Origin of the sequence: Burkholderia sp. BDU5, assembly GCF_001522845.1 — a bacterium.
Classification (GTDB): Bacteria; Pseudomonadota; Gammaproteobacteria; order Burkholderiales; family Burkholderiaceae; genus Burkholderia; species Burkholderia mayonis.
Map to the genome: position 1 here is coordinate 57387 of NZ_LOWC01000053.1, position 230686 is coordinate 288072.

Genomic DNA, 230686 nt, shown 5'->3' on the forward strand with positions numbered 1-230686 from the left:
GCGACGAGTCGATGCACTGCAATTTCGGGATCGACCTGATCAACCAGATCAAGCTCGAGAACCCGCACCTGTGGACGGCCGAGTTCCGCGCCGAGATCCGCGAGCTGTTCAAGCACGCCGTCGATCTCGAGTACCGCTACGCGGAAGACACGATGCCGCGCGGCGTGCTGGGCCTGAACGCGTCGATGTTCAAGAGCTACCTGCGCTTCATCAGCAACCGCCGCTGCCAGCAGATCGGCCTCGATCCGCTGTTCCCGAACGAGGAAAACCCGTTCCCGTGGATGAGCGAGATGATCGACTTGAAGAAGGAGCGCAACTTCTTCGAGACGCGGGTGATCGAGTATCAGACGGGCGGCGCGCTGTCGTGGGAATGATCCGACGCGCAGTCGACGAGTAACGATGTTCATGCCGGGCACTGGGCCCGGCGCAAGGTTTAGGAGCAAGAACGCCTGATGCAAAGCATGTCCGGTGCCTCAAGGGCCCAAGTACACGACAGGCACTTTGCGAACCCTTCAGTGGGATGGGCAAACTTCCCTCCGGAAAAGGCGGGCGGCCGAACGGCTGCCGGCTCGATCAAGCGATTAGGGGCGGCGGCGCAGGGCGCGCCGGCCGCCGACTTGATTTGGCGCGCGGTGCCAAGGGGCACGGCGCGCCATACCGTATTCATTAGCGTAAGCATGCGTCATCCGCGTACGCCGATGAATAGCCCGCTTCGCAGCGCACGTCCTGATAAACGTCCGTGGGAAGCGGGTTTTGACGAAGGGTGTAGTTTGAACTGACTCTCATCTGAACCTGAAGGAGAAAATGATGGCACTTGCCAAAAAGAAACCGGCCGCCAAGAAGGTCGCCGCGAAGAAGGTCGCTGCCAAGAAGGCCGCACCGGCGAAGAAGGCAGCGGTGAAGAAGGTTGCTGCGAAGAAGGTCGCCGTGAAGAAGGTCGCTGCCAAGAAGGCGGCGCCGGCGAAGAAGGTCGCAGCGAAGAAGGTCGCCGCCAAGAAGGTTGCGGTGAAGAAGGTCGCAGCAAAGAAGGTTGCTGCGAAGAAAGTCGCCGTGAAGAAGGTCGCAGCGAAGAAGGTCGCAGCGAAGAAGGTCGCAGCGAAGAAGGTCGCAGCGAAGAAGGTCGCAGCGAAGAAGGCGCCGGCGAAGAAAGTTGCCGTGAAGAAGGTCGCGGCGAAGAAGGCCGCCGCAAAGAAGGCGCCGGCGAAGAAGGCTGCCGCGAAGAAGGCTGCACCTGCGAAGAAGGCGGCTGCGAAGAAGGCTGCGCCCGCGAAGAAGGCCGCACCTGCGAAGAAGGCGGCTGCGCCGAAGAAGGCGGTCGTGAAGAAGGCCGCGCCGGCGTCGACGGCGTCGACGGCATCGGTTGCTCCGGCATCGGGTGCGAAGACCGCGCTCAACCCGGCATCGGCATGGCCGTTCCCGACCGGCAGCCGTCCGTAAAGACTCGCTGCGCCAAGACGGACACATTCGCCGTGTCCTGAATCGAGTAGCCCTACTCGATCGAGATCCCGTCATCGGCTTGCCGATGGCGGGATTTTTTTATTGCCGGTCGCGGCACGGGGTGTGCTCTTGGGCGGGCGCAAAAAAACGCATGCGCGAGATGCGCATGCGTTTTCGATATCGTGCGGCTCGCGCCGCGTCGTGCTTCAATGCGCCGGATGTGCTTGCCGGCGTGCCGATGTCGATCAGTGCGTGACGCGGGTCACGCCGCCGCTCGACAGCAGTCGCACGCGCTCGCCCGCACGGAACACTTCGGGCGTCGCCGCCTGCGTAATCGAGCGCAGGTCACCGTTGTCGAGGCGCACGGTGATTTCGACGCCGTTCGCCGAGCTGACGCCTTGGCCGACTGCATTGCCGGCGACCGCACCGGCAATGCCGCCCGCGATCGCGGTCAGCACCGAGCCGCGGCCGCCGCCGATCGCACTGCCGGCGACTGCGCCGAGCGCGCCGCCGCCGAGCGTGCCGAGCGCGCTGCCACCGCCGTCGCCCTGAATCCGCACTGCGCGGACGCTCTCGACCGTGCCCATCCGCACGGTCTGTTCGCGCTGCGCCTGGCCGACGCTATAGACGTCGGCGGAACCCGGCGGCGTGAAGCAGCCGGCGAGCGTCACCGTCGCGGTCAGCATCGCGGCCAGCGTGAGGGTTTTCCTGGTCAACATGTTTCATCTTCTCCAAACAAGATTCACTTCGGACTGTAGCCGAACGCGGTCTCGAAGCGAGCATCGATTTCCGCGCGGGTCGGTGCGTAAGTCTGCGGACCCTGGTGCGCGATCTTCAGCGAACCCATCAGGCTCGCGAGGCGCCCTGTCGTCGCCCAGTCGAAGCCGTGCTCGATCCCGTACAGCAAGCCGCCGCGGAACGCGTCGCCGCAGCCGGTCGGATCGACGATCCGCTCCGCACGAACGGCGGGAATCTGTTCCTCGCCGTCACGATGGCGGATCGTTGCACCGTGCTCGCCGCGCGTGATGATAAGCGCCTGAACCCGGCTGGCGATTTCGTCTTCGGACCAACCCGTCTTGTCGCACACCAGCTTGGCTTCGTAGTCGTTGACAGCAATGTAAGTCGCAAGTTCAATGCTGCGGCGCAAGGTAGCGCCGTCGAACAGGGGCAAACCCTGGCCCGGATCGAAGATGAACGGCACGCCCGCCTGCGCGAGTTCCTCGGTATGCTGGACCATCCCCTGGAAGCCGTCCGGCGCGACGATCGCGAGCTTGACGCCCTGCGCTTCGCCCGCGTGGTTCACGTGCGACTGCATCATCGCGCCCGGGTGGAATGCGGCGATCTGGTTGTTGTCCAGATCGGTCGTGATCATCGCCTGTGCCGAGTACGTGTCGGGCAGCACGCGAACGTATTCGCGCGACAGGTCCAGTGCGTCGAGGCGGTCGAGGTACGGCTGCGCGTCGATCGCGCCGAGCGTGCCCATCATCCGCGCGTCGCCGCCCAGCAGCTTCAGTGCATACGCGATGTTGCCCGCGCAGCCGCCGAATTCGCGGCGCATCGTCGGCACGAGGAAGCTCAGATTGATGAGGTGCACCTGGTCGGGCAGGATGTGCTCGCGAAAGCGCCCTTCGAAGGTCATGATGTTGTCGTAGGCGATCGAACCGCAAATCAGCGTAGCCAAGGTGTGCGTTCCTGTAGAGAAGTTGAGAGGGCGGCAGCGCCGCGCGGCGCTGCCGCTTGGTGCGGCTTACTTCAGTGCGGCGAGGGCGTCGTCGTAGTTCGGCTCGTCCTTGATTTCGCCGACGAGCTCGGTGTGCGTGACTTTGTCGTTCTCGTCGATCACGACGACCGCGCGCGCAGTCAGTCCGTCGAGCGGGCCGCTCGTCACGTTCACGCCGTATGCGTCGGCGAATGCGCGGCCGCCGCGGAACGTCGACGCGGTGACGACGTTCGCGAGGCCTTCCGTCGTGCAGAAGCGGGTTGCCGCGAACGGCAGGTCGGCCGACACGACGATGACGACCGTGTTGTCGAGCTTGCTCGCCGCTTCGTTGAACTTACGGGTCGACGTCGCGCAGGTCGGCGTGTCGAGGCTCGGGACGATGTTCAGCACCTTGCGCTTGCCGGCGAAGCTCGCCAGCGAGAGGTCGGCGAGGTCCTTGCCGACCAGCTTGAAATCGGGAGCTTGCGAGCCGATGATCGGGAACGTGCCGGCGATTTCGATCGGGTTGCCACCCAGCGTGACTTTGCTCATGTTCGTGCTCCAAATGTGTGCGCCTATGCGGCGCACGGGTTGAGGCCACGCGCCGCATTGCGGCGCGTTACGGATAAAAGATCTGGACGCGGAAATTCGACGCGGCGATGCCGTCGGTCTCGATTCTGACGATCATCGTCTGCGTCGCGCCGGCGGGCATGCCCGCTTCGACGCGCGTGCCGGGGCGCACGTAGTCGCGCGGCGCGAGCACACGGCGCGCGGTGATGTTGTTGGCTTCGTCGAGCAGCGTGAGCTCGATCGACGGATACGCGAGCGCGACGCGGTAGCGGTTCGTGAGCGGCACCTTCAGCTCGAGGAGGCGCGGGCCGTCGAGCTGGCGCAGATCCGAGGCGTCGAGCCGCAGGCCGTCGATCGCGCGTGGCGGCGTGACCGCGCAGCCGAGCTTCGCGCACGCCTGCTTGAAAAGCGGCTCCGTCGACGGCCAGTGGATCGTGATCGTCTCTCGCTGCCACCATGCGAGCTGTGCGGCGAGGAGCGCGGCGAGCGCCAGCGCGACGAGCACGCCGAGCGCACGCGTGAAGCCGCCGCCCGCCGCGCTCGTCCGCGTTTCGCGGGTCATCGCGAAATGTTCGCGATTGTCGGGTTCGGGCGACGTCGCGAACGGCTCGGCGTCGGATCGGGGCGACGCCGCAGCGCCGAAGCGCGGCTCGTGATCGTGGGCGGCATCGGCGAGCGCGGCGGCCGCGGGCGACGCGAGCGCGGGTTCGGCCGCATCGTGCGTCAGGGGGCCGGGCGCAGGGGAGCGCGCGGCTTCGGGCTCGCGCTCGGCATCCGTGCGAACGACATCGAGCGTCGGGCTTGGCGGCGGGGGGAATTTGCGGACGCCGACGGCGGGCACGTCGGCGTCGGACGTTTGGGCGGCATGCGTGTCGGTGTCGGCTGCGTGCTGCGTGCGAGCAGCTTGTTCTGCGAGCACGGACGTTTTTGCCGGATGCGTTCGGGGCGTTTCGAGGGCTTCGGGCACTTCGTGCGTCGACGCGTCGGATGCGGATTCGTGCGATTCGTCTGCAGGAACGCGCGTCGCGGCCGTACCGTTCGTCGCGGCGCCGACGCTCGCGCTCGTCACTTGCAGCTTCGGATCGACCGTGCCGTCGAGCCATGGCGCCCACATGTCCCATGCGCCCGGCGCGAAATCGCGGTGGCCGGCTTCGAGCGGACGAAGATCGGGCGACGTCGCGTCGAACAGACGCTGCGGCGCCGGCTGCTGCAGTGGCGCGTGCGGCGCCGCTTGCGCAGAGGCCGCGTCCGGCTTGGCGGGCACGAGCGCGTGCGCCGCGTCGAACACCTGCTGGCAGTGGCCGCAGCGCACGAGACCGTCGTGCAGCGCGAGTTGTTCCTGTTGCAGCCGGAAGACGGTTTCACAATGAGGGCAGCGCGTCGCAAGGAGCATGGTCAGCTGGGCAGCCAGCGGGGCCTGAGGTGAAGGACAGCGCTTATTCTAATGGCTTTCCCGCCGCGTTCCGGCAAGGCATACCCAACCTTCGTGTTCACGCCAGACGGCGATATCGATATAGCGGGCGTAGACGCTCGCGACTTCGTCCGCCTGCCGCGCGAGCACGCCCGACAGCGCGATGCGCCCGCCCGGCTTCACTTTCGATGCGAGCATCGATGCCATCAGCTTCAGCGGATTCGACAGGATGTTCGCGACGACGATGTCGAATTCGCCGTCGGGGCAGTCGCCGGGCCGGCCGTACGCGACATCCGCGCGATTGCGCTCGCTGTTATGGCGCGCCGCTTCGACCGCTTGCGGATCGATGTCGATGCCGGTCACGCTGCCCGCGCCGCACTTCTTCGCGAGGATCGCGAGGATGCCGGAGCCGCAGCCGTAGTCGAGCACCGTCTGGCCGGGCTGCACGGTCTGCTCGAGCCATTCCATGCAAAGGCGCGTCGTCGGGTGGCTGCCCGTGCCGAACGCGAGGCCCGGATCGAGTTCGAGCACGAGCGCGTTGGGCTCCGGCGCATCGTGCCACGACGGCACGACCCAGATCTTCTCGCCGATGTGGATCGGGTCGAATTGCGATTGCGTGAGCCGCACCCAGTCCTGCTCCTCGACTTCGCGCAGCGCGAAGCGCGGCGTTTCGGCGAGGCCGGCTTCGTTCGCGGCGGCGGCGAGCAGCACCGCGGGATCCTGCGTCGCGTCGACGAGCGCGATCACGCGCGAATGCTGCCACGCGGTGCGCTCGGGCGTTAGACCCGGTTCGCCGAAGAGCGGCTGCTCGTCCGGCGTGTCGGCGTCGGCGTCCTCGACGGACACCGACAATGCGCCCAGCTCGACGAGCGCGTCGGACAGTGCCTCCGCGTGCTCGCGCGGCAGTTCGGCGACGAGTTCCCGATAGCTCATGATTACGCTTCTTCCGGCGCGGCCTGCTGTTTCTGCGCGAGCCGGTTTTCGAGGTAGTGAATGCTCGTGCCGCCTTCGACGAACTTCGAATCGAGCATCAGCTCGCGATGCAGCGGGATGTTGGTCAGAATGCCTTCGACCACCATTTCCGACAGCGCGATGCGCATCCGGCTGATTGCCTGTTCGCGCGTCGCGCCATAGGCGATCAGCTTGCCGATCATCGAATCGTAGTTGGGCGGGACGAAATAACCATTGTACGCGTGCGAATCGACGCGGATGCCCGGGCCGCCCGGCGTGTGCCACGACGTGATCCGGCCCGGCGACGGCGTGAACTTGAACGGATCTTCGGCGTTGATCCGGCATTCGATCGCGTGGCCGCGGAACTGGATGTCGCGCTGGCGGAACGACAGCTTTTCGCCCGCGGCGATCCGGATCTGCTCCTGGACGATGTCGACGCCCGTGATCAGCTCCGTCACCGGATGCTCGACCTGGACGCGCGTGTTCATCTCGATGAAGTAGAACTCGTTGTTCTCGTACAGGAACTCGAACGTGCCCGCGCCGAGGTAGCCCATCTTCTTGCACGCGTCCGCGCAGCGATCGCCGATCCGGTCGATCAGGCGGCGCGCGATGCCGGGTGCGGGCGCTTCCTCGATCACCTTCTGGTGACGGCGCTGCATCGAACAGTCGCGCTCACCGAGCCAGACCGCGTTCTTGTGCGAGTCGGCAAGCACCTGGATCTCGATGTGGCGCGGATTCTCGAGAAACTTCTCCATATAGACCTGCGGATTGCCGAACGCGCGGCCCGCTTCCTCGCGCGTCATATTGACCGCGTTCACGAGCGCCGCCTCGGTGTGGACGACGCGCATTCCGCGTCCGCCGCCGCCGCCGGCAGCCTTGATGATCACCGGATAGCCGACCGAGCGCGCAATTTTCACGATCTCCTTCGGATCGTCCGGCAACGCGCCGTCCGAACCCGGCACGCAGGGCACGCCGGTGCGGATCATCGTCTGCTTCGCGGTGACTTTGTCGCCCATCATGCGGATCGTGTCCGGACGCGGGCCGATGAAGGTGAAGCCCGATTGCTCGACGCGCTCGGCGAAATCGGCGTTTTCCGACAGGAAGCCGTAGCCCGGGTGGATCGCTTCCGCGTCGGTGACTTCGGCCGCGCTGATGAGGGCCGGCATGTTCAGGTAGCTCAGATTCGACGGAGCCGGGCCAATACAGACCGCTTCGTCGGCTAACTTTACATACTTGGCTTCCTTGTCGGCCTCGGAATAGACGACCACCGTCTTGACGCCGAGCTCGCGGCACGCGCGCTGAATGCGCAGCGCGATTTCCCCGCGATTGGCAATGAGGATTTTTTCAAACATAGCGAGTATTCGTCTCTTCGATGGGCGCGCGAGCGCGCGCCTTGAGAGGAGCGGCGTCGCTGACGGGCGCGCCGCGCGGCGGGTCTTAGCCGATCACGAAGAGCGGCTGGCCGTATTCGACGGCCTGGCCGTTTTCGGCGAGGATTTCCTTGATGACGCCTGCCTTGTCGGACTCGATTTCGTTCAGGAGCTTCATCGCTTCGATGATGCAAAGCGTCTGGCCTTCCTTCACGGTGTCGCCGACCTGGACGAACGGATCGGCGCCCGGCGACGGCGCGCGGTAGAAGGTGCCCACCATCGGCGACGTCACGACGTGGCCCTGCGGCGCGCTCACGGCGGGCGCGGCGGCGGATGCCGGGGCGCTCGCGCCTTCAGCCTGCAGCGTCATGGCGGGAGGGGGGGCGCTCACCTGCGGTGCATAGCCGCCCGGCTGCTGCACATAGACCGGCGGCGCGTTCTTGACGATGCGCACCTTGCCTTCGCCTTCGGTGACTTCCAGCTCGGAGATGCCGGATTCGGAGACGAGGTCGATCAGAGTTTTCAGCTTGCGAAGGTCCATCGGGAGTTCCCCTTTCAATACGTGAAACGCCGGTTCGGGACCGGCGCTGAATCGAGTTCTTGAAAATCAGCCGCGCGACGCGCTTTGCAGCTTGTCGAGCGCGTATTCGAGCGCGTACAGATAACCTTTCCAACCGAGGCCGCAGATCACGCCTTCGGCCTGATCGGAGAAATAAGAGTGATGCCTGAACGGCTCGCGGCGGTGCACGTTCGACAGATGAATCTCGACGAACGGAATGCCGACGCCCGCGAGCGCATCCCGGATCGCAACGCTCGTATGCGTATGCGCAGCCGGATTGATCAGGATGAACTCGGTGCCGTCATTTCTCGCAGCCTGGACGCGGTCGACGAGCGCGCCCTCGTGGTTGCTCTGGAACGACTCGAGTTCGACGCCCGCGTCCTGCGCCCGTGCGGCCAGCGCCTGATCGATCTGCGCGAGGGTCACGCGGCCGTACACCTCCGGTTCCCGGGTGCCGAGAAGGTTCAGGTTAGGGCCGTGCAGTACCAGCAATCGTGTCATGGTCGCTTCTTTTTCTGCGGAATTGCGCGAACTTTATAGCCAATTAGAGAAATTTGTCTAGTTTTGCTGAAAGGACTATTGCCTTGGCGAACGCGAATTCGCGCGCCGCTGAAGTCAGAATCGGTCAATTTCGTGTAAATTGACGCTAACCGATCCCAAATATCGACAACGCGCCGGCAGTCGGGCGGCCTGGATCAGAGTGTGTCGAGCGTGCGTTTCAGTTCGCCCGGGTGGATTTGCCCCAATTTTGTCTCGCGAACCTTGCCGGTTTCGTCGATGACGATGGTAAAAGGCAGTGCGCCGGCCGTATTTCCGAAGTTGCGGGCCAGATCGGCCCCGGCGTAGCCGCTGACGACGATCGGATAGTCGACCGGCACTTTCTTCAGGAAATTCTTCACGTTCTGCTCGGAATCGACGCCAATCCCGACAAAACGCACGCCCTTCTTCTCGTATTCGCGCGACAGCTTCACGAGCTCCGGCATCTCTTCGATGCATGGACCGCACCAGGACGCCCAGAAATTGACGACCACTTTCTGTCCCTTGAAGGCGGCGAGCCCTTGCGGCTTGCCGTCGACGTCCGGATACGAAGCGGCCCACAGCGCGTCGACTGCGTTGCCCATATTGCTCGCGGTGGGCATGCTCGTCGGCGCGCTGCCGTCGGCCGAGCTGCCGCCGCGCACCCAGTGGCCGGCGGCGAGGCCGCCTGCGATCGCGATGGCTGCGATCACGATGCCTGCGAAAATCCCTTTGCTGTTCATCGGTTCAAGATTGGGTTGGTGAGGAGGGCGACGCTTCGACGAGCGCGCGCAGTGCTTGCGCGTCGGCTCGCGACAGACGGCCGCGGGCGTCCGCCTTCACGGCGCCGCGCAGGTCGTCGCTTGTATACAGTGCGACGTGGATGCCGACGGGCTCCGCGCCGCGCGCTTCACGCCACAGGAAGCTGAGCGTCTCGACGTCGCCGCGTCCCGCGAAGTGGCGGGTCTCGGACACGTCGTACTGGATGTTCTGGTTCAGCAGATAGATCGCAACGTCCTTCTGGTTGTCGCAGAAGACCTGCAGATGGACGTCGGAATGCGCGTTCGCCGTGCCGTTCAGCACCGCGCCCGCGATGTACGGATTGAACGGCGCGAGCCGCTCCATCCACGCGAGCGCGACGAGACGCAGCCGGCGCAGTTCGGCGGGCTGCGTTTCGCCTTGGAACAGCGCGAGGTATTCGTGCAGTTCTTCTTCGATCTGATCGTTATCTGGCAGCCATTCGCCGGCAATTCGGCTGTCGCCGAGCACTTGGCGCGCGGCTTTGCGCTTCGCGCCGGCGTAGTCGAGCCCGTCTTCGGCGATCAGGCGCGCCGCGGCGAGCGCGATTTCGTCGCGTACGCGCCGCGGGTCGAGTAGGGTTTTGCGAGACATGATCCGGCAATCATACTAGATCGGTGCCGAGCGACTCGGCGGTTGCGTCAACCGTCGTTCGCGTCGGGGCCGTCAGTTACAATAGCCCCCTTTGCGCGGCGGCGCGAGCGCCACGTCGCACGTGTTTCCCCGGCAACCGGCGCGAGGCGCGGCCGGCCTCCGATTCGACTACGCCCACGCGGCGCGAAGCTTTATGCATATCCACATTCTCGGCATCTGCGGCACCTTCATGGGCGGTCTCGCCGTGCTCGCCCGCGCGGCGGGCCACACCGTGACCGGCTGTGACGCGGGCGTCTATCCGCCGATGAGCACGCAGCTCGAGGCGCAGGGCATTCGGCTGATCGAGGGCTACGGCGCCGAGCAGATCGATCTGAAGCCCGATCTGTTCGTGATCGGCAACGTGGTGTCGCGCGGCAATCCGCTGATGGAGGCGATCCTCGATCGCGGGTTGCCGTACGTGTCCGGTCCGCAGTGGCTCGGCGAACACGTGCTGACGGGCAAGTGGGTGCTCGCTGTCGCCGGCACGCATGGCAAGACGACGACGAGCTCGATGCTCGCGTGGATCCTGGAAGACGCGGGCCTGAATCCCGGCTTCCTGATCGGCGGTGTGCCGCTGAACTTCGGTGTGTCCGCGCGCCTCACCGATTCGAGCTTCTTCGTGATCGAAGCGGACGAATACGACACCGCGTTCTTCGACAAGCGCTCGAAATTCGTCCACTACCGGCCGCGCACCGCGATCCTGAACAATCTAGAGTTCGATCATGCCGACATTTTCCCGGATCTCGCCGCGATCGAAACGCAATTCCATCACCTCGTGCGTACGGTACCGAGTGTCGGCCGGCTCGTGACGAACGGCCGCGAGGACGCGCTCGAACGCGTGCTGTCGCGCGGCTGCTGGAGCGACGTCGAGCGTTTCGGCGTCGACGGCGGCTGGCAGGCGCTGCCCGCCGAGGACGGCGTGCCGGTCGACGAGCGCTTCGCCGTGTATTGGCGCAGCGAGCGCGTCGGCGTCGTCGACTGGCAGGTTCAGGGCGAGCACAACCGGATGAACGCGCTCGCCGCGATCGCGGCCGCGCGCCATGTCGGCGCGCCGCCTGCGCAGGCGGCCGCCGCGCTGGCGACGTTCCGCAACGTGAAGCGCCGGATGGAAGTGCGCGGCAGCGTCGACGGCGTGACCGTCTATGACGACTTTGCACATCATCCGACTGCGATCGAAACGACGATTGCCGGTCTTCGTGCTCGCATCGGCAGCGAAAACACCCGAATCCTCGCCGTGCTGGAGCCGCGCTCGAACACGATGAAGCTCGGCGCGATGAAGGCGCAACTGTCGGCGAGCCTCGCCGACGCCGATCTCGTGTTCGGCTACGGCGCGCCGACGGGCCGAGACGCGCTCGGCTGGAGCCTTCCCGATGCCCTTGCACCGCTCGGCGACAAGGCGCACGCGTTCGACGACCTGCACGCGCTCGTGAAGGCGGTGACGGCGGCGGCGCAGCCGGGCGATCACGTGCTCGTAATGAGCAACGGCGGCTTCGGCGGCGTGCACCAGAAGCTGCTCGACGCGCTGTCGGCTCGCGGCGACGCGGCGTCGGCCCGGAGCGGCGCGTGATCCTGTATCTGCACGGCTTTCGCTCGTCGCCGCAGTCGTTCAAGGCGCGCGCGCTTGCCGCCCGGCTCGCCGATCTCGGACGCGCGGACGAGTGGCGCTGCCCGACGTTGTCGGTGGCGCCGCTCGACGCGATCACGGCGGCCGAGGCGGAAGTCGCCGGCGTGCCCGCGCGCGACGTCACCGTGATCGGCAGCTCACTCGGCGGCTACTATGCGACCTGGCTTGCGGAAACGCACGGCTGGCGCGCGGTGCTGCTCAATCCGGCGACGCAGCCGCAGCGCGACCTGCGTCGCTATCTCGGCGAGCAGCCGCTCTGGCACGGCGGCGGCACGATCGTCGTCGAGCCGCATCATCTGGACGAGCTGAACGTGTTGCGCGTCGCGGCGGTCACGCGGCCCGAGCGCTACTATTTGTTCGCGGCGACGGGCGACGAAGTGCTCGACTATCGCGAAATGCTCGCGCGCTATCCGGGCGCGCGAACCTGCGTCATCGAAGGCAGCGATCACGGGATCAGCGAATTTGCCGACTACATCGACGACGTTCTCGCATTTTGCGACGCCGGATAGGCCGGTGCCGGATGCGAGGTCCGGCGCATGGCGCCTTACACACCACACGCGGCGTCGCCTGCTTCCGAAGCGAAGCGCGGCGCGCGGAAGTCTGAACGAAAGACGAGAGTACTGAGTGAACGTTTTCTTCGAGGAATCGGGCAGTTTCAAGGCGGGCAGCGTGCTGTCGCGCCAGGGCGACGCGTTTCAGGTCGAATTGCCGGGCGGCCGGCGCGCGAAGGTGCGCGCGAAGGATGTGCTGATCGAATTCGAGAAACCCGCCGCGAGCGAGTTGATGCAGCAGGCGGACGAGGCCGCGCAGCAGATCGATCTGGATTTTCTGTGGGAATGCGCGCCCGCCGAGGAATTCGCGTACGCGGCGCTCGCCGACGAGTATTTCGGCGCGAGCTATGGCCCGGTCGAGCGCGCGGCGCTCGTGCTGCGCCTGCACGGCTCGCCCGTCTATTTCCGCCGCAAGGGGCGCGGCCAGTATCAGCGCGCGCCCGAAGAGCAACTGAAGATGGCGCTCGCCGCGCTGGAGCGCAAGCGTCAGCAGGCGCTCGTGCAGGCCGGCTACGAAGACGAGCTGAAGGCGGGCAAGCTGCCCGACGTGTTCGCCGGCAAGGCGCTCAACCTTCTGACGAAGCCGGACAAGAATTCGATCGAATACAAGGCGCTCGACGCGGCGGCGCTCGCACGCGGCGTGTCGCCCGCGCGGCTGATGCTCGACTGCGGCGGCATTCCGTCTGCGCGCGCGTTGCACGAAGCGCGCTTTCTCGCCGAGTACTTCCCGCACGGCACGGGCTTTCCGTCCATCACGGTCGGCAAGCTGCCCGACGACTTGCCGCGCGCGGACGTCGGTGCGTTTTCGATCGACGACATCACGACGACCGAGATCGACGATGCATTCTCGGTCGAGCATCTGACCGACGGGCGCGTGCGGATCGGCGTGCACATCGCGGCGCCCGCGCTCGGCGTCGCGCGCGGCGACGCGGTCGACGCGGTCGCGCGTGCGCGGCTGTCGACCGTCTACATGCCGGGCGACAAGATCACGATGCTGCCGGACGACGTCGTCGACGTATTCACGCTGAAGGAGGGCGACTACCGCCCGGCGCTGTCGCTGTACATCATCGTGAAGCGCGACACGCAGGAGATCGTCGCGAACGAGACGCGCGCCGAATACGTCTATGTGAAGAGCAACCTGCGCCACAACACGCTCGACGAGCTCGTCACCGAGGATGCGCTCGCGGCCGGCACGGGCGACTATCCGCACAAGGACGACATCGCGGTGCTCTGGCCGCTCGCGCAGGCGCTCTTCGAGAAGCGCCAGGTCGCGCGCGCGGGCTACGGGCTCAGGCGCGAAGTGCAGCGCAATACCGATTACAACTTCTACGTCGAAGGCGAGCACGTGACGATCACGCCTCGCCGGCGCGGTTCGCCGCTCGATCTGATCGTGTCCGAACTCGCGATCCTCGCGAACTCGACGTGGGGCGCGTTCCTGCATGACCATAGCGTGCCGGGCATCTATCGCACGCAGCGCGCGTTCGGCATGCCGAGCGGGCCGAAGCGCACGCGGATGCAGACGAGCGCCGCGCCGCACGAAGGGCTCGGCGTGCCGCAGTATGCGTGGAGCACGTCGCCGCTGCGCCGCTACGTCGACCTCGTCAATCAATGGCAACTGCTCGCGTGCGTGCAGCACGGCGTGACCGCGAAGCTCGCCGCGCCGTTCAAGCAGAAGGACGCGGATCTGTACGCGGTCGTGCAGGGCTTCGACGATACGTACGCCGCATACGCCGATCATCAGCGCCGGATGGAGTATTTCTGGTGCCTGCGCTGGATCAAGCAGGAAGGCCGCAAGCAGGTGAGCGCGACTGTCGTGAAGGGCGAGCTCGTGCGTCTCGACGAAGTGCCCCTGCTGCTGCACGTGCCCGCGCTCGGCGTGCACGCGCGCGGCACGCGCGTGCTGCTCGACGTGATGTCGGTCGACGAACTGACGATCGAGGCGTCGGTGCGGCTCTTGAGCGTGCTCGACGCGCCGACGGTGTCGGGCGGCGAGCCGGCCGAGGACGAAGAGGAGGCCGAAGCGGCCGACGACGTGCCGCTCGACGCCGCCGACGAGTCGGCCGAAAGCGAAGCGGAAGCGCTCGCCGAGGCGGGCGGCGCGGCGGGCGGCGAGGGCGACGCGTCCGCGAACGGCGAGGAGCAGCCGAAATGAGCACGACCGTCGAACCCGCTGCGGGCGCGCGCGATCGCTACGCGGTGATCGGCAATCCGATCGCGCACAGCAAGTCGCCGTTCATTCACACGCGCTTTGCCGAGCAGACGGGCGAGACGATCGCGTACACGTATTTGCTCGCGCCGCTCGACGGCTTCACGGCCGCGGTGCGTGAATTCGTCGCGCAGGGCGGCCGCGGCGTGAACGTCACGGTGCCGTTCAAGCTCGAAGCCTATGCGCTCGCCGACACGCTGTCGCCGCGCGCTGCGGCGGCGGGCGCGGTGAACACGCTGCGCTTCGACGAGAACGGCATCTTCGGCGACAACACCGATGGCGTCGGTCTCGTGCGCGACATCGAAACGAATCTCGGCGTGAGCCTGGCGGGCGCGCGGATTCTGCTGCTCGGCGCGGGTGGTGCGGCGCGCGGCGTCGTGCTGCCGATCCTCGAGCGCGCACCCACGTCGCTCACGATCGTCAACCGGACGGCGAGCAAGGCGGAAGAGCTCGTCGGCCAGTTCACGCAAGCCGCGCACGATGCGGGCTGCGTGCTCGCGGGCGGCGGTTCCGAGCGGATCGCGCGCGAGCCTTACGACGTGATCGTCAACGCGACGGCGGGCAGCCTCGACGCGGCGCTGCCCGAATGCGACGCCGTGGCGTTCGGCCCGGCGACGCTCGCGTACGACATGATGTACGGCGCGCGGCCGACCGTCTTCATGGAGCACGCGGCGGCGCTCGGCGCGCGCGCGGCGGACGGGCTCGGGATGCTCGTCGAGCAGGCGGCGGAATCGTTCTACGTATGGCGAGGCGTGCGGCCCGACAGCGCGCCTGTGCTCGCCGCGCTGCGCGCCGCGCTCGCGGCGTCGGCGGCGCACTGAACGCAAGAGGCGCTGCGGGATGCGGAACAGTCCCGTTTCGCCCGGCCCGGGCTTCGCGCCCGCGCGCGGTGCGACCGGCGCGCGCAAGCGCGGTCTCGCGCACTGGTTCGCGTATGCGGGCGGCGTATTCGCCGGCGCGTGGCTCGCGACGCAGCTCTATTACTTTGCGCAGATCGCGATGTGGACGGCGGTCGATCCGGGGTCGAGCGCGTTCATGCGCGCTGACGCGTGGCGCCTGTCGGCCGCGCGGCCCGCCGTGACGATCCGGCATCAGTGGGCGCCGTACGAGCGGATCTCGCGGAACCTGAAGCGCGCGGTGATCGCATCCGAAGACGCCGATTTCGCGAACAATTCGGGCTACGAAGTGGACGCGATTCTGCAGGCGTGGGAAAAGAACCGCGCGCACGGCCGGATCGTGTCGGGCGGCTCGACGATCACGCAGCAGCTCGCGCGCAATCTGTTCCTGTCCAGTGAGAAGAGTTACATCCGCAAGGGGCAGGAGCTCATCATTACGTGGATGCTCGAAACGCTGCTCGACAAGGAGCGCATCTTCGAGATCTACCTGAACTCGGTCGAATTCGGCCGCGGGGTGTACGGCGCGGAAGCCGCCGCGCAGTACTACTTCCGGATTCCCGCGAGCCGGCTTTCCGCGTGGCAATCGGCGCGCCTCGCGGTGATGCTGCCGAATCCGAAGTATTTCGACGCGCATCGTGGCTCGTCTTACCTTGCGCAGCGCGCGGGCGTGATCGCGCGACGGATGGGCGCGGCGGAATTGCCCGCGTCGCAGTGAGCGCGGATGGGCCGCAGCGCGATCGCTTGCCGACGCGCGCTTCTGTCGAACGACGGCGCTTCTTCATGCAGGAGATCAGCGCGCCCTTTGCGGTGCACCATCCCAATATCTGCGCTTCCACAAATCTTTCAAAACCGATACGTCGGGCATTCGGGTAATTACTCGATTTATTTCGATTGCCAAATTAATTCCGCCGCGCAGTGCGAATGCAGCAATAAAAAATCCGCTCTACCGTCGATTCTGTCTCGATCGAATTGACAAAATGCCGCTCGAAAGCCTGATTCCGTATCGATTTTGTTCAAATGAAAAATCGAATTTGAAAGAATAAAGTAAACCTTGTTTCTTTCAAATGTTTCGCTATTTTTCAAATCGAATCTTGTCGCGTATATTGGCCCACGCCTCGGTCTATCGGGCCGAACGAGCAAGGTGGGGGCGTCTATCCGGCCGCTCTGAAAAAAACAACATGAGAGAAGGAAAACGACTATGCCAGCACGTAAGACGAAGCTGCTATTAGCCGCAGTATTCTCTTCGCTGCTCCTCGCAGCGTGCAACGGAGATGATGCGAATCCCGCCGCGGGCGCCGCTGCGAGCGAGAACAGTTCGAGCAGCACCGACACTTCATCCGGCGCGGACAAGCCGTATCAAGATCCCAACCGTTATTCGTCGAGCGCAAGCGCATCGCTGTCGGCTTTCGCCGCGACCGAGAACGCCGCGATCACGCATCACCAGATCACGTTGAACGGCAAGACGATCAACTACACAGCGACTGCGGGCCACCTGACTGCGCGCAACCCGCAGACGGGCGCGGCCGAGGCGTCGTTCTTCTACGTCGCGTACACGGCGGACAACCAGCCGCTCGGCAAACGTCCCGTCACGTTCTTCTACAACGGCGGCCCCGGCTCGTCGACGGTCTGGCTGCACCTCGGCTCGTTCGGGCCGAAGCGCCTCGTGACGGGCGACCCGAACGCGAACAGTCCGACGCCGTTCCCGTTCGTCGACAACCAGGAAACGCTCCTCGACACGACCGATCTCGTGTTCATCGACGCGATCGGCACGGGCTTTTCGGAAGCGATCGCGCCGAACACGAATCAGACATTCTGGGGCGTCGATCAGGACGGCGGAGCATTTCGCGATTTCGTGATCCGCTATCTGCAGGTGAATCAGCGCAACGATTCGCCGAAGTACCTGTTCGGCGAATCGTACGGCACGCCGCGCACCGACGTGCTCGCGAACCTGCTCGAGACGGCCGGCGTGAAGCTCGACGGGATCGTGCTGCAGTCGTCGATCCTCAACTACAACAGCAACTGCGACATGGCGAGCAACAATGTCGGCAATTCGAACAACGGGTCGAGCACGATCAGCTGCGCAGGCTTCGTGCCGAGTTACGGCGCGGTCGGCGCGTACTATCGGCTCGACAATCCGAATCCGGCGGACCTGCCGCAGTATGCCGACCAGATGCGTCTGCTGACGGCGGGCACGTATTCGCCGGCCGTGAACGCCTATCTCGCGAGCAATACGCCGCCGCCGCAGAGCCTCGTGACGACGATGTCGAATTCGACGGGCGCGACCCCTTCGCTGTGGCGCGCGAACTTCAACCTGCTGCCGACTATGTACGACAACAGCTATCAGCTGGCCCTGATCCCGGGCACGCTGATCGGCCGCTACGACGCGCGCGTGAACGTGCCGACGAACAGCCCGCTCGCATCGGGCGGCGATCCGTCGAGCAGCTTCATCACGAAGCCGTTCACCGACACGATCGGCGCCTATTTGCCGAACGTGCTGAAGTACTCGGCGAAGTCGGCCTATGCTGTAGGGAGCAATGCGATCTACACATGGGACTGGAGTCACGACGGCCTCGACCTGCCCGATACGATTCCGGATCTGGCCACGGCGCTCACGCTCAATCCTTCGCTGAAGGTACTGTCGTTGAACGGCTATCACGACATCGCGACGCCGTTTTATCAGACGGAACTCGATCTCGCCCGTCTCGGCGCGCAGCCCAATCTGACGATCAAGGACTATCAGGGCGGGCACATGGTTTATCTGGACGATACGTCGCGGCCGCAGGAGAAAGCCGATCTGGTGACGTTCTATGGTGCGACGCCCGTCGCGCAATGACGTCGAACGATGCTTCACCGTCCGTCGCGCTGCGCGCATGATGCGCCGCGCGCGACGGGCCATGACGACCCCATTTCTCATCGGAGCTGACATGAAAATCCAATCGGCATTCGCCTGGTCGGCGCTGTTCGCCGCGGGCCTCGTGTTTACGCAAGCGGCGTTCGCGCAGGAGGCGGCGAGCGACGCGCAACCCGATCGCCACACGCAGGCGCAGCTCGGTGATCCGTACGTGCCGCCCGCCGCGCGCAAGCCGACGGCCGGCACGCAGACATCGGGCGCCGCGCTGCATGCGCAGGTCGTGCGCAAGCTGCAGCGCCAGTTCGCGGCGGCCGACGTGAACAACACGGGCCTGACCGAAGCGCAGGCGAAGGCAGCGGGCCTCGGCTACGTCGCGAAGAACTTCAAGCAGATCGACGCGAACCATGCGGGACGCGTGTCGTTCTCCGACGTGCAGCGCTACATCCAATCGCAGAGCGCGACGCAGAAGTAAGCAAGTCGCGCATCGCTTACCCCCACGAGGACCACGGGGTGCGCATCGAACGGGCTCAGCCGGACATTCGGCTCAGCCCGTTTTTTCATGCGCGCGACCGGCTCGCGGGAACGGAACGATTAGAATTCCCAATATATGGGCGTTGCACTCAAATATTGGAGATGGTGGCACGCCCCCCTACAATCCGAAGCACATCGACACGCTTCGGCAGATGCGCAGTCGTCGCAAACCCGACGGCTCGCGTGTCTGACTTGCCGGAGTTCATCGCACCATGAGCAAAACGCCTATGACGCTTGCCTTGAACGGCGCGACGGCCGTCCATCCCGACACGTCCGATATGTCCGACGCGACGCTCGCCGACAGCATCGGTGCGACGAGCACGCCGCTCGATCTCGCCGCGCAGCAGGCGGGCACGCAAACGCTGCTGCGCGGTCTTGCGATCCTCGAGGCGGTCGCGGGCGGCGCCCGCGACATGCGCGCGATCGGCGCCGCGCTCGGCACGACGCGCAGCACGACGCACCGTCTCGTCAGCAGCCTCGTGCAGGCACGTTATCTGCGCCAGGTGCAAGGCGGCTATCTGCTCGGTCCGAAGCTGATCGAGCTCGGCACGATCGCGCTCGAGCAGATGCCGCTCACGGCGGTCGCGCGCCCGCATCTCGAAGCGCTCGCGCAAGCGACGCTCGACACGATCCACCTCGGCGTGCGCGACGGCGACGACGTGCTCTACATCGACAAGATTCCCGGTACGCGCGGCCTCGAGATGCGCTCGCGAATCGGCCACCGGATGCCGCTCGCGTCGACGGGAATCGGCAAGGCGATGATGCTCGACCTCGATCCGGACAGGTGGCGCTCGCTGTTCGACGCGTCGAAGCGCGCGCTCGCGGGCGTGAATTTCAAGCCGGATCGCCGTCCGGACGTCGGCACGTTCCTGCAGCGGATGGCGCACTACGCGGCGGGCGGCTACACGTTCGATCTCGAGGAGAACGAAACGTCGATTCGCTGCGTCGCCGCGCCGGTGCGCGACGCGTCGGGCGCGATCGTCGCCGCGCTGTCGGTCGCGAGCACGATTCCCTACATGTCGCTCGACCGGATGAACGAACTCGTGCCGCTCGTGCAGCGCGGCGCGCGCGCGATTTCGGCCGACCTCGGCTGGAGCGCGCCGCAGGCGACGCGCAGGATCAAGCGATGACGGCGCACGCGACCACGCCCGCGCTGATCGGGCTCGACTGGGGGACGACGTCGCTGCGTGCATACCTGTTCGCCGCCGACGGCTCGGTGCTCGACACGCGCGCGTTCGCGGCCGGCGTGATGAGCTTGCCCGGCGCGACAGGCGCGTCGCCGTCGCAGGCGTTCGATGCCGCGTTCGAGCACGCTTGCGGCGCATGGCTCGACCGCACGCCGCACGTGCCGGCGCTCGCGTCGGGGATGGTCGGCAGCGCGCAGGGCTGGCGCGAGGCGCCCTACGTGACGATGCCGGCCGCTGCCGATGCGTTCGCGTCGAGCCTCGTGCGGCTTCGCACCGCGCGCGGTTCGGCGCTCGCGATCGTGCCGGGCGCGCTCGAGCCGGGCGAGCTGCCGGACGTGATGCGCGGCGAGGAAACGCAGATCGTCGGCACGCTCGCCGCCGAGCCGTCGCTTGCGCGCGAACGTGCAGGCGTGCTGATCGGCTTGCCCGGCACGCACGCGAAATGGGCGTGGGTGCGCGACGGCCGCATCGAGTGGTTTCGCACGTACATGACGGGCGAGTTGTTCGCCGCGCTACGCGGGCACACGATTCTCGGCCGCACGATGCAGCCGAGCGATGCGTCGGACTGGGCGGCGTTCGCGCGCGGCGTGCGGATCGCACGACGCAAGCGCAGCGAAGGATTGCTCGCGACGCTGTTCAGCACCCGCACGCTCGGGCTGACCGGTCAGCTTGCGCCGCAGGCGCAGGGCGACTATTTGTCTGGACTGCTGATCGGTCATGAGCTGAACGCGCTCGATGCGTTGCTGGACAGCCACCGCGCATCGCTCGCGGCGCTGGCGCCGCGCCTCGTCGGCGACGGCGCGTTGTGCGATCGCTACCGGCGCGCGCTCGCCGAATTCGGTTGCGGCGATGCGCGCATCGTCGAACGTGCTTCCGAGCGCGGCCTGTGGCGCATCGCGACGCAGGCGGGGCTCGTCGGCGCGGCAGGCGGCGCCGTCTGCGCGCCGCAATAGACGCGAAACGCGTCTCGACACGAAGTTGCTGGAGGAGAGGATGCCGATGGATGCAGAAGCACTCCGTTTTCCCGCGCCGTATGCGCCGCATCGCGGACTGATGCGCGCGTTCGACGCGTGTCCGCTGATCGCGATCCTGCGCGGGCTCACGCCCGCCGACGCGGCGGCGCACGGCGCTGCGCTGTACGAAGCGGGCTTTCGCATCGTCGAGGTGCCGCTCAATTCACCCGATCCGTTCGACAGCATCGCCGCATTGCGCGCTGCGTTGCCCGCCGATGCGATCGTCGGTGCGGGCACGGTGCTGCGCGCCGAATACGTCGACGAAGTGGTGCGCGCGGGCGGCGAGCTGATCGTGATGCCGCATGCGGACGGCGACGTCGTGCGCCGCGCGAAGACGCTCGGCATCGCATGCGCGCCCGGTGTCGCGACGCCGACCGAGGCGTTCGCCGCGCTCGCGAACGGCGCGGACGTGCTGAAGATGTTTCCCGCCGAGCAGCTCGGCCAGTCCGCCGTGAAGGCGTGGCGCGCGGTGATCGACGCGCGGGTGCCGCTCGTGCCGGTCGGCGGGATCACGCCCGAGAACATGGGCCCGTATCTCGCGGCGGGCGCGAACGGCTTCGGCCTCGGCTCGGCGCTGTATGCGCCCGGACAGGCGCCCGCCGTCACCGCTTCGCACGCGCAGGCGTTCGTCAAGGGGCTGCGGATCGCGCGCAAGGGAGCGGCGCGGTGAGCCGGCTCGCGGGCAAGGTCGCGCTCGTGACGGGCGCTGGACGCGGCATCGGCGCTGCCATCGCGCGCGCGTTCGTGCGCGAAGGCGCGGCCGTCGCGCTCGCGGAGCTCGATGCCGCGCTCGCCGAAGAGACGGCCGACGCGATCGGGCGCGACATCGCCGATGCGCGCGTGCTCGCGATACAGACGGACGTCACGCAAGCCGAATCGATGTCGGCCGCGGTTGCGCAGGCGGCGCGCGCATTCGGCCCGCTCGACGTGCTCGTCAACAACGCCGGCATCAGCGTGTTTCGCGATCCGCTCGCGCTCACCGACGACGATTGGCGGCGCTGCTTCGCAGTCGATCTCGACGGCGTCTGGAACGGCTGTCGCGCGGTGCTGCCGGGGATGGTCGAGCGCGGACGCGGCAGCATCGTGAACATCGCGTCGACGCATGCGTTCAAGATCATTCCCGGCTGCTTTCCGTACCCGGTCGCGAAGCACGGCGTGCTGGGCCTGACGCGCGCGCTCGGCATCGAATACGCGCCGCGCAACGTGCGCGTGAATGCGATCGCGCCGGGCTACATCGAGACGCAGGCGACGCACGACTGGTGGAACGCGCATCCCGACCCGCAGGCCGCGCGGCGCGAGACGCTCGCGCTGCAGCCGATGAAGCGGATCGGGCAGCCGGACGAAGTCGCGATGACCGCGGTGTTCCTCGCTTCGGACGAGGCGCCGTTCATCAACGCGAGCTGCATCACGATCGACGGCGGCCGATCGGTGCTGTACCACGACTGATTCACTCGCGCGGTCGTCCCGTCAGGGATGCACGACGTGCGAAGGCGGCGCGCGACGGTCGCACGCGCCGCGTCGAGACGACGAAGCGGCCGACAGATCCGGTGACGGAGACAACAAGGAGACAAGCAACATGAAACGCAGAATGTTCATCACGCTGGCGGCAGCGGCGACGGTCGCGGCGGCGGGCCTGCCCGCGCACGCGGCCGAGCCCGTGAAGATCGGCTTCCTCGTCAAGCAGCCCGAGGAGCCGTGGTTCCAGGACGAATGGAAATTCGCCGAGATGGCCGCGAAGGAGAAGGGCTTCACGCTCGTGAAGATCGGCGCGCCGTCCGGCGAGAAGGTGATGAGCGCGATCGACAATCTCGCCGCGCAGAAAGCGCAAGGCTTCATCATCTGCACGCCCGACGTGAAGCTCGGGCCAGGCATCGTCGCGAAGGCGAAGTCGCACGGCTTGAAGATGATGACAGTGGACGACCGGCTCGTCGACGGCGCGGGCAAGCCGATCGAATCGGTCCCGCACATGGGCATCTCCGCGTACGACATCGGCAAGCAGGTCGGCAGCGGGATTGCGGCCGAGATCAAGAAGCGCGGCTGGAACATCAACGAAGTCGGCGCGATCGACATCACGTACGAGCAGTTGCCGACCGCGCACGATCGCACGACGGGCGCAACCGACGCGCTCGTCGCCGCCGGCTTTCCGAAGGCGAACGTGATCGTCGCGCCGCAGGCGAAGACCGACACCGAGAACGCGTTCAATGCGGCGAACATCGCGCTCACGAAGAATCCGAGGTTCAAGCACTGGGTCGCGTATGGCCTCAACGACGAAGCGGTGCTCGGCGCGGTGCGCGCGGCGGAAGGGCGCGGCTTCAAGGTGGCCGACATGATCGGCATCGGCATCGGCGGCTCGGACTCGGCGCTCAACGAGTTCAAGAAGCCGCAGCCGACGGGCTTCTTCGGCACCGTGATCATCAGCCCGAAGCGGCACGGCGAAGAGACGTCCGAGCTGATGTACACGTGGATCGCGCAAGGCAAGGCGCCGCCGCCTCTCACGTTGACGACCGGCATGCTCGCGACGCGCGACAACGTCGGCCGCGTACGCGAGACGATGGGCCTCGCGGCGAAGTGAGCGGCGTTCGCCGTGCCCGCGATGCGGGCGTCGCGCGACGCGGCGCTCGCAGCGGAGAACGTGGCGGAGAACGCAGCGACGAACGCAGCGATGCGACGAAATGGCAATACGGATGGCGGGAGACGGAGGCGACGTGGCTGCGGCACTGCGTTTTGACAATATCGGCAAGGTCTTTCCCGGCGTGCGCGCGCTCGACGGCATTTCATTCGACGTGCACGCGGGGCAGGTGCACGGCCTGATGGGCGAGAACGGCGCGGGCAAGTCGACGCTGCTCAAGATTCTCGGCGGCGAATATCAGCCCGATTCGGGCAGCGTGCTCGTCGGCGGGCAGGCGATGCGGTTTCCGAGCGCCGCCGTGTCGATCGCGGCGGGCATCGCGGTGATTCATCAGGAGCTGCAGTACGTGCCCGACCTGACGGTCGCCGAGAACCTGCTGCTCGGCCGGCTGCCGAGCGCGCTCGGCTGGGTCAGGAAGCGCGAGGCGCAGCGCTTCGTGCGCGAGCGGCTCGCCGCGATGGGCGTCGATCTCGATCCGCAGGCGAAGCTGCGCAGCCTGTCGATCGCGCAGCGCCAGATGGTCGAGATCTGCAAGGCGCTGCTGCGCAACGCGCGCGTGATCGCGCTTGACGAGCCGACGAGCTCGCTGTCGCACCGCGAGACGGAGGTGCTCTTCAAGCTCGTCGACGATCTGCGGCGCGACGGCCGCGCGCTCATCTACATTTCGCACCGGATGGACGAGATCTATCGGCTCTGCGATGCGTGCACGATCTTTCGCGACGGCCGGCAAGTCGCGTCGCACGCGTCGCTCGCGAACGTGCCGCGCGAGACGCTCGTGCGCCAGATGGTCGGCCGCGAGATCAGCGACATCTATCACTACGCGCCGCGCGCGCTCGGCGACGTGCGTCTGTCGGCGCGCGCGCTCGAAGGCGACGCGCTGCGCGCGGGCGCGAGCTTCGACGTGCGCGCGGGCGAGATCGTCGGCTTCTTCGGGCTCGTCGGCGCGGGGCGCAGCGAACTGATGCGCGTGATCTACGGCGCGGACCGCCGGACGGGCGGCGCGCTCACGCTCGACGGCAAGCGGCTCGACATCCGCTCGACGCGCGACGCGATTCGTCACGGGATCGTCCTGTGTCCCGAGGATCGCAAGGAAGAGGGGATCGTCGCGCATGCGTCGGTCGCCGAGAACATCAACATCAGCTGCCGCCGCCATGCGCTGCGCGCGGGCCTCTTCCTCGATCGCAAGCGCGAGGCGGAGACCGCCGAGCGCTTCATCAAGCTGCTGAAGATCAAGACGCCTAACCGTCGGCAGAAGATCCGCTTCCTGTCGGGCGGCAATCAGCAGAAGGCGATTCTCGCGCGCTGGCTCGCCGAGCCGGATCTGAAGGTCGTGATCCTCGACGAGCCGACGCGCGGCATCGACGTCGGCGCGAAACACGAGATCTACGGCGTGATCTACGCGCTCGCGCAACGCGGCTGCGCGATCGTGATGGTGTCGTCCGAGTTGCCGGAAGTGCTCGGCGTATCGGACCGCATCGTCGTGATGCGCGAAGGGCGGATCGCGGGCGAGCTCGCGCGCGGCGAAGCGAACGAAGAGGCGGTGCTCAATCTCGCGCTGCCGCAGGGCGCGACCGCGCACGCCGCGTGACGGGCGGCGCGCGATCGGCGCGCAACGGCTCGCGGCGGGTGGGACGACTGATTCAAGAAACGGAGACACGGGCGGCAGCGCCACCCGGCAGAGGAGCAAACGACATGCAAGCGAGAGAGAATCTTCCACAAGCCGCGGCGCGCGCGGCGGTTGCGCCGGCCGAAGACCGGCAGCGCTGGCGGCAGCACATCGCCGACTACAGCCTCGTTGCGATCTTCGCGGTGATGTTCGCCGCGATGTCGCTGACGGTCGATCATTTTTTCTCGATCGACAACATGCTCGGCCTCGCGCTGTCGATCTCGCAGATCGGGATGGTCGCGTGCACGATGATGTTCTGCCTCGCATCGCGCGATTTCGACCTGTCGATCGGCTCGACAGTCGCGTTCGCCGGCGTGCTGTGCGCGATGGTGCTCAACGCGACCGACAACACGTTCGTCGCGATCGCCGCGGCCGTCGCGGCGGGCGCGGTCATCGGCTTCGTCAACGGCGCGGTGATCGCGTATCTGCGGATCAACGCGCTGATCACGACGCTCGCGACGATGGAGATCGTGCGCGGGCTCGGCTTCATCGTGTCAAAGGGGCAGGCGGTCGGCGTGTCGTCGGAGACGTTCATTTCGCTGGGCGGCCTGTCGTTTCTCGGCGTGTCGCTGCCGATCTGGGTGACGCTCGTGTGCTTCGTCGTGTTCGGCGTGCTGCTCAATCAGACCGTGTATGGCCGCAACACGCTCGCGATCGGCGGCAATCCGGAAGCGTCGCGGCTCGCCGGGATCAACGTCGAGCGCACGCGTGTCTACATCTTCCTGATCCAGGGCGCGGTGACCGCGCTCGCGGGCGTGATCCTCGCGTCGCGGATCACGTCGGGCCAGCCTAACGCAGCGCAAGGCTTCGAGCTGAACGTGATCTCCGCATGCGTGCTGGGCGGCGTGTCGCTCGCGGGCGGACGCGCGTCGATCTCGGGTGTCGTGATCGGCGTGCTGATCATGGGCACCGTCGAGAACGTGATGAACCTGCTCAACATCGACGCGTTCTATCAATATCTTGTGCGCGGCGCGATCCTGCTCGCCGCCGTGCTGCTCGATCAACTGAAGAATCGCGGCGCACGCGATTGATCGCATCGACCGTTTTTTCGGGAATGGACAGATGAGTGAAATTTATTCGCATCACGAATCGAGCGGCGCACACGATGTGCAGGACGTGCAGGATATGCGTTACGCATGCTATCCGAGCCTCGCCGGCCGCACGGTGCTGATCACGGGCGGCGCGACCGGCATCGGCGCGTCGTTCGTCGAGCACTTCGCGCAGCAGGATGCGCGCGTCGCGTTCGTCGACCTCGATGCGCGAGCGGGCGAAGCGCTCGCCGCGCGATTGGCCGATGCGGCGCACGCGCCCGTGTTCGTCGCGTGCGATCTCACCGACGTCGCGGCGCTGCGTGGCGCGATCGACACGATCCGCGCGCACATCGGCCCGATCGCGGTGCTCGTCAACAACGCGGCGAACGACGTTCGCCACGCAATCGAGGACGTGACGCCCGAATCGTTCGACGCCGGCATCGCGGTGAACCTGCGCCATCAGTTCTTTGCCGCGCAGGCGGTGATCGACGACATGAAGCAGTTGGGCAGCGGCTCGATCGTCAATCTCGGTTCGATCAGCTGGATGCTGAAGAACGCGGGCTATCCGGTCTACGCGACCGCGAAGGCGGCGGTGCAGGGGCTGACGCGCGCGCTTGCGCGCGAGCTCGGGCCGTTCCGCATTCGCGTGAATTCGCTCGTGCCCGGCTGGGTCATGACCGACAAGCAGCGCCGGCTGTGGCTCGACGATGCGGGCCGTGCGGCGATCAAGGCGGGGCAGTGCATCGACGCCGAGCTGCTGCCCGGCGATCTCGCGCGGATGGCGCTCTTTCTCGCCGCGGACGACAGCCGGATGATCACCGCGCAGGATGTCGTCGTCGACGGCGGGTGGGCGTAACAATCGTTCGGATGACGAAGTTCGACGGAAGCAGGAGGACTGAATTATGACGGTGACGCACTCTCGCCCCTTGGCTGCCGATACGGTGCAGACTTTACAGACGCGCGCTGCGCGGCGCGCGGCCGCCGCACATCTGGTGAGCCCGGGACCGCAGACTTCGCGGATCGCGCGCGGCGCGGGCGTGGCCGATGCGGAGATCGCGACGCTCGCGAACGACGTGTTGCGGCTCGACGTCGCGCCGCATCTGGGCGGGGGCGTCACGCGCTTCGACTGGCGCGGCGACGGCGTGCTCACGCCGATTTTCCGCCGCTGCGACGCGCCAGGTGCGCGCACCGATCCGAACGAGCTCGCGTGCTATCCGCTGCTGCCGTATTCGAACCGGATCGGCGGCGGGCGCTTCGAGTGCGACGGGCGGCTCGTGCGCGTGCCGCGCAATCGCACGACCGAGCCGCTGCCGATCCACGGCGACGGCTGGCTCGCGCGCTGGCGGCTCGACGATGCGGCCGACACGCAATTGTGCCTGTCGCTCGATCGCAGCGAAGGCGCGCCGTACGCCTATCGCGCGACGCAGGTCTACGCGCTCGACGGTGCGACGCTGACGATCGCGCTCGCAATCGAGAACACGGGCGCGGCGCGCTTGCCGTTCGGGCTCGGCGTGCATCCGTTCATCGTGCGTGATGCGTCGACCGAGCTCGCGGCCGCCGCGAGCGGGCTGTGGCTGTCGACGCCCGATTGGCTGCCGTCGCGCCATGTCGGCGCGCCGGCGGCGTGGCGCTTCGGCATTGCGTATCCGCTGCCGGACGCGCTCGTCAATCACGCGTTCACCGGCTGGGGCGGCGGCGCGACGATCGCATGGCCGCAGCGCCGTCTCGCGCTGACGGTCACGTCCGACGCCGATTGCTACGTGCTGTATACGCCGCCCGGCGAGCCGTTCTTCTGCTTCGAGCCTGTCGATCATCCGATCGACGCGGTGAACCTGCCAGGCGGCGCGGCCGCGCACGGGATGACGCTGCTTGCGCCGGGCGAGCGTCTGACGCGGCGTTTCCGTTTCACGGTCGCGCGCACCGATGCGCGTGCGGCGCCTGCGGCGCGCGAGTCGAAGCGGCGTTCAATCGCATAGAAAAGGCCGATGTTGTCGGCGCACGCGTGCCCGAGAGCGAGGCGAACGCAGCGCGGATCGACGCCGAGCGGGTGGCCGGTTCGGACGCGAACTGATGCGACAGGGCTTACGCGATTCGATCGATCGCGCGGAACCCGATCCGCCGCGCATCCGGCCTCGATTCAATTTCGCCCGACTTCGATCCGACCGTGCGAATCCGCGCCGCGGCGTTGCATGACACGCCTGCGTGCGACGCCGGCGCACCCGGCGCGAGCCCGCCCGCACGCTTCCCCATCCCGGCGCAGGTAAAATACGCGCCTTCCCAACCGCTTAGCCGTGAGTGAGCGCCATGTCTTCCACGCCTACCTTCATCGAATCGCTGCGCGCCGCCTGGCGGCGCACGAATTCGCTGCTGTGCGTCGGTCTCGATCCGGAGCCGACGAAGTTTCCCGCGCGGTTCGAGAACCAGCCCGATGCGATCTTCGATTTCTGCCGCGAGATCGTCGACGCGACCGCGCCGTTCGCGAGCGCGTTCAAGCCGCAGATCGCGTACTTCGCCGCGCATCGCGCGGAAGATCAGCTCGAGCGGCTGATCGCGCACATCCATCTGCAGCATCCCGGCTTGCCCGTGATCCTCGACGCGAAGCGCGGCGACATCGGCAGCACCGCCGAGCAGTATGCGCGCGAGGCGTTCGAGCGCTATCGGGCGGACGCGGTGACGGTCAATCCGTACATGGGCTTCGATTCGATCGAGCCGTATCTCGCGTATGAGGACAAGGGCGTGATCGTGCTGTGCCGCACGTCGAATCCGGGCGGCTCGGACCTGCAGTTCCTCGAGACGGGCGGCCGGCCGCTCTACCAGGTCGTCGCCGATCTCGCGGCGAACAAGTGGAACGCGAAGACGGGCCAGCTCGCGCTCGTCGTCGGCGCGACGTTCCCGAAGGAGATCGAGATGGTGCGCGGGCTCGTCGGCGACATGCCGCTCCTGATTCCCGGCATCGGCGCGCAGGGCGGCGACGTCGCGGCGACCGTCGCCGCGGGCCGCACGGCCGACGGCACCGGGATGATGATCAACTCGTCGCGCGCGATCCTGTACGCGAGCCGCGACGACGACTTCGCCGACGCGGCCGCGCGCGCCGCTCAACAGACCCGCGACACGATCAACGCGCATCGCTGAGCGTCGCTGCCGCACCTGCCGATGTCCGGCGCGCAATGCCCGGCGCCGGCGGGTGCGGCACGCTTTCACGCCGATACGCGTCGCGCGCGGCGCATCCCGCACGGCATGCGCCGCGCGCGAACAAATCGACGCCGCTTCGGTGCATGCCGCGCGCCGGGAAATCGCGAATCCTGCGACAAATTCGTGATCGCGCCATTCCTGACGAATCCGATGACGTGGTACGAAGGCCGGCTCGGCTCGATCGCCGGCTGGATCGCCCCGTGGAAGAAGCCCGTGCTCATCAAGGGCGACACGCCGAAGTTCGACGGCGACAGGCTGTTCGACGCGACCGACGTCGAGCACGGCGGCATGCGCGTGAGGGTCGACAAGAAGGACCCGCCGTTGAAGGAGATTCACGCGTGGTCGGACGAATCCGCCGCGCGGCAAAAGGCGCTTGGGCAGCCCGCGCCCGCGAGTGAATCGCGACGGGATCGTCGTCAAGCCGCACGCGATCCGGTAATGGCGACGCCCGCCGCGCTGGCGGCGACGCTTCAGCGCTCCTGTTCGTCGAGCAGCTTGATGAGGCCGCGCAGCGCATGCGTGGCCGCCTGCACGCGGATCTGCTCGCGGTCGCCCTTGAACACGAGCGTTTCGACCGACGTGTGCAGCCGGTTGCTCCAGCCGAACGACACGGTGCCGACGGGCTTGTGCTCGGAGCCGCCGCCCGGCCCGGCGATGCCGGTGACGGCGAGCGCGACCTGCGCGCGGCTGTTGCGCAGCGCGCCTTCGACCATCGCGCGCGCGACGGGCTCGCTGACCGCGCCGTGCTTGTCGATCAGATCGGCGGGCACGCCGATCATCTCGGTCTTCGCGAGATTCGAATAGGTGACGAAACCGCGCTCGAACCAGCCGCTGCTGCCGGAGATGTCGGTGATCGCGGTCGCGATCATGCCGCCCGTGCAGGACTCGGCGGTGGCGAGCGTCAGGTGCCCGTCGCGCAGCTTGTTGCCGATGCGGATCGCGAGCTGATGGACGACGGAATCGGTTGGCATGCGGGAAGATCCGGTGCGAACGGGAGTAAACGAGAGCGAGGCGGCGTCACTGGACGAACGAGCGCCACAGCGCGATCACGAAGAGCGTCATCAGCGCGGCGATCAGGTCGTCGAACATGATGCCAAAGCCGCCTTTCAAATTCCGGTCGAAGTAGCGGATGGGCGGCGGCTTCACCATGTCGAAGAAGCGGAACACGACGAATGCCCACAACTGCTCGACGAACGTCGCGGGCGTGACGAACAGCATCACGAGCCAGATCGCGACGATCTCGTCCCAGACCGCGGGGCCCGGGTCGGCGATGCCCATCTTCTTCGCGGTGAAGCCCGTCATCCAGATGCCGGCGACGAAGCCGACGGTGATGAGCGCCCACCATTCGGGCACGGTCAGGTAGCGGTTCAGCGCGACGAACGTGAGCCAGCCGAACAGCGTGCCGAACGTGCCGGGCATGAACGGTGCAAGGCCGCTGCCGAAGCCGAGCGACACGATGTGGACCGGGTGCGAGAACATGAAGCGCACGGTCGCGCGGCGGCGCGCGATCTTCTGCTGCTCCTGCTGCGGCGCGGGCATGGGCGCGGGCGCGGGCGCCGGGCCGGGCTGGCCGGCGGAGCCGGCGGGACGGGGCGTCGGGTCAGTTGGCATGGAAATGATCGAAACCGTGCAGCGTGAGCGAAAGCGGCGCGCCCGACGCGTCGCGCCAGATCACGGCGCGCGCGTCCGTCGGCGCGGACAAGCCGCGTATTGTACCGATCCGCGTGACGGACACGCCCGCGCGCGCGCCGGCGGCCTCGATCGCGGTGCGCGCGGACGGCGCGGCCGTGAAGCACAGCTCGTAGTCGTCGCCGCCTTCGAGCATGCAGCGGCGCTGCACGTCGGCGGGCAGCGTCGCGAGCGCGGCCGAGCGCGGCACCGCGTCGACGTTCACGTCCGCGCACACGTTCGAGCGCTCGAGGATGTGCGGCAGATCGCCCGCGAGGCCGTCCGACACGTCGAGCGCCGCGTGCGCGATGCCCGCGAGCGCGACGCCGAGCGCGACGCGCGGCTCCGGCCGCTCGAGCGCGTGGCGGAACGCGGCCGCCTCGCGCTCGCCCGCGCGCCACTCGCCGCGGATCACGCCGAGGCCCGCGCGCGCGTCGCCGAGCGTGCCGGACACCCACACGTCGTCGCCGTCGCGTGCGGCGTCGCGACGCAGCGCGGCGTCGGCTTCGACGTCGCCGAACACGGTGACGCACAGGTTGAGGGGCCCGCTCGTCGTGTCGCCGCCGATCAGCTCGCAGCCGTGGCGGTCCGCGAGCGCGAAGAGGCCGTCGGCAAACGCCTCGAGCCAGCCGGCGTCGGCGCGCGGCAACGCGCACGCGAGCGTGAACGCGCGCGGCGCCGCGCCCATCGCGGCCAGGTCGGACAAATTGACGGCGAGCGTCTTGTGGCCGAGCGCGCGCGGATCGACGTCGGCGAGAAAGTGCCGGCCTTCGACCAACATGTCCGTCGAAATCGCCAGCATCTTGCCCGGTTGTGGTGCAAGCAGCGCGCAGTCGTCGCCGATGCCGAGCGCGGCGCGCGCATGCGGACCCTTCGCGCGGCGCGCGAAGAAGCGATCGATCAACGAGAATTCCGAAAGGGGGGGATGGGCCACGGGCGCGGGTGTCCGAGCGTTGAGATGACGCCCATTGTAAGGCGCTTCGCGGCGGCGTCCGGCGGGGCGGCGGCCCGCGCGCGGCGGATTCGTGACGTTTCGGTCGCGGCAGTCGAACCCTAATCGGCGATTTTGGCTGTGGGATTGGCGCTACAATGCGTCGAACAGGTATTCTAATCCGCAGCCCCCCGTAGAGACACATGTCCACCACGTCCTCCTCTTCCAAAGAAAAGCTCCGCGAAGCCGCCCTCGACTACCACGAATTCCCGACGCCGGGCAAAGTTGCGATCGCGCCAACCAAGCAGATGATCAACCAGCGCGATCTCGCGCTCGCCTATTCGCCGGGCGTCGCGTTCGCGTGCGAGGAGATCGTCGAGAATCCGCTGAGCGCCGCGCGCTTCACCGCGCGCAGCAACCTCGTCGGCGTCGTGACGAACGGCACCGCGGTGCTCGGCCTCGGCAACATCGGCCCGCTCGCGTCGAAGCCGGTGATGGAAGGCAAGGCGGTCCTCTTCAAGAAGTTCGCCGGGATCGACGTGTTCGACATCGAGCTCAACGAGTCCGATCCGCACAAGCTCGTCGACGTGATCGCCGCGCTCGAACCGACGTTCGGCGGCATCAACTTGGAGGACATCAAGGCGCCGGACTGCTTCATCGTCGAGCGCGAATGCCGCAAGCGGATGAAGATTCCCGTGTTCCACGACGACCAGCACGGCACCGCGATCGTCGTCGCGGCGGCGGTCACGAACGGACTGAAGGTCGTCGGCAAGAGCATCAAGGAAGTGAAGCTCGTCGCGTCGGGCGCGGGCGCCGCGGCGCTCGCGTGTCTCGACCTGCTCGTCGACCTCGGCCTGCCGATCGAGAACATCACGGTCACGGACCTGGCGGGCGTCGTCTACAAGGGCCGCACCGAGCTGATGGATCCGGACAAGGAGCGTTTCGCGCGCGAAACCGAGGGGCGCACGCTGTCGGACGTGGTCGGCGGCGCGGACATCTTCCTCGGCCTGTCGGCGGGCGGCGTGCTGAAGGCCGACATGGTGAAGGTGATGGCCGAGCGGCCGCTGATCCTCGCGCTCGCGAATCCGACCCCGGAAATCCTGCCGGAAGTCGCGCTCGAAGTGCGGCCGGACGCGGTGCTCGCGACGGGCCGCACCGACTATCCGAACCAGGTCAACAACGTCCTGTGCTTCCCGTTCATCTTCCGCGGCGCGCTCGACGTCGGCGCGACGACGATCACGCGCGAGATGGAGATCGCCGCCGTCAATGCGATCGCCGGGCTCGCGCAGCAGGAGCAGAGCGACATCGTCGCGACCGCTTACGGGATCCAGGATCTGTCGTTCGGCCCCGAATATCTGATTCCGAAGCCGTTCGATCCGCGCCTCATCGTGAAGATCGCGCCGGCCGTCGCGCAGGCGGCGATGGACGGCGGCGTCGCGACGCGTCCGATCGAGGACATGGAAGCGTACAAGGTCCACCTGCAGCAGTTCGTCTATCACAGCGGCACGACGATGAAGCCGGTGTTCCAGCTCGCGCGCAGCGCGCCCGCCGAGAAGAAGCGGGTCGTGTTCGCGGAGGGCGAGGAAGAGCGCGTGCTGCGCGCGGTGCAGATCGCCGTCGACGAAAAGCTCGCGAAGCCGATCCTGATCGGCCGGCCGACCGTGATCGAGCACCGGATCCAGCGCTACGGCCTGCGTCTCACGCCTGGCGTCGATTTCACGATCGTCAACACCGAGCACGACGAGCGCTACCGCGATTTCTGGCAGACCTACTTCAAGATGATGTCCCGCAAGGGCATCAGCGAGCAGCTCGCGCGCGTCGAAATGCGCCGCCGCACGACGCTGATCGGCTCGATGCTCGTCAAGAAGGGCGAAGCGGACGGGATGATCTGCGGCACGATCAGCACGACGCACCGCCATCTGCACTTCATCGACCAGGTAATCGGCAAGCGCGAAGGCTGCAGCGTGTATGGCGCGATGAACGCGCTCGTGCTGCCGGGCCGCCAGATTTTCCTCGTCGACACGCATGTGAACGTCGATCCGACCCCGGAGCAACTGGCCGAGATCACGATCATGGCGGCGGAAGAAGTGCGCCGGTTCGGCATCGAGCCGAAGGTCGCGCTGCTGTCGCACTCGAACTTCGGCACGAGCAACGCGCCTTCCGCTCAGAAGATGCGCGATACGCTCGCGATCCTGCACGAACGGGCGCCGGAACTGCACGTCGACGGCGAGATGCACGGCGACGTCGCGCTCGACGCGGCGCTGCGCAAGGAGATCCTGCCGGAATCGACGCTCGAGGGCGAAGCGAACCTGCTCGTGCTGCCGAACATCGACGCGGCGAACATCGCGTACAACCTGCTGAAGACGGCCGCCGGCAACAACATCGCAATCGGGCCGATCCTGCTCGGCGCGGCGCAGCCGGTGCACGTGCTGACCGAATCGGCGACCGTGCGCCGGATCGTCAATATGACAGCGCTGTTGGTTGCCGACGTGAACGCTGCGCGTTGAGCGAAGTTATCGGTAGATAAAAAAACGGCGCGCCCATTGCGGGCGCGCCGACGGGCATGGCGGAGATAGCGCCTTCCCGAAGCCGACGACGCCACCCTTGGGCCGCAAGAGGCGGCGAGGAGGCAGAAACCCGCCGCAGCTGACGCCGTCCTGGTGATTTTACCCTATATAAGTTATTTTTATCCCATCAAAGATAAAAATAACGTCAACGAGCGTCATTTCATCCTTTCATCTGCCTAACGAGCATTGATTCCCGCGTGCATTAGCGCTACGCTTACGCCTTTCTTGGTCGTCAACTTATTGATTTAACAGCGGGAACCTTCGTTTATGGCACGCAAGTGGCTCCGCAACGGCGCGCTCGCGTCCGTCTTCGCGATCGTCGCGGTTGTCGCGATAGGCAACATCGGCGTTTCGCCGGACAGTCTGGTTTCCGCCGCATATGCACGGGAAGCCGCCGCGGTAAATGGGGCGGCAGCGCAGATCGACACGGTCCCCGCGTCCCGGTTGCCGCGCGAGGCAGTGACCACGCTGAGCCTGATCGCCGCAGGCGGCCCCTATCCGTACGAGAAGGACGGTGCGGTATTCGGCAATTACGAACGAATTTTGCCGAAGATGCGGCGCGGCTATTACCACGAGTACACCGTGCCGATGCCGAGGGCCCGCAACCGCGGCGCACGGCGCATCGTCTGTGGCGGTCCCTTGAGGCGCGTCGACAATTGTTATTACACCGGCGACCACTACAACAGTTTCAAACGTATCGTTGATTGACTTCGGGATGAGCGGCATGAGCGACAACATCTACGCGCACGAGACGACGGCTGCGGCGGATCTTTTCGCGGCCGGCGACGGTAACCTGTTTCAGCGCGTCATGCAGATGCGCATGGCGGCGCACGCCGGCGGAGCGCCTGACGGCGCGGCCAGCCCCGGGCTTTCATCCATCGAGGAGCCTATGAGCCTTTTCACGACCGTGCGACCGAATCTCGTGCAGTCGATCCGTGCATTTCGCGTGCAGGATCTCGCTGACGAAGCGAATCAGCTCGGCCAGCATTTCCTGTATGCGTACTGCGGGAATGCCCAATCGAAGCAGGAAGTGCTGGAAACGATCGCGACATCGTTCCTGTTCCCGAAGCACTTCGGCAAGAACTACGACGCGCTGTACGACTGCCTGACAGACCTCGTCCACAAGGCGGGCACGCAGCCGGGTTTCGTGATCGTGCTCGAAGCGCTGCCGATCGCGCACAAGTTCGACAAGGAGGGGCGCGAGACGCTGCTCGACGTGTTCCGCGAGGCGGCGGAATTCTGGGCCGAGCGCAAGGTCGCGTTCCGCGTCTTTTACTCGTTCGCCTGAGCCGGCGCGGCAGCCGGGTTCAGCCCGCAAGACGCGCGAAGGCTCGCATCCAGCGGGCCTTTTCTTTGGGTTTTGTCGTTATCCGAGCCGTGACGCGCGGCGGCAGCTTCGCATCACCACCCGCCCCAGCGCGCGGCGAGCGCGGCGAGCATCGCGATCCCGGCCGTTTCGGTGCGCAGCACGCGCGGGCCGAGCAGGATCGACGCGAAGCCGCGCTCGCGCGCGGCCTCCTCTTCGTCCGGCGCGAGTCCGCCCTCCGGGCCGATCAGCAGCGTGACGCCGCCCGCAGGCGGCGCGCCCGGCAGATCGGCGAAGCCGACGCTCGCGCGCGGCGACAGCATCAGGCGCAGCTCGTCGGGCGCCGGCGCGGCGGGCAGGGCGGCGAGCCACGTGTGGAAATCGCGGACGGGCGCGACGTCCGGCACGCGATTGCGTCCGCATTGCTCGCACGACGCGCGCACGACGCCCTGCCAATGCGCGATGCGCTTTTGCGCGCGCTCGCCGGACAGGCGCACGACGCCACGCGCGGTCGACAGCGGCGCGATCGCCGCCGCGCCGAGCTCGACCGCCTTCTCGATCAGCCAATCCATCTTGTCGCCGCCCGCGATGCCCTGCGCGAGCGTGATCCGGTACGGCGCCTCGACGTCGGCGAGCGCGAACGCGCCGATGCGCACCAGCGCCGCGCGCTTGTCGAGCTCGACGACTTCCGCCCGGTACTGGCCGCCCGCGCCGTTGAAGAGCGTGATCGCATCGCCCGTCGCGAGGCGCAACACCTGGACGTGCCGCGCGACGTCGGCGGGCAGCGCGAGCGTCGCGTCGCTTTGCAACTCGGCGTCGACGAAAAAGCGCGGAATGGCGGACGTGCTGGCCGTCATGCGGCAATGCGCCGCGCGAGCGCCCAGCGGTACCCGTCGAGATCCTCGATCTGCGCGAAGCGATCGCCCCAGAACTGGTCTTGCGGCGCGGTCAGTGATTTCGCGCCCGCGTCGAGCGCGCGCCCGTAGGTCGCATCGACGTCGTCGACATACAGATAAAACGACTGCGGCGCGGTCGCGCCCGAATTTTTCGGCGTGCGGGCCGTCGAGCCGAACGCGCCCTCGGGCGCGAACATCACGATCAACTGGCCGCGGTACGACATCTCGACGTGCATGATCGCGCCGTCTTCTTCGATCAAGTCACGCTTTTCGAAGCCGAATGCATCGCTGAAAAATTGAATCGACGCCTGCGCGTTGCGCACCGTCAGATAGGGGGTCAACCATGGCACGTAGGCCGGCCGTGGGTCGGTCATACGGGTTCTCCTGCGGGAAAGTTGGGGCTTCGCCGAACTTAGCGATGTATGCCGAGAGTATCGCGCAGCGCGCGCGGCAGCGTGAAGAGTGCGGGATGCAGCTTCGCGTCGTAGAAACGCAATCCGTCGATGCGCCGTTCGGCGAGCCGCTCTTCGACGTCGTGCGAGAACAGCGACGCCGCGTCGAGCGCGTCGCTCGCGATCGCCATCAGCCATGGCGAGCCGTACAGCGGCACATGCGCGCACAGCGGCGCGACGACCGCGAAGCGCGTGCGCAGCGCGGCGAGCAGCGCCTTGATGCGCGCCCCGTGGAAGAGCGGCGAGCCGAGGTGCAGCGACACCGCGCCTTGCGGCGTCAGGATGCGCTTCAAGCGCGCGTAGAACTCAGGCGTATAGAGGCTCGCGGCGGGGGAGTCGGGCGGCGTCAGGTCGAACACGGCGAGGTCGAAGTGCTCGCATGCGTGGTCGACGTAGCGCGCGGCGTCGCCGATCACGAGCTCGACGCGCGGATCGTCGAGCGCGCCCTGATGGACGTCGCCGAGAAAGTGGCGCGCCATGTCGACGACGGCCGGATCGAGCTCCGCGACGACGATTCGCTCGATGCACGGATGCTTGAGCAACTGGCGCGCGGCGCCGCCGTCGCCGCCGCCCAGCACGAGCGCTTTCCTGGGCGCCGGGTGCGCGAGCGCGGCCGGGTGCGTCATGCACTCGTGATAGACGAATTCGTCGCCGACCGACGTCATCGGCCGGCCGTCGAGCGTGAAGAGCCGTCCGAGCAGCGACGTCTCCCACACCTCGATTTCCTGATGCTCGGATGCGATGCGCGCGAGCCGCCGGGCGTTCGGAAAGCCGTAGGCGGCGTCGGGGGTCGGATGGAAGAGGAGGGTGGAGCTCAAGGCGGCGGGTGCAGCTGGCGGGGCGGTTCGATGGTGAGAATTATAGAGGGTGGGAAGACGGACGAGAAACCGCACGGACCGTCGGATTCGGACAAGGCTTGCACGGAGGGCATCTGTTAAAATGACGAGCTTTGCAGCCTCGTCCGTTTGCTCGTCCGCTTCGCGTCCTGCCGGCGCCGCATCACGCGCCGGGAACGGTTGGCCCGCGAGCTTCCGGATGCCGCCCGTGCCCCGTTTTCTCGACTCGTTCTCCGGACTCGACATGACGACTTCGTCTCCCGCTCCCACCACTTTGATGGCCAACGCGATCCGTGCGCTCGCGATGGACGCCGTTCAGCAAGCGAACTCCGGCCACCCCGGCATGCCGATGGGCATGGCCGAGATCGGCGTCGCGCTTTGGTCGCGCCATCTGAAACACAATCCGGCGAACCCGCACTGGGCCGACCGCGACCGCTTCGTGCTGTCGAACGGCCACGGCTCGATGCTGCTGTACGCGCTCCTGCACCTGACGGGCTACGCGCTGCCGATCGAGGAGCTCAAGAACTTTCGCCAACTGCACTCGAAGACGCCGGGCCACCCGGAATACGGGATCACGCCGGGCGTCGAGACGACGACGGGCCCGCTCGGCCAGGGGCTTGCGAACGCGGTCGGCATGGCGCTCGGCGAGGCGCTGATGGCGGCCGAATTCAATCGCGACGACGCGAAGATCGTCGATCACCACACGTACGTATTCCTCGGCGACGGTTGCCTGATGGAAGGCATCTCGCACGAAGCCTGCTCGCTTGCCGGCACGCTGAAGCTGAACAAGCTGATTGCGCTGTACGACGACAACGGGATCTCGATCGACGGCGACGTCGTCAACTGGTTCCGCGACGACACGCCGAAGCGCTTCGAGGCATACGGCTGGAACGTGATTCCGGACGTGCACGGCCATGACGTCGACGCGATCGACGCGGCGATCGCGGAGGCGAAGCAATCGGACAAGCCGACCCTCATCTGCTGCAAGACGCGCATCGGCAACGGCGCGGCGACGAAGGCGGGCGGTCACGACGTGCACGGCGCGCCGCTCGGTGCGGAGGAAATCGCGAAGACGCGCGAGGCGCTCGGCTGGAAGTGGGCGCCGTTCGTGATTCCGCAGGAAGTCTACGCGGCGTGGGACGCGAAGGAAGCGGGCAAGCGCAGCGAAGGCGACTGGGACGCGGCGTTCGCGCAGTATCGCGCGAAGTACCCGCAGGAAGCGGCCGAATTCGAGCGCCGGATGGCGGGCAAGCTGCCCGCCGACTGGACGGCGAAGGCTGCGGCGATCGTCGCCGGTGCGAACGAACGCGCCGAGACGGTCGCGACGCGCAAGGCGTCGCAGCAGACGATCGAAGGGCTCGCGGCCGTGCTGCCCGAGCTGCTCGGCGGCTCGGCCGACCTGACGGGCTCGAACCTCACGAACTGGAAGGCGTCGCAAGCGGTGCGCGCGAACCAGGACGGCCCGGGCGTCGCGTGGGGCAACCACATCAACTACGGCGTGCGCGAGTTCGGCATGAGCGCCGCGATTAACGGCCTCGTGCTGCACGGCGGCCACAAGCCGTTCGGCGGCACGTTCCTGACGTTCTCCGACTACAGCCGCAACGCGCTGCGCGTCGCCGCGCTGATGAAGGCGCCGTCGATCTTCGTGTTCACGCACGATTCGATCGGCCTCGGCGAAGACGGCCCGACGCACCAGTCGGTCGAGCATGTCGCGAGCCTGCGCCTGATCCCGAACCTCGACGTCTGGCGTCCGGCCGATACGGTCGAGACGGCCGTCGCGTGGACCCACGCGGTGTCGCACCAGAACCCGTCGTGCCTGATTTTCAGCCGCCAGAACCTGGCGTTCAACGCGCGCACCGACGCGCAGATCGCGAACGTCGGGAAAGGCGGCTACGTGCTGCGCGACTGGAACGAAGAGATCGTCGCGCGCAAGATCATCCTGATCGCGACGGGCTCCGAAGTCGAGCTCGCGATGAAGGCGGTCGAGCCGCTCGCGCAGCAGGGGATCGCCGCGCGCGTCGTGTCGATGCCGTCGACGACCGTGTTCGACCGGCAGGACGCCGAATACCGCGAGCGCGTGCTGCCGCATGGCGTGCGCCGCGTCGCGATCGAAGCGGGCGTCACCGGATTCTGGCGCAAGTACGTGGGCCTCGAGGGCGGCGTGGTCGGCATCGACACGTTCGGCGAGTCGGCTCCGGCTGGCGTGTTGTTCAAGCATTTCGGCTTCACCGTCGAGCACGTGGTCGAAACGGCGAAGGCGGTGCTCGCGTAATCCATTCCACGCCCGGACGGCCGCGCCCCGCGCCGGCCGGGCGCGCGTGAAGCTGCACGAAGTATTTTTTCAGCCATCAGGAGATACATCATGACGATTCGCGTTGCAATCAACGGTTACGGCCGCATCGGCCGCAACACGCTGCGCGCTTTCTACGAAAACGGCAAGAAGCACGATCTCGAGATCGTTGCGATCAACGATCTGGGCGACGCGAAGACCAACGCGCACCTGACGCAGTACGACACTGCGCATGGCAAGTTCCCGGGCGAAGTGAAGGTCGACGGCGACTACCTCGTCGTCAACGGCGACAAGATCCGCGTGCTCGCGAACCGCAATCCGGCCGAGCTGCCGTGGGGCGAGCTGGGCGTCGACGTCGTGATGGAATGCACGGGCTTCTTCACGTCGAAGGAAAAGGCGAGCGCGCACCTGAAGGGCGGCGCGAAGAAGGTGATCATCTCGGCGCCGGGCGGCAAGGACGTCGACGCGACGATCGTCTACGGCGTGAACCACGACGTGCTGAAAGCCGAGCACACGGTGATCTCGAACGCATCGTGCACGACGAACTGCCTGGCTCCGCTCGTCAAGCCGCTGAACGACAAGATCGGCCTCGAAACCGGTCTGATGACGACGATCCACGCGTACACGAACGACCAGGTGCTGACGGACGTCTATCACGAAGACCTGCGCCGCGCGCGCTCGGCGACGCACAGCCAGATCCCGACGAAGACGGGGGCGGCCGCCGCCGTCGGCCTCGTGCTGCCGGAACTGAACGGCAAGCTCGACGGCTACGCGATCCGCGTCCCGACCATCAACGTGTCGATCGTCGACCTGTCGTTCATCGCGAAGCGCGACACGACGGTCGAGGAAGTCAACGCGATCATGAAGGAAGCGTCGGAAGGCGCGCTGAAGGGCATCCTCGGCTACAACGATGCGCCGCTGGTCTCGATCGACTTCAACCACAACCCGGCTTCGTCGACGTTCGACGCGACGCTGACGAAGGTGTCGGGCCGTCTCGTCAAGGTGTCGAGCTGGTACGACAACGAGTGGGGCTTCTCGAACCGCATGCTGGATACGGCGATCGCACTCGCGAACGCGAAGTAAGCCCGTCGAGCGATGCCCGTTTCCGCGCGCCGACGGCGCGCCGGAAGCGGCGGCTCGAACGAACCGCGCCGATGAGTTTTCATCGGCGCGTTTTTTTTGTCGAGCGGTGTTGCTGTTCGACAGCGCTGGGTGTGGCGATCGTCGTCACGCTGTTGCCGATTCGCGCATCGTGTCCCGGGCGGGCATCGGCAATCCGACGATCCGATGGCCCGATGTCTGAAGCCAGGCCGACGGCCGGGCCCGGCGCCGGCTACCCGACGCGCGTGCGTCAGCGCGCCGCGCGCCTCACGCGCATGCCGTGCGCGACGCACCACAGCGCGACGAGCATGCTCGACAGCGCGCCGCCCGCGGTGCACACGCCGCGCCAGCCGTCGAAGCGGTACGCGGCGCTCGCGACGGCCGACCCGAGCGCGCCGCCGACGAAGTAGCTCGTCAGATAGACGGTCGTGATGCGGCTGCGCGCGTCGGTGGCGAGCGCATAGATGACGCTCTGGTTCGAGATGTGCAGCCCTTGCACGCCGACGTCGAGCAGCAGAATGCCCACGACGAGCGCGACGAGCGACTGCGTGCCCGCCGCGATGAACGCGAACGACACGAGCACGGCGGCTGCGAAGAGGCCCGTCGCCGCATGGGCGTGGCCGCGGTCGACGAGCCGGCCCGCCGCGCCCGCCGCGAGCGCGCCCATCGCGCCGACGACGCCGAACAGACCGATTGCGCCTTCGCTGAAGCGATAGGGCGGCGCGCTCAAGAGGAACGTGAGGCCCGTCCACAGCAGGCTGAAGCACGCGAACACGAGCGCGCCGTAGGCGGAGCGCAGCGCGAGCGTTGGCTCGCTGCGCACGAGCGTCGCGAGCGAGCCCATCAGCTTTCGATAATCGAGGCGCGCGGTGCGGCGATCCTTCGGCAGCTTCGTCGCGAGCACGCCGGCGAGCGCGAGCACGAGCGCTGCCGCGATCGCATAGACGGCGCGCCAGCCGAGCCAGTCGGCGATCGCGCCCGACACGACGCGCGCGAGCAGGATGCCGAGCAAGAGGCCGCTCATCACGGCGCCGACCGCGCGGCCGCGCGATGCGTCGTCGGCGAGCGATGCGGCGAACGGCACGAGCAACTGCGTCGAGCACGTAACGAAGCCGACACATACGTTCGCCGCGATGAAGAAGCCGTAGCTCGTGCTCGACGCGACCGCGGCGAGCGCGACGACGTTCGCGCATAGCAGCCGCACGATCAGCGCGTGGCGATTGACGACGTCGCCGAGCGGCACGACGACGAGCAGGCTGCACGCATAGCCGAGTTGGGTCAGCGTGACGAGATAGCCGAGCTCGGCCGGCTTGCGCCCGAAGCTCGATGCGATCGCCGCGAGGAGCGGCTGCGAGTAGTAGAGGTTGCCGATGACGATGCCGCAAGCGCACGCGAACAGCAGCGTCATTCCGCGCGTCAGCGCGGGCGGGGTGGCGGTGACGGGATTCATGGGGCGCGTAGCGAAGAAGGACGGAGCCGGGAGAGACGAACGAAACCGAAGCGAGCGGCGCGCGCGGCGGGCCGCGTGAAGCCGGCTCGCCGCGGCGCGCTTCATGCTGGAACGGCGATCAGAACGGTCTCGTCGGCAGATATTTGCCGTCGAGCGTGATGACGGCGCGCGAGCCGCCTTCCGGATCGTCGACCTTCTTGATGTCGAGCTTGAAGTTGATCGCGCTGACGATGCCGTCGCCGAACTGCTCGTGGATCAGCGCCTTCAGCGTCGAGCCGTAGACCTGCACGATCTCGTAGAAGCGGTAGATCGTCGGATCGGTCGGAACGCCGCCCGGGATGCTGCCGCGCACGGGGATCGTCTGCAGCAGGCGCACGGTGTCGTCGTCGAGGTCGAGCTTCGCGGCGACGACGCGCGCGGCGTCGGCGGGCAGCGGATGCTGGCCGAGCAGCGCGGCCGTCGTGAACGCGACGCTCAGGCCGGTGCCTTCGTTGATCTGCTCGAACGTGAGGTTCTTGCGTGTCTTCGCGTCGACGATGCGATCGGTGAGCGCCTGACGCGCGGACTGGCAGTGTTGCGATTGGGTCATGTGGCCTCCTTGCGGTAAGGGATCGGTAAGGGAACGGAGATTGCTGCCGTGGGACGCGGCGCGCGTTGCGTGATTTGCGTCACGCGACGCGATCGAGCCGCGGCCGCGTCGCACGCACGTCCGGGTGGTCGGCGAGCGAGACGAAGCGGCCCGTCGCGCCGTCGAGCGCGTTGATCGAGCCGGTTTCGATGTCGTACACCCAGCCGTGCAGCGCGAGGCGCCCTTGCTCGAGCGCGAGCCGCACGCAAGGGTGCGTGTTGAGGTTCGCGAGCTGCGCGACGACGTTCTCGCGCACCATCGAATCGACGCGCGCCTGCTCGCCTGCATGCTCGCGCGCTTCGTTCACGCATTTCGCGGCGTCCGCGTAGCGCAGCCAGCCGCGCACGGCGGGCAGATGGTCGAGGCATGCGCACGACGCGATCGCGGTCATCGCGCCGCAGTCCGAGTGGCCGCACACGACGACGTCGGCGACTTCGAGCACGGCGACCGCGTATTCGACGGACGCCGACACGCCGCCCGGCTCGGGGCCGAACGACGGCACAATGTTGCCCGCGTTGCGGATCACGAACAGGTCGCCTGGTTCGCGCTGCGTGACGAGCTCGGGCACGAGGCGGCTATCCGAGCACGAGATGAAGAGCGCGCGCGGCCGCTGGCTCGCGGCGAGGCGCTTGAACAGTGCGGAGCGCTGAGGAAACGCATCGCGCTGGAACTTCAGAAATCCTTCGATGATGTCCTGCATCGTGTGCTCCTTGATCGATAGCGAGAGCCGATGACCGAAGGATGAGGCAAACGATTCATAGCGTCCAAGACCGGTTTATTATTATTCGTATAGGAAAAACCAATACATGGGACGCGATGCTGCTCCGACATATTCGCTATTTCCTCGCCGTCGCCGAGCAGGGGAATTTCACGCGCGCGGCCGAGGCGCTGCACGTGTCGCAGCCGACGCTGTCGCAGCAGATCCGTCAGCTCGAGGACACGCTCGGCGTGCAACTGTTCGACCGCTCGGCGCGCACGTTACGGCTGACCGAGTTCGGCGCCGCGTATGCGCGGCATGCGCGGGCCGCGTTGCAGCAGCTGGAGGCTGGGCGGCGTGCGGTGCACGACGTCGAGAGTCTGCAGAGCGGGTCGCTGCGGCTCGCGATGACGCCGACCTTCTCCGCATACCTGATCGGCTGGCTGATCGACGGCTTCAACGCGCGCTATCCGAACCTGAAGCTGACGATCCGCGAGATGCCGCAGGAGCAGATCGAGCCGCTGCTCGCCGACGACGAGCTCGACGTCGGGATTGCGTTCGACCCGGCGCAGTCGCCGGAAATCGAAGCGACGCCGCTGTGGGTTGAGACGCTCGCGCTCGTCGTTGGCCGCGATCACCGATATGCGCGGCGCCGCAAGCCGCTTTCGGCCGGCGAGGCCGGCGACGAGTCGCTGATTCTACTGAGCCGCGCGTTCGCGACGCGCAGCAAGGTCGATCAGTATTTCCATCGCAACGGCGTGACGCCGCGCGTCGCGATCGAGGTGAACTCGATCAGTGCGATGCTCGAGATGGTGCGCGGCGGCCGGATCGCGACGGTGTTGCCGTCGGCGATCGCCGCGCGTCATGACGACTTGTGCGCGATCCGGCTCGAGCCGCCGCTGCCGCGGCGCACCGCCGCGCTGCTGACGCGCAAGGGCGGTTATCGAAGCGCGGCGATGCGTGCGTTCATCGACTATGCGTTGGCGAGGCGGCATGAAGTCAGCAAGGGCGGCGGCGCGTCCAGGGGCGACGAGGCAGCGGGGGACGACGAGTAGGCGCGAAGCGCACGGAGCCTCGTGCGTGACGTCTTCTTGCGGCGGGCTCGATCGACGAAGCGGTATCGAAGGGTGACGCAGTTTCGATATGCGATTCGCCACGAAAACACGGGGAAGCCGAGGCATCGCGCAATGCATGCATCGTTGTCGCTGACCGCTGACCGCTGACCGCTGACCGCTGACCGCTGACCGCTGACCGCCGACCGCCGACCGCCGACCGCCGACCGCCGACCGTCGAACGTCGAACGTCGAACGTCGAACGTCGAACGTCGCGCCGAACCGTCGAATACGGTGCGCGAATCCGAACGACCTATGGAGAGACGGGCAGAGGAAGGCGTACGCGTTGAACGCGCCGCCGCACGTTTCGACGACGCTTGGTGCACGAACTGCCGGCGCGCCGCGCGTCAGCCCTTCGGCGTCGGAAAGAACACGCCCGCGCGCCGCGCGGCGTTCGAGATGTGCGCTTCGATCGCCGCGCCCGCCGCGGCGGGGTTCTTCGCGATCAGCGCGTCGAGAATCGCGCGATGCTCGTGATACGTCGACAGCACGAGCTCGCGCCGATAGAACGGCATCCGCTGGCTTTCCTTCATGATGTCCGCGCTGCCGCGCAGGATCGACTCGATCGCCGCATTGCCGGCAAGATTGACGATCCGCATGTGGAAGTCGAAGTCGAGCTGCGACGCGTAGTCGAGCTCGTCGTTCGCGAGCGCTTCCTGCAGCGCGGCGACGTTCTCCTCGAACCACGCGAGATCCTGCTCGCTGACAGCGAGCGCGGCCATCCGCGCGGCGAAGCCTTCGAGCGCGTAGCGCATCTGATAGGTGTCGGGCAGCGACGATTGCTCGGCGAAGCGCCAGGCGTGGACGGCGTTCGCCTGCGCGCTTTCGACGTACACGCCTTTGCCCGGACGGATGCGCAGCATCCCGAGCGCTTCGAGCGTCGACAGCGCCTCGCGCAGCGACGCGCGGCTGATCTCCAGTTCTTCAGACAATTGACGTTGCGCGGGCAACAGGCTGCCGACGGGATAGAAGCCGCTCTCGATCCGGTCGCGGATCGTGGCGATGGCGGCGTCGGTGACGGTGTGCGGAACATTTTTCATGCAGTGGATCGATTGTGCGGTCTGACCGGCATTGTAAACCGCTCCCCGCAGCGCGCGCTCCGGCTCCGGGAAAGCGATGATCCGGCATGCGCCGCAGTATCGAAACGACCGCCGAACGACCGCCGAAATGCGCGGGTAATCCCTATTTTTGGCGTCCTTGACTCGACTATATCGGCTTCCTACTATCGTCCATAACAGTACTGGTCGGACCAGTATGAACAGACGAATCCGCAATCGTTGTGACGGGAGAACGCCGTGCCGAAGTTTCTCAATTCGCTGTTTGGTCGAGTGGTTATCGCGCTTTTGATCGGCGTGGCGCTCGGCGCCTTTTTTCCGCACTTCGCGCAGTCGCTGCGACCGTTGGGTGACGGATTCCTGAAGTTGATCAAGATGGTGATCGGGCCGATCGTGTTTTGCGTCGTCGTGAGCGGCATGGCGAACGCGGGCGATCTGAAGAAGGTCGGCCGCGTCGGCCTGAAGGCCATCGTCTACTTCGAAGCGATGACGACGCTCGCGCTCGGCATCGGCCTCGTGCTCGCGTATCTAACGAAGCCGGGCGTCGGGATGAACGTCGATCTGCACACGCTCGACCCCGCGTCGCTCGCCGATTACGCGAAGAACGCGCAGAGCCTGAAGGATACGGCGGGCTATCTGCTGAAGATCATCCCCGAGACCGCGTTCGACGCGTTCGCGAAGGGCGACATCCTGCAGATCCTCGTGTTCTCGGTGTTGTTCGGCTCCGCGCTGTCCCTCCTCGGCGACAAGGCGAAGCGCGTGAACACGCTGATCGACGAATTCGCGCAAGTGTTCTTCCGCGTGATGGGCTTCATCATCAAGCTCGCGCCGCTCGGCGTGCTCGGCGCGATCGCGTTCACGACCGGCAAGTACGGCGTCGCGTCGCTCAAGCAGCTCGGGCTCCTCGTGATCGTGTTCTACGTGAGCTGCGCCGCGTTCGTCGCGGTCGTGCTCGGCGCGGTGATGAAGCTCGCGGGCTTCTCGGTATTCAAGCTGATCCGCTACCTGCGCGAAGAGCTGCTGATCGTGCTCGGCACCGCGTCGTCGGACGCCGTGCTGCCGCAGGTGATGCGCAAGCTCGAATGGCTCGGCGTGAAGGATTCGACGGTCGGTCTCGTGATCCCGACCGGCTACTCGTTCAACCTCGACGGCTTCTCGATCTATCTGACGCTCGCCGTGCTCTTCATCGCGCAGGCGACCAACACGCCGCTGTCGATGCACGACCTGATCGTCGTGCTGCTCGTGTCGCTCATCACGTCGAAGGGCGCGCACGGGATTCCCGGCTCGGCGATCGTGATTCTCGCCGCGACGCTGTCGGCGATCCCCGCGCTGCCCGTGCTCGGCCTCGTGCTGATCCTGCCCGTCGACTGGTTCGTCGGCATCGCCCGCGCGCTCACGAACCTGCTCGGCAACTGCGTCGCGACGATCGTCGTCGCCGTGTGGGAGAACGACATCGACAAGGTCCGCGCGAAGCGCGTGCTGAACGAGGAACTGCGCTACGTGCCGGCGGGCGAGGAGGGCTCGAACGGCGCGATCGCGAACGGCGGCGCGCACGCGCTCTGACGCTGCGCCGCCCGGTATCGCGCGCCGGCGCGGCGGCTCGCGCCGGCGCTTCGTTTTTCAGGTTTTCAGGTTTTCAGCTTTTCGGATGCACACCCAACAATAGGAGACGACATGGCCGCCCCGATTCTCGATCCGAACGCGCCTGCGTTCACGCGCCGCTACATGAATCTCGCCGATCCGCGCCTGGGCGCGAAGGCGCTCTTCGCGAGCGACGAATTCTTCGCGCCGAAGGAGCGGATGCTCGATCCGGAGCCCGCCGTGTTCATCCCCGGCAAGTACGACGACCACGGCAAGTGGATGGACGGCTGGGAGACGCGCAGAAAGCGCACGACGGGCCACGACTTCTGCGTGGTGAGGCTCGCGCGGCCGGGCGTCGTGCACGGCGTCGATCTCGACACGAGCCACTTCACCGGCAATTTCCCGCCCGCTGCGTCGATCGACGCGTGCGTGTCGGATGCGGCCACGCCGCCCGACCACGCCGACTGGCAGGCGCTCGTGTCCGCGACGACGCTGTCGGGCAACCAGCATCACTACGTCGAGGTGAGCAATCCGCAGGCTTATACGCACCTGCGCGTCAACCTGTATCCGGACGGCGGGCTCGCGCGGCTGCGCGTGTACGGCCAGCCGCAGCGCGACTGGCGCCGCGCGCCGGGCGGCGAGCGCGTCGATCTCGCCGCGATCGAGAACGGCGCGTACCTCGTCGCCGCGAACAACGAGCACTTCGGGCCGGCGTCGCGGATGCTGATGCCCGGGCGCGGCGTGAACATGGGCGACGGCTGGGAGACCCGCCGCCGCCGCGAGCCCGGCAACGACTGGGCGATCGTCGCGCTCGCGCGGCCGGGCGTGATTCGCAGGGTCGAAGTCGATACCGCGCACTTCAAGGGCAATTTCCCGGACCGCTGCTCGCTGCAGGCGGCGCGCGTCGCGGGCGGCACCGACGCGTCGCTCGTCACGCAAGCGATGTTCTGGCCGACGCTGCTTCCCGAGCAGCCGCTCAAGATGGACAGCGTGCACACGTTCGAGGCGGAGCTCGCCGCGCTCGGCCCCGTCACGCACGTGCGCTTCAACATCCATCCGGATGGCGGCGTGTCGCGGCTGCGCCTCTGGGGCGAGCTCGCGTAACGGAGGATGCGCATGGAAACGCTGCGTACTCTGCGCCTCGAGCGCCTGACGCGGGAAGCGTTCGCGCCGTTCGGCGACGTGATCGAGCTGGCCGGCGCGCGCCGCATCCTGATCAACGGTGGGACGACCGAGCGTTTCCACGATCTCGCGTCGATCGACGTCGCCGAAGCGGGCGGGCGGCCGCTCGTCAGCCTGTTTCGCGCGCAGCCGCGCGCGTGGCCGATCGAGATCGACATGATGGAGCGCCATCCGCTCGGCAGCCAGGCGTTCGTGCCGCTCGCGGCGGTCGCGCGCTACGCGATCGTCGTCGCGCCGGCCGGCGAATTCGATCCGACCCGGATGCGTGCGTTTCTTGCGCAAGGCTGGCAAGGCGTCAATTACGCGAAGGGCGTGTGGCACCATCCGCTCCTCGCGCTCGACGCGCTCAGCGACTTCGTCGTGGTCGACCGTGGCGGCGCGCAGCCGAACTGCGACGAGATCGCGCTCGATGCGCGCTGGCGGCTCGTCGCGGGCGACGCGCACGCGAACGCCGCCTGACGCGCACGCCGCGCGCGACGCAAAAGGCCCGGTCAGGCTTGCGCCGGCCGGGCCTTTCGCATGCGCGGCGGGCGTGCCGCGCCGCAAGCGTTCAGGTTGCGCTTAGTGCTTGCGATACGGGCAGTTTTCCGTCGTGCACGAGCCGTACATCGCGAGCGAATGCTCCTGCAGCTTGAAGCCGCGTTCCTTTGCGATCGATTGTTGACGGGTTTCGATCTCGGCGTCGAAGAACTCTTCGACGCGGCCGCAGTCGAGGCACACGAGGTGGTCGTGGTGCGAGCCTTCGTTCAGCTCGAACACGGCCTTGCCGGATTCGAAGTTGCTGCGCGACAGCAGCCCCGCCTGCTCGAACTGGGTGAGCACGCGGTAGACGGTCGCGAGGCCGATGTCGAGTTCCTCGTGCAGCAGGTTGCGATAGACGTCTTCAGCCGTCAGGTGGCGCACCGGGCTCTGCTGGAAAATTTCGAGAATCTTGAGGCGCGGTAGGGTGGCCTTGAGCCCGATGTTTTTGAGATCGGTGGGATTGGTCATGGCTAGGCGTCCCTAGAGTACAATGCAGGGCTTCAATAGTACCGGCTTTTCGCCTTTTCAGTCATCTGTGACATTCTCGCGCGGCCTCGGACAAGGGCCAGCACGGTGAGGGAAATGATTCCAAGATCTCTTTTGCAACTTCAGAGGAGCCGCATGCGGAGCACCGTCATCGCAGCTGTCGCCGTGGTCGGACTGGCCGCCTGTTCGTCGTACGACAGCGTGACTCAGCGGATCGCTCAGAGCATCACGCCATATCGGATCACCGTCGTCCAGGGCAATTTCGTGTCGCAGGAAAAGGCCTCGCAGCTACAGGCCGGCATGTCGCGGGACCAGGTGCGCACGCTCCTCGGCACGCCGCTTCTGACCGACATGTTCCATGCGGATCGCTGGGATTACATCTTCTACTTCAAGCGCGGCTCGACGTCGGTCGTCCAGCAGCGCGATCTCGTGCTGAACTTCTCGGGCGACCGCCTCGCGAGCTGGTCGGGCGCCGACAACCTGCCGTCCGAGCTCGATCTGCTCGCCGACATCGACGGCGATCGCCGCGGCAAGAAGGCGAAGCAGGCGGCAGCCGCCGTGGCCGCGAGCGCCGCCGCGTCGGAAGTCGCCGCGGCGGCTCCCGAAGCCGAGCAGGCGGCGGACCGGAACGACGCGAACGCGCAGGCGGCGCGCGCGGCGAACCGCGCGACCGCGCAGGTGTCGGGCCAGGGCGGCGCGGCGGGCCGTTTCTCGCCGTCCGCGCAGGCTGCGCCGAACGCGCCGACCCCGGGCGGCCTGCCGCCCGGCGCGGCTCCCGCGATCCAGCCGCAGTTCCAGTTCCATCGTCCGCCTCCGCCGCCGACGCCCGGCGGCGCGAGCCAGCCGGTCGGCCCGCAGGGCGCCGACAGCCTGCCGAACCAGCCGCTCACGGCGCCGGCGCCCGCATCCGGCGTGCCGGGAACGGGCGGTTGATCCGGCGTCCGAATCAAACCGGGGCGGCACGCGCCGCCCGTCTTTCATTCGTAGCAGGTAGCGCATGTCGTCCATGAAGATTGCGATTGCTGGTGCATCGGGCCGGATGGGCCGGATGCTGATCGAAGCGGTGCTCGCCGCACCCGACGCGACGCTCGTCGGCGCGCTCGACCGCGCGGGCTCGCCGCAGCTCGGCCAGGACGCGGGCGCGTTCCTCGGCACGCAAACCGGCGTCGCGCTCACCGACGATATCGAGCGCGTGTGCGCCGAGGCCGACTACCTGATCGACTTCACCCGCCCCGAAGGCACGCTCGTCCACCTGGACGCGGCGCTGCGCCACGACGTGAAGCTCGTGATCGGCACGACGGGCTTCAGCGAGCCGCAGAAGGAGAATCTGCGCGCGGCGGGCGAGAAGATCGCGCTCGTGTTCTCGGCGAACATGAGCGTCGGCGTGAACGTCACGACGAAGCTGCTCGAATTCGCGGCGAAGCAGTTCGCGCAGGGCTACGACATCGAGATCATCGAGGCGCACCATCGGCACAAGGTCGACGCGCCATCCGGCACCGCGCTGATGATGGGCGAGACGATCGCGTCCGCGCTCGGCCGCTCGCTCGACGATTGCGCGGTCTACGGCCGCCACGGCGTGACGGGCGAGCGCGATCCGTCGACGATCGGCTTCTCGGCGATCCGCGGCGGCGACATCGTCGGCGACCACACGGTGCTCTTCGCCGGCATCGGCGAGCGCATCGAGATCACGCACAAGTCGGCGAGCCGCGTGTCGTATGCGCAGGGCTCGCTGCGCGCTGCGCGCTTCCTCGCAGGCCACGCGACCGGCTTCTTCGACATGCAGGACGTGCTCGGCCTGCGCTGAGCGTCACCCCGCGGGCACCGATGGCGACCCCGACCGGCATCCTCCATTACCTCGAGAGCGGCGACGCGGTCACGCACGTGGTCGCGTACGTGCTCCTCGCGATGTCGGTCGCGAGCTGGTGCTTCCTGCTCGTGAAGGCGTGGGTGCTCGTGCGCGCGAAGCGCCAGGGGCCTGCCGCGCTCGCCGCGTTCTGGCGGGCGGCGACGCTCGACGACGGGATCGCCGCGCTGCGCGCGACCGACAAGGAGCGCGTGTTCGCGCCGCTCGCGGAAGCCGCGCGCGACGCCGACGCCGCGTCGCGCACCGAGCCGCAGGCGCTCGCCGCCCGCGTCGAGCGCGGCGAGCGGGTGCTGCGCGCGCTGCGCCACGCGCTGCGCACGTCGCAGCGGCGGCTCGAGTTCGGCCAGGTGCTGCTCGCGTCGATCGGCAGCACCGCGCCGTTCGTCGGCCTGCTCGGCACGGTCTGGGGGATCTATCACGCGCTCGGCAGCATCGCGGCGAGCGGGCAGGCGCAGATCGAGAACGTCGCGGGCCCGGTCGGCGAGGCGCTCATCATGACCGCGTTCGGCCTCGTCGTCGCGATTCCGGCGGTGCTCGCGTACAACATTCTCGGGCGGCTCGTGCGCCAGCTCGTCGAGGAGCTTGACGGCTTCGCGCGCGATCTGCACGTATTCGTCTGCGGCGAGCCGGCCGCCACCCCGGCCGCCGACTCGGCCGCCACCGCTTAGGCGGCGTTTCGATCCCGATCCAGCGAGGAGGGCGGCATGGCGTTCGGCGGACTCGATCACCAGCACACATCGCAGCCGATGGCGGACATCAACATGACGCCGCTCATCGACGTAATGCTCGTCCTGCTCGTCATCTTCATCATCACGGCGCCGCTCCTCACGCACGCGATCCGGCTCGATTTGCCGAAGGTCGCGGCGGCGCCCGCGCGCGAGACGCCCGAGACGATCACGGTGTCGATCGACGCGGCGGGCAAGCTGTACTGGAACGACGCGCCCGTCGCGTTCGACGCGCTCGCCGCACGGCTGCGCGACGCGGCGGCGGGCGGCAAGGACCCGGAGCTGCATCTACGCGCCGCACGCGACACCCGCTACGACACGATCGCGCAAGTGATGGGCGCGGCGCAGCGGGCGGGCATCGCACGGATCGGTTTCGTCACCGACGCGTCCGCGCGGCCGTCGCCGAGGCCGTCGCCGCAGCCGCAATCGCCGCTCGCGCCGTCCGCGCCGCGCTGATCACCGCCCCCCGCCGCGCGGACGGCCTTGCCGGCCGGCGCGGACGGTATAATCGACGTTTTCCCCGCGCCGCCCCCGGCCGCCGGGGAAGCGCGACTTTCGATCCACTCGAGCGCGCGTGCGCTCGGCTCATCGCGTCGCGCGCCGCTCAACGCCCAGCCCGAACCATAACCATGCACGAAAGATACGTACCCGCCGACGTCGAAGCCGCCGCCCAGAGCGACTGGCGCGCAGCCGATGTCTACCGTTCGAAAGAGGACACGGAGCGCAAGAAGTTCTACTGCGTGTCGATGCTGCCTTATCCGTCCGGCAAGCTGCACATGGGTCACGTGCGCAACTACACGATCAACGACGTGATGTACCGCTATCTGCGGATGAACGGCTACAACACGCTGATGCCGATGGGCTGGGACGCGTTCGGGATGCCGGCCGAGAACGCCGCGATGGCGAATGGCGTGCCGCCCGCGCAGTGGACGTACGACAACATCGCGTACATGAAGAAGCAGATGCAGTCGATGGGTCTCGCGATCGACTGGTCGCGCGAGGTCACGACCTGCAAGCCCGACTACTACAAATGGAACCAGTGGCTGTTCCTGAAGATGCTCGAGAAGGGCATTGCGTACAAGAAGACGGGCACCGTGAACTGGGACCCGGTCGACCAGACCGTGCTCGCGAACGAGCAGGTGATCGACGGGCGCGGCTGGCGCTCGGGCGCGCTCGTCGAAAAGCGCGAGATCCCGATGTACTACATGCGGATCACGCAGTACGCGGACGAGCTGCTGAACGATCTCGACGGCCTCGGCTGGCCCGAGCGCGTGAAGATCATGCAGCAGAACTGGATCGGCAAGAGCTTCGGCGTGAACTTCGGCTTCCCGTACGAGCTCGACGGCGAGAAGAAGCTGCTGCGCGTGTTCACGACGCGCGCCGACACGATCATGGGCGTCACGTTCTGCGCGATCGCGGCGGAGCATCCGCTCGCGTCGCATCTCGCGCGGGATTTGCCGGAGCTGCAGGCGTTCATCGACGAATGCAAGCGCGGCGGCGTCGCCGAGGCCGACATCGCGACGATGGAGAAGAAGGGCGTCGCGACGGGCTTCACGGTGTCGCATCCGCTGACGGGCGAGCCCGTCGAGGTGTGGGTCGGCAACTACGTGTTGATGAGCTACGGCGAAGGCGCGGTGATGGGCGTGCCCGCGCACGACGAGCGCGACTTCGCGTTCGCGAAGAAGTACGGTCTGCCGATCAAGCAGGTGATCGAGGCCACCGGCGAGGCGTACTCGACCGACGCCTGGCAGGAATGGTACGGCGACAAGACCCGCGCCGTCTGCGTGAACAGCGGCAAGTACGACGGCCTCGCATACGAAGCGGCCGTCGACGCGATCGCGGCCGACCTGAAGGCGGGCGGCTTCGGCGACCAGCAGGTCACGTATCGCCTGCGCGACTGGGGCATTTCGCGCCAGCGCTATTGGGGCACGCCGATTCCGATCATCCACTGCCCGTCGTGCGGCGACGTGCCGGTGCCGGAGCAGGATCTGCCCGTCGTGCTGCCGGAAGACCTCGTGCCGGACGGCACGGGCAACCCGCTCGCGAAGTCCGAAGCATTCGTGAACTGCACGTGCCCGACATGCGGCGCGGCCGCGAAGCGCGAAACCGACACGATGGACACGTTCGTCGACTCGTCGTGGTACTTCTCGCGCTACGCGGCGCCGGATGCCGAGACGATGGTCGATGCGCGCACCGACTACTGGATGCCGATGGATCAATACATCGGCGGCATCGAGCACGCGATCCTGCACCTCTTGTACTCGCGCTTCTGGGCGAAGGTGATGCGCGACCTCGGCCTCGTGAAATTCGGCGAGCCGGCGAAGAACCTGCTCACGCAAGGGATGGTGCTCAACGAGACGTTCTATCGCGAGGACGCGTCGGGCAAGAAGACCTGGTACAACCCGGCCGACGTCACCGTGTCGTTCGACGACAAGGGCCGGCCTATCGGCGCGGTGCTGAAGTCCGACGACCAGCCGGTGGTGCTCGGCGGCATCGAGAAGATGTCGAAGTCGAAGAACAACGGCGTCGATCCGCAGATGCTGATCGATCATTACGGCGCCGACACCGCACGTCTTTTCACGATGTTCGCGGCGCCGCCCGAGCAGCAGCTCGAATGGTCGGGCGCGGGCGTCGAGGGCGCGAGCCGCTTCCTGCGCCGCGCGTGGGGCTTCGGGCATGCGAACGGCGACGCGCTTGCCGCGCGCGCGACGTTCGACGCTGCGCAGCTCGGCGAAGCCGACAAGACGCTGCGCCGCGAGATCCACGGCGTGCTGAAGCAAGCCGACTTCGACTACCAGCGTCTGCAGTACAACACGGTCGTGTCGGCCGCGATGAAGATGCTGAACGCGCTCGAAGCCGCGAAGAGCGCGACGCCCGCCGTGCTGCGCGAGACCTACGGCGTGCTGCTGCGCGTGCTGTATCCGGTCGTGCCGCACATCACGTTCGAGCTGTGGAAGGCGCTCGGCTACGCGGACGAATTCGGTCCGATCCTCGACGCACCGTGGCCGAAGGTCGACGAAGCCGCGCTCGAGCAGGCCGAGATCGAGCTCGTGCTGCAGGTGAACGGCAAGGTGCGCGGCGCACTGAAGGTCGCGAAGGACGCGAGCCGCGACGCGATCGAGGCGGCGGCGGTCGCCGACGAGATGTTCGCGAAGTTCGCCGAAGGCAAGCCGGCGAAGAAGATCATTGTCGTGCCCGGTCGTCTCGTGAACGTCGTCGTCTGACGGCGCACGGCGGCGCAGGCACGCATCAGCAAGGAGCGAAGGTGATCCGCAGATCGTTTTTGATGCTCGTGGGCAGCGCGGTGCTGTTGTCCGCGTGCGGTTTCAAGCTGCGCGGGCAGCAGGACTACGCGTTCAAGCGCCTGTTCATCGCCGGTGCGCCGCCCGCCGCGGCGGCGCGGCTCACGCGCCTCGTCGAGGCCGGCAGCGACACGAAGCTCGTCAAGACGGCCGACGAGGCGGACGCGGTGCTGAACGTGTCCGAGTCGCGCGGGCAGGGCACGCTGACGCTCGACCGGTTCGGCACGGTCCAGGAGTACCAGCTCAACTACTCGCTGAACTACACGCTGTTCGGCAAGGACGGCACCGCGCTGATCCCGCCGAGCACGATCGCGCTCAACCGCGCGATGACGTACAGCGCGCAGTACACGAACGCGAAGGCGCAGGAGTCCGAGATCCTGTTCGCAGACATGCAGAACGACGCGATCGATCAGCTGATGCGCCGTCTCGCGATCGTGCGCTCGCTGCATCCGGAGCCGGGCCAGGGCGTGCCGGCCGTCGCGCCGCGCGCGCCGCTGCCGCCGCCGCCGCTGTGATCGCCGCGTTTTCCATGTCTTGTTCAACGACGCACGCAGGAACCGATGCAACTGCGACTTGACGCGCTGGAGCCGCATCTCGCGAAAGGGCTCGCCGGGCTGTACGTCGTCTACGGCGACGAGCCGCTGCTCGCGCAGGAGGCGTGCGACCGGATCCGCGCGGCCGCGCGCGCGGCGGGCTTCACCGAGCGCTCGGTGCATACCGTCGAGCGCGGCTTCGACTGGAGCACGCTGATCGGCGCGAGCCAGGCGATGTCGCTGTTCGGCGACCGGCAACTGGTCGAGCTGCGGATTCCGTCCGGCAAGCCCGGCAAGGACGGCGCCGACGCGCTGAAGACGCTCGCCGGCGCGGACAATCCGGACGTGCTGATGCTCGTCACGCTGCCGCGGCTCGATTCGGCGACGCAGAAATCCGCGTGGTTCACCGCGCTCCTGAACGCGGGCGTTGCACTCAAGGTCGATCCGGTCGACCGCGCGCAATTGCCGAACTGGATCGGCCAGCGGCTCGCACTGCAGGGCCAGCGGGTCGCGCCGGGCGAGGACGGACGGCGCGCGCTCGCGTTCGTCGCCGAGCGCGTCGAGGGCAATCTGCTTGCCGCGCACCAGGAGATTCAGAAGCTCGGCCTGCTGTATCCGGCCGGCACGCTGAGGTTCGAGCAGATCCAGGATGCGGTGCTGAACGTCGCGCGCTACGACGTGTTCAAGCTCAACGAAGCGATGCTCGCGGGCGACGCCGCGCGGCTCGCGCGGATGATCGACGGCCTGAAAGGCGAGGGCGAGGCGCTCGTGCTCGTGCTGTGGGCGGTCGTCGACGAACTGCGCACGCTGCTCAAGATCAAGCGCGGCGTCGCGGCCGGCAAGCCGCTTGCCGTGCTCGTGCGCGAGAACCGCGTGTGGGGGCCGCGCGAGCGGCTCGTCGGGCCCGCGCTCTCGCGCGTGTCCGAAGCGGAGCTCGAGCACGCGCTCGCATTCGCCGCGCGGCTCGACCGGCAGGTCAAGGGGCTCGCCGCGGTGTCGCGCGGCCCGGCGCGCGGCGAGCCGCCGCCTGACCCGTGGGACGGCCTGTTCCAGCTCGCGATGACGGTCGCGCGCGCGGCCGGACCTGGCGGCGACATGCCGCGCCGGCCAGCCTGAGCGCGCTTTCGCGCCGGCGCTTACAATCCGGCATGGAGCGGCTGCGTGCTGCCGCGCGGCTGCCGGCGCGGCGCCCGGCCTGCAGCCGGTTTTCCGACAATCGTTTTTCCGCCGCTCGACGCGGCTTGCATTGCGAGTCTCACGATGGATATCGATCAGTACATGACGGACGTCGGCCGCCGCGCGCGGCGTGCCTCGCGCGCAATCGCGCGCGCGTCCACCGCTGCGAAGAACGCCGCGCTCGAAGCGGTCGCGCGGGCGATCGAGCGCGACGCCGACGCACTGAAAGCGGCCAACGCGCGCGACGTCGCACGTGCGAAGGAGAAGGGCCTCGACGCGGCGTTCGTCGATCGCCTGACGCTGTCCGACAAGGCGCTGAAGACGATGATCGAAGGATTGCGCCAGGTCGCGACGCTGCCGGATCCGATCGGCGAGATCAGCAACCTCAAGTACCGCCCGAGCGGCATCCAGGTCGGCCAGATGCGCGTGCCGCTCGGCGTGATCGGGATCATTTACGAATCGCGGCCGAACGTGACGATCGACGCGGCCGCGCTGTGTCTCAAGTCCGGCAATGCGACGATCCTGCGCGGCGGCTCGGAGGCGCTCGAGTCGAACACCGCGCTCGCGAAGCTGATCGGCGAGGGGCTCGAGGCCGCGGGGCTGCCGCAGGACGCGGTGCAGGTCGTCGAGACCGCCGATCGCGCGGCGGTCGGCAAGCTGATCACGATGATCGAGTACGTCGACGTGATCGTGCCGCGCGGCGGCAAGAGCCTGATCGAGCGCCTGATCAACGAGGCGCGCGTGCCGATGATCAAGCATCTCGACGGCATCTGCCATGTGTACGTCGACGATCGCGCGAACCTGACGAAGGCGCTCACCGTCTGCGACAACGCGAAGACGCACCGCTACGGCACGTGCAACACGATGGAGACGCTGCTCGTCGCGCGCGGGATCGCGCCTGCCGTGCTGTCGCCGCTCGGCCGGCTGTATCGCGAAAAGGACGTCGAGCTGCGCGTCGATCCGGACGCGCGCGCGGTGCTCGAGGCGGCGGGCGTCGGCCCGCTCGTCGACGCGACCGAGGAGGATTGGCGCACCGAATATCTCGCGCCCGTGCTCGCGATCAAGATCGTCGACGGCATCGATGCGGCAATCGAGCACATCAACCATTACGGCTCCCATCACACCGACGCGATCGTCACCGAAGATCACGACCGCGCGATGCGCTTCCTGCGCGAGGTCGATTCGGCGAGCGTGATGGTGAACGCGTCGACGCGCTTCGCCGACGGCTTCGAGTTCGGCCTCGGCGCGGAGATCGGCATCTCGAACGACAAGCTGCACGCGCGCGGCCCGGTCGGGCTCGAAGGACTCACGTCGCTGAAGTACGTGGTGCTCGGGCACGGCGAAGGGCGTCAGTGACGGAGGCGACCGATCGATGGCTATGCTCTGGGTCAAGACCTTCCACATCGTGCTGATCGCGTCGTGGTTCGCGGGGCTCTTCTATCTGCCGCGCATCTACGTGAACCTCGCGATGGAAACCGATCCCGCCGCGGTCCGGCGTCTGCTCGCGATGGCGCGCAAGCTGTTCCGCTTCATGACGATCATCGCGGTGCCGGCGCTCGCGTGCGGCCTGTGGCTGTGGCTCGTGATCGGCATCGGGCAGGGGCAGGGATGGATACACGCGAAGCTCGCGGTCGTGCTGCTGCTCATCGTGTATCACGCGTACTGCGGGCATCTGCTGAAGGTGTTCGAGCGCGGCGAGAACCGCCGCTCGGACAAGTGGTATCGCGTGTTCAACGAGCTGCCGGTGCTCGGGATGCTCGCGGCCGTCGCGCTCGCGGTGATCAAGCCGTTCTGATCGCAGGCGGCGGGCGGCGCGGCCGCTGTCGCTGACCTGTCACGGTTTCGGCGGATTCGCCGTCTAGACAGCCCCGGTCCCAGCGGCCGGGGCTTTTTCGTTGGGAATCGCGTCGGGCGAAGTGGCGACGGCGCACGTCGCATGGCTGTCGGGCTGTTGGCTCACGGCTCACGGCTCACGGCTCACGGCTCACGGCTCACGGCTCACGGCTCACGGCTCACGGCCGCGCGTCGGAATCGTTCGCGTGTGCGCGCCGCCTAATCTTTCACGCCCTCGACATCTCGCGCGGTCTTTACCGCGTCCTTCACCGCTTCCTTGGACGCGTCCTTCGCCGCTTTTGCCTCGACGCCGATCCGCCGCCGCGTGATCGCCTCCTTCGCGCGGCCGAGCCGGTCGACGAGTTCGGGCCCGCGCCGCAGCGCGACGCCGACCGCGAGGATGTCGCCGATCGCCAGATGCGACATCCGCGATGTCATCGGCGAGAACACGTCGGTTTCCTCGGCGACGTTCGACGCGAGGCTCACCGTCGAGAGCTGCGCGAGCGGCGAGTGGCTGTGCGTGATCGAGATGACCTTCGCGCCGCACGCGAGCGCCGCGCGCGCGGCGTCGACGATGTCGCGCGTGCGCCCGGTGTTCGAGATCGCGACGACGACGTCGTTCGCGCCGAGGAGCGCCGCCGACATCGAGAACGTATGCGGATCCGAATACGCGACGCTCGGCACGCCGAGCCGGAAGAACTTGTGCTGGATGTCCTGTGCGGCGATGCCGGAGCCGCCCGCGCCGTAGAACTCGATCCGCGACGCGCGCGACAGCAGCTCGATCGCATCGGCGACGCTCGTCGCCGACAGGCTGTTGCGCACCTCGATCAGCGCGCCGATCGTGCGATCGAACACCTTGCCGATGATGCCGGGCGCGCGCTCGTCGGGCTCGACGTCGCGATAGACCGACGCGACGCCCGGCGCGACGCTTTGCGCGAGCCGGATCTTGAACTCGCGAAAGCCGCTGCAGCCGAGCGCCTGGCAAAAGCGCGCGATCGTCGGCTGGCTCGCGCCCGCGAGGGCGGCGAGCTCGGTCATCGACAGGTCGAGCACCTCGCGCGGCGCGGCGAGCACGAAGTCGGCAAGCTTGCGCTCGGACGGGCGGAGCTGGGCGCGGATCGCCTCGATACGGGGAAGCATGGTGCGAAAGGGCGCGTGGAATGACGGAATGGACGCCAGTATCGCGATTATTTTGTAGAAAATCTACAAAAATTTTCTAGCGATTCAAGCGGCAAAGATTGCTGCGGATCAGGGTTAACGCTAACTATATATTCCGTATTCATAGGTCATAGCGTTTCGTTATCGATTGTCTTGCTGCGCTGCGAGATTGCGAGCATGTAGTTTTTCTACTAAACTCGCGCCGTTCGTCCGCCGAGTCGGACGTCCCCACGATTCCAGCTTGCCGGCCTCGCCCGGCTCATGTGAGGAGCGCCCAGCATGGCCACGCTGCACCCCACTCTTGCGTCCGTCACCGAGCGCGTGATCGCGCGCAGCCGACCGACCCGCCAAGCCTATCTCGCTCGCATCGACGCCGCGCAAGGCCGGTTTCCGGCGCGCGGCGCGCTGTCGTGCGCGAACCTCGCGCACGGCTTCGCGGGCCTCGAAGGCAGCGACAAGTTCGCGATCAAGGCGATCCGCGAGCCGAACATCGGCATCGTGTCGGCGTACAACGAGATGCTGTCCGCGCACGCGCCGTACCAGACCTTCCCCGACATCATCAAGGCGGCCGCGCGCGAGCGCGGCGGCGTCGCGCAATTCGCGGGCGGCGTGCCGGCGATGTGCGACGGCGTCACGCAGGGCAATCCGGGGATGGAGCTGTCGCTCTTCTCGCGCGAAGTGATCGCGATGAGCACGGCGGTCGCGCTCACGCACAACATGTTCGATGCGGCCCTTTGTCTCGGCATCTGCGACAAGATCGTGCCGGGCCTCTTGATCGGCGCGCTGCAGTTCGGCCATCTGCCGACGATCTTCGTGCCGGCGGGCCCGATGACGAGCGGCCTGTCGAACGACGACAAGGCGAAGATCCGCCAGCAGTTCGCGACCGGCCAGGTCGGCCGCGACGCGCTGCTCGAAGCGGAATCGGCCGCGTATCACGGCCACGGCACCTGCACGTTCTACGGCACCGCGAACAGCAACCAGATGCTGATGGAAGTGATGGGGCTGCATCTGCCGAGCGCGGCGTTCGTCCATCCGCACACGCCGCTGCGCGACGCGCTGACGGCCGAGGCCGCGCGCCGCGTGCTCGAGCTCACGGTCGAGCGCGGCAACTACACGCCGATCGGCCACGTGATCGACGAGAAGGCGATCGTCAACGGGATCGTCGCGCTGCTCGCGACGGGCGGCTCGACGAACCACACGCTGCACCTCGTGGCGATCGCGCGCGCGGCGGGCATCCTGATCGACTGGGACGACTTCGACGCGCTGTCGGCCGCGGTGCCGCTTCTCGCGAAGATCTATCCGAACGGCAAGGCAGACGTGAATCACTTCCACGCGGCGGGCGGCATCGCGTTCCTCGTGCGCAACCTGCTCGAAGGCGGCTTGCTGCACGACGACGTGACGACCGTCGCGGGCAAGGGCCTTGCGCACTACACGAACGAGCCGCGCCTGATCGACGGCAAGCTGACGTGGGTGCCGGGCGTCGACGCGAGCGCCGACGACAAGGTGCTGCGGCCGATCACCGCGCCGTTCCAGCCGGACGGCGGGCTGCGCCTGATGCAGGGGCGTCTCGGCCGCGGCGTGATCAAGATTTCGGCGGTCGCGCCCGAGCACCGCCAGGTGAAGGCTCCGGCGATCGTGTTCGATTCGCAGGAAGCGGTGCAGGCCGCGTTCGACGCGGGCGAATTGACGCGCGATTTCGTCGCGGTGGTGCGCTTCCAGGGCGCGCGTGCGAACGGGATGCCGGAGCTGCATCGGCTTACGCCGCTGCTCGGCGTGCTGCAGGACGAGGGCTACCGCGTCGCGCTCGTGACGGACGGCCGGATGTCCGGCGCGTCGGGCAAGGTGCCGGCCGTGATCCACGTGTCGCCCGAGGCGCTCTTGAGCGGCCCGCTCGGCAAGGTGCAAACGGGCGATACGATCGTGATCGACGCGCAAGCCGGCGTGCTCGACGTCGAGATCGACGACGCGCAGTGGGCGGCGCGCGCGGTCGCGCAGCCCGCGCATCAGGCGGAAAACGAAGTCGGCTTCGGCCGCGAGTTGTTCGGCGTGTTCCGCGCGGCGGCCGCGCCGGCGGAACAGGGCGCGTCGGTGTTCGGCGCGTTGGTGGGCGAAGCGGCTCACGTCACCGTATAAGCGAAAAGGAGTCGCATTGATGAAGACGATTAGCGAGATCGTGAAGCTGGGCCCGGTGATTCCGGTGCTCGCGTTCGATTCGGCCGAACAGGGCGAACAAGTGTCGCGCGCGCTCCACGCGGGCGGCGTGAAGGTGCTCGAGATCACGCTGCGCACGGCAGCCGGCCTCGAAGCGATCCGGCGCGCGAGCGAGCTTGCCGACGACATCGTCGTCGGCGTCGGCACGATCACGAAGCCCGAGCAGTGCGCGTTCGCGAAGCAGGCGGGCGCGAAGTTCGGCGTGTCGCCAGGCCTTACGAGGGAGATGCACCAGGCGGCCGTCGACGCCGGGCTGCCGCTGTTGCCCGGCGTGATGACGCCGACCGACATCATCGTCGCGCTCGAGCTCGGCTACGAGATCGTCAAGTTCTTCCCCGCGCAGCAGGCGGGTGGCGTGCCGATGCTGCAGGCGTTTCACGGCCCGTTCCCGACGCTCAAGTTCTGCCCGACGGGCGGCATCACCGCCGAGACCGCGCCCAACTTCCTGAAGCTGCCGAATGTCGTGTGCGTCGGCGGCTCGTGGCTGACGCCGAAGGCGGCGCTCGCCGCGCAGGACTGGGCGGAGGTCACGCGCCTCGCGCAGGCCGCAAGCAGCCTCGCACGCTGAACGCAATCGAGTGGGCGCGCGCCGAAACCCTCGAATGAAACAATCGATCTGGTTGTTTTTCGAGGGTTTTTGCTTATGGAACCGGTTCTATCGCAGCCCGTTAAACAAAAGTAAAATTCAGCGTCCTGACGGGCGGGCGACCGCCTCGTTTCGGAGACCTGCATAGCCGGACGGCGGCTCGCCGCGTCCGGCCCGATAATCCCAAGGAGGAGTGCTACATGGGGGCTGTCCAAGGCAGCATGCTGCTGATTTACACCGTGATCGCGATCGCGGTGCTGATCCTGATGATCGCGCGCTACAAGGTCTATCCGTTCCTCGTGCTCATCATCGTGTCGCTCGGTCTCGGCCTCGTGGTCGGCATGCCGATGGACAAGATCGTGAAATCGTTCGAAGCGGGGACGGGCGGCACGCTCGGCCATATCGCGATCGTCGTCGGTCTCGGCACGATGCTCGGCAAGATGATGGCCGAGTCGGGCGGCGCCGAGCGGATCGCGACCACGCTGATCGACTGGTTCGGCGAGAAGAACATTCATTGGGCGATGATGTTCGTCGCGATCATCGTCGGCCTGCCGGTCTTCTTCGAAGTCGGCTTCGTGCTGCTGATCCCGATCGCGTTCAACGTCGCGAAGCGCACCGGCAAGTCGCTCCTCGTCGTCGGCCTGCCGATGGTCGCGGGCCTGTCCGTCGTGCACGGCCTGATTCCGCCGCACCCGGCGGCGCTCCTCGCCGTCCAGCAATACGGCGCCGACATCGGCAAGACGATCGCGTACGGCCTCATCGTCGGCGTGCCGACCGCGATCGTCGCCGGTCCGCTCTTCGCGCTCACGATCTCGAAATTCGTGAAGCTGCCGGAAAACAACCCGCTCGCCGCGCAATTCGTCGAGACGCGCGCGCCGGGCGAGCAGCGCGAGCTGCCGGGCTTCGGCATCACGCTGTTCACGATCCTGCTGCCCGTCGCGCTGATGCTCGTCGGCAGCTGGGCCGATCTCGTCTTCGCGCCGAAGTCGCTGCCGAACAATCTGCTGCGCTTCGCCGGCAACTCGGACGTCGCGCTCCTGATCGCCGTGCTCGTGAGCTTCTTCACGTTCGGCAAGCTGCAGGGATTCAAGCGCGACCAGATCCAGAAGTTCTGCGGCGAATGCCTCGCGCCGATCGCGGGCATCACGCTGATCGTCGGCGCAGGCGGCGGCTTTGGCGGTATCCTGCGCGACAGCGGCATCTCGCAGCAGATCGTCGCGACCGCGACGCACGCGAACCTGTCGCCGCTCCTGCTCGGCTGGTTCGTCGCGGCGCTGATCCGTCTCGCGACGGGCTCGGCCACCGTCGCGATGACGACCGCCTGCGGCATCGTCGCGCCGATCGCGGCGGCGTCGGGCGTCACGGTCAAGCCGGAGCTGCTGGTGCTCGCGACGGGATCGGGGTCGCTGATCTTCTCGCACGTGAACGATGGCGGCTTCTGGCTCATCAAGGAATATTTCGGGATGACCGTGGGCCAGACGTTCAAGACCTGGACGCTGCTCGAAACGATCATCTCGCTGCTCGGCCTGACGTTTACGCTGGTGCTGAGCGCGGTTCTGTAACAAGGGGTAGGCAATGATTCTGATCGCAATGGGCGTGTCGGGCGCGGGCAAGTCGCGGATCGGCGAGATGATCGCGGAACGCCTGTCGTGCAGCTATACCGACGGCGACGCGTTTCACAGCGCCGCCAACAAGGAAAAGATGCACCACGGGATTCCGCTCACCGACGAGGACCGCTGGCCGTGGCTCCAGTCGATCCGCGACGCCATCGAGGCGAAGCAGCGCGCGGGCGAGACGGCTGTGTTCACGTGCTCGTCGCTCAAGCGCGCGTATCGCGACATCCTGCGCGGCAACGATCGCGACGTGCGTTTCGTCTACCTGAAGGGTTCGTTCGACATGCTGCGCGAGCGGCTGAAGTCGCGCACCGGACATTTCTTCGATCCGTCGCTGCTGCAAAGCCAGCTCGACACGCTCGAGGAGCCGGGCCCGGACGAAGCGATCGAGGTCGGCATCGAGCTTACGCCCGACGAGATCGTCGAGCGCGTGACGAGCCAGCTCGGCGGCGAGCGGCAACAACAGCAACAACAGCAACAGCAACAACGGCAACAACAGCAGCAGTGACGGCGTGCGGCCGCATCGTGGCCGGTCGCTGCAGCCCGCGCCAAAAAGAAAGGCGCCCCGCGGGGCTAATGCCGTTCAGTTAAGCGCGGTTCGCAGCGGCCTAGCCTTGCAGAACCAAGGAAAAAGGCCGCTCCGGTATTAATCCGGAGCAGCCTTTTTGATCTTAACTGAACGGCATTAGCCCCGCGGGGCGCCTTTTTCATCGCGTCGTCGACGCGCGTGACGCGTTATGCGATGCGCTTCGCGAGCTCGACCGCCTTGCCGACGTACGACGCGGGCGTCATCGCGAGCAGGCGCTCCTTCGCGTCCTGCGGAATCGCGAGCGTGCCGATGAACTGCTGCAGCGCGTCGCGCGTAATGCCCTTGCCGCGCGTCAGTTCCTTCAGCTGCTCGTACGGGTTCTCGATGCCGAAGCGGCGCATCACCGTCTGCACCGGTTCGGCGAGCACTTCCCAGCAGTTGTCGAGGTCTTCGTTCAGGCGCTGCGGGTTCACCTCGAGCTTGTCGAGGCCGCGAATCAGCGAATCATATGCGAGCAGCGAATAGCCGAGCGCGACGCCCATGTTGCGCAGCACCGTCGAATCGGTGAGGTCGCGCTGCCAGCGCGACACCGGCAGCTTGTCGGCGAGGTGGCGCAGCGTCGCGTTCGCGAGGCCGAGGTTGCCTTCCGAATTCTCGAAGTCGATCGGGTTGACCTTGTGCGGCATCGTCGACGAGCCGATTTCACCCGCCTTCGTCTTCTGCTTGAAGTAGCCGACCGAGATGTAGCCCCAGACGTCGCGGTCGAGGTCGAGCAGGATCGTGTTCGCGCGCGAGACGGCGTCGAACAGCTCGGCCATGTAGTCGTGCGGCTCGATTTGAATCGTGTACGGATTGAACGTGAGCTTCAGGCGATTCTCGATCACGTCGCGCGAGAACGCTTCCCAGTCGAACTCCGGATACGCGGACAGGTGCGCGTTGAAGTTGCCGACCGCGCCGTTCATCTTGCCGAGGATCTCGACCTTCTCGATCCGCTCGATCGCGCGCGCGAGACGCGCGGCGACGTTCGCGATTTCCTTGCCGAGCGTCGTCGGGCTGGCCGGCTGGCCGTGCGTGCGCGACAGCATCGGCTGCTCGGCGTGCGCGTGCGCGAGCGCGACGAGGCGGCCTTGCACCGTGCGCAGCGCGGGCAGGATCACGTGCTGGCGCGCGCCGGCGAGCATCATCCCGTGCGACGTGTTGTTGATGTCTTCCGACGTGCACGCGAAGTGGATGAATTCGCTCGCTTTCTCTAGCTCGACCTGGCCCTTGACGGATTCCTTCAGCCAGTACTCGACGGCTTTCACGTCGTGGTTCGTCACGCGCTCGATTTCCTTGATGCGCGCGGCGTCGTGCGCGGTGAAGCGCTCGGCGAGCTGCAGCAGGAATTGCTCGGCGGCTTCCGAGAAGCGCGGCACTTCGGCGAAGCCGGCGCGCGACAGCGCGATCAGCCAGTGCACCTCGACGGTGACGCGGTGGCGCATGAAGGCGGCCTCGGAGAGCCAGTCGCGCAGCGCTTCGGTCTTGCTGGCGTAGCGGCCGTCGATGGGCGAGAGCGCGGTGAGGGCGAAAAGGGTATCGGGACGGGTGTCGGACATGATCGGGCTTAGGCTCGCGGCCGCGGTTCAAACGTGAAGGGGAGAACCGCGAATTTTACCATCGGCGCGCGGCCACCCGGCCGCCGCGCGCCGTCATCGAAAAAGCTCAGTCGCCGACGCGTGCCGCGCCGCCGATCGGCATCCCGGTTCCGGCCGCCGGCTCGGCGGCCGCTGCGAGCTCGGGCGACGCCCAGCGCAGCCACTGCGCGCGCAGCATGACGAGCGCGACGAGCGCGCAGGTCGACAGCGCGCCGAACGTCGCGAAGCCGAGCTGATAGCTGCCCGTGCTTTCCTTCGCGATGCCCATCACGACGGGCAGATAGAAGCCGCCGACGCCGCCCGCCGCGCCGACGATGCCGGACAGCAGGCCCGTCTTGCCTTTCCAGCGGTGTGGGACGAGCTGGAACGTCGAGCCGTTGCCGAGGCCGAACGCGATGTACAGGCACACGAGGAGCGCGATTCCGCCCGCGAGCGGCGGCATCACGGCCGCGAACGCGAAGTCGGCGGCGGCGATCGCCGCGAGGATGACCATCAGCGCGCGCACGCCGGTGATGCGGTCGGCGAGGTGGCCGCCTAACGGGCGTACGATCGCGCCCAGGAACGCGAGCAGCGACATGAAGAGGCCCGCTTCGATCTTCGGCATCTGGTAGAGCGTCGTGAGGAGCAGCGTCACGTACGACGACATCCCGACGAAGCCGCCGAACGTGATGCTGTAGATCAGCATGATGACCCACGTGTCGCGCTCGGCGAGCACCGCGCGGTAGCGGCCGGGCAGCACGGCGATCGCGAGGAGCGCGCCCATCACGGGGAGCAGCAGCACGCCCGTCTTGCCCGCGCCGAACACGCCTTCGTGCACGGCGAGCACGAGTGCGATCAGCCCGACGAGCGTGAGCCCGAATGCGCCGAACGCGCGCTTCGCGCTGCCCGATTTCTCGCCGCGGTCGTCGGCCCACGCGAAGAGCGCGAAGCCGGCGATCGCAAGGAGGGGCAGCGCGGCCGCCGTCGAGAACTTCCAGCCGAGCGCGGCCGCGATGTGCGGGAACATGAAGCCGTCGAGCACCGCGCCGATGTTGCCTGCCGCGGCGAGGCCGAGCACGAGGCCCTGCACCTTCGGCGGATAGCTGCTGCCCGCCATCGGCAGCGCGACCGCGAAGCTCGCGCCGCCGATCCCGAGGAACACGCCGAGCACGAGGAGCAGCGTGTACGACGGCGTGCCGGGCAGGAACGGCAGCACGACGGCGGGCAGGGCGGACAGCAGCACGCCCATCAGCGAGATGCGCCGGCCGTCGGCGGACTGATACAGGTTGCCGAGCGTGACGCGCAGGATGGCCGCCGCGAGCACCGGCACCGCGACGAGGAAGCCCTGTTGCGCAGCCGTCATCGTGATGTCCTTGCTGATGAACGGCGCGAGCGGGCCGTACAGCACCCAGACGGTGAAGCCCGTATCGAAGTAGAGGAAGCACGCCAGAAGCGAGCGCCAGTTGCCGCTCCGGAGGGAGGTGCGCAAAGTATCCATCGGTGAAGCCTCGCGTATGCCGGTCGACGGCGGGTGGTGGAAGGGGGCGAAAAGCCGTTTCGCGATGCGCGAAACAGGCCGACACGCTGTTCCGCAAGCTTTATGCCAATGAAATGCATGTTTCCATCCAAATGGCGCGATCGCTTGCCGGGCAAGGCTCGCGGTAAAAGCGGCGAAGCCGGGAGGCGGGCTGCCGTACGCAAGGGCGCCGCGCTCGCGCGCACCGGCGGCAGGCGCGCGCGATGGCCCGCGGCACCGCGCCTGTGCGCGCGGCGCGGCGTTGGTGCGGTGCAGTGCGGTGCGGTGCGGAAAGTGTGAAGAATCAGGAACGTGGCGATGCGTCCGCGCGGCGCCGGGTCGCTCGCTGGAGCGAATGGCGCCGGTTTCGACCTGCGAGCGCCGCACGCCTGCGCATGGAGCGGCCGACGTCCCCGGCCGTTAAAATGCGTGCTTCTTTCCCGCACCCGCTTCCCGCAGCAAAGGCACGCATGGAACTCAAATGGCTCGAAGACTTCGTGTCGCTCGCGGAAACGCGCAGCTTCAGCCGCTCGGCCGAGCTGCGGCACGTGTCGCAACCCGCGTTTTCGCGCCGGATACAGGCGCTCGAAGCGTGGCTCGCGACGGAGCTGATCGATCGTTCGGTTTATCCGACCCGCCTCACGCAGGCGGGCCAGGTGTTCTACGAGCAGGCGCTCGTGATGCTGTCGCAGGCGCACGAGGCGCGCACGCTGCTGCGCGGCCACGTCGGCGCGCCGGTGCCGACGATCGAATTCGCGGTGCCGCACACGCTGTCGCTCACGTACTTTCCGCGCTGGCTGCAGCGGATCGAGGCGAAGATGGGGCAGGTCCACACGCGGCTGCGCGCGCTGAACGTGCACGACGCGGTGCTGTCGCTCGTCGAGGGCGGCTGCGATCTCGTGATGGGCTATCACCATCCGAGCCATCCCGTCGCGCTCGATCCGGCCCGCTACGACATGCTGACGCTCGGCGCCGAGCCGATCAGCCCGTTCTCGGCGCCCGGCCGCGGCGGCCGCGCGCGCTATTCGCTGCCCGGCGCGGCCGACGCGCCCGTGCCGTATCTGTCGTACACGCCGAACGCGTATCTCGGCCGGATGACCGAGGTGATCATCGCGAACGCTCGTGCACCGCTCTATCTCGACAAGGTCTACGAGACCGACATGGCCGAGGCGCTGAAGGCGATGGCGCTCGCCGGCCACGGCGTCGCGTTCCTGCCGCACAGCGCGGTCGAGGACGCGGTCGCGGGCGGGCGCCTCGTCCGGCTCGGCCGCGCGGCGAAGGGCGGCGCGGAGCCGTTCACGCTGACGATGGAAATCCGGCTCTATCGCGACAAGCTCGCCGTACAGGGCGACGAGCCGCGCCAGAAGCTCGTGCGCGAGCTCTGGGACGTGGTGCGCGAGGAGCTCGGCGCGGCCTGACGAGGCCGCGGCGCGAGCCGGCGCGCGGATTGGACCGCTTCGCACGGCCGGTGCGGCGCGCACTTCGCACCCGCTCGGCGCGTGCGCGTGATGGCGCGTACGAAAGTTGCTCCGGCGAATCGCATCGGGATTGCCGCCGTTCGAACGGCGAACGCACGGTTTTTCGCGCAAAAGCCCGATCATGCACGAAACGCATAATCGAATAAGCAAACGGCATTGGATTTCGAAATTCGCTTTTTCGACAATGTGCGCATTCTTCGACCGTTGGAGATTCCATGTCTTCGCAATCGCAGTCTCCGTCCGCCGTGCAATCCATTCCGTCTTACCTGCACGCAGACGATCTCGGCCCCTGGGGCAACTATCTGCAGCAAGTCGACCGCGTCGCGCCGTATCTCGGCTCGCTGTCGCGGTGGCTCGAAACGCTGAAGCGCCCGAAGCGCATCCTGATCGTCGACGTGCCGATCGAGCTCGACAACGGCACCGTCGCGCACTTCGAGGGCTATCGCGTCCAGCACAACGTGTCGCGGGGTCCGGGCAAGGGCGGCGTGCGCTATCACCAGGACGTGACGCTCTCCGAGGTCATGGCGCTGTCCGCGTGGATGTCGGTGAAGAATGCTGCCGTGAACGTGCCGTACGGCGGCGCGAAGGGCGGCATCCGCGTCGACCCGCGCAAGCTGTCGCGCGGCGAGCTCGAGCGCGTCACGCGCCGCTACACGAGCGAAATCGGCATCATCATCGGCCCGAACACCGATATTCCCGCGCCTGACGTCAACACCAACGAACAGGTGATGGCGTGGATGATGGACACGTACTCGATGAACCAGGGCCAGACCGCGACGGGCGTCGTGACCGGCAAGCCGATTTCCCTCGGCGGTTCGCTCGGCCGCAAGGAAGCGACGGGGCGCGGCGTGTTCGTCGTCGGCTGCGAAGCCGCGAAGAAGAAGGGTGTCGAGGTCGAAGGCGCGCGCATCGCGGTGCAAGGCTTCGGCAACGTCGGCGGGATCGCCGCGCGCCTGTTCCAGGAAGCGGGCGCGAAGGTGATCGTGGTTCAGGATCACACGGGCACGATCTACCGGCCGGCGGGCGTCGATACGGTGAAGCTGCTCGAGCACGTCGCGAACACGGGCGGCGTCGCCGGTTTTGAAGGCGCGGAACCGATGCCGAACGACGAGTTCTGGACGGTCGAGACCGAGATCCTGATCCCGGCCGCGCTCGAAAACCAGATCACCGAGAAGAACGCGTCGAAGATCCGCACGAAGATCATCGTCGAAGGCGCGAACGGCCCGACGACGACGGCCGCGGACGACATCCTGAACGCGAACGGCGTGCTCGTGATTCCCGACGTGATCGCGAACGCGGGCGGCGTGACCGTGTCGTACTTCGAGTGGGTGCAGGACTTCTCGAGCTTCTTCTGGACGGAAGACGAGATCAACCATCGTCTCGAGCGCGTGATGCGCGAAGCGTTCGCCGGCGTGTGGGCGGTCGCGGAAGAGCACAAGGTGTCGGTGCGTACCGCGGCGTTCATCGTTGCGTGCAAGCGTATCCTGATGGCGCGCGAAATGCGCGGCCTGTACCCCTGATCGATCGGTTTCGGTCGATCGACGGCGCGGCTCGACGAACCGCGCCGTGATTTATCCGCGGGCGGCACCGGATCCGGCGCCGCCCGCGTGCGCATGCGGACGCGGCACGCGTTCGGCGATGCGCGCGCCACCCGGTCAAAAGTGTGGTTAACAACCATTACTTTCATAAAAATTACTTTGCTAAACTGGCGCGGGTTTTCGCCAAGGAGATGACAACGATGAAATTCCCGAAAGCAATGCTGATGGTCGCGGCGCTGAGCACGTTTGCCGGCGGCGCCATCGCTCAAGAAACGGGCACGCTGAAGAAAATCAAGGACACGGGCGTGATCGCGCTGGGGCACCGCGAATCGTCGATTCCGTTCTCGTACTATGACCAGAACCAGCAGGTCGTCGGCTACTCGCGCGACTTCCAGATGAAGGTCGTCGATGCGGTCAAGAAGAAGCTGAATCTGCCGAACCTGCAGGTGAAGAACATTCCGGTGACGTCGCAAAACCGCATTCCGCTCGTGCAGAACGGCACGGTCGACATCGAGTGCGGCTCGACGACGAACAACCTCGATCGCCAGAAGCAGGCGGCGTTCTCGAACACGATCTTCGTGATCGGCACGCGCCTGATGACGAAGAAGGATTCGGGCGTCAAGGACTTTGCCGACCTGAAGGGCAAGACCGTCGTGACGACGGCGGGCACGACGTCCGAGCGTCTGCTGCGCGAGATGAACAACAAGAATCAGATGGGGATGAACATCGTCAGCGCGAAGGATCACGGCGATTCGTTCCAGACGCTCGAGACGGGCCGCGCGGTCGCGTTCATGATGGACGACGCGCTGCTCGCGGGCGAGCGCGCGAAGGCGAAGCAGCCGGGCGAATGGGTGATCGTCGGCAAGCCGCAATCGCAGGAGGCGTACGGCTGCATGATGCGCAAGGACGATCCGGCGTTCAAGAAGGTCGTCGACGACGCGATCACCCAGGTCGAGAAGTCGGGCGAAGCGGCGAAGATCTACTCGAAGTGGTTCGAGAATCCGATTCCGCCGAAGGGCCTGAATCTGAACTTCCCGCTCTCCGACGAGATGAAGAAGCTCTACGCGAACCCGAACGACAAGGCGCTCGACTGAGCGCGCGGCGGTTCGAGCTAACAAGCGCTGACAAAACGGAAGAGGCACGGCTTCTTCCGTTTCTTTTTGTTGGAGTCTGGCTATGTCTTACCACTGGAACTGGGGCATCTTCCTGAGCCCCGTTTCGACGGGCGAACCGACGACCTATCTCGGCTGGCTGATGTCGGGATTCTGGGTGACGGTCAAGGTGTCGCTCGTCGCGTGGCTGATCGCGCTCGTCGTCGGTTCGCTGTTCGGCGTGCTGCGCACCGTCCCGAACAAGTGGCTCTCGGCGATCGGCACCGTCTACGTATCGATCTTCCGCAACATCCCGCTCATCGTGCAGTTCTTCGTCTGGTACCTCGTCGTACCCGAATTGCTGCCCGTGTCGATCGGCACCTGGATCAAGCAGCTGCCGCCCGGCACGCAGTTCTTCACGGCGTCGATCGTCTGTCTCGGCCTCTTCACCGGCGCGCGCGTCTGCGAGCAGGTGCGCTCCGGCATCAACGCGCTGCCGAAGGGCCAGCGCGCCGCCGGCCTCGCGATGGGCTTCACGCAATGGCAGACGTATCGCTACGTGCTGCTGCCGGTCGCCTACCGGATCATCGTGCCGCCGCTCACGTCGGAATTCCTGAACATCTTCAAGAACTCGGCGGTCGCGTCGACGATCGGCCTGCTCGACCTGTCCGCGCAGGCGCGCCAGCTCGTCGACTACACCGCGCAGACCTACGAGTCGTTCATCGCCGTCACGCTTGCGTACGTGCTCATCAACCTCGTCGTCATGTCGTTCATGCGCTGGGTCGAGAGCAAGTCCCGGCTGCCCGGCTACATCGGAGGCAAGTGATGCATCAGTTCGACTGGAGTAGTATTCCCGGCGCGCTGCCGACGCTCTGGACCGGCGCGATCATCACGCTGCAGATCACGCTGCTCGCGATCGTGGTCGGGATCGTCTGGGGCACGCTGCTTGCGCTGATGCGGCTGTCGGGCGTCAAGCCGCTCGCGTGGTTCGCGCAGGGCTACGTGACCGTGTTCCGCTCGATCCCGCTCGTGATGGTGCTCTTGTGGTTCTTCCTGATCGTGCCGCAGGTGCTGCAGGGCGTGCTCGGCCTGTCGCCGACGATCGACATCCGGCTCGCGTCGGCGATGGTCGCGTTCTCGCTGTTCGAGGCCGCGTATTATTCGGAGATCATTCGGGCCGGCATTCAGTCGGTGCCGCGCGGGCAGGTCAATGCGTCGTTCGCGCTCGGCATGAACTACGCGCAGGCGATGCGCCTCGTGATCCTGCCGCAGGCGTTTCGCGCGATGGTGCCGCTGTTGCTCACGCAGGCGATCGTGCTGTTCCAGGACACGTCGCTCGTCTACGTGATCAGCCTGGCGGACTTCTTCCGCACGGCCGCGAACATCGGCGATCGCGACGGCACGAGCGTCGAGATGATCCTGTTCGCGGGCGCATGCTATTTCGTCGTGTGCTCGGTCGCATCCGCGTTGGTCAAAGGTCTCCAGAAAAAGGTCACAAGATGATTTCCATTAAGAACGTGTCGAAGTGGTACGGCCAGTTCCAGGTGCTGACCAACTGCACGACGGAAGTGAAGAAAGGTGAAGTGGTGGTCGTGTGCGGGCCGTCGGGCTCGGGCAAGTCGACACTGATCAAGACGGTCAACGGCCTCGAGCCGTTCCAGGAAGGCGAGATTCTCGTCAATGGGCAGTCGGTCGGCGACAAGAAGACGAACCTGTCGAAGCTGCGCTCGAAGGTCGGGATGGTGTTTCAGCACTTCGAACTGTTTCCGCACCTGTCGATCACCGAGAACCTGACGCTCGCGCAGATCAAGGTGCTCGGCCGCAGCAAGGACGAGGCGACCGAGAAGGGATTGAAGCTGCTCGATCGCGTCGGGCTGAAGGCGCATGCGCACAAGTATCCAGGGCAGTTGTCGGGCGGCCAGCAGCAGCGCGTCGCGATCGCGCGCGCGTTGTCGATGGATCCGATCGCGATGCTGTTCGACGAGCCGACGTCGGCGCTCGATCCGGAGATGATCAACGAGGTGCTCGACGTGATGGTCGAGCTCGCGAAGGAAGGCATGACGATGATGGTCGTCACGCACGAGATGGGCTTCGCGAAGAAGGTCGCCCATCGCGTGATCTTCATGGACCAGGGCTTGATCGTCGAGGACGACCGCAAGGAAGACTTCTTTGCGAATCCGAAGTCGGATCGCGCGAAGGACTTTCTGGCGAAGATCCTGCATTGATTGCTTGGGCGGCGGTGCGGCGCACGTGAGCCGCCGCCGCGTCGCTCGCGATGCGAAGGCCGTCCGGCGAGAGCCGGGCGGCTTTTTTGTTGACTGGATGGCGGTGCGTGGCCGAGCTGAATCGGCGGGCCGGTCTTGCTGTGGTTTGAGCGGAATGATCTTTATGTGGCGGCGGGCGGCGGAGCAAGAGGTGGAGCAGGGAGGCGCATGCGGCGTAGTTGGCGTGTTCGGCTTGCCATCGCCATCGCCATCGCCATCGCCATCGACGCGACATTTCGCGTGCGAGATAAGAGGGAGTTGGCAGTCGCTTCGCAGCCTTCATTCGAACGAACGCGCGCCGCGCGCCGTCGCGCTACGCTCAGCAACGCGGATGTGCGACGGCCGCCGCTTGCAAGTCGGCATCATGACATCGCATTCGTGTTGCGCGCGTCGCTCGACACGCCGCCGCGTGCGGCAACCCGGACGGTTTCAACAGCGCATGCGCCGCCGCTGACGTGTCCAATCGAGCGATGTGGAATCAGAAATCGACCGGATCGTCGCCGAGATCGCCGCCCGCCGCGAGCGCGGCCGTATGGCGCGGCGCCGACGCCGACGCGTCCAGCTCCGGATTCCTGAGCTTGTCGAGCACGGCCTCCGGCACCGGGATGCGCATCGTCGCCGCGACGTCGCCGCACTGGAACATCACGAGTTCGCCCGGCTCGAGCGCGGTCCACACTTCGTCGTCGGTGAGGGGCTGCGTCGCGATCACCGCGACGCGGTCTTCCGGCGTCGTGTATTTCGCGAAATCGATCGAGATGTCCTCGTCGATCAGGTGCGCGGTCGAGAACGGCCAGCGCCGCACGAGGTAATGCAGGCGTGTCGAGCAGTGCGCGAACAGCGCCTGCCCGTTCGACATCAGGAAGTTGAAGACACCGTGTCGCGTGATGTCGCGCGTGAGCTCGCCGACCTGCTCGAACAACTCGGGCAGCGGCGGCTGCGCGCCGGGGAACGCGTCACGCAGCCCCTGCATCAGCTTGCAGAACGCCTTCTCGCTGTCGGTCGTGCCAACCGGCTGATAGACGCCGCCTTCGAGATCGGGCGCGTAGCCCTGAAGATCGCCGTTGTGCGCGAAGATCCAGTGGCGGCCCCACAGCTCGCGCATGAACGGATGGCAATTCTCGAGCAGGATGTGCCCCTGCGTCGCCTTGCGGATGTGCGCGATCGTGTTCTTCGACTTGATCGGGTAGCGCTTGACCATCTCGGCGATGGGCGACGTCGCGGACGACTGCTGGTCGATGAAGAGGCGGCACGCCTTGTCCTCGAAGAACGCGATGCCCCAGCCGTCGGCATGGTGGTCGGTGAGCCCGCCGCGGGCCGCAAAGCCCGTAAACGAGAACGTCACGTCCGTCGGCTCGGCGCAGTTCATTCCGAAGAGTTGGCACATATCGCGGGTGCGGCTGGGGCTGGCGAGGAGTACACCGGACGGAACCGGTACAATGTTGGCTTCAAGCATATCACCGAGCCCAAAGCGGCAAAAGGCGAAAACCGCGCGCAAGCGGTTCCGTGTTGCGGTTTGCCGTCAATCGGCGCCGCGCGCGGCCGGCGCGTCGCGCATCGCCCGTCGCCGCGCGCCATTCCCACGACATCATGAATGCTCCTGCTCCCGCCACGCTGACCCTCGCACGCCCCGACGACTGGCACTTGCACGTGCGCGACGGCGCGATGCTCGCGGCCGTCCTGCCGCACACCGCCCGCCAGTTCGGGCGCGCGATTATCATGCCGAACCTGAAGCCGCCTGTCACGACGACCGCGCAGGCGCAGGCGTACCGCGAGCGCATCCTGGCCGCGCTGCCGGCCGGCATGACGTTCGAGCCGCTGATGACGCTGTACCTGACCGACAACACGCCCGCCGACGAGATCCGCCGCGCGCGCGAAAGCGGCTTCGTGCACGGCGTGAAGCTGTATCCGGCGGGCGCGACGACGAACTCGGACGCCGGCGTGACCGATCTGCTCGGCAAATGCGCGAAGACGCTTGAGGCGATGCAGGAAGTCGGGATGCCGCTCCTCGTGCACGGCGAGGTGACGGACGCGTCGATCGACCTGTTCGATCGCGAAAAGGTGTTCATCGACCGCGTAATGGAACCGCTGCGCCGCGCGCTGCCGGGGCTCAAGGTAGTGTTCGAGCACATTACGACGAAGGACGCGGCCGACTACGTGCGCGACGCCGACGCGGCGCCCGGCCTCCTCGGCGCGACGATCACCGCGCATCATCTGCTGTACAACCGCAACGCGATGTTTGTTGGCGGGATCCGGCCGCATTACTACTGCCTGCCGGTGCTGAAGCGCGAGACGCACCGGGTCGCGCTCATTGCCGCGGCGACGTCGGGCAATCCGCGCTTCTTCCTCGGCACCGACAGCGCGCCGCACGTGAAGGGCGCGAAAGAGGCCGCGTGCGGCTGCGCGGGCTGCTATACGGCGCTGCACGCGCTCGAGCTGTATGCGGAGGCGTTCGACCAGGCGGGCGCGCTCGACAAGCTCGAAGGCTTCGCGAGCTTCTTCGGCGCGGATTTCTATGGGTTGCCGCGCGGCGGCGAGATGGTGACGCTGCGCCGCGAGACGTGGGAGTTGCCGCGCGAGATCGGCGCGGGCGACGCGTCTGTCGTGCCGCTGCGCGGCGGCGAGCCGATCGGCTGGCGGCTTACCTGACGCGCGGAGCGCGGCGGTCGGCACGGTTGCCGCGCTCGGCGGATTCGGTGTGAGCGAGATGGGCGATACGGACGGCATGAATGATGCGGACCTGCCGGCCGGCGCGTGTGGCGCGGCGGGCCTGCCGCGTTCGGGCGAGACGAGCGCCGCCGGCCGCGCTAGCGATGCGCGCGGCGCCGGCGAGCTGCCGGTTGCGGATCGCCCGGCCGCTGCGGGCGGCACGGAAAGCGCGGGCGAATCGCGCGCTTCGGGCGACCGAGGCGCGCCGGATTCGGTCCCCACGTGCTCCGTTTTCGAACGAATCGACTGGTCCGCGCCGTGGCTCGCGCCGTTCGCCGCGCGCGGCAGGCGATGGACGCAGGCTGCACAGCGAGGCGAGGCGGCGTGGCTGCGCATGTTGAACGACGACGCGCAAGCCGAGCGCATCGCGACGGGCCGCTGCCTGCCGCTGCGCTTCATCGAACAGGCGGCGCTGCCGGCGGGCGTCGCGTACGAGACGCACATCGCCGAGACGGGCGCCGTCCCGACCCGCCACAACCTGCACGACCTCTTCAACGCGCTCGTCTGGTTCGCGTATCCGCGCATCAAGGCGACGCTCAACGCGCACCAGGCCGCGGCGATCGACGCGACGGGCGTCGGCCCCGTGCGCGGTGCTGTCCGCGACGCGCTCACGCTGTTCGACGAGAACGCGGCGCTTTTCGCGACATCGAATCCGGCGCTCGCGGCTGCGCTGCGCGGGTTCGACTGGCCGACGCTGATGTGCGCGTCGCGCGCCGCATGGGGGGCGGGCTGCGAAGCGCGGATCGTCGGCCATGCGCTGCTCGAAAAGCTCGTCGATCCATACAAGGGCTGCACCGCGCACGCGTGGATCGTCGACGCGCCGGCCGCATATTTCGAGTGGGCCGATGCCAAGCGTTGCGCGTGGCTCGACGAACGTGTCGCGGCGGCGCTCGCCGGGGCTGAGCCGACGAGCCGCGCGTTCGCGCCGTTGCCGGTGCTCGGCATACCGGGCTGGTGGCCTGCGAACGAGTCGCCGTCGTTCTACGACGATCCGCAGGTGTTCCGCAGCGGCCGCCGCTCCCGCGCCGGCTGAGGCGAAGGACGCTGATCGGTCGTCCAATCAAGCGGTCAGCCGATCATTTGCAAGCGACAAGCGACAAGCGACAAGCGACAAGCGACAAGCGACAAGCGACAAGCGACAAGCGACAAGCGACAAGCGACAAGCGGCACCGCAAAACAGCGAGTCCCGAGCGACCGCCGCCCCACGGTGCTAAAATCCCGCTCGCAAAGCAGGCCAGGCAGTCGCGGCCTTTGCGGTTCGCCGCGAAGGGCGAGGAAAGTCCGGACTCCGACAGGGCAGGGTGATGGCTAACGGCCATCCGTGGCGACACGCGGAACAGGGCAACAGAAAGCAAACCGCCGATGGCCCGGCGCAAGCCGGGATCAGGTAAGGGTGAAACGGTGCGGTAAGAGCGCACCGCGGCTGCGGCGACGCAGACCGGCACGGTAACCTCCACCCGGAGCAATTCCAAGTAGGCAGACGCGCATCCTCGGATGCAGGGCGGTGCCCCCGCCTCGTCTGCGGGTAGGAAGCTTGAGCGCGTCAGCAATGGCGCGCCTAGAGGAATGGCTGCCACGGGCCACGTGTCTTCGGGCGCGCGGCGCGCACAGAATCCGGCTTATCGGCCCGCTTTGCCGCACGATGACGAAAGGCCTGCGCCGCATGCGGCGCAGGCCTTTTCCTTTCGGGCCCTGCATGGCCTCGCGCTCGCGCCGCGAGCGGCGCGTTACGCGGCGACGATTTCGAACGAGTGCGACAGCTCAGCCGTCTTCGCGATCATGATCGACGCCGAGCAGTATTTGTCGTGCGACAGATTGATCGCACGCTCGACGGTCGCGGGATTCAGGTTGCGGCCCGTCACCGTGAAATGGAAGTGGACCTTCGTGAATACCTTCGGGTCTTCGCTCGCGCGCTCCGCCTGCAGCGTCACCGAGCAGCCCGTCACTTCCTGGCGGCTCTTCTTGAGGATCAGCACGACGTCATAGGCCGTGCAGCCGCCCGTGCCGACGAGGACCATCTCCATCGGACGCGGCGCGAGATTGTGTCCGCCGCCTTCGGGCGCGCCGTCCATCGTGACGAGGTGGCCGCTGCCCGTTTGGGCGGCGAATGCCATGCCATCCTGCCCCATCCAGCTTACTTTGCATTCCATGCACGAGCTCCAGCGTTGCTTGATTCAATTGTGAACCGGCATTGTAGCCCCGCCCGAAACAGTCGGCTGATGCGCTGCAAGACGGTGAAAGGCGGTGTCCGGCGGAGCTTCGCATGTGATCCGGACAGCACCGAATGCCCTCCGATCTTTAGGGGTTTTGCTCTAGACGAAAAAGGCATTACTTCAGGAGAATGATAGTATCTTATTGATTATAAAGTGGAAATTGATGTTGTGGGAGGTGCGGTAATTTTCCGTATTGTGAGAATGAATTTCTCCATGCGGTTTTTCTTGTGCTGACGAGACCGGGTTCGTATAATGGCAATCATTGGTTGTCGCGCTGCGGCAACCTCCGCATGTCTCCTCCACCCTCCTCCTTTGGTGGATTAAGCCTGAACCAGCGGTTCGGGCTTTTTTTCGTCCAATGCAAGTTTCGGCGGCCTCTCGCCAGCGGTTTCGCGCCCGCGATGCGCGCTTCGCGCCGGGGTGTGGCAGCGAATGTCGGATTCCTTTGACCTCCCGGAACGAATTCCTTTATAATTCAGGGCTTTTCCGCAATCATGCCCACGGAAAAAGAACAGGGAGAGCCTGCATCGCGCCACGAAGCGCCTGCCAAGAGCAGACAAGCAGGGAAGAACGCTTGGGCATAAGCAATCAATTTTGGATCGATCATGAAGACGTTTTCCGCAAAAGCCCATGAGGTGACGCGCGAATGGTACGTGATTGACGCGACGGATAAGGTTCTCGGCCGTGTCGCCAGCGAAGTGGCACGCCGTCTGCGCGGCAAGCACAAACCCGAGTTCACCCCGCACGTCGACACCGGTGATTTCATCATCGTCATCAACGCGAGCAAGCTGAAGGTCACGGGCAACAAGACGCTGGACAAGAAGTACTACCGTCACTCGGGCTACCCGGGCGGCATCTATGAAACGACGTTCGGCAAGATGCAGGAACGCTTCCCGGGCCGCGCGCTTGAGAAGGCGGTCAAGGGCATGCTGCCGAAGGGCCCGCTCGGCTACGCGATGATCAAGAAGCTGAAGGTCTACGCTGAAGCCACGCATCCGCATTCGGCGCAACAGCCGAAGGCGCTCGAGATCTAAGGGGAGCCCACATGATCGGTAACTGGAATTACGGTACGGGCCGCCGCAAGAGCGCAGTCGCTCGTGTCTTCATCAAGGCTGGCAAGGGCGACATCATCGTCAACGGTAAGCCCATCGCTGACTACTTCTCGCGCGAAACGTCGCTGATGATCGTGCGTCAGCCGCTGGAGCTCACGAGCCACAGCCAGACGTTCGACATCAAGGTGAACGTGTCGGGCGGTGGCGAAACGGGTCAAGCGGGCGCAGTGCGTCACGGCATCACCCGCGCGCTGATCGACTACGACGCGACGCTGAAGCCGACGCTGTCGAGCGCGGGCTTCGTCACGCGTGACGCGCGTGAAGTGGAGCGCAAGAAGGTCGGTCTCCACAAGGCACGCCGCGCCAAGCAGTTCTCGAAGCGTTAATCGCTCGTGCTGCGCGCCGCTTTCGGGCGGCGTCACTGCAAGAAAAACCGCCAGTTTTCGCGCTGGCGGTTTTTTTATGTGAACGCAGCTTGCGTTTGTGCAACGAATGCGCGAAAAACGCCGGTGCGCCTCTTGATTTCGCCTGCGTCAGCACGATCTAAGGATCGGCCCTACAATAGCAGGCAATGGCTTTTTGGAGAGTTCGCATGAACGCTGTCACCGAATCCGCGGCAACCACCGAGATGCCGGCTCCGTTCGTCTTCACCGACGCGGCGGCCGATAAGGTCAAGCAATTGATCGACGAAGAAGGCAACCCTGAACTTAAACTGCGCGTATTCGTGCAAGGCGGCGGTTGCTCCGGCTTCCAGTACGGCTTTACGTTCGACGAGGAAGTCAACGAGGACGACACCGTGCTCAACAAGAACGGCGTCGTGCTGCTCGTCGACGCGATGAGCTATCAGTACCTCGTCGGCGCCGAGATCGACTACAAGGACGATCTGAACGGCGCGCAATTCGTCATCAAGAACCCGAACGCGACCACGACTTGTGGCTGCGGCTCGTCGTTCTCGGTCTGACCGAACCGATCCGGTCGCTCGAACGGACGCACGTCGTCCGTTCAAAAAAACGGGGCTTCATGCCCTAATGTCGTTCAGTTGAATCAAAAAGGCCGCTCCGATTGATACCGGAGCGGCCTTTTTCGTTGGTTCTGCAAGGCTAGGCCACTGCGAACCACGCATATTGACTGAACGGCATTAGGGCTTCATGCCCCGTTTTTTATGCGCGCGCGATGCGATGTGGCGATTCGGCGTGCGGCTGTCCCCGGGCGACCCGGACGGGACTCGCACGACGGCGCGCGCCGTTGGCGCTTCAGCGCGGATAGAGCGCGCCCAAGACGCGCTCGCCCGCCGCGCCCGTGACGGCCGACACGTTGCCCGGCGCGCGCGCGTTGAAGCGGTACGCGAGCCACGCGAACGCGAGCGACTCGACCTGCTGCGGCGGCACGCCGAGCGCAGCCGTCGTGTTGACCGGCGCATCGAGCCCGCGCGCCGCGAGCGCGGCCGCGATCGCGGCGAGCAGCACCGGATTGCGTGCGCCGCCGCCGCACACGTAGACGGCGCGGCAGTCGCTTGCATGCCGCGCGATCTCGTCGGCGATGGTCGCCGCGGTCAGGACGGTGAGCGTCGCCTGCACGTTTTCGGGCGCGAGGCCCGAGAAACCGGCGAGCTTCGTGTCGAGCCAATCGGTGTTGAAGAGATCGCGCCCCGTGCTTTTCGGCGCGTTCTGGCGGAAATACGGCTCATCGAGCAGCGCGGCGAGCAGCGCGTCGTCGACCGTGCCGCGCGCCGCGAAGCGCCCGCCCTCGTCGAACGGCTGCTTCAGATGGCGTTCCGCCCACGCATCGATCAGCGCGTTCGCCGGGCCGCAGTCGAAGCCGCGCACCGATTCGTCCCGCGCGTCGCGCGCGGCGGGCAGGATCGTGATGTTGCTGATGCCGCCGAGATTGCAGACGACGCGCGTTTCGTTCGACGAGCCGAACATGGTCGCGTGGAACGCCGGCACGAGCGGCGCACCCTGGCCGCCCGCGGCGACGTCGCGGCTGCGGAAGTCCGCGATCACGTCGATGCGGGTCAGCTCGGCGAGCAGCGCCGCGTTGTTGATCTGCCGCGTGTAGCCGCGCTCGGGCCGGTGCCGCACCGTCTGTCCGTGCACGCCGAGCGCGCGTACGTTCTCGGGCGCGAGGCCCGCGGCGCGCAGCAGTTCGTGGCAGCACGCCGCGTAGCGCGCGGCAAGTGCGTTCGCGGCGAGCGCTTCGCGCTCGATCTCGTCGTCGCCCGTCTGCTGCAGCGCGAAGAGTGCGTCGCGCAGCGTATCGGCGAAGCCGACGAACGCTTCGGACAGCACCGCGGGCGGCTTGCCCGTCTCGAAACGGACGGCGACGCCGTCGACGCCGTCCATGCTCGTACCCGACATCAGGCCGAAATACACGCCATCCGCGGGATGGCCGGGTTGCATGCGGTTGGGCGCCACGTCATTGCTCCGGAATCGAGGTTGGATGCGCGCGGAAGGCTTGCTGCGCGCCGTCGTGCCCGATTATCCGCGCAAGCGCGCGCGTCGTTAAGCGGTCCGCGCGCAACTTATGGGAAAATTGCTCTTTTTGCGACATTTCTTCCTCTTGCACCGATGAGCACCGATCCCACTTCCAAGCCCGCCTTCCCGATCACCGATGAGGTCCGCCACGCGCTCGCCGTCACGAAGCGCGGCGTCGACGAACTGCTGATCGAGGAAGAGTTCGCGCAGAAGCTCGCGAAAAGCGCGTCGACGGGCAAGCCGCTGCGCATCAAGCTGGGCCTCGATCCGACCGCGCCCGACATCCACATCGGCCACACGGTCGTGCTGAACAAGATGCGCCAGTTGCAGGATCTCGGCCACACGGTGATCTTCCTGATCGGCGACTTCACGTCGCTGATCGGCGATCCGTCGGGCCGCAACGCGACGCGCCCGCCGCTCACGCGCGAGCAGATCGAATCGAACGCGAAGACCTACTTCGAGCAGGCGGCGCTCGTGCTCGACCGCGAGAAGACCGAGATCCGCTACAACAGCGAATGGTCGATGCCGCTCGGCGCGGACGGGATGATCAAGCTCGCGTCGCGCTACACGGTCGCGCGAATGCTCGAGCGCGAGGACTTCACGAAGCGCTTCCAGGGCGGCATCCCGATCTCGATCCACGAATTCCTGTACCCGCTGATGCAAGGCTACGACTCGGTCGCGCTGAACGCCGATCTCGAGCTGGGCGGCACCGATCAGAAATTCAACCTGCTCGTCGGCCGCGAACTGCAGAAGCAGTACGGGCAGGAGCAGCAGTGCATCCTGACGATGCCGCTTCTCGAAGGCCTCGACGGCGTCGAGAAGATGTCGAAGTCGAAGGGCAACTACGTCGGCATCAGCGAGAAGCCGAACGACATGTTCGGCAAGCTGATGAGCATCTCGGACGTGCTGATGTGGCGCTACTTCGAGCTGCTGTCGTTCCGCAGCCTCGACGAGATCGCGCAGTTCCGCGCCGAAGCCGAAGGCGGGCGCAATCCGCGTGACTTCAAGGTGATGCTCGCGCAGGAGATCGTCGAGCGCTTCCATTCGCGCGCCGATGCCGAGCGCGCGCTCGAAGACTTCAATCACCGTGCGAAGGGCGGCGTGCCCGACGACATCGCCACGGTGACGCTCGCCGGCGCGCCGCTCGCGATCGGCCAGTTGCTGAAGCAGGCGGGGCTCGTGCCGTCGACGAGCGAGGCGCTGCGCAATATCGAGCAGGGCGGCGTGAAGATCGACGGCGCAACGGTGTCCGACAAGGCGCTGAAGGTCGAAGCGGGCGAGTTCGTCGTGCAGGTCGGCAAGCGCCGCTTCGCGCGCGTGACGCTCACCGCATGAGCGCGCGGCCCACGATTCGACTGAGCGTTCTGCGCGCCGCGCGTGCGGCGGAGGCGCGCACATGATCGCGCTGATCCAGCGCGTGAAGCGCGCCGACGTGCGTGTCGGCGACCGCGTGACGGGCGAGATCGGCCCGGGCCTCCTCGCGCTCGTCTGCGCGGAGCGCGGCGACACCGAGGCCGCCGCCGACAAGCTGCTCGCGAAGGTGCTCGGCTACCGGGTGTTCAGCGACGCGGCGGGCAAGATGAACCTGCCCGTGTCGAACATCGACGGCACGGGGGGCGCGGGCGGCCTGTTGCTCGTGTCGCAGTTCACGCTCGCGGCCGACACGAACAGCGGCCTGCGCCCGAGCTTCACGCCCGCTGCGCCGCCCGACGAGGGCGCGCGCCTCTTTGACTACTTCGCGCGCGCGGCTCGCGAGCGTCATCCGATCGTCGCGACGGGCGAGTTCGGCGCCGACATGCAGGTGTCGCTCGTGAACGACGGCCCTGTGACGTTCTGGCTGCAGACGCGCCCCTGATGCTTCGATTCGAGACCGCCCCGATGGCCACGACGCAGATCCTCTTCATCCGCCACGGCGAGACAGCCTGGAACCGCATCAAGCGGATTCAAGGCCACATCGACATTCCGCTCGCCGACACGGGGCTCGCGCAGGCGCGGCAACTGGCCGAGCGTCTCGCGCGCGACGCACGCGCCGGCGCGCGGATCGACGCGATCTATTCGAGCGATCTGTCGCGCGCGCAGCAAACCGCGCAGCCGGCGGCCGACGCGCTCGGCCTGCCGCTCGTGCTGCGCGAAGGGCTGCGCGAGCGCGCGTACGGCGTGTTCCAGGGGCATGACAGCGCCGAGATCGAGGCGCGCTTTCCCGGCGCGTTCGCGCAGTGGCAGACGCGCGATCCCGGCTTTGAGCCGGAAGGCGGCGAATCGCACCGCGCGTTCCATCACCGCGTGTTGCACGAGGTCGAGCGGATCGTCGCCGCCCATCCGGGTGCGCGCATCGCGTGCGTCGCGCACGGCGGCGTGCTCGACTGCGTGTACCGGTTCGCGAACGATCTGCCGCTCGACGCGCCGCGCAAGCACGCGCTCCTGAACACGAGCGTCAACGTCGTCGATTACGATGGCGGCCGCGCGCGCGTCGTTCGCTGGGCCGACGTCGGTCACTTAAGCGAAGCGAGCGACGACGACGGCTATCGGAAGGTTCTGTGACGCCGTAGCGCGGCTCGTGTGCGCGAGTGCGCGCTTGGCCGCGAGGCTGTTCGGCCGTCGCGGCGCGCCGGCGACGGCCGTCAGCGTCAGCGCAGCCCGTGGCGCGCCTTGTAATCGAGCGCATACGCGATCTTGCCGGGCTTGTCGGCCGTGATCGGCTGGCGCAGCTTGTCGAATTCCCCTTTGCCGTATTTCTTGCCGCCGTTGATCTGATCGGCGCGCCCGAGGTCGGCGCCTGTCTTGCCGTCGATCACCGGATCGGTCGACGCGACCATTCTCGCCGACGCATTCCATACCGCATTCAGGTAGCCCGTATCGGCCGCTGCCGGGTCGGGATCAGTCGCGCCCGCGCGCGCCAGGTCGTAGCCGGCGAGCGAGAACGTCGCCGGCTGCCCGCGCAGCCAGTCGGCCCAGTAGAATTCCAGGTAGTCGGTCGCTTGCGCGGGCTTCGCGTAGCCGATGTCGCGCGTGAAATAGACGAGCGACCGGTAACGGTCATCCTGCATGCCGAGCGTGAGCCCGAGCCCGGCGGGCAACTGATCCGGCGCGATCGGCCGCCCGTCGCCGTCCTTCAGGCGCGTGTAGCCGCGGCTTTGCATCTGCCGCCAGAACGCCGCGCCCGAGTAGTCGCTGAGGTTGTCCTTGACGACGACGTGCACGTGGAGCGTCGGGCCGCCGTCGGGCGTCTCGTAATAGGTCGACAGGCCGTGGTGACCGTCGGTCACGTACAGCGTGTCGCCGTTCGGGCCGACGACGACGGGATTGAGCACCGTGCGGTCGCGCGCGTCGGCGCCGGTCGCGCAAGCGTAGCTCGCGGCGTCGCGCAGCATCGATTGCGCGGTGTAGCCGTCCGACGCGACGCCGCCGAGCCCTTCGTCTGCGCAGAAATCGTCGAATTTCTTGTCGGGCTGCCGCTCGTAGCGACCGAGCTTGTAGTAGATCTGGTCGTAGCCGAGCGCGCCTTGCGTCGGACGCAGCTCACCGAGCACCACGTCGAGCATGTCGCCCGTGCGCACGCTTTTCCATTTGCCCTGCACGGGCGCGGGCGTCGATGGCGACGGATTGCCGGCGCTCCCCGGGGCCGTTGCACTGCCTGGTGTGGAGCCGTTTGCGCCGGCTTCGACGGCGGCGATCGGGGCGACGGAGGCCGTGCCGTCACCGCCGCATGCGGCGATCGCGGCAATGAGCGAAAAGGCGGTAACGGCGACGAGGCGGGAGAGCGGATGGGGCATCGGGCAATGGCGTCGACAATGGGTTGGGCGGCGGCGCGCGGCTGACGCGCGTGCGCGGACCCGTCAGCATCGCGAATCGATGTGACAGGTATTTGAAATGAAATCGACGGATTTGGCTACTTGCCGGTGCGGCCGGGCTGCTGGGGCGACGCGGCGACGCGCCGGCGGGCGCGCTTCGACACGCCGTTGACGAGCGCCCAGCGGATCACCGGCGCGACGATCCGCACGCCGGGCCGCACGAGCGCGCGGCGCACGGGAGCGAGAGCCGACAGGCCGAGCATCTGCTGCGCCCAAGTCGGCAGCAGATCGACGCCGGCGTTGAACAGCAGCGTGGCGGCGGGGCGCATCGCCGGCTTCGGCACCGGCACGTTCGTCAGGATGCGCACCACCTCGTGCGTGCGTTCGCTCGCTTCCAGTTCGGGGCGCATCGCGGCGAAGTACGCGGCGACGTCGGCGCGCGTCTTGGGCACGTTCGTCGCGCCGAGCAGTTCGGCGACGCGCGCCGTTTCCGCGTAGTAGCGGTCCTGGTCGGCACCCGACAGCAGCGGATTCATGTAGCGCAAGTGCGCGGCGAGAAAGCTCGACACTTCGGCGACGTGCACCCACGTCAGCAGCGCCGGGTCGCTCGCGCGATACGGGCGGCCGTCGGGTCCCGTGCCGGTGACGGTCTCGTGGATCGCCTTCACGCGCTCGATCAGCTTCAGCGCGTCGGCGCGGCTGCCGTACGTCGTGCCGGAGATGAACGTCGCGGTGCGGCGCAGGCGGCCGAGGATGTCGGTGCGGAACGTCGAATGGTCCCACACGCCCGCGAGCGCGAGCGGCTGCAGCGCTTGCAGCAGCAGTGCGGAGATGCCGCCCGTCATCATCGACGTGAAATCGGCGTGCACTTTCCAGCACACCGCGTCGGGGCCGAAGAGGCCAGGGTCGCCGGGCGGCGACGAGTAGTCGAGCGACGGGCCGCTGCCTGCCGTCAGATGCGTGACGCCGCCTGCGACGCGCGCGCGCACGCGCTCGACGAGCGGACGGCCGATCGTCGAGCGTGCTGGGCGGTCGTGTAGCGGGGCGGACATCGATTGGCTCGTCGGAACGGGAACGGCGTCAGCGCTGAGCGTCCGGCGTGTCCCAGAGATTGCACACGGCGCTCGCGGCGTCCGGCGCGGAGAGTCCGAAGTGCCGGTACGTGAGGAGCGTCGCGACGCGGCCGCGCGGCGTGCGCTGCAAGAACCCCTGCTGGATCAGGTACGGCTCGAGCACGTCCTCGATCGTGTCGCGTTCCTCGCCGATCGCGGCGGCGAGGTTGTCGACGCCGACCGGCCCGCCGTCGAATTTGTGCAGGATCGCCTCGAGCAGCTTGCGGTCCATCAGGTCGAAGCCGACCGGATCGACGTCGAGCATCGCGAGCGCGGCGTCCGCGACGGCAGCGGTGATGTTGCCGTCGGCTCTCACTTCCGCGTAGTCGCGCACGCGGCGCAGCAGGCGGTTCGCGATCCGCGGCGTGCCGCGCGAGCGTTTCGCGATTTCGAGCGCGCCGTTCGGATCGATCGGCGCGTTGAGGAGCGCGGCCGAGCGGCGCACGATCCGCGATAGCTGCTCGGCGTCGTAGAACTCGAGTCGCGCGACGATTCCGAAGCGGTCGCGCAGCGGATTGGTCAGCATGCCCGCGCGCGTCGTCGCGCCGACGAGCGTGAACGGCTGCAGGTCGAGCTTCACGCTGCGCGCGGCCGGCCCCTCGCCGATCATGATGTCGATCTGGTAATCCTCGAGCGCCGGATACAGGATTTCCTCGACGACAGGCGACAGTCGGTGGATTTCGTCGATGAAGAGGACGTCGTTCGCTTCGAGGTTCGTGAGGAGCGCGGCGAGGTCGCCTGCGCGCTCGAGCACGGGGCCGGACGTCTGACGCAGGTTCACGCCCATCTCGCGCGCGATGATGTGCGCGAGCGTCGTCTTGCCGAGGCCGGGCGGCCCGAACAGCAGCACGTGGTCGAGCGCTTCGGAGCGGCGCTTCGCGGCCTCGATGAAGATCTCGAGCTGGTCGCGCACCTTCTCCTGGCCGACGTATTCGTCGAGCTGGCGCGGGCGCAGCGCGCGTTCGAACGCTTCTTCGTGCGAAGACACGGGCGTGGCGGCGATGATCCGCTCGGCGGCGAGTTTGTCGGTTTCGATCATGCGGCCATTGTACCGCGCGGCGCGGTCCGGCCAACCTGGCCGAACGGCCGAGTCGCCGCCTGGCGACCGGCGTGAGAAGCTGTCTCCAACGACGCGCCGTTACGCCTTCGACAGCGCCTTGAGCGACAGCTTGATGCCTTCGGACACGCCGGTGCCGGCCGGCACGTTCTTGATCGCGGCGAGCGCTTCCTTTTCCGAATAGCCGAGCGCAACGAGCGCGTTGAGGATGTCGGTCGCGTGGTCGGACGGGGACGCCGCGCCGGCGAGCGGGCCGAGATCGGCGCCGAGCTTGCCTTTGAGTTCGAGGAGCAGGCGCTCGGCCGTCTTCTTGCCGATGCCGGGCACGCGTGTGAGGCGCGCGGCGTCCTGCAGCGTGACCGCTTGCGACAGCTCCGCGACGCTCATCCCGGACAGCACGGCGAGCGCCATCCGCGCGCCGACGCCTGTGATCTTGAGCAGTTCGCGGAACGTCGAGCGCTCTTGCGGCGTCAGGAAGCCGTACAGCAGGTGCGCGTCCTCGCGGACGATCAGTTGGGTCAGCAGCACGACCTTCTCGCCCGTGTGCGGCAGGTTGTAGAACGTGCTCATCGGTACGTCGACTTCATAGCCGACGCCGTTGCAGTCGACGAGGAGGTGCGGGGGATTCTTTTCGAGCAGGGTGCCGGCGATGCGACCGATCATGGCGAGTGCGGGACGGAACGGAAAGCGCGAGTGTAGCGCACCGCAGTGCGCGCGCGGCAGCGGGACGGCCGGAAGATCGCCAGCGGGCTGCGGGTTGCGTGCGGCGAGCGTGGCCGACGGGACGGTGCGCCGGGCGCGTTCGGAGTATCCGGGCTGCGTGGGGGCGGCTCGAGCGGCAGGCGTGGTTGGCGTTGCCGGGAGTGTTGGAATTGCCGGCGCGTCCGGCGCGTTTGAGGCAATGGATGGGGGGCGATCGACGACGATTGATTCGAGCGGAGGCGGTGCCGGCGTCCGCAATGCGTCGCCGGACATCCGCGTTACCCGACGAGCCGTCCGCGCCGAACGCGCAGCCCTTTTTTCGCGAGCGCGGGCGCGATGCCGCCGAGCGTGTTGAGCGTGTCGCCGCCGTGCGCGTGGCAGATCGCCATCCCGAGCGCGTCGGCCGCGTCGGTGCCGGGCCGTCCGGACAGACTCAGCAGGCGTGCGACCATTTCCTGCATCTGCTCTTTCGTCGCGCGTCCGTAGCCGACCACCGCCTGCTTGAGCTGCAGCGCCGTGTATTCGGCGACGGGCAGGCCGCCCGACACGAGCCCGCAGATCGCCGCGCCGCGCGCCTGGCCGAGAAGCAGCGTCGATTGCGGATTGACGTTGACGAACACTTTTTCGATCGCCGCCTGATCGGGGGTGTGCTCGCGGATCAACGTCGAGATGCCGTCGTAGATCGTGCCGAGCCGCGTGGGCAGGTCGGCCGTGGGGGTCTTGATCACGCCGCTTGCGACGTACGCGAGCTGATGGCCGCTGACGTCGATCACGCCGAAGCCCGTGACGCGCAAGCCGGGGTCGATGCCGATGATTCGCATGAAAAAACGGAAAAGCTGTCTGCGTCCGATACTACACGAATGACGCGGGATCTCGGCGAAGGCGGGGCGCAATCGCCGAACCGAAAAGCCACTGCGCCGAAAAATCACCGCGTGCCCCGTCGAGATCGCACGTCCGATAAAAAACCCGGCGGTGAGACACCGCCGGGTTTCGCTGAAAACGACGCGTCGCGAGAATCAGTGACGGAAGTGGCGCACGCCCGTCAGCACCATCGCGATGTTGTGCTCGTCGGCTGCGGCGATCACTTCGTCGTCGCGCACGGAGCCGCCCGGCTGGATCACGCAGGTCGCGCCCGCCGTGACGACGACGTCGAGGCCGTCGCGGAACGGGAAGAAGGCGTCCGACGCGACCGCCGAGCCGGCGAGCGTGAGGTCCGCGTTCTGCGCCTTGATGCTAGCGATGCGCGCCGAATCGACGCGGCTCATCTGGCCCGCGCCAACGCCGAGCGTCATCCCGTTGCCGCAGAACACGATTGCGTTCGACTTCACGTACTTCGCGACGCGCCATGCGAACAGCAGGTCGTCCATTTCCTTCGGCGTCGGGTGGCGCTTCGTGACGACGCGCAGCTCGCGCGGCTGGACGTTCTTCGAATCGAGCGACTGCACGAGCAGGCCGCCGCCGACGCGCTTCAGGTCGAACGCGTTGTGGCCGTCGCCCAGCGCGATCTCGAGGAGACGCACGTTCTGCTTCGCCGCGAACACCTGCTTCGCCGCATCCGAGAACGACGGCGCGATCAGCACTTCGACGAACTGCTTCGCCACCGCTTGCGCGGCGGCTTCGTCGACTTCGCGGTTGAACGCGATGATGCCGCCGAACGCCGACGTCGGATCGGTCTGGAACGCCTTCGCGTACGCTTCGGCCGCATCCGCGCCGAGCGCGACGCCGCACGGATTCGCGTGCTTGATGATCACGCATGCGGGCGCGTCGAACGTCTTCACGCATTCCCACGCGGCGTCCGAATCGGCGATGTTGTTGTACGACAGTTCCTTGCCCTGCAACTGGCGGTAGTTCGCGAGCGCGCCGGCCGGCGTCGCGATGTCGCGATAGAACGCGGCGCTCTGGTGCGGGTTTTCGCCGTAGCGCAGGTCCTGCACCTTGTCGAACGCGAGGTTCAGCGTCGCCGGGTACGGGTTGCGCGAGTCGTGCTGCAGGTCTTCCGTCAGGCTCGTCAGATAGTTCGTGATCGCGCCGTCGTACTGCGCGGTGTGCGCGAACACCTTGGTCGCGAGGCGGAAGTTCGTCTTGTAGCCGACCGTGTTGCCGTTCGCCTTCATTTCGTCGAGCACGACCGCGTAGTCGGCCGGATCGACGACGACCGTCACGTCGCGGTGGTTCTTCGCCGCCGAGCGCAGCATCGTCGGGCCGCCGATGTCGATGTTCTCGATCGCGTCGGCGAGCGTGCAGTCGTCCTTCGCAATCGTCTGGACGAACGGATACAGGTTCACGACGAGGAGATCGATCGTCGGAATCCCGTGCGCTTCGAGCGCCTGCATGTGCTCGGGCAGGTCGCGGCGAGCGAGGATGCCGCCATGCACCTTCGGGTGCAGCGTCTTCACGCGCCCATCGAGCATTTCCGGGAAGCCGGTGTAGTCGGCCACTTCGGTGACGGGCAGGCCCGCGTCGGCGAGCAGTTTCGCGGTGCCGCCCGTCGACAGCAGCTTGACGCCGAGTTCGGACAGCGCTTTTGCGAAGTCGACGATGCCGGTCTTGTCGGAAACGGAAATGAGCGCTTGCTTGATCATGATGGAACCACCAATAGCCAGAAAACGGGGACGGGGCGGCCGCCTACAGCAGGCCGTGCTGCTGCAGCTTCTTGCGCAGCGTGTTGCGATTGATGCCGAGGTACTCCGCGGCGAGCGACTGGTTGCCGCCCGCCTGTTCGAGCACGACTTCGAGCATAGGCTTTTCGACGCACGACATCACCATCTCGTAGACGTCGTGCGGATTGGAGCCGTCGAGATCCCGGAAGTAGCCACCCAGGCTGTCGCGGACGCATTGTTCGATGTTGTGCTTGCTCATGCTGCTAATTGGTTAGGATCGCCCGGCTCGCCGCGGCCGCCGTCTTCTTCGTCCACGTAGACGAGGCGGTCGGACAATGCCTGTTGCGCGTCGAAGAATTCGTTGACGGCGGCAAGTTGCTCGCGCGTGGAATCGAGCGTATTCATCCGGTGCCGGAATCCGTTGGCACCGGAAAGGCCGCGAGTGTACCAGCCGATGTGCTTGCGCGCAGTACGGACTCCCGTGAATTCGCCGTAGAACGCGTAGTGATCCTCGAGGTGCTCGTTCATCACCTGGCGGATCTCGTCGATGCGCGGCGGCGGCAGGAGCTCGCCGCTTTGCAGGAAATGACCGATTTCTCGAAAAAGCCATGGCCTTCCTTGCGCCGCGCGGCCGATCATCAGCGCGTCGGCGCCCGTTGCTTCGAGCACCGCCTTCGCTTTCTGCGGCGACGTAATGTCGCCGTTCGCGACGACCGGAATGTGCACCGCACTCTTCACGGCAGCGATCGTGTCGTATTCGGCGTCGCCGCGGTACAGATCGGCGCGGGTTCTGCCGTGCACGGTCAGCATCGAGATGCCGGCTGCCTCGGCGAGCTTCGCGACCATGATCGCGTTCTTGTGTTCGCGGTCCCAGCCGGTCCGGATCTTCAGTGTGACGGGCACCGCATCAGGCCCCGTGCCGACCGCGGCGACCACCGCCTCGACGATTCGCTGCACGAGCGGTTCGTTCTGCAGCAGCGCGGAGCCGGCGGCGACGTTGCAGACCTTCTTCGCCGGACAGCCCATGTTGATGTCGATGATCTGCGCGCCGTTCGCGACGTTGTGACGCGCGGCCTCGGCCATCATCGCCGGATCGGCGCCCGCGATCTGCACTGCGATCGGTTCGACTTCGCCCGCGTGGTTCGCGCGGCGCATCGTCTTCTCGCTCTTCCACAACTGCGCGTTCGACGCGACCATCTCGGACACGGCGTAGCCCGCGCCGAGCCGTTTGCACAGCTGGCGGAACGGCCGGTCCGTGACGCCCGCCATCGGGGCGACGAACAGATTGTTGCGCAGGACGTGAGAGCCTAGGACGGGCATCGCAATGGGAGCGCCCGCGCGGGGCGCGGGCGGGGGGCAGGCGAAAGGGAAAACGCGCATTTTACCGTAACCGCTGGTGCCGCCGAATTAGGCAACTGTCGGCAATCGTTAAATCGTCGATGAATATTGCGTGAATGTGGGATGGCGCATCGTGCGTGGCTGCAAAGCGGAGTACACGCGATGCGTCGGGAGGTCGTTTCGGGACGCGCGAACCGGCCATGCGAGCGATGTCGCCGACGATGCCGTGCGCGCGTGCTTTGCGGTCGCGCCGATGCGTCGTGCGGCGTTGCCGCGTGCGTGCCGGCGTAGGCTGTGTGCCGGAAGGCGTACGCGAGGTGAGAGATTAGAATCTGGATGTCAGCCGTCAGCCGTCAGCCGTCAGCCGTCAGCCGTCAGCCGATTCTGTCGAAAAACGCGCTGACCATGGGCGGAGCCAGATTCCCAAGAGCCCTCTTCCTTGGCAGGCGCCCAAGCGTGGCTTGTCGAGCGATCTGACGGGGTGGTTCTTCGCGAATGGCAAGCGAGGTTTCGGAAACGGCGTTTTTCAACGGAATCGGCCATCAACCCGATCGTCAGCCAGCCGCTCGACGCCGAACGCTCAACGCCACCCGCCTCACCGCCGCTGCCCGAACATCATCTGCCGCGCGATCGCGGTCTTGAGCGGCGGCACGAATTCGAGCGCGGTGAGCGCCGCGCCGCGCAGCACGGCGAGCGGTCGCGAGTCGACGGTGAAAAGGCGTGCGAGCGTGTCGGTCGCGCCGATCGTGAGGCGCCTGTCGAGCGCGCGGCGCGCGTTGAACGTCGCGAGCGCGAGCGGTGTCGCGCCGTGTTCGGACAGCGTCTCGGCGAGCGTGTGCGCGTCGCGCAGCCCGAGGTTGAGCCCCTGGCCCGCGACCGGGTGCAGCGTTTGCGCGGCGTTGCCGACGATCGCGATCCGTCTGTCGACGAGCGTTTCCGCCGCAGCGAGTCCGAGCGGGAACGCCGCGCGCCCGACGATTTGCGTGAAGCGTCCCATCCGCGCGCCGAACATCGCGCCGAGTTCCTGCAGGAATGCGTCGTCGGACAATTCGCTGCGCCGCCGCGCGACATCGGGCGCGCAGCACCAGACGAGCGCGTAGTCCGCCTGCCGCGGGCCGCCGAGCGGCAGCAGCGCGAGCGGGCCTTCGGCGGTGAAGCGCTCCCACGCGACGCGCGGCCGCGGCGCCGACACCGTGACGGTGCCGACGAGCGCCGTCTGCCCGTAGTCGCGGCTCTTCGCACTCTCGGTCAGCTTGCGCTTCCGGTCGTCGAAGAGGCCGCCCTCCGCGTTGACGAGCACGCGCGCGCGCAACTCGCGCGTGCCTTGCAGCGTGTCGAGCGTGATCGTCGCGCCGTCGGCGTCCTGCGTCGGCGAATGCGCGGACGTCGACGTGAACCAGTGCGCGCGCGTGCCGCGCACCGCGCGCGCGAGCGCCTGCACGATCGAGCCGTAGCGCACGACGTAGCCGAGCGCGGCGAGGTCGTGCTCGTCGCGATCGATCAGCGTGCGGCCGAAGTGGCCGCGCTGCGACACGTGGATGTGCTCGATCGGCGTCGCGTCGCCCGGCCAGCCGAGCGTATCGAGCAGCATCCGGCTGCCGTGCGACACGGCAATCGCGCGAGGATCGTTCGCGCTCGCGTCGGGATCGCGTGCGTCGATCAGCGCGACGGACAGCGCACGGGTCGCACTGCGGCGCGCGAGCCAGCCGGCGAGCGCGAGCCCGACCGGCCCGGCGCCGACGATCGCGATATCGAAGTCGAAAGCAGGCGAAGGGGCGGCGGTCGTCATCGTTCGTGAATCGTGGGTCTCGGTGGGAAGCAGCGGGTGCGGGTCACGGCTGCGGGCGGACGGTCTGGGTCGGCGCATCGCGCATCAGCGCCTCGATCTCGTCCGCGGCCACCGGCACGTCGCGCGTGATCAGCTCGCATCCCGTCGGCGTGACGAACGCGTCGTCCTCGATCCGGATGCCGATGTCCCAGAATGCCTGTGGCACGTCGTCGGCCGGACGCACGTACAGCCCCGGCTCGATCGTGAGCGCCATCCCCGCGTGCAGCACGCGCGACGGCAGCGCGCCGTCGTCGTCGCGCGGCGCGCGGCGCTCGCGGTAGTCGCCGCAGTCGTGCACGTCCATCCCGAGCCAGTGGCCCGTGCGGTGCATGTAGAAGCGCGTGTACGCGCGCTCGGCGATCACGTCGTCGACGCTCGCGAAGCGAGTCTTCGGCACGAGGCCGGTGTCGAGCATGCCCTGTGCGAGCACGCGCACCGCGGCGTCGTGCGGCGCGTCGAATGCGGCGCCCGCGCGCGTCGCCGCGATCGCCGCTTCCTGCGCGGCGAGCACGATCTCGTAGAGCGCGCGCTGCGGGCCTGAAAAGCGGCCGTTCGCCGGGAACGTGCGCGTGATGTCGGATGCGTAGCCGTCGAGCTCGCATGCCGCGTCGATCAGGATCAGGTCGCCGTCCTCGACGATCGCGTCGCCCGCCGGGTAGTGGAGCACGCACGCGTTCGCGCCCGTCGCGACGATCGAGCCGTACGCGGGCGATTGCGCGCCGTGGCGGCGGAACGTGTAAAGCAACTCGGCTTCGAGTTCGTATTCGCGGATGCCAGGTCGGCATGCGGCCATCGCGCGAAGGTGCGCGAGCGCGGAAATCCCGGCCGCGCGGCGCATGATCGCTTGCTCGTGCGCGTCCTTGACAAGCCGCATGTCGTCGAGCAGCGGCCCGAGATCGAACGCGGCGCCTGGCGCGGCGACGCCTGCGCGGGCGCGCGAGCGCACCGCGTCGAGCCAGCCGTTCAGGCGGCCGTCGAATTCGGTCGAAACGCCGAAGCGATAAAAGAGCGCGTGCGCATCGGCGACGATGCGCGGCATTTCGGCGTCGAGCGCGTCGTATGGGAACGCGGCGTCGAAGCCGAACGCGTCCCGCGCGGCCTCGGGCCCGAAATGGAACCCTTCCCAGATTTCGCGCTCGGGATTCTTCGCGCGGCAGAACAGGATCGCACGCGGCGCGTCGTCCGTCGCCGACGCGTCGAGGACGAGGAGCGCGTCGGGCTCGGTGAAGCCCGTCAGGTAGTAGAAGTAGCTGTCGTGCCGGTACGGATAGCCGCTGTCGCGATTGCGGAGCACTTCCGGCGCGGTGGGCACGATGGCGACGCCGCCGCCTTGCGCGCGCAGCGATGCCAGCACGCGGTCACGGCGCTGGCGGTAGACGTCGAGGGCGATGGCGGGTTCGGTCGGTTGATTCATCACGCGATTGTAGCGCCGTCGCGCGGGTCGCGCGCGACGGGTGGGGGCGGCGGGCCGTCGGTCGTGCGGCGGCGATGCGGCCGCCACGGCGCGCACGCAACGACGCACCGTGCGCGGCGCGATGCCGTGCGGTCCGCGGGAAATCACGCTTGGCCGGCACGCGCCGGTGCAAAACGGCAGCTCGGGCCCGCGGCAAAAGCCGGACGGCCGCAACGCGAAACCGCACGGCGCAACCTCCGCTGTCTTGCCCGGTCGCGCGGCCCGCGCGGCGGCCGCGATTGTTGCAAACCATCCACAGGCCGGATGGCCGATTATCAACGGAGACGCAACGGCCGGTTATGATCGGCGACAACGTATACTCTCGGGCGGTATTCCCGACAGAAGACAGATGATGAAATTAATCGGTTCGCTCAGCAGCCCGTTCGTCCGCAAGGCGCGAATCGTGCTCGCTGAAAAGAAGATCGACTACAAGCTGGAGCTCGAGAACGTCTGGGCGCCGGACACCGACATCCATGCGTCGAACCCGCTCGGCAAGGTGCCGTGCCTCGTGATGGAGGACGGCGCCGCCGTGTTCGATTCGCGCGTGATCTGCGAATACGTCGACACGCTTTCGCCCGTCGGCAAGCTGATCCCGCCGTCCGGACGCGAGCGCGTCGAGGTGCGGTGCTGGGAGGCGCTCGGCGACGGCGTGCTCGACGCGTCGGTCGCAATTCGTATCGAGCACACGCAGCGCGAGCCGCAGCAGCGCAGCGACGCATGGATCGCGCGCCAGCAGCGCAAGATCGACGACGGTCTCGTCGCGATGTCGCAGGGCCTGGGCGGCAAGATGTGGTGCGTCGGCAATCACTACACGCTTGCCGACATCGCGCTCGGCTGCACGCTCGGCTACCTCGATTTCCGGATGCCCGAAATCAACTGGCGCGAGCGCCATCCGAATCTCGACAAGCATTTCGTGAAGCTGTCGCAGCGCCAGCCGTTCGTCGACACAGTGCCGCAGTGACGCGACGCCGCGCGCGGCGTCGATGACAAAACGCCCCGTTACCGGGGCGTTTTTCGTTTGACGCGCGGCGCGTGGGCGGCGCGCGACGTTTCGATGCGCGAGCCGACGGCCAAGCTCGCCGGCTGCTCGCGATCGCGGTGCGCCACGCCGCGGCGACTTACGAGAAAACGCCCTTCCGAGGGGCGTTTTTCTGTCGAACTAGGCGCGCGCCGGCGCGCTTCCGCCGATGCGCGCGTACCCGCTCTCGCCGAGTGAGAACGAGTCGCTGCGCGCGACGGGCCACCATGTCTCGTACAGCGAGAAGCCGCAATGGTCGCCGTTCAGCAGCGCACCCGGCTCCAGATACTTGAGCAACTGCGACATCAGTCGCACTTCGTGCGGCGCGACGCGCTGCACGATGTGATGCGCGCGCAGCTCGGACGGATGCGACAGCCCCGCCGCCTGCACGAGTTCCTGCAGCGCGTGCAGCGTGTTGCGATGGAAGCCGTGGACGCGCTCCGCCTTGTCCGGCACGACGAGCGCGCGCTGGCGCACCGGGTCCTGCGTCGCGACGCCCGTCGGGCAGCGGTCCGTATGGCAGTGCTGCGCCTGGATGCAGCCGACCGCGAACATGAAGCCGCGCGCCGAGTTCACCCAGTCCGCGCCGATCGCGAGCGTGCGCGCGATGTCGAACGCGGTGATGATCTTGCCGCTTGCGCCGAGCTTCACCTGATCGCGCAGCCGGATCCCGACGAGCGTGTTGTGCACGAGGAGGAGCCCTTCCTGCAGCGGCACGCCGACGTGATCGGTGAATTCGAGGGGCGCCGCGCCGGTGCCGCCTTCCGCGCCGTCGACGACGATGAAGTCCGGCACGATGCCCGTCTCGAGCATCGCCTTCGCGATCCCGAAGAATTCCCACGGATGGCCGACGCACAGCTTGAAGCCCGTCGGCTTGCCGCCCGACAGCTCGCGCAGCCGTTCGACGAACTCGAGCAACCCGCGCGGCGTCGAGAACGCCGAATGCGCGGCGGGCGACACGCAATCCTTGCCCATCGGCACGCCGCGCGTCTCGGCGATCTCGGGCGTGATCTTCGCGGCGGGCAGCACGCCGCCGTGGCCGGGCTTCGCGCCTTGCGACAGCTTCACCTCGATCATCTTCACCTGCGGGTCGCGCGCCTGCTTCTCGAACTTGTCCGGATCGAACGTGCCGTCGTCGCGGCGGCAGCCGAAGTAGCCGGAGCCGATCTCCCAGATGATGTCGCCGCCGTGCTCGCGGTGATATTTCGACAGCGAGCCTTCGCCCGTGTCGTGCGCGAAGCCGCCTTGCTTCGCGCCCAGGTTCAGCGCGCGGATCGCGTTCGCCGATAGCGCGCCGAAGCTCATCGCCGAAATGTTGAAGATCGAGATGTCGTACGGCGCTTGGCGCATCGCGCCGACGCGGACCCGGAAATCGTGGCCGGCCAGCTTCGTCGGCGCGAGCGAATGGCTGATCCATTCGTGCGCGACCGCCTTCACGTCGAGCTCGGTGCCGTACGGCCGGTTGTCGGCGACGTTCTTCGCGCGCTGATAGACGAGGCTGCGCTGCGCGCGCGAGAACGGCTTTTCGTCGGTGTCGTCTTCGACGAAGTACTGGCGGATTTCAGGACGGATGAATTCGAACAGGAAGCGCAGATGGCCCCACAGCGGGTAATTGCGCAGGATCGCGTGGCGGTCCTGCTTCAGGTCGTACAGGCCGAGCGCGACGAGCGCGGCGACGGGCGCGATCCACAGCCACGAGATCGCATGCCGGGCCGCGAGCACGGCGACGGCCGCGAAGAGGGCGACCGCGCACCACATCGCGAGATAACGTCGAGAAAGCATGGGGACTCCATATCGTTTTTCGGATGCCGCCATGCGTCGACGAGCGGCGCGGCGGCGGGCGCGGACGCGGACGCCGCCGTGCCGGCGCGCCGTCCGTCGCGTGCCGCAAGTCTAAACCGATCGGGGGTCAGCGCGCTTCGGCGAGCGCGGGCGCGCCGCCCGCGTGCGCGGCGTCGGGGCGTCCCGTTGCCGCGGATTCGATGATGCCGCCGCCGAGGCACACGTCGCCGTCGTACAGCACCGCCGACTGGCCGGGCGTGACCGCCCATTGCGGCTCGTCGAACGTCAGCGAGAAGCGCTCGCCGCTTGCGTCGGCTGCAACGCCGCTCGCCGCGCCGCCGCCCGACGCGGCCCGGCCTGACGCGGCCCGGCCTGGCGCGGCCCGGCCGAAAATACAAGCCGCGTCGGCCTGCCGATAGCGGGTCTTCGCGCCGCACGCGAAGCCGTCGATGGGCAGTTCGCCCGCGACCCAACTGACATTGCCCGCGACGAGCTCGCGCGACAGCAGCCACGGATGATCGTGGCCCTGCACGACGTAGAGCGTGTTCGACGCAATGTCCTTCGCCGCGACGAACCACGGCTCGCCGCTGCCGTCCTTGCTGCCGCCGAGCCCGATGCCCTTCCTCTGGCCGAACGTGTAGAACGCGAGGCCGATGTGCTCGCCGACCGTCTTGCCGTCGGGCGTCTTCATCGGGCCGGGCTTCGTCGGCAGATAGCGGTTCAGGAAATCGCGGAACGGGCGCTCGCCGATGAAGCAGATGCCCGTCGAATCCTTCTTCTTCGCGTTCGGCAGCCCGATCTGCTCGGCGATCTCGCGCACCTTCGTCTTCGGGATTTCGCCGAGCGGGAACAGCGTCTTCGACAACTGCGCCTGATTGAGGCGATGCAGGAAGTACGACTGGTCTTTCGTATGATCGAACGCCTTCAGGAGCTCGAAGCGGCCGTCGCGCTCGCGCACGCGCGCGTAATGGCCGGTCGCGATCGTCTGGGCGCCGAGCGACATCGCGTGATCGAGGAACGCCTTGAACTTGATCTCCGCGTTGCACAGCACGTCCGGATTCGGCGTGCGGCCCGCCGAGTATTCGCGCAGGAATTCGGCGAACACGCGGTCCTTGTATTCGGCAGCGAAGTTCACCGCCTCGACGTCGATGCCGATCAGGTCCGCGACCGACACGACATCGATCCAGTCCTGCCGCGTCGAGCAGTATTCGCCGTCGTCGTCGTCTTCCCAGTTCTTCATGAAGAGGCCGACGACGTCGTAGCCCTGTTCCTTCAGCAGCCATGCGGTGACCGACGAATCGACGCCGCCCGACATGCCCACCACGACTCGGCGCTTCGTCATTTGCCCGCCGCCTGATGATCCGGGGCCGCGCGATACGGCGCGACCGAATGCGTATGCACGAAATCGAGCGGCACGCGGCGGCCGGCGAGGTAGTCGTCGACGCAGCGCATCACGGCGGGCGACCGATGGCGATCCTCGCAGGCGCGCAGTTCGTCGGCCGTCATCCACAACGTGCGGACGATGCCGTCGTCGAGCGTGTGATTGGCGAGCGCGTCGCCCGCGCGGCCGCAGAACGTGAAGCGCAGGTAGGTCGCGCCGGCGCTCGCCGGGCGCGCGTAGTGCGCGAGATACACGCCGACGAGCGCGTCCGGCTCGAACGGATGCGCGGTTTCCTCGAGCGTCTCGCGGATCACCGCTTCGACGAGGGTCTCGCCGGCTTCGAGGTGGCCCGCCGGCTGATTGATGCGCAGGCCGGACGACGTATGTTCTTCGATCACGAGAAAGCGCCCGTCGCGTTCGACGATCGCGGCGACCGTCACGTGCGGGGTCCAGATTTCGGGTTTCATAGCCGTGCATTTTACCGGTTGCGCCGCGCTGCTGCCGGATTCGCGTATAGCGCGGTTCCGACCCCGACGCAACTCCGGGCGTTGCCCACGTGCACACGCCAGTCGACCGGGAAGGGGTCGCATTGCTGATTCGTCGCCGCTTTCGGTTAAAGTGGCGCCTGAAACAGCCGTTGCCTTCGAGCCGGTATGTCAGTCGTCCGGCTCGCCGTCGCAGTAGAACAAACGAAGAGGAGGGATCGACGATGCATATCGGAGTGCCTGCCGAAACGCGGGCGAACGAGGCGCGCGTGGCGGCGACGCCGGAGACGGTCAAGAAATACGCGGCGGCCGGCCACCGCGTGACGGTCGAGCGCGGCGCAGGCGTGGCCGCGAGCTTTCCGGACGACGCATACGCGGCCGCCGGCGCCGAGCTGACCGACGCGGCCACCGCGTTCGGCGCGGACATCGTGCTGAAGGTGCAGGCGCCCACCGATGCGGAGGCCGCGCAGCTGAAGCGCGGCGCGACGCTCGTCGGGATGCTCGAGCCGTTCAACGCCGAGCAGGCGGCGCGTCTGGCGGCGGCGGGCGTCACGGGCTTCGCGCTCGAAGCCGCGCCGCGCACGACGCGCGCGCAGAGCCTCGACGTGCTGTCGTCGCAGGCGAACATCGCCGGCTACAAGGCGGTGCTCGTCGCCGCGGCGCTGTATCCGCGCTTCTTTCCGATGCTGATGACGGCCGCGGGCACCGTGAAGGCCGCGCGCGTGCTGATCCTTGGCGCGGGCGTCGCGGGGCTGCAGGCGATCGCGACCGCGAAGCGCCTCGGCGCCGTCATCGAAGCGTCCGACGTGCGTCCCGCAGTGAAGGAGCAGATCGAATCGCTCGGCGCGAAATTCCTCGACGTTCCTTACGAAACGCAAGAAGAGCGCGACGCGGCAGAAGGCGTCGGCGGCTACGCGCGGCCGATGCCGGCGTCGTGGCTGGGGCGTCAGGCGGCGCTCGTGCACGAGCGCGCGAAGCAGGCCGACATCGTCATCACGACCGCGCTGATTCCGGGCCGTCCCGCGCCGACGCTGATTTCCGTCGAGACCGTGCAGTCGATGAAGCCGGGCTCGGTGCTCGTCGATCTCGCGGCGGGCCGCGGCCCCGAATTCGACGGCCGCAAGAGCGGCAACTGCCCGCTCACCGTCGCCGACCAGGTGATCGTCCATCAGGGCGTGACGATCGCCGGCTACACGAACCTGGCCGCGATGGTGCCCGCCGACGCGTCATCGCTCTACGCGCGCAATCTGTTCGACTTCCTGAAGCTGATCGTCACGAAGGAAGGCGCGCTCAACATCGATCTTTCGGACGACATCGTCGCCGCGATGCTTCTGTGTCGCGACGGCGAGGTCGCGCGCAAATAACGGGAGGCGGGATGGAGATCATCAATCACACGGTCATCAACGTGATCATCTTCGTGCTGGCGGTGTACGTCGGCTACCACGTGGTCTGGAACGTGACGCCCGCGCTGCACACGCCGCTGATGGCGGTGACGAACGCGATCTCGGCGATCGTGATCGTCGGCGCGATGCTCGCGGCCGCACTGACGCTGGGCGGCGTCGGCAAGTTCTTCGGCACGCTCGCCGTCGCGCTCGCGGCCGTCAACGTGTTCGGCGGCTTTCTCGTGACGAGGCGCATGCTCGAGATGTTCAAGAAGAAAGAGCCGAAGCAGGCGAACGGCAAGGCGAAGGAGGGCGCGCGATGAGCATGAACGTCGTCACGCTGCTGTACCTCGTTGCGTCGGTGTGCTTCATCCAGGCGCTGAAGGGCCTGTCGAATCCGAAGAGCGCTAGACGAGGCAATCTATTCGGAATGGTCGGGATGGCGATCGCGATCCTGACGACCGTCGCGCTGATCGTCAAGCAGGCCGCCTGGCTCGGCGCGAACCTGCCGCTCGGCCTCGGGCTCGTGTTCGGCGCGCTCGTGATCGGCGGCGCGGTCGGTGCGGTGATCGCCGCGCGCGTCGAGATGACGAAGATGCCGGAGCTCGTCGCGGCGATGCACTCGCTGATCGGTCTCGCGGCCGTGTGCATCGCGGTCGCGGTCGTGGCCGAGCCGGAGGCGTTCGGGCTCGTGCCGCAGGATGCGGCGTCGCCGAACTTCATTCCGTTCGGCAACCGGATCGAGCTCTTCATCGGCACGTTCGTCGGCGCGATCACGTTCTCCGGCTCGGTGATCGCGTTCGGCAAGCTGTCGGGCAAGTACAAGTTCCGGCTCTTTCAGGGCGCGCCCGTCGTCTATCCGGGGCAGCATCTGATCAACCTGATGCTCGCGCTCGGCATGCTCGGCTTCGGCATCCTGTTCTTCGTGACGCAGTCGTGGCTGCCGTTCGGGATCATGACGGCGATCGCGTTCGCGCTGGGCGTGCTGATCATCATCCCGATCGGCGGCGCGGACATGCCGGTCGTCGTGTCGATGCTGAACTCGTATTCGGGCTGGGCGGCGGCGGGCATCGGCTTTTCGCTGAACAACGCGATGCTGATCATCGCGGGCTCGTTGGTCGGCTCGTCGGGCGCGATCCTGTCGTACATCATGTGCCACGCGATGAACCGCTCGTTCTTCAACGTGCTGCTGGGCGGCTTCGGCGCCGAGCCGGGCACGGCGGCGAGCGGCGGCTCGCAGGAGCAGCGGCCGGTGAAGTCGGGTTCCGCGGAAGACGCGTCGTTCATGCTCGGCAACGCCGAAACGGTCGTGATCGTGCCGGGCTACGGGCTTGCCGTCGCGCGTGCGCAGCATGCGCTGAAGGAGCTGACCGACAAGCTCGTCGAGAAGGGCATCGACGTGCGCTATGCGATCCATCCGGTCGCGGGGCGGATGCCGGGCCACATGAACGTGCTGCTCGCGGAAGCGGAAGTGCCGTACGAGATCGTCCACGAGATGGAGGACATCAACGGCGAGTTCGGGCAGGTCGACGTGGTGCTCGTGCTCGGCGCGAACGACGTGGTGAATCCGGCTGCGAAGAACGATCCGAAATCGCCGATCGCGGGGATGCCGATCATCGAGGCGTACAAGGCGCGCACCGTGATCGTCAACAAGCGGTCGATGGCCGCGGGCTACGCGGGCCTCGACAACGAGCTCTTCTACATGGACAAGACGATGATGGTCTTCGGCGATGCGAAGAAAGTCATCGAGGACATGGTGAAGTCGGTCGAGTAAGCGATGCGCGGGCGCGCCGGCGTCGGCCGGGGCGCTCGCCGTTCGCGTACAGGGCGCCGATCGGCGCGCGGCCCGCGGGGCGGCGCATCGTTTCGGCGTTTTTCTTTTTGTCTGCGGCTGACGCATGTACGTCGCGGATCGCCACATGCGATTCGAGCGATTCGACGCCGTCACGGATCGTTCGGGTTGCGTTCGCGCGACGATCGCTCGTGCGCTTGCCGTCGCGCCGCGCGTCAACGCACGGGCGCGTTCGCCTTGCGCAGATAGTCGGCGAGCCGCTTGCCCTCCTGATCCGGAAACGCCGCGTGCACTGCGACTTCGTTCATTCGCGCGATGTCGAACGTGCGGAAGTCTTCGCGCAGCTCGCACCATGCGCCGATCGTCCAGCGCCCGCCCCAGTAGACGAGCCCGAGCGGCCATACGCGGCGCGTCGTCTGCGCGCCGAGCCGGTCGCAGTACGCGAAGCTCACGATGCGGCGGCCGTCGACCGCTTCGTGCAGCGCATCCACTTTCTCCGAGAACGCGCGGTCGATGTGAAACGACGGCGCGAATACCGCGAGCCGGTCGAGCGTCGCGCGCTTGTCGGCGGGCATCGCCGACGCGATCTTCGCGAGCGCCGAACGCGCGCCGCCCGCGAAGCGCGCGCCGCCCCACGTCTCGAGCATCCGCGCGCCCGCCGCGAGCGCGGCCAGTTCCTCCGCGGTGAACGTGAGGGGCGGCAGGCTCGCCGCGCGGTTCAGGCGGTAGCCGATCCCGGCTTCTCCTTCGATCGGCACGCCCGACAGCTGCAAGTCGCGCACGTCGCGGTACACGGTGCGCGGCGATACCGACAGCCAGTCGGCGAGCTGCTGCGCGGTCGTCAGGCGGCGGCCGCGCAGCAATTCGGCGATCTGGAACAGGCGGTCGGCGCGACGCGTCATCGCGGGGCTCCGAGAGTGGGGACGGGATTGGGAATGCCGCGATGATAGCGCCGCGCGCGACAGCGGGCACGCGCGGTTTTCGTCTTCGGCTCAGCCCGCGCGATTACGATCGCGCACGGTTGCACGTGCGCGGATGCCGCCTCTGCTATTGCCGCCGCCGTCTTCGCTACTGCCGCCTCCGCTACTGCCGCCGCTCGCGACGCGGGCAGACGCGCGGCCGCGGCAATCGCCGTCGCCGCGGCCGCGTCGGCGTAGCGCGTCACGGTTCGCGCGGCGGCCGTTGCGCCGGCACGCGCGAGCATGCGTTCCCGCGTCGCCGCGCTCAGCTGCATTTGAGCGAGTGCAGGCCGACGCGATTGCCCTCGGTGTCGACGAGATAGCCGATGTAGCCATAGCCGTTCGGCAACTCGATCACCGAGCCCTGCACGATGCCGCCCGCGCGCTTCGCGCGCTCGAGCGCGGCCGTCACCGGGCCGTTCGCATTCAGGTAGACGACGGCGCCGTCCGGACCCGGCTTCAGCCGCTGCGGATCGTAGACGACCGCGCCGCCTGTGGCCGCCTCCGGATGCACGAAGACCGCGGTCGGCACCCCGCCGATCACTTCTCGCTGCAACGCCGTTTGCAGCACCGCTTCGTAGAAGCGGATCGCGCGATCGAAATCGATTGACGGGATGTCGAACCAGGCGATTACGCTTTCGCTGTTTGCGGTAGTCATTGCAAGCTCCTTGTACGTTGATATGCGGGGAAACCGTCCCGGAAACCCGCGTCGCAGCGCGACGGCATCGCAGTGTGCGCGGGGCCTGCTGACAACGTACTGTCAGCAGCGTAACGGCGCTTGACGTGCAACTTCGAGGTTGCACAATGAAGCGATACCGGCCGATATCCGATGGACCTCGTATTCAAAGCGCTCATGGACGCGACGCGCCGCCGCCAGCTCGATTTGCTGCGCGCGCGAAACGGCGAGACGCTGCCCGAGCTCGGCGAAGGACTCGCGATGAGCCGCCAGGCGGTCAGCGAACATCCGGCGCGCCTCGAGGACGCGAATCTTGTCGCGACCGTGCGGCGCGGCCGCGAGAAATCGCACTGCCTGAACCCCGTGCCGATCCACGAGATCGCCGAGCGCCGGATCGGCACGTTCGAGCGTCGCCGCCTGCAGGCGCTCGCCGAACTGAAACGCGGACTCGAAGCGGCCCGCACCGATGGAGACGACGATGGCTGACCCCGCTTATGTGTACGTGACGTACATCGCATCGACGCCCGAGCGCGTGTTCGACGCGCTCACCGACGCGGAACTGACGAAGGAGTACTGGTGCCGGCACCGCAACGCGTCGCCGGACTGGAAGCCTGGCTCGCGCTGGGAGCATCAGGATTATGACGATCCGCACACGATCGATCTCGTCGGCGACGTGATCGAGAACGATCCGCCGAACCGGCTCGTGATCTCGTGGCGGTTTCCGGCCGGCAGCGAAGACACGCGCGTGACGTTCGCCGTCGAGCCGTTCATGGACGACGCGGTGCGGCTCACCGTGACACACGAGAATCTCGTGCCGGATTCGGACATGGATCGCGGGATCCGGATGGGGTGGCCCGTCGTGCTGTCGAGCCTGAAGACGCTGCTCGAGACGGGGCGGCCGCTCGCGATGACGGCGCGCCGCTGGCACGGCGACGGCGCAGAGAAGAAGTGAGGATCGCGCGCCGCGCCGTCATGCGCGGCGGCCAAGGTGTAAGAACGGCCGAGGCTCGCGCGCGGCTTCCGATGCGTGCCGCGCCGGTGCGCATGCCGACGCGCGGCGCTCCACGACCGGGCGCGCGACGCGCGGCGCAGGCGATCGCGCCGGCGGTGCCGAATCGGCGCGTGCATTGCGCGGCGAACGCGCCGCGCGTTATTCGCCGTCGGCCGTTGCCGGGCGCTGCCGCACGCTGCCCGCGATCAGGTCGAAGCGGAACAGCCGGCATTCGAGTGCGCCGTTGAAGAGCGGCGTCTTCGCCGATTCGCGCAGCCGCAATTGGCCCGGCAGCGTGCGGTCCGAGCTCAGCATGAACGCCTGCCAGCCGGTGAAGCGCTGCTTGAGCGCGTCGCCGACCGCGCGGAAGAACTCGCCGTCGGGCGCGTCGGTGTGCGTGCGGCGGAACGCGTCGTCGCCGCCGCGGCTTTTGCCCGTCTCGCGCGCGTCGCCGCGCGGGCCGCGGCCGCGCACCTCGATCCGCTCGCCGTACGGCGGATTCGTGACGATCACGCCGGGCGTCGCGACGGGCGGCGTCATGTTGCGCGCATCGAGCTGCTTGAGCCACAGTGGCGGCACGCCCGCGCGCTCGAGGTTCGCGCGCGTTTTATCGAGCATGTCGCCGGAGATGTCGCTGCCGAAGATCAGCAGATCGTCGCGCTTGCCGCGCGCCGCGCGCTTCGTGTCCATCGCGGCGACCTTCAGCGCCTGCCACGCGGTGATGTCGTACTGCTTCAGTTTCTCGAAGCCGAAGCGGCGCTCGATGCCTGGCGCTACGCCGAGCGCGATCTGCGCGGCTTCCGCGACGAACGTGCCGCTGCCGCACATCGGATCGTAGAGCGGCGTGCCGGCCGTCCAGCCGGTCAGGCGCAGGATGCCCGCCGCGAGGTTCTCGCGCAGCGGCGCGGCGCCCTTGTCGAGGCGCCAGCCGCGCTTGAAGAGCGGCTCGCCGGACGTGTCGAGATAGAGCGTGCAGTCGCCCGCCGTCAGGAACGCGAACACACGGACGTCCGGCTGCGCGGTGTCGATGCTCGGACGCGCGCCCGTCTTGTCGCGCAGGCGGTCGCAGATCGCGTCCTTCACGCGCAGCGTCGCGAATTCGAGGCTCTTCAGCGGCGACTTGATCGCGGTGATGTCGACGCGCAATGTCTGCGCCGCCGCGAACCAGCGCTCCCACGGCTGTTCGAGCGCGAGCGCGTAGACGTCCTGCTCGTTGCGGTACGGCCGGTGCGCGATCTTCAGCAGCACGCGGCTCGCGATTCGCGAATGCAGATTGGCCGCCATGCAGGCCGCCCAGCCGCCTCGGAAATGGACGCCGCCCGGCACCTGCGCGCCCGCGTCGTACGGAGCGATCGCGTGGCGTGCGGCGATTTCCGCGAGCTCGGCGGCGAGCGCGGCTTCGAGCCCGCGCGGGCAGGGAGCGAAGAAGTCGAATAGGGTCGGCGAGGACATAAGGCGGGCGGATGCGTGCAAAAGTACGCCATTGTACGCGGGGTGGGCGCGCTCGCCGCTTCGGGCCGCGCGGGGGCGGTTCGTGTCGCCGGTGTCGATATTGCTGTCGGTATCGATGGCGGGGCGTGTCGTCGTGCGTCGGCCGGCTGTTGCATCGGCGACGGCTCGGTTCAGCTTGGTTCGGCTCGGCTCGTCGCCAGCCGGCAGGCTGCCGCCTGGCGACGCGTTGCCGCTCGCCGTCCGTCAGTGCCGTCGCATCGTCGTGCGGCTGCCCGCCGGGCGGCCCTGCGGCATCGTTGCCCGCCCGCCCGCCGCCCGCCCGCTGGCGCTGCCGCCGCGCTCAATGCGCGCGCGATTCGCTCGCCGCGCCGCTGCTGCGCGGCGGCCAGACGAGGCTGACCGGACGCTCGAGCACCGCGCGGCCGATCGCGGCGACGAGCGCGCGCACCTTGGTCGGCCTGAGGCTCCGGGAGCGCACCGCCATCGTGAACGCGAGCGCGAAGCTTACCGCGACGTTCAGGATCGCCATGCTGAAGACGCCCGCGACCGCCCACCACAGCTCGGCCGAGTGCAGCGTTTCCTTGCCGAGCACGCCGAGCGCGACGCCGATCGAGCCGGCGGACAGCGTCACGTGCCGCACTTCGAACGAGAACGCGAACGCGCCGACGATCGCCGGCACGAGGCCGAGCATCAGTCCGAGCCCGACGTTGCCGACGACGCCCGCGACGTTCGACCGGCAGAAATGCGCGAGCTTCGCCGCGCCCGCGATGCCGAGCGTGATCCGCAGGCGGCGGTTGTACGCGAGCGCGTCGCCGACGCGATGCAGCACGAACCAGTTGTCGGCCCAGCCGGCGAGGAGGCTCGACGCCCACAGCAGCACACCCGTCAGCGCAGCATAGATCGGCGTCGGGCCGAACAGCGAGAACGATCTCAACGTCGCGTGCGCCTTCTCGGGCGAGATCACGTTCGCGTGCAGCACGCTGCTCGCGAACATCTGCACCGCGAAGCAGACGGGCAGCACGACGAGCACGTTGCCGCAGATCGCAGCCGCCTGCGTGCGGATCAGCGCGATCACCGACGACACGAACTGCTTTACGCCTTCGTCGTGGCCGGTGCCGTCGAGCTCGCGCGCGATCGTCGGCGCGGTCATCGCGGGCTGCTTCGTCGCGAGCGTGTAGTGCAGGAAGTGCATCAGCATGAAGCTCGCCGCGTAGTTGATGCCGGCGAGCAGTCCTTCGAGCATCGACTGCAGATGCATGCCCGTGATTCCGAACTTGATGCAGACGGTCGCGACCGTCACGAGACCGCCGCCCGCCGCCATCCGCAGCATCTTCAGATACTCGGCGCGACCGCGCGAGATGTAGTGCTCGCCCGTGTCGGCGTTCGTCTCGACGAGCTTGCGCGCGAAGAGGGCGAAGTTGCTGCGCACGAGGTGCGACACGCTCTGGCTGTTCTGGTTCGCGTCGACGAGCTCGGCCGTCAGGTGCGCGAGGCCGCGCAGATCGTCGCGCGTCATCCATGCGTTCAGGAGCGTCTCCGCGCGCAGGATGCGCATGCGCATCCGCTCGACCTGGAACACGATGTCGACCGACACGCCGTTGCGGTACAGATGCGAGAACACGTCGTCGATCGACACGCGGCACTCGTCGAGCAGCACGCGCAGATAGTTGACTTCGTGCAGCAGCTTGCTCGGATCGCCGCCGTCGTCGAGCGCCGCGTGTGCGGTCTCGACGGCGAGCATCGCGCGCGTCAGCCGATAGAAAGGCTGCGCTTCGAGCGGCGTGCGCGCGTCCTCGTCCGACAGGCGGCTTCGCACCGTCTGCGACAGGCCCGTCGAGCTGATCTGGCAGGTGAGGTTGTGCAGCGCGGCGAGCAGGTCGCGCGAGAACGAGCCGGGCTGGTGGCGCTCTTTTTCCGTCACGTCGAATGCGAACAGATCGGCGAGCCGCGCGAGCAGGTCGTCGGGCAGCGCGTCGATCCACTGCGCGTCGGCCGTCGACGGGAACATCAGCGTGAAGAGCGCGGCGAGCTCGCGGCGGTTCGGCGCGGGCGGGATCAGCGACGAGTCGATCCGCTCGACGAGCGCGCCGAAGAAGCCCGAATGCACGGGCATCCCGGCGTCGCACAGCAGCGAGATGCCGTCGCTCTCGCGCAGCACGCCGCGCAGCAGACGCGCGACGTTCGTCCTCCATTCGGGATTGCGGTCGAGCACGTGGAACACGTAGCGCAGCCGCGCGTGCGCGGTGAACGTGCGTTCACCGGACGCGGCCTGCGCGGGCGCGGCGGCCAGCATCGCGCCGTCGCGCCGCAGCCAGTGCGCGAGCTCGATCAGCCATTCGGCGCGTTCCGCGTACGGCGCGTCGGCGTCCGCTGTCGCGAGGAGCGCGTCCAGCTGGTGACTCGCGCTGCGCGACGCGCGCCACTTTTTGATCAGGGTCGTCAGGGATTCGAACATAAGCAGGATATCGGGCGCCCAGAAGGGCTGGGTTCTGTCGGGATGCTGCGCAAACCGGCGGCGCGGCGCAAGGCGGCGCGCGCGGCGGTTCGGTCGGTCATGCAATCGTTCTGGCGTTCGTCGAATGCGCGGCGCCGCGGTTCGCGGCGCGATGACGGACCGGCACGGTCCGGGGCGACGGCGGGGTGGCGCAGCACGGCGCGCTGGCCCCCGGCTCGCCGGAAGGTGCGTAGGATCGTCAATCGACACGAAAAACGCAAGGCGACCGTCGGCGGCGCTGTCGGTTCCTCGTGCGAATCGACAAACAGTGTCAAATGGTCGGCGGCTCGGCTGACTCGGCTGACTCGGCTGACTCGGCTGACTCGGCTGACTCGGCTGACTCGGCTGACTCGGTCGAGTTGGCAAAGGCGGTCGAGTTCCCCGGTCGAGCCGATTGTTGCGACGAATGCGGACGCATCGGTCGCCGGGGCCGGCTCAACTCGCGGAGCGCACGCCTCGCGGCCGTAGTGTCTCTCGACTCTTACGCCTCGCGGCCCCCGTGTTTCTCGGCCCTCACGCCTCACGGCCCTCACGCCTCACGGCCCTCACGCCTCACGGCCCTCGCGCCTCGCGAACCTCACGCCGCGCAGATCTCACGCCTCACAGACCTCGCGCTTTGCGAATCCCACATTTCACGAGTCTCACCCCTCGCCGACCTCGCGCCCCACGGTCCTCTGCACGCCACATACGTCACCGCGCGTCGCCGACGCGCTGCGTGTCCGCCGCGGACGGGCTCGCCGGGCAGCGGACGACCGGCGTCGCGAGCGACGACGCGTCGTTGGCCGCCGCATCCTTTGTCGCAGTCGTGGCTTTCTTGGCCGCCGCACCGTTCGTCGCGGCCCGCGCCGCGACGGGCGCGCGCGCGGCCGCCATCGCGCGCACGCCGGCCGCGATCCGGTCGGCGAGCTCGCCGATCGCCTGCCGGTGGCCAGCGACGAGCGCGTCGTAGCCCGACTGCACTGGCTCGATGACGTCCGTGCGGCAGGTCATCACCGCTTGGCTCGGCAGCGCGCGCACGCTCCAGACGGCGGCGAGCGCCGCGTGCTTGCCGGGCCACGACTCGAAGCGCTGGATGTTCACGCTGACCCGATAGACGGGCACGTTCGCCGGATACGCGGCGTCGGCGACGTCGATCGTGTCGAGCCGCCGCGTGAGCGCCGACGACAGCGCGCGGCGGATCTCGTCGGCGGGCGGCGACGCCCAGCGCTCTTCTTCGAGCACGTCGACTTGCGCGGCGTTCTTCTGGACGACCAGCTGATTCTTCGCGACCTGCTCCGGCACGCCGATGGACGGCACCTGGATCAGGAACGCGGGATTGGCGCTCGCGTTTTGCGCGGTGGCGGCCGTCGCGGCCGCGGCGTCGAGCGTGTAGAAGCGCGCGGGCGGCGACGACGAGCACGCCGCGAGCGTGGCCGCCGCCGCGGCGGCGAGCGCGGCGCACGCGAGGCGCGCCGGCCGGAGCGAGCGTGCGGTCATTTCTGATCTCCTGGTTTGCCTTTCAGCAGCGATTCGGGATGCCGCTCGAGATAGTCGGCGAGCGCGTTCAACGATTGCAGCGTGCGCGTCAGCTCCTTCAGCGCGCCGCGCACGTCCGATTGCAGCGGCGAATCCTGCTGCAGCGTAGCCTCCGCAGTCGTGAACGTCTGCTTCGCTGCGGACAGCGTGTCGCGCGCCTCGGGCGCGACCTCGGTGTCGAGCCGCTTGAACAGCTTGTCCGCGTTCGCGAGCGCGCTGTTCAGGTTCGCGCCGATCTGGTCGAACGGCACCTTGTCGAGCTTCTTTGCGATGTCGGCGACCTGCAGCTGCAGTTCGTCGAGCGTGTTCGGCACGGTCGGCAGCTCGACCGGCTCGCGGTCGAGGTTGATCTTCACGGGCGGCGCCTTCGGGAAGAAGTCGAGCGCAACGTAGAGCTGGCTCGTCAGCAGGTTGCCCGTGCGAAGCTGGCCGCGCAGCCCGTGCTGGACCAGCCGCGACAGCACGTCGCGTCGCGCCGCGGAGCCCTTGCCCTGCGCCGCCTCGCGGAACTTCCGGCCGAGCCGGTCGGGGTAGACGTTCATCGTCACCGGCATCGTGAAGGTCTTCGTCTTCGGGTCGTAGTCGATGCCGATGTTCGTCACTTGGCCGAGCACGATGCCGCGGAAGTCGATGGGCGCGCCGATGGACAGCCCGCGCAGCGACTGGTTGAAGTTCATCACGACCTGCACCGGCTCGCCGTCCGGCTCGCGCATCGCGTCGCCTTCGTCGGCGCCGAGCCGGAACGTCATGTTGTTCGGCGCGGGCGAGCCGGCCGACTGGTTCGGCGGCGACTGGAACGCGATGCCGCCGAGGATCACGGTCGCGAGCGACTGCGTGTTCAGCTTGAAGCCGCTCGAATCGAGCCGCAGATCGACGCCGCTCGCTTGCCACCAGCGCGAGTTGAGGCCGACGTACTGATCGTACGGCGCGTTGACGAACACCTGGAACGTGACGCCCGTGCCGTCCTTGTCGAGCGAGAAGCCGACGACCTGGCCGACCGGCACGCGCCGGTAGTAGATCGGCGAGCCGATGTCGATCGAGCCGAGCGAATCGCCGCGCAGCACGTACTGGGTGCCTTTCTGGTCGCCCGTGACGGCGGGCGGCGTCTCGAGCCCGGTGAACGATTTCTCGGTCTCGTCCGAGCGGCCCGCGTCGACGCCGATGTACGCGCCGGACAGCAGCGTGCTCAAGCCGGACACGCCGGTCGCGCCGACCCGCGGCCGCACGACCCAGAAGCGCGAGCCCTTCACCGCGAAGTCCTCGGCTTCCTTCTTCAACTGCACGTCGACGAGCACGTGCGACAGGTCCTTCGACAGCGTGATCGTCTTGACCATGCCGATCTCGACGTCCTTGTACTTGACCTGCGTCTTGCCGGGCTCGAGGCCCTCGGCGCTCTTGAAGCTGATCGTGATCTCCGGTCCGCGCTGGAGCACCGACTTGACGACGAGCCCGATGCCGATCAGCGCGGCGACGAGCGGCACGAGCCACACGAGCGACGGCAGCCAGCCGGAGCGCCGCGTGATCACGGGATCGGGGAGTACCGGCGGTTCGCCGCCGGGTGGGGACGGAGGGGCCGCGTTCGGGTCGTGCTGCGGGCCTTGCGGTCTATTCATGAGGATTCCCTGAGTTTTCTACGTTGTCCCAGATGAGGCGCGGGTCGAACTGCATCGACGCGAGCATCGTCAGGATCACGACCGAGCCGAACGCGAGCGCGCCGGGGCCCGCCGTGATCACCGCGAGCGAGCGGAAATGGACGAGCGCGACCGTCAGCGTGACGACGAAGATGTCGAGCATCGACCAGCGGCCGATCCGCTCGACGATCCGGTACAGCCGGGTGCGCTCGTGCGGGCGCCACGCGGAGCGGCGTTGCGCGGTGACGACGAGGATCGTGAGCACGCCGAGCTTCAGCATCGGCACGAGAATGCTTGCGACGAACACGACGACGGCGAGCGGCCATTCGCCCGACGTCCAGAAATAGACGACGCCGCTCATGATCGTGTCCTCCTGCGAGCCGACGATCGACGCCGTTCGCATGATCGGCAGGAGGTTCGCCGGGATGTACAGGATCGCGGCGGCGAGCAGGAGCGCCAAGGTGCGCGCGATGCTGTCCGGCGTGCGCAGGTGCAGCGCGGCGCCGCAGCGCGCGCAGTGCTCGGGCTTCTCGTGCGAGCCGAGCGAGCCGAGCGAGTCCGGCGACGGACGCGTGAGCTTCTGCACGTGGCCGCACGCGTGGCAGCTCGCCATGCCGGCGCGCGACGCAGTGACGATTTCGCTCATCGCGCCTGCGCCTCGTCGGTCGTGCCGGGCGACGCGCCGGCCGCTCGCCCGCGCAGCGCATCGGCGATGTCCCACAGCGTGCGCGGATCGAACATCACGACGACGGCGAGCATCAGCGTGAGCGCCGCGAACGCGAAGAGGGCGGCCTCCGGGATCACGCGCGCGAGGCTCGCCATCTTGACGATCGTGACGAGGATGCCGAGCATGAAGACCTCGATCATCCCCCACGGGCGCACGAGCTGGATCGCGCGCAGCACGCCGTTGAAGCCGGGCGGGATCGCGCCCGCGCGCAGCGGAAAGAGTACGTAGAGGAGCGCGGCCATCTCGACGAGCGGAAAGAGGAGCGTCGAGCAGAACACCATCACGGCGACGAGCGGCATTCCCTGATTCCACATTGCCTCGAGCGCGCCGAAGAGCGTCGTCTGCACGCGCATCCCGTTCACGTCCATTTCGAGGATCGGGAAGCCTTGCGCGATCAGGAAAGTGATGAGCGCGCCGAGCGTGAGCGCGCAGATGCGGTCGACCTGCGCCGAGCCGCTCCGGTAGAGCAGCGCGTCGCAGCGCGGACAGCGGGCGGTATCTTTGCCGCTAAGGCGCGGTTTGTGCAACAGTGCGTCGCATTCGTGACAGGCAATCAGGGTGTTTCGTTCCATATGGAAGGACGGTTCGCGGCATCGCAGGGACGCGTTCACAGGGCCAGAACCCGCGCCAATCTTACCAAAAGGCGATTTTTGCGGTGTCAAGTGCAGGCGACCGGCCGACTGCGCCGGGCGCCTTGCCCGGCGGAGCGGCCGGCCGCGCAGGCGGTTCCGGGATTCTGCCATTCGCGGCCGGTTGCGGTAGCATGGCGGCCGTGGCATGCGTCGGACGAATGCAGCAGCGTCGGCGCGGCTTTTCGCTGAACTGAGGAATTCATGGCATCGTTTTCGTCTTCGACGTCACCCGCAGCTTACACGCGCACCGCGATCGCGCTCCATTGGCTGATCGCGCTGCTCATCGTGTGCGGCTTCGCGCTCGGCTGGGTGATGACGAGCATCCCCGGCTTCACGCCGACGAAGCTCAAATATTATTCGTGGCACAAATGGATCGGCGTCACGGTGTTCGCGTTCGCGATCGTGCGTGCGCTGTGGCGCGCGACCCACGTGCCGCCGCCGATGCCGGCCGGCATGCCCGTGTGGCAGCGCGCAGGCGCGCACGTGGTGCACGCGCTCCTCTACGTGCTGATGTTCGCGATTCCCGTGACGGGCTACCTGTACAGCTCGGCGGCGAACATTCCGGTCGTCTATCTCGGGCTCGTGCCGCTGCCGCGCCTGATCGACCCCGATCCCGCGCTGAAGGCGGTGCTGAAGAGCGCGCACATCGCGCTCAACTACGGCCTGCTCGCGCTCGTCGCCGCGCACGTCGCGGCGGCCGTCAAACACCAATGGTTCGACCGCGACGGCGTGCTGACGCGGATGCTTCCCTTCCTCAAATAACAAGGATCGTCATGAAAGTCTCGTTCTACCGCTACATGCTCGCGGCGTTCGCCGCCGCTTCGGTCGCCGTGTCGGGCGCCGCGTTCGCACAGGTCGATCTCGGCAAGAGCAAGGTATCGGCCGTCTCGAAGCAGATGAACGTGCCGACGGAAGGCGTGTTCAAGAAGTTCGCCGCGCAGATCAAGTTCGATCCGGCGAAGGCCGCGCAAGGCAGCGCGCAGATGACGATCGACGTCGCGAGCTATGATCTCGGCGACCAGATGTACAACGACCAGGTCGCGGGCAAGGACTGGTTCGATGCGAAGGCGCATCCGCAGGCGACCTTCGTGTCGACCGCGATCGCGCCTGCGGGCGGCAACAAGTACAACGTGTCGGGCAAGCTGACGATCAAGGGCAAGACGGTGCCCGTGACCGTGCCCGTGACGATCACGCAGAACGGCGCGGCGCAGGTTTTCGACGGCGTGCTGCCGATCAAGCGCTCGACGTTCAACGTCGGCACGGGCGAGTGGAAGGACACGTCCGTCGTCGCCGACGAAGTGCAGATCAAGTTTCACATCGTCGCCGCGAAATAACGCAGGCGGCGGTTCGCACCACCCCTGCGCCGCTCGAGAGCGCGGCGCTGTCATAAGGAGATTGATTTGAACAAGCAACTGATGATCGCGGCGGGCGCGCTCGCTGCCGCACTGTCGTTCTCGGCGTACGCGGCGCCGTCGACGTACCAGTTCGACCCGAGCCACACGTACCCAAGCTTCGAGGCCGATCACTTCGGCGGCCTGTCGGTGTGGCGCGGCAAGTTCGACCAGTCGAGCGGCACCGTGACGCTCGACCGCGCGGCGAAGACGGGCACCGTCGACGTGACGACGAAGGTCGCGTCGATCGCGACCGGCAGCCAGAAGCTCGACGAGCACCTGCAGACGCCGGACTTCTTCGATGCGGCGAAATACCCGGAAGCGACCTACAAGGGGACGATCAAGTTCGAAGGCGACAAGCCGGCCGAAGTCGTCGGCAATCTGACGCTGCACGGCGTCACGAAGCCGCTGACGCTCAAGATCGATTCGTTCAAGTGCATGCCGCACCCGATGCTGAAGAAGGAAGTGTGCGGCGTCGACGCGGTCGGCGAGTTCAACCGCGACGACTTCGGCCTCGACTACGGCAAGCAGTACGGCTTCAAGATGAAGACGAAGCTGCTCATTACGGCCGAAGCAGTCAAGCAGTAAGCGCTCGCGAAGCCGCCGCGCGCCGCGTGCGATGCGCGGTGGCCGCGTCGCGCCGACGAACCGCCGCGTCCCGCATCGGACGCGGCGGTTTTCTTTTTTGGCGCGTGTGGCGCGTGCCTATAATCGTCCGCATTCGTCGTCGGCGTTCGTCGTCCGATTCCGCGCCGATTCCGCGCCGCTTTTGCGCGTGCGCCCGGCGCACCCGCGACGGACATCGACGACAACGATCAGGAGACACCATGTACGCAGCCGACGCGGCCTTGCCCGCGACCGATACCGTCTCCCCGCGCGTGTGGCGGGCCGTCGTCGCCGCGTCGATCGGCAACGCGCTCGAATGGTTCGATCTCGTCGTCTACGGCTTCTTCGCCGTCACGATCTCCCGGCTGTTCTTCCCGACCGGCAACGACGCCGTGTCGCTGCTCGTCACGCTCGGCACGTTCGGCGTGTCGTTCTTCATGCGTCCGCTCGGCGCGATCGTGCTCGGCGCGTACGCGGACCGCAACGGCCGCAAGGCCGCGCTCACGCTGTCGATCCTGTTGATGATGGCGGGCACGCTCGTCATTGCGGTGCTGCCGACCTACGAAACGATCGGGATCGCGGCGCCGCTCGTGCTCGTCGGCGCGCGGTTGATGCAGGGCTTTTCCGCGGGCGGCGAGTTCGGCAGCGCGACCGCGTTCCTCGCCGAGCACGTGCCGGCGCGGCGCGGGTTCTTCGCGAGCTGGCAGGTCGCGAGCCAGGGGCTCACGACGCTCCTCGCGGCGATCTTCGGCACATCGCTCAGCGCGTGGCTCACGCCCGCGCAGATGGCGTCCTGGGGCTGGCGCGTGCCGTTCTTCTTCGGGTTGCTGCTCGGGCCGGTCGCCTACTACATCCGCTCGAAGGTCGACGAGACGCCCGAATTCCTCGCGTCGGAGCGCACGGCGAACCCGCTGCGCGATACGTTCGCCGCGCACAAGGGGCGGCTCGCCGCCGCGATCGGCGCGGTCGTGCTCGGCACCGTCGCGACTTATCTCGTGCTGTTCATGCCGACTTACGGCGTGAAGGAGCTGAGGCTCGCGCCGTCGGCCGCGTTTGCCGCGATCCTCGTCGTCGGCGCGATCCAGATGGTCTTCGCGCCGGTGATCGGACACTGGTCCGATCGCCACGGCCGCGTACGGACGATGTTCGTGCCCGCGCTTGCGATCCTCGTGCTGATCTATCCGGCGTTTGCGTGGCTCGCCGCGCATCCGACGTTCGGCGCGCTGATCGCCGTGCAGATCGTGTTCGCGTTCCTGATGACCGGCTATTTCGCGGCGCTGCCGGGCCTGCTGTCGGAGATCTTTCCGGTCGAGACGCGCACGACCGGCATGTCGCTCGCATACAACGTCGCGGTGACGATCTTCGGCGGGTTCGGCCCGTTCATCATCGCGTGGCTGATTCGCGCGACGGGCACGCGCACCGCGCCGAGCTTCTATCTGATCTTTGCCGCGCTCGTGAGCGTCGCGGCGCTCGTCGTGCTGCGGCGGCGCTTCGGGTTCCGGTAGCGGGGCGCTCGCGTCCGGCGTCGCGCGCGCGGGCGCGTGCGGGTACGCGTCGGCGCGGCGGCGAACCGGGGAAGCGAGCGGGGCGGCGCGAATCGCGCGGCGCGTTTCGCGCGCGATTCGCAGGCGAAAAAAAGCCGGTTCGCGAGGAACCGGCTCTTTCGTGCGACAGTGCGCTTACACCTGCGCGCCTGCGTTCGGATCGTTCGGATCGTGCGCGGTCTTCTTCTCCTTGATGAGATCCTCGCGCTTGATGCCGAGCCACATCGCGAGCGAGCCGGCGACGAACACCGACGAGTAGATGCCGAACATGATGCCGACCGTCAGCGCGAGCGCGAAGTAGTGCAGCGTCGGGCCGCCGAAGAAGAACATCGACAGCACCATCATTTCGGTCGACGTGTGCGTGATGATCGTCCGCGACATCGTGCTCGTGATCGCGTGATTGATCACTTCCTGCACGGTCATCTTGCGCTCGCGGCGGAACGTCTCGCGGATCCGGTCAAAGATGACGACCGACTCGTTGACCGAGTAGCCGAGCACCGCGAGCACGGCGGCCAGCACCGACAGCGAGAACTCCCACTGGAAGAACGCGAAGAAGCCGAGAATGATCACGACGTCGTGCAGGTTCGCGATGATGCCGGCGACCGCGTACTTCCATTCGAAGCGGAACGACAGGTAGATCACGATGCCGACCACGACGCACGCGAGCGCGAGCAGGCCGTCGGTCGCGAGCTCCTTGCCGACCTGCGGGCCGACGAACTCGACGCGCTGCAGCGTCACGTCGGCGCTTTGCGCCTTCAGCGCGCCCATCACCTGATCGCTTTGCTGCGCGGACGTCAGGCCCTGCTTGAGCGGCAGGCGGATCAGCACGTTGCGCGACGTGCCGAAGTTCTGCACCTGCGCGTCGGCGTAGCCGAGCGTGCCGAGCGTCGCGCGCACCGGCTCGAGCTGCGCGGCCTGCTGGTACTGGACCTCGATCACCGTGCCTCCCGTGAACTCGACGGACAGATGCAGCCCGCGATGGAACAGGAAGAACACGGCGGCGAGGAACGTCACGAGCGAAATCACGTTGAAGACCAACGCGTGCCGCATGAACGGGATGTCTTTACGGATGCGGAAAAATTCCATGTTCGTCTCCGGCGCTTAATTGGACGAGCCTTGCTTGGGCGGCACGCCCGGCCCCGAGCGGCGGCGCGCGACCGGCTTGCCGGTGCGCGGCGCGCCGGCCGGCTGCTTCGGCGCGGCGACGCGCGCGCCCGGTTGCGGCGCGTTCGCGCGCGCATCCTGGCCGAGCTGCGGGGCGGCGGCGGCTTCGGCGGCTTCGGCGGCGGCGGGGCGCCACACCTGGCCGATCGCGAGCGACTGCAGCTTCTTGCGGCCGCCGTACCAGAGGTTCACGAGACCGCGCGAGAAGAACACCGCGGAGAACATCGACGTCAGGATGCCGATGCAGTGCACGATCGCGAAGCCGCGCACCGGACCCGAGCCGAACGCGAGCAACGCGAGACCGGCGATCAGCGTCGTCACGTTCGAGTCGAGAATCGTCGCCCATGCGTGCGAGTAGCCCTGCTGGATCGCGATCTGCGGCGACGCGCCGTTGCGAAGCTCTTCGCGGATGCGCTCGTTGATCAGCACGTTCGAGTCGATCGCCATGCCGAGCGCGAGCGCGATGGCGGCGATGCCGGGCAGCGTGAGCGTCGCCTGCATCAGCGACAGCATCGCGATGAGCAGCAGCAGGTTCACCGACAGGCCGACCACCGACACGATGCCGAACAGCATGTAGTACGCGATCATGAACACGGCGATCGCGACGAAGCCCCAGACGACCGAGTGGAAGCCCATCTTGATGTTGTCCGCGCCGAGGCTCGGACCGATCGTGCGTTCCTCGATGATGTCCATCGGCGCGGCGAGCGAGCCCGCGCGCAAGAGCAGCGCGAGGTCGGCGGCGGCCTGCGGGGTCGGCTGGCCCGTGATCTGGAAGCGGTCGCCGAGCTCCGACTGGATCGTCGCGACGGTCAGCACCTCGCCCTTGCCCTTCTCGAACAGCACCATCGCCATCGGCTTGCCGATGTTCTCGCGCGACACCGCGCGCACCGCGCGGCCGCCCGCCGCGTCGAGCCGGATGTTCACGGACGGGCGCTGATGCTCGTCGAAGCCCGCCGACGCGTCGATGATGCGATCGCCGGTGAAGATCACCTGCTTCTTCAGCAGCACGGGCGCCTGGTTGCCTTGCGTGAACAGCTCTTCGCCCGGCGGCACCGGATCGTTCGGGTTCGGGTGCGTGTTGAGCGGATCGGCGAGGCGCGCTTCGAGCGTCGCCGTGCGGCCGATGATGTCCTTTGCCTTCGCGGTGTCCTGCACGCCCGGCAGCTCGACGACGATGCGGTCGTTGCCTTGCTGCTGGAGGATCGGCTCGGATACGCCGAGCTCGTTGACGCGGTTGTGCAGCGTCGTCAGGTTTTGCTTGAGCGCCGCTTCCTCGACGGCCTTCTGGACGGCCGGCGTGAACGTGCCGACGACCTGATAGCCGCCGCCGCCCGGCTGCGTCGCCCACTGGAGTTCGGAGACGGACGAAGCAAGCAGCTTGCGTGCCTGCTCGGCGGTGTCCTGGTCGGCGAAGTTCGCGACGACCGTCTGGTCGACGCGGTTCACGCCGCCGTCGCGGATGCCCTTGTCGCGCAGCAGCGTGCGCGCGTCGGATGCGTCGGAGTCGAGCTTCTTCGTCAGCGCGCCCGTCATGTCGACTTGCAGCAGGAAGTGGACGCCGCCGCGCAGGTCGAGGCCGAGATACATCGGCAGCGCGTGCAGCGCGGTCAGCCAGCGCGGCGACGCGCTCTGCAGGTTCAGCGCGACGACGAACTGCGGATCGTTCGGGTCGGCGTTCAGCGCCTTTTGCAGCATGTCCTTCACGCGCAACTGCGTGTCGGTGTCCTTCAGGCGCACGCGGATCGTCGCGTTGGCGCTGGAATTGTCGAACGTGACGTCGTCGGCCGGGACCTGGTTGGCCTTGAGCGCGTCTTCGACCTGCGCGAGCGTGCCGGCGCCGAGCTTGACCGTTGCCTTGCCGCTCGATATCTGCACCGCCGGCGCTTCGCCGAAGAAGTTGGGCAATGTGTACAGAAAGCCGATGGCGAGCGCCACGACCATCACCACATATTTCCAGATTGGATAACGATTCATGAGGGGGCCGAACGGGATGGTTGGCTGGAATGGCGTCGCGTCCGGCGCCGCTCGCGGCCGCGCGCTTCGCGGCGCGGGCGATGGGTGGCCGGACGCGGGGCGGGGCTTACAGCGATTTGATCGTGCCCTTCGGCAGGATGGTCGTGACGGCGGCCTTCTGCACGGTGATCTCGGTGCCTTCGGCGATCTCGACGCCGATGTAGGCTTCCGACACCTTCGTCACCTTGCCGACGAGTCCGCCGCTCGTCACTACCTCGTCGCCCTTCGCCATCGCGGCGAGCATGCTGCGATGCTCCTTCTGCCGCTTCATTTGCGGACGGATCATGATGAAGTAGAGCACCGCGAACATCAGGATGAGCGGCAGGAAGCTCATCAGGCTCGATTCGGCGCCGCCCGCTGCGCCTTGCGCATAGGCATTGGAAATGAACGACACGTTGGTCTCTCCGTTAGGGAAGATCGAAAAATAAGCCGGTTATTCTACCACCGGCCCTTACCGCGACAGCCGCGCAAATGCGCTTTGGTTTCAAGCTGTTAACCTCGATCCGGCAGCGTTCGCGCGTGTTGCGAAAGATAATTGTAAGGTTTTGCGGGGCAGGTGCGGCACCGGCGGTCGTCCGGCAGCGTCCCGGCGCCGCGCGCCCGGCATGACGCGGGCGCATGCCGGGCGGGCGTTTGCGGTGCGCGACCCGCGACGCGGTGCCGCGCCGCGCCGCGTCCCGTCAGTCGACGCCGCGCGCGCGGTCCTCCGCGAAGCGCTTCTGGAACGCGTCGAACGTGTGTGTCTCGATCGACTCGCGGATCTCGCGCATCAGCTCGAGGTAATAGTGCAGGTTGTGGATCGTGTTGAGCTGCGCGCCGAGGATCTCGCCGACGCGGTGCAGGTGGTGCAGGTAGCCGCGCGAGAAGTTCCGGCACGTGTAGCAGCCGCAGGTTTCGTCGAGCGGCTTCAGCGAGTTCTTGTGCGTCGCGTTGCGGATCTTCACGTCGCCGAAGCGCGTGAAGAGCCAGCCGTTGCGCGCGTTGCGGGTCGGCATCACGCAGTCGAACATGTCGATGCCCGCGGCGACGCCCGCGACGAGATCCTCCGGCGTGCCGACGCCCATCAGGTAATGCGGCTTGTCGGCGGGCAGGCGCGGCGCGACGTGCTCGAGCACGCGCATCATGTCCTCCTTCGGCTCGCCGACGGAGAGCCCGCCGATCGCGAGGCCGTGGAAGCCGAGCTCGGCGAGCCCGGCGAGCGATTCGTCGCGCAGGTCCTCGAACATCCCGCCCTGGACGATCCCGAAGAGCGCGTTCGGGTTGCCGAGGCGATCGAACTCGGCCAGCGAGCGCTTCGCCCAGCGCAGCGACATCCGCATCGAGTCGGCCGCTTCCTGGTGCGTCGTCGGCACGTCGTTCGTCGCATACGGCGTGCATTCGTCGAACTGCATGACGATGTCGGAATTCAGCGTCTTCTGGATCTGCATCGACACTTCCGGCGACAGGAACAGCCGGTCGCCGTTGATCGGCGACGCGAACGTGACGCCGTCTTCGGTGATCTTGCGCAGATCGCCGAGCGAGAACACCTGGAAGCCGCCCGAATCGGTCAGGATCGGCTTGTCCCAGCCCATGAAGCGATGCAGCCCGCCGTGCGCGGCGATCGTCTCGAGGCCGGGGCGCAGCCACAGGTGGAACGTGTTGCCGAGGATGATCTGCGCGCGCATCTCGTCGAGCTCGCGCGGCTGCACCGCCTTCACGGTGCCGTACGTGCCGACCGGCATGAAGATCGGCGTCTCGACGACGCCGTGGTTGAGCGTCACGCGACCACGGCGCGCGCGGCCGTCGGTCGTCAGCAATTCGAACTTGAGGCCGCCGTGCGGGCGGATGCCCGCGGCCGTATCGTGCGATGAACCTTCGGTCATCTGTGGGACTCCTTGCCACCGGAATAGCTTTGCATGGGACCGGAGTATGCGCTAAAGCGCTGACTCCGGATCGACAAGTCCGGCGCATGTTGAAGACGCCGCCGGGGAAGCCGGCGGCGGGGAAAAAACGGGTGTCGCTTCGCGTGCCTGCGCACGGCGCCGCGCGCCGGCATGCGTCAGCGCGCGTCGTCGCGCCGCGTGAGCAGCATCGCGTCGCCGTAGCTGAAGAAGCGGTAGCGCGCGTCGATCGCGTGCCGGTACGCGGCGCGGATCGTATCGACGCCGGCGAACGCCGACACGAGCATCAGGAGCGTCGACTTCGGCAGATGGAAATTCGTCACGAGCCGGTCGACGATGCGAAAGCGGTAGCCCGGCGTGATGAAGATGTCGGTTTCCGCGCGCGTCGCGGAAAGCGGCCGGCCGGCGGCCTCGGCGTCGCGCGCGGCCGCTTCGAGCGCGCGCATCGACGTCGTGCCGACCGCGATCACGCGGCCGCCGCGCGCGCGGGTTGCGGCGATCTTCTCGACGAGCGCGTCGGTCAGCTCGTACCACTCGCTGTGCATCTTGTGCTCGGCGAGGTTCTCGACCCGCACCGGCTGGAACGTGCCCGCGCCGACGTGCAGCGTGAGCGTCGCGCGCTCGACGCCGCGCGCATCGAGCGCGGCGAGCACCGCGTCGTCGAAGTGCAGGCCGGCCGTCGGCGCGGCGACGGCGCCCGGGTTCGCCGCGAACACCGTCTGATAGCGGGTCTCGTCTGTCGCGTCGGGCGTGTGCTCGATGTACGGCGGCAGCGGCAGCCGGCCATAGCGCTCGATCAGCACGAGGCAGTCTTCAGGGAAGTGCAGCGTGAAGAACGGCTCGACGCGCTCGCCGACCGTCACGTCGAACGCGTCGGCGAGCGTGAGCGCCGTGCCGGGCGCGGGGCGCTTGCTCGCGCGGATCTGCGCGAGCGCGGTGCGCGCGCCCGTGACGCGCTCGATCAGCACTTCGATCCTGCCGCCGCTCGCCTTGTGGCCGAAGAAGCGCGCCTTCAGCACCTTGGTGTCGTTGAAGACAAGCAGATCGCCCGGCGCGACACACGCGGGCAGTTCGGCGAAGCGCCGGTCGACGAGGCGCGAGGGCTCGCTCGTGTTGTCCACCTCGAGCAGGCGGCTCGCGCTGCGTTCGGGCAGCGCGGTTTGCGCGATCAGCTCGGGCGGCAGATCGAAATCGAAATCGGAAAGCGTGAGCATGCGAAACGGGGTCGGGGCGGCCGGCCTGACGGGCGAAGCGCGTCACGGCGCGCACGAGCCGCTATGATGGCGGGGTTGCGCGGCTTGCCGGCGTCGCTCGTTCGTGCGGCGTGAAAGCCGCTATTGTACTTGCTAGCCTTCTACCCGATGCCAGTGCCCGTTCGCCATTCCGTTGCCGATCCAGTCGAAGCCGACGCCTTCGCCGAAGACGCCGCGCCGGGCGCCGCCGTGCGCGGCGCGGCGCGGGACGGGACGAGCGCGGGCGCGAGTGAAACGCGCGATGCGCAGGGCGCGGGGGCCGCGCGAGGTGGGCGGGCGTCGGGCGGCAGTCGTCGGGCGTCGAGCGGGGCGGACGCCGCGCGAGCCGACGGCGTGCGCGATGCGGCTGATGCGGCTGATGCGGCCGATGTGGCGCAGGCGCCGCGCGCGGCGGCCCCGGCCGAATTCGACGCCGCCGTCGGCGCGCGATCGCGGCCGCGTGCGGCCTCGCCGCGCGGCCGCACGGCCGACGGCCGTGTCGTGCCGGCCGCCGCGCAGGCGGCACAGGCGGCACAGGCCGATCGCGACGACGCGCCGGCCGCAACGGCGAAGCCTGCGACGCGCGCGGCGAAATCCACATCGAAATCCTCCGCCGACGCGGCCGGCGCAAAGACCGCACCGAAGCCCGTCAAGACCGCCGACAAGCTCGCGAAGCTCGGCCTCACGGGCGACATCGACCTCGTGCTGCATCTGCCGATGCGCTACGAGGACGAAACGACGCTCACGCCGGTCCGCGAGCTTCTGCCGGGCGAGATCGCGCAGACGGAAGGCGTCGTGTTCGACAACGAGATCGCCTATCGCCCGCGCCGCCAATTGCTCGTGAAGCTGCGCGACGAATCGGACGCCGAACTCGTGCTTCGCTTCCTGAACTTCTACGGCTCGCAGGTCAAGCAGATGGCGGTCGGTCAGCGGCTGCGCGTGCGCGGCGACGTCCGCGGCGGCTTCTTCGGCCTGGAGATGGTGCATCCGACGGTCAAGGTCGTCGAAGCGGACGCGCCGCTGCCGCAGGCGCTGACACCCGTTTATCCGAGCACGGCGGGCGTGTCGCAGGCGTATCTGCGCAAGGCGATCGACAACGCGCTCACGCGCACGCCGCTGCCCGAGCTGCTGCCGCCCGAAGTCGCGCGCGCGTATCTGGCGCCGCTCGACGTGCCGCCGCTCGCCGACGCGGTGCGCCTCCTTCATCACCCCGGCGTCGGCGCGGACGAGACGGCCCTCATCGACGGCACGCACCCGGCGTGGACGCGAATCAAGTTCGACGAGCTGCTCGCGCAGCAGCTGTCGCTCAAGCGCGCGCACGAAGAGCGCCGCACGCGCGCCGCGCCCGCGATGCCGCGCCGCGCGCGCGACGACGGCGCGTCGTTGTCGGCGCGCCTCTACGCGGCGCTGCCGTTCCGGCTGACGGCCGCGCAGGAGCGCGTCGTCGCCGAGATCGCGCGCGATCTCACGCAGCCGCACCCGATGCAGCGCCTGCTGCAAGGCGATGTCGGCAGCGGCAAGACGGTCGTCGCAGCGCTCGCCGCCGCGCAGGCGATCGACGCCGGCTACCAGGCCGCGCTGATGGCGCCGACCGAAATCCTCGCCGAGCAGCACGCGCGCAAGCTGCGCGGCTGGCTCGAGCCGCTCGGCGTGTCGGTCGCGTGGCTCGCCGGGAGCCTGAAGGCGAAGGAGAAGCGCGCGGCGCTCGAGGCGGCCGCGCTCGGCACCGCGCGGCTCGTGATCGGCACGCACGCGATGATCCAGGACACGGTCGAGTTCGCGCGGCTCGGGCTCGTGATCGTCGACGAGCAGCACCGCTTCGGCGTCGAGCAGCGGCTCGCGCTGCGCGCGAAGGCGGCGAACGCGGCCGACGGCGCGGCGGGCTTCCAGCCGCACCAGCTGATGATGTCGGCGACGCCGATCCCGCGCACGCTCGCGATGACGTACTACGCGGACCTCGACGTATCGACGATCGACGAGCTGCCGCCCGGCCGCACGCCGATCCTGACGCGGCTCGTAGCCGACGCGCGGCGCGACGAGGTGATCGGCCGCGTGCGCGAGGCGGCGCTCGCGGGCCGCCAGGTGTACTGGGTATGCCCGCTCATCGAGGAAAGCGAGACGCTGCAGCTCCAGACAGCCGTCGAGACTTACGAGACGCTCGCCGCCGCGCTGCCGGAGCTGAAGGTCGGACTCGTGCACGGCCGGCTCGCGCCTGCGGAGAAGGCCGCGGTGATGGACGCGTTCTCGCGCAACGACGTGCAATTGCTCGTCGCGACGACGGTGATCGAAGTCGGCGTCGACGTGCCGAACGCGTCGCTGATGGTGATCGAGCATGCGGAGCGCTTCGGGCTCGCGCAGTTGCACCAGCTGCGCGGGCGGGTCGGGCGCGGTACCGCCGCGTCGGTGTGCGTGCTGATGTACAGCGGACCGTTGTCGATCGCGGGCCGCGCACGCCTGAAGACGATGCGCGAGACGACCGACGGCTTCGAGATCGCGCGCCGCGACCTGGAGATCCGCGGCCCCGGCGAGTTCCTCGGCGCGCGCCAGTCGGGCGCGGCGATGCTGCGCTTCGCGGATCTCGAGAACGACGGCTGGCTGATCGAGCCGGCGCGGGAGGCGGCCGCGCGCCTCTTCGCCGGCTACCCGGACGTCGTCGCGCAGCACCTCGCGCGCTGGCTCGGCGCGCGCGAGCAGTACCTGAAGGCCTGAGCACGCGGCGAGCGGCTTTCGAGCGGCGTTCGTTGCGCGGCGCAACAGTGGAGATCTTGTCGACGAAGGTTGGCGAATCGGCCCAACCGGTGTATAAATTTAATCTATCGTCATGAAATGATTGATTAACCTGCAATGACGCTTACTGAACTGAAGTACATCGTCGCGGTCGCGCGCGAACGCCATTTCGGCCGGGCGGCCGAGGCCTGCTTTGTCAGCCAGCCGACGCTGTCGGTGGCGATCAAGAAGCTGGAAGACGAGCTGAACGTGCAGATCTTCGAGCGCGGCGCGAGCGAGGTGAGCGTGACGCCGATCGGCGACCAGATCGTCACGCAGGCACAGCGCGTGCTCGAGCAGACGTTCGCGATCAAGGAGATCGCGAAGCAGGGCAAGGACCCGCTCATCGGGCCGTTCCGGCTCGGCGTGATCTATACGATCGGCCCCTATTTGCTGCCGACGCTCGTCAAGCAGATGATCCGCCGGGTGCCGCAGATGCCGCTGATGCTGCAGGAGAACTACACGCTCAAGCTGCTCGAATTGCTGAAGCAGGGCGAGATCGACGCGGCGATCATGGCGCTGCCGTTTCCCGAAACGGGCCTGATGGTGCGGCCGCTGTACGACGAGCCGTTCGTCGTCGCGCTGCCGGCCGGGCACCCGTGGGAGGCGCGCCGCAAGATCGACGCGACCGACCTGAAGCAGGAGACGATGCTGTTGCTGGGCAACGGCCATTGCTTCCGCGATCACGTGCTCGGCGTGTGCCCCGAACTGATGCACTTCTCGCAGACCGCGGACGGGATCCAGAAGACTTTCGAGGGTTCGTCGCTCGAGACGATCCGCCATATGGTCGCGAGCGGCGTCGGGATCACGGTGCTGCCGCGAATGTCGGTCGCCGAAGTGGGGCCGCATGCGAACGGCCCGGATGCCGAACTGCTGTCGTACGTGCCGTTCGAGGACCCGGTGCCGGATCGGCGTGTCGTGCTCGTCTGGCGCAAGAGCTTCACGCGGATGCCGGCGATCGACGCAATCAGCGAGGCGATCACCGCGTGCGAGCTGCCCGGCGTATCGAAGCTCGACATCCCGGCGACGGTGAATTGAAGCGCAGCGCGTGCGACCGGTCGTACGCCGCGCATGAACGGGGCCTTGCGGCTCCGTTTATTTTTACCTATAGAATAGATAAAATTTATTAAATTTTAATTTTCTATAGTGCTATATAGAATCCTCAGCATGGATCGGCGCGGCGCCGCCTGCTGGTCCGCACGGTTAGCGCAAGCGTCAAAGGAGGATGTCATGATGCAATCGGCATTGCAGCGCGCGCGGCGGAACATCGCGCCGCGCATGACGGTCGTCAATCGTGCCAGGGCTGCCATCCGGAGCCTGTGTCCGATTGCGTTCGCTTACCTGGCGGACCGCGCATATGGCGGCTGAGCGCCGCCGCATGCCGGCTCGCGTTTCCGAACCATTCGCCGCGTCGTACGCAGGAGGGATCAACCTGTTTTTTGCCCCGCAATGACGCTCCACGAACGGTGTCCGGCTTCGACGCCGGGCCGCGTGGGCGTACCCGAACAAAGGAGAAATCGCATGTCGAATGAAGCGAAGTGCCCGTTCCATCACACCGCGGGCAGCGGCACGTCGAACCAGGACTGGTGGCCCAATCAACTGGACCTGAAGATCCTGCATCAGCACTCGTCCCTGTCCGATCCGATGGACAAGGATTTCGACTACGCGGAAGCGTTCGAGAAGCTGGACCTCGCGGCCGTGAAGAAGGATCTCCATGCGCTGATGACCACGTCGCAGGACTGGTGGCCGGCCGACTTCGGCCACTATGGCGGCTTGTTCATCCGCATGGCGTGGCACAGCGCGGGCACGTACCGCACGGCCGACGGCCGCGGCGGCGCGGGCGAAGGTCAGCAGCGCTTCGCGCCGCTCAACAGTTGGCCCGACAACGCGAACCTCGACAAGGCGCGCCGGCTGCTATGGCCGATCAAGCAGAAGTACGGCCGCAACATTTCGTGGGCCGACCTGCTGATCCTGACCGGCAACGTCGCGCTGGAATCGATGGGCTTCAAGACCTTCGGCTTTGCCGGCGGCCGTGCGGACACGTGGGAGCCCGAGGACGTCTACTGGGGCTCGGAAAAGATCTGGCTGGAGCTGAGCGGCGGCCCGAACAGCCGCTACTCGGGCGACCGCGACCTCGAGAGCCCGCTCGCCGCCGTGCAGATGGGCCTGATCTACGTGAACCCCGAAGGTCCGGACGGCAACCCCGATCCGGTCGCCGCCGCGCGCGACATTCGCGAGACGTTCGCGCGGATGGCGATGAACGACGAAGAAACGGTCGCGCTGATCGCGGGCGGGCACACGTTCGGCAAGACTCACGGCGCGGGCGACGCGTCGCTCGTCGGTCCCGAGCCTGAAGCGGCCGGGCTCGACGAGCAGGGCCTCGGCTGGAAGAGCCGTTTCGGCTCGGGCAAGGGCGCGGATGCGATCACGAGCGGGCTGGAAGTCGTGTGGACGACCACGCCGACGCAGTGGAGCAACGGCTTCTTCGCGAATCTGTTCGGCTACGAATGGGAGCTGACGAAGAGTCCGGCCGGCGCGCACCAATGGGTCGCGAAGGGCGCCGACGCGGTGATTCCCGATCCGTTCGATCCGTCGAAGAAGCGTTTGCCGACGATGCTGACGACCGATCTGTCGCTGCGCTTCGATCCTGCGTACGAGAAGATCTCGCGCCGCTTCTACGAGAACCCCGACCAGTTCGCCGACGCGTTCGCGCGCGCATGGTTCAAGCTGACGCACCGCGACATGGGGCCGCGCGCGCGCTATCTCGGCCCGGAAGTGCCGGCCGAGGAACTGCTGTGGCAGGACCCGATTCCGGCCGTCGACCACAAGCTGATCGACGACGCCGACGTCGCCGCGCTGAAGGGCAAGATTCTCGCGTCGGGGCTGTCCGTGTCGCAACTGGTGTCGACGGCATGGGCGTCGGCGTCGACGTTCCGCGGTTCCGACAAGCGCGGCGGCGCGAACGGCGCGCGCATTCGCCTCGCGCCGCAGAAGGACTGGGAAGCGAACCAGCCCGCGCGGCTCGCGACGGTGCTCGAGACGCTCGAAGGCATCCGCAGCGCGTTCAACGATGCGCAGACGGGCGGCAAGAAGGTGTCGCTCGCCGACCTGATCGTGCTGGCCGGTGCGGCTGGCGTCGAGCAGGCTGCGAAGAACGCGGGCCACGCGGTGACGGTGCCGTTCGCGCCGGGCCGCATGGATGCGTTGCAGGAGCAGACCGACGTCGAAGCGATGGCCGTGCTCGAGCCGGTTGCGGACGGTTTCCGCAACTACCTGAAGGGCAAGTTCACGATTCCGGCCGAGGTGCTGCTGGTCGACAAGGCGCAGTTGCTGACGCTGACCGCGCCGGAGATGACGGTGCTGCTGGGCGGCCTGCGCGTGCTGGGCGCGAACGTCGGGGATGCGAAGCACGGCGTGTTCACCGCGCGTCCGGGAGCGCTGACCAACGACTTCTTCGCGAACCTGCTCGACATGGGCACGGAGTGGAAGCCCGTGTCGGCCGCGAACGACGTGTTCGAAGGGCGCGACCGCGCAACGGGGCAGGTCAAGTGGACGGGCACGCGCGTCGACCTCGTGTTCGGCTCGAACTCGCAGTTGCGCGCGCTGGCCGAGGTCTACGGCAGCGCGGACGCGCAGGAGAAGTTCGTGCGCGACTTCGTCGCGGTCTGGAACAAGGTGATGAACCTCGACCGCTTCGATCTCGCGTGATCGCGGCATCGTGCCGCTGACGCGGCAACGGAACGGAAGACGGCCGGTCGCAGGACCGGCCGTCTCCCTCCGGGCCGCCGATATCGTTTCAAGGAGTGACGGTCATGACGCAAATGGTGCTCGACGTGCGCGTGGCGCTCGCTGCGCCGGCCAGGCGCGCGCGCGCCGTCGCGTTGCGGCGGCTGGTCGGCTTCGCGATCGCGGGCGGCGGCGCGGCCGTGCTGATCGCTCAGGCCGCGCATCACATCGTGGCTGTCGCGGGCGGTTGAGCGCTCATCCGATTCGCGCAAATTGCCCGATCGCGATCTAAGCTAAACTTGTGCGGCCCGAACGCGCATGTCGCAAACGCGCACGTCGCAAACGCGCATGTCGCAAACGCGCATGTCGCATTCGGCATGCGGATTTTTCGATGCATTTTCGCCGGTTCGAACCATCGGACAAGGAGTCTCGAGGATGGCCAAGAAAAGCAACGCAACTCAAATCAACATCGGCATCAGCGACAAGGATCGCAAGAAGATCGCGGAAGGGTTGTCCCGTCTGCTCGCCGACACGTACACGCTGTACCTGAAGACGCACAACTTCCACTGGAACGTGACGGGCCCGATGTTCAACACGCTGCACCTGATGTTCGAGGAGCAGTACAACGAGCTATGGCTCGCCGTCGATCTCGTCGCGGAGCGCATCCGCACGCTCGGCGTCGTCGCGCCGGGCACGTATCGCGAATTCGCGAAGCTGTCGTCGATTCCCGAGGCGGACGGCGTGCCGGCCGCCGAGGACATGATCCGACAGCTCGTCGAGGGGCACGAGGCCGTCGTGCGCACTGCGCGGACGATCTTCCCGGACGCCGACGCGGCCAGCGACGAGCCGACCGCCGATCTGCTGACGCAGCGGCTGCAGACGCACGAGAAGACCGCGTGGATGCTGCGCTCGCTGCTCGCCTGAGCGGCGCGTGCTCGGGAGGCCGGCGCCGAGCCGGCCCGAATCCCGATTTCGATCCCGATCGACTCGATGAGAGCCTCTCGCGGCCCGGCCGCGGGAGGCTCTTTCGCATGAGCGGCGCGCCGGATTCGGGACTGGCACGCGCGAGAACGCGTCGTGGCCCGACGTTCGCGCGGCGATTGGCGAGCCGCGTCGACGGTTTTAGAATGCAACTCATCGTCTGCAATGCGCGCGGCTCGGCGCCGCACTTCAAGACTTTCCCGATTCCCGCAAGCCATGGCCCGACGTAGAGACATGAGCGCCGACGACTGCCCCGTCGCGCGCGCGGTGGACGCGATCGGCGATCGCTGGTCGCTCCTCATCGTGCGCGACGCGTTTGACGGCGTGCGCCGTTTCACCGTATTCCAGCGCAACCTTGGCATCGCGCGCAACATGCTCGCCGACCGTCTGAAGACGCTCGTCGATTCGGGCGTGCTCGCGGCGGCGCCCGCGTCCGACGGCTCCACGTACCAGGAGTACGTGCTGACCGACAAGGGGCGCGCGCTCTTTCCGGTCGTCGTCGCGCTGCGGCAGTGGGGCGAGTCGCAACTGTTCGCGGCGGGCGAGCGTCATTTGCGCCTCGTCGAGCGGCGCAGCGGCCGGCCGGTGGCCGCGATGGCGCCGCGCACGCATGGCGGCCGCGTGCTGCGGCCGGAGGATGCGGTCGTCGACAAACTCGGTTCGGGCGGCGAGCAGTAGCTTTCGCGCGGGGCTGGATGGGGCGGCGCTGTCGGCGTCGTGGTCGAGGCGCTGGCTGCCGAAACGCCGAAACGACGAAACGCCGAAACGACGAAACGACGAAACGACGAAACGACGAAACGACGAAGTGATCCGCCGGCGCGGACGTGTTTGCGCCGCCTGCATTTCGAATGGGGCCGGCGAGCAGCGCGCAAAGGAACGCAAAAAAGGGGCAAAATCGCAAGGCTTGCATTTTTGCCGCAAATCCCGTGCGGTTCTACAATGCCGGGGTTACGTTTCCGGGCGCCCGCCCGTTCGCCCCGATGCTCGCCCGTTTCCCTCTCTATTTGCGGCTGATCCGGATGGACAAGCCGATCGGCAGCCTGCTGCTGCTCTGGCCGACGCTGAACGCGCTGTGGATCGCGTCCGACGGCCATCCGGCGCCGTCGCTCGTCGTCATTTTCGCGCTCGGCACGCTGCTGATGCGCTCGGCCGGTTGCGCGATCAATGACTACGCGGACCGCGATTTCGACCGCCACGTGAAGCGCACCGCCGACCGGCCGCTCACGTCGGGCAAGATCCGCGCGTGGGAGGCAATCGCGATTGCCGTCGGTCTCGCGCTCGTGTCGTTCCTGCTGATCCTGCCGCTCAATACGCTGACGAAGGAATTATCGGTCGTCGCGGTGTTCGTCGCGGCGACCTATCCGTTCATGAAGCGCTTCTTCGCGATTCCGCAGGCGTACCTTGGCATCGCGTTCGGCTTTGGGATCCCGATGGCGTTCGCGGCCGTGCAGGATACGGTGCCGACGATCGCATGGATGATGCTGGTGGCGAACGTCTGCTGGTCGGTCGCGTACGACACCGCGTACGCGATGGTCGATCGCGACGACGACCTGAAGATCGGCATGCGCACGTCGGCGATCACGTTCGGTCGCCACGACGTGCTCGCGATCATGCTCTGCTACGCGGCGATGCTCGGCATCTACGTGTGGGTCGGCGCGACGCTGCATTTCGGCTGGCCGTACTGGGCGGGCTGGGTGGCCGCGGTCGGCTGCTCGATCTATCACTACACGCTGATCAAGGACCGCGAGCGGATGGCGTGCTTCGCCGCGTTCAAGCACAACAATTGGCTTGGCGGCGCGCTGTTCGCGGGGATCGTCGCGCACTACGCGCTGACTGTGCTGTAGGCTCGCGTCGGCGGGCGCTTGCCCGTGCGGCACGGGTCCGAAAGCGGCTCTGTTGGGCCGCTTTCTTTTTTGGATGCGCCCGGCAAGGGGAAGTGTTAGCCGAACGGCAAGGGTGTCGAGGGTGATTGCGAATCTGAAGGAAGCTGTCGATCAGTTCGCCATCCTGTTCGGCGAGCAGTTCACTGCCGCCGTCAACTGAGATTTTTAACCGGCCTCAGCACACGCAATTCCTGACACCTCCCATCCGCATCCGAGACCGAGACCAGGCTCGAGTCCAATGCCGCATCTGCGTCTTCGCGATCCATGAGAATCGCTTTAACGGCATACGCGCGGCCTCAAGGATCGGCGATGACCTCGCCCGGCATCCGCATCGCCCGGTCCCCTTCGTTCGAGCGAATCCATCGGCGCATGGCGCAATATCCGCTTCAGTTTCGCGTGCGTTCCGCGATCGATCGAACCGGGTAGGGCACCGGCACCCCGGCAACATGCGGCCTGACGTTCTCGAGCGCCATCCTCGCGACCGCATGCTGGGGTTCTTGCGTCTCCGCCGCAACGTGCGGCGTGAGGGTGACGTTCGGCAGGCGCCGCAAGCCTTCGGCGACGTTCGGCTCGTCGGCGAATACGTCGAGCCCGGCCCAGCCGAGTCTTTGTTCGGACAGCGCGCCGATCAGCGCGGCTTCGTCGACGAGCGAGCCGCGGGCGATGTTGACGGTGGCCCCGGCCGGCCCGATCACATCGATGACGTCACGGACGACGAGGCCGCGGTTGCGCTCGTCCGCCCGACACGCGACGACGAGATGATCGGCCCATTGCGCGAGGTCGAGCGCGGTGGAAAAGAACGGGAGCTCCGACTCGGGCTTCGCCCGCAATGCGGTGTAGCCGACTTGCGCTTCCATCGCGACGAGTCGCGATGATATCCGTCGTCCGATCGCACCGAAACCGACGACGCCGACGCATGCGCCGGCAAGGCCGCGTCCGCCGGCGAACGGGATCGGGCGCGCGACTCCCCAGTTCCCGCCGGCGACGAATCGATGCAGATCGGGAAGCTGTCGCACGCATGCCAACAGCAGGCAGATCGCGAATTTCGCGACTGCCGGCGCATTGGCGTCAGGGCAGTGGGCGACGACAATGCCGCGATCGCGCGCGGCGGCGAGATCGACACGTCCGAATCCCGAGCCGCAGCAGCAGATCAAAGACAGGTTCGGCAGCCGCGTCGTCGCGTCCCGGGTGGCGCCGATCCGGCCGACGGTCAGCAGGACCTTCGCATGCCCGGCGCCGCGGAGGGTTGCATGCGGGCCCGAGAGATCGACCGGGCCCGGGAACTCGCGTCGAATGACATCGAGCGTGGCGTCGGGCGTGCGGTGCGTCGCCAGGATGCCAGGAGATTGATCGGCTTTCATCGTGCGCGCAATCTCAAGCGCTAATGCAAATCGCACCGGTCGCGATCACGATGCAGGATACAAATCGCTTCGCGGTAACCTGTTCGTTCAGGAAGATCCGGCCGATCAGCACGGCGAACACGACGCTCGTTTCCCGGATCGCGGACACCGCGCCCATCGCGCCGAATTGCATCGCCCACACGACGATGCCGTACGCGACGATCGACACGATCCCGCCGGCGACCGACGAGCCGATGTCGATCCTGGGCGCCCTCAGCGCGCTCCAGCCCCGGTTCATCACGAACACGACGGGCATCAACGCATAGAACACGAAAGTCAACGCGACATATGAGGTCGAATCGCCGGACAGGCGCACGCCGATGCCGTCAATGACGGTGTATAGCGCGATCGTGACGCCCGTCAGCAGCGCCGCTGCGGCGTTCGCGTACGACACCTTGCTGCGCTGCCACGCGAGACTGATGATCCCGACCGAAACCAGTGCGATGCCGATCACGTGAAGCGTGCCGAGACGCTCGCCGGCGAAGAGCGCCGCGCCGAGCGTGACGAGGAGCGGGGACGAACCGCGGGCGATCGGATAAGCCTCGCCGAGATCGCCGTGCCGATACGCATAGACGAGGCTCAGGTTGTAGCCGATGTGGACGAACCCCGAAGCGACGATGTACGGCCAGGACGGAGCGGCGGGAGCGGGCAGGAACGCGACGAAGACGATCGCGACGGCGGCGATTCCGATGCTCATCCACGTCATCGACAGGAAGCGATCCCGGTTGCTGTGCAGAATCGCATTCCATGACGCGTGCAGCACTGCTGCCAGCAACACCAATCCACCGACATAGCTGATCATTTCGCCGATCCGATATTGGGGCAACGAGAGGGATCGCCTCACTCTAATTGATGATTGTCTGCTCAGTCAAATGGCCTGCCGATATAGGGCTTTCGGCGGAAATCGGCCGATCGTCGAAATTCATTTACACCACACCGGAGGCCATCGCTTTCAATACGGCGAGATGCCTCGATTGAACATCGAATTTCGCCATCAATTTCTTCATGTGATAAAGCACGCCGTTCTCCGATATGCCGGGTATCATTGCGATTTCCTAGCTCGATTTTCCGGCGGCGATCCATTTCAGACATTCGAATTTGCGATGGGTCAATGGCGCGGCCGGCTCATGGTCCGGCCGGTTCGAAATGCGCTCCATGTCTTCGCGAACGAAAGCAGCGGCGAGCGCTCTTTGCGCGAAGGTCGTCGGCGCATGTTTCGCGGACAGGCTCGTCGTTCCGCCGGCCGAGCGCGACGCGAGACTCAATATGCCGGCCTCGCCATGCCTCGAATGCACCGGAAAATTCGCGCCCGCGACGAGCCCGTGACCGAGAGCGTCTTCCATGAAGTTCCGCTGTTCGCGGGAGTGGCGGATGCCGTCGTGCCACCGCAGCGGAATCAGGCAGTGCCCGCAGTGCTGCACGATCGAATCGGCTCGGATGTATTCGGATGACTTGTACTTTTCTTGCCAGGCCGTCGGGTAATTCGAGATCGTCTTGACCGGACTTTCCTGTCTGTCGATGTCGGAATACGTTCCGTAAAAGAAGTAATCGAAGCCGAGTTTTGCCGTGATTCTGGACAGGATGTCATGGGTGTCGCGTTCCGTTCTCGCGGACGATGTTTGATAGAGGATATTTAGTGTTTGATTGTGATCCGTAACGCCTCCCGTGAATATTCTGGCTGACAATTTATTGGAAAAAATTCAATTTAAAATGAATTGCTTGCAGGTGGATTGTGTTTATTGATGAAGATATTTGTCGAATATTGTCGACAATTAATATTTTAATTCTGCCGAAAACCCGAATAACCCCGGGCCGATTTCCGCGAAATCGATGCGCGATATCGACTGTGAGCGTGCGCGACGCGTGGCGGAACCGGCTGTACGCGGTTGCGCTGCGGCAGCCGTCGACGCGCGCGTGCAGGATGGGCAATTGCGGGGCAATCGCGTCGAGACAGTATGCGGATTCCGGATGCGTCGCGATGCGCGGTGAGCTACCGGCGCTGTAAGCAGCGTGACATCGCGAGGCAGCGCGTCATGTCATGTAGCGCGGCGGCGTGCGGCGTGACGACGGATCGGCGTCCGAGATCGACTGCAGGATCAGCACGGCCGCACGATGCTCGGTGCCGCGAGGCGTATGGCGTTGCCGGCGCGTCAGGAGCAAAGCGGAAAGTGGAGACACCGAGGAGGAAGCGTCGAGCGCTTATCGCAAGCGTTACGCGAGCGGGAACCGGTGCGCCCGTTATCGAACCGAGGGCTTGCCGTCCGAAAAAGGCGGGGACATCGCCCGCCGGTCGAGCTCGGACGGAGTAGATCGCGCCCGAGCTCGACGAACCACCGATTACGCCGCGCCGAGCTCGTCGCCCATTTCCTTCGCGCGCGCCTGCGCGGCGAGCACGCCGCGCACGATCGCTTCCTTCACGCCCTGTGCGTCGAACGACGCGAGCGCAGCCGCCGTCGTGCCGCCCTTCGACGTCACGCGCTCGCGCAGCACGCTCGCTGGCTCGCCCGACCGCACCGCGAGCTGCGCGGCGCCCGCGAACGTCGCGACCGCGAGCGCGCGGCCTTGCTCGTCGTTCATCCCGAGCTGGCGCGCCGCTTCCTGCAGCGCCTCGATGAAATAGAACACGTATGCGGGGCCGCTGCCCGAGATCGCGGTGACGGCGTCGAGCTGCGATTCGTCGTCGAACCAGACGGCCTCGCCGACCGCGCCAAGCACCTTCGACGCGAGATCGCGGCCCGCCGCGTCGACGTCCGGCAGCGCCGAGAGGCCGGTCACGCCGAGGCCGACGAGCGCCGGCGTGTTCGGCATCGTGCGCACGACGCGCGGGTAGCCGCCGAGCCAGCGCGACAGGTCGGCGCCGCGAATCCCGGCCGCGATGCTGACGACGAGCTGCGTCGACAGATGCGGCGCGAGCGCGGCCGCGACGTCCTTCAGCACCTGCGGCTTCACGGCGAGCACGATCGCGTCGTAGCCGGCGAGCGCGCTGTCGATCGCGGCGGCCGTGCGCACGCCGAACTGCGCTTCCGCACGCTTGCGCGCATCTTCGTTGACGTCGACGGCGAGCAGGCTGCCTGCCGGAACGCCGCGCTTGACGAGTCCGCCGATCAACGCGGCTGCCATGTTGCCGCCGCCGATGAATGCGATTTTCATGATGAGGTCGTTTGGAGAAGTGACGGTTCAGTGGGAATAGTCGCGCGGGCCAAAGATCGCGGCGCCGATCCGGACGATCGTCGCGCCTTCGGCGACGGCGGCCTCGAGATCGTCCGACATGCCCATCGACAGCGTGTCGAGCGCGAGCCCGTCGGCGCGCAGTCGTTCGAGGAGCGCATGCAGCGCGCGATGCGGCGCGCGCTTCGCATCGGGGTCGTGCGCCGGCTCGGGAATCGTCATCAATCCGCGCAGCCGCAGCGCGGGCAGCGCGGCGACCGCGCGTGCGAGCTCGGCGGCGTCCGCGGGCGCGGCGCCGCTCTTCGACGCCTCGCCGCTGATGTTCACCTGCACGCAGACATCGAGAGGCGGCAGGTGCGCGGGCCGCTGCTCGGACAAGCGCTGCGCGATCTTCAGCCGGTCGATCGTGTGCACCCAGTCGAAGCGCTCGGCGACGGCCCGCGTCTTGTTCGACTGCAGCGGACCGATGAAATGCCATTCGAGCTCGGTGCGCAGATCGGCGAGCGAATCGATCTTGTCGATCGCCTCCTGCACATAGTTCTCGCCGAACGCGCGCTGGCCGGCCGCATGCGCGGCGCGCACCGCGTCGGCGGGAAACGTCTTCGACACCGCGAGCAGCGTGACTGCGCGCGGCTCGCGTCCGGCCGCGCGCGCGGCGTCTTCGATGCGGTGATGAACGGAGGCGAGGCGGGCGGCGAGATCGGACATGTCGGGACGGACGAAACGTGGGGCGTGCGCCGGGCGGCGTGCCGCTGCGCGCGACGGATGCGGAGATTATACGGACAACCGGCGCGCGCGAAGCGGCGCGCGGCGCATCGGCCGCGCCGAGTCAACCGTACAGCAGGTTTTCGACGAGCTGCACCCAGTGCACGACGGGCACTTGCGTGCCGCTTTGCAGATGCGCGATGCAGCCGATGTTCGCCGAGACGATCATCTGCGGCTCGGTCGCCTGCAGCTTCGCGAGCTTCTGCTTGCGCAGCTTGTACGCGAGCGACGGCTGCGTGAGCGAGTAGGTGCCCGCCGAGCCGCAGCACAGATGGCTGTCGGCGGGCAGGCGCACTTCGATGCCGAGCGCTTCCAGCAGCCGCTCGACCTTGCCGCGCAACTGCTGGCCGTGCTGCAGCGTGCACGGCGGGTGATAGGCGACCGTATGGATCCCGCGCCGGCGCGTGAGCGCGATCAGCTCGGCCTCGAAGCCGCCGAGCAGCTCGGACAGATCCTTCGTCAGCGCAACGATGCGGCGCGCCTTGTCCGCGTAAGCCGGGTCGCCGCGCAGCAGGTGCGCGTATTCCAGCACCGTCGCGCCGCAGCCGGACGCGTTCATCACGATCGCCTCGACGCCGCGCTCGACGTGCGGCCACCATGCGTCGATGTTGCGGCGCGCGTCGTCGAGCGCTTCGTCGTGATAGCCGAGGTGCAGCCGGATCGCGCCGCAGCAGCCGGCTTCGGGCGCGACCACCGTTTCGATGCCGAGCGCGTCGAGCACGCGCGCGGTCGCGATGTTGATGTTCGGCATCATCGACGGCTGCACGCAGCCTGCGAGCATCAGCACGCGGCGCTCGCGCTGCGCGGTCGGCCACGCAAGGAGGCGTGCGCGCGGCGGCACCTTGTCGCGCAGCCGCTTCGGCAGCAGCGGCCGCACGTGCTGGCCGAGCCGCATCACGGGCGCGAACACGGCGGCGTTCGGCACGAAGCTCGCGAGCAGGCGCCGCGTGAGCCGCTGCGACAGCGGCCGCGACACTTTCGTCTCGACGACCTTGCGGCCGATGTCGACGAGCCGGCCGTACTCGACGCCGGACGGGCAGGTCGTCTCGCAGCTTCGGCACGTGAGGCAGCGATCGAGATGTTGCTGCGTGCTGCGCGTGACGTCCGCGCCTTCGAGCATCTGCTTGATCAGATAGATGCGTCCGCGCGGGCCGTCGAGCTCGTCGCCGAGCAGTTGATAGGTCGGGCAGGTCGCGGTGCAGAAGCCGCAGTGCACGCACTTGCGCAAGATCGCGTCGGCGTCGTCGCCGTCGGGCGTATTGCGGATGAAATCGGCGAGGTTCGTCTGCATCGCACTTTAGAGATCGGGGTAGAGCCGGCCGCGGTTGAAGATGCGCGCCGGATCGAACGCGGTCTTCAGGCCGCGGTGGATTTTCATCAGCGGCGCGGGCAGCGGCGTGAACACGCCCGCGCTGCGGTCGTAGCTTCCGCTCGCGCGAAAGAGCGTCGCGTGGCCGCCCGCCTGCTTCGCGCTCATCCGCACCGTCTGCGCGTCGGCGTCCGTGATCCACCAGCGCTGTGCGCCGCCCCATTCCATCATCTGCGTGCCGGGCAGTTGCATCGGCTCAGTGATCGACGGCAGCGACAGGCGCCACAGCGCGTGGCCCGGCGCGAGCGACGAGAAGAACGGATCGCTCTGCTCGCGCACGCCGTCCCAGAAGCGCTCGGCCTCGACCGCGTCGACGACTTCGCCGCCGAGCACGGTTTTCGCGCTCTTCACGGCCGCCTCCGCGCCGGACAGGCGCAGCACGAGCGTGCCGTATCGCCACGCGCTCGCCGACAGCGGAAACGGGCGGCCCGCCCATTCGTTGAGCTTGCGGACTGCGTCGGTTGCGCTCATGTCGAATTTCAGCGTGACTTCGGCGGCGGGGACGGGCAGCACCTTGATCGACAGATCGAGCATCAACCCGAGCGTGCCGAGCGAGCCCGCCATCAGGCGCGACACGTCGTAGCCCGCGACGTTCTTCACGACCTGTCCGCCGAAGCGCAGGACATCGCCGCGCCCGTTCAGCAGCGTCACGCCGAGCACGAAATCGCGCGGCGCGCCCGTCGTCGCGCGGCGCGGGCCGGCGAGGCCCGCCGCGACCGCGCCGCCGATCGTCGCGCCGCGCCCGAAGTGCGGCGGCTCGAACGGCAGCATCTGGCCGCGCTCGGCGAGCGTTTCCTCGAGCTCGGCGAGCGGCGTGCCCCCGCGCGCGGTGACGACGAGCTCCGCCGGGTCATACGACATGATGCCCTGATGCGCGCGCGTGTCGAGAATTTCCCCGTCGAGCGCCTGGCCGTACCAGTCCTTCGTGCCGCCGCCGCGTATGCGCAGCGCGCGGCCGCTCGCCGCGGCGTCGCGGATGCGAGCCGCCCAGCCTGCGACGATGTCGTCCTCTTCCATGGCGTTCTGTGTCGTTGTTCGTTTCGGTCGATTTTACCGGGGTGGCGAAATCGCGCATTCGGGCGAACCCCTTAGAGCGCGTTCACGCTAAAAACGGGCTCGCGAACACGCCTTGCCGGCCGCATGGCGGCAGCAAGGCATGTGCGCCCAATCAGGCCCTGGACCGCGCGCAGCGTCAGAAGCGCGGCAGGTCCGGATGCGGCAGCAGCCCGCCGCGCACGTGCATCCGGCCGTATTCGGCGCAGCGCGCGCGGGTCGGAATCCCCTTGTCCGGATTCAGCAGCTCGGGCGGATCGAACGCGCGCTTGACCGCGAAGAACGCGTCGCATTCCTCGCGCGAGAACTGCACGCACATCGAATTCAGCTTCTCGACGCCGACGCCGTGCTCGCCCGTCACCGTGCCGCCGAATTCGACGCAGCTCTCGAGGATGTCCGCGCCGAACGCTTCCGCGCGGTGCAGCTCGTCGGGATCGTTCGCGTTGAACAGGATGAGCGGGTGCATGTTGCCGTCGCCCGCATGGAACACGTTGATGCAGCGCAGCCTGTATTTCGTTTCCATCTGCTCGATGCGCGCGAGGAGCGGCCCGATCGCGCGGCGCGGCACCGTGCCGTCCATGCAGTAATAGTCGGGCGAAATGCGGCCCGCGGCCGGGAACGCGTTCTTGCGGCCCGACCAGAAGCGCAGCCGCTCCGCCTCGCTGCGCGATATCTGGAGGCGCGTCGCGCCGTGCTCGCGCAGCACCGCGGTCATCCGCACGATCTCCTCGGCGACTTCTTCCGGCGTGCCGTCTGATTCGCACAGGAGGATCGCGGCCGCGTCGAGGTCGTAGCCCGCGTGCGTGAACGCCTCGACCGCCTGCGTCGCCGGCTTGTCCATCATCTCGAGGCCCGCGGGGATGATGCCCGACGCGATGATCGCAGCGACCGCCTCGCCGCCCTTGACGACGTCGTCGAAGCTCGCCATCACGAGTTGCGCGGCCTGCGGCTTCGGGATCAGCCTGACCGTGACCTCGGTGACGATGACGAACATCCCTTCGCTGCCGATCGTGACGGCGAGCAGGTCGAGGCCGGGCGTGTCGGGCGCGAGCGAGCCGAACTCGACGATCTCGCCGTCGCTCGTCACGCCGCGCACGCGCAGCACGTTGTGGCACGTGAGCCCGTACTTCAGGCAATGGACGCCGCCCGAGTTTTCGGCGACGTTGCCGCCGATCGTGCATGCGATCTGCGACGACGGATCGGGTGCGTAGTAGAGCCCGTATGGTGCGGCGGCTTCGGAAATCGCTAGATTGCGCACGCCCGGCTGGATCGTCGCCGTGCGCGCGTACGAATCGATTTCGACGATCCGCGTGAAGCGTGCGAGCGACAGCACGACGCCGTGCCCGATCGGCAGCGCGCCGCCCGACAGGCTCGTGCCCGCGCCGCGCGGGACGATCGGCACGTTCATCCGCCGGCAGATCTGCGCGATCCGCTGCACCTGCGATTCGGTCTCCGGCAGCACGACGGCGAGCGGCAGCCGGCGGTATGCGGAAAGCGCGTCGCACTCGTACGCGGCCGTGTCCTCGTCGCGGTACAGCAGGCAGTGGGTCGGCAGCACGGCCATCAGCGCCTGCACGACTTCGCGCTGGCGCTGCGCGCGCAGATCGGCCGACAGTTCGGCGGGGGCGTTCATGTCTCCTCCTGGTCCGCGACGGACGGCGCGAGGTCGTTCGCCGGTCTCGTCGCTGGCTTCGTTTTCGTCATGCGTCGATCGTGAAGATCTTGCCGGGATTCATCAGATTGTTCGGATCGAGCGCGAGCTTGATCGCGCGCATCGCGTCGACCGCGTTCTCGCCGTGCTCGGCCGCGAGAAAGCGCATCTTGTGCAGCCCGATGCCGTGCTCGCCCGTGCAGGTGCCCCCCATCCGCAGCGCGCGCTCGACGATCCGGTCGTTGAGCGCTTCGGCTTCGGCGAGTTCTTCGGGCTTCGAAGGATCGATCAGGATCGCAACGTGGAAGTTGCCGTCGCCGACGTGGCCGACGATCGGGCACGGCAGCGACGATGCGTTCAGATCGACCTCGGTTTCCTCGACGCACGCGGCGAGCTGCGAGATCGGCACGCAGACGTCGGTCGTCACCGCGCGGCAGCCGGGCTTCAATTGCAGCATCGAGAAATAGGCGTGATGGCGCGCGGACCAGAGACGCGTGCGATCTTCGGGACGCGTCGCCCATTCGAAGTCCTGGCCGCCGTTCTGCGCGGCGAGCGCCTCGACTTGCTGGGCCTGCTCGCGCACGCCGGATTCCGTGCCGTGGAATTCGAAGAAGAGCGTCGGCGCCTCGGCGAGCCCGAGATGCGCGTTGCGATTGATCGCGCGCACGGCGAGCGCGTCGACGAATTCGACGCGCGCGATCGGCACGCCGATCTGGATCGTCTCGATCACGGTGCGCGCGGCGGCGCTCATCGACTCGAATGCGCACACGGCGGCCGATACCGCCTCGGGTTGCGGATGCAATCGCAGCGTGATTTCGGTGATCACGCCGAGCGTGCCTTCCGAGCCGACGAAAAGCCGCGTGAGATCATAGCCCGCCGCCGACTTGCGCGCGCGCGTGCCGGTCTTCACGATGCGGCCGTCCGCGAGCACGACGGTGAGGCCGAGCACGTTCTCGCGCATCGTGCCGTAGCGCACCGCGTTCGTGCCCGATGCGCGCGTCGCGGTCATTCCGCCGATGCTCGCGTCTGCGCCCGGGTCGATCGGAAAGAAGAGACCGGTGTCGCGCAGCGCGTCGTTGAGCGTGCGGCGCGTGACGCCGGGCTCGACGGTCGCGGTCAGATCGTCGGCGTCGATCGACAGCACGCGGTTCATCTCCGACAGATCGAGCGACACGCCGCCGCGCACGGCGAGCAGATGGCCTTCGAGCGACGAGCCGACGCCGTACGGGATCAGCGGCACGTCGTGCCGCGCGCAGAGGAGGACGGCGTCGCGCACGTCGTCGGCCGCGTGCGCGAACACGACGGCGTCCGGCAGTTGCGGATCGAAAGGAGACTCGTCGCGGCCGTGATGGGCGCGCACGGCTTCCGCAGTCGACATGCGCGAGGCGAACCGGGCGGCGAGCGCGTCGACGAACGCTGCGGGAAGCGGGCGATGCGGCGGGGCGGGGTGGTTCACGCGAGTCTCCTGGGGGGCGGACTTTACTTTATGGCAGGCGCCGCGGCGAGGCGGCCAGATCATTTTACGCTCGAAAGCATGCGCGCCGCCGCCAAGGCGGCTGCGATAATAACGATTTCACCGACGCGGCGCGCGCCGCCGCTGACCATGGGGACACGAATGGGCAATCGCTTGAGCAAGATCGCGACCCGCACGGGCGACGACGGCACGACGGGCCTCGGCGACGGCAGCCGCGTGCGCAAGGACGACGCGCGGATCGCGGCGATCGGCGACGTCGACGAATTGAATTCGCAGATTGGCGTGCTGCTTGCCGAACCGCTGCCGGGCGATGTCCGCGCGGCGCTGTCGACGATCCAGCACGACCTGTTCGACCTGGGCGGCGAGCTCTGCATCCCGGGGCACGCGGCGATCACCGACGCGCATCTCGCGCGTCTCGACGATTGGCTCGCGCATTACAACGGGCAACTGTTGCCGCTGAAGGAGTTCATCCTGCCGGGCGGCGCGCGCAGCGCGGCGCTCGCGCACGTGTGCCGGACCGTGTGCCGGCGCGCGGAGCGCTCGATCGTCGCGCTCGGTGCACACGAGGCGCTCAACGCGCCGCCGCGCCGCTACGTGAACCGGCTGTCGGATCTGCTGTTCGTGCTCGCGCGCGTGCTGAACCGTGCGGCGGGCGGCGCCGACGTGCTGTGGGACCGCACGCGCGCGCGCTCAACGCGTTGATGCGCATCATTGCAATCGCTAACCCGTTGTGTCGAAGTGCGACAATTTGACCGCCGGAGGCGCGCCCATAAACATGTATTGTTTGAGAATGTTTAACGGAGGAATACTTTCATGACGCAGATGACCGCCGAGCAGATGGCCCGAGTGAAAGCGACCGCACCGGTTCTCGCGGAGCACGGCGCGACGATCACGAAGCACTTCTATCAACGGATGTTCGGGCGCCATCCCGAGCTGAAGAACGTTTTCAACCAGACGCACCAGAAGACGGGCAGCCAGCCGGAGACGCTCGCGAAGGCGGTCTACGCGTACGCGGCGAACATTGACAATCTCGGCGCGCTCGGCGGCGCGGTGTCGCGGATCGCGCACAAGCACGCGAGCCTCAACATCCGGCCGGAGCACTATCCGATCGTCGGCGAGAACCTGCTCGCGTCGATCGTCGAGGTGCTCGGCGACGCGGTCGATCCTGACACGCTCGAAGCGTGGCGCGTCGCGTACGGCCAGCTCGCGACGATCCTGATCGGCGCGGAGGCGAATCTGTACGAGAACGCCGCATGGAGCGGCTTCCGTCCGTTCAAGGTCGCGAAGAAAGTGCGCGAGAGCGACGAGATCACGTCGTTCTGCCTGACGCCGGCCGACGGCGGCGCGGCGCCCGAGTTCGAGCCGGGTCAGTACATTTCGGTGAAGCGTTTCGTCGGCGACATGGGCGTCGATCAGCCGCGCCAGTACAGCCTGTCCGACGCGCCGCACGGCAAGTGGCTGCGGATCTCGGTCAAGCGCGAAGCGGGGCGCAGCGAGGACGTGCCGGCGGGCAAGGTGTCGACGCTGATGCATGATGGCGTCGACGTTGATTCGATCGTCGAAGTCACCGCGCCGATGGGCGACTTCGCGCTGAATCGCGATGCGTCGACGCCCGTCGTGCTGATCTCGGGCGGGGTCGGGATCACGCCGATGGTGTCGATGGCGACGACGCTCGTCGCGTCGGGCAGCGAGCGTGAAGTGCGCTTCGTCCACGCTTGCCGGTCGGCGCGCGTGCACGCGTTCCGCGACTGGTTGAACGATACGACCGACGCGCATCCGAACGTGAAGCGCGCGGTGTTCTACGAAGAGGTCGGCGCGAACGACCGGCCGGGCGTCGATCACGACGGCGAAGGGCGGATCACGACGGCGGCGCTCGAGCGTCACGCGCTCGTGCCGGATGCCGATTACTACGTCTGCGGCCCGATCGCGTTCATGAAGCAGCAGCGCGACGCGCTCGTCGCGCTCGGCGTCGCGCCGGAGCGGGTGCAGACCGAGATCTTCGGTTCGGGCGCGCTCGAGTAAGCGCCGTCGATCGTTGCGGACGTTGGAGCCCGGCTCGAGCCGGGCTTTTCGTTGACAGGCGGCAGTCGATACCGCGCTCTCGATAGCTCGGCGTTCGCCGACGACGAGCGCGCCCGCAGCCGTATTGCGTCACCGACGAAATTTTCGTGGTGGCATTTTCGGGCACGTGGGCATGCGGCCAAGCGCTATTTGCCCATCGTGACGAGCAAGGTGACGTCCATCGGCAAGTTAACCGGCGCCGATCCCGGATACAGATCGTTGGCAAGCAAATGGAACGTTCCGCCGTAATGAATCGTGTGCGAGCCGGGCGGCAGTTGAAGCATCAGGTAATAGCCATCGGCCACCGACGTGCCGTTTCCTCCAGTGCTATTGAAAATCCATGGCGTCGGGGCATGGAAGTGGAATTGCTGCGTGAGGGCGTGGTAATTCTGAAGATTGCTGATCGGGACGTTGTCGATCGTGCAGAACAGATCGCCGATGCGGCTGAAGAACTTTTGCGCGATTGCTTGTTGGCCGACTGCCGTGGTGGCGAAGAAAGGCGGACTATCGAGCGACGATGCTTCTATGTCGAGCATGGTCAGGAATATTGCTTTGCCGGCCGGAATGATCGTCGCCGACTGGTTGCAGACCAGCGGCGATCCGTCGGGAGCCAGACTGGGTGCGGACCAAAACCAGACATTGCCCGTTTGCGCGGCTGAGATGGGACGGTTGTTGCAATCGAGAAACGGATGCGGGGCGGATTGGCGAGCCGCAACGCCAGAGCCCATTGCCAGAATGCCGTCGACCACTGGGCATAGGTTTGGCCTTCGAACATCGCGTCCGGCGGGACGATGTTGACGCTTGCCACCGCTGCCGGCGCGACGGAGTCATGGACGACTGCAGCGGGAGTCGCACCGTCGCTCCCGCTGCCTCCCCCGCAGCCGCTGAGCGCGGTCGCGAGCGAAACGACTATTGCGGCGTGCAATGCCTGCTTGATGAGTGGGGCGAAATCGATCATGGTGGCCTCCAGCTTGCCAAAGTGTGGTTCGGGGGCGACTGGAATCGGGTGGGCGATGCACGAACGTGCTGACACGAGACGGCCAACGCGTTGCCGGGCGGCAGTGGCGCATTCGGTTGACCGAGGGAGTTTTCTGGATTGTTACCCGCACGAAGCGATGGGGCGCGTCGTGCCCGCTACGGAGTCCAATCGACTGTGGCATCCATGCGAGCGGCGTGCCACTTGTGTCCCGGCAACCGTTCGGGCGCGTTCGAACCAGACAGGAAACAAGATATGCTTCGGAAGCGGTGGGGAACGTCTCACTTCCGATACGTTGGAAGCCGGGGAACGCCGCGGCGATGTCGATCTGCGAATTTCGAGTTTTTTCGTTACGACAGGTCGGTTGCTAACCGCTTGTTTTCATTGTGTTCGATTGCGGTCGCCGCCTCGTGACGCGTCCGTCTGCGCCGGCGCACCTGCGGGATTTGCATCATTTGCAATAGGCAGAGGAGTGCAGGAACCGGTTCGACATGGTGCCGAAGACAAGGGGGCGATGTCACGCCGGAAGAACGCGTTCCTTCATGGCAGCACGAGATGGCGGCGGGCCGTTGCCGGGTCATTCGCCGCGCTCGCGTTTGTCGCGGACGGCTTGTCATCGGAGCACGGACACGCGGTCCGTGATGCCACATCGGATATGAAACCCCCGGGCGGTGCCCGGGGGCGTGCTCGATCGTCGAGGGGATCAGTTGCCGCTGCCGCGCGCGACGCGCCGCGCCTTCACCGATTCGGCGAGGCCTTCGAGCACCTTCACACTGTCGTCCCAGTTGATGCACGCGTCGGTGATGCTCTGGCCGTAGGTCAGCTCGCAGCCTTCCTTCAGATCCTGGCGGCCCTCGACGAGATGCGATTCGACCATCACGCCGACGATCCGCTCGTCGCCCGCCGCGATCTGGCGGCCGATGTCCGCACAGACCGGGATCTGGTTCTCGTGCTTCTTCGAGCTGTTCGCGTGGCTCGCGTCGATCATCAGACGCGCGGCGAGACCCGCCTTGCCGATGTCCGCGCATGCGGCGTTCACGCTGTCCGCGTCGTAGTTCGGCGCTTTGCCGCCGCGCAGGATCACGTGGCAGTCCTCGTTGCCGGCCGTCGACACGATCGCCGAGTGGCCGCCCTTCGTCACCGACAGGAAATGGTGCGGCTGCGACGCGGCCTTGATCGCATCGACCGCGATCTTCACGTTGCCGTCGGTGCCGTTCTTGAAGCCGACCGGGCACGACAGCCCCGACGCGAGCTCGCGGTGCACCTGCGACTCCGTCGTGCGCGCGCCGATCGCGCCCCACGAGATCAGGTCGGCGATGTACTGCGGGCTGATCATGTCGAGGTACTCCGTGCCGGCGGGCAGCCCCATCTCGTTGATCTGCAGCAGCAGCTCGCGCGCGGTGCGCAGGCCGTCGTTGATCTTGAAGCTGTTGTCGAGGTGCGGATCGTTGATGAGCCCCTTCCAGCCGACCGTCGTGCGCGGCTTCTCGAAGTACACCCGCATCACGATCTCGAGCTCGTTCTCGAAGCGCCCGCGCTCCTTGACGAGCCGGCCCGCGTATTCGAGCGCCGCTTTGGTGTCGTGAATCGAGCACGGCCCGATGATGACGATGAGGCGATCGTCCATCCCGTGCAGGATCCGGTGCATCGCCTGGCGTGAGTTGTAGATGAGTTCCGACACCGCTTCGCTCAGCGCGAATTCGCGGATCAGGTGCGCAGGCGGAATCAGTTCCTTGAGTTCTCGGATGCGGACGTCGTCGGTATTGTGCGGGGGCATGCGTGAGTTCTCCAGTTCGGGGCGCCGCCCGGCGAACGCGGGTGCGGCTAGCGATTCAATTCGACAAATCGGGTTGTTCGGAAAAGCCGGTGGATCGTTCCGTCTGCCGCTGCTGCGAACCGGCGGAGCGAAAAAAAACCGCCGGGTTCGCCGGCGGTTTTTCGGGAATTCGGTTGCGCTTCGCGCGCCATCACTCCTCTCGATCCGCCAGCGGTCTGAGATGCCAAAAAAAGTAAAAGTAAAACTTTGCGGACATGGCGGAAATGCGGTTCATCAATGAAGCGATAACAGAACGAGATTTATACCCGGTCGGCGCGCGGCTGGCAATCCTGTGACCTTAAAAATGCGGACGATCCGCGCAATTTCACCAATTTACGCGAATTGTCTGCGCCAAGATGCGGCAATGCCGCATTACGACGCAGTGCCGCCGACCGTCATGTTGTCGAGCCGCAACGTCGGCTGGCCGACGCCGACGGGCACGCTCTGCCCCTCCTTGCCGCACACGCCGACGCCCGTGTCGAGCTTCATGTCGTTGCCGATCATGCTCACGTACTTGAGCGATTCCGGGCCGCTGCCGATCAGCGTCGCGCCCTTCACCGGGTACGTGACCTTGCCGTTCTCGATCATGTACGCCTCGGATGCCGAGAACACGAACTTGCCGTTCGTGATGTCGACCTGGCCGCCGCCGAAGTTCACCGCATAGAGGCCATGCTTGACCGACTCGATGATCTCCTGCGGATCCTTGTCGCCGTTCAGCATGTACGTGTTCGTCATCCGCGGCATCGGCAGCGCTGCGTACGACTCGCGCCGCGCATTGCCGGTGACGGGCATCTTCATCAGCCGCGCGTTCAGCGTGTCCTGGATGTAGCCCTTCAGAATGCCGTCCTCGATGAGGGTCGTGCATTGCGTCGGGTTGCCTTCGTCGTCGATGTTCAGCGACCCGCGGCGGTTCGGCAGCGTGCCGTCGTCGACGACCGTCACGCCCTTCGCCGCGACTTGCTCGCCGATGCGGCCCGCGAACGCCGACGAGCCCTTGCGGTTGAAGTCGCCTTCGAGGCCGTGGCCGATCGCTTCGTGCAGCAGCACGCCGGGCCAGCCCGGGCCGAGCACGACCGTCATCGCGCCCGCGGGCGCGGGACGCGCGTCGAGGTTCACGAGCGCCGCGTGCACCGCGTCGTCGACGTAGCGCGACAGCACGTCGTCGGTGAAGTAGCCGTAGTCGAAGCGGCCGCCGCCGCCGCCCGAGCCGATCTCGCGCCGGCCGTTCTGCTCGGCGATCACGGTCACCGATACGCGCACGAGCGGGCGGATGTCCGCCGCGAGCGCGCCGTCGCTGCGCGCGACGAGCACGACGTCGTATTCGCCCGCGAGGCCCGCCATCACCTGCGTGATACGCGGGTCGCGGCCGCGCGCCATTTGCTCGACGCGCTCGAGGAGCTTCACTTTCGCGGTCGCGTCAAGCGACGCGAGCGGATCGGAGGGCAGGTACAGGTCGCGGCCCGAGATGCCTTTCAGCGACGACGCGGCGCGAATCTTCTGCTTGCCGCCGCCCGCGGCGGCAATCGCTTTCGTCGCCGCGGCCGCCTGGAGGATCGCGTCGGGCGACAGGTCGTCCGAATACGCGAACGCGGTGCGGTCGCCCGCGACCGCGCGCACGCCGACGCCCTGGTCGATGCTGAAGCTGCCCGATTTGACGATGCCTTCCTCGAGACTCCATGCCTCGCTGCGGGTCGCCTGGAAGTACAGGTCCGCGTAGTCGACGCGATGCGTGAAGATGTCCGCGAGCGTGCGCGTCAGGAGGGTTTCGTCGAGGCCGTACGGCGTGAGCAGGACGTCCTTCGCGAGTGCGAGATTGCGGATGCCGGGTTCGATGATGTTCATGCGGATTCGGGGATTCTCAAATTCTGAAACGGTTGTCGGACGCGCCTTCTTTCCGGTTAGATGGATCGCGGCGGCCGTCTTTCAATGGCGGCGGTCCGGCGATCCGGCGCTCATGCGAGCACGCGGTGCCGCCACGCGGGCAGGCTCTGCCGCACGTCGGCGATCTGCGCGGGATCGACATCGCCCGCGACGACGCCCGCGCCTTCGTCGCGCTCCGCGACGACTTCGCCCCACGGATCGACGAGCATGCTGTGGCCCCACGTGCGGCGGCCGTTTTCGTGCTTGCCGCCTTGCGCGGCGGCGAGCACGTAGCATTGATTCTCGACCGCGCGGGCGCGCAGGAGCGTCTCCCAATGCGCGCGGCCCGTCGTGTACGTAAACGCCGACGGCACGACGATCATCGCGCAGTCGCCCATCTTCCGGTACAACTCCGGAAAGCGCAGATCGTAGCAGACCGACAGGCCGACCCGGCCGAACGGCGCGTCGAACGTGCGCACCGCGTCGCCCGGGCGGATCGTGCGCGCCTCGTCGAACGACTCGTCGCCCTTCTCGAAGTTGAACAGGTGGATCTTGTCGTAGCGGGCCGCTTCGCGCCCCTGCGGGTCGAACACGAGCGTCGTGTTCAGCACGCGTGACGGCTCGGGCGCCTTCAGCGGCAGCGTGCCGCCGATCACCCAGACGCCGTGCGCTTTCGCGCAGTCGGCGAGAAAGCGCTGGATCGGGCCGTCCTGGTAAGGCTCGGCGAGCGCGAGCTTGTCGGCGTCGGTGTGGCCCATGAAGCAGAAATATTCGGGCAGCAGCACGAGCCGCGCGCCCGACGCCGCCGCGTCGGCGATCAGCCGGCCGGCTTCGGCGAGGTTGCGCTCGAGATCGGGCGTGCTGACCATTTGCAGCGCGGCGACCCGAAACGGCGTGGCTAAAGCATGGCGGTCGGTCATGGCGGATTCGATAGCCGAAAAAAGGGTGCGGGCCCGGCGGCCGCGTCAGTGCTCGGTGGCCGCGGGCGCGTAGCCCATCTTACCCCGATCGTTGCCGACACGCTCGATGTGCGGATGCGCCCACGATCCCGTGATCGCGTAGTTCACCGCGAACGCGTGCGCGAGCGTCTGCGACAGCGCGAGGTTCGCGGCGAGCACGCCCAGGCCGAGGAGCGGATTGAAAATCGCCGCGCCGATCGCGGCCGCGCTCGCGCTGACCTTCGGCGCGATGTGCGCGTTCAGGTCCTGCGTCTCGTGCGCGAGGTCGACCGCCCCCGTTACCGTCACTTTCGCGGGCGGCGTCTTCATTTCGAAATCCTGCGTATGCGCGATGCCGTTCTCGATCCTGCCCGTGCCCGTAATCGTCTCGAACGGCAGGCCCTTGCCGATCACGTCGCGGAAGTCGAGCGTCAGGAAGCGCGCGAGGCCTTGCAGGCTCAGCACGCCGAGCAGCTTCGCCGCGCCCGGATCGACCTTCAGGATCTGGCCGTGCGCGAGATCGAGCGACAGGCGGCCGTTCAGCGTCGGATAGTCGATCGCGGTCGGACCGCCGCGCCACGCGACCTTGCCCGACAGCGTGCCGCGCCCGTTCTCGACGGTCCTCGGCAGGCCGACGCGGTCGAGGAGGGCGCCCGCGTCGTCGATCGCGAGCGTGAAGTCGAACACGGTGCGGCGCGGCGCGTCGTCCTCGTCGACGCCGCGCGCCAGCGCGCGCCGCGACGTGCGCCAGTTCGCGGTCGCGGTGAGCTTCGCGGCCGGATTCGCGAGCTCGAGCTTGTCGAGCTGCCAGACAGGAATGCCGTTCTCGTCGATGTTGCGCGCGTCGACCTCGAGCCGGCCGATGTCGTGGCCGCGCGCGACGACCTGGTCGACGACGAGGTCGATTGCCGGCATCGCATGGTTGGTGGGCGTCGGCAAATCGATCGCGCGGCCGACGAGATCGTGCTCGGCGCTTGCCGGGATCACGAGCTTCGCGAGCCGCGCGCTCAGCACGCCCGCGCCCGTCGGGCCGCCGCCCGGCGCCCACGACAGATAGCCGGACACTTGGTTGGACGCGATGTTCGCCTGCCACAGGTCGTCGATGTGCGACGCGCCGACGATCACGTTCTCCCAGTTGCGCTTGAGCAGCTTCAGCGTGCCGAAGTGCAGCGCGAAACGCTTCGGCGCGAAGCTCGCGAGATCGATCGGCGCGGCGGCCGGCTTTTCGCGTGCGGCGGGCGACTTGCCGAAGCCTTGCGCGAACGCTTGCCACGCATCCGCATCGAGCTCGGGTACGTCGATGGCCGCGCTCACGCCTTCCTGCGGCATGTCGGGCATCCGGTTCATCCCGATCGCGCCGCGCACCGCGCGCACCGGCTGGCCGCGCTCGACGTCGAGCAGGTACGTCGCGGCGAGTGGGCCGAGCTTCAGGTCCGCGCGCTCGAGCGGCTTGGCGCCCGCCTGCGGCTCGGGCGCGAGCGCGAAGCTGAACGGCATCGGCGTGCCGGCCGGCTTTGCGAACGGCGCGGGGAAGTCGAGCGCGACGCCCGTCAGGTCGGAGCTCGCGGTGATGTCGGGCAGGCCGCCTTTCGCACCGCGCACGGCGAGCTGATACGGCGCTTCGCCGACGACGCGCTCGAGCGCGGCCGCCGCCGCGCCGCGCAGGTTCAGCCCGCGCGCGGCGTCGACCGACAGACGGCCGTCGACGTCGAACGCATAGCGGCCGTTCGCCGACAGCGAGCCGCTCGCGCGCACGTCGCCGCCGAGGAAGCGCGCGGTCAGCCGGTCGACCGTCGCGGTGTGCTGGGTGAAGCGCAGGTTGCCGCGCAGCCGCGTCAACGGCGGCACGCCGTCGGCTTCGAGCGTGTTGCCGGCGAAGCCGAGCGCGCCGTCGACGCCGACGTGCGGATGCTGAACGTGCTGCGGGATGTCGAGCTTGAGCGCGAGCGTCGCCGGCCCTTGCGCGCGCACGAGGTTGCCGATGTGGCCCGTCATCCCGGCAACCGCGCTGTGGTTTGCGTAGTCGAGCAGATCGGCGAGCGGGCCGTGCGCACGGCCTTCGATCACGAGCGGCGAATGCGTGGGGCGGCCGAGATCGTCGATTCGCCCCGTCACCTTCGTGAGCGCGACGCCCTTGTAGTGCGCGCGGTCGATGTCGAAGCGCAGCTTGTTCTGTTCGAGCTCGAATACGCCGTCGATCCCGTCGAGCGCGGGCCACACGTTCGGCGTGCCGTTCGCTAGCGTGCGCGGCGGCTGCGGCGTCGGCTCGAACTTGCCGCCCGAGAACGGCGCGACGATGTGGAACACGCCCGCCTTCGGATCGTGCTCGTACGGGAAAGTCTCGAGCGGGCCCTTCGCGACGATCGTCGCGCCTTTCTTCACCTGGCCCGCCTGCAGCGCGTGGCCGAGGTACAGGCGCAGGTGGTCGGACAGGCTCGTCGGCAGGTAGCGGGTGATGCGCGCGACGGCCGCGCGCTCGAAGTCGGCCTTCAGGTCGAGCGAGCCGCGGCCGTGGCCGGGGTTCGCGTAGCTGCCCGCGACCGCGATCGCCGCGTCGGCGTTCTCGACATGGAACTCCGGCACTGCGACGTCGACCCGCGCATGCCGCTCGCCCGGCGCGGGCGTGATGGTCCAGTTCGCGCGACCGCGCAGCCGGTCGAACGCGAGGCGCGGCTCGTCGAACACGCCGGGCACCGTGACGGCCGCGTCGACTGTGTCGAAGCTCGCCGCGCCGCCTTTCTCGTCCGCGTCGACGTGGCCCCACAGGTTCTCGACGCCCGGAATCCCCGCGCGCGGGTGGCCGTGCGGCGACAGCCCGGGCGGCGGCTCCTGCGCCTCGAAGCTGATCCCCCGCAGGTCGCCCTGGAACCGGTAGCGGATGATCGGCGCGGTGCCGCTCTGGCGTTCTTCGTCGACGAATTCGGCGCTCGCCGGCTTCGCGCGCTCGACCTCGATCGCGTAGTTCGCGACGAGCCCGCGCGGATCGAAGCGCACGAGCTCGTTGCGCAGTCGCGCCGGAAGCGGCAGCCCGCGGATGAATTCGGCGAGGATCCCGAGATCGACTCGGTCGCCGGACACGCTCAGCAACTGGCCTTCGTCGACGCTCGGCACGCGGTAGCGCGCCGTCAGCGTGTGCAGCGCGAGCGCGCGGGAGACCGGCGTGCCGTCGGGCAGCGGCGGCTGGCCGAGCTCCGCGTGCAGCCGCGACAGGTGCAGTGTGTAGTCGCGCTTCGGGTCGATCGCGACGTCCCAGCCGAAGCGCGCGACCGGGATGTCGAGCCGCGGCTGCGTCGGGCGCACGCGCAGGGCGACGTCGTAGCCGCGCAGCTCGCCGCCCGCGCCGTACAGATGGCCGTCGGCGAAATGCGCCCAGATCGCGTTGTCGATCCGGCCCGCGTACGCGGTCAGACGGATGTTCGCATAGCGCGCGAGCGTCGGCAGGTCGACGGGGCCCGTCGACAGGTACGCGTCGCCCGTCCAGTTCGACGGCTTGCCGATCGGCGCGAGCGCCTTGTGGACGAAGCGCGCGCGGAAGTCGAGCGGGCCATGGAACAGCGTGCCGTTCGCGGGCGCCTGCAGCGCGATCCGGTGGACGATGCCGTCGTTCAGCACCGCGATGCGGATGCCCTTCAACGCGAGCTCGGGCGCGTCGTGCTGCGCGTCGCGCCAGCGCAGCGTGCCGCCTCGCAGCACGATCGCCTCCTGCTTCAGCAGCCACGCGCTGAACGTGTCGTCGGCGCCCGTCTTCGTCGTCGGCACGGCGACGCCCGCGACGAAAAGGGAGCCGTCCGCGCGGCGCTCGGTCAGCAGGTCGGGATTGTCGACGACGAGGCTCGACAGCGTCGGCGCGAAGCGCGCGAGCGAGCGCCACGACAGCGCGGCCGTCGCGTGCGGGACCGACAGCGCGACGCGGCCGTCGCGGCCGCGGATCGTCAGGTCGCTGATGTCGACGCCCGGCTGCATCCCCGACCAGTGCGGCGCGAGCCGGCCGATCCGCAATTCGGCGTGGAGCTTTTGCGAGACGAAGGTTTCGATCCGCGGACGGTACTCGTCGATGCGCGGCAGCAGCAGGTAGCGCAGCCCGAGGAAGAGGGCGGCCGCGATGAAGTAGGCGGCGAGCGCGATCGCCAGCACGCCCTTGAACACGCGACGCAAGACCGGGTGATCGTGCTGCGGAGGTCCGGCTTCGGTCGTTGCGGCGGAATCCTGACGGTCGGACATGCGGCGAAGGGGCGGCGATATGGTAGTTTTGCGGACTGACGTTCAAATGTATCACACGGGTTCCCGCAGACGGCTTTCGCGACGCCGTTCGTGCGGGCTGTCCGGCCGGCCGCGTGCCTGCTCCGTGCGCCGCCCGCGCGCGGCGGCCCGCGGCCTTTCACCGCGCGACGCGCGTTTGACGATGACCGACGCCTCCGATCTGCTGTCTCTTTCCTATTCGCACTATCTCGCCCGCGCGGCCGCGGCGCGGCCGGCGCTCGCCGCGCGCATCGCCGCGTGGGCGGCCGCGCCCGTCGCGCGCGCGGCGCTCGACGCGCGCCTCGACGCGCTGCTCGCCGAAGGCGGCCAGCCGCCGTCCGAGGACACGCTGAAGAAGGCGCTGCGGCAACTGCGCATCGAGGCGTTCGGCGCGGTCGCCGAGCGCGACCTGTCGGGGCGCGCCGACGTCGCCGAAGTCACCGGCGCGATGAGCGACCTCGCGGAGGTCGCGATCCAGCGCGCGGTCGCGCTGCTGTCGGCGGAACTCGAAGCGCTGTACGGCGAGCCGCGCGGCCCGTCGGGCGAGCGGCTCGCGCTCGGCGTCGTCGGGATGGGCAAGCTGGGCGGCCGCGAGCTGAACGTGTCGTCCGACATCGACCTGATCTTCGTCTACGAGGACGACGGCGAGACGGCGGGCGGCGTCCGCACGCCGATCTCCGCGCACGAGTTCTTCACGCGGCTCGGGCGGCGCCTGATCGGCGTGCTGTCCGAGGCGACGGCCGATGGCTACGTGTTTCGCGTCGACATGCGGCTGCGCCCGAACGGCGATTCGGGCCCGCTCGTCTGCAGCCTCGGGATGCTCGAGGAATATTTCTACGTGCAGGGGCGCGAGTGGGAGCGCTACGCGTGGATCAAGGGCCGGCTCGTGACCGAGCGCGCGAGCGACGCCGCGCGGCGCCTTTCGCAGCAGCTCGACGCGATCGTCAAGCCGTTCGTCTACCGGCGCTATCTCGATTTCGGCGTGATCGGCGCGATCCGGTCGCTGCACGAGCAGATCAGCCAGGAGGCGCGGCGGCGTGCGACGATGCGGCCCGACAAGGCCGACGACATCAAGCTCGGCCGCGGCGGGATTCGCGAGATCGAGTTCAGCGCGCAGGTGTTTCAATTGATTCGCGGCGGCCAGGACGCGGGCTTCCGGGTGCGGCCGACGCTCGCGGTGCTGCGCCACGCGAGCGCGAGCGGGCTGATCGCCGAAGAGGTGCGCGCGGGCCTCGCCGACGCCTATCTGTTCCTGCGCACGCTCGAGCACCGGCTGCAATACCGGAACGACGCGCAGACGCACGCGATGCCGGTCGATCCGGCCGAGCGCGCGGCGCTCGCCGCGTCGCTCGGGTTCACCGGCTATGCGGCGCTGATGACGGAGCTCGACCGGCACCGCGCGTTCGTCGAGGCGCAGTTCGACCAGGTGTTCGCCGACAAGGCGAGCGGCGGCAAGCGCCGCGCGGACGAAGGCGCGGCGGGCTGCATCTGGAGCGGCGCGCTCGCCGACGACGGCGCCGACGACGCGCTCGCCGCACGCCTCGCCGAGCTTGGTTTCGCCGATCCGGCGGCGGTGCTCGCGCGGCTGCAGGCGGTATGGCGCTCGTCGCGCTACACGGGGCTGCCGGAATCGAGCCGCGTGCGGTTCGACCGCGTCGCGCAGCGCGCGCTCGAGGCGGCGCCGCGGATCGACGCCGCGCATCGCGACGAGACCGTCGTGCGCTGCTTCGACCTGCTCGAGACGGTTGGCCGGCGCGGCGCGTACCTCGCGCTCCTGACCGAATATCCGGCGGCGCTGCGGCGCGTGCTGTCGGTGCTCGGCGCGACGCGCTGGGGCGGCGGCTACCTGATCCGGCATCCGCAATTGCTCGATGAATTGCTCGACGACGAGGCGATCGAGAGCCCGTTCGACTGGCCGGCGTTCAAGGATGCGCTGCGCACGCGACTCGCGGCCGCCGACGGCGCCGAGCATCAGATGGACCTGCTGCGCCACGCGCACCACGCGGAAGTGTTCCGGATCCTGCTGCTCGATCTGGCCGGCAAGCTGTCGGTCGAGCACGTGAGCGACCGCCTGTCGGAGCTCGCCGACGCGATGCTCGACGTGACGATCGACGTCGTCTGGTCGCAGCTCGCGAAGCGCCACCGCGACACGCCGCGTTTCGCGGTGATCGCGTACGGCAAGCTGGGCGGCAAGGAGCTCGGCTACGCGTCCGATCTCGATCTGATCTTCCTGTACGACGATCCGGACGAGCGCGCGGCCGACGTCTACACGACGTTCACGCGGCGCCTGATCACATGGCTCACGACCGCGACGGGCGCGGGCACGCTATTCGACATCGACCTGCGGCTGCGGCCGAACGGCGAGGCGGGCCTCCTCGTCACCGACCTCGACGCGTTCCGGCGCTACCAGCTGCGCGAGGGCGACGCTGCGAACACCGCGTGGGTGTGGGAGCACCAGGCGCTCACGCGCGCGCGCTACAGCGCGGGCGACGCGCAGATCGGCGCGGCGTTCGAGGCGATCCGCGTGCAGGTGCTGACGACGCCGCGCGACGCGGCGGTGCTCGCGAAGGAGATCGCCGGGATGCGCGACAAGGTGTTCGCCGGGCATCCGAACACGAGCGAGCTGTTCGACCTGAAGCACGACCGCGGCGGAATGGTCGACATCGAGTTCGTCGTCCAGTACTGGGTGCTGCTGCACGCAGCGCGCCATCCCGAGATGATCCGCAACACCGGCAATATCGCGCTGCTGCGCGAGGTGTCGCGCTTCGGGCTGATGAGCGAAGACGAGGCGGAGACGGTCGGCGCGGCTTACCGGACCTACCGCAAGCTGCAGCACCGGCTGCGGCTCGACGGCATGGAGAAGGCGCGCGTCGAGCCGGAGCGGGTCGCGGCCGAGCGGGATGCGGTGGTCGCGCTGTGGAATCGGGTGTTCGGCGCGTAGCGGGAAGGGCGCGGAGCACGCCGGCTGCGTCCGGCATGCCGCGCCACCGTCCGGGAGTGGGCGAACGCATCCGAACGCTCGAGTCGAAAAACGCGGCCCTTCGGATCATCCCCATTGGCTTGGCGGTCGCGCGGGTCGAGGAAAGCGACAGCCGAAAACCGGGTTGTTTCGCGTTTTCATCTGGCCTCGTCCTTTTCCGAACACGGCGTCGACCTTTGATCGGGCGCGCCGTCGTCGGCCGCCGACCGGACGCTCGCGACATCGGGCGACGGCCCTGCCGGGCCGCCGTGTGTCGGCTGCCGCGCGATCCGACCGGGCGCGCCGAGCGCCGGGGCGATGCGGCAAGACCGCCGGTCCGAGACGTCGCGGGGACAGACCGCCGCCGCGACGTGCGGAACGCCGCACCCGGCGCGCGCGTGCGCCGCGTCATGCGGTCAGCATCTCCTTCGCGTGCTTGCGTGTCGTCGCGGTGATTTCGAGGCCGCCGAGCATCCGCGCGACTTCCTCGATCCGGCTCGCCTTGTCGAGCGGCACGACCGTCGATACGGCGCCGCCGTCGCCGTCCTGCCCCTTCGCGACCTGGAAATGGTGATCGCCGCGCGCGGCGACCTGCGGCAGGTGCGTGACGCATAGCACCTGCCGCATCTGCCCGAGCTGGTGAAGCAGCCGCCCGACCACCTCGGCGACGCCGCCGCCGATGCCCGTGTCGACTTCGTCGAAGATGAGCGTCGGCGTCGGGCTCGCCGCGCTCGCGATTACCGCGAGCGCGAGGCTGATCCGCGCGAGCTCGCCGCCGGACGCGACCTTCGCGAGCGGACGCAGCGGCACGCCAGCATGGCCCGCGACGCGGAATTCGACCTGCTCGAGACCGTGCGCGCTGCCGTCGGCGAGCGGCACGAGCGCGACTTCGAAGCTCCCGCCCGCCATCGACAATTCCTGCATGCCCGTCGTCACCGCCGCGCCGAGTGCCTTCGCCGCCTGCGCGCGCGCCTTCGACAGCTTCTTCGCGTCGCTGAGATACGCTTCCTTCGCCTTGTCGGCGATCGCCTGCAGCGCGGTCAGGTCGGCGGCGGCGTCGAGCTCGGCGAGCTGCGCGCGGCGCGCCTCGTGCTCGTCGTGCAGCGTCTCGGGCGGCAGCCGGAACTTGCGCGCGGTCGAGTGCAGCGCGTCGAGCCGCGATTCGACTTGTGCGAGGCGGTCCGGATCGAGATCGAGCCGCTGCGCATAGTGCGACAGCGAGTACGACGCCTCCTGTAGCTGGATCTCGGCCGGCTCGAGCGACGCGAGCGCGTCGTTCAGCGCCGGATCGTACTCGGCGAGGCTGCGAAGCTTCGACACGATCGCGCCGAGCTGCGTGAGCATCGCGTCGTCGGATTCGGAGATCGCATCGAGCGCGCCCTGGACGCCGTCGATCAGGTTCGCCGAATGCGTGAGGCGCTTGTGCTCGGTGCTGATTTCGTCCCATTCGCCCGGCTGCGGCGCGAGCTTGTCGAGCTCGGCGAGCTGCCACGCGAGCTTTTCACGTTCGAGCTGGCGCTCGCGCTCGTGCGCCTGCGCGGCCTCGATCGCGTGCGTCGCGTCGCGCCACGCGCGAAAGCCGCGCGCGACGGCGGCCGCGTCGGCGACGAGCCCCGCGTGCGCGTCGAACAGCTCGCGCTGCGCGTCCGTGCGCATCAGCAGCTGGTGCGCATGCTGGCCGTGGATGTCGACGAGCATCTCGCCCACTTCGCGCAGTTGCGCGAGCGTCGCGCTCGTGCCGTTGATGAAGGCGCGCGAGCGGCCGTTCGCGTCGACGACGCGCCGCAGCATCACCGTATCGTCGGCGTCGAACGCATGCTCGTCGAGCCAGCGTGCGACGCGGTCGTGCGGCGTGAATTCGGCGCTGATGTCGGCGCGCGCGCAGCCGGTGCGCACGACGCTCGCGTCTGCGCGTTCGCCGAGCGCGAGTGCGAGCGCATCGATCAGGATCGATTTGCCGGCGCCCGTTTCGCCCGAGAAGACGGAGAAGCCGCTGTCGAATTCGAGGTCGAGCGCGGCGACGATGACGAAGTCGCGGATCGAGAGGTGGCGGAGCATGAGTGGCGGTCGGAAGGTGGCGTCAGGACTTATGCGTCGTCGTCTTCTTCGCTCGACGGGTGTTCGTTCCAGTGGAGCTTCTTGCGCAGCGTCGCGTAGTAGCTGTAGCCGACCGGGTGCAGGAACGGCACCGTGTGCTTCGAGCGGCGCACCTCGATCGTGTCGTTCAGCTCGAGCGCCGTGAACGACTGCATGTCGAAGTTCACGTTCACGTCACGCCCGCCGATGATCTGGATCGCGATCTTCGAATCGTCCGGCAGCACGATCGGCCGGTTCGACAGCGCGTGTGGCGCGATCGGCACGAGCACGAATCCCTGTAGCTGCGGATGCAGGATCGGCCCCGACGACGACAGTGCGTACGCGGTCGAGCCCGTCGGCGTCGCGACGATGAGGCCGTCCGAGCGCTGGTTGTACATGAAGCGGCCATCGACCGATACGCGCAGCTCGGCCATCCCGGAAAAGCCGCTGCGGTTCACGACGACGTCGTTGAACGCGAGCGCGTGGTAGATCGGCTCGCCGTCGCGCACGATGCGGGACTCGAGCAGCGTGCGCTCCTCACGCTCGAAGCTGCCCGCGAGCATCATCGGCACGACGTCCTGCATGTCGGACGCCGGGATGTCGGTGATGAAGCCGAGCCGGCCGTGGTTGATGCCGATGAGCGGCGTCTTGTACGGCGCGAGCTGGCGGCCGATGCCGAGCATCGTACCGTCGCCGCCCAGCACGACCGCGAGATCGGCGCGCGCGCCGATCTCGGCGGGCGTGAGCGCCGGGTAGCCCGTGCTGCCGATCGCCTGCGCGGTGTCGGCCTCGAACACGACTTCGAAGCCGCGCTTCGCGATGCACGCGGCGAGCGACGTCAGCGGCTCGGCGATGCCAGGCGTGTTGCTGCGCCCGACGAGCGCGACGGTATGGAATTGGTGGCCGATTTTCATGCCGGCATTACACCATAGCTCGATGACGAAAAGAACCGCCCGCCGGCCCGGGGGCGGCAAAACGGGTGGGGAACGGACGATGCGCGCGGGACGCTCGCGGGCGCCGCCCGGTTGCGCTAAAATTTTCCGTCATGTTAGATCCACGCGCACGAACCCTCCTCAAGACGCTGATCGAGCGGTATATCGCCGACGGTCAGCCGGTCGGATCGCGCACGTTGTCTCGTTATTCGGGGCTCGAGCTGAGCCCGGCGACGATCCGCAACGTGATGTCCGACCTGGAGGAGCTCGGCCTCGTGTCGAGCCCGCACACGTCGGCGGGGCGCGTGCCGACGCCGCGCGGCTACCGCCTCTTCGTCGACACGATGCTGACGGTCGAGTCGCCGATCGACGCCGCCGCCGTCACGCGGCTCGTGCAGACCACGCTGCAGGCGGGCGACCCGCAGCAGAAGGTCGTCGCGGCCGCGGCGAGCGTGCTGTCGAACCTGTCGCAGTTCGCGGGCGTCGTGCTGACGCCGCGCCGCAGCCACGTGTTCAAGCAGATCGAGTTCCTGCGCCTGTCGGACAAGCGGATCCTCCTCATCATCGTGACGCCCGAAGGCGATGTGCAGAACCGCATGATCGCGACGCAGCGCGACTACACGCCCGCGCAGCTCACCGAGGCGTCGAACTACATCAACGCGCACTTCGCCGGCCTGTCGTTCGACGAGGTGCGCCGCCGGCTGCGCGAGGAGATCGACGAGCTGCGCGGCGACATGACGGCGCTGATGCACGCGGCCGTCACGGCGAGCACCGAGGAGGCCGACGACGAGGACACCGTGCTGATCTCCGGCGAGCGCAACCTGCTCGAAGTGGCGGATCTTTCGTCCGACATGGCGCGGCTGCGCAAGCTGTTCGACGTGTTCGACCAGAAGACGAGTCTCCTGCAACTGCTCGACGTGTCGAGCCACGCGCAGGGCGTGCAGATCTTCATCGGCGGCGAATCGACGCTCGTGCCGATCGACGAAATGAGCGTCGTGACGGCCCCGTACGAGGTCAACGGCAAGATCGTCGGCACGCTCGGCGTGATCGGGCCGACGCGGATGGCCTACAACCGCGTGATTCCGATCGTCGACATCACCGCGCGCCTCCTGTCGCTGACGCTCAGCCAGCAGTAACCGGTTCCGCACGCGCTTCATCGCCGTTTCATCACACTTTTGCGGCGTCCTGCGCCGTTTTCCCTCGATCGAGTCCGTCACCGCATCGTGCTGCCCCGCCGCTCGCCGCGCAATCGGCCGGACGGCCGACTGGCGGGCCCGGGCCGCCCCGCTATAATGAGTGTCGTTCGATTCGGTGCTCCGGCACGATCTTTCCATGCGTTTTGACCTCGAACCGCCGTCGCATGCGTCGGCCGCTCACCGCGTCGCCGTGCTGCTCGTCAACCTGGGCACGCCCGACGAGCCGACGCCGCGCGCGGTGCGCCGCTATCTTGCGCAGTTCCTGTCCGACCCGCGCGTCGTCGAGATCCCGCAGGTCGTCTGGCAGGTGATCCTGCGCACGATGATCCTGCCGCTGCGCGGCCGCGCGTCCGCGAAGAAGTACGCGGCCGTCTGGATGTCCGAGGGCTCGCCGCTGCGCGTCCATACGGAGCGCCAGGCCGAGTGCTTGCGGCCGCTCTTCGCGGCGAACGGCTACCGGGTGATCGTCGATTTCGCGATGCGCTACGGGACGCCGAGCATCGCCGACGTGCTCTCGCAGTTGAAGCGCGCGGGCGCCGAGCGGGTGCTGTTGCTGCCGATGTATCCGCAATATTCGGCGTCGACGACAGCCACTGCGTTCGACGCCGCGTTCGCCGCGCTCGGCCGGATGCGCAACCAGCCGGAGGTGCGTACGGTGCGTCACTACGCGGACCACCCCGCTTACATCCACGCGCTTGCCGAGCAGGTCCGCCAGTATTGGGCGGCGCACGGCAGGCCGGCATTCGATTCGGGCGACAAGCTCGTGCTGAGCTTTCACGGCGTGCCGAAGCGCACGCTCGATCTCGGCGATCCATACCACGAGCAATGCCAGCAGACGGCCGCGTTGCTGATGTCCGCGCTCGGCCTGACGACGTTCGAGTGCCGTGTCACGTTCCAGTCGCGCTTCGGCAAGGCCGAATGGCTGCAGCCTTATACGGCGCCGACGCTCAAGGAACTGGGCACGGCGGGCGTGCGCCGCGCGGACGTGTTCTGCCCGGGCTTCACCGCCGACTGCCTCGAGACGGTCGAGGAGATTGGGATCGAGGTGCGCGACGAGTTCCTGCACGGCGGCGGCAAGGAATTTCACCGGATTCCGTGCCTGAACGCGTCGCCCGCTTGGATCGCGGCGCTCGGCGAGATCGCCGCCGAAAACCTGCAAGGCTGGCCGGTGCGCGTCGCGGCGGCGCTGGAGGTCGTGAGCTGACTGCGATGAACTACAAGATATCGACTGAACCCGGTGCGCGGCTGCGCATCGACAAGTGGCTCTGGGCCGCGCGCTTCTTCAAGACCCGTTCGCTCGCGGCCGACGCGGTCGAAAAAGGGCGCGTGAAGATCGGCGGCGCGATCGTCAAGCCGGCGAAGGAAGTGCGCGTCGGCGATCGGGTCGACGTGACGATCGAGAGCGTCGTCTGGCAGGTCGACGTGGTCGGCGTATGCGACGTGCGCGGACCGGCGAGCGTCGCGCAGACGCTCTATGCGGAGACGGAAGCGGGGCGGGAGAAGCGGCTCGCGGAACTCGACCGGCGCCGGCGTTTCCGCGAGCCGGCGGCCGAGCTGCAAGGGCGGCCGACGAAGCGGGACCGCCGGGTCATCGACAGATTTTCGAATGGGAGCTGAATAGCTGATCGAACGTCGCGCGCGCGCTGCCGTATTCCGTCGTGCGTTCGGTGACGGCGCCCGATAGGCAGATGGTCGTCGTGCCGGCGATGAGTACCAGCGCGACTGCCGAAATAGCGAAGGTCAGTTTCACGGTACTCCCCCTCGAGAAGATGGGTGAAAGGGCCTCTGGTCCGGTGTCGGGCGTTGTCGGGTCAGGGTATACATGGTCCTCGACGCGCCTTTGGGAAGTGTAGTGCAGCGCACTGGCGCGATCCAGCGACCGGCCGGTAAGGGTTGTTACAGGCCGTTTCGGACTGAATCCGGGGCGGCGGCCGCGGCGCACTGCGGCGCGGCGCGATGCCTCCGGCGGGGGCGCGATTCTTGCGGAAAACCCACTTGAAATCGTTGCCTGGGGCCCCATTTGCACCGATATTGTGCGGCGTCGGCCGTTTGCGTGAAAAAGGCGCGAAGCCGGCTGCCGTTTTGGCTTTAACCTCTAAACCGACTTTCTAGCGATATGGAAAACACGCAAGAGAACCCGACTGACCAAACGACTGAAGAAACCGGTCGCGAGGCGCAGGCCGCGGAAAACGCGGCGCCGGCTGCAGAAGCCGCGCTCGCCGAGGCTCAAGCCAAGCTCGCCGAGCTGCAGGAGAGCTTCCTGCGCGCGAAGGCGGAAACCGAAAACGTGCGCCGCCGTGCGCAGGACGACGTCACGAAGGCGCACAAATTCGCGATCGAGAATTTCGCCGAAAACCTGCTGCCCGTGCTCGACAGCCTCGAGGCGGCGGTGGGCGACACGTCCGGCGATCTCGCGAAGGTCCGCGAAGGCGTCGAGCTGACGCTGCGCCAACTGCAGAGCGCGCTCGAGAAGGGCCGTGTCGCGGCGCTCAATCCGGTCGGCGAGAAATTCGATCCGCATTTGCACCAGGCGATCTCGATGGTGCCGGCCGACCAGGAGCCGAACACGGTCGTCGCCGTGCTGCAGAAGGGTTACACGATCGCCGACCGCGTGCTGCGTCCGGCGCTCGTGACAGTCGCGCAACCGAAGTAAGGGGCGGCGATGGCGGTTACGGACGTCGATGCGACTGCGTTCGCGGCGTTCGACATGCAGGAACTGGACGCCGAGAGCTTCGACGCCGGACTCGCGAGCGCGGGCGACGCGCTCGCCGTCGTCTTCTTCTGGGGCGCGCCCCAAGGGGACCTGCTTCGCGGCGTCGACTGCCTCAACTGCGAAATCGCGAAGAAGGCGATGCTCGCGAACCCGGACGCGATCCGCGCGCTCGGCCTCGAATGGTTTCACAGCAACGTCTACGAACATCGCGAGCTTGCGCGGCGCTTCGCGCTGCACGGCGTGCCGACCTGGTTCTTCTTCCTGCGCGGCAAGCGGCTCGGCCGGGCGACCGGCTGGCGCGGGCTCGCGCAGTTCGAGGCGGCCGTCGCCGCGGCGCGCGCGAAGGCGGAGGCCGCCGTCGCAGGCAAAGCGGACCGTCCCGCCGATTGAAAAAATTTAATGGCCGCATCGCCTTCGGGGTCTTGAAAACGACGCGGCCGCACTTATTTCGAGTGCAGAGTCGAATTTGGCGCGGCGCAGCGGGCAGCAACCCGCCAACGCCGCAGCGAACAGGGATTTCTGGAGATTAGGAAAAATGGGAAAGATCATCGGTATTGACCTCGGCACCACGAACTCGTGCGTCGCCGTGATGGAAGGCAATCAGGTCAAGGTCATCGAGAACTCGGAAGGCGCGCGCACGACGCCGTCGATCATCGCCTACATGGACGACAACGAGGTCCTCGTCGGCGCGCCGGCCAAGCGTCAATCGGTGACGAACCCGAAGAACACGCTCTTCGCGGTGAAGCGCTTGATCGGCCGCCGCTTCGAAGAGAAGGAAGTTCAGAAGGACATCGGCCTGATGCCCTACAAGATCACCAAGGCCGACAACGGCGACGCGTGGGTCGAAGCGCATGGCCAGAAGCTCGCGCCGCCGCAGGTTTCGGCCGAAGTGCTGCGCAAGATGAAGAAAACCGCTGAGGATTACCTCGGCGAGCCGGTCACGGAAGCCGTGATCACGGTGCCGGCGTACTTCAACGACAGCCAGCGTCAGGCAACCAAGGACGCGGGCCGCATCGCGGGCCTCGAAGTCAAGCGGATCATCAACGAGCCGACGGCTGCCGCGCTCGCGTTCGGCCTCGACAAGGCCGAGAAGGGCGACCGCAAGATCGCGGTGTACGACCTGGGCGGCGGCACGTTCGACGTGTCGATCATCGAGATCGCGGATGTCGACGGCGAAATGCAGTTCGAAGTCCTGTCGACGAACGGCGACACGTTCCTCGGCGGCGAAGACTTCGACCAGCGCATCATCGATTACATCATCGGCGAGTTCAAGAAGGAGCAGGGCGTCGACCTGTCGAAGGACGTGCTCGCGCTGCAGCGCCTGAAGGAAGCCGCCGAAAAGGCGAAGATCGAGCTGTCGTCGGGCCAGCAGACCGAAATCAACCTGCCATACATCACGGCGGACGCGTCGGGTCCGAAGCACTTGAACCTGAAGATCACGCGTGCGAAGCTCGAAGCGCTGGTCGAGGAGCTGGTCGAGCGTACGATCGAGCCGTGCCGCATCGCGATCAAGGACGCGGGCGTCAAGGTATCGGACATCGACGACGTGATCCTGGTGGGCGGCCAGACCCGCATGCCGAAGGTCTTGGAGAAGGTGAAGGAATTCTTCGGCAAGGACCCGCGCCGCGACGTGAACCCGGACGAAGCCGTCGCGGTGGGCGCGGCGATCCAGGGCCAAGTGCTGTCGGGCGACCGCAAGGACGTGCTGCTGCTCGACGTGACCCCGCTGTCGCTCGGCATCGAGACGCTCGGCGGCGTGATGACGAAGATGATCAACAAGAACACCACGATCCCGACGAAGCACGCCCAGGTGTACTCGACGGCGGACGACAACCAGGGCGCCGTGACGATCAAGGTGTTCCAGGGCGAACGCGAAATGGCGGCGGGCAACAAGCTGCTCGGCGAGTTCAACCTGGAAGGCATCCCGCCCGCACCGCGCGGCGTGCCGCAGATCGAAGTGACCTTCGACATCGACGCGAACGGCATCCTGCACGTCGGCGCGAAGGACAAGGCGACCGGCAAGGAAAACAAGATCACGATCAAGGCGAACTCGGGGCTGTCCGAAGCCGAGATCGAGAAGATGGTGAAGGACGCGGAAGCGAACGCGGAAGAAGATCACCGTCTGCGTGAGCTGGCCGATTCGCGCAACCAGGGCGACGCGCTCGTCCACAGCACGAAGAAGGCGCTCGCCGAGTACGGCGACAAGCTGGACGCGGGCGAGAAGGAGAAGATCGAAGCCGCGCTGAAGGAGCTCGAGGACGTGCTGAAGAGCGCGTCGAGCGACAAGGCGGCGATCGATGCGAAGATCGAAGCGGTCGCGACGGCATCGCAGAAGCTCGGCGAGAAGATGTACGCCGACATGCAGGCGCAGCAGGCCGGCGCAGCGGGCGCTGCCGGTGCGGCAGCCGAAGGCGCGGCGCAGGGCGGCGCGCAGACGGCCGACGACGTCGTCGACGCCGACTTCAAGGAAGTAAAGAAGGACTAAGCCGGGTCGAGGTCGGGTCGTGCCGGGCACCCATGCGAGGTGCGCGGCGCGGCCTTCCCGGGTCCGTTTCTTCACTGCCGAATTGGCGGATCATACTTGCGCCTGGCGGGCCTCGCGGCTCTCCGGGCACATTTGTTTTATGGCGAGCGCCGCGCCGACCGGCTTCTGCGGGCCGGCCGGCGCGGCGCTCAACCAGTCGCAAGACTTTACCGGAAGCGAGAGGAGCCGTTGCGCGCGCTTCGCGCGGCGGCATTGAAACGATATGGCGAAACGGGATTACTACGAGGTTCTGGGCGTCGCGAAGAATGCAGGCGACGACGAAATCAAGAAGGCATATCGCAAGCTCGCGATGAAGTACCACCCCGACCGCAATCCGGACAGCAAGGATGCGGAAGAGCATTTCAAGGAAGCGAAGGAAGCCTATGAGATGCTGTCGGACGGCCAGAAGCGGGCGGCGTACGACCAGTACGGCCACGCGGGCGTCGATCCGAACGTGGGAGCGGCCGGCGCGCAAGGCTTCGGCGGTTTCGCCGACGCGTTCGGCGACATCTTCGGCGATATCTTCGGCCAGGCGGCTGCGGGCGGCGGCCGCGGCCGCGGCGGTCCGCAGGTGTACCGTGGCGCGGACCTGCGCTACAGCATGGAGATCACGCTCGAGCAGGCGGCGCACGGCTACGACACGCAGATCCGCGTGCCGAGCTGGGCGTCGTGCGGCGTCTGTCACGGCTCGGGCGCGAAGCCGGGCACGAAGCCGGAAACCTGCCCGACCTGTCACGGCCAGGGCACGGTGCGGATGTCGCAGGGCTTCTTCAGCATCCAGCAGACCTGCCCGAAGTGCCACGGCACCGGCACCTACATCCCGGAACCGTGCGTGCACTGCCACGGCTCCGGCAAGGTGAAGGAAACCAAGACGCTCGAAGTGAAGATTCCGGCGGGCATCGACGACGGCATGCGGATCCGCTCGGCCGGCAACGGCGAGCCGGGCATCAACGGCGGGCCGTCCGGCGATCTGTACGTCGAGATCCACATCAAGCCGCACTCGGTGTTCGAGCGTGACGGCGACGACCTGCACTGCCAGATGCCGATTCCGTTCACGACGGCGGCGCTCGGCGGCGAGATCGAAGTGCCGACGCTCGCCGGCCGCGCGTCGTTCACGGTGGCGGAAGGCACGCAGTCGGGCAAGACGTTCCGTCTGCGCGGCAAGGGCATCAAGGGGCTGCGTTCCAGCATCGCCGGCGATCTGTACGTGCACGTGCAGGTCGAGACGCCCGTGAAGCTCACCGAGCAGCAGCGCGATTTGCTCAAGCAGTTCGAGAAATCGCTCGCGGAAGGCGGCCCGCGCCACAGCCCGCAAAGCAAGAGCTGGTTCGATCGCGTGAAGAGCTTCTTCGAGTGACGGGCGGCACGTAGCACGCAGGTGATGCAGGATGACTGACGAATCGGGCGCGGTGTTCGCGCTCTTCGACGATTGCGACTCGACTGCGGCAGCGCGGTCGAGTCGTTTGTATTTGGGCTTCTCGCACGAGCGCGTCTGCGCCGAGCCGGCCGGGCTCGATGCGGTGTGCGCGGCTGTTGTCGACGATGCGCGGCGAGGTCTGCACGCGGTCGTGCTCGGCGACTACGAATTCGGGCGCGACCTGCAGTTCGGGAAGCGGGGCGGCGGCGCGCTGCGGTTTCTGCTGTTCTCCGAATGCGCGAAGCTCTCGCGCGACGAAGCCGACGCGTGGCTCGCTGCGCGCGACGGCGGCGCGGCCGAGCCGTCGGCCGCGGGCGTCGCGCACGTGACGAAGAGCGTGACGCGCGACGCGTTCGACGCGGCGATCGCCGCGGTCCATGACGCGCTGCGCGCGGGCGACTCGTATCAGATCAACTACACGTATCGGCTGCGCTTCGATGCGTTCGGCGCGCCGCTCGCGCTGTACCGCCGCCTGCGCGCGCGTCAGCCGGTGCGCTACGGCGCGCTGATCGCGCTGCCGGGCGATGCGTGGGTCGTGTCGTGCTCGCCGGAGCTGTTCGTCGAGAAGTCGGGCGCGCTGCTGCGCGCGCGGCCGATGAAGGGCACCGCGCCGCGCTCCGACGATCCGCGCGCGGATGCAGCCGCGGCCGAGTTCCTCGCGAATGACGCGAAGAACCGCGCGGAGAACGTGATGATCGTCGATTTGCTGCGCAACGACCTCGCGCGCATCGCGCGAACGGGGTCGGTGACGGTGCCGGCGCTCTTCTCGGTCGAGCCGTATGCGTCAGTGTGGCAGATGACGTCGACGGTCGAAGCGGGCCTCGTCGACGGCGCGACGTTCGCCGACGTGCTGCGCGCGCTCTTTCCGTGCGGCTCGATCACCGGGGCGCCGAAGCACAGGACGATGCAACTGATCGACGCGATCGAGACGACGCCGCGCGGGCTCTACACGGGCGCGATCGGCTGGCTCGATGCGATATCGGGCGACCCCTCGCAAGAAGCCCCCGGGCGGGGTGTTCCGGAAGAAGTCTCCTTGGGGGGCGCCTCGAAGGCATTCCCCCGAAGAGCGGCCCCGGACAACGCCTCCTCGGGGCACGTCTCGAAGGCCGTCCGCCCGCCGAGTGCGGCATGCGGCTGCGGCGACTTCTGCCTGTCGGTCGCGATCCGCACGCTGACGCTCGACGCGCCGGCAGCCGACGGCCACCGATGCGGCACGATGGGCGTCGGTGCGGGGATCGTGCTCGACAGCGTCGCCGCCGACGAATACGCGGAGTGCGAATTGAAGGCGCGATTCCTGACCGACGCCGATCCCGGCTTCCAGCTGTTCGAGACGATGTACGCGACGCGCGATGCCGGTGTGCGTCATCTCGACCGCCATCTCGCGCGGCTGCGTTCGAGCGCGGATGCGCTCGGCTTCGCGCTCGACGAAGCGGCCGCGAAGCGGCGCATCGACGAGCGCTGCGCGCAGTTGGGCGACGGCGAACATCGTTTCCGCGTCGCGCTGGCGAAGGACGGCGCGCTCGACATCACGGCCGCGCCGCTCGCGCCGCTCGCGCGTGACGCGGTCGGCGTGCTGCTCGCGCCCGAACACGGCTTCGCACAGATGCACTCGGGCGACGTGCTGCTTGCGCACAAGACGACGCGCCGTGCCGACTACGATCGTGCGTGGAAGGACGCCGAGACGCGCGATGCGTTTGACATACTGTTCTTCAACGAGCGCGGCGAGCTGACGGAGGGCGGGCGGACGAATGTGTTCGTGAAGCTCGACGGGCGTTGGTTCACACCGCCGCTGTCGTCGGGCGTGCTGCCGGGCGTGATGCGCGGCGTGCTGCTCGGCGATCCGGCGCTGCAGGCGACCGAGCGCGTGCTCACGCTCGACGACCTGCTGCGCGCCGATGCGCTGATGCTGACCAACGCGCTGCGCGGCGCGGTGCCGGCGCGGCTCGTGCGAGGCGGCGCAGCGGTGGCCTGACGACGAGAGGATGGAGGCGGAGGCGCGCTGGCGCTCGACGGCGGGTCGCGCGCCGATGCGCTGACGCCGGCCAACGCGCTGCGCAGTGCGCGGCCGCTGCCGCTCGTTCGGGGCAGCGTAGCGGCGGCGAGACGATATGCCGGCATCGAACCGGGGAACCGGGCGCGCCTCATGCTTGACGACGTGTCGCTTGTCGTATATCGCTTGCTTGGCATTGCCGCGTCGTTCGGCTGTCGACATGAAAAAGCGGCATCCGCACACGTCGAATGCCGCTTTTTTTCGAGTGCCGCAGCGCCCGAATACGAAGCGTGGCGTGCGAGCGACGCCGCGCCGCGCACGATCAGGCCGTCACTTCGTCATCAGAACGAATGCTCGGGTCCGGGGAAGCTGCCGTCCTTCACCGCGCGCACGAATGCCTCGATCGCCGCGAAGATGCTCGGCTGCCCTTGCATGAAGTCCTTGACGAAGCGCGGCCGCTTGCCGGAGAAGATGCCGAGCATGTCGTGCAGCACGAGCACCTGGCCTGAGCAATCCGCGCCCGCGCCGATGCCGATCGTCGGAATCGTCAGTTCGCGCGTGACTTCGGCCGCGACGAGCGTCGGCACCGCTTCGAGCACGACGAGCTGCGCGCCCGCCTCCTCGACCGCGCGGGCGTCGCGCAGCAATTGCGCGGCACCCGCTTCCGTCTTGCCCTGCACCTTGAAGCCGCCGAATGCGTGCACCGACTGCGGCGTGAGCCCGACGTGCGCGCATACGGGCACCGACCGCTCGACGAGGAAGCGCACCGTGTCGGCGAGCCATTCGCCGCCTTCGAGCTTGACCATTTGCGCGCCCGCGCGCATCAGCTTCACCGCGCTCGCGAACGCATCGGCGGGCGTGCCGTAGGCGCCGAACGGCAGGTCTGCGACGACGAGCGCGCGCGGCTGCGCCCGCGCGACGCATGCGGTGTGATACGCGATGTCGTCGAGCGTGACGGGCAGCGTCGTCGTCTGGCCCTGCAGCACGTTGCCGAGCGAATCGCCGATCAGCAGCACGTCGACGTTCGCGCGGTCGAGGAGGGCGGCGAAGCTCGCGTCGTAGCACGTCAGCATCGCGATCTTCTCGCCGGCTTCACGCATCGCCTGCAGTTTGGGCACCGTCACGGCCGGTCGGCTGGATTCCTGAAGGTAGGTCATGGGAGGTCCGATTCGATGGTGAGAGAAAGGGCGGCGTCGCAGCGAGCGACCGCGCGCGCGTCCGTCAGCGCGCGCCGCCGCCTTTGACGAAGAATTCCTTGCGGCCGCGCATCGACGCGATGCGGTCGACGAGCAGGGCAAGGTCGTCGGGGGAGTCGAGCGGATTCAGGTGCTCGGCTGCGACCGTCAGCACGGGGGTGCGGTCGTAGTGATAGAAGAAATCGTTGTACGCGTCGCAAAGCGAACGCAGGTACGCGTCGCCGATCTGCAGCTCCATCGGCTGGCCGCGCTTCTGGATTCGCGCGAACAGCACTTCGGGGCTCGCCTGCAGATAGACGACGAGATCGGGCGCCGGAGCGGGCGCGTCGAGATGCGCGGCGAGCGACCGATATAGCTGCCATTCGTCGTCGGGCAGCGTGAGCCGCGCGAAGATTTCGTTCTTCTGCGGCATGAAGTCTGCAACGATCGGCGTGTTCGCTTCGTATGCGGCAGCAATCTCGCGCGCCTGGCGCTCGCGCTGCAGCGCGAACGCGAGCTGCGTCGGCAGCGCGTAGCGCGCGGTGTCGCGATAGAAGCGTTCGAGAAACGGGTTGTCCTGCGGGCGTTCGAGGAGCGCGCGCATCGACCAGCGTTCGGCGAGCAGCGTTACGAGCGTCGTCTTGCCGACGCCGATCGGTCCTTCGATCGCGAGGTAGCGGCACGGCGGCCGCCAATCGGGGGCTGTGACGGTGAGCGGTGTCGAGTTCATCGGCAGCGGTTCTTTTCGGCGGCGGCCCGCATCGCCAAGCACTGGCAAGTCTGGACCTTCTCGATGCGCTGGTGCGCGACGTCCGCGAGGAACGCCTCGGCGCGGCCGCGCGCGGGGATCGCGAGCATGGGCTCGATCTCGACGAGCGGCACGAGCGCGAACGCACGTTCGGTCAGGCGCGGATGCGGGACGACGAGGTCGGGCTCGTCGATCGTTTGTTCACCGTAGAGCAGGATGTCGATGTCGAGCGTGCGCGGTGCGTTCCGGTACGGCCGCTCGCGGCCGAAGTGGTGCTCGATCTTCTGGCAGAGCGCGAGGAGCGCGCGCGCGGCGAGCGTCGTGTCGATCTTCACGACGCAGTTGTAGTAATCGCCGCCGCCTGCGTCGACGGGCGCCGTCCGATACAGGCTCGACTTGCCGAGCACCGTGATGGCGTGCTGCTGGGCGAGGCAGACCACTGCGTCCTTCAAGGCCTGGCGCGCGTCGCCGAGATTGGCCCCCATCCCGAGATAAGCAACCGTCATGGCTTTCCTTCCTACGTCGTTCGACGGCGCAAGCGTCAGTCGTTCGCGTCGGACTCGCCGCGCGCGGCGCCTTCCGTGCTCTCGGCACCTTCGGCCCCGCGGCGGCTGCGACCGCTGCGGCGGCGCCGCTTGCGAGGCGCCTTGTCCCGACTGCCGCCCTGCGTGAGGAGCGCCTCACGCGTCGCGGCATCGCCGTCGATGAAATCCGTCCACCACTGTCCGACGGCGGGATCGAGCTCGCCGGATTCGCAGCGCAACAGGAGGAAATCATACCCCGCTCTAAATCTTTGGTGTTCGAGGAGCCTCAGCGCGCTGCGGCCGGAGCGCTTCTCGAGCCGCAACTGCAGCCCCCAGATCTCGCGCATGTCGGCCGAATAGCGCTTGTGGATCGCGAGCTTCTCGGTCTGCATGTCGATCACGTCGTCCATCGCGTGATTGATCGCGGGGACCGGGTACTCGCCGTCCGCGGCGTATTGCTCCCAGCGCTGGCGCATGTCGTGCCAGAGGAGCGTCGCGAACAGGAAGCCGGGCGACACCGGCTTGCCCGCGCGCACGCGCGCATCGGTGTTGTTGAGCGCGAGCGTGACGAACTTTTCGCCCTGCGGCTGCTCGAGCACGACGTCGAGGAGCGGCAGCAGCCCGTGATGCAGTCCTTGCTTGCGGAGCTGCTTCAGGCATGCGAGCGCGTGGCCCGACAGCAGCAGCTTCAGCATCTCGTCGAAGAGGCGCGCGGCCGGCACGTTGTTGATGAGATCCGCGAGCTCCTTGATCGGCGCGCGCGTGTTCTCCTCGATCTCGAAGCCGAGCTTCGCCGCGAAGCGCACGACGCGCAGCATCCGCACCGGATCCTCGCGGAAGCGCGTCGCCGGATCGCCGATCATCCGCAGCAGGCGCGCGCGCATGTCGGCCATCCCGTCGTGATAGTCGAGCACGGTTTGCGTCGCGGGATCGTAATACATCGCGTTGATCGTGAAGTCGCGGCGCGCCGCGTCCTCGTGCTGCTCGCCCCACACGTTGTCGCGCAGCACGCGGCCGCTCGCGTCGACCGCGTGCGTGCGGCGGTCGAGCTCGTCGCGCTTCAGGCGCTTCGCGGGCGCGGTTTCGGCGGGCGGCTCCTGCGGGGCGTCGACGAGCGCGCGGAAGGTCGACACCTCGATCAGCTCCTGCCCGAACTGCACGTGGACGATCTGGAAGCGCCGGCCGATCAGCCGCGCGCGGCGGAACAGATGCTGGACCTGGGTCGGCGTCGCGTCGGTCGCGACGTCGAAATCCTTCGGGGCGATGCCGAGCAGCAGGTCGCGCACCGCGCCGCCGACGATGAATGCGCGGAAGCCGGCTTGTTGCAGCGTGTCGGTGACGCGGATCGCGTTTTTCGAGATGAGCGCGGGATCGATTCCGTGCACGTTCGCGGACACGGCGTTCGGCTCGCCGTTGCGGGCCTTCTTGGCGGCGCCGCGCGCGGATTTCGCGCGGCGGGGGGCAGCGGGCGCGGCCGAGGCGGAGGCGTCCCCCGACGAGGCTTCCTGCGGGGCGGCGGTGTCCTGCGGCGCGTCTTGCGACGCGCGGGCGTCCTGCCCGAGCAGCTTGCGGATGAGTTTTTTGATCACGACGGTTGGAAGAGGTCGAGGATGCGCCAGCCGTGTTCGCGTGCGTATGCGCGCAGCGTGTCGTCGGGATTGGTCGCGATCGGGTCGGTGACTTTTTCGAGAAGCGGAATGTCGTTGTGCGAATCGCTGTAGAAGTAGCTGCGATCGAAGTTTTCCCAGCGCTTGCCGAGCGACGCGAGCCACGCTTCCGTGCGCGTGATCTTGCCCTCGCGGTAGCTCGGCGTGCCGGCCGGTCGGCCGGTGAACGCGGAGTCCGGATGGCCGTCGACGGTTTCCACTTCGCACGCGATCAGCGTGTCGACGCCGAACGCGGTCGCGATCGGACGCGTGATGAATTCGTTCGTCGCGGTGACGATGCAGCAGAGATCTCCCGCATCCTGGTGTCGCCGCACGAGCTCGAGCGCGGCGGGCAGCATCGCCGGCCGGATCACCTCGTGCATGTACTCGTCGTGCCACTGCGCGAGCTGCGCGCGCGAATACCTCGCGAGCGGCGAGAGCATCGCCGTGAGGTACGCGTGGATGTCGAGCTTGCCCGCCTTGTAGTCGGCGTAGAAGCTGTCGTTCTGGCGCGAGAAGCTGTCCGCGTCGACGATGCCGAGCCTGACCATGAAGCGGCCCCATTCGTGGTCGCTGTCTGTCGGGATCAGTGTGTGATCCAGGTCGAAAAGTGCCAAATTAGTCATGGAGGGGCATTTTACTTGAAGCTACTTGAACCGGCCCGGAGCGACCTCGTCGCGCTCCGGCGCGGCCAGCATCGCGCGCAGGAGCGGCAGCGTGACCGCGCGTTTCTGCTCGAGCGAAAAGCGGTCGAGCGCGTCGAGGAGCGCCATCAGGCTCGGCATGTCGCGGCGGAAATGGGTGAGGAGGTACGACGGCACGTCGTCGGCGAGCGCGATCCCGCGCTCCTTCGCCGCGTGCTTGAGCACGGCCACCTTGCCTTCGTCGGTGAGCGGCGCGAGATGGAAAACGAGACCCCAGCCGAGGCGGGTGCGCAGGTCCTCGCGGACGTCGAGCGCGAGCGGCGCGGCCGGCCCCGCGGCGACGAGCGCGCTCGTCGGATGCGCGCGCACTTCGTTGAACAGGTTGAAGAGCGCGATCTGCTGCGCGTCGTTGAGCGCGTCGCAGTCATCGACCGCGTAAAGCGACGCGCGCGGATCGAACACGAATGCGTCGAGCCCGCTTTGCGGGCTCACGTAGCGCGCATGGCCGTACGTCGTGTCGTGCACGAGCGCCTGCAGCAGGTGACTGCGGCCGCTGCCCGCTTCGCCCCACACGTAGAACGTGCGATCGGCGACGGGGCCGGCCGCGAGCGCGAGGTCGAGCTCGCGCAGGCGCGTGACGAGCTCGGCATTCGTCCCCGAGTAGAAGTTGTCGAACGTCGCGGGCGGCGGGGTGCCGAGATCGAGCGTCAGTTGACGGGATACAGTCACGGTGCGAATCAGGTCCGGTGTTGCATGCCCGAAGAGCGGCGGCGCGTGGTCGGCATCGTCGGGAAGCGCCCGTGTGCGCGGCTGCGCGCGCCGCCCCGGCATGCGTCTGCGCGCGACGGGTGGGCGGCGCGCGCGGCGTGCCGTACGGCTGCGCCGGCCAAGCGAGGGCGCAGCCGCTCGAGCGGCGAAAACGGTAACGAATGGGGCAAGATGCTTTCCCTGATGAATCGATGCGGGGAATTCCGGCCGCCCGGCCGGCTTCGGGTAAAATCGCATTTTACCGACCTTCTCGCATTCCCCCATGAATCCTCCGAAATCCGCTCCTGACGCCCAGGGTCTGTCCTACCGTGACGCGGGCGTCGACATCGATGCGGGCGACGCGCTCGTCGACAAGATCAAGCCCTTTGCGAAGAAAACGCTGCGCGACGGCGTGCTCGGCGGCATCGGCGGGTTCGGTGCGCTGTTCGAGGTGCCGAAGAAGTACCGCGAGCCGGTGCTCGTGTCGGGCACCGACGGCGTCGGCACGAAGCTCAGGCTCGCCTTTCATCTGAACAAGCACGACACGGTCGGGCAGGATCTCGTCGCAATGAGCGTCAACGACATCCTGGTCCAGGGCGCCGAGCCGCTGTTCTTCCTCGACTACTTCGCGTGCGGCAAGCTGGACGTCGAGACGGCGGCGAAGGTCGTCGAGGGCATCGCGCAGGGCTGCGAGCTGTCGGGGTGCGCGCTGATCGGCGGCGAGACGGCCGAGATGCCGGGCATGTACCCGGACGGCGAATACGACCTCGCGGGCTTCGCGGTCGGCGCGGTCGAGAAGAGCAAGATCATCGACGGCAGCACGATCGCCGACGGCGACGTCGTGCTGGGCCTCGCGTCGAGCGGCATCCACTCGAACGGCTTCTCGCTCGTGCGCAAGATCATCGAGCGCGCGAATCCGGATCTGTCGGCCGATTTCCACGGCCGTTCGCTCGCGGACGCGCTGATGGCGCCGACCCGCATCTACGTGAAGCCGCTCCTCGCGCTGATGGAGAAAATCGCGGTGAAGGGGATGGCGCACATCACGGGCGGCGGCCTCGTCGAGAACATTCCGCGCGTGCTGCGCGACGGTCTCACGGCCGAGCTCGACAAGAACGCATGGCCGCTGCCGCCGCTGTTCCAGTGGCTGCAGCAGCATGGCGGTGTCGCCGACGCCGAGATGCACCGCGTGTTCAACTGCGGGATCGGGATGGCCGTCATCGTGTCGGCCGCCGATGCGGACGAAGCGCTCCGCCAGCTGTCCGACGCGGGCGAGCAGGTGTGGAAGATCGGCACCGTGCGCGCGAGCCGCGAAGGCGAGGCGCAGACGGTCGTGGTCTGAGCGCATCGCGCCCGCCGTCCCTCGCCGGCCCTGAGCGGCTGGGGAAGGGCGGATCGAACACGAGCCCGGCTCATCGCGAGCCGGGCTTTTTTTCGTTCGCAAGCCGGCTGGACCGGCGCGGTTCCGCTCCGCTGTCTGTCGTCATCCGATCGCGGTGCGCCGGGAGAGCAGGCGGGGACCGAACGGAAAGCCGCGAGCGGATATTTGTTTCAATAAATCTTGAAATATTGAAATGACGGCGCTATGCTGCGCGCATGGACTCGACTCTCGCCATCCGCGCGCTCGGCGCGCTCGCTCACGAATCGCGCCTCGCGATCTTTCGCCTGCTCGTCGTCACGGGGGCGGACGGGCTGCCGGCGGGCGAAATCGCCCAGCGGCTCGAACTCGCGCCGTCGCGGCTGTCGTTCCATCTGAAGGATCTTTCGCACGCTGAACTCGTGAAGTCGCGCCAGGAAGGCAGGTTCGTGATCTACATGGCCAATTTCGACGCGATGAACGGGCTGATCGGCTTTCTGACCGAAAACTGCTGCGCGGGCGCGCCGTGCGGCGTGTGTGGTCCGGCTTCTTGCTCCGAGGCGCAATCATGAAACGCATGCACATCCACGTATCGGTCGCCGATCTTGCCGACAGCATCCGGTTCTACCGTGCGCTGTTCGGCGGCGCCGAGCCCACCGTCCTGAAGGACGACTACTGCAAATGGGAACTGACGGACCCGGCCGTCAATTTCGCGATCTCGCAACGCGGCGCGCCGCCGGGCGTCGATCACGTCGGCATCCAGGTCGAGACGGACGCCGAGCTCGACGAGATGAACGCGCGTCTTGCGGCGGCCGGGCTGCCGAGTCACGAGCAGACCGCGACGACCTGCTGTTATGCGCAATCGGACAAGGTGTGGACGGTCGACCCGCAAGGCGTCGCATGGGAGACCTTCCGGACGCTCGACAGCGCGCCCGTGTTCGGCCAGCCGCACGACGCGGCCGCACGATCGGCGTGCTGCGCCCCCGCCGTGTCGGCAATTCAGTTCCATCGGAGCCGCTCGTGAGCGACAAACCCTTCTCGGTCCTCATCCTCTGCACGGGCAACAGCGCGCGCAGCATCATGGCGGAAGCGCTCTTCAACACGATGGGCGGCGGCCGGTTCCGCGCGTACAGCGCGGGCAGCCATCCGAGCGGCAAGGTCAATCCGTTCGCGCTCGAACGCTGCGCGGCGCTCGGTTACGACGCATCGCAACTGCGCAGCAAGAGCTGGGACGAGTTCGGCGGCCCCGGCGCGCCTCAGATGGATTTCGTGATCACGGTTTGCGACCAAGCGGCGGGCGAGGCATGCCCGATCTGGCCCGGCCACCCGCTGACCGCGCATTGGGGCTTCGAGGATCCGGCGGCGGTCGCGGGCGCCGACGACGAGAAGCGTCGCGCGTTCGACAAGGTGTACCGGCAGATCCTGAATCGCGTCGGCCAGTTCGTGAATCTGCCGCTGCACGTGCTCGACCGCGCCGCGATCCAGCGTGAGATGCGCGCGATCGGCGCCCGGCCGGCCGAGGAGGCGCCCGATGAGCAGCGTTGAGCGGCGCGCCGCCGCCGCGCGCCCGGCGATCGGCTTCTTCGAGCGCTATCTGACCGCGTGGGTCGCGCTTTGCATCGTCGCCGGCATCGTGCTCGGCCAGTGGCTGCCCGGCGTCTTTCAGGCGATCGGCCGGATGGAGGTCGCGCAGGTCAATCTGCCGGTCGGCCTGCTGATCTGGGTGATGATCGTGCCGATGCTGATCAAGATCGATTTCGGCGCGATGTCGCAGGTCGGCCGGCACTGGCGCGGAATCGGCGTGACGCTCGCCGTCAACTGGCTCGTCAAGCCGTTCTCGATGGCGTTCCTCGGCTGGCTGTTCGTGCGTCACCTGTTCGCGCGCTGGCTGCCCGCCGACCAGCTCGACAGCTACGTCGCCGGCCTGATCCTGCTCGCCGCCGCGCCATGCACGGCGATGGTGTTCGTCTGGTCGCAGCTTTGCAAGGGCGATCCGTATTTCACGCTGTCGCAGGTCGCGCTCAACGACGCGATCATGATCGTCGCGTTCGCGCCGCTCGTCGCGCTGCTGCTCGGCCTGTCCGCGATCACGGTGCCTTGGGATACGCTCATCGTGTCCGTCGGTCTTTACATCGTCGTGCCGGTGATCGTCGCACAGCTCGCGCGGCGCGTGCTGCTTGCGACCGGCGAAGCCGCGCTGCAGCGCGCCGTCGCGGCGCTCGGCCCGTGGTCGATCTGCGCGCTGCTCGCGACGCTCGTGCTGCTGTTCGCGTTCCAGGGGCGGGCGATCGTCGACGAACCGCTCGTCATCGCGCTGCTCGCGGTCCCGATCCTCGTGCAGGTGTTCTTCAACTCGGGCCTCGCGTATCTGCTCAACCGGCGCTTTCGTGTCGCGCACTGCGTCGCCGGGCCGTCGAGTCTCATCGGCGCGAGCAATTTCTTCGAGCTTGCGGTCGCGACCGCGATCAGCCTGTTCGGCTTCCAGTCCGGCGCCGCGCTCGCGACGGTGGTCGGCGTGTTGATCGAAGTGCCGGTGATGCTGCTCGTCGTCGGCGTCGTGAATCGTTCGCGGCGTTGGTACGAATCCCGCGCGTGAGCGCGTTGCTCGACGGTGCGCCGTCGAGCCGGGGCCCGGCTCAGCCCGCGTGCGCGTCGTCCAGCACCCGTTCGAGCGCATCGGCCGCGCGTGCGGTCGCGTCCGCCGCGCAGCAGTCGACGACGATCCGTTCCGGCATCGCGCGCAGCCACGTCAGCTGCCGCTTGCAGAGCTGCCGGGTCGCGAAGATGCCCTTGTCGCGCATCGTCCGGTAGTCGGTGGCGCCGTCGAGATACTCCCACGCCTGCCGGTAGCCGACGCAGCGGATCGACGGCAGGCCGAGATGCAGGTCGTCGCGCCGGCGCAGGCGCTCGACTTCGTCGATGAAGCCCGCTTCCAGCATCGCGTCGAAGCGCGCGGCGATACGTGTATGCAGCACCGCGCGGTCCGACGGCTCGAGCGCGACGGGCACGAACCGCAGCCCCGTGGCCATGTCGTCTTCGCGCGGCGGCGCGGCGAGAAGCGCCGACATCGGCTGCCCCGTCAGCCGATATACCTCGAGTGCGCGCTGAATCCGCTGCGAATCGTTCGGCGCGAGCCGCGCGGCCGTAGCCGGATCGACGCGCGCGAGGCGCGCGTGCAGCGCGGGCCAGCCATCGCGCTCGGCCTCGGCGTCGAGGGTCGCGCGCACGTCGGGATCGGCTGCCGGCAGGTCGTTCAGGCCCTGCGTCAGCGCCTTGTAGTACAGCATCGTGCCGCCCGCGAGGAGCGGCGTGCGGCCGCGCGCGGCGATCTCGGCGATGACGCGCAGCGCGTCGGCGCGGAATTCGGCGGCCGAGTACGCGTCGGCCGGGTCGACGATGTCGATCAGATGGTGCGGCACGGCCGCGCGCTCGTCGCGCGTCGGCTTCGCGGTGCCGATGTCCATTCCGCGATACACGAGCGCCGAATCGACGCTGACGATCTCGATCGGCCGGCGCGCGGCGAGCGCGAGCGCGGTGGCCGTCTTGCCGGACGCGGTCGGGCCGAGCAGGCACGCGACCGTCTGCACGGATGCCGCGGTGCGTTCGTTCATTGGCCGCGCATGAAAAGCCGGTCGAGGTCGCCGAGCGTCAATTGGTACCAGGTCGGCCGGCCGTGATTGCATTGGTCCGCGCGTTCCGTCGCTTCCATCTGGCGCAGCAGCGCGTTCATCTCGTCGAGCGTCAGGCGCCGGTTCGCGCGCACCGCGTGATGGCACGCGAGCGTGCCGAGCAACTCGTGCTGGCGCTCGGTCAACACCCGCGAGCCGCCGAACGCGTGCAGGTCCGCGAGCACCGCGCGCGCGAGCGCCTGCAGATCGGCGTCCTTCAGGAGCGCGGGCACCGCGCGGATCGCGAGCGTCGTCGGCGACAGCACCGCGAGGTCGAAGCCGAGCGCGTCGAGCGTCTCGCGCTCCTCCTCCGCCGTGCCGACCTCGACGGGCGTCGCCGTCATCGACACCGGAATCAGCAGCGTCTGCACGGCGACCGCGCGGTCGGCGAGCGCGCGCTTGAACTGCTCGTACAGGATTCGCTCGTGCGCCGCGTGCATGTCGACGATCACGAGGCCGCGCGTGTTCTGCGCGAGCACGTAGATGCCGTGGATCTGGCCGACCGCGAAGCCGAGCGGCTGCTCGTCGTGCATCATGGGGTCGGATGCATGCGTTGCCGAGAACTCGGGCGTCGCGGCGGCGCCGCCCGGCATGGTCGCGAAGAGCGGTGCGTCCGGCGCGTCGTGCGCTTCGAGCGCGGCGCCCGTGGTGCCCGGCGGCGTGCCCGCGCCCGTGTCCTTGCGGCCGAAGAGCGCGTCGTACAGCGCGAGCGGCTGCGCGACGGGCAGCGTGCCCTGCGTCATCCGCGACTGCCGCAGCCACGTGTTGCCGGGTGTCGGCTGGCCGGCGCTTGCCGCGGGGCCCGAGCGGACGAACGACGCGCTCGGCGCGGCGGACGATTCGGGCGACGCCGGCCCGACCGGCGCGAGATGCGCGGCGTGGCCGCCCGCCGTCGTCTCCGGCGACGCGCCCGCATGCCGTGCGAGCGCGCGCTGCACCGCGTGGAACACGAACTGGTGGATCGAGCGCGAATCGCGGAAGCGCACTTCGATTTTCGACGGATGGACGTTCACGTCGACGGCTTCGGGCGGCAGATCGAGGAACAGCACGTACGACGGATAGCGGTCGCCGTGCAGCACGTCTTCGTATGCGGCGCGCACCGCGTGCGCGAGCAGCTTGTCGCGCACGAAGCGGCCGTTGACGAAGAAGTATTGCTGGTCCGCGCGGCCGCGGCTCGCGGTCGGCAGCCCCGCGCAGCCATAGACGGCGAGCGGCCCGGCGCTTTCGTCGAGCGGCAGGTGGGCGGTCGCGAAGCCTTCGCCGAGGATCTTCGCGACGCGCGCGGCAGGCTCGCTCGCGTTCCAGTGTTCGACCGCGCGGCCGTTGTGCAGCACCGAGATTGCGACGTCCGGCCGCGCGAGCGCCGCGCGGCGAATCATCTCCAGACAGTGGCCGAACTCGGTCTGCTCGCTCTTCAGGAATTTGCGGCGCGCGGGCGTGCTGAAGTACAGCTCGCGCACTTCGATCGTCGTGCCGCGCGAGCCGGCGGCGGGCGCGAGCACGCCCGTCTGCGCGTCGATGCGCATCGCGTGCGCGGCGTCCTCGGTGCGGCTCGTGACGAACATCTCGGCGACCGACGCGATCGACGCGAGCGCTTCGCCGCGGAACCCGAGCGTCGCGACCGCCTCGAGCTCGGCGAGCGAGCGGATCTTGCTCGTTGCGTGGCGCATCAGCGCGAGCGGCAGCTCGTCCACGGGGATCCCGCAGCCGTCGTCGGTGATCGAGATGCGCTTGACGCCGCCTTCGTCGAGCACGATGCGCAGCGTGCTCGCGCCGGCGTCGAGCGCGTTCTCGACGAGCTCCTTGATGACGGACGCGGGCCGCTCGACCACTTCGCCCGCCGCGATCTGGCTGATGAGCTGGTCGGGCAGCGGCTGGATCGCGCGCGGGCGTCGCGGCGCGGATGCGGACTCGTCGGGCGTCGCGCCCGCGGCGGATTCGGTGAATTCGGACATGGCGGAATTATAGCGAGGCCGCGCGGCGCGTCGCCCGACGCGTTCGGTGCGCGACGTCGCTCGTCGACCAAATTTCACGGTCGCTCAAGGTACTTTCGGTATCATGACAGCGTTGTTTTTTTCGCTTCCGGCCCTGGAAGGCCGGCGCGCGCTCACTTCGTCACGGACACAAGGAAACGCATTTGGAAACGCTGCTTCATTTCGTCAGTCTCGTCGTGCACATCGATGCATTTCTCGGCGATTTCATCCGGCAGTATGGCGCCTGGGTCTATCTGGTGCTGTTCCTGATCGTTTTCTGCGAGACCGGGCTCGTGATCTTCCCGTTCCTGCCGGGCGATTCGCTGCTTTTCATCGCGGGCGCGTTCGCGGCGACGGGCGAGATGACGCTCGCGGGCCTCATCGTGCTGCTGCTCGTCGCGGCGGTGGGCGGCAATACGGTCAACTATCTGATCGGCCGCGCGATCGGTCCGAAGGTCTTCAACACGCACATTCCGGGGCTCGAACGCTTCCTCGACCGCGCGGCGCTGCAGAAGACCCACAATTTCTACGAGCGGCACGGCGGCAAGACGCTCGTGCTCGCGCGCTTCATCCCGGTCGTGCGCACGTTCGCGCCGTTCGTCGCGGGCGCGTCGACGATGCGCTTCGCGCGCTTTCAGCTGTTCAACATGATCGGCGCGCTGATCTGGGTGCTGCTCCTCGTGTTCCTCGGTTACTTCTTCGGGAACATTCCGTTCATTCGCCATTACCTGAACGTGATCGTGCTCGTCGGGATCGGCGCGGCGGTGATTCCCGTCGCGATCGGCGCGATGTGGAAGCTGTTGCGCACCAAGTCGCACGCGGACACCGGGAAGAGCGGCGGCCGCTGAGCGCGCGCATCGGTCAGGTCCACGCAAAGAAGCGGCGCGGCGACCTGCGCATCACGACGCCGTGCGATGTGCGACCGGCGTTTCCGGCGTCGGATAGCCGGCTTCGCGGAACGTGTCGAGAATCGCGCGGTTGGTGTCGCAATACACCTGCCAGTAGTTCGTGGGCTGCGTCGACGGACGCACGAAGAGGAGCGGGCCTTCCGGCGTGAACGACAGCACGCCGACGTCGGGCGTTGGCTCCGTGACGACGTTCGGGATCTTCGCGATCGCGGCCTTCAAGCGCTCGATCGCATCGACCGCGTCGACGCCGTTCGCGATCTTCGCCGTCAGATCGACGCGGCGCGTCGACGTCGCGCTGTAGTTCGCGATGTTGTCGGAGAAGATCTTGTTGTTGCCGACGAGCGTGACGACGTTGTCAGCCGTGACGATCGTCGTGCCGAAGAGGCCGAGCTCCTTGACCGTGCCCGTTACGCCGCCCGCCGAAATCACGTCGCCGACCTTGAACGGGCGCAGCACCTGCATGAACACGCCGGCCGCGAAGTGCGCGAGCAGGCCGCCCCACGCGGTGCCGACCGCGAGGCCGAGGCCCGCGAGCAGTGCAGCGAACGAAGTCGTCTGCACGCCGAACACCTGCAGGATCGCGAGGATGAGGAGCACCGTGAGCAGCACGCTCATGACCGACGTCAGATAGTGCGACAGCGTCGCGTCGACTTTCCCGCTTCTGCGGATGATCCTGCCCATCACGTTCGTGAGGATCCGGATCGCCCAGCGTCCGATGATCCAGAGTGCGATCGACGCGATGACCTGCAGGCCGAAGTCGATGCCGCGAGTGACGATGAAGGTTTGCACGGAGGCGAGATCCACGATGAGGTCTCCAAATGAATTGAACGGAGGCGGCCGTGAAGCCACGCGAAAGGGGCTTTTTATAACCGACTCGCGGCGATGGAGCAACCTTCGCCGCGCGAGCGGCGCGCTACGTCGAGCGGCGGGGCGTGAACGGAACCTGCCGGACGTCGCCGCGGCGTGCAATGATCGCGGTGCTTTCCGGAATTTTCTCCCACGCGTCGTGCAGGTCGACGAGCGGCTCGGACAGCACGAGGAACGCGTCGTCGCCGATCGCCCGGATGCGCGGATCGTGTGGATAGAGCTCGTGCAGATGACGGAACGACGCGCTGTGAAAGAGCGAGCGCGACTCGCGTTCGCTCGAGTAACGGACCGCGACGACCTGCTCGCCGTCCGTCGCGCAGACCGTCATGTTGAGCGGCGCATCGACGCCGTGACGCGCGCCCGCATCCTCGATCGCCCCGGCCATCCGTTCGAGCGCGGACAGCGGATCGTGCTCGAGCCCGAACGTGAGCGCGAGATGAAACATCACTTCGGAGTCCGTCGATCCTTCGATCGACGGGAAGAGGGCGGGATCGATGCGCATCATCAGGTCGCGCCGCAGCGTGTGATAGCGGCGGATGAGACCGTTGTGAGCGAACAGCCAGCGCCCGCGGCGGAACGGATGGCAATTGGTTTCCTGCACGGGCGTGTCGGTCGCCGAACGAATGTGCGCGATGAAGAGCGGCGAGCGGATCGCGCGCGCTGCCTCGCGCAGGTTGCGATCGTTCCATGCGGGGCTCACGCAACGGTAGATGAACGGAATCTCGTCGGGTTCTCCGTACCAGCCGATGCCGAAGCCGTCGCCGTTGGTCGTCGTCACGCCCATCGTCGAATGCAGGCTTTGGTCGATCAGCGAATGCTTCGCGCGAAACAGCACGGTTTCGAGTTGGATCGGGTTGCCGGTGTAAGCGAGCCAGCGGCACATCGTGAGCACCTCCGTCTGACGTGCACGGCGGGCCTGTCGTCGTGATCGGCGAGACCGGCCGTGCAGACTGCGATGCGCAAAGCCTAGCCGATTTCTGCCGGGCCTGCCGCGCGGCGGCTCGCGGTCTGCCGCCGCGCGCGAAACGAAACGAGCCGCATGTGCGTGCATGCGGCTCGTCGTCGGCACAGCCGCCTCGATGCGGCGCGCTCACGCTCGTGCGAAGCGCGACGCCGCGCGTCACGTCGCGTCACGTCGCGGACGTGCGTCCGTACGTGTCCTCGAAGCGGACGATGTCGTCTTCGCCGAGATACGAGCCCGACTGGACCTCGATCAGCTCGAGCGGAATCTTGCCGGGGTTCTTCAGGCGGTGCGTCGCGCCGAGTGGTATGTAGGTGGACTGATTTTCGGTCAGGATGATTTCCTTGCCGTCGTTCGTGACGAGCGCGGTACCCTTGACGACGATCCAGTGCTCCGCGCGATGGTGGTGCATCTGCAGGCTCAGATGCGCGCCCGGATTGACGACGATGCGCTTCACCTGGAAGCGGTCGCCTTCGTCGATACCTTCGTACGAGCCCCACGGCCGGATCACGCGGCGATGCGTGACGGACTCGCGCCGTCCCGACGCGTTCAGCCATTCGACGACCTTCTTCACGTCCTGCGCCCTGTCGCGATGCGCGACGAGCACGGCGTCCGCGGTTTCGACGATCACGATGTTGTCGATGCCGATCACGGCGACCATCCGATGCTCGGCACGGATGTACGAGTTTTCGACCGCGTCGGTGTACACGTCGCCGATCAGCGCGTTGCGCTGCGCGTCGGTGGCCGCGATGTCGGCGAGCGCGCTCCACGAGCCGATGTCGGTCCAGCCGAGATCCGCGGCGGCGACGACGGCCGCGCGCTCGGTCTTCTCCATCACCGCGTAGTCGATCGACACGTTCGGGCTCGCGCCGAACGCGCCCGGATCGAGGCGCAGGAAGTCGTGGTCGCGCGTCGCCGCGTCGAGCGCGAGCTCGGCCTGGCGCGCGATGTCCGGTGCGTGACGGCGCAGCTCGTCGAGATACGCCGACGCCTTCAGCATGAACATCCCGCTGTTCCAGTAGTAGCCGCCGTCCGCGACGAAGCGCTCGGCGGTCGGCGCATCCGGCTTCTCGACGAACGCGTCGACGCGGTAGACCAGCGCGTCGCCCGCAAGCGCCTCGCCTCGGCGAATGTAGCCGTAGCCCGTGTGCGCTTGCGTCGGTGTGACGCCGAATGTGACGAGATGCTCGTTGGATGCGATGGTCGCCGCCGCCTTTACGACGTCGGCGAACGCGGGATCGTTATCGATCACGTGATCGGACGGCAGCACGAGCAGCAGCGAATCGACCGATTCGCGCAGTGCGAGGAGGGCGGCGATCGCGATCGCGGGCGCGGTGTTGCGACCCATCGGCTCGAGCACGATCGACGACGGCGTGATGCCGACCTGATGCAGTTGCTCGGCGACGAGGAAGCGCTGTTCGTTGTTGGTGACGACGATCGGCGCGCGGACGCCATCGATGTCGCGCGCGCGCAGCGCGGTCTGCTGGACGAGCGTGTTGTCGCCCGTGAGCTTCAGATACTGTTTCGGATAGCCGCCGCGCGACATCGGCCAGAGGCGCGTACCGCTGCCGCCGCAAAGGATCACCGGATAAATGTTCATGAAGGGTCACGGTTTATAAAGCTGGGCTGATTCGTTTCGCTGGACCAGCGAATTTTCGATCTCGTCGATGAACCGATCCATCGTTCCGTTTCGGCCGATTTTCAACTGTCAGGGCGATCTCGTCGAATCGCGATTCGCTGCACGATTCGCCATCCGGCGTGTAATAGTACATGACGCATCCAACGGAAAGCCTTCAGAAACGGCCGAGCGCGATTGCCGCGCACCGGCTCGAGCAGCCCCGTGCAGCGGGGGCCGCGAGCTGCTCGACGATGGCCTCCGGCGTCGTAAACACGTGCAGTTGCCAGTCCCGGCACAGCGGATTGCATAGCAGCACGCCAGCCGCCAGCAAGGCGGCGGTCGCAATTGCCGCTGCCGTGTTGCGGCTTACCGGTTCGAGTACGATTGGCGGCGGGCTTATGTCAATCTGGCGCAGTTGATCGTTGTCGAGGAAACACTGCTCTTGGTGGGCGATAACAATGGGTGTGGAGATCTACGGAATGCAGTCTAGGCGAAGCGCGGTTTGTTGAGCCAAGGTGTTTTCGCGGATCTGTTTCGAGTACCGTTTGAGATAACCACTGCGCGACATCGGCATAGAGTCGGGTACCAGCGCCGCCACGTCGGACGGCAGGGTAAATGTCCATATTCATCGCGCGCGGTACAGGTTTTGCTTGGGTTTTGCTTGAAAATTGATTTCAACGAGCGTTCATACATTGCTTTTTTGCGCCTGTCGGTACTGGGCGACTGTCCAAAGCAAATGCCGGAATATGTTGCGGGTCCAGCGAAATGCCTTGCGAAGGGCGCGGCGACGGTCGCCGCGCACGCGTTCCAGTGGACGCGCCGCGAACGGGGCGAGCTTGTGCACCACCGACTCAGGCGTCACATAAAGTCTAGTCTTCCAATTCCAATAGATCGGATAACGCAGCAGGGCGCCAGCGACCAGCATCTCAAGTGTAAGCGTGCGCCGTCGCCACGGTATCGGCTGGATTGCATCCGATGTGAGCCCCCATCCGGCGTAAAAAGGCAGGCCGTACGTGAAGACTTTTTTCCCGCGTAGGAGCGCATCGAAGCCAGCGAGGGAAGATAGCGTGTGCACTTCATCTGCGCGCTCGATGAGTGAGAGCACATCAGCGTCGGTGTCGACGATATCGGCCAACCGGTGCGCGTCAATGAGGCCAATCCGGTTGCCGGAAAGCACGTCCGGGTGTGGCTTATATACGATGAATCCATCGGGGTTGCGTGCGCGTACTTCGCGAAGCAGGGCCTCGGCGGAACCAAACAGACTTGTGCCTAAGCGGATCGAAGCATCGTCGGCTACTTGGCCGGGCACGAACAGTAGTGTCTTGCTGGCCGGCGCGTGCCAAGCCGGTTTCCGTCGACCGAGATTATATTTCGTGACGCCTGAGCGCACGATCAACTCCCGGAGAGACTCTGCACGCGTAAGCTCAGCATCGCTGAACTGCGTTTCATTGAGGATGTCCGTCAGATCGCTAGGCACTCGCGCATCGAAATAGAGACCGCGCCGGTCGATGACCTGACTCAGCGGTGCACTCATGTCCGAGCCCAGGCCCAGTGAATGGAAAAAGCCATCTTCCATTCGAATGATGCGAGTACCTGGCGTAATGCCTTCGACGTGTTTATCGCCCCACAATGCAATACACTCGTTCGGTTTCACTGCGTCGGGAGAACGCAGCCAACGCAGTGGGCCCCCACCGGCGGCGAGGAATGGCGTCGCAAACGGACGCTTCCAGAGCTGAAAGCGCACACCGGCGATATTCGTGCAATCACCGAAGCGCTCGCGTACTGCGTACTGCAACTCGATACTATCAAGCACTTGATCGAGGCTGCCCGGTTCGTCGCTGTCCGGGGCCACATAGCGCGCCAGTCGCAGGTAGACTGCGTCGAACAGTGCGGCGACAGTCGGACGCGCGCGGCGCTCGGGCAAGGCAATATCATCGTGTGTCAAGCCCCAGCCCGCGTAAAAAGGCGTGCCGAAAACTCGTACTGGCATGCCGGCAACCAGAGCCTCCATACCTTCCGGAGCGTCAACCGTGTAGACATAGTCAATTTGGCTCAAGATGGAAAAGAAGTGGTATCCCTGCCCGATCTTGCGTGTGACTTCGGGCAACATCGGCGACAGCTGCCACGACCCGAAAGCGTTGTCCGAAGATGGCCACAGCCATAGTTCCGCGTCAGGATGTTCGGCCTTCGCCGTGGCGAGCATCCGCTGGAATGGTGCGCCCGCCCCTAAACCGGCATATTTTCGCTGATCGATGAGCAGAATCTTGCGTAGGCCTGGCATGGCAGACAATTCCGCAGGGCATCCGCACTTTATGGCGCGGTTACGCCCCGCTCCGGCGAGGACGAGGCGTTTCATGAGCCGCACCACATCGGGCGACTCACCCAATTCCCTATCATTCGCAAAGAGTCGGCTTAGCGCGTCGCACATCGTTGTTTGAGAATTTCCGCGATATGGCAGTGCGAACCACGACAGCATTGGCACACCGGCTGCTCCTGTTGACCAGACCGGTCCCGGCATCATGGCCATCACGTCATCGCGAACGATGCGCGCAAGCTCGAGCAGGAGCCGGCCGAGACGGTGGTCCGCCCGGATTGCACGGGCTCGAACACAGGCAGGAATTTTCATGAGACCGACAACGCGTGTGATGACGACACGGTTATAGCGCGCTGAGCTCCTCAAGTGAAATGGGCGCCGTACCTACCTTGCCGACAACGATACTCGCGGCGCGATTGGCCAGTTGCGCCGCATCCTCCAAACCGTAGCCCACTCCCAATGCGACAGCCATTGTCGCGATCACGGTGTCGCCGGCGCCCGACACGTCGTAGACTTCGCGGGCTTGTGCCGGGATGCGAATGTGCCGGTCACCAAGGAACAGACTCATGCCTTCTTCCGATCGCGTGACGAGGAGGGCTTTAAGACCGAGCCGATTCCGCAGAGCAAATGCCTTGTCTTCGAAATCGGTCTCCGACGATGGCGTACCGACGACCGTTGCGAATTCCTCACGGTTCGGCGTGAGTAGCGTTGCTCCCTCGTATGGCGAGTAATCCGCTCCTTTCGGATCGACAAGCACGGTTTTCCCTCGCTTCAGAGCCATTTGCATCATCGTGCGCAAGTGCGCAAGTCCGCCTTTCCCATAATCGGAGAATACGACGACACTGTACCCGTCCAACGCTGCTTCAAACGACGATACGAGCGGCAACAACAATTCATGATCCGGTCGTTCTTCGAAGTCGGCGCGTACGACTTGTTGCCCCCGTGCGAGCAGACGAAGCTTGATCGTCGTTTGAAACCTTGAATCGCGATGAAAGCCGCATCTGATGTTCGCTTTATGAAGCAACTCCACGAGGTCGTCTCCTGCCGCGTCCGCGCCGACCACCGACATGATCATGGTTTTTGCGCCGAGGTTGGCGACGTTGACCGCGACGTTGGCCGCACCGCCGGGCGTCGTACGAATGTCGCGCACGAGTACGACCGGCACCGGTGCTTCAGGTGAAATGCGCTGTGTGTCGCCGAACCAATATCGATCGAGCATGACGTCTCCGGCAACCAGAACCTTTGCTGATGAGAAGTTCGCGATCATGAGGCCAACTCCAAAATAAGGTGTTCCGCAATTTCAAAATGTTGTTTCCACGTCGGTGTGCGGAATCTCGCCAATCGGGCGATTTGCGCTTTGCGTTCTTTGGAGTCGTGGCACGTGTAGGCGTCAATGCGGTCCATCCACGCCGGACCGTCGAGTGGGTCCAGATAGTCGGGAATCTCTCCCGCAATTTCTCGAAATACGTCGAGATCGCTGGCAATCACCGGCACATTAGCTGATAGGGCCTCGATAAGCGGCATGCCGTACCCCTCGACCAGCGATGGGAACACCAGCGCTTGCGCGTGATGCAGATATGTGGCCAAGCTCGCGTCATTGCAATGGGCGAGCTCGACGACCTTGGAGTTCAGGTTCTCGCAACGGTCGAGCATGTCGATGGTGTTTTCGCATTCCCATCCGCGTCGGCCGATGATAACGAGCACCGGCGCGCGCTCTTCCAATCGTTCGACCAGCCGCCTCCAGACGTGGAGGAGGAACCAATGGTTCTTTCGTGGCTCTATTGTGCCTAACACGACGAAATATGGCTCTGCCATCGGGCGAACTGGACTCGGCTTCGGCAGGCGCGCAGGCGCCAGCGGCGCAACGGCGCAGCGCGGAATCGGCTTTCGATTTTTAGCTGCGTATTCTTTCAGCTCTCGGTGCGTTGCGTACGAGTTCATAATGATCCCGACTTCCGGCGAGAGCATCGTCTCGAGTCGTCGCCGATGCACGACTGCTTCGCCAGGGCGACAGTATTCGGGATGCGTGACGGGTATCAGGTCGTGAAGAAACAGAACCAATCGCCAATTGCGGCGTTTTGCCTGTTCGACATAGGCGGGCCGATCGAGCCCGCTATGGCCGGTATTGATCAATATTGATGCAGTGCTCCCGCGATCCCAATTGCATACGTACGCGCTGCCCAGACAGCGACGAACCATACTGGTGAAACCGCTGTCAGGACAATGCAGTGAGTCGTACAGACGCTGAGATTGCGGGGCGCTCAAGACGACCCAGCGCCCCGCGAACCTCACCACGGCGTGTGCGCGCGCGCGAAAGTGCTCGACGTACTCCAGGCTCACCCGGTCGACGCCAGTAGGCAGCATTTTTTGAAGGCGGCGATCCACCAGCCTCGTCACATCAATCAATACGTTGCTCACGTGAACGCGTCTCCACTGCTACCGTGCTGTATTAACCAGGCTGCTTACCGTGAAGATCGACGACGTCAATATGTTGAGGAATTTTTGCAGCTCGGCAGCGGGTGCGTTGGCCACATAGAGCACATCCTTGTCGTTGATCGGAAAGTCCTGGGCAACCAGGAAACTGCGAGGATCTTTCAGATCGAGTCGGTAGATAACGGGCACCTTGCCTTCGGCCGTACGTGGCCACGCCCCAGTTTGCCCTCCAAGGGCACTGGGATCTTCGAAGCGGAATATGAAGAGTCCTTGCGCATCTGCTCGTTGATCGTCCGGTCCGCCGATTCGTCCAAGCGCTTGCGTCAGGCTGATTCCCTTCGCTTCAAAATCAACTTCCTGATTTTTGCCGGTCGCACCGAGTGCGATGAAGCTCGACGACTGGTAGATGGCGGTTACGACGTCACCCGGCCGGAGCATGATGTTCTGACTCGGATTCCGGATGATCGAATCGAGCGGCATGGAAAAGTGTTGACCACCCCGCGTGAGCTGGATCGTTATTTTGCTTACCGCCTGCTTTACGCCGCCCGCTGCTGCCAATGTATCCAGCAGTCGTTCTCCTTTGGCGGTCAGTGGCATTCGCGTACTTTCGTTGACTTCTCCAACAACGGTTACGTTCGAGCTGGTGTTTTTTATGATTCTTACCAGCACTTGCGGCTGATGGGCTTTGCCAGTCAACCGCTGGGTGATCGCCTCCTCAATCTCGCGCGGCGTTTTGCCGGCGGCCTTTACAGACCCTGCGAAGGGCACACTGATAGTGCCCTCGGCATTTACCATCTGCTCTGGAAAAGTCGTGGCCCGGCTTGTGCCCATCTCGTCGCCCAGGTTAATCGATAACTGGCCGAACAGCGTTGCGGGCGGGGCTTCCCAAATGGATACCTGGAGTACGTCACCTGGGCCGACCAGATACTCGGCTACTGGTTGGCTGGAAAAAACCTGGGCGAAGGTCGTGTTCTTCCGTTCGCTCAACAGGCGTTGTGTGACACTTTCATTGATGTCAATGACGGGTATCGGGAGTGCCGCCTTTTGCTCAGTGATGTCCTTCTTGCTTGGCCCGGACGCCGGGAGCCAGGTTGGGGTGGTGCTGCAGCCTCCCGTCACCAAAACCAGCATCGTAACGGCAATGGCCCGCATTGACGAAGTTGTCATAATCTCAATCAGAGCGGCTTTTGAACAAATAAGCCGAAACAAGTAGACGGGAAGCCGTCTACAACAAGTTTCAAGTGCGGATACTGGGGGAACTTTTCCGTGAGATATTCGGGATCTCCTGGAAACGGCGGCACATCGAGGAACCAGTCTACCGGGTGGTCGCCGGTCTCGTAGGAAACAGGTGGAACGTTAAAGCCTTGTCGGGCAAGATGCTCCCGAAGACGTTCGAAGTCGCTCCGTCTGAAAAGCACCGTGCCCCAGTTGTCAATAGTGTCGGAATCGCTTGCAAAATTGAATTCCGTCGTGTGGACCGCGATACCTCCCGGCTTTAAGACTTTCAAAGAGTTTTCAACGAACGACAACCCGCGCTCGATAGAGCCAAGATGTTCAAACGCGCACATAGACCAGCAGAAATCAAACTGTCCGTGCAGGGAGGACGGTATGTCATTCATATCGACAAACTGAAGCGAAACGTGCTTGTCGAACACGTTGCGTGATACCAAGTCGGGTTTCCAAAGAAGGTCCAAACTGGATGCGTGCTGTGCGGTATCTTTCCAGCCAGAAGCCGCAGCCGCTTGTGGCATAAGGTCGGTAGCGACTACCTCAACGCCCTTGCTGGCGAAGAGTGAGGGAAGCGGTTCTTCGCCACACGCAAAGCCGAGCCCCTTCACGCCATGTCGCAGAAGATCGAAGGAGTGCAGTGTCGATACGACATACGCGAGTTCCCAGACCTTTCTGTGAAGAATTGGCTCGATATGTAGCTCGTGGCAGACCGTGCGAAACCAGCTTTGATCGAAGTCTTTCAGTTCCGTTGCTTTCCAGTTCCCAGGAAATGGAGATTCCTCGACACTAATCGATTTGTGCGAGGGTTCTTTCTCTAGAAGGAGTCGTGCAAGTAGATACCCATACACCTTTAAATTCCAGCGAATTGCAAGGTCATTTCGCGTTATTTCGGCGAGCGGATTTATGTTGGGTTGGCCGTTCCGTGTAATGAGCGCTATCAATTCTCTCAACTGGGTCTCATCAAGGTTCTTGTCCGTCATGAATAATAACTCTCAATCTTTAAGTTAAAAAATAAATGCGAGGCGTAATTAATAAATTGCGGATTCGCTGATGAACTAACCATTTGATGTGCTGCCGCCGCCATAAATATATGGTTGCTTATGTTCAAATGGTTTCGCAACGCGGGTATGTTCTTTTATTCTCTGCCATAGAGGGCCCAGTTTCGAATGCGAGTCAATATGTTGGTTCTCGGGTTTGGTTGACCGAAGTCTGTTTCTAGAGCTGTTAAAACTCGCTCTGTAGTGATGGAGTGTAAACATATACTTTCGCGGCCCTTCGTCAGATGACAAGGTTTGTGCTCATTGCGCCAACACGGGGCACATGGGAAATCTGATTTTTTGGGGGTTACGTATTTCACACGAGGATAATAGCGGCAGAAAACGTGCCCACTAGTAGGACCAAAGATTGCCACCGTTTTGACGCCCAGCGCTGCCGATAGATGAACAAATGCTGAGTCTACAGCAACAAGCCGTTGGCACTCGGCAAGCAAGGCTACGCTTTTCCTTAAGGAAGTTAATATCTTATGAATATTGGAGGAGGCGTAACCAGAAATGGCTTCATGGTGGAAAATAAGAACGCAATGATCTCGGCTCAGGTGCTTTGCCAAGTTCTCCATATCTACCCAATTCTTGTAGCTGTCGACAGAAAAGGGCTGAATTCCTACGACGGGCAGGCCATCGGGGTTAATTTTATTCAGATACGACGTAGCCCATTTCCTTTCTTCGGCAGTAACTCGATAGAAAGGCAAAAATCCAACCGAGCGCCTGACATACGATTTTGATGCGCCCATGGCGCGTGCAAAAACTTCAATACGATTGCTCCGAACGTTCGGGTATTGTCTCGCCTCGACGCGTCCCGCCGGGCAGTCCGTAAGATTGATCCAGCGATTATATTGCGCTAAACTCACGTCGTCGCTGTTTACATCAACGATTCGTATTTCATTTAGTCCCTCGAAGATCGGGTGAAATGATTTCGGCACAGCAAAATCTATCTGTGCTTTCGGATACTTTTTTGCGAGAGCTCGAAGACCTGCAGTCATCATGAGCACGTCACCGATTCCACCCATCGCCCGCGTGATCAAAATCCTACGTTTCTGCATCGAGGCGGGGAGGGGAATGCGCCATCGTCTGCTGGCATGATCGGTCTTATGCTGAACGCTGGTCGGCTGGAATGTCGCCGACGATTTGGACGAATGAAGCAGATATAACGTACCCAAATAAACCCACCATAGCAGCTTATGAGCGCGTAGGGATCGCACCACTGGACTGGACCCGGCGAGTCTCGCGACATTGGCCAGGAGAAATGGAAGACGGTAACGTAGTGGAACTTCGTTGCGAAGGAAGGCACGAAGAGCACCTCGGTAGGTCTTAACAATTTGCGAAGTAAAACCGATTCGAAGCTGTTCATTCGAATGGAAGCTGCAAATCCCTTTCCAGAGGACGGTTTTATATTCGTCGAGGTGATTGCTCGACGCAAGGATATACATTAATTTTTGGTACAGCTTCGGTAATTCCCGGCGATTAGGCAATAGGAAAGGCCTGCGTACTAACCGTAGTGCGACCTCAGACGCCTGTTCGCGCCGGCCAGCAACGGCATCGAGATATGCGCGATGTAAGCTGATTGATTGAGCAATGCGAGGAAACTTCACCACACCCGTTCGCGATGCTATGTCGACAACAGCACTCGCTTCGGGTAAGTAATTGTGGTCGGTAAATGTGCCGGCAAGTTGATTAAGGCCTCGAAACCATTCCTCACTATGACTGATAAAACCTTGAGATAAGTATGAAATGTCGTTCAGTACATCTCTTGTGAATTCATTTGCTTTCTGAAAATCCAGTCGTAGCAAATCTGTCAAATGCTGATCAATGCAGCATGCAATGGAAAGAAAAACGTAACGGTCATGCAGCGCTTGCCTACGTTCTTGTTGATTTAACTTCAACCATGCGTGAAAAACAGGCGCATGGTGATTTTCGTAGGCTATTCCGCTTAGATCGAGCGAGATCATCGAGTCGATTGTCTCGTTCCCGTACTTACCTTCCGGCGTAATGGGCAGGCTCGCGACTACGGCTGATGTCGATGTGGTCATTGTCGTCATTGCCCTAACTCGAGAATATGATGGCTGTAGTGCTCGTATGCTTTGGATACGTCGCCGAAGCGTGTGATTGTACCCTGGTCAAGAACGGCGGCACTATTACAGTATTTCATAATGAATCCAGCATCATGAGAAACGATGATGAATGCTCGATCTTTGCGTTTTTCGAACAGTTCATAGACACATTTCTCATGGAATCTGGCATCGCCGACCGCAATAATTTCATCAATCAAGTAACAATCAAATTCGATGGCGAGCGAAAGTGCGAACGCGAGGCGCGCTTGCATGCCGCTGGAATATGTCTTGACTGGCTCGCGAAAATATTTGCCAAGCTCTGCAAATTTCTCTACAAATTCACGAATTGATTCGTGATCGATATTATAAATTCGAGAGATAAAGCGAAGATTATCGAGACCAGTCAGGCTTCCCTGAAAACCTCCTGCAAAAGCCAAGGGCCAAGATACAGCCATCTTTCGCTGAATCAAGCCGCTATCAGGAGATTCCTGGCCGCTGATCAGGCGGACAAGCGTCGATTTGCCGGCTCCGTTTTTCCCGAGTATGCCTACCTTTTCACTGCGTTCAACAGTTAAACTTATCCCATTGAGCACCGTATGGCTACCGGTCCTCGACTTATATCGCTTCGTAACGTTTCGCAACACGAGCATCTCGATGTCCATGAGTTATGTGAGCATCTTCATGCGTCGGTCGCCCATCAACAAGAGCGCAACGAGAGTCATGGAAAGGCAGCAAAGAAATGTATAAGCAACACTGAAATGAAAGTGATTCGAATATCCCCAATAGCCGGCGCGCATCATTTCAACCGCATTCGTCATGGGAAACCATAGCACTACCTTCTGAAAGGTCTGGGGCAGCCAGTCGACCATAAAGAAAGTGCCGCTCACCGCCAGCAAAAAATAACTGCCCGGATGCCACAGTCGTTCGACCAAATCGCTATGTTCGCTGAGGCAGCCAAGAATGATGCCGAGACATGCGCTAAACCAGCATAAGAAAAGCCAGCCGATGACGAGCAAAGGCAGATCGGCTGGAAAGTTCATCAAATCGATTCCAACCATCACTATGATCAAAAGCACAAACGACGCTGTAACGCCAGCCACTTCCAGCAACATCCGTGCAAAAAAAATGTCCTGGATCTTCACTGGTCTATGGTGCAGCAAACTGCGATTCGGCTCGATTGCTTTTAGCCCGCGAAACGAGCAAGTTCGCCACAAGAGCAAGCTAGAATAGCCGGTCACGACAAACGGCGTGACCGGGACACGGAAGCCGTGCAGGCTATGCGTGATGTTCCAGAGGATGACGACACCCACCGTAAAGATGATGGGCTCCAGCAACAACCAAAGAAAGCCAATATTGTGACGGCCATAACGTGTGATAATCTCACGCATTAGCAGTGCGCCGATCACGCGCGATTGAATCCTCAATGCGGACCAGATCGATTGGTGCTTGTGTTCAAAATCGTCATTCATGGTGCTCGTTGATGCCATGAATCAAGAGCGTCAAAATCCCCCAAATTATCAATGAAATAACCAGAGTGATAATGACATTGGTGAAACGATGCGGTTCGAGAGAGGCATCTGGAAAGCTTGGGCGCGAAATTCTCTCAAGATAAAGTTGCTTGCGCTGTGCTTCGTTGCGAGCCTGCTCGAGCGTGCTCATGGCGCTGGCCAGCATCTTGTCTGAAAACTCCTTGTCAAGTTCTAGGCGTCGATATTCGGATGCCTTGCTTGCCAGCGAACGGTCTGACGCTCCGGCGATGCGCGCGGATTCGGTATTGATGGCTTCAGTGAGCAACTGCGCGCGTTGCCTAAATGCCGGTAGCTGTGGACTGTCTTTTGCGAGTTTTTCCAGTAGGGCAATTTGCGCCTTGGTAGCAACCAATTCGTCCTGCAGTTTTGCGACTTGCTGGAGAGGGATGCCTGATTGTTTTTCGGGGTCTATAACGCCTTGCTTGTCCCGGTAGTGCGCCAAGGCTACTGCGGCGGCCTTCGACCTTGCTTCCGCCTTTGCAACTTCTTCGGAAGCGAACCGAATCATGTCGAGGCGAGCACGTTCGTTTAGCTTGTTGACAAGCGCTTCACTCATCTCAAGTAAGCGTTCATTTAACGCATGAGCGTCTTTGGCCGTGAAGGCACTTGTTTTTAAGGTCAAAATCGAAGAAGCCGATTCGACTTGTACGTCGACCATCTTCTGGTAATAGCGATAGAATTTTTCGTAGCTATCGTTTCGGCCGAACGGATCGAAGCGACTCACGATGTCGACAGACGATGCAGAGAAGGCGGTTTTGATATGTAGATCTCGATCTGCCGAGATGAGTGCGTCGCGAGAAAGAATGAAGTCCTGGATCGTGTAGGCGTCATCCTGTGACCGGCTGAAACCTGCCTGGTTTAGAAAAAACCCCAACGGTGATGCGCTTTGGCGGTCAGGGCTGCGAACCAAGAATTTGGCCTCGGAGACATAGATATCCGATGCTATTAGGCCGTAATAGATCGTGGAAGCTATCGTTGGAACTACAACTATGATCAGGAGCAGAGCGTTTACTCTGCTGATCATGCCAAGAGTATGTTGCAGTTTGATGAAGCCTGCGCGGGACCGCTTCAGGAAGATCTGATTTTCCAAAGCTCTTTCCGGTTGTAACTGAAGACGCTGCAAGTTTAGCTAGGAATCCAACTGTTTGGGGCACTGCAGCGCCGTTCCACGAAGGCCATCCGTCTTGGGGGGGGCTTGGGGCTTCCATTAATCTCCAGCTACCTTGCGATCCGCGGCGTGGCGAGACGATGGGCGCAGCAGCATACTAGCCACAGGTAGGGTCGTTCAAATACCAGATCGGCGACGACCTCGAACTGTTGGGTGACAGGCTTTCAAGACGGTATGGCGCGTCACTGCATCCTGGGGGCGGTAGGCACCGCCGTCGTAGGGAAAGACCGTCGGAGGGTGGGGCTGTCTGACATTGCCGAGTCGGTTGGGTAGTTCGAACATGTCGACCCCGGCGCGGACAACTTTCTGCTCTGGGGGCATAGCGATCTCCTGACAGTTTCATCACGAAGGGGATAGCCGAAGCCGCAATGCGTGTCAGCGTGACAAACTGACAACTGCCGGATGATGTCGCCTAATCCGGTACACGCCAAATCAAGACCTCCCACCTATGCGCTACCGCAATCTTTTCCGTGCCGGTCCATCGGAGAGGAAAGAGCTACATCTCAAGCGACCAGTATACACATGAAAAATATATGGTCGGCAAGCTTCTCCAGGCGGACCTGGTAGTTCGCGTTGTGAATTTCATACGCTAGACCGGCTGTCGTTGATTTATACTGCCCGCGGCATGTGGTCCGCGAGCGCCGGTGGCATCTTCAAGTCTAGGAGCGCCGCTGCTGGAACAATTGTTCTCCCTCTGAAGCTTTCTTAATCTTCGTGCTCTTTCGATGAGACGCTCGTTCCTAGTGTTGCAGGGGCCCGCATCGCCATTTTTTGAGGCGCTATGCACTACGTTGCTTGACCGCCGCCACGTTGTTCGGCGCGTCAACTTTTGTGGTGGCGATTTGGCGTATTCCGGCAAAGAGCCCAAGTGGAACTACGTTGGGCCGCAAAGTGACCTCGCGCTTTGGTATGGCGATGTGCTGGGCGCTGGGGACTTTAGCGACGTGCTCATGTTCGGCGACTGCCGCGCGATTCATCGGCCTGCTCATGCCGTTGCGCAGTCGCTTGGTGTTAAGGTGCATGTATTCGAAGAAGGCTATGTGCGACCGGATTGGATTACGCTGGAGCCATTTGGCGTCAATGGCCGCTCTATGCTGCCTCTTGATCCGGAGTGGTATAGGGGGCAGCGTGAAACCAATCCTCCGGGGCAGCCAACTGGATATAGTCTTCAGACTCGAGCATGGCACGACATCCGCTATCGAATGGCTAACGCGTTCCATGCATGGCGTTTCCCGAATTACCAGAGCCATCGCCCATATAATGGCCTCATCGAATATGCCGGTCTCACCAATCGTTTTGCCCGGCTCGGCAGGTACCGGGCGGAAGCGCGTCGAGTCACTTCAGCACTCGTCACTGAGCGGCGCCCCTACTATCTATTCCCATTGCAACTGGATTCGGATAGTCAGATCATCGAGCATTCGCCGTTCTCTGGAATTCGCGAGGTCATCAGCGAGGTGTTGCATTCGTTTGCGGATCATGCGTCATCCGATGCGCTGCTTGTGGTCAAAAATCATCCGCTCGATACTGGCCTGATAGGTTTCCGCCACCAGGTCCGATCCCTTGCAGAGCGACTAGGAGTTGCGGACCGAGTACGTTATATAGAGGCCGGTCACCTGCCGACGTTACTCGAGCATGCACGCGGTGTAGTTGTCGTCAACAGCACGGTCGGTTTGTCCGCACTCCATCACGATCGACCGCTGATGACACTTGGGACGGCGGTCTATTCGATGCCTGGTATGACCTGGCAGGGAAGTCTGGACAGCTTCTGGCAACAGGCTGAAGGCCCAGACACGGCGCTGTATCAGGCGTTCATCGACTATGTGATCCGCCATACTCAGATTAACGGTGATTTCTACAGCCGCTCGGGCATCGCGATGGCGGTAGCCGGTGCGGTTCGCCGTCTTGAGGCGGCCATGTCTCCGTTTGCTGCCGGACAGACGTCCCTATCCTCCGAGCCAAGCTTTTTGCCCCAGCAACATATACTGCCTCCTCAATTGAAAGAGGCCGCTCGTGGCTAGTGAACCCGCAGGATACGTCGACCGATGACCGCGCGTTCTTCTCGCTGCATAGTGATCACCGGCGCCAGCGCGGGGCTCGGCGAAGCGCTCGCCAGGTGTTATGCCGAACGTGGTGTGGTGTTGGGGCTTGTGGGGCGGAACGCGACGCGTCTCGAAGCCTGCGCGCAGATCTGTCGCGATGCCGGGGCTGAAGTGGTCGCTGCGATCCTCGACGTGCGTGATTCCGAGAAGACGCGGAAGTGGTTATCGCGCCTCGACCAGTCACATCCAATCGATCTCTTAATCGCGAATGCCGGCGTTGCGAGTACCCTTGCATCGTCTGGCGAATGTGAAGACTTTGCACGAGTAAGCGAAGTCATGGACACGAATTTCTACGGCACGATGCACACGATTTTGCCGGTTCTTGAGCGCATGCGTAGACGTGGGCGTGGCCAAGTCGCACTCGTCAGCTCGCTCGCCGCGCTGCGCGGCATGGCGATTTCTCCCGCCTATTGCGCGAGCAAGGCAGCGATCAAGGCATATGCCGATTCGGTCCGTCCGTTGCTCGCGCGCGACGGCGTCCGGCTGTCCGTGATCCTGCCGGGCTTCGTGAAGACCGCGATGAGCGACGTGTTTCCGGGCGACAAGCCGTTTCTGTGGCCCGCCGACAAGGCGGCCGCCCACATCCGCGCCAAACTCGCGGCCGGACGTGCGGAGATCGCGTTTCCGGGGCTGCTCGCGTTCGGCATGCGTTTGCTGCCGCTGCTGCCCGCTACGCTCGCGGACGCGATCCTCGGCAGACTGTCGTATCTGCCGCGCGAGGAGCGCTAGCGTGGGCGGCGGGCTCGCGCTCACCTTCTCGATCGCTGCCGCGCTGTCGTTCGCCCTCGATGCGCTCGCGATACCGCGCGCGCCGTGGCGCCGGCCGCTGCCGGCCTTCGCACTGCACGTGCTCGCATTCGCGTTCGTCGGCGGCTGCGTGCTGTTCGTCACTGCGCGCGTGCTGTTCTCGGCATTCGTCGCCGTCGCGCTCGTCGGCCTGATGGCGGTCGTCAGCAACGCGAAGCATGAATCGCTGCGCGAGCCGTTCGTGTTCACCGATCTGAGTCTCTTCAGCCAGCTGTTCTCGCATCCGCGCCTGTATCTGCCGTACCTGAGCGCGGGCAAGGTTGCCGCAATCGCGGTCGGCATCGCGCTGCTCGCGGCCGGCTATCGGGCCGAGACGCCGCTTGCGCCGCGGCCGTTCGCGGCGGCCGCCGCCGCGATCGCCGCGTGCTTCGTCTGCGGCTGCCTGCTTGCGAAGCGACTGACGCTCACGCTCGACGCGAGCGTCGACCAGCGGCGCAACGGCTTCTTCGCGACGTTCGTCGCGTATCTGCTCAACGGGCTGCGGCCGGCGACGCTGCGCGCGTTCGAGCGCGCGGCGGCGGCGAGTCCGTTCGCCGACGGCCGGGCCGCCGCGTATCCGGACGTGATCGTGATCCAGAGCGAATCGTTCTTCGATGCGCGGCGCGCGGTGAGCGGCATCGAGCCTTCGCTCTTCACGCATTTCGATCGCGCGCGGCGCGAGTCGATGTTTTACGGCGAGCTTGCAGTGCCTGCGTGGGGCGCCAACACGATGCGCACCGAGTTCGCGATGCTGACGGGGCTCGCGTCAGAGCGCCTCGGCTATGCGCGCTTCTATCCTTACGCGTTCCTGCGCCGCGCCTGCGATTCGCTCGCCGGCTGGTTCAGGCGCGGCGGCTACGGGACGGTCGCGATCCATCCGTATTACGCGGACTTCTTCGGCCGCGACCGCGTGTTCCCGCTGATGCATTTCGAGCGCTTCCTCGACATTCGGCATTTTGTTCGTGCGCCGCGCGCCGGCCCGTACGTGGCCGACGGAGCCGTCGCCGACGCGCTGATCGCCGAGCTCGACGCGCCGCGCGCCAAGCCGCTCTTCGCGTTCGCGATGACGATGGAGAACCACGGCCCGCTGCATCTGGAGACGGTGGAGCCCGGCGAATCGCGCTCGCGCCATGCATTCGGCGACGGCGCCGAATGGCGCGATTTAACTGTTTACTTGCGTCACGTCGTAAATGCGGATGCAATGATCGGGCGACTGCTCGAGCATCTGCGCGCTCGACGGCGTGACACGGTCGTGTGCTTTTATGGCGACCATGTCCCGGCGCTACCGCATATTTTCGGTAAGCTGGGTGTCGCGCCCGAGCGCAGCGACTACTTTATCTGGCGGAATTTCGGAACCCCGGACGCCTGTCGGCGAGATGCGCGTGTCGAAGAGCTCGGTTCGATCCTGCTTCGCGCGACCGAAGCGGAAGAGACGGGCAGCCCTGCGACGAATGCATCGGAAAAAACGACACAACGATGAATGTAAAGATTGCAATTGTTGGGATGGCGTGTCGCTTTCCCGGTGGCGTGGAGAGTCCGGACGCGTTCTGGAGGCTGCTGTGCGACGAGCGTGACGCGGTCACCGAGGTGCCTGCGGGGCGATTCGGTACGGACTTCTATCGACATCCGTCGAAGCGCGAACCGGGTAAAAGCTACACGTTTGCCGCAGGCGTCCTGGACAATGTTGCCGGTTTCGACGCGGCGTTCTTCGGCATTTCGCCGCGCGAGGCGACACAGATGGATCCGCAGCAGCGCCTGCTGCTCGAACTCGCGTGGGAAGCGTTCGAGGATGCCGGCGTGCGTCCCGCCGACATGCGCGGGCGCAATTGCGGCGTGTACGTCGGCGTCGCGAGCCCGGACTACGGCAATCGCAGCATGGACGACCTGAATTCGGTCGATCCGTATTCGGCGACTGGCAATACGCTTAGCATCGCGTCGAATCGCGTGTCCTATTTGTTCGATCTGCGCGGGCCGAGCATGTCGGTCGACACCGCGTGCTCGTCGTCGCTCGTCGCGTTGCACCAGGCGATCCAGGCGCTGCAATCGGGCGACGCCGAGCTTGCGCTCGCGGGCGGCGTGAATCTGCTCGCGCATCCGTTCGGCTTCGTCAGTTTCTCGAAGGCGTCGATGCTGTCGCCGCGCGGCCGCTGCCGCGCGTTCGACGCGACGGGCGACGGCTACGTGCGCGCCGAAGGCGGCGCGTTCGTGCTGCTGAAGCCGCTCGAGCGCGCGCTTGCCGACGGCGACACGATCCACGCGATCATTGCGGGCTCCGGCGTGAATTCGGACGGCTACTCGCCAGGCGGCATCAGCGTGCCGGGCGCCGCGACGCAGGCCGCGCTGCTGCGCGATGTGTACGGGCGCGCGGGCGTCGATCCACGTTCGCTCGTCTATCTCGAAGCGCACGGCACCGGCACTGCGGTCGGCGATCCGATCGAGGCGCGCGCACTGATCGAAGTCGCGGGCGCGCAGCGCCCGGCGCACGATCCGCTCCTGATCGGCTCGGTGAAGACCAACATCGGCCATCTCGAAACCGCGTCCGGGATGGCGGGCCTCGTCAAGGCCGTGTGCTGCCTCAAGCACCGCGCGGTTCCGCGCTCGCTGCATTTCGAGACGCCGAATCCCAATATCGATTTCGCGGGCGGGCGGCTGCGCGTCGTCGATCGCTACACGCCGCTCGACGAACGCGACGCGCCGCTCACAATCGGCGTCAACTCGTTCGGCTTCGGCGGCACGAATGCGCACGTCGTGCTGATGGAAGCGCCCGCAGCCGCAGCGGACGAAGGGCCGGGTGACGCGACGAGGCAGAACGCGCCGGATGTCGACGTGGTCCCGCCGCCGCTCGTCTTGACGGCGCGTGCGCCGCAGGCGCTCGCCACGCTGGCCGCGCGCTATCTGCAGCGCCTCGACGACGGCTGCGCGTGGCACGCGCTCGCCGCCAACGCGGTGCGGCGCAGACAATGGTTCGAAGCGCGCGCGGTCGTCGCGCCCGCGACCGTTGCAGACGGCCGCGCGGCGCTCGCCGCGCTCGCGCAGCCGGGCGGGGCGTCGGTGCCCGCGTGCGTCGCGCAGGCGCATGCGCCTGAGCACGAGGCGCGCGTCGCGCTCCTGTTTTCCGGCAACGGCTCGCAGTGGGCGGGGATGGGCCGGGACCTGTACGCGGAAGACGTGGTGTTTCGCGCCGCGCTCGCCGAAGTCGACGCGCTTTGGTGTGCAGACGGCAGCACGTCGCTCGTCGACGTGATGTGCGCGGGCGCGAGCGCCGAATGGCTCGCCGCGACCGAGCACGCGCAGCCGCTCCTGTTCGCGATTCAAGTGGGGATCGTGCGCGTGCTCGACGCGCACGGCGTGCGCTTCGACGCGGTCGCCGGCCACAGCGTCGGCGAGATCGCCGCCGCATGGGCGACGGATGCGCTGTCGCTCGCCGACGCGGTGCGTGTCATCAAGATCCGGAGCCGCGCGCAGGCGCTGACTCGCGGCAGCGGACGCATGGCCGCGGCGGGCGTCGGCGAGGACGCCGCGCGTGCGCTGATCGCGCAGTTGTCGCTCGCGTCGAGCGTCGAGATCGCCGGCGTGAACAGTCCGCAGTCGGTGACGCTCGCGGGTTCGCTCGACGGATTGCAGGCGATCGAGGCATCGCTGCGCGCGAACGGTCAGTTCTTCCAGTTGCTCGATCTCGATTACGCGTTCCACAGCAAGCAGATGGAGCGGATCGAGCCGGTCGTGCTCGAAAAGCTCGCGGGTGTTGCGCCGCGCGCGGGCACGGGCGGCTTCGTGTCGACCGTCACGGGCGAGCGTTTTCCGGGCGATGCGCTCGGCGCGCGCTACTGGTGGCGCAACATTCGCGAGCCGGTGCGTTTCGGCGATGCGATCGCGCACCTCGCGGCGGACGGCATTCGTTTGTTCATCGAAGTATCGCCGCATTCGATCCTGCGCACGTACGTGAAGCAGACGCTGACCGCGCTCAAGCTGTCCGGCACGACGCTGCCGACGCTCAAGCGCCAGCAGGACGGCGCGCAGATGCTGCGCCACGCGATCGCCTCGGCGGTCGCGCACGGCGCGCGGATCGATCCCGACCGCTTCGCGCCCGACGCGCCGCGCGTCGCGCTGCCGACCTATCCGTGGCAGCGCGAGCGCTACTGGCTCGATCCGAGCCCCGAAGGCTACGGCCTCGTCAATCGCCGCCGCGCGCATCCGCTCCTGGGCTACCGGCTGCGCGAGCATGCGTTCGCGTGGGAGAACCAGCTCGATCCCGTGCGCGTGCCGATGCTCGCCGATCACGTCGTCGACGGCGGCGTCACGTTTCCCGGCGCGGGCTATGTCGAGATGGCGCTCGCGGCCGCGTGCGCGTTCTTCGGCACGTCGGACTGCGCGCTCGAGAATCTCGAGATCCGCGCGCCCGTCGTGTTCCAGGGGCAGCAGGCGAAGCTGTTTCGTTTCACGATCGAGCCGCGCACCGCGTCGTTCAAGATCGAGACGCGCGACCGGATGTGCGACGCGCCGTGGATCGAGAACGTCGTCGGCCGGCTGCTCGAGAGCGGCAACACGCTGAATGCGTCGAGCGCCGTGTCGCCCGAGGCGCTCGCGCATCTCTTCGCCCAGCCCGCGTCGAGCGCCGACGCGCTGTACGACGGCGCGGCCGCGCTCGGCCTCGCATACGGCCCGGCGTTCCGCTGGGTGCGCGCGCTGAGGATGGCGGGCGGCGCGGCGCTCGCCGACGTCGCCGCGCCGCAGGCCTGCGGCGACGCCGCCGCGCTCGCCGCCTACCTGCTGCATCCGGCGCTGATGGACAGCGGCTTTCATCCGCTCTTCGCGCTGCTCGCGCAAAGCGGCGGCCACGACGCGCGCGCGCCGCACGCGGCATACGTGCCGGTCCAGCTCGGGCGCATCGATTTCTTGCGCGGCGACGTCGTCGCGCGCGTGCTCGCGCGAATCGAACGGCGCAATCCGCACTCGATCGTCGCGTCGTTCGACTTCCTCGACGCGAGCGGCGCGATCGTCGCGCGTCTTGCCGCGTGCCGGTTCCGGCGCGTCGACCTCGTCGGCCGCCGGCTGAATCCGCCCGCGCGCTTCGTCTATGCGCTCGACGCGAAGCCGCTGCCGTCGTCGTTCGACGCGAGCGCGCTGCCCGCGCCCGGGCGGCTCGTCGAGAGCGCGATCGCGACGCTCGCGTCGCGCGAAGACCTCGCGCGGCGCACGTGCCACCTGACCGAGATGCTGCCGCTCTTCGACGTGCTCGCAAGCGCGTATGCGCTGCGCGCGCTCGATGCGATCGACGTGTTCCGGCAGCCCGTGCCGCCTGCGGACGAGCGCGCGGGGCTCGTCGCGCGCCTTGCCGCGATGCTCGTCGAGGACGGGCTCGCGCAATGGGCCGGCACGCGTCTTGTGCGCAACGATACGGCGTGCGCGGCGATGCCCGCGCTCGACGAACTATGGCGCGGTCTGCTCGCCGAGTCGCCCGCGCACGTCGCGGAGCTGACGCTGCTCGCGCACTGCGGCGCGGTGCTGCCCGCGGTGCTGCGCGGCGAGACGGCGGCCGCGCAGGCGCTGTCGCCGACGGGCGGCAGTCTCGTCGACCATTTCCACGAAGCGTCGCCGACATGGGGCCACGCGCATGCGCTGATCGCAGCCTGCGTCGAGCAGGCGCTCGCCGCCTGGCGCGAACCGCGCCGGCTGCGCGTGCTCGAGATCGGCGCGCCCGGCCGCGACGTACTGCAGCCGCTCGGTGTCGCGCCATCCGCCGCGCGCTGCGACTACACGATCGCAGGCACGCCGCAGCAACTCGCCGGCTTCGACGCCGCCGCGCATCCGTCGATGCAGACAGTCGCGTTGCTGACGGGCGAAGGCGCGGCGATCGCCACCGACGACCACACGCCTTACGACATCGTGCTGATCGATCGCGCGCTCGCTGCGCAGCACGATCCGCTCGCATTCCTGAGCGCCGTGTTCGAGCGCCTCGCGCCGGGCGGCCTCGCCGTGCTCGCGGAGACGCGCGGCGGCCGCTTCGCCGACATCGTGTTCGCGCGCGCCGCAAGCGGCGCGAGCGCGTCGCAGGCCGCGCCGCTCGCGCCGGCCGAGATCCAGTCGCTGCTTTCGCACGCGGGTTTCCGCGATGTCGCGCGCCACCTCGAGCAATCGCTCGATCTCGAAGGCGCGCCGACGTTCGTCGTCGCGCGCAAGCCGGCCGCGAAGGCGGGCGACGCGCGCGAGGCGCTCGACGGCGGCGTATGGGACAGCCTCGACACCGCCGCGTATGCGGAGCGGTGGCTCGTCGCGACGGGCGGCGACGGCGATGCGGGCGTGGCGCTCGCCGGCGCGCTCGCGCGCACCGGCTGCTATGCGGAGGCCGTGTCGCTGCACCGGATGACCGAGATCGTCGCGGTCGCGTCGCCCGCGCAGCCGCATCATCTGGTGTTCGTCGCGCCCGATGCGGCGCTCGGCGCCGACGCCGACGGCGCTGCGATGATGCACGCACAGCGGACGGGCGTCGTCGCGCTCGCACGGCTCGTGCGCGAGCTCGGCGTCGTCGATGCGACGGCGAGCGTGCGGCTGTCTGTCGTCACGCGCGGCAGCGCGCCGTTCGCGCTCGATGCGCCGCTCGATCCGACGCAGGCGGGCCTCTGGGGGCTCGGCCGCGTGCTCGCGAATGAGCACCCCGAATTGTCGTGCCGGCTGATCGACGTGCATCCCGATTGCGGCGCCGCGCTCGATGCGCTCGTGCGCGAGCTGCTCGCGCACGACGCGGAAGAAGAGGTGCTCCTCACGCCGCGCGGACGCTTCGTGCCGCGGATGCTGAGCGCCGCGCAGATCGACGCGCGCGCGGCCGACGCGATCGGCGAGCGGCCGCCCGCGGTGCTCGCGTTCGACGCGCCGGGCTCGCTGCGCAATCTCGAGTGGTTCCCGCTGCGGGCGGGCGAGCTCGAGCCGGACGAAGTCGAGATCGAGCCCGTGGCGACGGGCCTCAACTTCCGCGACGTGATGTACGCAATGGGACTCTTGTCAGACGAGGCGGTCGAGGCGGGCTTCGCCGGCGCGACGATCGGCATGGAGCTCGCGGGGCGCGTCGTGCGCGTCGGCCGCGACGTCGACGGCTTCGCGGCCGGCGACGCGGTGCTCGGCTTCGCGCCCGCGTCGTTCGCGACGCGCGCGAGGACGCGCGCGGCCGCGATCGCGCACAAGCCGTCGCGGCTGTCGTTCGAAGAAGCGGCGACGATTCCGACGACGTTCTTCACCGCATACTACGCACTCGCCGAGCTCGCGCGGCTGCGCCGTGGCGAGCGGGTGCTCGTGCACGGCGCGGCGGGCGGCGTCGGCATCGCGGCGATCCAGCTCGCGCGCCACTTCGGCGCGGAAGTGTTCGCGACGGCGGGCAGCGACGAGAAGCGCGAGTTCGTGCGGCTCATCGGCGCCGATCACGTGCTCGATTCGCGCAGCCTGTCGTTCGCGGACGAGATTCGCGCATCGACGGGCGGCGAGGGCGTCGACGTCGTGCTCAATTCGCTCGCGGGCGAGGCGATGGTTCGCAGCATCGACACGCTGCGACCATTCGGCCGCTTCCTCGAGCTCGGCAAGCGCGACTTCTACGAGAACAGCTACATCGGCCTGCGTCCGTTCCGCAACAACATCAGCTACTTCGGCATCGACGCCGATCAACTGATGGGCGCGCGGCCCGATTTGACCCAGCGCCTGTTCGGCGACGTGATCGCGCGCTTCGCCGAAGGCGCGCTGCATCCGCTGCCGTATCGCGCGTTCCCGGCCGCGCGCGTCGAGGACGCGTTTCGCTACATGCAGCAGGCGCGGCAGATCGGCAAGGTGCTCGTCACGTATCCGGCGGGCACGCCCGCGCCGACGCGCGGCACGGCTTCCACGCACGCCCTCTCGCTGCGGCTCGATCCGCACGCCGCGTATCTCGTCGTCGGCGGCACGGGCGGTCTCGGCTTCGCGAGCGCGCGCTGGATGGTGTCGCGCGGCGCGCGGCATCTGACGCTCGCAAGCCGCGGCGGCGCGCTCGCCGAACCGTTGCGCGAAGAAGTCGGGCGCTGGCGTGACGAATTCGGCGTGCGGACGCACGTCGTCGCGTGCGACGTGACCGATGCGGCGGCGCTGACCCGCGCGATCGGCGAGATCGACGCGCGGGGCGCGCCGTTGAAGGGCGTGCTGCATTCGGCGATGCACATCGACGACAGCCTCGTGCGCAATCTCGACGACGAACGCTTCGCCGCGGTGCTCGCACCGAAGGTTGCGGGCGCGTGGAACCTGCATCGCGCGACGCGCGAGTGCGCGCTCGACTTCTTCATCGTCTATTCGTCGGCGACGACCTATCTCGGCAATCCGGGGCAGGCGAGCTACGTTGCCGCGAACAGCTTCGTCGAGGCGCTCGTCGAACAGCGCCGCGCGGCGGGCCTCGCGGGCACGGTCATGGCGTGGGGGCCGCTCGAGGATGTCGGTTTTCTCGCACGCAACGCCGAGACGCGCGAGGCGCTGCAGGCGCGGATCGGCGGCGTGTCGATCACGTCCGATGAGGCGCTCGCCGCGCTCGAGCGCGTGCTGCTCGCGGGCGACGCGGGCGAGGCCGTCGTGCGGCTCGACTGGCACGCGGTGTCGCGCGGGATGCCCGCCGCCGGCGCGCGCCGTTATGCGCTCTTGCGCGCGCGCGGCGCGAGCGAGCCCGCGCGCGACGGCGGCACGCGGCTGCGCGCGCAAGTGGCCGCACTGCCGCGCGACGAGGCGGTCGGCGTCGTCGAAGACAATCTGCGCGCGCAGATCGCGCACATCCTGCATCTGTCGACCGAGCGGATCGAGCTCGACAAGTCGGTGCTCGAGATGGGCATGGATTCGCTGATGGGGATGGAGCTCGGGATGGCGGTCGAAGAGACGTTCGAGGTCAAGCTGTCGGTGATGTCGATCGCGGACGGCGCGACCGTGCATTCGCTCGCCGGGCGGATCGCCGACATGATCTCGGGCGCGGCGGCCGGCTCGTCGGGCTCGGGCGATGGCGACGACGCGCGGCTCGCCGCGATCGCCGCGCAGCATGCGCTCGACTGCGACGCGCGCAAGGTACTGAAAGTCGGGGACGACGGGCCCGCCGCCGCCGCGGCAGGCGCGCCGAAGACGCTGGTGACCGCATGAGCGCGCCGGACGGCTGGCAGGCGCGCGAAGGCACGCTCGCGCGCGAGCTTGCGCTGTCGGGCCACGGGCTGCACACCGGGCGGCGCGTGCGCGTGCGGATCCTGCCTGCCGACGGACGCGCGTGTGCGCACGGCGTCGTGTTCCGGCGAATGCAGGACGGCCGCGCGCTCGCGACACTCGCAGCCGACCCCGCGCTGCGCCGCGCGCAGCCGCTTTGCACGATGCTGCGCAACGCGGACGGCGTCGGCGTGCGCACGGTCGAGCATTTGCTCGCGTCGCTGCTCGCTTGCGAGATCGATCACGCGACCGTCGAACTCGATGCGGAGGAGGTGCCGATCCTCGATGGCAGCGCGCAGCCGTGGGTCGACGCGCTGCGCAGATGCGGACGTGCGGCGCTGCCGGCGCCGAAGCGCTTCATTCGCGTGCTGCAGCCCGTCGTCGCAGCGGAAGGCGACGGCGCCGCACGCCGTGAAATGCGCATCGAGCCCGCCGCGCGCTATGAGCTCAGCGTGCGCAACGACCTGAAAGGCTTCGGCGACATGCACTGGAGCGGCGTGCTGACGCCCGACGTGTTCGCCGCCGAGATCGCGCCGTCGCGCTCGTACGGGCGCGTCAAATGGGCGATCCCCGCGATCGTCGGCGGCTATCTGCGCGGCGTGCCGATCCTGCGCGGCGCGCGACCGTCGTGCACGGCGTCGATCGTCGGCTCGCGCGTCGTCGGCGGTTTGCGGCAGCCGGACGAGTTCGTCCGCCATCGCGTGCTCGACCTGATCGGCGACCTCGCGCTTGCCGGCGCGCCGCTGCTCGGCCGCGTGTCGGCGTTCAGGCCGAGCCATGAGATGAACTTCCGGCTCGTCGAGAAACTGCTGTCGACGAAGGGCGCGTGGGAATGGGCCGAGTTCGTCGCGTAATATGTGGTCTCCATTGACGAAACAGGCGAACGGTTCAGATGGGATTGGGTGATCACCTGCGCCAGCAGCTCGCGGCGAAAGCACTGAAGCGGCAACTGGATCGCGTCTCCGACGACGGCGACGCGCGCCGTGCGCCGCCTTCAGCCACCACGCACGCGACAAGCGATCCGCGAAGCTGGTTCGAGGCGATGCCGCAGTACCAGCAGGTCAGGATCATCCGCGAGATGGGCGAGAAGCTGCGCGTCGAATCGCCGTTCTTTCGCGTGCACGAGGGCGTCGCCGGCGCGACGACGCACATCGGCGGCCGCGAATACCTGAACTACGCGAACTACAACTACCTGGGCCTCGCGGGCGACCCCATCGTGTCGGCGCGTGCGAAGGACGCGATCGACCGCTACGGCACGTCCGCGTCCGCGAGCCGGATGGTCGCGGGCGAGCGGCCCGTGCAGCGCGAGCTCGAGCGCGGCCTCGCGTCGTTCTACGAGACCGACGATTGCGTCGCGTTCGTGAGCGGCCATGCGACGAACGTGACCGTGATCGGCTCGCTGTTCGGGCCGGGCGACCTCGTCGTGCACGATGCGCTCGCGCACAACAGCATCGTGCAGGGCGCGCAGCTGAGCGGCGCGAAGCGCCTGAGCTTTCCGCACAACGATTGGCGCGCGCTCGACGCGTTGCTCGCGCGCGTGCGGCGCGAATACCGGCACGTGCTCGTCGCGATCGAAGGGCTCTACAGCATGGACGGCGATCTGCCGGACCTCGCGCGTTTCGTCGAGATCAAGCAGCGCTACGGCGCGTTCCTGATGGTCGACGAAGCACATTCGTTCGGCGTGCTAGGCAAAAACGGCAAGGGCATACGCGAGCACTGCGGTGTGCGTTCCGCGGACGTCGATCTCTGGATGGGCACGCTGAGCAAGGTGCTCGCCGGTTGCGGCGGCTTCATCGCCGGCTGCCAGCCGCTCATCGATATTCTTCGCCATCTCGCGCCGGGCTTTCTGTATAGCGTCGGGCTGTCGCCCGTGCTCGCGGCCGCGTCGCTCGCCGCGCTCGAACGCCTGCAGGCCGAGCCGCAGCGGATCGCGACGTTGCGCGAGCGCGGACTGCAGTTCCTCACGCAGGCGCGCGACGCCGGCCTCAATACGGGCACGAGCGAAGGCTATGCGGTGGTGCCCGTCATCACGGGCAGTTCGCTGAAGGCTGCGCAATGGGCGAACGCGCTCTTCGATGAAGGCATCAACGTGCAGCCGATCTTCTATCCGGCCGTCGAAGAGAAGGCTGCGCGCCTGCGTTTCTTCATCTGTTCGACGCACGAGCCCGGGCAAATCGAGCGCACGATCGCGGCGCTCGTGCGGCTCGCACGCTGAAGCGCCGATGACGAGGCGGCCTGCCGACGGCGATCGCAGCGATAGCAGCGCGTCGGGCGAAGCCGTGCCGCGCATGTTTTCGTGGCGTTTTCGCGCGGCCGCCGCGAGCGATGCGCATGCGTGCGCGCCGCTCGTATTCGAATCCGGCGTGAAGGAATTCGGCTACTTCCTCGGCGAGCCGCCCTCGCGATGCATCGCATTTCTGGCGTTCGCATTTGCATCGAAGTACGGGCGCTTTTCGTGGCGGCGTCATCGCGTCGCGGTCGCCGAGGACGGCGCGGTCGGCGCCGTTCTCGCCGCGCACGACGGGCGCGCGACCGCCTTCGACGATCTGCACGTCGCGTGGATGCTGCTGCGCTTCTTCGGCCCTGTGCGCACGATCCGGATGCTGCTGCGCGGGCTCGTGCTCGAAAGCGAGCTGCCCGCGCCGAAGCGCACGCAGACGCTGATCGCGCACTGCGCGACCGACGAGCGCGTACGCGGCTGCGGCGCATTCAGCGCGCTGTTCGACGATGCGATGCAGGCCGGCACGTTTCGTGCGGAAGCGGGCAGGGATGTCGTGCTCGACGTGCTGACGAGCAACGTGCGTGCCCGCGCGCTCTACGAACGCCTCGGCTTCGTCGAGATGCCGCGTTCGCGTCCGCGGTCCGCGCGCCTGCCATGCGAGCTCGCGTCGAATCGGATGCGCTTCGGCGGCGTGCCGCGGCAATCCGCGTTGCGTGCGCAGTCGACGCGCTGAGCCGGAAAATCGGCGGCGTCCGCGGACGGCGAACGCACGATGCAGTGTATTCGCCGACGGCAGTCTTCAAGGACAGCCGAACAATCGACACGATCGCGCGATGCCGATGCGCTCGCATCGAAGGCGACGGGTATTGCGTTGTGTGAACCATCGCGCAAGCGGCGCTGCTCACACGGTGCACAGTGTGCACACGGCGCATCGATCGCGTCGCTCACTTCAGATTCCAGCAAATTCCGTTGAAATACGCATCGACGGGCACGTTCTGCTCGGACGTCACCGCATTGCAAAGATTGCCGCCTGTCGCGAAGCTGGCCGCGCCCTTCGTCGGAATCAGCTTCGGTGTGTGCCCGTTCCACGTCGGTTTGATCGTGTTGATCTTCGCGCTGCCGGTCAGCATCACGATGGGCGCCGTGTGCACGTCGATTGTTGCGGCGCTCGCGATCGCCGCGGACGCGGTGTCGATGCCGAGACTCGACGACACGATGCTGTTGCCTGTCGGCGCGCCCGCGACCGGTGTCTTCGAGCCGCTGAAATCGTTGCCGCTGATGAGCACGCCCGCATTGTCGCCGGCAGGCACGATCCCGTGCTGCGGCGCCGCCTTGAAGAGCCCGCCGCTCGTGTTCTTGGCATGCACTGCATTCGAGGCCTTCGACGCGTCCGGTCGGCGCGCTCGTATCGAGACGGCGGCTGGATGGACGTCACGTGGAATTGCGGCGCGCAGGTGCTGACGCGCTACGACGTGACGCCCGGCGAGAAAAACGGGCCGATCGCCGAGTTCGATTTCGAGCTTCCGGCATCGATCAGTGATCTGGATGTTCGCGTGTGGGTGCCGACGGGGGCGAATGTGCGCGTCGATACGCTCAGGATCGAGCCGCTCGCGAATCAGCAAGCCGACGCAGGACTCGCGGTGGCCGTCGGCTGAGTTCGGCAACGTCCGGCGCGCGATGCGCCGGACGTTGCTGCATCGCTCGGCGAAAGGCGCATGCCGCCCGTCAACGCGAACCGTTTTCGACGTGCTTCAGCGACGCCGCGTGCCTGAAATCGCGCACCCGCACGAATGTCACGTAGTTCGAATCATGCTGGCTCTGCGCGCCGCCTTCGCTGTCGTCGAACGCCATCCGCACGACCGCGACGATGTCGTCGCCTTCGAATTGCCAATCCGCGTACTGGAAGCCGTGCCGCAGGCGGTCCGCGCTCTGCAGCAGCACGCGCTCGACGGTCCAGTGGCGTAGATCGGGTGACGACGTGAGCGCGAGCGTGTTTCTCACGCGCTCGAGATTCGCCATGCCGTCCGCGTTCGGCACCGCGTTCGCGAGCGACCAGTAGCGTTCCGAGGCGGGATCGAACCGGACCGTGAATTTCTTGCCGCCGCCCGGAAAGTCGACGAAGTCGTGCGCGGGATCGAACGACAGCGACCGGCCGTCCGCAAGCACGTGGACGAGCGCTGCCTTCTCCGGACCGTGCTTCGTGTTCACGCGCAGCACGATCGCCGGGTCGCGCTCGCCCGTCGACACGACACTGCCTTCCTCCCACGTCAGAAAGTTGTTGTCGAGCCACGAATGGTCGGATGGCAGCGGTTTGGTCGCGCGCCAGTTGCGCGTGTCGAGCAGATCGCGGTCGACGGGCGTGGACAGCACGAGCGAGCGCAGGTCGCCGCCTTCGATGACTTCGAATGCGCGCCACAAGCGGCCGCGCTCGATGAGCACCGGCACCGGCCCGGTGATGTAGCGTCCGGTAAGCGCAAAGCGTCCGGTCTGCGCGTCGCTGGGCGTCGTCCATGTCGCGCCGCCGTCGGTCGAGCGGCGGATCACCGGCGTGCCCATCGAGCGATCGGTGCCCATCAGGTAGAGCGCGCCGTCGACGACGAAGAGCGACGACCAGTATTGACCTGACACGACGCTCAGCTTTTCCCAGGTCTGCCCCTCGTCGTGCGACGCGAACACGTGCACCTCGTCGGGCAGCGCCGACGGTCCGAACATGTCGTGCGACGCGACGTAGGTGCCGTCCGGCAGGATCGCGAGCGACGGCGAGCCGAGGAACACGCGCGTCGCCGCCGCGCTGTGCGCGATCACGCTGCCGGGCGGCGCGGCGGGTGGCACTCGAGCGGCCGACGATGCAACGACGGATGCGCAGAACAGGCAGGCTAGCATCCAGCGGGTTGTCATCGATATTCTCCTTTGCGAATCGGCACGCACGCGGCGGCAGGCGCTAAGGACCCGATGCACCCGTCGCGCTCAGCCGGCCGGTACCGGTACCAGGCCGCTCGCGGCGCTCGGGCGAACGTTCGGCGTGTCCGGCGACGACGACGAACATCAACAGCGTGAGCCACAGCATGCCGTATAGCGCGTGGAACTTGAAGAGCAGGAGCGGCAGCAGATACAGCAGGTAGCGTCGGCGGCCGCGCCGACGGAACAGCAGGAACAGCGTGCCGAAGAACGCGGCGACGCCGACGATGCCGGTGCTGAACAGCAGATACACATAGAACGAACTGTCGCGCACCTGATAGCCGCGCAGATGCGTCTTGCCGACGTTGTTGCGCTCGTCCCAGAAGAGGCCGTTGCCGAACACGTCGGCGAGCGCGTCGCGCGCGCTCAGCTCGCGCAGCACGAGCGTGCGGCTGCCGACCGCGTCGTAGTCGGCGGACTGATTCACGCGCTTGTCGTACACGCCGTACATCGCCGGCGCGATCGCGAGCGCGACGGCGACGATCACGAGCTTGATCCGGATCGACGTGCGTCCTGCGAGGAAGTGCACGCCGAACAGCAGCGCGCAGATGATGATTGCCGCGATCGAAAACGACAGCAGCGCGGTCGCGAACGCGACGATCGGCGCCGCCGTCATGCGCCGCTTCGCAAGCAGCAGCACGACGCCCGCGGGGACGACCGTCATCGCGTAGAACGACGGTTCCGAGTAGAGGCCGAGCGCGCGGATCGAGATGAGGCTGTCGCTCAGCGCTTTCGTCGCGTAGAGCGCTTCCGAATCGCTTTCGCGGATGTAGCTGTCGAAGTCGATGAAATGCCCGGAGATCAGGTAGCAGCCGAGCTGCACGACGAAGAACGCGGCGTGCACGTAGATCAGCGTTTCGCATGTCCGTTCGAGCGAGCCCATCGACAGCACGCCGCTTGCGAACAACCAGAACGCGAGCGCGATGTAGATTTCGATCAGCACGAACTTGACGTAGAAGTTCGCGTAGAAATCGCCGAATGCGGACACGATGAATGCGACGCTCACGCTGAGCATCCAGTACGCGGCGATGGCGGGTAGACGGCGTTGGCGCGCGAACAGCGTCGGCGCGCGGAACAGTGCGAGGATGGCGAGCAGCGCATAGGCCGCGAAGGTTGCGCGCACGCTGAACGCGTTCAGCGAGAAGAAGCAGGCGCTGGCGGCGAAGAGCAGGGTGGGAACGCTCGTGCGTCGCATGGAAACTCCGTGGTTCGTGAGCGGCGCGCGCATCCCCGAACCGCGTCGCTCGAAGGTGGCGCGTCGAACGCGCGTGCGCCGTGCGGCGAGCTGCCGAAGCGAGGCCGTCGGCACGCACGCACTCGGTGCGGACGCTGCGCCGCTCCGCGTGCCGCCGACGCCTGGCGCGCGCGTCTTCCGCGTGCGTCTTCATATGCGTCATACGTCGACGGCGGGCTTTGCATGACGTGCGAAATACGTCGTCGTCCCGCTTCGGGCATCGATGCGGCGCGGTGCCTGGGAGTATAGCGATGCGTGCGACGGCGCAAGCGCGACTGTCCGATCGAGACAGGGTTTTGGCGATCGGCGCCTAGCCTTGGGCGCAGCCGCCAGTCACCATGGGAGTTGACGGCACAGGAACGGCGAATACAGCTCGATCGCCGACTGAATCGGCGCGTGCCTGCCGTAGGCAATGGCCAGCACTGCCAGCATCGAAACCGACGCATAAGGCCGCAAGCGTGGCGCTATGGCCGGCGTCCCTTTCCAACACACGAACGACAGCGTGACGAGCGTGCCGACTGCCCAGCCGGCGATCACTTCGGACGCCGTATGCGCTTCGTCGAACACACGCGCCGTGCCGATCAGCGCGGCGAGCGCGAGACCCACCGTCAGCGCGATGTCCGTGCGCACCCATTGCAGGCCGAGCAGGAGCGCCATCGGCCACACCGCCGATGCGAGCATCGTGTGGCCGCTGACGACGCGGAAGTCGATCGCGCGAATCTGCACGCCGCAGCCCGCATAGAGGATCTTCGTCAATCCGACGACGAGCATGCCCGCCGCGAGCAACGCGAGCCACGACATCGCGTGGCGCCGCTCGGGCGACGAGCGGACGAGACACGCGCAGCAGACGGCGGAAAGAGGAAGAGTCAAGGCGGCATCGCCGAGATCGCTGATGGCAGACCACATTGCTTGCATTCGCTTGGGAAAAAACGCCTTATTGTAGGGGGATCACGCGAATGACTGTAGTTTCGTGCGGCGAAAGCGCCTGCAGTGGCCGCATTGTTCGATTGGTGCACATCGTGCTAATTCGCGCGTGTGACGCACCGTAGCGGGTGTAAATGAAATTACCGAGCCGTGACGACCGAGCCCATTGTGCTCGATGTGAAATTTGCTTCGGCCGTCGATTATCGAAAAGCATGAGATCGATATCGAAAAAATACACAACGGTGATTGGCGGACTGGTAATGAAAGATCAATTCTAAATGTAAAAAAACATGCGATATGGGGACAAATTCGATAAAGTCGGCGCCGCGGCGACGTATGCGGCGTACTTCCCGGCGCGCGATGCCGTCATATTCCTCCGACACGAAATAACCACGCGGCGCGGTGACGGAAGGCCGCGAAAGTGGCGGACCTGCAGATCCATCGAGCCCGAACGACACGTCTGATTCGCCCGGACGGCGGTGTGGCGCAGCATCCGCGGTGTCCGCGCTTATCCGTCGTCTTTATCGGCAGCTTAGGATGCCGGCGATGGTTCGGTTGCCGAAAGATTGTCCGAAATCGACTGGCCCGCAAGCGCCTTTCGGATCGAAGTTCGCACCAACTCGAATTGACGCGACGGATAAATGGCGGAATCGGCATCCAGATTTAATCCGCCAACATTGCATCGTAATCAGACAGAAAGGTTGTTGCATCTATTTGAAGGAATATGATGCGCTGCAGAATGGACATTGCCGAATGAGTGGAAAGGGCCGGCGGGATGGAATGCGCGTTCAACATTGGTCGGATGGGAGCACACGTGAGTCGTGGTGCAGCTTTCGGAGGCGTGTGCTACCGAAAAGGAATCGCTGTCGTCTTGTTTGAGGGCTTTTCGTTGATGCAGGCGGGCCGCATGGCGGAAATATTCAACTTCGCCAATCGCATTCGACATGCCGGTGCGGATCCCAGCAGCGATTACGAGATGCTGCTGCTGTCGGCGAAGGGCGGCGCGGTGTATTCGTCGTCCGGCATACCTGTCTGGACCCGGCCGCTGCATGAGTGCGCGATCGAAAGCGTGCATGCGATCTTCGCGATCGGCGAGCCGGATGCGGTCGATCGCGACGACGAGAAGGTATCCGATTGGTTGCGTTGCGCGCGTGCCCATATCGGAGCCTCGGGCCGCACGAAGCGCTTGATGGGACTCGTGAACCGAGAGCGCGGCGACGCGGCGGCGGACGACCTGTCGATCGACGCGATGCTCTCCGGCGCCGCTTCGTCCGGAAAATCCCGTCCGACGGCGGCGGAGCGCGCGGCATTCTCGGCCGCACTGGCGATCATTCGGCACGATTGCGGCGATGGCCCCGCGCACGAAGTCGCGGAGTGCCTGTGTCCGGCGATGAACGCACGGCCAGCCGAGCCGGCATTTGCGTCGCGCGAGGCGCGTGCGAGCAAACTGATTCGCACGTCAGTCCAGCAACTGCGCGACAACAGTGCAAACCGCATTTCGATCGCCGACACCGCGCATGCGGCGGCGATGAGCGAGCGAAATTTCTTGAGGCGCTTCAAGCAGGAGATCGGCGTGACGCCGTCGGAGTTCGTGCAGAGAGTCCGGCTCGAACACGCACGCCACATGCTCGTGCACACCGATCTTCCGGTCGACAAGATTGCGCGGCGCACCGGTCTCGGCAGCGGCGATCGACTGGCGAAGCTGTTTCGCCAGCATCTGTCGATGTCGCCGACCGAATATCGCGCGATTGAGCGCAGCCGCGGCTTGGACGCGGATCTTGCATGCGCCGACTTTGTCTCGCACCTGAGCAGGTCGGTTTCATAACGAGCGGTACGCCGCGTCCGTCGCTTCGTCCCCAACCCGCATTTCACCGCACTCGCGTTCGAAGCCGCGGGCGACGCTCGATCGATTTCGGGCGATGAAGGCCGGACCTCTGTCAATTCGGATTCGGATTCATCGATGAGGCGATGTGCGAGACGCGCGAACATCGGTCATGAATGTAGAAGTACGAAGCAAATTATTGACGAAGCGCAATTGAGGTTCACCTATGCCAGCGATATTTCCCCGAGTCGTCGACATTGCATTGATCGTAATCGGCGCGTTCCTCCCGATTCTGATCGAGGCGTCCGGCAGTTCGCACGCGCAGATCTTCGACGGATCGCTGGTGGCGTTTGCCGCCGCGCTGTCGCTGTCGGTTTTTCCCGCGTGCGGGATCTACGAGACGTCGAAGCGACGCTCGCCGGTGCATCTGATCAGCCGCACCGCACTCGCCTGGCTCGTCGTGCAGGGCGGCACCGTTGCGCTGCTATACGTGCTGCGCCGTGCGCAGATCCTGTCGAGCGCGTGGTTCATGTACTGGACGGTGACGAGCGGCATCGGGCTGCTGATCTTTCGCGCGGTCACGCTCGCGATCTTCGGCCTTGTCGAGCGCGCGAGCCACAAGGTGAAGGCCGCGACGTTCGACCAGATGGGGCACGTCGCGCAACGCATGAGGACGTCGGGCGTCGCGAAGCGGATCATCAAGCGTGCGTTCGACGTCACCGCGGCGTCGTGCCTGATCGCCGTGCTGTCGCCCGTGCTTGCCGTGATCGCGTTTCTCGTCAAGCGCGACGGCGGGCCGGCCATGTTCGGACATGTGCGGATCGGTCGAGACGGCTGCCGCTTCAAGTGCCTGAAGTTTCGCTCGATGGTGATGAACGCGGACGCCGTGCTGAAGGCGCTGCTCGAGCGCGATCCGCAGGCGCGCGCGGAGTGGGAGCGTGAATTCAAGTTGAAGCACGACGTGCGGATCACGCGGATCGGCCGCTTCCTGCGTCGCAGCAGTCTCGACGAGCTGCCTCAATTACTGAACGTCGTGAGGGGTGAGATGAGTCTCGTCGGGCCGCGACCGATCGTCGAGGCCGAGCTTCCGCGCTACGGCGACGACGTTCGCTATTACCTCGCGGCGAAGCCCGGCATGACGGGGCTGTGGCAGGTAAGCGGCCGCAACGACACCGATTACGCGACACGCGTTTCGCTCGACGTGTCGTACGTGAAGGAATGGTCGCTTCGCCGCGACCTGTACATCCTGTTGAAGACGGTCAACGTGGTCCTGCGCGGATCGGGCGCGTATTGAGCGCCTTGCGCACGATGATCGGCGGCCGGAACAGGCCAGAACCAGAAAGTGGATCGAGGTATAGATGGGTAGTCTGGGGGAAGCCGGCGGCGACGTGCCGCCGAGGCGCACGTACGGCGCACGCGTGCGTTTGTTGACGATGTGGATGCCGTTATGCGCGGCGCTCGGTGCATGCGGCATCGCGCCCGGCATGCGGATGAAGCAGCCGCCGAACGTGCCGGTATCGAGCGCGGCAGCGGGCGCGCCGGCCGAGGCCGGCCGCGAGCCGCACGGCGAGCAGTTGCCGATTCCGATTACCGACATCGACCTGAATCTGATCCGGACGCTGCGCGATACGCAGCGCGGCGCGCAAGCCGCGCCCGATCTCGCGTCGCCGGTGTCCGGCTACACGATCGGGCGCGGCGACGTGCTGCAGATCACGGTCTGGGATCATCCCGAGCTCGCGGCGGCGCTCGGCACGCAGCAGCAGACGACCGCGCGCGCGGCCGACGCGCCGGCGGGCTTCGTGGTCGATCAGGACGGCACGCTTCAGTATCCGTACGTGGGACGCCTCGCCGTCGCGGGTCTCAAGCCCGAGCAGGTCCAGGCGCGGCTCGCGCGCAAGCTCGCGGAGACGTTCCGCGACCCGCAGGTGACGGTGCGCGTCGCGTCGTTCCGCGCGAAGCAGGTCTACATCGAAGGCGAAGTGCGTACGCCGGGCTCGCAGCCGCTCAACGACATTCCGATGACGCTGTACGATGCAGTGGGTCGCGCCGGCGGCTTCTCGGCGAGCGCGGACCAGAGCCGCGTGATCCTTGTGCGCAACGGCGTCGAGCAGCGGATCGATCTGTCGGGCGCCGCGCAAGGGACCCATGCGCCGCGAGTCGTCCTCAAGGACGGCGACCTGCTGCGCATCCCGCCGCGCGACGAGAGCGGCGTGTTCGTGATGGGCGAAGTCAACAAGCCGGTTACCGCGCTGCCGATGCGCAACGGCCGGCTGACGCTGAGCGAGGCGCTGTCGCAGGCGGGCAGCCTGAACGCGTCGACGGCCGATGCGGCGCAGATGTACGTGATCCGCGGCTCGCTCGATGCGAAGCCGCACGTCTACCGGCTCGACGCGAGTTCGCCCGTTGCGATGGTGCTCGCGAACCAGTTCGAGCTGGAGCCGAAGGACATCGTCTACGTCGACGGCAACGGTCTCGTCCGGTTCAGCCGCGTGCTCAGCCTGCTGCTGCCGGCGATCAACGCCGGCCTGACCGCGGCGGTCGTGACCAAATGATCGAATCGATTCTCGTCGTCTGCGAAGGCAATCTCTGCCGCAGCCCGATGGCGGCCGCGTTCTTTGCCGCGGCGCTGCCGGGCCGCACGGTTACGTCGGCGGGCTTCAACGCGCTCGTCGGCATGCCGGCCGCGCCGCTCGCGCAGGACGTGATGCGCGAGCGCGGCATCGATCTCTCCGCGCATCGCGCGCAGCAGCTCGGCCGCGCGCAATGCGCTTCGGCGGATCTGATTCTCGTGATGGACCGCGGTCAGCGCCGGCTCGTCGAGGATCAGTATCCGCTTGCGCGCGGCAAGGTGTTTCGCATCGGCGAGCACGAGAACTTCGATGTACGCGATCCCTATCGTCAACCGCGCTTCGTGTTCGAGCGTTCCGCACGGCTCATCGAGCTCGGCGTGAACGGCTGGCTGTCGCGGCTGCGGCTCGTGTGAACGACCGCGCGCACGCGCGGAACCGAATCCCCAAGATCCCGATACATGAATTCCAATCCATCCGGTACACAAGCGCCCGCCGAGGGCGACGGCGATACGGATTTCATCGCCATTCTCGACATCCTGATCGAAAGCCGATGGCTGATCGCCGCGATCGCGTCCGGCTGTCTCGTCATCGGCGGCGCGTATGCGGTGCTCAGCAAGCCGGTCTATCAGGCGGACATCCTGATCCAGGTCGAGGACAGCCCCGACACGTCCGCCGCGAAAAGCCTGCTCGGCGACGTGTCGTCGCTCTTCGACGTGAAATCGTCGGCGGCGGCCGAGACGCAGATTCTCGCGTCGCGGCTCGTCGTGTCGCGCGCGGTCGACAACCTGAAGCTCTTCATCGACGCGAAGCCGAAGCGCTTCCCTGTCATCGGCAACTGGCTCGCCCGCCGCCACGAAGGACTGTCGAATCCGGGTTTCGCCGGCTTCGGCGGCTACGCGTGGGGCCAGGAGCGCATCGACGTCGCGGTGTTCGACGTGCCGCGCTCGCTCGAAGGCGATGCGTTCGAGCTGACGCTGCTCGATGGGCGCCGCTATCGGCTCGACGGCGGAGATCTCGAGCGCAGCGTCGAAGGCGTCGTCGGCAAGCTCGAACGCTTTCCGGCGGCTGGCGGGGCGATCGCGCTGCGCGTCGATTCGGTCGCCGCGAAGCCGGGCGCGACGTTCAGGCTCGTGCGCAACTCGCGGTTGCGGACGATCGAGCATCTGCAGGACAACCTCGACGTGCAGGAGCGCGTCAAGCAATCGGACGTCGTGGTCGCGAGCCTGCGCGACATCGATCCTGAGCTCGTCAGCAGCGCGCTCAACGAGATCGGGCGGCAATACATCGCGCAGAACATCCAGCGCAAGTCGGCGGAAGCCGCGCAATCGCTCGAGTTCCTCAATGGGCAACTGCCGATGCTCAAGCAGCAACTCACCGATTCCGAAGCACGCCTGACGAAATTGCGCGACGAGCACGGCACGGTCGATCTGACCGAAGAGGCGAAGCTCGCGCTCGCGCAATCCGCCGACGCGAAGACGCGCCTGCTCGAGCTGCAGCAGAAGCGGCACGAGCTGCTGTCGCGCTTCACGCCGAAACACCCGGACGTCGTCGCGATCGATCGGCAGATCGCGGCGCTCGACGGCTATCGCGGCACGGCCGAGCAGCAGATCAGGCGTCTGCCGGACCTGCAGCAGCAGATCGTGCGGCTGATGCTCGACGTGAAGGTCAACACCGATCTCTACACGGCGCTGCTGAACAACATGCAGCAGTTGCAGCTCGTGCGCGCGGGCAAGGTCGGCAACGTGAGGCTCGTCGATACGGCCGCAGTGCCCGAGGTGCCCGTCAAGCCGAAGAAGGCGTTCGTCGCGCTCGCGTCGCTGCTGCTCGGCGTGCTCGCCGGCTGCGGGACGGCGGTCGGCCGGTCGATGCTGTTCCATGGCATCTCGGATCCGAACGAGATCGAGCGCCGCCTGGGTTTGAACGTCTATGCGACCGTGCCGCGCAGCGAACAGCAGCGGGCGTTGACCGAGCGCGCGAAGCGCAAGGAGCACGTGATGTCGCTGCTGTCCGTCGTGCATCCGGACGAGCCGGCCGTCGAAAGCCTGCGCAGCCTGCGCACGGCGCTGCAGTTCGCGATGCTCGAAGCGAAGAACAACGTCGTCGTGATCGCGGGTCCCGCGCCCGGCGTCGGCAAGTCGTTCGTATCGGCGAATCTCGCCGCCGTCCTGACGATGGCGGGCAAGCGCGTCCTGCTGATCGACGGCGACATCCGCAAGGGGCATCTGAACGACTATCTCGGCCTCGCGCGCGGCAAGGGCCTTTCCGAGCTGATCGCGGATACCGTGCGGCTCGACGACGTGCTGCATCGCGACGTGATCGACGGACTCGATTTCATCTCGACGGGCGCGATGCCGAAGAATCCGGCGGAGCTGCTGCTCAACGCGCGCGTGCCGGCGCTGATCGATGCGTTCTCGAAGCGCTACGATGTCGTCGTGATCGACTCGCCGCCCGTGCTCGCGGTGGCCGATACGGGCATCCTCGCCGCGACGGCGGGCACCGCGTTCCTCGTCGCGCTCGCCGGCTCGACGAAGCTCGGCGAGATCGCCGAATCGACGAAACGGCTCTCGCAGAACGGCGTGCGCCTGAGCGGCGTCGTGTTCAACGGGATCAATCCGCGCCTCGGCCAGTACGGGTACGGATCGAAGTACGGCGGCTATCGCTACGTCGCGTACGAATACGGAGCGAAGCAGGATGCGTGACGCCGACATGCGGGCAAGCGGATGCGATGCCGGTCGCCGTCGGGTCGGAATCGCGTGCGCATCGCACGCGTATTCGAACGAGGGGGCGCGAAGATGATCCGTGTCCGCGATTCGATCGTGTCGCTGTGCGGCGTCGTCGCCGGGCAGATCGCGCTCTTCGGCTGTATCTCGCTGATCGGACGCTTTCAGGGGCCGGAGGCGCTCGGCCACTTCAACTATCTGCTCGCGCTGGCGACGTTCGCTGGCACGTTGCTCGCGTGCCGCTACGAGCTCGCCTGCGTGAGCGACAGCCCGGCCGATTCGTTCAACGCGTTCGTCAACGTGATGGCGCTGAGCGTCGCGTTCGTCGCGCTCGGCTGCGCGGCGATCTTCATCACGGGTCACACGGAGCTGTACGTCGCCGCCGCTTACGGTTTTGCGATGTTCGTCCAACTGGCGGCGGGCGGCTATCTGAACAGCCTGAGACGCTATGGCTGGATCGCCGCGAGCCGGATTGCCGTGAACGGGTCGTTTCTCGTCTGCATCGCCGCCACGGTGTTCCTGCCGGCGCTCGGGCCGATCGACGCATTCGGCGCATATACGGCGGTGACGGCGCTCGTCGCGCTGCTGCTGCTGATCGCAGTCGCGCTGCACGGCAAGCGGCGCGGCTATTCGTTTGCCGTGACGCGCGCGTTCTTCGTCGGGCACAGCCGGTTCGCGAAGTACATCCTGCCTTCGACGCTCTGCGGTTCGGTGCTGACCTATGCGCTCGCGATCGTGATTCCACATTGGTTCGATGCGCAGAGCGCCGGCTATTTCGCGGCCGCGTACCGGCTCGGATTCTTTCCCGTGTCGCTGATCGCGCAGAGCCTGGGCGGCGTATTCCGGCGCGATGCGATGGCCGCGATGGCGCGCGACGACGCGCGCGCGATGGTGCCGAAAGTGTTCGGCGCATATGCGCGATCGCTCGCGCTGCTCGCGGCGGGCTATGCGGCAGGCGGCGCGCTCTTGTTCGGCCCGCTCGTCGAACTCTTTTTCGGCGCGCGCTGGAGCGGTGCGATCGCATTCTTCCAATGCATGATCCCGCTCTTCGCATTCCAGATGATCTACGTGCCGCTGTCGCAGATCTTCCTTGCGGCGCGCGCGCAGCGCGTCGATTTCCTGTTTCAGCTCGGGTCTGGCGCCGTGCTCGCCGGCGCGCTGTGTACGGCGAAGCTCGCGAACCTGTCGGTGCTCGCGAGCGTGCGCTTGTTCTCGTTTTCCGGCGCCGTGCTGATGATCGCCGGCATCGCGCTGACGTTCGGCGTGATGAACGGCAGCGCGTCGCGTCGGCGTGCCGGCGCATGACGTTTCTTCCATTTTTTTGTTGAGCGCAGATCATGATTGTCGTCGTCGTCGATTCCATGGAGCGTTATTACTTCGCCGCGCGGCTCGTGAAGTCGATCAGAAAGGAGTTCGATTTTCTGTTCGCGACGAGC

203 protein-coding genes and 1 other RNA gene (2 of these 204 only partly in view) are annotated in these 230686 nt (G+C 66.8%); 107 read left to right on the forward strand and 97 right to left on the reverse strand.

Annotated elements, in window-relative coordinates:
- The 3 genes from WS69_RS10455 to WS69_RS10460 form a co-directional block, all read left to right on the forward strand.
- Nucleotides 1–374, forward strand: partial view of a ribonucleotide-diphosphate reductase subunit beta gene (locus WS69_RS10455; protein ID WP_059470704.1) — the end only. Its footprint begins 841 nt before the window's first position; 374 of the gene's 1215 nt are visible here — the last part of the coding sequence; its start codon lies beyond the left edge, outside the window; its stop codon occupies nucleotides 372–374.
- Nucleotides 375–452: 78 nt separating this feature from the next.
- Entirely contained in the window at nucleotides 453–779 is a 327-nt protein-coding gene (locus WS69_RS30700) for a hypothetical protein (RefSeq protein ID WP_082716093.1), read from the forward strand.
- 28 nt (nucleotides 780–807) lie between these two features.
- Nucleotides 808–1437 (forward strand): histone H1-like DNA-binding protein, encoded by a 630-nt coding sequence (locus WS69_RS10460; protein WP_059470705.1) that lies wholly within the window; start codon nucleotides 808–810, stop codon nucleotides 1435–1437.
- A gap of 245 nt (nucleotides 1438–1682) precedes the next feature.
- On the opposite strand, the gene WS69_RS10465 is transcribed toward WS69_RS10460, so the two are convergent.
- From WS69_RS10465 to WS69_RS10510, 10 genes are all read right to left on the reverse strand, one after another.
- On the reverse strand, nucleotides 1683–2156 hold the full coding sequence (locus WS69_RS10465) for a glycine zipper 2TM domain-containing protein (protein WP_059470706.1): 474 nt from the start codon (nucleotides 2154–2156) through the stop codon (nucleotides 1683–1685).
- Nucleotides 2157–2179: 23 nt separating this feature from the next.
- The gene (locus WS69_RS10470) at nucleotides 2180–3118 is read right to left on the reverse strand and encodes a carbohydrate kinase family protein (RefSeq protein WP_059470707.1); all 939 of its coding nucleotides are present in this window, start codon (nucleotides 3116–3118) and stop codon (nucleotides 2180–2182) included.
- Nucleotides 3119–3184: 66 nt separating this feature from the next.
- Nucleotides 3185–3688, reverse strand: a complete 504-nt coding sequence (tpx, locus tag WS69_RS10475) for a thiol peroxidase (RefSeq protein ID WP_059470708.1) — start codon at nucleotides 3686–3688, stop codon at nucleotides 3185–3187.
- Nucleotides 3689–3755: 67 nt separating this feature from the next.
- Nucleotides 3756–5099, reverse strand: a complete 1344-nt coding sequence (locus WS69_RS10480) for a DUF3426 domain-containing protein (RefSeq protein WP_059470709.1) — start codon at nucleotides 5097–5099, stop codon at nucleotides 3756–3758.
- Nucleotides 5100–5147: 48 nt separating this feature from the next.
- Nucleotides 5148–6050, reverse strand: coding sequence for a 50S ribosomal protein L11 methyltransferase (gene prmA / locus WS69_RS10485; protein ID WP_059470710.1), 903 nt, complete (start codon nucleotides 6048–6050; stop codon nucleotides 5148–5150).
- A gap of 2 nt (nucleotides 6051–6052) precedes the next feature.
- Complete coding sequence (accC, locus tag WS69_RS10490) at nucleotides 6053–7420, reverse strand: acetyl-CoA carboxylase biotin carboxylase subunit (RefSeq protein ID WP_010106529.1); 1368 nt, start codon at nucleotides 7418–7420, stop codon at nucleotides 6053–6055.
- Between the two features lie 85 nt (nucleotides 7421–7505).
- The gene (gene accB / locus WS69_RS10495) at nucleotides 7506–7979 is read right to left on the reverse strand and encodes an acetyl-CoA carboxylase biotin carboxyl carrier protein (protein WP_059470711.1); all 474 of its coding nucleotides are present in this window, start codon (nucleotides 7977–7979) and stop codon (nucleotides 7506–7508) included.
- A gap of 66 nt (nucleotides 7980–8045) precedes the next feature.
- Nucleotides 8046–8498 carry a type II 3-dehydroquinate dehydratase gene (aroQ, locus tag WS69_RS10500; protein ID WP_059470712.1) on the reverse strand — a complete coding sequence of 151 codons (453 nt, stop codon included), beginning with the start codon at nucleotides 8496–8498 and terminating at the stop codon, nucleotides 8046–8048.
- Nucleotides 8499–8692: 194 nt separating this feature from the next.
- Nucleotides 8693–9256 carry a TlpA family protein disulfide reductase gene (locus WS69_RS10505; protein ID WP_059470713.1) on the reverse strand — a complete coding sequence of 188 codons (564 nt, stop codon included), beginning with the start codon at nucleotides 9254–9256 and terminating at the stop codon, nucleotides 8693–8695.
- Nucleotides 9257–9260: 4 nt separating this feature from the next.
- Nucleotides 9261–9905 carry a hypothetical protein gene (locus WS69_RS10510; protein ID WP_059470714.1) on the reverse strand — a complete coding sequence of 215 codons (645 nt, stop codon included), beginning with the start codon at nucleotides 9903–9905 and terminating at the stop codon, nucleotides 9261–9263.
- A 193-nt stretch (nucleotides 9906–10098) separates the two neighbouring features.
- Between WS69_RS10510 and mpl the strand changes: the two genes are divergently transcribed.
- The 17 genes from mpl to pyrF all read left to right on the forward strand — a co-directional run bounded on the left by mpl (nucleotide 10099) and on the right by pyrF (nucleotide 29261).
- Nucleotides 10099–11511: a UDP-N-acetylmuramate:L-alanyl-gamma-D-glutamyl-meso-diaminopimelate ligase gene (gene mpl, locus WS69_RS10515; protein WP_082716094.1), complete on the forward strand. Its 1413-nt coding sequence runs from the start codon at nucleotides 10099–10101 to the stop codon at nucleotides 11509–11511.
- Nucleotides 11508–12077, forward strand: coding sequence for a YqiA/YcfP family alpha/beta fold hydrolase (locus tag WS69_RS10520; RefSeq protein WP_059470716.1), 570 nt, complete (start codon nucleotides 11508–11510; stop codon nucleotides 12075–12077). The genes mpl and WS69_RS10520 overlap by 4 nt, the downstream gene beginning before the upstream one ends.
- Nucleotides 12078–12192: 115 nt before the next feature.
- Nucleotides 12193–14271, forward strand: a complete 2079-nt coding sequence (locus WS69_RS10525) for a ribonuclease catalytic domain-containing protein (RefSeq protein WP_059470717.1) — start codon at nucleotides 12193–12195, stop codon at nucleotides 14269–14271.
- Nucleotides 14268–15146, forward strand: a complete 879-nt coding sequence (gene aroE / locus WS69_RS10530; RefSeq protein WP_059470718.1) for a shikimate dehydrogenase — start codon at nucleotides 14268–14270, stop codon at nucleotides 15144–15146. The genes WS69_RS10525 and aroE overlap by 4 nt, the downstream gene beginning before the upstream one ends.
- A 19-nt stretch (nucleotides 15147–15165) precedes the next feature.
- Complete coding sequence (gene mtgA, locus WS69_RS10535; RefSeq protein ID WP_059470719.1) at nucleotides 15166–15936, forward strand: monofunctional biosynthetic peptidoglycan transglycosylase; 771 nt, start codon at nucleotides 15166–15168, stop codon at nucleotides 15934–15936.
- Nucleotides 15937–16419: 483 nt separating this feature from the next.
- Nucleotides 16420–18054 carry a S10 family peptidase gene (locus tag WS69_RS10540; protein ID WP_059470720.1) on the forward strand — a complete coding sequence of 545 codons (1635 nt, stop codon included), beginning with the start codon at nucleotides 16420–16422 and terminating at the stop codon, nucleotides 18052–18054.
- A gap of 91 nt (nucleotides 18055–18145) precedes the next feature.
- Nucleotides 18146–18544 (forward strand): EF-hand domain-containing protein, encoded by a 399-nt coding sequence (locus WS69_RS10545; RefSeq protein ID WP_059470721.1) that lies wholly within the window; start codon nucleotides 18146–18148, stop codon nucleotides 18542–18544.
- A 271-nt stretch (nucleotides 18545–18815) separates the two neighbouring features.
- Nucleotides 18816–19733 (forward strand): IclR family transcriptional regulator, encoded by a 918-nt coding sequence (locus WS69_RS10550; RefSeq protein ID WP_059470722.1) that lies wholly within the window; start codon nucleotides 18816–18818, stop codon nucleotides 19731–19733.
- Complete coding sequence (locus tag WS69_RS10555; RefSeq protein WP_059470723.1) at nucleotides 19730–20743, forward strand: 2-dehydro-3-deoxygalactonokinase; 1014 nt, start codon at nucleotides 19730–19732, stop codon at nucleotides 20741–20743. The genes WS69_RS10550 and WS69_RS10555 overlap by 4 nt, the downstream gene beginning before the upstream one ends.
- A gap of 40 nt (nucleotides 20744–20783) precedes the next feature.
- Entirely contained in the window at nucleotides 20784–21473 is a 690-nt protein-coding gene (locus WS69_RS10560; protein WP_059470724.1) for a 2-dehydro-3-deoxy-6-phosphogalactonate aldolase, read from the forward strand.
- Nucleotides 21470–22249 carry an SDR family oxidoreductase gene (locus WS69_RS10565; protein WP_059470725.1) on the forward strand — a complete coding sequence of 260 codons (780 nt, stop codon included), beginning with the start codon at nucleotides 21470–21472 and terminating at the stop codon, nucleotides 22247–22249. Before WS69_RS10560 ends, WS69_RS10565 begins: the two co-directional genes overlap by 4 nt.
- Before the next feature lie 130 nt (nucleotides 22250–22379).
- On the forward strand, nucleotides 22380–23375 hold the full coding sequence (locus WS69_RS10570) for an arabinose ABC transporter substrate-binding protein (RefSeq protein WP_059470726.1): 996 nt from the start codon (nucleotides 22380–22382) through the stop codon (nucleotides 23373–23375).
- Nucleotides 23376–23508: 133 nt separating this feature from the next.
- Nucleotides 23509–25020 carry an L-arabinose ABC transporter ATP-binding protein AraG gene (araG, locus tag WS69_RS10575; protein ID WP_059470892.1) on the forward strand — a complete coding sequence of 504 codons (1512 nt, stop codon included), beginning with the start codon at nucleotides 23509–23511 and terminating at the stop codon, nucleotides 25018–25020.
- A gap of 104 nt (nucleotides 25021–25124) precedes the next feature.
- A complete protein-coding gene (gene araH / locus WS69_RS10580; protein WP_059470727.1) occupies nucleotides 25125–26129 on the forward strand; it encodes an L-arabinose ABC transporter permease AraH in 1005 nt (334 codons plus the stop codon).
- 40 nt (nucleotides 26130–26169) lie between these two features.
- Nucleotides 26170–26985, forward strand: coding sequence for an SDR family NAD(P)-dependent oxidoreductase (locus WS69_RS10585; protein ID WP_082716122.1), 816 nt, complete (start codon nucleotides 26170–26172; stop codon nucleotides 26983–26985).
- A gap of 46 nt (nucleotides 26986–27031) precedes the next feature.
- Complete coding sequence (locus tag WS69_RS10590; protein WP_059470728.1) at nucleotides 27032–28105, forward strand: aldose 1-epimerase; 1074 nt, start codon at nucleotides 27032–27034, stop codon at nucleotides 28103–28105.
- A gap of 328 nt (nucleotides 28106–28433) precedes the next feature.
- Nucleotides 28434–29261 (forward strand): orotidine-5'-phosphate decarboxylase, encoded by an 828-nt coding sequence (gene pyrF / locus WS69_RS10595; protein ID WP_059470729.1) that lies wholly within the window; start codon nucleotides 28434–28436, stop codon nucleotides 29259–29261.
- Between the two features lie 530 nt (nucleotides 29262–29791).
- Here the strand turns inward: pyrF and WS69_RS10605 are convergent.
- The 3 genes from WS69_RS10605 to thiL are packed head-to-tail and all read right to left on the reverse strand — an operon-like array spanning nucleotide 29792 to nucleotide 31923.
- Complete coding sequence (locus WS69_RS10605; RefSeq protein ID WP_059470731.1) at nucleotides 29792–30292, reverse strand: CinA family protein; 501 nt, start codon at nucleotides 30290–30292, stop codon at nucleotides 29792–29794.
- A gap of 46 nt (nucleotides 30293–30338) precedes the next feature.
- Entirely contained in the window at nucleotides 30339–30932 is a 594-nt protein-coding gene (locus WS69_RS10610) for a phosphatidylglycerophosphatase A family protein (protein WP_059470732.1), read from the reverse strand.
- The gene (gene thiL / locus WS69_RS10615) at nucleotides 30922–31923 is read right to left on the reverse strand and encodes a thiamine-phosphate kinase (protein WP_059470733.1); all 1002 of its coding nucleotides are present in this window, start codon (nucleotides 31921–31923) and stop codon (nucleotides 30922–30924) included. The genes WS69_RS10610 and thiL overlap by 11 nt, the downstream gene beginning before the upstream one ends.
- A gap of 200 nt (nucleotides 31924–32123) precedes the next feature.
- On the opposite strand from thiL, the gene WS69_RS10620 reads away from it, so the two are divergent.
- The 3 genes from WS69_RS10620 (at nucleotide 32124) to WS69_RS10630 (ending at nucleotide 35775) form a co-directional block, all read left to right on the forward strand.
- On the forward strand, nucleotides 32124–34427 hold the full coding sequence (locus WS69_RS10620; RefSeq protein ID WP_059470734.1) for an NADP-dependent malic enzyme: 2304 nt from the start codon (nucleotides 32124–32126) through the stop codon (nucleotides 34425–34427).
- A gap of 327 nt (nucleotides 34428–34754) precedes the next feature.
- A complete protein-coding gene (locus tag WS69_RS10625) occupies nucleotides 34755–35195 on the forward strand; it encodes a ribonuclease (protein WP_059470735.1) in 441 nt (146 codons plus the stop codon).
- Between the two features lie 16 nt (nucleotides 35196–35211).
- Nucleotides 35212–35775 carry a barstar family protein gene (locus WS69_RS10630; RefSeq protein ID WP_059470894.1) on the forward strand — a complete coding sequence of 188 codons (564 nt, stop codon included), beginning with the start codon at nucleotides 35212–35214 and terminating at the stop codon, nucleotides 35773–35775.
- A 113-nt stretch (nucleotides 35776–35888) separates the two neighbouring features.
- Here the strand turns inward: WS69_RS10630 and WS69_RS10635 are convergent, their stop codons facing one another.
- Genes WS69_RS10635 through speE form a run of 3 tightly spaced genes read right to left on the reverse strand, consistent with a single transcriptional unit; the run spans nucleotide 35889 to nucleotide 37959 of the window.
- Complete coding sequence (locus WS69_RS10635; RefSeq protein WP_059470736.1) at nucleotides 35889–36650, reverse strand: 16S rRNA (uracil(1498)-N(3))-methyltransferase; 762 nt, start codon at nucleotides 36648–36650, stop codon at nucleotides 35889–35891.
- The gene (locus WS69_RS10640; RefSeq protein ID WP_059470737.1) at nucleotides 36647–37063 is read right to left on the reverse strand and encodes a VOC family protein; all 417 of its coding nucleotides are present in this window, start codon (nucleotides 37061–37063) and stop codon (nucleotides 36647–36649) included. Before WS69_RS10640 ends, WS69_RS10635 begins: the two co-directional genes overlap by 4 nt.
- 38 nt (nucleotides 37064–37101) lie before the next feature.
- Nucleotides 37102–37959 carry a polyamine aminopropyltransferase gene (gene speE, locus WS69_RS10645; protein WP_059470738.1) on the reverse strand — a complete coding sequence of 286 codons (858 nt, stop codon included), beginning with the start codon at nucleotides 37957–37959 and terminating at the stop codon, nucleotides 37102–37104.
- A gap of 217 nt (nucleotides 37960–38176) precedes the next feature.
- Here speE and tkt point away from each other — a divergent pair, with 217 nt between their 5' ends.
- Together tkt and gap are read left to right on the forward strand one after the other, a co-directional pair.
- Nucleotides 38177–40249 carry a transketolase gene (tkt, locus tag WS69_RS10650; protein ID WP_059470739.1) on the forward strand — a complete coding sequence of 691 codons (2073 nt, stop codon included), beginning with the start codon at nucleotides 38177–38179 and terminating at the stop codon, nucleotides 40247–40249.
- A 90-nt stretch (nucleotides 40250–40339) separates the two neighbouring features.
- Complete coding sequence (gene gap, locus WS69_RS10655; protein WP_010106455.1) at nucleotides 40340–41350, forward strand: type I glyceraldehyde-3-phosphate dehydrogenase; 1011 nt, start codon at nucleotides 40340–40342, stop codon at nucleotides 41348–41350.
- 268 nt (nucleotides 41351–41618) lie between these two features.
- Here gap and WS69_RS10660 read toward each other — a convergent pair whose 3' ends face one another.
- From WS69_RS10660 to WS69_RS10670, 3 genes are all read right to left on the reverse strand, one after another.
- A complete protein-coding gene (locus WS69_RS10660; RefSeq protein WP_059470740.1) occupies nucleotides 41619–42818 on the reverse strand; it encodes an MFS transporter in 1200 nt (399 codons plus the stop codon).
- 118 nt (nucleotides 42819–42936) lie between these two features.
- Nucleotides 42937–43407, reverse strand: coding sequence for a cyanase (gene cynS, locus WS69_RS10665; RefSeq protein WP_059470741.1), 471 nt, complete (start codon nucleotides 43405–43407; stop codon nucleotides 42937–42939).
- A 79-nt stretch (nucleotides 43408–43486) separates the two neighbouring features.
- Nucleotides 43487–44146 (reverse strand): carbonic anhydrase, encoded by a 660-nt coding sequence (locus tag WS69_RS10670; protein WP_059470742.1) that lies wholly within the window; start codon nucleotides 44144–44146, stop codon nucleotides 43487–43489.
- A 116-nt stretch (nucleotides 44147–44262) separates the two neighbouring features.
- Here WS69_RS10670 and cynR point away from each other — a divergent pair, with 116 nt between their 5' ends.
- Entirely contained in the window at nucleotides 44263–45198 is a 936-nt protein-coding gene (gene cynR / locus WS69_RS10675; RefSeq protein WP_059470743.1) for a transcriptional regulator CynR, read from the forward strand.
- A 404-nt stretch (nucleotides 45199–45602) separates the two neighbouring features.
- On the opposite strand, the gene WS69_RS10680 is transcribed toward cynR, so the two are convergent.
- On the reverse strand, nucleotides 45603–46295 hold the full coding sequence (locus WS69_RS10680) for a FadR/GntR family transcriptional regulator (protein WP_059470744.1): 693 nt from the start codon (nucleotides 46293–46295) through the stop codon (nucleotides 45603–45605).
- A gap of 255 nt (nucleotides 46296–46550) precedes the next feature.
- Here WS69_RS10680 and WS69_RS10685 point away from each other — a divergent pair, with 255 nt between their 5' ends.
- The 3 genes from WS69_RS10685 (at nucleotide 46551) to WS69_RS10695 (ending at nucleotide 49532) form a co-directional block, all read left to right on the forward strand.
- Nucleotides 46551–47873: a C4-dicarboxylate transporter DctA gene (locus WS69_RS10685; RefSeq protein ID WP_059470745.1), complete on the forward strand. Its 1323-nt coding sequence runs from the start codon at nucleotides 46551–46553 to the stop codon at nucleotides 47871–47873.
- Between the two features lie 111 nt (nucleotides 47874–47984).
- Nucleotides 47985–48995, forward strand: coding sequence for an allantoicase (gene alc / locus WS69_RS10690; RefSeq protein ID WP_059470746.1), 1011 nt, complete (start codon nucleotides 47985–47987; stop codon nucleotides 48993–48995).
- 12 nt (nucleotides 48996–49007) lie between these two features.
- Nucleotides 49008–49532: an ureidoglycolate lyase gene (locus WS69_RS10695; protein ID WP_059470747.1), complete on the forward strand. Its 525-nt coding sequence runs from the start codon at nucleotides 49008–49010 to the stop codon at nucleotides 49530–49532.
- 102 nt (nucleotides 49533–49634) lie between these two features.
- On the opposite strand, the gene fur is transcribed toward WS69_RS10695, so the two are convergent.
- Nucleotides 49635–50063, reverse strand: coding sequence for a ferric iron uptake transcriptional regulator (gene fur / locus WS69_RS10700; protein ID WP_010106437.1), 429 nt, complete (start codon nucleotides 50061–50063; stop codon nucleotides 49635–49637).
- A gap of 153 nt (nucleotides 50064–50216) precedes the next feature.
- Between fur and WS69_RS10705 the strand changes: the two genes are divergently transcribed.
- The 9 genes from WS69_RS10705 (at nucleotide 50217) to WS69_RS10745 (ending at nucleotide 59476) form a co-directional block, all read left to right on the forward strand.
- On the forward strand, nucleotides 50217–51014 hold the full coding sequence (locus WS69_RS10705; protein ID WP_059470748.1) for an outer membrane protein assembly factor BamE: 798 nt from the start codon (nucleotides 50217–50219) through the stop codon (nucleotides 51012–51014).
- 73 nt (nucleotides 51015–51087) lie between these two features.
- Complete coding sequence (gene dapB, locus WS69_RS10710) at nucleotides 51088–51885, forward strand: 4-hydroxy-tetrahydrodipicolinate reductase (protein ID WP_059470749.1); 798 nt, start codon at nucleotides 51088–51090, stop codon at nucleotides 51883–51885.
- A 20-nt stretch (nucleotides 51886–51905) separates the two neighbouring features.
- Nucleotides 51906–52613, forward strand: coding sequence for a MotA/TolQ/ExbB proton channel family protein (locus WS69_RS10715; RefSeq protein ID WP_059470750.1), 708 nt, complete (start codon nucleotides 51906–51908; stop codon nucleotides 52611–52613).
- Between the two features lie 36 nt (nucleotides 52614–52649).
- A complete protein-coding gene (locus WS69_RS10720) occupies nucleotides 52650–53126 on the forward strand; it encodes an ExbD/TolR family protein (protein ID WP_059470751.1) in 477 nt (158 codons plus the stop codon).
- 173 nt (nucleotides 53127–53299) lie between these two features.
- Nucleotides 53300–55894, forward strand: coding sequence for a leucine--tRNA ligase (gene leuS / locus WS69_RS10725; RefSeq protein WP_059470752.1), 2595 nt, complete (start codon nucleotides 53300–53302; stop codon nucleotides 55892–55894).
- A gap of 41 nt (nucleotides 55895–55935) precedes the next feature.
- A complete protein-coding gene (locus tag WS69_RS10730; RefSeq protein ID WP_059470753.1) occupies nucleotides 55936–56487 on the forward strand; it encodes an LPS-assembly lipoprotein LptE in 552 nt (183 codons plus the stop codon).
- 45 nt (nucleotides 56488–56532) lie between these two features.
- Nucleotides 56533–57621, forward strand: coding sequence for a DNA polymerase III subunit delta (gene holA / locus WS69_RS10735; protein ID WP_059470754.1), 1089 nt, complete (start codon nucleotides 56533–56535; stop codon nucleotides 57619–57621).
- A 99-nt stretch (nucleotides 57622–57720) separates the two neighbouring features.
- Entirely contained in the window at nucleotides 57721–59037 is a 1317-nt protein-coding gene (locus WS69_RS10740; protein WP_108033892.1) for a glutamate-5-semialdehyde dehydrogenase, read from the forward strand.
- A 16-nt stretch (nucleotides 59038–59053) separates the two neighbouring features.
- The gene (locus WS69_RS10745; RefSeq protein ID WP_082716100.1) at nucleotides 59054–59476 is read left to right on the forward strand and encodes a CopD family protein; all 423 of its coding nucleotides are present in this window, start codon (nucleotides 59054–59056) and stop codon (nucleotides 59474–59476) included.
- A gap of 257 nt (nucleotides 59477–59733) precedes the next feature.
- Here WS69_RS10745 and WS69_RS10750 read toward each other — a convergent pair whose 3' ends face one another.
- Nucleotides 59734–60654: a MurR/RpiR family transcriptional regulator gene (locus WS69_RS10750; protein WP_059470756.1), complete on the reverse strand. Its 921-nt coding sequence runs from the start codon at nucleotides 60652–60654 to the stop codon at nucleotides 59734–59736.
- Between the two features lie 297 nt (nucleotides 60655–60951).
- On the opposite strand from WS69_RS10750, the gene edd reads away from it, so the two are divergent.
- From edd to WS69_RS10770, 4 genes are all read left to right on the forward strand, one after another.
- Nucleotides 60952–62805 (forward strand): phosphogluconate dehydratase, encoded by a 1854-nt coding sequence (gene edd, locus WS69_RS10755; RefSeq protein WP_059470757.1) that lies wholly within the window; start codon nucleotides 60952–60954, stop codon nucleotides 62803–62805.
- A gap of 19 nt (nucleotides 62806–62824) precedes the next feature.
- Nucleotides 62825–63451, forward strand: a complete 627-nt coding sequence (eda, locus tag WS69_RS10760) for a bifunctional 4-hydroxy-2-oxoglutarate aldolase/2-dehydro-3-deoxy-phosphogluconate aldolase (protein WP_059470758.1) — start codon at nucleotides 62825–62827, stop codon at nucleotides 63449–63451.
- A 218-nt stretch (nucleotides 63452–63669) separates the two neighbouring features.
- The gene (locus WS69_RS10765) at nucleotides 63670–65031 is read left to right on the forward strand and encodes a GntP family permease (protein ID WP_059470759.1); all 1362 of its coding nucleotides are present in this window, start codon (nucleotides 63670–63672) and stop codon (nucleotides 65029–65031) included.
- Nucleotides 65032–65044: 13 nt separating this feature from the next.
- The gene (locus WS69_RS10770) at nucleotides 65045–65590 is read left to right on the forward strand and encodes a gluconokinase (protein WP_059470760.1); all 546 of its coding nucleotides are present in this window, start codon (nucleotides 65045–65047) and stop codon (nucleotides 65588–65590) included.
- A gap of 227 nt (nucleotides 65591–65817) precedes the next feature.
- Here WS69_RS10770 and purB read toward each other — a convergent pair whose 3' ends face one another.
- Complete coding sequence (gene purB / locus WS69_RS10775) at nucleotides 65818–67206, reverse strand: adenylosuccinate lyase (protein ID WP_059470761.1); 1389 nt, start codon at nucleotides 67204–67206, stop codon at nucleotides 65818–65820.
- A 106-nt stretch (nucleotides 67207–67312) separates the two neighbouring features.
- Nucleotides 67313–68722, reverse strand: a complete 1410-nt coding sequence (locus WS69_RS10780; protein WP_059470762.1) for an MFS transporter — start codon at nucleotides 68720–68722, stop codon at nucleotides 67313–67315.
- Nucleotides 68723–69210: 488 nt separating this feature from the next.
- On the opposite strand from WS69_RS10780, the gene WS69_RS10785 reads away from it, so the two are divergent.
- From WS69_RS10785 to WS69_RS10810, 6 genes are all read left to right on the forward strand, one after another.
- Nucleotides 69211–70158, forward strand: a complete 948-nt coding sequence (locus WS69_RS10785; protein ID WP_059470763.1) for a LysR substrate-binding domain-containing protein — start codon at nucleotides 69211–69213, stop codon at nucleotides 70156–70158.
- A 275-nt stretch (nucleotides 70159–70433) separates the two neighbouring features.
- The gene (locus WS69_RS10790; protein ID WP_059470764.1) at nucleotides 70434–71738 is read left to right on the forward strand and encodes a Glu/Leu/Phe/Val family dehydrogenase; all 1305 of its coding nucleotides are present in this window, start codon (nucleotides 70434–70436) and stop codon (nucleotides 71736–71738) included.
- 218 nt (nucleotides 71739–71956) lie between these two features.
- Entirely contained in the window at nucleotides 71957–72850 is an 894-nt protein-coding gene (locus WS69_RS10795; RefSeq protein WP_059470896.1) for a glutamate/aspartate ABC transporter substrate-binding protein, read from the forward strand.
- A gap of 82 nt (nucleotides 72851–72932) precedes the next feature.
- Nucleotides 72933–73673 carry an amino acid ABC transporter permease gene (locus WS69_RS10800; RefSeq protein WP_059470765.1) on the forward strand — a complete coding sequence of 247 codons (741 nt, stop codon included), beginning with the start codon at nucleotides 72933–72935 and terminating at the stop codon, nucleotides 73671–73673.
- On the forward strand, nucleotides 73673–74350 hold the full coding sequence (gene gltK / locus WS69_RS10805; protein ID WP_059470766.1) for a glutamate/aspartate ABC transporter permease GltK: 678 nt from the start codon (nucleotides 73673–73675) through the stop codon (nucleotides 74348–74350). Before WS69_RS10800 ends, gltK begins: the two co-directional genes overlap by 1 nt.
- Nucleotides 74347–75072, forward strand: a complete 726-nt coding sequence (locus tag WS69_RS10810) for an amino acid ABC transporter ATP-binding protein (protein ID WP_059470767.1) — start codon at nucleotides 74347–74349, stop codon at nucleotides 75070–75072. The genes gltK and WS69_RS10810 overlap by 4 nt, the downstream gene beginning before the upstream one ends.
- Nucleotides 75073–75589: 517 nt before the next feature.
- Here the strand turns inward: WS69_RS10810 and WS69_RS10815 are convergent.
- The gene (locus WS69_RS10815; RefSeq protein WP_059470768.1) at nucleotides 75590–76495 is read right to left on the reverse strand and encodes a class II glutamine amidotransferase; all 906 of its coding nucleotides are present in this window, start codon (nucleotides 76493–76495) and stop codon (nucleotides 75590–75592) included.
- Between the two features lie 203 nt (nucleotides 76496–76698).
- Here WS69_RS10815 and pyrC point away from each other — a divergent pair, with 203 nt between their 5' ends.
- The 3 genes from pyrC to rnpB all read left to right on the forward strand — a co-directional run bounded on the left by pyrC (nucleotide 76699) and on the right by rnpB (nucleotide 79455).
- Nucleotides 76699–77757, forward strand: coding sequence for a dihydroorotase (gene pyrC, locus WS69_RS10820; RefSeq protein ID WP_059470897.1), 1059 nt, complete (start codon nucleotides 76699–76701; stop codon nucleotides 77755–77757).
- Nucleotides 77758–77806: 49 nt separating this feature from the next.
- Nucleotides 77807–78850, forward strand: coding sequence for a DUF3025 domain-containing protein (locus WS69_RS10825; RefSeq protein WP_442854897.1), 1044 nt, complete (start codon nucleotides 77807–77809; stop codon nucleotides 78848–78850).
- Between the two features lie 193 nt (nucleotides 78851–79043).
- An RNA gene (rnpB, locus tag WS69_RS10830) (RNase P RNA component class A) lies at nucleotides 79044–79455 on the forward strand.
- An 89-nt stretch (nucleotides 79456–79544) separates the two neighbouring features.
- On the opposite strand, the gene WS69_RS10835 is transcribed toward rnpB, so the two are convergent.
- Together WS69_RS10835 and WS69_RS35275 are read right to left on the reverse strand one after the other, a co-directional pair.
- Nucleotides 79545–79967, reverse strand: coding sequence for an OsmC family protein (locus WS69_RS10835; protein WP_059470769.1), 423 nt, complete (start codon nucleotides 79965–79967; stop codon nucleotides 79545–79547).
- A gap of 538 nt (nucleotides 79968–80505) precedes the next feature.
- Nucleotides 80506–80637 carry a hypothetical protein gene (locus WS69_RS35275; RefSeq protein WP_257791889.1) on the reverse strand — a complete coding sequence of 44 codons (132 nt, stop codon included), beginning with the start codon at nucleotides 80635–80637 and terminating at the stop codon, nucleotides 80506–80508.
- Here WS69_RS35275 and rplM point away from each other — a divergent pair.
- The 3 genes from rplM to erpA all read left to right on the forward strand — a co-directional run bounded on the left by rplM (nucleotide 80636) and on the right by erpA (nucleotide 82043).
- Nucleotides 80636–81064, forward strand: coding sequence for a 50S ribosomal protein L13 (gene rplM, locus WS69_RS10840; RefSeq protein WP_004522094.1), 429 nt, complete (start codon nucleotides 80636–80638; stop codon nucleotides 81062–81064). The two genes, WS69_RS35275 and rplM, sit on opposite strands and share 2 nt — an antisense overlap.
- 11 nt (nucleotides 81065–81075) lie before the next feature.
- On the forward strand, nucleotides 81076–81468 hold the full coding sequence (gene rpsI / locus WS69_RS10845) for a 30S ribosomal protein S9 (protein ID WP_010106367.1): 393 nt from the start codon (nucleotides 81076–81078) through the stop codon (nucleotides 81466–81468).
- 206 nt (nucleotides 81469–81674) lie between these two features.
- Nucleotides 81675–82043 carry an iron-sulfur cluster insertion protein ErpA gene (erpA, locus tag WS69_RS10850; protein WP_059470770.1) on the forward strand — a complete coding sequence of 123 codons (369 nt, stop codon included), beginning with the start codon at nucleotides 81675–81677 and terminating at the stop codon, nucleotides 82041–82043.
- A gap of 292 nt (nucleotides 82044–82335) precedes the next feature.
- On the opposite strand, the gene WS69_RS10855 is transcribed toward erpA, so the two are convergent.
- Nucleotides 82336–83481, reverse strand: coding sequence for an anhydro-N-acetylmuramic acid kinase (locus tag WS69_RS10855; RefSeq protein ID WP_059470771.1), 1146 nt, complete (start codon nucleotides 83479–83481; stop codon nucleotides 82336–82338).
- Nucleotides 83482–83649: 168 nt separating this feature from the next.
- On the opposite strand from WS69_RS10855, the gene tyrS reads away from it, so the two are divergent.
- The 3 genes from tyrS (at nucleotide 83650) to WS69_RS10870 (ending at nucleotide 86097) form a co-directional block, all read left to right on the forward strand.
- Nucleotides 83650–84891: a tyrosine--tRNA ligase gene (gene tyrS, locus WS69_RS10860; protein WP_059470772.1), complete on the forward strand. Its 1242-nt coding sequence runs from the start codon at nucleotides 83650–83652 to the stop codon at nucleotides 84889–84891.
- A gap of 61 nt (nucleotides 84892–84952) precedes the next feature.
- On the forward strand, nucleotides 84953–85411 hold the full coding sequence (gene dtd, locus WS69_RS10865; RefSeq protein WP_059470773.1) for a D-aminoacyl-tRNA deacylase: 459 nt from the start codon (nucleotides 84953–84955) through the stop codon (nucleotides 85409–85411).
- Between the two features lie 23 nt (nucleotides 85412–85434).
- Nucleotides 85435–86097: a histidine phosphatase family protein gene (locus WS69_RS10870; protein ID WP_059470774.1), complete on the forward strand. Its 663-nt coding sequence runs from the start codon at nucleotides 85435–85437 to the stop codon at nucleotides 86095–86097.
- A gap of 86 nt (nucleotides 86098–86183) precedes the next feature.
- Here WS69_RS10870 and WS69_RS10875 read toward each other — a convergent pair whose 3' ends face one another.
- From WS69_RS10875 to WS69_RS10920, 10 genes are all read right to left on the reverse strand, one after another.
- The gene (locus tag WS69_RS10875; protein WP_059470775.1) at nucleotides 86184–87329 is read right to left on the reverse strand and encodes a ParB/Srx family N-terminal domain-containing protein; all 1146 of its coding nucleotides are present in this window, start codon (nucleotides 87327–87329) and stop codon (nucleotides 86184–86186) included.
- A gap of 116 nt (nucleotides 87330–87445) precedes the next feature.
- Nucleotides 87446–88399, reverse strand: coding sequence for an oxygenase MpaB family protein (locus WS69_RS10880; RefSeq protein WP_059470776.1), 954 nt, complete (start codon nucleotides 88397–88399; stop codon nucleotides 87446–87448).
- 28 nt (nucleotides 88400–88427) lie between these two features.
- Nucleotides 88428–89498 carry a Holliday junction branch migration DNA helicase RuvB gene (gene ruvB / locus WS69_RS10885; RefSeq protein ID WP_059470777.1) on the reverse strand — a complete coding sequence of 357 codons (1071 nt, stop codon included), beginning with the start codon at nucleotides 89496–89498 and terminating at the stop codon, nucleotides 88428–88430.
- Between the two features lie 99 nt (nucleotides 89499–89597).
- Nucleotides 89598–90179 (reverse strand): Holliday junction branch migration protein RuvA, encoded by a 582-nt coding sequence (gene ruvA, locus WS69_RS10890; RefSeq protein ID WP_059470778.1) that lies wholly within the window; start codon nucleotides 90177–90179, stop codon nucleotides 89598–89600.
- A 317-nt stretch (nucleotides 90180–90496) separates the two neighbouring features.
- Nucleotides 90497–91039 carry a crossover junction endodeoxyribonuclease RuvC gene (ruvC, locus tag WS69_RS10895; RefSeq protein WP_059470779.1) on the reverse strand — a complete coding sequence of 181 codons (543 nt, stop codon included), beginning with the start codon at nucleotides 91037–91039 and terminating at the stop codon, nucleotides 90497–90499.
- Between the two features lie 195 nt (nucleotides 91040–91234).
- Nucleotides 91235–92800 carry a bifunctional phosphoribosylaminoimidazolecarboxamide formyltransferase/IMP cyclohydrolase gene (gene purH, locus WS69_RS10900; protein WP_059470780.1) on the reverse strand — a complete coding sequence of 522 codons (1566 nt, stop codon included), beginning with the start codon at nucleotides 92798–92800 and terminating at the stop codon, nucleotides 91235–91237.
- 43 nt (nucleotides 92801–92843) lie between these two features.
- Nucleotides 92844–93077 carry a Fis family transcriptional regulator gene (locus WS69_RS10905; protein WP_059470781.1) on the reverse strand — a complete coding sequence of 78 codons (234 nt, stop codon included), beginning with the start codon at nucleotides 93075–93077 and terminating at the stop codon, nucleotides 92844–92846.
- Complete coding sequence (gene dusB / locus WS69_RS10910; RefSeq protein WP_059470782.1) at nucleotides 93074–94138, reverse strand: tRNA dihydrouridine synthase DusB; 1065 nt, start codon at nucleotides 94136–94138, stop codon at nucleotides 93074–93076. The genes WS69_RS10905 and dusB overlap by 4 nt, the downstream gene beginning before the upstream one ends.
- Nucleotides 94139–94751: 613 nt before the next feature.
- Complete coding sequence (locus WS69_RS10915) at nucleotides 94752–95945, reverse strand: UbiH/UbiF/VisC/COQ6 family ubiquinone biosynthesis hydroxylase (RefSeq protein ID WP_059470783.1); 1194 nt, start codon at nucleotides 95943–95945, stop codon at nucleotides 94752–94754.
- A gap of 43 nt (nucleotides 95946–95988) precedes the next feature.
- Nucleotides 95989–97398 (reverse strand): aminopeptidase P N-terminal domain-containing protein, encoded by a 1410-nt coding sequence (locus WS69_RS10920; protein ID WP_059470784.1) that lies wholly within the window; start codon nucleotides 97396–97398, stop codon nucleotides 95989–95991.
- A 388-nt stretch (nucleotides 97399–97786) separates the two neighbouring features.
- On the opposite strand from WS69_RS10920, the gene WS69_RS10925 reads away from it, so the two are divergent.
- A complete protein-coding gene (locus WS69_RS10925) occupies nucleotides 97787–98398 on the forward strand; it encodes a glutathione S-transferase family protein (RefSeq protein WP_059470785.1) in 612 nt (203 codons plus the stop codon).
- 198 nt (nucleotides 98399–98596) lie between these two features.
- Here WS69_RS10925 and WS69_RS10930 read toward each other — a convergent pair whose 3' ends face one another.
- From WS69_RS10930 to WS69_RS10940, 3 genes are all read right to left on the reverse strand, one after another.
- On the reverse strand, nucleotides 98597–100237 hold the full coding sequence (locus tag WS69_RS10930) for an FMN-binding glutamate synthase family protein (protein ID WP_059470786.1): 1641 nt from the start codon (nucleotides 100235–100237) through the stop codon (nucleotides 98597–98599).
- A gap of 127 nt (nucleotides 100238–100364) precedes the next feature.
- Nucleotides 100365–101579, reverse strand: coding sequence for a tRNA 2-thiouridine(34) synthase MnmA (gene mnmA, locus WS69_RS10935; protein WP_059470787.1), 1215 nt, complete (start codon nucleotides 101577–101579; stop codon nucleotides 100365–100367).
- Complete coding sequence (locus tag WS69_RS10940) at nucleotides 101576–102085, reverse strand: NUDIX hydrolase (RefSeq protein WP_059470788.1); 510 nt, start codon at nucleotides 102083–102085, stop codon at nucleotides 101576–101578. Before WS69_RS10940 ends, mnmA begins: the two co-directional genes overlap by 4 nt.
- Before the next feature lie 242 nt (nucleotides 102086–102327).
- Here WS69_RS10940 and WS69_RS10945 point away from each other — a divergent pair, with 242 nt between their 5' ends.
- The 3 genes from WS69_RS10945 to WS69_RS10955 are packed head-to-tail and all read left to right on the forward strand — an operon-like array spanning nucleotide 102328 to nucleotide 105259.
- Entirely contained in the window at nucleotides 102328–103467 is a 1140-nt protein-coding gene (locus WS69_RS10945) for a Re/Si-specific NAD(P)(+) transhydrogenase subunit alpha (RefSeq protein WP_059470789.1), read from the forward strand.
- An 11-nt stretch (nucleotides 103468–103478) separates the two neighbouring features.
- Nucleotides 103479–103808 carry an NAD(P) transhydrogenase subunit alpha gene (locus WS69_RS10950; RefSeq protein WP_059470790.1) on the forward strand — a complete coding sequence of 110 codons (330 nt, stop codon included), beginning with the start codon at nucleotides 103479–103481 and terminating at the stop codon, nucleotides 103806–103808.
- Nucleotides 103805–105259 carry an NAD(P)(+) transhydrogenase (Re/Si-specific) subunit beta gene (locus tag WS69_RS10955; protein ID WP_059470791.1) on the forward strand — a complete coding sequence of 485 codons (1455 nt, stop codon included), beginning with the start codon at nucleotides 103805–103807 and terminating at the stop codon, nucleotides 105257–105259. Before WS69_RS10950 ends, WS69_RS10955 begins: the two co-directional genes overlap by 4 nt.
- 233 nt (nucleotides 105260–105492) lie before the next feature.
- Here WS69_RS10955 and WS69_RS10960 read toward each other — a convergent pair whose 3' ends face one another.
- Together WS69_RS10960 and WS69_RS10970 are read right to left on the reverse strand one after the other, a co-directional pair.
- Nucleotides 105493–106179 (reverse strand): helix-turn-helix transcriptional regulator, encoded by a 687-nt coding sequence (locus WS69_RS10960; RefSeq protein WP_059470792.1) that lies wholly within the window; start codon nucleotides 106177–106179, stop codon nucleotides 105493–105495.
- Nucleotides 106180–106501: 322 nt separating this feature from the next.
- Nucleotides 106502–106894: a VOC family protein gene (locus WS69_RS10970; protein WP_059470794.1), complete on the reverse strand. Its 393-nt coding sequence runs from the start codon at nucleotides 106892–106894 to the stop codon at nucleotides 106502–106504.
- A gap of 171 nt (nucleotides 106895–107065) precedes the next feature.
- Here WS69_RS10970 and WS69_RS10975 point away from each other — a divergent pair, with 171 nt between their 5' ends.
- Nucleotides 107066–107398, forward strand: coding sequence for an ArsR/SmtB family transcription factor (locus tag WS69_RS10975; RefSeq protein ID WP_059470795.1), 333 nt, complete (start codon nucleotides 107066–107068; stop codon nucleotides 107396–107398).
- Nucleotides 107391–107864, forward strand: coding sequence for an SRPBCC family protein (locus WS69_RS10980; protein ID WP_059470899.1), 474 nt, complete (start codon nucleotides 107391–107393; stop codon nucleotides 107862–107864). The genes WS69_RS10975 and WS69_RS10980 overlap by 8 nt, the downstream gene beginning before the upstream one ends.
- A gap of 198 nt (nucleotides 107865–108062) precedes the next feature.
- On the opposite strand, the gene WS69_RS10985 is transcribed toward WS69_RS10980, so the two are convergent.
- The 6 genes from WS69_RS10985 to WS69_RS11010 form a co-directional block, all read right to left on the reverse strand.
- Entirely contained in the window at nucleotides 108063–109355 is a 1293-nt protein-coding gene (locus WS69_RS10985) for a THUMP domain-containing class I SAM-dependent RNA methyltransferase (protein ID WP_059470796.1), read from the reverse strand.
- A gap of 340 nt (nucleotides 109356–109695) precedes the next feature.
- Entirely contained in the window at nucleotides 109696–111810 is a 2115-nt protein-coding gene (locus WS69_RS10990; RefSeq protein WP_059470797.1) for a site-specific recombinase, read from the reverse strand.
- 729 nt (nucleotides 111811–112539) lie between these two features.
- Nucleotides 112540–113325 (reverse strand): PqiC family protein, encoded by a 786-nt coding sequence (locus tag WS69_RS10995; protein WP_059470798.1) that lies wholly within the window; start codon nucleotides 113323–113325, stop codon nucleotides 112540–112542.
- A complete protein-coding gene (locus WS69_RS11000; RefSeq protein ID WP_059470799.1) occupies nucleotides 113322–114977 on the reverse strand; it encodes a PqiB family protein in 1656 nt (551 codons plus the stop codon). The genes WS69_RS10995 and WS69_RS11000 overlap by 4 nt, the downstream gene beginning before the upstream one ends.
- Nucleotides 114970–115641, reverse strand: coding sequence for a paraquat-inducible protein A (locus WS69_RS11005; protein WP_059470800.1), 672 nt, complete (start codon nucleotides 115639–115641; stop codon nucleotides 114970–114972). The genes WS69_RS11000 and WS69_RS11005 overlap by 8 nt, the downstream gene beginning before the upstream one ends.
- Nucleotides 115638–116294 (reverse strand): paraquat-inducible protein A, encoded by a 657-nt coding sequence (locus tag WS69_RS11010; RefSeq protein WP_059470801.1) that lies wholly within the window; start codon nucleotides 116292–116294, stop codon nucleotides 115638–115640. The genes WS69_RS11005 and WS69_RS11010 overlap by 4 nt, the downstream gene beginning before the upstream one ends.
- A gap of 261 nt (nucleotides 116295–116555) precedes the next feature.
- Between WS69_RS11010 and WS69_RS11015 the strand changes: the two genes are divergently transcribed.
- From WS69_RS11015 to WS69_RS11030, 4 genes are all read left to right on the forward strand, one after another.
- A complete protein-coding gene (locus tag WS69_RS11015; protein WP_059470802.1) occupies nucleotides 116556–117116 on the forward strand; it encodes a cytochrome b in 561 nt (186 codons plus the stop codon).
- 11 nt (nucleotides 117117–117127) lie between these two features.
- A complete protein-coding gene (locus WS69_RS11020) occupies nucleotides 117128–117688 on the forward strand; it encodes a YceI family protein (RefSeq protein WP_059470803.1) in 561 nt (186 codons plus the stop codon).
- A 66-nt stretch (nucleotides 117689–117754) separates the two neighbouring features.
- Nucleotides 117755–118333, forward strand: coding sequence for a YceI family protein (locus tag WS69_RS11025; protein ID WP_059470804.1), 579 nt, complete (start codon nucleotides 117755–117757; stop codon nucleotides 118331–118333).
- 239 nt (nucleotides 118334–118572) lie between these two features.
- Nucleotides 118573–119856, forward strand: coding sequence for an MFS transporter (locus WS69_RS11030; RefSeq protein ID WP_059470805.1), 1284 nt, complete (start codon nucleotides 118573–118575; stop codon nucleotides 119854–119856).
- A 174-nt stretch (nucleotides 119857–120030) separates the two neighbouring features.
- Here WS69_RS11030 and secF read toward each other — a convergent pair whose 3' ends face one another.
- The 5 genes from secF to queA form a co-directional block, all read right to left on the reverse strand.
- On the reverse strand, nucleotides 120031–120981 hold the full coding sequence (secF, locus tag WS69_RS11035; RefSeq protein ID WP_059470806.1) for a protein translocase subunit SecF: 951 nt from the start codon (nucleotides 120979–120981) through the stop codon (nucleotides 120031–120033).
- Nucleotides 120982–120996: 15 nt separating this feature from the next.
- A complete protein-coding gene (secD, locus tag WS69_RS11040; RefSeq protein WP_059470807.1) occupies nucleotides 120997–123033 on the reverse strand; it encodes a protein translocase subunit SecD in 2037 nt (678 codons plus the stop codon).
- 106 nt (nucleotides 123034–123139) lie between these two features.
- A complete protein-coding gene (gene yajC / locus WS69_RS11045; RefSeq protein ID WP_010106295.1) occupies nucleotides 123140–123466 on the reverse strand; it encodes a preprotein translocase subunit YajC in 327 nt (108 codons plus the stop codon).
- A 286-nt stretch (nucleotides 123467–123752) separates the two neighbouring features.
- Complete coding sequence (gene tgt, locus WS69_RS11050; RefSeq protein WP_059470808.1) at nucleotides 123753–124934, reverse strand: tRNA guanosine(34) transglycosylase Tgt; 1182 nt, start codon at nucleotides 124932–124934, stop codon at nucleotides 123753–123755.
- Nucleotides 124935–125110: 176 nt separating this feature from the next.
- The gene (gene queA / locus WS69_RS11055) at nucleotides 125111–126166 is read right to left on the reverse strand and encodes a tRNA preQ1(34) S-adenosylmethionine ribosyltransferase-isomerase QueA (protein ID WP_059470809.1); all 1056 of its coding nucleotides are present in this window, start codon (nucleotides 126164–126166) and stop codon (nucleotides 125111–125113) included.
- Between the two features lie 147 nt (nucleotides 126167–126313).
- Between queA and recG the strand changes: the two genes are divergently transcribed.
- From recG to ubiA, 8 genes are all read left to right on the forward strand, one after another.
- On the forward strand, nucleotides 126314–128893 hold the full coding sequence (recG, locus tag WS69_RS11060) for an ATP-dependent DNA helicase RecG (protein WP_059470810.1): 2580 nt from the start codon (nucleotides 126314–126316) through the stop codon (nucleotides 128891–128893).
- A 135-nt stretch (nucleotides 128894–129028) separates the two neighbouring features.
- The gene (locus WS69_RS11065; RefSeq protein WP_059470811.1) at nucleotides 129029–129988 is read left to right on the forward strand and encodes a hydrogen peroxide-inducible genes activator; all 960 of its coding nucleotides are present in this window, start codon (nucleotides 129029–129031) and stop codon (nucleotides 129986–129988) included.
- Between the two features lie 192 nt (nucleotides 129989–130180).
- Nucleotides 130181–130318: a hypothetical protein gene (locus WS69_RS34080; RefSeq protein WP_197419239.1), complete on the forward strand. Its 138-nt coding sequence runs from the start codon at nucleotides 130181–130183 to the stop codon at nucleotides 130316–130318.
- 153 nt (nucleotides 130319–130471) lie between these two features.
- Nucleotides 130472–132658: a catalase/peroxidase HPI gene (katG, locus tag WS69_RS11075; protein ID WP_059470813.1), complete on the forward strand. Its 2187-nt coding sequence runs from the start codon at nucleotides 130472–130474 to the stop codon at nucleotides 132656–132658.
- 104 nt (nucleotides 132659–132762) lie between these two features.
- Nucleotides 132763–132927 (forward strand): hypothetical protein, encoded by a 165-nt coding sequence (locus WS69_RS34085; protein ID WP_082716107.1) that lies wholly within the window; start codon nucleotides 132763–132765, stop codon nucleotides 132925–132927.
- Nucleotides 132928–133111: 184 nt separating this feature from the next.
- Nucleotides 133112–133600, forward strand: coding sequence for a non-specific DNA-binding protein DpsA (dpsA, locus tag WS69_RS11080; protein ID WP_059470900.1), 489 nt, complete (start codon nucleotides 133112–133114; stop codon nucleotides 133598–133600).
- A gap of 273 nt (nucleotides 133601–133873) precedes the next feature.
- Entirely contained in the window at nucleotides 133874–134335 is a 462-nt protein-coding gene (locus WS69_RS11085) for a winged helix-turn-helix transcriptional regulator (RefSeq protein WP_059470814.1), read from the forward strand.
- Nucleotides 134336–134637: 302 nt separating this feature from the next.
- The gene (ubiA, locus tag WS69_RS11090; protein WP_059470815.1) at nucleotides 134638–135501 is read left to right on the forward strand and encodes a 4-hydroxybenzoate octaprenyltransferase; all 864 of its coding nucleotides are present in this window, start codon (nucleotides 134638–134640) and stop codon (nucleotides 135499–135501) included.
- A 425-nt stretch (nucleotides 135502–135926) separates the two neighbouring features.
- On the opposite strand, the gene WS69_RS11095 is transcribed toward ubiA, so the two are convergent.
- The 11 genes from WS69_RS11095 to WS69_RS11135 form a co-directional block, all read right to left on the reverse strand.
- Nucleotides 135927–136901: an NAD(P)-dependent oxidoreductase gene (locus WS69_RS11095; RefSeq protein ID WP_059470816.1), complete on the reverse strand. Its 975-nt coding sequence runs from the start codon at nucleotides 136899–136901 to the stop codon at nucleotides 135927–135929.
- 13 nt (nucleotides 136902–136914) lie between these two features.
- Nucleotides 136915–137742 carry a DMT family transporter gene (locus WS69_RS11100; RefSeq protein WP_059470901.1) on the reverse strand — a complete coding sequence of 276 codons (828 nt, stop codon included), beginning with the start codon at nucleotides 137740–137742 and terminating at the stop codon, nucleotides 136915–136917.
- Nucleotides 137743–137866: 124 nt separating this feature from the next.
- The gene (locus tag WS69_RS34635) at nucleotides 137867–137986 is read right to left on the reverse strand and encodes a helix-turn-helix transcriptional regulator (protein ID WP_269434741.1); all 120 of its coding nucleotides are present in this window, start codon (nucleotides 137984–137986) and stop codon (nucleotides 137867–137869) included.
- Nucleotides 137987–137995: 9 nt separating this feature from the next.
- A complete protein-coding gene (locus tag WS69_RS11105) occupies nucleotides 137996–138625 on the reverse strand; it encodes an autoinducer binding domain-containing protein (RefSeq protein WP_231747111.1) in 630 nt (209 codons plus the stop codon).
- Nucleotides 138626–138971: 346 nt separating this feature from the next.
- A complete protein-coding gene (locus tag WS69_RS33185; RefSeq protein WP_156438058.1) occupies nucleotides 138972–139118 on the reverse strand; it encodes a hypothetical protein in 147 nt (48 codons plus the stop codon).
- A gap of 159 nt (nucleotides 139119–139277) precedes the next feature.
- A complete protein-coding gene (gene proC / locus WS69_RS11110) occupies nucleotides 139278–140090 on the reverse strand; it encodes a pyrroline-5-carboxylate reductase (RefSeq protein WP_059470817.1) in 813 nt (270 codons plus the stop codon).
- Nucleotides 140091–140117: 27 nt separating this feature from the next.
- On the reverse strand, nucleotides 140118–140816 hold the full coding sequence (locus WS69_RS11115) for a YggS family pyridoxal phosphate-dependent enzyme (RefSeq protein ID WP_059470818.1): 699 nt from the start codon (nucleotides 140814–140816) through the stop codon (nucleotides 140118–140120).
- A gap of 121 nt (nucleotides 140817–140937) precedes the next feature.
- Nucleotides 140938–142164: a glycolate oxidase subunit GlcF gene (glcF, locus tag WS69_RS11120; protein WP_059470819.1), complete on the reverse strand. Its 1227-nt coding sequence runs from the start codon at nucleotides 142162–142164 to the stop codon at nucleotides 140938–140940.
- A gap of 6 nt (nucleotides 142165–142170) precedes the next feature.
- A complete protein-coding gene (gene glcE, locus WS69_RS11125) occupies nucleotides 142171–143259 on the reverse strand; it encodes a glycolate oxidase subunit GlcE (RefSeq protein ID WP_059470820.1) in 1089 nt (362 codons plus the stop codon).
- Between the two features lie 175 nt (nucleotides 143260–143434).
- On the reverse strand, nucleotides 143435–144928 hold the full coding sequence (locus tag WS69_RS11130; RefSeq protein WP_059470821.1) for an FAD-linked oxidase C-terminal domain-containing protein: 1494 nt from the start codon (nucleotides 144926–144928) through the stop codon (nucleotides 143435–143437).
- Nucleotides 144929–144995: 67 nt separating this feature from the next.
- Nucleotides 144996–146402, reverse strand: coding sequence for an FAD-binding oxidoreductase (locus WS69_RS11135; protein WP_059470822.1), 1407 nt, complete (start codon nucleotides 146400–146402; stop codon nucleotides 144996–144998).
- Between the two features lie 159 nt (nucleotides 146403–146561).
- Between WS69_RS11135 and WS69_RS11140 the strand changes: the two genes are divergently transcribed.
- On the forward strand, nucleotides 146562–147122 hold the full coding sequence (locus WS69_RS11140; protein ID WP_059470823.1) for a cob(I)yrinic acid a,c-diamide adenosyltransferase: 561 nt from the start codon (nucleotides 146562–146564) through the stop codon (nucleotides 147120–147122).
- A gap of 111 nt (nucleotides 147123–147233) precedes the next feature.
- Nucleotides 147234–148442, forward strand: coding sequence for an NO-inducible flavohemoprotein (gene hmpA, locus WS69_RS11145; RefSeq protein WP_059470824.1), 1209 nt, complete (start codon nucleotides 147234–147236; stop codon nucleotides 148440–148442).
- A gap of 185 nt (nucleotides 148443–148627) precedes the next feature.
- On the opposite strand, the gene WS69_RS11150 is transcribed toward hmpA, so the two are convergent.
- The 5 genes from WS69_RS11150 to WS69_RS11170 all read right to left on the reverse strand — a co-directional run bounded on the left by WS69_RS11150 (nucleotide 148628) and on the right by WS69_RS11170 (nucleotide 158292).
- Entirely contained in the window at nucleotides 148628–149230 is a 603-nt protein-coding gene (locus WS69_RS11150; RefSeq protein ID WP_231747112.1) for a hypothetical protein, read from the reverse strand.
- A gap of 930 nt (nucleotides 149231–150160) precedes the next feature.
- On the reverse strand, nucleotides 150161–151234 hold the full coding sequence (gene aroG / locus WS69_RS11155; RefSeq protein WP_059470825.1) for a 3-deoxy-7-phosphoheptulonate synthase AroG: 1074 nt from the start codon (nucleotides 151232–151234) through the stop codon (nucleotides 150161–150163).
- 411 nt (nucleotides 151235–151645) lie between these two features.
- Nucleotides 151646–153115, reverse strand: a complete 1470-nt coding sequence (gene tldD / locus WS69_RS11160) for a metalloprotease TldD (protein ID WP_059470826.1) — start codon at nucleotides 153113–153115, stop codon at nucleotides 151646–151648.
- A gap of 110 nt (nucleotides 153116–153225) precedes the next feature.
- A complete protein-coding gene (locus WS69_RS11165; protein ID WP_059470827.1) occupies nucleotides 153226–154053 on the reverse strand; it encodes a carbon-nitrogen hydrolase family protein in 828 nt (275 codons plus the stop codon).
- A gap of 45 nt (nucleotides 154054–154098) precedes the next feature.
- A complete protein-coding gene (locus WS69_RS11170) occupies nucleotides 154099–158292 on the reverse strand; it encodes a YhdP family protein (protein ID WP_059470828.1) in 4194 nt (1397 codons plus the stop codon).
- A gap of 181 nt (nucleotides 158293–158473) precedes the next feature.
- On the opposite strand from WS69_RS11170, the gene glnE reads away from it, so the two are divergent.
- Nucleotides 158474–161251 carry a bifunctional [glutamate--ammonia ligase]-adenylyl-L-tyrosine phosphorylase/[glutamate--ammonia-ligase] adenylyltransferase gene (gene glnE / locus WS69_RS11175; RefSeq protein ID WP_059470902.1) on the forward strand — a complete coding sequence of 926 codons (2778 nt, stop codon included), beginning with the start codon at nucleotides 158474–158476 and terminating at the stop codon, nucleotides 161249–161251.
- A gap of 426 nt (nucleotides 161252–161677) precedes the next feature.
- On the opposite strand, the gene recN is transcribed toward glnE, so the two are convergent.
- The gene (gene recN / locus WS69_RS11180) at nucleotides 161678–163327 is read right to left on the reverse strand and encodes a DNA repair protein RecN (RefSeq protein WP_059470829.1); all 1650 of its coding nucleotides are present in this window, start codon (nucleotides 163325–163327) and stop codon (nucleotides 161678–161680) included.
- A 29-nt stretch (nucleotides 163328–163356) separates the two neighbouring features.
- Nucleotides 163357–164259, reverse strand: a complete 903-nt coding sequence (locus tag WS69_RS11185; RefSeq protein WP_059470830.1) for an NAD kinase — start codon at nucleotides 164257–164259, stop codon at nucleotides 163357–163359.
- Between the two features lie 131 nt (nucleotides 164260–164390).
- Here WS69_RS11185 and hrcA point away from each other — a divergent pair, with 131 nt between their 5' ends.
- From hrcA to WS69_RS11200, 3 genes are all read left to right on the forward strand, one after another.
- The gene (gene hrcA / locus WS69_RS11190) at nucleotides 164391–165413 is read left to right on the forward strand and encodes a heat-inducible transcriptional repressor HrcA (RefSeq protein WP_059470831.1); all 1023 of its coding nucleotides are present in this window, start codon (nucleotides 164391–164393) and stop codon (nucleotides 165411–165413) included.
- Between the two features lie 196 nt (nucleotides 165414–165609).
- The gene (gene hemH / locus WS69_RS11195; RefSeq protein WP_059470832.1) at nucleotides 165610–166677 is read left to right on the forward strand and encodes a ferrochelatase; all 1068 of its coding nucleotides are present in this window, start codon (nucleotides 165610–165612) and stop codon (nucleotides 166675–166677) included.
- Nucleotides 166678–166682: 5 nt separating this feature from the next.
- Nucleotides 166683–167090: an RNA-binding S4 domain-containing protein gene (locus WS69_RS11200; RefSeq protein WP_059470833.1), complete on the forward strand. Its 408-nt coding sequence runs from the start codon at nucleotides 166683–166685 to the stop codon at nucleotides 167088–167090.
- On the opposite strand, the gene WS69_RS34090 is transcribed toward WS69_RS11200, so the two are convergent.
- Complete coding sequence (locus tag WS69_RS34090) at nucleotides 167062–167223, reverse strand: hypothetical protein (RefSeq protein ID WP_162836178.1); 162 nt, start codon at nucleotides 167221–167223, stop codon at nucleotides 167062–167064. The two genes, WS69_RS11200 and WS69_RS34090, sit on opposite strands and share 29 nt — an antisense overlap.
- Nucleotides 167224–167589: 366 nt before the next feature.
- On the opposite strand from WS69_RS34090, the gene grpE reads away from it, so the two are divergent.
- The 5 genes from grpE (at nucleotide 167590) to WS69_RS11225 (ending at nucleotide 174099) form a co-directional block, all read left to right on the forward strand.
- A complete protein-coding gene (gene grpE / locus WS69_RS11205) occupies nucleotides 167590–168126 on the forward strand; it encodes a nucleotide exchange factor GrpE (protein WP_059470834.1) in 537 nt (178 codons plus the stop codon).
- A 9-nt stretch (nucleotides 168127–168135) separates the two neighbouring features.
- Nucleotides 168136–168576, forward strand: a complete 441-nt coding sequence (locus WS69_RS11210) for a thioredoxin family protein (RefSeq protein ID WP_059470835.1) — start codon at nucleotides 168136–168138, stop codon at nucleotides 168574–168576.
- A gap of 145 nt (nucleotides 168577–168721) precedes the next feature.
- Nucleotides 168722–170671, forward strand: coding sequence for a molecular chaperone DnaK (dnaK, locus tag WS69_RS11215; protein WP_059470836.1), 1950 nt, complete (start codon nucleotides 168722–168724; stop codon nucleotides 170669–170671).
- A gap of 262 nt (nucleotides 170672–170933) precedes the next feature.
- On the forward strand, nucleotides 170934–172067 hold the full coding sequence (gene dnaJ, locus WS69_RS11220) for a molecular chaperone DnaJ (RefSeq protein ID WP_059470837.1): 1134 nt from the start codon (nucleotides 170934–170936) through the stop codon (nucleotides 172065–172067).
- Between the two features lie 31 nt (nucleotides 172068–172098).
- Nucleotides 172099–174099: a chorismate-binding protein gene (locus WS69_RS11225; RefSeq protein WP_059470838.1), complete on the forward strand. Its 2001-nt coding sequence runs from the start codon at nucleotides 172099–172101 to the stop codon at nucleotides 174097–174099.
- A gap of 359 nt (nucleotides 174100–174458) precedes the next feature.
- Here WS69_RS11225 and panB read toward each other — a convergent pair whose 3' ends face one another.
- The 6 genes from panB to hda form a co-directional block, all read right to left on the reverse strand.
- The gene (panB, locus tag WS69_RS11230; protein WP_059470839.1) at nucleotides 174459–175274 is read right to left on the reverse strand and encodes a 3-methyl-2-oxobutanoate hydroxymethyltransferase; all 816 of its coding nucleotides are present in this window, start codon (nucleotides 175272–175274) and stop codon (nucleotides 174459–174461) included.
- A 64-nt stretch (nucleotides 175275–175338) separates the two neighbouring features.
- The gene (locus tag WS69_RS11235; RefSeq protein ID WP_059470903.1) at nucleotides 175339–176022 is read right to left on the reverse strand and encodes a deoxynucleoside kinase; all 684 of its coding nucleotides are present in this window, start codon (nucleotides 176020–176022) and stop codon (nucleotides 175339–175341) included.
- The gene (folK, locus tag WS69_RS11240; RefSeq protein ID WP_059470840.1) at nucleotides 176019–176546 is read right to left on the reverse strand and encodes a 2-amino-4-hydroxy-6-hydroxymethyldihydropteridine diphosphokinase; all 528 of its coding nucleotides are present in this window, start codon (nucleotides 176544–176546) and stop codon (nucleotides 176019–176021) included. Before folK ends, WS69_RS11235 begins: the two co-directional genes overlap by 4 nt.
- A gap of 35 nt (nucleotides 176547–176581) precedes the next feature.
- Nucleotides 176582–178153, reverse strand: coding sequence for a polynucleotide adenylyltransferase PcnB (gene pcnB / locus WS69_RS11245; protein WP_059470841.1), 1572 nt, complete (start codon nucleotides 178151–178153; stop codon nucleotides 176582–176584).
- A complete protein-coding gene (locus WS69_RS11250; RefSeq protein WP_059470842.1) occupies nucleotides 178150–178836 on the reverse strand; it encodes an HAD family hydrolase in 687 nt (228 codons plus the stop codon). The genes pcnB and WS69_RS11250 overlap by 4 nt, the downstream gene beginning before the upstream one ends.
- 21 nt (nucleotides 178837–178857) lie before the next feature.
- Nucleotides 178858–179583 carry a DnaA regulatory inactivator Hda gene (gene hda, locus WS69_RS11255; protein ID WP_059470904.1) on the reverse strand — a complete coding sequence of 242 codons (726 nt, stop codon included), beginning with the start codon at nucleotides 179581–179583 and terminating at the stop codon, nucleotides 178858–178860.
- A 301-nt stretch (nucleotides 179584–179884) separates the two neighbouring features.
- Between hda and purM the strand changes: the two genes are divergently transcribed.
- The 5 genes from purM (at nucleotide 179885) to arsB (ending at nucleotide 183551) form a co-directional block, all read left to right on the forward strand.
- Nucleotides 179885–180940 (forward strand): phosphoribosylformylglycinamidine cyclo-ligase, encoded by a 1056-nt coding sequence (purM, locus tag WS69_RS11260; RefSeq protein ID WP_059470843.1) that lies wholly within the window; start codon nucleotides 179885–179887, stop codon nucleotides 180938–180940.
- Nucleotides 180941–181194: 254 nt separating this feature from the next.
- Entirely contained in the window at nucleotides 181195–181527 is a 333-nt protein-coding gene (locus WS69_RS11265; protein ID WP_059470844.1) for an ArsR/SmtB family transcription factor, read from the forward strand.
- On the forward strand, nucleotides 181524–181979 hold the full coding sequence (locus WS69_RS11270; protein ID WP_059470845.1) for an ArsI/CadI family heavy metal resistance metalloenzyme: 456 nt from the start codon (nucleotides 181524–181526) through the stop codon (nucleotides 181977–181979). The genes WS69_RS11265 and WS69_RS11270 overlap by 4 nt, the downstream gene beginning before the upstream one ends.
- The gene (locus tag WS69_RS11275) at nucleotides 181976–182500 is read left to right on the forward strand and encodes an arsenate reductase ArsC (protein WP_059470846.1); all 525 of its coding nucleotides are present in this window, start codon (nucleotides 181976–181978) and stop codon (nucleotides 182498–182500) included. Before WS69_RS11270 ends, WS69_RS11275 begins: the two co-directional genes overlap by 4 nt.
- On the forward strand, nucleotides 182487–183551 hold the full coding sequence (gene arsB / locus WS69_RS11280; protein ID WP_059470847.1) for an ACR3 family arsenite efflux transporter: 1065 nt from the start codon (nucleotides 182487–182489) through the stop codon (nucleotides 183549–183551). Before WS69_RS11275 ends, arsB begins: the two co-directional genes overlap by 14 nt.
- Before the next feature lie 40 nt (nucleotides 183552–183591).
- On the opposite strand, the gene miaA is transcribed toward arsB, so the two are convergent.
- Nucleotides 183592–184566: a tRNA (adenosine(37)-N6)-dimethylallyltransferase MiaA gene (gene miaA, locus WS69_RS11285; protein ID WP_059470848.1), complete on the reverse strand. Its 975-nt coding sequence runs from the start codon at nucleotides 184564–184566 to the stop codon at nucleotides 183592–183594.
- Nucleotides 184563–186578 carry a DNA mismatch repair endonuclease MutL gene (mutL, locus tag WS69_RS11290; RefSeq protein ID WP_059470849.1) on the reverse strand — a complete coding sequence of 672 codons (2016 nt, stop codon included), beginning with the start codon at nucleotides 186576–186578 and terminating at the stop codon, nucleotides 184563–184565. Before mutL ends, miaA begins: the two co-directional genes overlap by 4 nt.
- A 182-nt stretch (nucleotides 186579–186760) precedes the next feature.
- On the opposite strand from mutL, the gene WS69_RS11295 reads away from it, so the two are divergent.
- On the forward strand, nucleotides 186761–187444 hold the full coding sequence (locus WS69_RS11295; RefSeq protein WP_059470850.1) for a VTT domain-containing protein: 684 nt from the start codon (nucleotides 186761–186763) through the stop codon (nucleotides 187442–187444).
- 51 nt (nucleotides 187445–187495) lie between these two features.
- Here WS69_RS11295 and WS69_RS11300 read toward each other — a convergent pair whose 3' ends face one another.
- The 12 genes from WS69_RS11300 to WS69_RS11350 all read right to left on the reverse strand — a co-directional run bounded on the left by WS69_RS11300 (nucleotide 187496) and on the right by WS69_RS11350 (nucleotide 202652).
- The gene (locus WS69_RS11300; RefSeq protein WP_059470851.1) at nucleotides 187496–188308 is read right to left on the reverse strand and encodes a mechanosensitive ion channel family protein; all 813 of its coding nucleotides are present in this window, start codon (nucleotides 188306–188308) and stop codon (nucleotides 187496–187498) included.
- Between the two features lie 109 nt (nucleotides 188309–188417).
- Nucleotides 188418–189254, reverse strand: a complete 837-nt coding sequence (locus tag WS69_RS11305) for a class II glutamine amidotransferase (RefSeq protein WP_059470905.1) — start codon at nucleotides 189252–189254, stop codon at nucleotides 188418–188420.
- A 247-nt stretch (nucleotides 189255–189501) separates the two neighbouring features.
- Nucleotides 189502–190932, reverse strand: a complete 1431-nt coding sequence (locus WS69_RS11310) for a mannose-1-phosphate guanylyltransferase/mannose-6-phosphate isomerase (protein WP_059470852.1) — start codon at nucleotides 190930–190932, stop codon at nucleotides 189502–189504.
- A gap of 703 nt (nucleotides 190933–191635) precedes the next feature.
- The gene (locus WS69_RS11315) at nucleotides 191636–193576 is read right to left on the reverse strand and encodes a capsular polysaccharide biosynthesis protein (RefSeq protein ID WP_059470853.1); all 1941 of its coding nucleotides are present in this window, start codon (nucleotides 193574–193576) and stop codon (nucleotides 191636–191638) included.
- A 31-nt stretch (nucleotides 193577–193607) separates the two neighbouring features.
- Nucleotides 193608–194531, reverse strand: coding sequence for a D-glycero-beta-D-manno-heptose-7-phosphate kinase (gene rfaE1, locus WS69_RS11320; RefSeq protein ID WP_059470854.1), 924 nt, complete (start codon nucleotides 194529–194531; stop codon nucleotides 193608–193610).
- Complete coding sequence (locus tag WS69_RS11325; protein WP_059470855.1) at nucleotides 194528–195682, reverse strand: glycosyltransferase family 4 protein; 1155 nt, start codon at nucleotides 195680–195682, stop codon at nucleotides 194528–194530. Before WS69_RS11325 ends, rfaE1 begins: the two co-directional genes overlap by 4 nt.
- 18 nt (nucleotides 195683–195700) lie before the next feature.
- Nucleotides 195701–196864 (reverse strand): polysaccharide biosynthesis/export family protein, encoded by a 1164-nt coding sequence (locus WS69_RS11330; protein ID WP_082716112.1) that lies wholly within the window; start codon nucleotides 196862–196864, stop codon nucleotides 195701–195703.
- An 8-nt stretch (nucleotides 196865–196872) separates the two neighbouring features.
- Complete coding sequence (locus tag WS69_RS30780; RefSeq protein ID WP_082716113.1) at nucleotides 196873–197907, reverse strand: methyltransferase domain-containing protein; 1035 nt, start codon at nucleotides 197905–197907, stop codon at nucleotides 196873–196875.
- A 155-nt stretch (nucleotides 197908–198062) separates the two neighbouring features.
- Complete coding sequence (locus WS69_RS30785) at nucleotides 198063–200021, reverse strand: glycosyltransferase family 9 protein (protein ID WP_082716114.1); 1959 nt, start codon at nucleotides 200019–200021, stop codon at nucleotides 198063–198065.
- Nucleotides 200018–200683 carry an ABC transporter ATP-binding protein gene (locus WS69_RS30790; RefSeq protein WP_066577139.1) on the reverse strand — a complete coding sequence of 222 codons (666 nt, stop codon included), beginning with the start codon at nucleotides 200681–200683 and terminating at the stop codon, nucleotides 200018–200020. Before WS69_RS30790 ends, WS69_RS30785 begins: the two co-directional genes overlap by 4 nt.
- Before the next feature lie 15 nt (nucleotides 200684–200698).
- On the reverse strand, nucleotides 200699–201502 hold the full coding sequence (locus WS69_RS11345; protein ID WP_059470859.1) for an ABC transporter permease: 804 nt from the start codon (nucleotides 201500–201502) through the stop codon (nucleotides 200699–200701).
- The gene (locus tag WS69_RS11350) at nucleotides 201495–202652 is read right to left on the reverse strand and encodes a hypothetical protein (protein WP_226382807.1); all 1158 of its coding nucleotides are present in this window, start codon (nucleotides 202650–202652) and stop codon (nucleotides 201495–201497) included. The genes WS69_RS11345 and WS69_RS11350 overlap by 8 nt, the downstream gene beginning before the upstream one ends.
- Before the next feature lie 803 nt (nucleotides 202653–203455).
- Between WS69_RS11350 and WS69_RS11355 the strand changes: the two genes are divergently transcribed.
- Genes WS69_RS11355 through WS69_RS11385 form a run of 7 tightly spaced genes read left to right on the forward strand, consistent with a single transcriptional unit; the run spans nucleotide 203456 to nucleotide 217755 of the window.
- On the forward strand, nucleotides 203456–204748 hold the full coding sequence (locus WS69_RS11355; protein WP_082716115.1) for a capsule biosynthesis protein: 1293 nt from the start codon (nucleotides 203456–203458) through the stop codon (nucleotides 204746–204748).
- Nucleotides 204749–204772: 24 nt separating this feature from the next.
- Nucleotides 204773–205558, forward strand: a complete 786-nt coding sequence (locus WS69_RS11360; protein ID WP_059470861.1) for an SDR family NAD(P)-dependent oxidoreductase — start codon at nucleotides 204773–204775, stop codon at nucleotides 205556–205558.
- Nucleotide 205559: 1 nt separating this feature from the next.
- Nucleotides 205560–207095 carry an LTA synthase family protein gene (locus WS69_RS11365; RefSeq protein ID WP_059470862.1) on the forward strand — a complete coding sequence of 512 codons (1536 nt, stop codon included), beginning with the start codon at nucleotides 205560–205562 and terminating at the stop codon, nucleotides 207093–207095.
- A complete protein-coding gene (locus WS69_RS11370; RefSeq protein WP_059470863.1) occupies nucleotides 207092–214744 on the forward strand; it encodes a type I polyketide synthase in 7653 nt (2550 codons plus the stop codon). Before WS69_RS11365 ends, WS69_RS11370 begins: the two co-directional genes overlap by 4 nt.
- On the forward strand, nucleotides 214741–215655 hold the full coding sequence (locus WS69_RS11375; RefSeq protein ID WP_059470864.1) for a UDP-3-O-acyl N-acetylglycosamine deacetylase: 915 nt from the start codon (nucleotides 214741–214743) through the stop codon (nucleotides 215653–215655). Before WS69_RS11370 ends, WS69_RS11375 begins: the two co-directional genes overlap by 4 nt.
- A gap of 38 nt (nucleotides 215656–215693) precedes the next feature.
- Complete coding sequence (locus WS69_RS11380) at nucleotides 215694–217016, forward strand: aminotransferase class I/II-fold pyridoxal phosphate-dependent enzyme (protein ID WP_059470865.1); 1323 nt, start codon at nucleotides 215694–215696, stop codon at nucleotides 217014–217016.
- Between the two features lie 7 nt (nucleotides 217017–217023).
- Nucleotides 217024–217755: a GNAT family N-acetyltransferase gene (locus tag WS69_RS11385; RefSeq protein ID WP_059470866.1), complete on the forward strand. Its 732-nt coding sequence runs from the start codon at nucleotides 217024–217026 to the stop codon at nucleotides 217753–217755.
- A 211-nt stretch (nucleotides 217756–217966) separates the two neighbouring features.
- Here WS69_RS11385 and WS69_RS11390 read toward each other — a convergent pair whose 3' ends face one another.
- The gene (locus WS69_RS11390; RefSeq protein ID WP_226382808.1) at nucleotides 217967–218389 is read right to left on the reverse strand and encodes a hypothetical protein; all 423 of its coding nucleotides are present in this window, start codon (nucleotides 218387–218389) and stop codon (nucleotides 217967–217969) included.
- Between the two features lie 57 nt (nucleotides 218390–218446).
- On the opposite strand from WS69_RS11390, the gene WS69_RS11395 reads away from it, so the two are divergent.
- Nucleotides 218447–218677, forward strand: a complete 231-nt coding sequence (locus WS69_RS11395) for a hypothetical protein (RefSeq protein ID WP_059470867.1) — start codon at nucleotides 218447–218449, stop codon at nucleotides 218675–218677.
- A gap of 70 nt (nucleotides 218678–218747) precedes the next feature.
- On the opposite strand, the gene WS69_RS11400 is transcribed toward WS69_RS11395, so the two are convergent.
- The 3 genes from WS69_RS11400 to WS69_RS11415 all read right to left on the reverse strand — a co-directional run bounded on the left by WS69_RS11400 (nucleotide 218748) and on the right by WS69_RS11415 (nucleotide 222120).
- Entirely contained in the window at nucleotides 218748–219920 is a 1173-nt protein-coding gene (locus WS69_RS11400) for a sialidase family protein (RefSeq protein WP_059470868.1), read from the reverse strand.
- A gap of 43 nt (nucleotides 219921–219963) precedes the next feature.
- Entirely contained in the window at nucleotides 219964–221175 is a 1212-nt protein-coding gene (locus tag WS69_RS11405) for a hypothetical protein (RefSeq protein ID WP_059470906.1), read from the reverse strand.
- A 372-nt stretch (nucleotides 221176–221547) separates the two neighbouring features.
- Nucleotides 221548–222120, reverse strand: a complete 573-nt coding sequence (locus tag WS69_RS11415) for a phosphatase PAP2 family protein (RefSeq protein WP_059470870.1) — start codon at nucleotides 222118–222120, stop codon at nucleotides 221548–221550.
- Between the two features lie 910 nt (nucleotides 222121–223030).
- On the opposite strand from WS69_RS11415, the gene WS69_RS11420 reads away from it, so the two are divergent.
- From WS69_RS11420 to WS69_RS11450, 7 genes are all read left to right on the forward strand, one after another.
- Nucleotides 223031–223963, forward strand: a complete 933-nt coding sequence (locus WS69_RS11420; protein ID WP_059470907.1) for a helix-turn-helix domain-containing protein — start codon at nucleotides 223031–223033, stop codon at nucleotides 223961–223963.
- A 223-nt stretch (nucleotides 223964–224186) separates the two neighbouring features.
- Nucleotides 224187–225254, forward strand: coding sequence for a sugar transferase (locus WS69_RS11425; RefSeq protein WP_059470871.1), 1068 nt, complete (start codon nucleotides 224187–224189; stop codon nucleotides 225252–225254).
- Nucleotides 225255–225318: 64 nt separating this feature from the next.
- Nucleotides 225319–226512 carry a polysaccharide biosynthesis/export family protein gene (locus WS69_RS11430; protein WP_059470872.1) on the forward strand — a complete coding sequence of 398 codons (1194 nt, stop codon included), beginning with the start codon at nucleotides 225319–225321 and terminating at the stop codon, nucleotides 226510–226512.
- Nucleotides 226509–226943 carry a low molecular weight protein-tyrosine-phosphatase gene (locus WS69_RS11435; protein ID WP_059470873.1) on the forward strand — a complete coding sequence of 145 codons (435 nt, stop codon included), beginning with the start codon at nucleotides 226509–226511 and terminating at the stop codon, nucleotides 226941–226943. The genes WS69_RS11430 and WS69_RS11435 overlap by 4 nt, the downstream gene beginning before the upstream one ends.
- Nucleotides 226944–226988: 45 nt before the next feature.
- Complete coding sequence (locus WS69_RS11440) at nucleotides 226989–229229, forward strand: polysaccharide biosynthesis tyrosine autokinase (RefSeq protein WP_059470874.1); 2241 nt, start codon at nucleotides 226989–226991, stop codon at nucleotides 229227–229229.
- A 93-nt stretch (nucleotides 229230–229322) separates the two neighbouring features.
- Nucleotides 229323–230555 carry a lipopolysaccharide biosynthesis protein gene (locus tag WS69_RS11445; RefSeq protein WP_059470908.1) on the forward strand — a complete coding sequence of 411 codons (1233 nt, stop codon included), beginning with the start codon at nucleotides 229323–229325 and terminating at the stop codon, nucleotides 230553–230555.
- A gap of 32 nt (nucleotides 230556–230587) precedes the next feature.
- Nucleotides 230588–230686, forward strand: partial view of a capsular polysaccharide export protein, LipB/KpsS family gene (locus WS69_RS11450; RefSeq protein WP_059470875.1) — the start only. It continues 1098 nt past the right edge of the window; only the first 99 of its 1197 coding nucleotides appear in the window; it begins with the start codon at nucleotides 230588–230590; the stop codon falls past the right edge of the window.

Coding starts and splice junctions, on each gene's coding strand:
- WS69_RS30700 (WP_082716093.1), top strand. CDS start 453: ATGCAAAGCATGTCCGGTGCCTCAAGGGCCCAAGTACACGACAGGCAC.
- WS69_RS10460 (WP_059470705.1), top strand. CDS start 808: ATGGCACTTGCCAAAAAGAAACCGGCCGCCAAGAAGGTCGCCGCGAAG.
- WS69_RS10465 (WP_059470706.1), bottom strand. CDS start 2,156: ATGTTGACCAGGAAAACCCTCACGCTGGCCGCGATGCTGACCGCGACG.
- tpx (WP_059470708.1), bottom strand. CDS start 3,688: ATGAGCAAAGTCACGCTGGGTGGCAACCCGATCGAAATCGCCGGCACG.
- WS69_RS10480 (WP_059470709.1), bottom strand. CDS start 5,099: ATGCTCCTTGCGACGCGCTGCCCTCATTGTGAAACCGTCTTCCGGCTG.
- prmA (WP_059470710.1), bottom strand. CDS start 6,050: ATGAGCTATCGGGAACTCGTCGCCGAACTGCCGCGCGAGCACGCGGAG.
- accC (WP_010106529.1), bottom strand. CDS start 7,420: ATGTTTGAAAAAATCCTCATTGCCAATCGCGGGGAAATCGCGCTGCGC.
- accB (WP_059470711.1), bottom strand. CDS start 7,979: ATGGACCTTCGCAAGCTGAAAACTCTGATCGACCTCGTCTCCGAATCC.
- aroQ (WP_059470712.1), bottom strand. CDS start 8,498: ATGACACGATTGCTGGTACTGCACGGCCCTAACCTGAACCTTCTCGGC.
- WS69_RS10505 (WP_059470713.1), bottom strand. CDS start 9,256: ATGAACAGCAAAGGGATTTTCGCAGGCATCGTGATCGCAGCCATCGCG.
- WS69_RS10510 (WP_059470714.1), bottom strand. CDS start 9,905: ATGTCTCGCAAAACCCTACTCGACCCGCGGCGCGTACGCGACGAAATC.
- mpl (WP_082716094.1), top strand. CDS start 10,099: ATGCATATCCACATTCTCGGCATCTGCGGCACCTTCATGGGCGGTCTC.
- aroE (WP_059470718.1), top strand. CDS start 14,268: ATGAGCACGACCGTCGAACCCGCTGCGGGCGCGCGCGATCGCTACGCG.
- mtgA (WP_059470719.1), top strand. CDS start 15,166: ATGCGGAACAGTCCCGTTTCGCCCGGCCCGGGCTTCGCGCCCGCGCGC.
- WS69_RS10540 (WP_059470720.1), top strand. CDS start 16,420: ATGCCAGCACGTAAGACGAAGCTGCTATTAGCCGCAGTATTCTCTTCG.
- WS69_RS10545 (WP_059470721.1), top strand. CDS start 18,146: ATGAAAATCCAATCGGCATTCGCCTGGTCGGCGCTGTTCGCCGCGGGC.
- WS69_RS10550 (WP_059470722.1), top strand. CDS start 18,816: ATGAGCAAAACGCCTATGACGCTTGCCTTGAACGGCGCGACGGCCGTC.
- WS69_RS10555 (WP_059470723.1), top strand. CDS start 19,730: ATGACGGCGCACGCGACCACGCCCGCGCTGATCGGGCTCGACTGGGGG.
- WS69_RS10560 (WP_059470724.1), top strand. CDS start 20,784: ATGCCGATGGATGCAGAAGCACTCCGTTTTCCCGCGCCGTATGCGCCG.
- WS69_RS10570 (WP_059470726.1), top strand. CDS start 22,380: ATGAAACGCAGAATGTTCATCACGCTGGCGGCAGCGGCGACGGTCGCG.
- araH (WP_059470727.1), top strand. CDS start 25,125: ATGCAAGCGAGAGAGAATCTTCCACAAGCCGCGGCGCGCGCGGCGGTT.
- WS69_RS10590 (WP_059470728.1), top strand. CDS start 27,032: ATGACGGTGACGCACTCTCGCCCCTTGGCTGCCGATACGGTGCAGACT.
- pyrF (WP_059470729.1), top strand. CDS start 28,434: ATGTCTTCCACGCCTACCTTCATCGAATCGCTGCGCGCCGCCTGGCGG.
- WS69_RS10605 (WP_059470731.1), bottom strand. CDS start 30,292: ATGCCAACCGATTCCGTCGTCCATCAGCTCGCGATCCGCATCGGCAAC.
- WS69_RS10610 (WP_059470732.1), bottom strand. CDS start 30,932: ATGCCAACTGACCCGACGCCCCGTCCCGCCGGCTCCGCCGGCCAGCCC.
- WS69_RS10620 (WP_059470734.1), top strand. CDS start 32,124: ATGTCCACCACGTCCTCCTCTTCCAAAGAAAAGCTCCGCGAAGCCGCC.
- WS69_RS10625 (WP_059470735.1), top strand. CDS start 34,755: ATGGCACGCAAGTGGCTCCGCAACGGCGCGCTCGCGTCCGTCTTCGCG.
- WS69_RS10630 (WP_059470894.1), top strand. CDS start 35,212: ATGAGCGACAACATCTACGCGCACGAGACGACGGCTGCGGCGGATCTT.
- WS69_RS10635 (WP_059470736.1), bottom strand. CDS start 36,650: ATGACGGCCAGCACGTCCGCCATTCCGCGCTTTTTCGTCGACGCCGAG.
- WS69_RS10640 (WP_059470737.1), bottom strand. CDS start 37,063: ATGACCGACCCACGGCCGGCCTACGTGCCATGGTTGACCCCCTATCTG.
- tkt (WP_059470739.1), top strand. CDS start 38,177: ATGCCGCCCGTGCCCCGTTTTCTCGACTCGTTCTCCGGACTCGACATG.
- gap (WP_010106455.1), top strand. CDS start 40,340: ATGACGATTCGCGTTGCAATCAACGGTTACGGCCGCATCGGCCGCAAC.
- WS69_RS10660 (WP_059470740.1), bottom strand. CDS start 42,818: ATGAATCCCGTCACCGCCACCCCGCCCGCGCTGACGCGCGGAATGACG.
- cynS (WP_059470741.1), bottom strand. CDS start 43,407: ATGACCCAATCGCAACACTGCCAGTCCGCGCGTCAGGCGCTCACCGAT.
- WS69_RS10670 (WP_059470742.1), bottom strand. CDS start 44,146: ATGCAGGACATCATCGAAGGATTTCTGAAGTTCCAGCGCGATGCGTTT.
- cynR (WP_059470743.1), top strand. CDS start 44,263: ATGCTGCTCCGACATATTCGCTATTTCCTCGCCGTCGCCGAGCAGGGG.
- WS69_RS10680 (WP_059470744.1), bottom strand. CDS start 46,295: ATGAAAAATGTTCCGCACACCGTCACCGACGCCGCCATCGCCACGATC.
- alc (WP_059470746.1), top strand. CDS start 47,985: ATGGCCGCCCCGATTCTCGATCCGAACGCGCCTGCGTTCACGCGCCGC.
- WS69_RS10695 (WP_059470747.1), top strand. CDS start 49,008: ATGGAAACGCTGCGTACTCTGCGCCTCGAGCGCCTGACGCGGGAAGCG.
- fur (WP_010106437.1), bottom strand. CDS start 50,063: ATGACCAATCCCACCGATCTCAAAAACATCGGGCTCAAGGCCACCCTA.
- WS69_RS10705 (WP_059470748.1), top strand. CDS start 50,217: ATGCGGAGCACCGTCATCGCAGCTGTCGCCGTGGTCGGACTGGCCGCC.
- dapB (WP_059470749.1), top strand. CDS start 51,088: ATGAAGATTGCGATTGCTGGTGCATCGGGCCGGATGGGCCGGATGCTG.
- WS69_RS10715 (WP_059470750.1), top strand. CDS start 51,906: ATGGCGACCCCGACCGGCATCCTCCATTACCTCGAGAGCGGCGACGCG.
- WS69_RS10720 (WP_059470751.1), top strand. CDS start 52,650: ATGGCGTTCGGCGGACTCGATCACCAGCACACATCGCAGCCGATGGCG.
- leuS (WP_059470752.1), top strand. CDS start 53,300: ATGCACGAAAGATACGTACCCGCCGACGTCGAAGCCGCCGCCCAGAGC.
- holA (WP_059470754.1), top strand. CDS start 56,533: ATGCAACTGCGACTTGACGCGCTGGAGCCGCATCTCGCGAAAGGGCTC.
- WS69_RS10745 (WP_082716100.1), top strand. CDS start 59,054: ATGGCTATGCTCTGGGTCAAGACCTTCCACATCGTGCTGATCGCGTCG.
- WS69_RS10750 (WP_059470756.1), bottom strand. CDS start 60,654: ATGCTTCCCCGTATCGAGGCGATCCGCGCCCAGCTCCGCCCGTCCGAG.
- edd (WP_059470757.1), top strand. CDS start 60,952: ATGGCCACGCTGCACCCCACTCTTGCGTCCGTCACCGAGCGCGTGATC.
- eda (WP_059470758.1), top strand. CDS start 62,825: ATGAAGACGATTAGCGAGATCGTGAAGCTGGGCCCGGTGATTCCGGTG.
- WS69_RS10765 (WP_059470759.1), top strand. CDS start 63,670: ATGGGGGCTGTCCAAGGCAGCATGCTGCTGATTTACACCGTGATCGCG.
- WS69_RS10770 (WP_059470760.1), top strand. CDS start 65,045: ATGATTCTGATCGCAATGGGCGTGTCGGGCGCGGGCAAGTCGCGGATC.
- purB (WP_059470761.1), bottom strand. CDS start 67,206: ATGTCCGACACCCGTCCCGATACCCTTTTCGCCCTCACCGCGCTCTCG.
- WS69_RS10780 (WP_059470762.1), bottom strand. CDS start 68,722: ATGGATACTTTGCGCACCTCCCTCCGGAGCGGCAACTGGCGCTCGCTT.
- WS69_RS10785 (WP_059470763.1), top strand. CDS start 69,211: ATGGAACTCAAATGGCTCGAAGACTTCGTGTCGCTCGCGGAAACGCGC.
- WS69_RS10790 (WP_059470764.1), top strand. CDS start 70,434: ATGTCTTCGCAATCGCAGTCTCCGTCCGCCGTGCAATCCATTCCGTCT.
- WS69_RS10795 (WP_059470896.1), top strand. CDS start 71,957: ATGAAATTCCCGAAAGCAATGCTGATGGTCGCGGCGCTGAGCACGTTT.
- WS69_RS10800 (WP_059470765.1), top strand. CDS start 72,933: ATGTCTTACCACTGGAACTGGGGCATCTTCCTGAGCCCCGTTTCGACG.
- gltK (WP_059470766.1), top strand. CDS start 73,673: ATGCATCAGTTCGACTGGAGTAGTATTCCCGGCGCGCTGCCGACGCTC.
- WS69_RS10810 (WP_059470767.1), top strand. CDS start 74,347: ATGATTTCCATTAAGAACGTGTCGAAGTGGTACGGCCAGTTCCAGGTG.
- WS69_RS10815 (WP_059470768.1), bottom strand. CDS start 76,495: ATGTGCCAACTCTTCGGAATGAACTGCGCCGAGCCGACGGACGTGACG.
- pyrC (WP_059470897.1), top strand. CDS start 76,699: ATGAATGCTCCTGCTCCCGCCACGCTGACCCTCGCACGCCCCGACGAC.
- WS69_RS10835 (WP_059470769.1), bottom strand. CDS start 79,967: ATGGAATGCAAAGTAAGCTGGATGGGGCAGGATGGCATGGCATTCGCC.
- rplM (WP_004522094.1), top strand. CDS start 80,636: ATGAAGACGTTTTCCGCAAAAGCCCATGAGGTGACGCGCGAATGGTAC.
- WS69_RS35275 (WP_257791889.1), bottom strand. CDS start 80,637: ATGATCGATCCAAAATTGATTGCTTATGCCCAAGCGTTCTTCCCTGCT.
- rpsI (WP_010106367.1), top strand. CDS start 81,076: ATGATCGGTAACTGGAATTACGGTACGGGCCGCCGCAAGAGCGCAGTC.
- erpA (WP_059470770.1), top strand. CDS start 81,675: ATGAACGCTGTCACCGAATCCGCGGCAACCACCGAGATGCCGGCTCCG.
- WS69_RS10855 (WP_059470771.1), bottom strand. CDS start 83,481: ATGCAACCCGGCCATCCCGCGGATGGCGTGTATTTCGGCCTGATGTCG.
- tyrS (WP_059470772.1), top strand. CDS start 83,650: ATGAGCACCGATCCCACTTCCAAGCCCGCCTTCCCGATCACCGATGAG.
- dtd (WP_059470773.1), top strand. CDS start 84,953: ATGATCGCGCTGATCCAGCGCGTGAAGCGCGCCGACGTGCGTGTCGGC.
- WS69_RS10870 (WP_059470774.1), top strand. CDS start 85,435: ATGGCCACGACGCAGATCCTCTTCATCCGCCACGGCGAGACAGCCTGG.
- WS69_RS10875 (WP_059470775.1), bottom strand. CDS start 87,329: ATGCCCCATCCGCTCTCCCGCCTCGTCGCCGTTACCGCCTTTTCGCTC.
- WS69_RS10880 (WP_059470776.1), bottom strand. CDS start 88,399: ATGTCCGCCCCGCTACACGACCGCCCAGCACGCTCGACGATCGGCCGT.
- ruvB (WP_059470777.1), bottom strand. CDS start 89,498: ATGATCGAAACCGACAAACTCGCCGCCGAGCGGATCATCGCCGCCACG.
- ruvA (WP_059470778.1), bottom strand. CDS start 90,179: ATGATCGGTCGCATCGCCGGCACCCTGCTCGAAAAGAATCCCCCGCAC.
- ruvC (WP_059470779.1), bottom strand. CDS start 91,039: ATGCGAATCATCGGCATCGACCCCGGCTTGCGCGTCACGGGCTTCGGC.
- purH (WP_059470780.1), bottom strand. CDS start 92,800: ATGATCAAGCAAGCGCTCATTTCCGTTTCCGACAAGACCGGCATCGTC.
- WS69_RS10905 (WP_059470781.1), bottom strand. CDS start 93,077: ATGAGCAAGCACAACATCGAACAATGCGTCCGCGACAGCCTGGGTGGC.
- dusB (WP_059470782.1), bottom strand. CDS start 94,138: ATGCCCGTCCTAGGCTCTCACGTCCTGCGCAACAATCTGTTCGTCGCC.
- WS69_RS10915 (WP_059470783.1), bottom strand. CDS start 95,945: ATGACGACCGCCGCCCCTTCGCCTGCTTTCGACTTCGATATCGCGATC.
- WS69_RS10920 (WP_059470784.1), bottom strand. CDS start 97,398: ATGAATCAACCGACCGAACCCGCCATCGCCCTCGACGTCTACCGCCAG.
- WS69_RS10925 (WP_059470785.1), top strand. CDS start 97,787: ATGATGAAATTAATCGGTTCGCTCAGCAGCCCGTTCGTCCGCAAGGCG.
- WS69_RS10930 (WP_059470786.1), bottom strand. CDS start 100,237: ATGCTTTCTCGACGTTATCTCGCGATGTGGTGCGCGGTCGCCCTCTTC.
- mnmA (WP_059470787.1), bottom strand. CDS start 101,579: ATGACGAAGCGCCGAGTCGTGGTGGGCATGTCGGGCGGCGTCGATTCG.
- WS69_RS10940 (WP_059470788.1), bottom strand. CDS start 102,085: ATGAAACCCGAAATCTGGACCCCGCACGTGACGGTCGCCGCGATCGTC.
- WS69_RS10945 (WP_059470789.1), top strand. CDS start 102,328: ATGCATATCGGAGTGCCTGCCGAAACGCGGGCGAACGAGGCGCGCGTG.
- WS69_RS10950 (WP_059470790.1), top strand. CDS start 103,479: ATGGAGATCATCAATCACACGGTCATCAACGTGATCATCTTCGTGCTG.
- WS69_RS10955 (WP_059470791.1), top strand. CDS start 103,805: ATGAGCATGAACGTCGTCACGCTGCTGTACCTCGTTGCGTCGGTGTGC.
- WS69_RS10960 (WP_059470792.1), bottom strand. CDS start 106,179: ATGACGCGTCGCGCCGACCGCCTGTTCCAGATCGCCGAATTGCTGCGC.
- WS69_RS10970 (WP_059470794.1), bottom strand. CDS start 106,894: ATGACTACCGCAAACAGCGAAAGCGTAATCGCCTGGTTCGACATCCCG.
- WS69_RS10975 (WP_059470795.1), top strand. CDS start 107,066: ATGGACCTCGTATTCAAAGCGCTCATGGACGCGACGCGCCGCCGCCAG.
- WS69_RS10980 (WP_059470899.1), top strand. CDS start 107,391: ATGGCTGACCCCGCTTATGTGTACGTGACGTACATCGCATCGACGCCC.
- WS69_RS10985 (WP_059470796.1), bottom strand. CDS start 109,355: ATGTCCTCGCCGACCCTATTCGACTTCTTCGCTCCCTGCCCGCGCGGG.
- WS69_RS10990 (WP_059470797.1), bottom strand. CDS start 111,810: ATGTTCGAATCCCTGACGACCCTGATCAAAAAGTGGCGCGCGTCGCGC.
- WS69_RS10995 (WP_059470798.1), bottom strand. CDS start 113,325: ATGACCGCACGCTCGCTCCGGCCGGCGCGCCTCGCGTGCGCCGCGCTC.
- WS69_RS11000 (WP_059470799.1), bottom strand. CDS start 114,977: ATGAATAGACCGCAAGGCCCGCAGCACGACCCGAACGCGGCCCCTCCG.
- WS69_RS11005 (WP_059470800.1), bottom strand. CDS start 115,641: ATGAGCGAAATCGTCACTGCGTCGCGCGCCGGCATGGCGAGCTGCCAC.
- WS69_RS11010 (WP_059470801.1), bottom strand. CDS start 116,294: ATGGAACGAAACACCCTGATTGCCTGTCACGAATGCGACGCACTGTTG.
- WS69_RS11015 (WP_059470802.1), top strand. CDS start 116,556: ATGGCATCGTTTTCGTCTTCGACGTCACCCGCAGCTTACACGCGCACC.
- WS69_RS11020 (WP_059470803.1), top strand. CDS start 117,128: ATGAAAGTCTCGTTCTACCGCTACATGCTCGCGGCGTTCGCCGCCGCT.
- WS69_RS11030 (WP_059470805.1), top strand. CDS start 118,573: ATGTACGCAGCCGACGCGGCCTTGCCCGCGACCGATACCGTCTCCCCG.
- secF (WP_059470806.1), bottom strand. CDS start 120,981: ATGGAATTTTTCCGCATCCGTAAAGACATCCCGTTCATGCGGCACGCG.
- secD (WP_059470807.1), bottom strand. CDS start 123,033: ATGAATCGTTATCCAATCTGGAAATATGTGGTGATGGTCGTGGCGCTC.
- tgt (WP_059470808.1), bottom strand. CDS start 124,934: ATGACCGAAGGTTCATCGCACGATACGGCCGCGGGCATCCGCCCGCAC.
- queA (WP_059470809.1), bottom strand. CDS start 126,166: ATGCTCACGCTTTCCGATTTCGATTTCGATCTGCCGCCCGAGCTGATC.
- recG (WP_059470810.1), top strand. CDS start 126,314: ATGCCAGTGCCCGTTCGCCATTCCGTTGCCGATCCAGTCGAAGCCGAC.
- WS69_RS11065 (WP_059470811.1), top strand. CDS start 129,029: ATGACGCTTACTGAACTGAAGTACATCGTCGCGGTCGCGCGCGAACGC.
- WS69_RS34080 (WP_197419239.1), top strand. CDS start 130,181: ATGATGCAATCGGCATTGCAGCGCGCGCGGCGGAACATCGCGCCGCGC.
- katG (WP_059470813.1), top strand. CDS start 130,472: ATGTCGAATGAAGCGAAGTGCCCGTTCCATCACACCGCGGGCAGCGGC.
- WS69_RS34085 (WP_082716107.1), top strand. CDS start 132,763: ATGACGCAAATGGTGCTCGACGTGCGCGTGGCGCTCGCTGCGCCGGCC.
- dpsA (WP_059470900.1), top strand. CDS start 133,112: ATGGCCAAGAAAAGCAACGCAACTCAAATCAACATCGGCATCAGCGAC.
- WS69_RS11085 (WP_059470814.1), top strand. CDS start 133,874: ATGGCCCGACGTAGAGACATGAGCGCCGACGACTGCCCCGTCGCGCGC.
- ubiA (WP_059470815.1), top strand. CDS start 134,638: ATGCTCGCCCGTTTCCCTCTCTATTTGCGGCTGATCCGGATGGACAAG.
- WS69_RS11095 (WP_059470816.1), bottom strand. CDS start 136,901: ATGAAAGCCGATCAATCTCCTGGCATCCTGGCGACGCACCGCACGCCC.
- WS69_RS11100 (WP_059470901.1), bottom strand. CDS start 137,742: ATGATCAGCTATGTCGGTGGATTGGTGTTGCTGGCAGCAGTGCTGCAC.
- WS69_RS34635 (WP_269434741.1), bottom strand. CDS start 137,986: ATGATACCCGGCATATCGGAGAACGGCGTGCTTTATCACATGAAGAAA.
- proC (WP_059470817.1), bottom strand. CDS start 140,090: ATGAAAATCGCATTCATCGGCGGCGGCAACATGGCAGCCGCGTTGATC.
- WS69_RS11115 (WP_059470818.1), bottom strand. CDS start 140,816: ATGTCCGATCTCGCCGCCCGCCTCGCCTCCGTTCATCACCGCATCGAA.
- glcF (WP_059470819.1), bottom strand. CDS start 142,164: ATGCAGACGAACCTCGCCGATTTCATCCGCAATACGCCCGACGGCGAC.
- glcE (WP_059470820.1), bottom strand. CDS start 143,259: ATGGAAGAGGACGACATCGTCGCAGGCTGGGCGGCTCGCATCCGCGAC.
- WS69_RS11130 (WP_059470821.1), bottom strand. CDS start 144,928: ATGAACGCCCCCGCCGAACTGTCGGCCGATCTGCGCGCGCAGCGCCAG.
- WS69_RS11140 (WP_059470823.1), top strand. CDS start 146,562: ATGGGCAATCGCTTGAGCAAGATCGCGACCCGCACGGGCGACGACGGC.
- hmpA (WP_059470824.1), top strand. CDS start 147,234: ATGACGCAGATGACCGCCGAGCAGATGGCCCGAGTGAAAGCGACCGCA.
- aroG (WP_059470825.1), bottom strand. CDS start 151,234: ATGCCCCCGCACAATACCGACGACGTCCGCATCCGAGAACTCAAGGAA.
- tldD (WP_059470826.1), bottom strand. CDS start 153,115: ATGAACATCATCGAACCCGGCATCCGCAATCTCGCACTCGCGAAGGAC.
- WS69_RS11165 (WP_059470827.1), bottom strand. CDS start 154,053: ATGACCGACCGCCATGCTTTAGCCACGCCGTTTCGGGTCGCCGCGCTG.
- WS69_RS11170 (WP_059470828.1), bottom strand. CDS start 158,292: ATGTCCGACCGTCAGGATTCCGCCGCAACGACCGAAGCCGGACCTCCG.
- glnE (WP_059470902.1), top strand. CDS start 158,474: ATGACCGACGCCTCCGATCTGCTGTCTCTTTCCTATTCGCACTATCTC.
- recN (WP_059470829.1), bottom strand. CDS start 163,327: ATGCTCCGCCACCTCTCGATCCGCGACTTCGTCATCGTCGCCGCGCTC.
- WS69_RS11185 (WP_059470830.1), bottom strand. CDS start 164,259: ATGAAAATCGGCCACCAATTCCATACCGTCGCGCTCGTCGGGCGCAGC.
- hrcA (WP_059470831.1), top strand. CDS start 164,391: ATGTTAGATCCACGCGCACGAACCCTCCTCAAGACGCTGATCGAGCGG.
- hemH (WP_059470832.1), top strand. CDS start 165,610: ATGCGTTTTGACCTCGAACCGCCGTCGCATGCGTCGGCCGCTCACCGC.
- WS69_RS11200 (WP_059470833.1), top strand. CDS start 166,683: ATGAACTACAAGATATCGACTGAACCCGGTGCGCGGCTGCGCATCGAC.
- grpE (WP_059470834.1), top strand. CDS start 167,590: ATGGAAAACACGCAAGAGAACCCGACTGACCAAACGACTGAAGAAACC.
- WS69_RS11210 (WP_059470835.1), top strand. CDS start 168,136: ATGGCGGTTACGGACGTCGATGCGACTGCGTTCGCGGCGTTCGACATG.
- dnaK (WP_059470836.1), top strand. CDS start 168,722: ATGGGAAAGATCATCGGTATTGACCTCGGCACCACGAACTCGTGCGTC.
- dnaJ (WP_059470837.1), top strand. CDS start 170,934: ATGGCGAAACGGGATTACTACGAGGTTCTGGGCGTCGCGAAGAATGCA.
- WS69_RS11225 (WP_059470838.1), top strand. CDS start 172,099: ATGACTGACGAATCGGGCGCGGTGTTCGCGCTCTTCGACGATTGCGAC.
- panB (WP_059470839.1), bottom strand. CDS start 175,274: ATGACCTACCTTCAGGAATCCAGCCGACCGGCCGTGACGGTGCCCAAA.
- WS69_RS11235 (WP_059470903.1), bottom strand. CDS start 176,022: ATGAACTCGACACCGCTCACCGTCACAGCCCCCGATTGGCGGCCGCCG.
- folK (WP_059470840.1), bottom strand. CDS start 176,546: ATGACGGTTGCTTATCTCGGGATGGGGGCCAATCTCGGCGACGCGCGC.
- WS69_RS11250 (WP_059470842.1), bottom strand. CDS start 178,836: ATGACTAATTTGGCACTTTTCGACCTGGATCACACACTGATCCCGACA.
- purM (WP_059470843.1), top strand. CDS start 179,885: ATGAATCCTCCGAAATCCGCTCCTGACGCCCAGGGTCTGTCCTACCGT.
- WS69_RS11265 (WP_059470844.1), top strand. CDS start 181,195: ATGGACTCGACTCTCGCCATCCGCGCGCTCGGCGCGCTCGCTCACGAA.
- WS69_RS11270 (WP_059470845.1), top strand. CDS start 181,524: ATGAAACGCATGCACATCCACGTATCGGTCGCCGATCTTGCCGACAGC.
- arsB (WP_059470847.1), top strand. CDS start 182,487: ATGAGCAGCGTTGAGCGGCGCGCCGCCGCCGCGCGCCCGGCGATCGGC.
- miaA (WP_059470848.1), bottom strand. CDS start 184,566: ATGAACGAACGCACCGCGGCATCCGTGCAGACGGTCGCGTGCCTGCTC.
- mutL (WP_059470849.1), bottom strand. CDS start 186,578: ATGTCCGAATTCACCGAATCCGCCGCGGGCGCGACGCCCGACGAGTCC.
- WS69_RS11305 (WP_059470905.1), bottom strand. CDS start 189,254: ATGTGCCGCTGGCTCGCTTACACCGGCAACCCGATCCAACTCGAAACC.
- WS69_RS11310 (WP_059470852.1), bottom strand. CDS start 190,932: ATGAACATTTATCCGGTGATCCTTTGCGGCGGCAGCGGTACGCGCCTC.
- WS69_RS11315 (WP_059470853.1), bottom strand. CDS start 193,576: ATGAAAATTCCTGCCTGTGTTCGAGCCCGTGCAATCCGGGCGGACCAC.
- rfaE1 (WP_059470854.1), bottom strand. CDS start 194,531: ATGATCGCGAACTTCTCATCAGCAAAGGTTCTGGTTGCCGGAGACGTC.
- WS69_RS11330 (WP_082716112.1), bottom strand. CDS start 196,864: ATGACAACTTCGTCAATGCGGGCCATTGCCGTTACGATGCTGGTTTTG.
- WS69_RS30780 (WP_082716113.1), bottom strand. CDS start 197,907: ATGACGGACAAGAACCTTGATGAGACCCAGTTGAGAGAATTGATAGCG.
- WS69_RS30785 (WP_082716114.1), bottom strand. CDS start 200,021: ATGACGACAATGACCACATCGACATCAGCCGTAGTCGCGAGCCTGCCC.
- WS69_RS30790 (WP_066577139.1), bottom strand. CDS start 200,683: ATGCTCGTGTTGCGAAACGTTACGAAGCGATATAAGTCGAGGACCGGT.
- WS69_RS11345 (WP_059470859.1), bottom strand. CDS start 201,502: ATGAATGACGATTTTGAACACAAGCACCAATCGATCTGGTCCGCATTG.
- WS69_RS11355 (WP_082716115.1), top strand. CDS start 203,456: ATGAGACGCTCGTTCCTAGTGTTGCAGGGGCCCGCATCGCCATTTTTT.
- WS69_RS11360 (WP_059470861.1), top strand. CDS start 204,773: ATGACCGCGCGTTCTTCTCGCTGCATAGTGATCACCGGCGCCAGCGCG.
- WS69_RS11370 (WP_059470863.1), top strand. CDS start 207,092: ATGAATGTAAAGATTGCAATTGTTGGGATGGCGTGTCGCTTTCCCGGT.
- WS69_RS11375 (WP_059470864.1), top strand. CDS start 214,741: ATGAGCGCGCCGGACGGCTGGCAGGCGCGCGAAGGCACGCTCGCGCGC.
- WS69_RS11380 (WP_059470865.1), top strand. CDS start 215,694: ATGGGATTGGGTGATCACCTGCGCCAGCAGCTCGCGGCGAAAGCACTG.
- WS69_RS11385 (WP_059470866.1), top strand. CDS start 217,024: ATGACGAGGCGGCCTGCCGACGGCGATCGCAGCGATAGCAGCGCGTCG.
- WS69_RS11395 (WP_059470867.1), top strand. CDS start 218,447: ATGGACGTCACGTGGAATTGCGGCGCGCAGGTGCTGACGCGCTACGAC.
- WS69_RS11400 (WP_059470868.1), bottom strand. CDS start 219,920: ATGACAACCCGCTGGATGCTAGCCTGCCTGTTCTGCGCATCCGTCGTT.
- WS69_RS11405 (WP_059470906.1), bottom strand. CDS start 221,175: ATGCGACGCACGAGCGTTCCCACCCTGCTCTTCGCCGCCAGCGCCTGC.
- WS69_RS11415 (WP_059470870.1), bottom strand. CDS start 222,120: ATGTGGTCTGCCATCAGCGATCTCGGCGATGCCGCCTTGACTCTTCCT.
- WS69_RS11420 (WP_059470907.1), top strand. CDS start 223,031: ATGCAGGCGGGCCGCATGGCGGAAATATTCAACTTCGCCAATCGCATT.
- WS69_RS11425 (WP_059470871.1), top strand. CDS start 224,187: ATGCCAGCGATATTTCCCCGAGTCGTCGACATTGCATTGATCGTAATC.
- WS69_RS11430 (WP_059470872.1), top strand. CDS start 225,319: ATGGGTAGTCTGGGGGAAGCCGGCGGCGACGTGCCGCCGAGGCGCACG.
- WS69_RS11435 (WP_059470873.1), top strand. CDS start 226,509: ATGATCGAATCGATTCTCGTCGTCTGCGAAGGCAATCTCTGCCGCAGC.
- WS69_RS11440 (WP_059470874.1), top strand. CDS start 226,989: ATGAATTCCAATCCATCCGGTACACAAGCGCCCGCCGAGGGCGACGGC.
- WS69_RS11445 (WP_059470908.1), top strand. CDS start 229,323: ATGATCCGTGTCCGCGATTCGATCGTGTCGCTGTGCGGCGTCGTCGCC.